The organism is Methylobacterium oryzae, assembly GCF_021398735.1.
In the GTDB taxonomy this organism is placed as follows: Bacteria; Pseudomonadota; Alphaproteobacteria; order Rhizobiales; family Beijerinckiaceae; genus Methylobacterium.
Map to the genome: position 1 here is coordinate 4194593 of NZ_CP090349.1, position 221400 is coordinate 4415992.

General features: G+C 71.6%; 223 protein-coding genes, 2 tRNA genes and 1 riboswitch (2 of these 226 only partly in view). Of the genes, 122 read left to right on the forward strand and 103 right to left on the reverse strand.

Annotated elements, in window-relative coordinates:
• On the forward strand, window positions 1-1002 hold the 3' portion of the coding sequence (locus tag LXM90_RS19995) for an ATP-binding protein (protein ID WP_234081018.1). 2475 nt of this gene lie to the left of the window's left edge; the window shows 1002 of its 3477 coding nt (coding positions 2476-3477); its start codon lies beyond the left edge, outside the window; its stop codon occupies window positions 1000-1002.
• A 47-nt stretch (window positions 1003-1049) separates the two neighbouring features.
• Here the strand turns inward: LXM90_RS19995 and LXM90_RS20000 are convergent, their stop codons facing one another.
• From LXM90_RS20000 to LXM90_RS20020, 5 genes are all read right to left on the reverse strand, one after another.
• Complete coding sequence (locus LXM90_RS20000) at window positions 1050-2549, reverse strand: carboxypeptidase M32 (protein WP_020093384.1); 1500 nt, start codon at window positions 2547-2549, stop codon at window positions 1050-1052.
• Window positions 2550-2593: 44 nt separating this feature from the next.
• Window positions 2594-4396: an ATP-binding cassette domain-containing protein gene (locus LXM90_RS20005; RefSeq protein WP_234081019.1), complete on the reverse strand. Its 1803-nt coding sequence runs from the start codon at window positions 4394-4396 to the stop codon at window positions 2594-2596.
• 66 nt (window positions 4397-4462) lie between these two features.
• Window positions 4463-4705, reverse strand: coding sequence for a hypothetical protein (locus LXM90_RS20010; RefSeq protein WP_020093386.1), 243 nt, complete (start codon window positions 4703-4705; stop codon window positions 4463-4465).
• 74 nt (window positions 4706-4779) lie between these two features.
• Entirely contained in the window at window positions 4780-5094 is a 315-nt protein-coding gene (locus LXM90_RS20015) for a polyhydroxyalkanoic acid system family protein (RefSeq protein WP_020093387.1), read from the reverse strand.
• A gap of 124 nt (window positions 5095-5218) precedes the next feature.
• On the reverse strand, window positions 5219-5569 hold the full coding sequence (locus LXM90_RS20020) for a septal ring lytic transglycosylase RlpA family protein (protein ID WP_020093388.1): 351 nt from the start codon (window positions 5567-5569) through the stop codon (window positions 5219-5221).
• 586 nt (window positions 5570-6155) lie between these two features.
• Between LXM90_RS20020 and LXM90_RS20025 the strand changes: the two genes are divergently transcribed.
• Window positions 6156-7346 carry a site-specific DNA-methyltransferase gene (locus LXM90_RS20025; RefSeq protein WP_026604966.1) on the forward strand — a complete coding sequence of 397 codons (1191 nt, stop codon included), beginning with the start codon at window positions 6156-6158 and terminating at the stop codon, window positions 7344-7346.
• Between the two features lie 105 nt (window positions 7347-7451).
• Here the strand turns inward: LXM90_RS20025 and mutY are convergent, their stop codons facing one another.
• Window positions 7452-8795 carry an A/G-specific adenine glycosylase gene (gene mutY, locus LXM90_RS20030; protein ID WP_043712675.1) on the reverse strand — a complete coding sequence of 448 codons (1344 nt, stop codon included), beginning with the start codon at window positions 8793-8795 and terminating at the stop codon, window positions 7452-7454.
• A 133-nt stretch (window positions 8796-8928) separates the two neighbouring features.
• On the opposite strand from mutY, the gene LXM90_RS20035 reads away from it, so the two are divergent.
• The 8 genes from LXM90_RS20035 to LXM90_RS20070 all read left to right on the forward strand — a co-directional run bounded on the left by LXM90_RS20035 (window position 8929) and on the right by LXM90_RS20070 (window position 14554).
• Window positions 8929-9411 carry a DUF721 domain-containing protein gene (locus tag LXM90_RS20035; RefSeq protein WP_020093391.1) on the forward strand — a complete coding sequence of 161 codons (483 nt, stop codon included), beginning with the start codon at window positions 8929-8931 and terminating at the stop codon, window positions 9409-9411.
• Between the two features lie 89 nt (window positions 9412-9500).
• Window positions 9501-10145, forward strand: coding sequence for a DsbA family protein (locus LXM90_RS20040; protein ID WP_020093392.1), 645 nt, complete (start codon window positions 9501-9503; stop codon window positions 10143-10145).
• A 191-nt stretch (window positions 10146-10336) separates the two neighbouring features.
• Entirely contained in the window at window positions 10337-10711 is a 375-nt protein-coding gene (locus LXM90_RS20045; protein ID WP_026604967.1) for an AtpZ/AtpI family protein, read from the forward strand.
• 74 nt (window positions 10712-10785) lie between these two features.
• Window positions 10786-11541, forward strand: coding sequence for a F0F1 ATP synthase subunit A (locus LXM90_RS20050; protein WP_020093394.1), 756 nt, complete (start codon window positions 10786-10788; stop codon window positions 11539-11541).
• A 66-nt stretch (window positions 11542-11607) separates the two neighbouring features.
• On the forward strand, window positions 11608-11835 hold the full coding sequence (locus LXM90_RS20055; protein WP_007566773.1) for a F0F1 ATP synthase subunit C: 228 nt from the start codon (window positions 11608-11610) through the stop codon (window positions 11833-11835).
• Between the two features lie 144 nt (window positions 11836-11979).
• Window positions 11980-12558 carry an ATP synthase subunit b 2 gene (locus tag LXM90_RS20060; protein WP_020093395.1) on the forward strand — a complete coding sequence of 193 codons (579 nt, stop codon included), beginning with the start codon at window positions 11980-11982 and terminating at the stop codon, window positions 12556-12558.
• 15 nt (window positions 12559-12573) lie between these two features.
• A complete protein-coding gene (locus tag LXM90_RS20065; RefSeq protein WP_170855147.1) occupies window positions 12574-13059 on the forward strand; it encodes an ATP F0F1 synthase subunit B in 486 nt (161 codons plus the stop codon).
• 214 nt (window positions 13060-13273) lie between these two features.
• On the forward strand, window positions 13274-14554 hold the full coding sequence (locus tag LXM90_RS20070) for an NAD(P)/FAD-dependent oxidoreductase (RefSeq protein WP_234081020.1): 1281 nt from the start codon (window positions 13274-13276) through the stop codon (window positions 14552-14554).
• Window positions 14555-14633: 79 nt separating this feature from the next.
• Here the strand turns inward: LXM90_RS20070 and LXM90_RS20075 are convergent, their stop codons facing one another.
• Window positions 14634-15503 carry a formate/nitrite transporter family protein gene (locus LXM90_RS20075; RefSeq protein ID WP_020093398.1) on the reverse strand — a complete coding sequence of 290 codons (870 nt, stop codon included), beginning with the start codon at window positions 15501-15503 and terminating at the stop codon, window positions 14634-14636.
• A 43-nt stretch (window positions 15504-15546) separates the two neighbouring features.
• Complete coding sequence (locus tag LXM90_RS20080) at window positions 15547-16287, reverse strand: competence/damage-inducible protein A (RefSeq protein WP_020093399.1); 741 nt, start codon at window positions 16285-16287, stop codon at window positions 15547-15549.
• A gap of 77 nt (window positions 16288-16364) precedes the next feature.
• Here LXM90_RS20080 and sfsA point away from each other — a divergent pair, with 77 nt between their 5' ends.
• Window positions 16365-17078: a DNA/RNA nuclease SfsA gene (gene sfsA / locus LXM90_RS20085; protein WP_020093400.1), complete on the forward strand. Its 714-nt coding sequence runs from the start codon at window positions 16365-16367 to the stop codon at window positions 17076-17078.
• Here sfsA and LXM90_RS20090 read toward each other — a convergent pair.
• Window positions 17065-17907, reverse strand: a complete 843-nt coding sequence (locus LXM90_RS20090) for an FkbM family methyltransferase (protein WP_020093401.1) — start codon at window positions 17905-17907, stop codon at window positions 17065-17067. The two genes, sfsA and LXM90_RS20090, sit on opposite strands and share 14 nt — an antisense overlap.
• 116 nt (window positions 17908-18023) lie before the next feature.
• On the opposite strand from LXM90_RS20090, the gene LXM90_RS20095 reads away from it, so the two are divergent.
• The gene (locus LXM90_RS20095) at window positions 18024-18788 is read left to right on the forward strand and encodes an alpha/beta fold hydrolase (RefSeq protein ID WP_020093402.1); all 765 of its coding nucleotides are present in this window, start codon (window positions 18024-18026) and stop codon (window positions 18786-18788) included.
• 4 nt (window positions 18789-18792) lie between these two features.
• On the opposite strand, the gene LXM90_RS20100 is transcribed toward LXM90_RS20095, so the two are convergent.
• From LXM90_RS20100 to LXM90_RS20155, 12 genes are all read right to left on the reverse strand, one after another.
• The gene (locus LXM90_RS20100) at window positions 18793-19554 is read right to left on the reverse strand and encodes an ABC transporter permease (RefSeq protein ID WP_042673785.1); all 762 of its coding nucleotides are present in this window, start codon (window positions 19552-19554) and stop codon (window positions 18793-18795) included.
• A gap of 14 nt (window positions 19555-19568) precedes the next feature.
• The gene (locus tag LXM90_RS20105) at window positions 19569-20504 is read right to left on the reverse strand and encodes an ABC transporter ATP-binding protein (RefSeq protein ID WP_026604968.1); all 936 of its coding nucleotides are present in this window, start codon (window positions 20502-20504) and stop codon (window positions 19569-19571) included.
• A 171-nt stretch (window positions 20505-20675) separates the two neighbouring features.
• Entirely contained in the window at window positions 20676-20927 is a 252-nt protein-coding gene (locus tag LXM90_RS20110; protein WP_020093405.1) for a hypothetical protein, read from the reverse strand.
• Window positions 20928-21200: 273 nt separating this feature from the next.
• Window positions 21201-21527 carry a hypothetical protein gene (locus LXM90_RS20115; protein ID WP_042673770.1) on the reverse strand — a complete coding sequence of 109 codons (327 nt, stop codon included), beginning with the start codon at window positions 21525-21527 and terminating at the stop codon, window positions 21201-21203.
• Window positions 21528-21827: 300 nt separating this feature from the next.
• Entirely contained in the window at window positions 21828-22145 is a 318-nt protein-coding gene (locus LXM90_RS20120) for a hypothetical protein (protein WP_234081021.1), read from the reverse strand.
• A gap of 261 nt (window positions 22146-22406) precedes the next feature.
• On the reverse strand, window positions 22407-22790 hold the full coding sequence (locus LXM90_RS20125) for an SUF system Fe-S cluster assembly protein (RefSeq protein ID WP_020093409.1): 384 nt from the start codon (window positions 22788-22790) through the stop codon (window positions 22407-22409).
• Between the two features lie 50 nt (window positions 22791-22840).
• Complete coding sequence (locus tag LXM90_RS20130) at window positions 22841-24085, reverse strand: cysteine desulfurase (protein ID WP_020093410.1); 1245 nt, start codon at window positions 24083-24085, stop codon at window positions 22841-22843.
• A gap of 203 nt (window positions 24086-24288) precedes the next feature.
• Window positions 24289-25611, reverse strand: coding sequence for a SufB/SufD family protein (locus LXM90_RS20135; protein WP_020093411.1), 1323 nt, complete (start codon window positions 25609-25611; stop codon window positions 24289-24291).
• A gap of 3 nt (window positions 25612-25614) precedes the next feature.
• Window positions 25615-26367: a Fe-S cluster assembly ATPase SufC gene (gene sufC / locus LXM90_RS20140; protein WP_020093412.1), complete on the reverse strand. Its 753-nt coding sequence runs from the start codon at window positions 26365-26367 to the stop codon at window positions 25615-25617.
• 15 nt (window positions 26368-26382) lie between these two features.
• On the reverse strand, window positions 26383-26622 hold the full coding sequence (locus LXM90_RS20145) for a hypothetical protein (RefSeq protein ID WP_020093413.1): 240 nt from the start codon (window positions 26620-26622) through the stop codon (window positions 26383-26385).
• Between the two features lie 25 nt (window positions 26623-26647).
• Window positions 26648-28117, reverse strand: a complete 1470-nt coding sequence (sufB, locus tag LXM90_RS20150) for a Fe-S cluster assembly protein SufB (protein ID WP_026604969.1) — start codon at window positions 28115-28117, stop codon at window positions 26648-26650.
• A gap of 68 nt (window positions 28118-28185) precedes the next feature.
• Window positions 28186-29355 (reverse strand): cysteine desulfurase family protein, encoded by a 1170-nt coding sequence (locus tag LXM90_RS20155; RefSeq protein WP_020093415.1) that lies wholly within the window; start codon window positions 29353-29355, stop codon window positions 28186-28188.
• A gap of 273 nt (window positions 29356-29628) precedes the next feature.
• Here LXM90_RS20155 and LXM90_RS20160 point away from each other — a divergent pair, with 273 nt between their 5' ends.
• From LXM90_RS20160 to LXM90_RS20170, 3 genes are all read left to right on the forward strand, one after another.
• Window positions 29629-30285: an alpha/beta hydrolase gene (locus LXM90_RS20160; protein ID WP_010686946.1), complete on the forward strand. Its 657-nt coding sequence runs from the start codon at window positions 29629-29631 to the stop codon at window positions 30283-30285.
• A gap of 85 nt (window positions 30286-30370) precedes the next feature.
• Window positions 30371-30757 carry a response regulator gene (locus LXM90_RS20165; RefSeq protein WP_026604970.1) on the forward strand — a complete coding sequence of 129 codons (387 nt, stop codon included), beginning with the start codon at window positions 30371-30373 and terminating at the stop codon, window positions 30755-30757.
• A gap of 58 nt (window positions 30758-30815) precedes the next feature.
• The gene (locus tag LXM90_RS20170) at window positions 30816-32105 is read left to right on the forward strand and encodes an O-acetylhomoserine aminocarboxypropyltransferase/cysteine synthase family protein (protein WP_020093417.1); all 1290 of its coding nucleotides are present in this window, start codon (window positions 30816-30818) and stop codon (window positions 32103-32105) included.
• A 129-nt stretch (window positions 32106-32234) separates the two neighbouring features.
• On the opposite strand, the gene LXM90_RS20175 is transcribed toward LXM90_RS20170, so the two are convergent.
• Window positions 32235-33404 carry an acetyl-CoA acetyltransferase gene (locus LXM90_RS20175; protein WP_020093418.1) on the reverse strand — a complete coding sequence of 390 codons (1170 nt, stop codon included), beginning with the start codon at window positions 33402-33404 and terminating at the stop codon, window positions 32235-32237.
• A gap of 198 nt (window positions 33405-33602) precedes the next feature.
• Window positions 33603-34172 (reverse strand): NUDIX domain-containing protein, encoded by a 570-nt coding sequence (locus LXM90_RS20180; RefSeq protein WP_020093419.1) that lies wholly within the window; start codon window positions 34170-34172, stop codon window positions 33603-33605.
• Window positions 34173-34301: 129 nt separating this feature from the next.
• Between LXM90_RS20180 and LXM90_RS20185 the strand changes: the two genes are divergently transcribed.
• The 7 genes from LXM90_RS20185 to LXM90_RS20215 are packed head-to-tail and all read left to right on the forward strand — an operon-like array spanning window position 34302 to window position 38522.
• On the forward strand, window positions 34302-34805 hold the full coding sequence (locus tag LXM90_RS20185; RefSeq protein WP_020093420.1) for a hypothetical protein: 504 nt from the start codon (window positions 34302-34304) through the stop codon (window positions 34803-34805).
• Entirely contained in the window at window positions 34802-35053 is a 252-nt protein-coding gene (locus tag LXM90_RS20190) for a monovalent cation/H+ antiporter complex subunit F (RefSeq protein WP_020093421.1), read from the forward strand. The genes LXM90_RS20185 and LXM90_RS20190 overlap by 4 nt, the downstream gene beginning before the upstream one ends.
• Window positions 35050-35334 carry a monovalent cation/H(+) antiporter subunit G gene (locus LXM90_RS20195; protein WP_020093422.1) on the forward strand — a complete coding sequence of 95 codons (285 nt, stop codon included), beginning with the start codon at window positions 35050-35052 and terminating at the stop codon, window positions 35332-35334. The genes LXM90_RS20190 and LXM90_RS20195 overlap by 4 nt, the downstream gene beginning before the upstream one ends.
• Entirely contained in the window at window positions 35331-35582 is a 252-nt protein-coding gene (locus LXM90_RS20200) for a Na(+)/H(+) antiporter subunit B (RefSeq protein WP_020093423.1), read from the forward strand. The genes LXM90_RS20195 and LXM90_RS20200 overlap by 4 nt, the downstream gene beginning before the upstream one ends.
• Window positions 35579-36355: an MnhB domain-containing protein gene (locus tag LXM90_RS20205; protein WP_234081022.1), complete on the forward strand. Its 777-nt coding sequence runs from the start codon at window positions 35579-35581 to the stop codon at window positions 36353-36355. The genes LXM90_RS20200 and LXM90_RS20205 overlap by 4 nt, the downstream gene beginning before the upstream one ends.
• Window positions 36352-36756, forward strand: coding sequence for a sodium:proton antiporter (locus LXM90_RS20210; RefSeq protein WP_234081023.1), 405 nt, complete (start codon window positions 36352-36354; stop codon window positions 36754-36756). Before LXM90_RS20205 ends, LXM90_RS20210 begins: the two co-directional genes overlap by 4 nt.
• 11 nt (window positions 36757-36767) lie before the next feature.
• Window positions 36768-38522, forward strand: coding sequence for a complex I subunit 5 family protein (locus LXM90_RS20215; RefSeq protein ID WP_234081024.1), 1755 nt, complete (start codon window positions 36768-36770; stop codon window positions 38520-38522).
• Between the two features lie 111 nt (window positions 38523-38633).
• Here LXM90_RS20215 and LXM90_RS20220 read toward each other — a convergent pair.
• From LXM90_RS20220 to LXM90_RS20230, 3 genes are all read right to left on the reverse strand, one after another.
• A tRNA-Thr gene (locus LXM90_RS20220) sits at window positions 38634-38709 on the reverse strand.
• 109 nt (window positions 38710-38818) lie between these two features.
• Window positions 38819-39958 carry a 3-dehydroquinate synthase gene (gene aroB, locus LXM90_RS20225; RefSeq protein WP_020093427.1) on the reverse strand — a complete coding sequence of 380 codons (1140 nt, stop codon included), beginning with the start codon at window positions 39956-39958 and terminating at the stop codon, window positions 38819-38821.
• A gap of 19 nt (window positions 39959-39977) precedes the next feature.
• A complete protein-coding gene (locus LXM90_RS20230; RefSeq protein WP_020093428.1) occupies window positions 39978-40601 on the reverse strand; it encodes a shikimate kinase in 624 nt (207 codons plus the stop codon).
• 244 nt (window positions 40602-40845) lie between these two features.
• Between LXM90_RS20230 and LXM90_RS20235 the strand changes: the two genes are divergently transcribed.
• From LXM90_RS20235 to LXM90_RS20245, 3 genes are all read left to right on the forward strand, one after another.
• Window positions 40846-40998, forward strand: coding sequence for a hypothetical protein (locus tag LXM90_RS20235; RefSeq protein ID WP_012317685.1), 153 nt, complete (start codon window positions 40846-40848; stop codon window positions 40996-40998).
• The gene (locus tag LXM90_RS20240; RefSeq protein ID WP_020093429.1) at window positions 40995-41939 is read left to right on the forward strand and encodes a site-specific tyrosine recombinase XerD; all 945 of its coding nucleotides are present in this window, start codon (window positions 40995-40997) and stop codon (window positions 41937-41939) included. The genes LXM90_RS20235 and LXM90_RS20240 overlap by 4 nt, the downstream gene beginning before the upstream one ends.
• Window positions 41940-42068: 129 nt before the next feature.
• Window positions 42069-42587, forward strand: a complete 519-nt coding sequence (locus tag LXM90_RS20245) for a MarR family winged helix-turn-helix transcriptional regulator (RefSeq protein ID WP_020093430.1) — start codon at window positions 42069-42071, stop codon at window positions 42585-42587.
• Window positions 42588-42650: 63 nt separating this feature from the next.
• Here the strand turns inward: LXM90_RS20245 and LXM90_RS20250 are convergent, their stop codons facing one another.
• Together LXM90_RS20250 and LXM90_RS20255 are read right to left on the reverse strand one after the other, a co-directional pair.
• On the reverse strand, window positions 42651-43016 hold the full coding sequence (locus LXM90_RS20250; protein ID WP_020093431.1) for a c-type cytochrome: 366 nt from the start codon (window positions 43014-43016) through the stop codon (window positions 42651-42653).
• 210 nt (window positions 43017-43226) lie between these two features.
• Window positions 43227-44243 (reverse strand): NAD-dependent epimerase, encoded by a 1017-nt coding sequence (locus LXM90_RS20255; protein WP_026604971.1) that lies wholly within the window; start codon window positions 44241-44243, stop codon window positions 43227-43229.
• Window positions 44244-44418: 175 nt separating this feature from the next.
• On the opposite strand from LXM90_RS20255, the gene LXM90_RS20260 reads away from it, so the two are divergent.
• The 7 genes from LXM90_RS20260 (at window position 44419) to xseA (ending at window position 50478) form a co-directional block, all read left to right on the forward strand.
• On the forward strand, window positions 44419-44649 hold the full coding sequence (locus LXM90_RS20260) for a hypothetical protein (RefSeq protein WP_020093433.1): 231 nt from the start codon (window positions 44419-44421) through the stop codon (window positions 44647-44649).
• A 148-nt stretch (window positions 44650-44797) separates the two neighbouring features.
• Window positions 44798-45061 (forward strand): hypothetical protein, encoded by a 264-nt coding sequence (locus LXM90_RS20265; RefSeq protein ID WP_020093434.1) that lies wholly within the window; start codon window positions 44798-44800, stop codon window positions 45059-45061.
• 104 nt (window positions 45062-45165) lie between these two features.
• On the forward strand, window positions 45166-45423 hold the full coding sequence (locus LXM90_RS20270; protein WP_020093435.1) for a DUF6894 family protein: 258 nt from the start codon (window positions 45166-45168) through the stop codon (window positions 45421-45423).
• Between the two features lie 67 nt (window positions 45424-45490).
• Entirely contained in the window at window positions 45491-45697 is a 207-nt protein-coding gene (locus LXM90_RS20275; RefSeq protein ID WP_020093436.1) for a ribosome modulation factor, read from the forward strand.
• Entirely contained in the window at window positions 45697-47013 is a 1317-nt protein-coding gene (locus LXM90_RS20280; RefSeq protein ID WP_020093437.1) for an MFS transporter, read from the forward strand. The genes LXM90_RS20275 and LXM90_RS20280 overlap by 1 nt, the downstream gene beginning before the upstream one ends.
• Before the next feature lie 182 nt (window positions 47014-47195).
• Entirely contained in the window at window positions 47196-48668 is a 1473-nt protein-coding gene (locus LXM90_RS20285) for an MDR family MFS transporter (RefSeq protein ID WP_020093438.1), read from the forward strand.
• Between the two features lie 109 nt (window positions 48669-48777).
• Entirely contained in the window at window positions 48778-50478 is a 1701-nt protein-coding gene (gene xseA / locus LXM90_RS20290) for an exodeoxyribonuclease VII large subunit (protein ID WP_020093439.1), read from the forward strand.
• Window positions 50479-50527: 49 nt separating this feature from the next.
• Here xseA and LXM90_RS20295 read toward each other — a convergent pair whose 3' ends face one another.
• Window positions 50528-51280, reverse strand: a complete 753-nt coding sequence (locus LXM90_RS20295; RefSeq protein WP_020093440.1) for a GNAT family N-acetyltransferase — start codon at window positions 51278-51280, stop codon at window positions 50528-50530.
• Between the two features lie 125 nt (window positions 51281-51405).
• Between LXM90_RS20295 and LXM90_RS20300 the strand changes: the two genes are divergently transcribed.
• Both LXM90_RS20300 and LXM90_RS20305 read left to right on the forward strand, forming a co-directional pair.
• On the forward strand, window positions 51406-52833 hold the full coding sequence (locus tag LXM90_RS20300; RefSeq protein ID WP_026604972.1) for an alpha/beta hydrolase: 1428 nt from the start codon (window positions 51406-51408) through the stop codon (window positions 52831-52833).
• Window positions 52830-54377, forward strand: coding sequence for a GMC family oxidoreductase (locus LXM90_RS20305; RefSeq protein WP_042670578.1), 1548 nt, complete (start codon window positions 52830-52832; stop codon window positions 54375-54377). Before LXM90_RS20300 ends, LXM90_RS20305 begins: the two co-directional genes overlap by 4 nt.
• Before the next feature lie 6 nt (window positions 54378-54383).
• Here the strand turns inward: LXM90_RS20305 and LXM90_RS20310 are convergent, their stop codons facing one another.
• Together LXM90_RS20310 and LXM90_RS20315 are read right to left on the reverse strand one after the other, a co-directional pair.
• The gene (locus tag LXM90_RS20310) at window positions 54384-55100 is read right to left on the reverse strand and encodes a GNAT family N-acetyltransferase (protein ID WP_234081025.1); all 717 of its coding nucleotides are present in this window, start codon (window positions 55098-55100) and stop codon (window positions 54384-54386) included.
• Window positions 55097-55723 (reverse strand): FMN-binding negative transcriptional regulator, encoded by a 627-nt coding sequence (locus LXM90_RS20315; protein ID WP_020093444.1) that lies wholly within the window; start codon window positions 55721-55723, stop codon window positions 55097-55099. The genes LXM90_RS20310 and LXM90_RS20315 overlap by 4 nt, the downstream gene beginning before the upstream one ends.
• Window positions 55724-55821: 98 nt before the next feature.
• Between LXM90_RS20315 and LXM90_RS20320 the strand changes: the two genes are divergently transcribed.
• Window positions 55822-57327, forward strand: coding sequence for a PLP-dependent aminotransferase family protein (locus LXM90_RS20320; RefSeq protein WP_020093445.1), 1506 nt, complete (start codon window positions 55822-55824; stop codon window positions 57325-57327).
• Here the strand turns inward: LXM90_RS20320 and LXM90_RS20325 are convergent.
• The 9 genes from LXM90_RS20325 to LXM90_RS20365 form a co-directional block, all read right to left on the reverse strand.
• A complete protein-coding gene (locus LXM90_RS20325) occupies window positions 57299-58558 on the reverse strand; it encodes a hypothetical protein (RefSeq protein ID WP_234081026.1) in 1260 nt (419 codons plus the stop codon). The genes LXM90_RS20320 and LXM90_RS20325 overlap by 29 nt on opposite strands.
• An 88-nt stretch (window positions 58559-58646) precedes the next feature.
• Window positions 58647-59672 (reverse strand): ABC transporter ATP-binding protein, encoded by a 1026-nt coding sequence (locus LXM90_RS20330; protein ID WP_020093447.1) that lies wholly within the window; start codon window positions 59670-59672, stop codon window positions 58647-58649.
• Window positions 59673-59680: 8 nt separating this feature from the next.
• The gene (locus tag LXM90_RS20335) at window positions 59681-60736 is read right to left on the reverse strand and encodes an ABC transporter ATP-binding protein (protein WP_020093448.1); all 1056 of its coding nucleotides are present in this window, start codon (window positions 60734-60736) and stop codon (window positions 59681-59683) included.
• Window positions 60733-61668: an ABC transporter permease gene (locus tag LXM90_RS20340; RefSeq protein WP_020093449.1), complete on the reverse strand. Its 936-nt coding sequence runs from the start codon at window positions 61666-61668 to the stop codon at window positions 60733-60735. The genes LXM90_RS20335 and LXM90_RS20340 overlap by 4 nt, the downstream gene beginning before the upstream one ends.
• Before the next feature lie 14 nt (window positions 61669-61682).
• Complete coding sequence (locus LXM90_RS20345) at window positions 61683-62636, reverse strand: ABC transporter permease (protein ID WP_020093450.1); 954 nt, start codon at window positions 62634-62636, stop codon at window positions 61683-61685.
• 160 nt (window positions 62637-62796) lie between these two features.
• Window positions 62797-64419, reverse strand: coding sequence for an ABC transporter substrate-binding protein (locus LXM90_RS20350; RefSeq protein ID WP_020093451.1), 1623 nt, complete (start codon window positions 64417-64419; stop codon window positions 62797-62799).
• Window positions 64420-64526: 107 nt separating this feature from the next.
• Window positions 64527-64910, reverse strand: a complete 384-nt coding sequence (hpxZ, locus tag LXM90_RS20355) for an oxalurate catabolism protein HpxZ (protein WP_020093452.1) — start codon at window positions 64908-64910, stop codon at window positions 64527-64529.
• Complete coding sequence (locus LXM90_RS20360) at window positions 64907-66307, reverse strand: AtzE family amidohydrolase (protein ID WP_020093453.1); 1401 nt, start codon at window positions 66305-66307, stop codon at window positions 64907-64909. Before LXM90_RS20360 ends, hpxZ begins: the two co-directional genes overlap by 4 nt.
• Window positions 66304-66498: a DUF4089 domain-containing protein gene (locus LXM90_RS20365; RefSeq protein ID WP_020093454.1), complete on the reverse strand. Its 195-nt coding sequence runs from the start codon at window positions 66496-66498 to the stop codon at window positions 66304-66306. The genes LXM90_RS20360 and LXM90_RS20365 overlap by 4 nt, the downstream gene beginning before the upstream one ends.
• A gap of 767 nt (window positions 66499-67265) precedes the next feature.
• Between LXM90_RS20365 and LXM90_RS20370 the strand changes: the two genes are divergently transcribed.
• From LXM90_RS20370 to LXM90_RS20380, 3 genes are all read left to right on the forward strand, one after another.
• On the forward strand, window positions 67266-67646 hold the full coding sequence (locus LXM90_RS20370) for a DUF6481 family protein (RefSeq protein ID WP_020093455.1): 381 nt from the start codon (window positions 67266-67268) through the stop codon (window positions 67644-67646).
• A gap of 171 nt (window positions 67647-67817) precedes the next feature.
• Window positions 67818-68123 (forward strand): hypothetical protein, encoded by a 306-nt coding sequence (locus tag LXM90_RS20375; RefSeq protein ID WP_020093456.1) that lies wholly within the window; start codon window positions 67818-67820, stop codon window positions 68121-68123.
• Window positions 68124-68263: 140 nt separating this feature from the next.
• Window positions 68264-68515 (forward strand): hypothetical protein, encoded by a 252-nt coding sequence (locus LXM90_RS20380; RefSeq protein ID WP_376738925.1) that lies wholly within the window; start codon window positions 68264-68266, stop codon window positions 68513-68515.
• 14 nt (window positions 68516-68529) lie between these two features.
• On the opposite strand, the gene LXM90_RS20385 is transcribed toward LXM90_RS20380, so the two are convergent.
• From LXM90_RS20385 to LXM90_RS20400, 4 genes are all read right to left on the reverse strand, one after another.
• On the reverse strand, window positions 68530-68736 hold the full coding sequence (locus LXM90_RS20385) for a hypothetical protein (RefSeq protein WP_020093458.1): 207 nt from the start codon (window positions 68734-68736) through the stop codon (window positions 68530-68532).
• Window positions 68737-68925: 189 nt separating this feature from the next.
• Window positions 68926-69591, reverse strand: a complete 666-nt coding sequence (locus tag LXM90_RS20390) for an HAD family hydrolase (protein WP_020093459.1) — start codon at window positions 69589-69591, stop codon at window positions 68926-68928.
• 154 nt (window positions 69592-69745) lie between these two features.
• On the reverse strand, window positions 69746-70168 hold the full coding sequence (locus LXM90_RS20395) for a DUF2934 domain-containing protein (RefSeq protein WP_020093460.1): 423 nt from the start codon (window positions 70166-70168) through the stop codon (window positions 69746-69748).
• Window positions 70169-70277: 109 nt separating this feature from the next.
• On the reverse strand, window positions 70278-70745 hold the full coding sequence (locus LXM90_RS20400; protein WP_042675064.1) for a hypothetical protein: 468 nt from the start codon (window positions 70743-70745) through the stop codon (window positions 70278-70280).
• A 190-nt stretch (window positions 70746-70935) separates the two neighbouring features.
• Here LXM90_RS20400 and LXM90_RS20405 point away from each other — a divergent pair, with 190 nt between their 5' ends.
• The 11 genes from LXM90_RS20405 to LXM90_RS20455 all read left to right on the forward strand — a co-directional run bounded on the left by LXM90_RS20405 (window position 70936) and on the right by LXM90_RS20455 (window position 83178).
• Entirely contained in the window at window positions 70936-71502 is a 567-nt protein-coding gene (locus LXM90_RS20405; RefSeq protein ID WP_020093462.1) for a NifU family protein, read from the forward strand.
• A 288-nt stretch (window positions 71503-71790) separates the two neighbouring features.
• The gene (gene tsaB / locus LXM90_RS20410) at window positions 71791-72465 is read left to right on the forward strand and encodes a tRNA (adenosine(37)-N6)-threonylcarbamoyltransferase complex dimerization subunit type 1 TsaB (protein WP_026604975.1); all 675 of its coding nucleotides are present in this window, start codon (window positions 71791-71793) and stop codon (window positions 72463-72465) included.
• The gene (locus LXM90_RS20415; RefSeq protein WP_012317649.1) at window positions 72462-72977 is read left to right on the forward strand and encodes a GNAT family N-acetyltransferase; all 516 of its coding nucleotides are present in this window, start codon (window positions 72462-72464) and stop codon (window positions 72975-72977) included. The genes tsaB and LXM90_RS20415 overlap by 4 nt, the downstream gene beginning before the upstream one ends.
• Window positions 72978-72981: 4 nt before the next feature.
• Window positions 72982-73848, forward strand: coding sequence for a lysophospholipid acyltransferase family protein (locus tag LXM90_RS20420; RefSeq protein ID WP_020093464.1), 867 nt, complete (start codon window positions 72982-72984; stop codon window positions 73846-73848).
• 343 nt (window positions 73849-74191) lie between these two features.
• Window positions 74192-75928 (forward strand): L-lactate permease, encoded by a 1737-nt coding sequence (locus LXM90_RS20425; RefSeq protein ID WP_026604976.1) that lies wholly within the window; start codon window positions 74192-74194, stop codon window positions 75926-75928.
• 155 nt (window positions 75929-76083) lie between these two features.
• Window positions 76084-77421: a tRNA (N6-isopentenyl adenosine(37)-C2)-methylthiotransferase MiaB gene (gene miaB, locus LXM90_RS20430; protein WP_020093466.1), complete on the forward strand. Its 1338-nt coding sequence runs from the start codon at window positions 76084-76086 to the stop codon at window positions 77419-77421.
• A 37-nt stretch (window positions 77422-77458) separates the two neighbouring features.
• Complete coding sequence (locus tag LXM90_RS20435) at window positions 77459-78565, forward strand: PhoH family protein (RefSeq protein WP_419149837.1); 1107 nt, start codon at window positions 77459-77461, stop codon at window positions 78563-78565.
• 2 nt (window positions 78566-78567) lie between these two features.
• Window positions 78568-79047: an rRNA maturation RNase YbeY gene (gene ybeY / locus LXM90_RS20440; RefSeq protein WP_026604977.1), complete on the forward strand. Its 480-nt coding sequence runs from the start codon at window positions 78568-78570 to the stop codon at window positions 79045-79047.
• Between the two features lie 36 nt (window positions 79048-79083).
• Window positions 79084-80217, forward strand: a complete 1134-nt coding sequence (locus LXM90_RS20445; RefSeq protein WP_020093469.1) for a hemolysin family protein — start codon at window positions 79084-79086, stop codon at window positions 80215-80217.
• Window positions 80218-80305: 88 nt separating this feature from the next.
• Window positions 80306-81937, forward strand: a complete 1632-nt coding sequence (gene lnt / locus LXM90_RS20450) for an apolipoprotein N-acyltransferase (protein ID WP_106735920.1) — start codon at window positions 80306-80308, stop codon at window positions 81935-81937.
• A complete protein-coding gene (locus LXM90_RS20455) occupies window positions 81934-83178 on the forward strand; it encodes an MFS transporter (protein WP_020093471.1) in 1245 nt (414 codons plus the stop codon). The genes lnt and LXM90_RS20455 overlap by 4 nt, the downstream gene beginning before the upstream one ends.
• On the opposite strand, the gene LXM90_RS20460 is transcribed toward LXM90_RS20455, so the two are convergent.
• Together LXM90_RS20460 and LXM90_RS20465 are read right to left on the reverse strand one after the other, a co-directional pair.
• Window positions 83130-83606 (reverse strand): cupin domain-containing protein, encoded by a 477-nt coding sequence (locus LXM90_RS20460; protein ID WP_020093472.1) that lies wholly within the window; start codon window positions 83604-83606, stop codon window positions 83130-83132. The two genes, LXM90_RS20455 and LXM90_RS20460, sit on opposite strands and share 49 nt — an antisense overlap.
• A gap of 85 nt (window positions 83607-83691) precedes the next feature.
• Window positions 83692-85281: a catalase gene (locus LXM90_RS20465; protein ID WP_020093473.1), complete on the reverse strand. Its 1590-nt coding sequence runs from the start codon at window positions 85279-85281 to the stop codon at window positions 83692-83694.
• A gap of 136 nt (window positions 85282-85417) precedes the next feature.
• Between LXM90_RS20465 and LXM90_RS20470 the strand changes: the two genes are divergently transcribed.
• The 5 genes from LXM90_RS20470 (at window position 85418) to ilvA (ending at window position 91065) form a co-directional block, all read left to right on the forward strand.
• A complete protein-coding gene (locus LXM90_RS20470) occupies window positions 85418-86353 on the forward strand; it encodes a LysR substrate-binding domain-containing protein (RefSeq protein ID WP_020093474.1) in 936 nt (311 codons plus the stop codon).
• Between the two features lie 90 nt (window positions 86354-86443).
• Window positions 86444-87934, forward strand: coding sequence for an argininosuccinate lyase (locus tag LXM90_RS20475; protein ID WP_020093475.1), 1491 nt, complete (start codon window positions 86444-86446; stop codon window positions 87932-87934).
• Between the two features lie 110 nt (window positions 87935-88044).
• On the forward strand, window positions 88045-89103 hold the full coding sequence (locus LXM90_RS20480) for an AbrB family transcriptional regulator (protein WP_020093476.1): 1059 nt from the start codon (window positions 88045-88047) through the stop codon (window positions 89101-89103).
• Complete coding sequence (locus tag LXM90_RS20485; RefSeq protein WP_020093477.1) at window positions 89100-89447, forward strand: diacylglycerol kinase; 348 nt, start codon at window positions 89100-89102, stop codon at window positions 89445-89447. The genes LXM90_RS20480 and LXM90_RS20485 overlap by 4 nt, the downstream gene beginning before the upstream one ends.
• A gap of 1 nt (window position 89448) precedes the next feature.
• On the forward strand, window positions 89449-91065 hold the full coding sequence (gene ilvA, locus LXM90_RS20490) for a threonine ammonia-lyase, biosynthetic (RefSeq protein ID WP_348649333.1): 1617 nt from the start codon (window positions 89449-89451) through the stop codon (window positions 91063-91065).
• Window positions 91066-91100: 35 nt separating this feature from the next.
• Here the strand turns inward: ilvA and LXM90_RS20495 are convergent, their stop codons facing one another.
• From LXM90_RS20495 to LXM90_RS20505, 3 genes are all read right to left on the reverse strand, one after another.
• Entirely contained in the window at window positions 91101-91760 is a 660-nt protein-coding gene (locus tag LXM90_RS20495; protein WP_020093479.1) for an MgtC/SapB family protein, read from the reverse strand.
• Window positions 91761-91842: 82 nt separating this feature from the next.
• On the reverse strand, window positions 91843-92781 hold the full coding sequence (locus LXM90_RS20500; protein WP_020093480.1) for an EcsC family protein: 939 nt from the start codon (window positions 92779-92781) through the stop codon (window positions 91843-91845).
• A 25-nt stretch (window positions 92782-92806) separates the two neighbouring features.
• Entirely contained in the window at window positions 92807-94192 is a 1386-nt protein-coding gene (locus LXM90_RS20505) for an AmpG family muropeptide MFS transporter (RefSeq protein WP_020093481.1), read from the reverse strand.
• A gap of 203 nt (window positions 94193-94395) precedes the next feature.
• Between LXM90_RS20505 and LXM90_RS20510 the strand changes: the two genes are divergently transcribed.
• Complete coding sequence (locus LXM90_RS20510) at window positions 94396-95472, forward strand: histidine kinase dimerization/phosphoacceptor domain -containing protein (protein ID WP_020093482.1); 1077 nt, start codon at window positions 94396-94398, stop codon at window positions 95470-95472.
• A 57-nt stretch (window positions 95473-95529) separates the two neighbouring features.
• Window positions 95530-95967 (forward strand): response regulator, encoded by a 438-nt coding sequence (locus LXM90_RS20515; RefSeq protein WP_020093483.1) that lies wholly within the window; start codon window positions 95530-95532, stop codon window positions 95965-95967.
• Between the two features lie 40 nt (window positions 95968-96007).
• Here the strand turns inward: LXM90_RS20515 and mutS are convergent, their stop codons facing one another.
• The 5 genes from mutS to LXM90_RS20540 form a co-directional block, all read right to left on the reverse strand.
• Window positions 96008-98725 carry a DNA mismatch repair protein MutS gene (gene mutS, locus LXM90_RS20520; RefSeq protein WP_020093484.1) on the reverse strand — a complete coding sequence of 906 codons (2718 nt, stop codon included), beginning with the start codon at window positions 98723-98725 and terminating at the stop codon, window positions 96008-96010.
• 142 nt (window positions 98726-98867) lie between these two features.
• The gene (locus LXM90_RS20525) at window positions 98868-99176 is read right to left on the reverse strand and encodes a hypothetical protein (protein WP_026604979.1); all 309 of its coding nucleotides are present in this window, start codon (window positions 99174-99176) and stop codon (window positions 98868-98870) included.
• 237 nt (window positions 99177-99413) lie between these two features.
• Window positions 99414-100271 (reverse strand): alpha/beta fold hydrolase, encoded by an 858-nt coding sequence (locus LXM90_RS20530; RefSeq protein WP_020093486.1) that lies wholly within the window; start codon window positions 100269-100271, stop codon window positions 99414-99416.
• Between the two features lie 70 nt (window positions 100272-100341).
• The gene (locus LXM90_RS20535) at window positions 100342-100545 is read right to left on the reverse strand and encodes a hypothetical protein (protein WP_020093487.1); all 204 of its coding nucleotides are present in this window, start codon (window positions 100543-100545) and stop codon (window positions 100342-100344) included.
• A gap of 114 nt (window positions 100546-100659) precedes the next feature.
• The gene (locus LXM90_RS20540) at window positions 100660-102393 is read right to left on the reverse strand and encodes a patatin-like phospholipase family protein (RefSeq protein ID WP_234081027.1); all 1734 of its coding nucleotides are present in this window, start codon (window positions 102391-102393) and stop codon (window positions 100660-100662) included.
• Window positions 102394-102602: 209 nt separating this feature from the next.
• Between LXM90_RS20540 and LXM90_RS20545 the strand changes: the two genes are divergently transcribed.
• The 4 genes from LXM90_RS20545 to mmsB all read left to right on the forward strand — a co-directional run bounded on the left by LXM90_RS20545 (window position 102603) and on the right by mmsB (window position 107832).
• Entirely contained in the window at window positions 102603-103352 is a 750-nt protein-coding gene (locus LXM90_RS20545; protein ID WP_020093489.1) for an SDR family oxidoreductase, read from the forward strand.
• Between the two features lie 548 nt (window positions 103353-103900).
• Complete coding sequence (gene chvE, locus LXM90_RS20550; protein WP_020093490.1) at window positions 103901-104974, forward strand: multiple monosaccharide ABC transporter substrate-binding protein; 1074 nt, start codon at window positions 103901-103903, stop codon at window positions 104972-104974.
• Between the two features lie 99 nt (window positions 104975-105073).
• Window positions 105074-106609: a multiple monosaccharide ABC transporter ATP-binding protein gene (gene mmsA / locus LXM90_RS20555; RefSeq protein ID WP_234081028.1), complete on the forward strand. Its 1536-nt coding sequence runs from the start codon at window positions 105074-105076 to the stop codon at window positions 106607-106609.
• A 95-nt stretch (window positions 106610-106704) separates the two neighbouring features.
• Complete coding sequence (mmsB, locus tag LXM90_RS20560; protein ID WP_042669552.1) at window positions 106705-107832, forward strand: multiple monosaccharide ABC transporter permease; 1128 nt, start codon at window positions 106705-106707, stop codon at window positions 107830-107832.
• A 211-nt stretch (window positions 107833-108043) separates the two neighbouring features.
• Here mmsB and LXM90_RS20565 read toward each other — a convergent pair whose 3' ends face one another.
• Window positions 108044-109015 carry a polyprenyl synthetase family protein gene (locus LXM90_RS20565; RefSeq protein WP_026604982.1) on the reverse strand — a complete coding sequence of 324 codons (972 nt, stop codon included), beginning with the start codon at window positions 109013-109015 and terminating at the stop codon, window positions 108044-108046.
• Between the two features lie 34 nt (window positions 109016-109049).
• Here LXM90_RS20565 and mtgA point away from each other — a divergent pair, with 34 nt between their 5' ends.
• Window positions 109050-109820: a monofunctional biosynthetic peptidoglycan transglycosylase gene (gene mtgA, locus LXM90_RS20570; protein WP_376738861.1), complete on the forward strand. Its 771-nt coding sequence runs from the start codon at window positions 109050-109052 to the stop codon at window positions 109818-109820.
• Window positions 109821-109882: 62 nt separating this feature from the next.
• Window positions 109883-110527 (forward strand): hypothetical protein, encoded by a 645-nt coding sequence (locus tag LXM90_RS20575; RefSeq protein WP_020093495.1) that lies wholly within the window; start codon window positions 109883-109885, stop codon window positions 110525-110527.
• Between the two features lie 49 nt (window positions 110528-110576).
• Here the strand turns inward: LXM90_RS20575 and LXM90_RS20580 are convergent, their stop codons facing one another.
• The gene (locus LXM90_RS20580) at window positions 110577-111815 is read right to left on the reverse strand and encodes an argininosuccinate synthase (protein WP_020093496.1); all 1239 of its coding nucleotides are present in this window, start codon (window positions 111813-111815) and stop codon (window positions 110577-110579) included.
• 212 nt (window positions 111816-112027) lie between these two features.
• Between LXM90_RS20580 and LXM90_RS20585 the strand changes: the two genes are divergently transcribed.
• From LXM90_RS20585 to LXM90_RS20615, 7 genes are all read left to right on the forward strand, one after another.
• Window positions 112028-112654 (forward strand): 2-hydroxychromene-2-carboxylate isomerase, encoded by a 627-nt coding sequence (locus tag LXM90_RS20585; RefSeq protein WP_020093497.1) that lies wholly within the window; start codon window positions 112028-112030, stop codon window positions 112652-112654.
• Between the two features lie 129 nt (window positions 112655-112783).
• Window positions 112784-113482, forward strand: coding sequence for a DsbA family protein (locus tag LXM90_RS20590; protein WP_020093498.1), 699 nt, complete (start codon window positions 112784-112786; stop codon window positions 113480-113482).
• Between the two features lie 216 nt (window positions 113483-113698).
• Window positions 113699-114271, forward strand: a complete 573-nt coding sequence (locus LXM90_RS20595) for a F0F1 ATP synthase subunit delta (RefSeq protein ID WP_020093499.1) — start codon at window positions 113699-113701, stop codon at window positions 114269-114271.
• Between the two features lie 54 nt (window positions 114272-114325).
• Entirely contained in the window at window positions 114326-115858 is a 1533-nt protein-coding gene (gene atpA / locus LXM90_RS20600) for a F0F1 ATP synthase subunit alpha (RefSeq protein WP_020093500.1), read from the forward strand.
• 134 nt (window positions 115859-115992) lie between these two features.
• Window positions 115993-116883 carry a F0F1 ATP synthase subunit gamma gene (locus tag LXM90_RS20605; RefSeq protein WP_020093501.1) on the forward strand — a complete coding sequence of 297 codons (891 nt, stop codon included), beginning with the start codon at window positions 115993-115995 and terminating at the stop codon, window positions 116881-116883.
• Between the two features lie 42 nt (window positions 116884-116925).
• Window positions 116926-118380 carry a F0F1 ATP synthase subunit beta gene (gene atpD / locus LXM90_RS20610; RefSeq protein WP_020093502.1) on the forward strand — a complete coding sequence of 485 codons (1455 nt, stop codon included), beginning with the start codon at window positions 116926-116928 and terminating at the stop codon, window positions 118378-118380.
• 140 nt (window positions 118381-118520) lie between these two features.
• Entirely contained in the window at window positions 118521-118922 is a 402-nt protein-coding gene (locus LXM90_RS20615) for a F0F1 ATP synthase subunit epsilon (protein ID WP_020093503.1), read from the forward strand.
• 7 nt (window positions 118923-118929) lie between these two features.
• Here the strand turns inward: LXM90_RS20615 and LXM90_RS20620 are convergent, their stop codons facing one another.
• From LXM90_RS20620 to hrpB, 7 genes are all read right to left on the reverse strand, one after another.
• Window positions 118930-120168 (reverse strand): CCA tRNA nucleotidyltransferase, encoded by a 1239-nt coding sequence (locus LXM90_RS20620; protein WP_234081029.1) that lies wholly within the window; start codon window positions 120166-120168, stop codon window positions 118930-118932.
• Window positions 120165-120422, reverse strand: a complete 258-nt coding sequence (locus LXM90_RS20625) for a DUF6111 family protein (RefSeq protein ID WP_020093505.1) — start codon at window positions 120420-120422, stop codon at window positions 120165-120167. Before LXM90_RS20625 ends, LXM90_RS20620 begins: the two co-directional genes overlap by 4 nt.
• A gap of 9 nt (window positions 120423-120431) precedes the next feature.
• On the reverse strand, window positions 120432-121103 hold the full coding sequence (locus LXM90_RS20630) for a CoA pyrophosphatase (RefSeq protein WP_026604983.1): 672 nt from the start codon (window positions 121101-121103) through the stop codon (window positions 120432-120434).
• Entirely contained in the window at window positions 121100-121684 is a 585-nt protein-coding gene (locus tag LXM90_RS20635; RefSeq protein ID WP_020093507.1) for a DUF1285 domain-containing protein, read from the reverse strand. Before LXM90_RS20635 ends, LXM90_RS20630 begins: the two co-directional genes overlap by 4 nt.
• Before the next feature lie 90 nt (window positions 121685-121774).
• Window positions 121775-122998: an SMP-30/gluconolactonase/LRE family protein gene (locus tag LXM90_RS20640; RefSeq protein WP_020093508.1), complete on the reverse strand. Its 1224-nt coding sequence runs from the start codon at window positions 122996-122998 to the stop codon at window positions 121775-121777.
• Window positions 122999-123072: 74 nt separating this feature from the next.
• Window positions 123073-123513, reverse strand: coding sequence for a PaaI family thioesterase (locus LXM90_RS20645; protein ID WP_020093509.1), 441 nt, complete (start codon window positions 123511-123513; stop codon window positions 123073-123075).
• Between the two features lie 41 nt (window positions 123514-123554).
• Window positions 123555-126020 carry an ATP-dependent helicase HrpB gene (gene hrpB / locus LXM90_RS20650; protein WP_026604985.1) on the reverse strand — a complete coding sequence of 822 codons (2466 nt, stop codon included), beginning with the start codon at window positions 126018-126020 and terminating at the stop codon, window positions 123555-123557.
• Window positions 126021-126205: 185 nt separating this feature from the next.
• Here hrpB and LXM90_RS20655 point away from each other — a divergent pair, with 185 nt between their 5' ends.
• From LXM90_RS20655 to LXM90_RS20670, 4 genes are all read left to right on the forward strand, one after another.
• Complete coding sequence (locus tag LXM90_RS20655) at window positions 126206-126853, forward strand: carboxymuconolactone decarboxylase family protein (protein WP_234081030.1); 648 nt, start codon at window positions 126206-126208, stop codon at window positions 126851-126853.
• A 150-nt stretch (window positions 126854-127003) separates the two neighbouring features.
• On the forward strand, window positions 127004-127237 hold the full coding sequence (locus LXM90_RS20660; protein ID WP_020093512.1) for a hypothetical protein: 234 nt from the start codon (window positions 127004-127006) through the stop codon (window positions 127235-127237).
• 107 nt (window positions 127238-127344) lie between these two features.
• Window positions 127345-127716, forward strand: a complete 372-nt coding sequence (locus LXM90_RS20665; protein WP_020093513.1) for a hypothetical protein — start codon at window positions 127345-127347, stop codon at window positions 127714-127716.
• A gap of 113 nt (window positions 127717-127829) precedes the next feature.
• A complete protein-coding gene (locus LXM90_RS20670) occupies window positions 127830-128528 on the forward strand; it encodes a YoaK family protein (RefSeq protein WP_020093514.1) in 699 nt (232 codons plus the stop codon).
• Here the strand turns inward: LXM90_RS20670 and LXM90_RS20675 are convergent.
• From LXM90_RS20675 to LXM90_RS20695, 5 genes are all read right to left on the reverse strand, one after another.
• A complete protein-coding gene (locus LXM90_RS20675) occupies window positions 128518-128766 on the reverse strand; it encodes a hypothetical protein (protein ID WP_020093515.1) in 249 nt (82 codons plus the stop codon). The two genes, LXM90_RS20670 and LXM90_RS20675, sit on opposite strands and share 11 nt — an antisense overlap.
• Window positions 128767-128868: 102 nt before the next feature.
• On the reverse strand, window positions 128869-129051 hold the full coding sequence (locus tag LXM90_RS20680; RefSeq protein WP_020093516.1) for a hypothetical protein: 183 nt from the start codon (window positions 129049-129051) through the stop codon (window positions 128869-128871).
• A 25-nt stretch (window positions 129052-129076) separates the two neighbouring features.
• Window positions 129077-129163, reverse strand: a tRNA-Leu gene (locus tag LXM90_RS20685).
• Window positions 129164-129196: 33 nt separating this feature from the next.
• On the reverse strand, window positions 129197-130390 hold the full coding sequence (locus LXM90_RS20690; protein ID WP_042674994.1) for an FAD-dependent monooxygenase: 1194 nt from the start codon (window positions 130388-130390) through the stop codon (window positions 129197-129199).
• Between the two features lie 12 nt (window positions 130391-130402).
• A complete protein-coding gene (locus tag LXM90_RS20695) occupies window positions 130403-130660 on the reverse strand; it encodes a zinc-finger domain-containing protein (RefSeq protein ID WP_020093518.1) in 258 nt (85 codons plus the stop codon).
• 200 nt (window positions 130661-130860) lie between these two features.
• Between LXM90_RS20695 and map the strand changes: the two genes are divergently transcribed.
• The 6 genes from map (at window position 130861) to LXM90_RS20725 (ending at window position 136630) form a co-directional block, all read left to right on the forward strand.
• Window positions 130861-131688: a type I methionyl aminopeptidase gene (gene map, locus LXM90_RS20700; protein WP_012317593.1), complete on the forward strand. Its 828-nt coding sequence runs from the start codon at window positions 130861-130863 to the stop codon at window positions 131686-131688.
• A 6-nt stretch (window positions 131689-131694) separates the two neighbouring features.
• On the forward strand, window positions 131695-132441 hold the full coding sequence (gene radC, locus LXM90_RS20705; protein WP_020093519.1) for a RadC family protein: 747 nt from the start codon (window positions 131695-131697) through the stop codon (window positions 132439-132441).
• 96 nt (window positions 132442-132537) lie between these two features.
• The gene (locus LXM90_RS20710) at window positions 132538-133971 is read left to right on the forward strand and encodes a circularly permuted type 2 ATP-grasp protein (RefSeq protein ID WP_020093520.1); all 1434 of its coding nucleotides are present in this window, start codon (window positions 132538-132540) and stop codon (window positions 133969-133971) included.
• Between the two features lie 65 nt (window positions 133972-134036).
• Window positions 134037-134984, forward strand: coding sequence for an alpha-E domain-containing protein (locus LXM90_RS20715; protein ID WP_020093521.1), 948 nt, complete (start codon window positions 134037-134039; stop codon window positions 134982-134984).
• Between the two features lie 21 nt (window positions 134985-135005).
• Window positions 135006-135833 carry a transglutaminase family protein gene (locus LXM90_RS20720; protein ID WP_020093522.1) on the forward strand — a complete coding sequence of 276 codons (828 nt, stop codon included), beginning with the start codon at window positions 135006-135008 and terminating at the stop codon, window positions 135831-135833.
• 44 nt (window positions 135834-135877) lie between these two features.
• Complete coding sequence (locus tag LXM90_RS20725; protein ID WP_020093523.1) at window positions 135878-136630, forward strand: peptidase; 753 nt, start codon at window positions 135878-135880, stop codon at window positions 136628-136630.
• Window positions 136631-136688: 58 nt separating this feature from the next.
• On the opposite strand, the gene LXM90_RS20730 is transcribed toward LXM90_RS20725, so the two are convergent.
• Genes LXM90_RS20730 through thiO form a run of 4 tightly spaced genes read right to left on the reverse strand, consistent with a single transcriptional unit; the run spans window position 136689 to window position 139580 of the window.
• Complete coding sequence (locus tag LXM90_RS20730; protein WP_026604987.1) at window positions 136689-137345, reverse strand: thiamine phosphate synthase; 657 nt, start codon at window positions 137343-137345, stop codon at window positions 136689-136691.
• A complete protein-coding gene (locus tag LXM90_RS20735; RefSeq protein ID WP_020093525.1) occupies window positions 137342-138145 on the reverse strand; it encodes a thiazole synthase in 804 nt (267 codons plus the stop codon). Before LXM90_RS20735 ends, LXM90_RS20730 begins: the two co-directional genes overlap by 4 nt.
• A 2-nt stretch (window positions 138146-138147) precedes the next feature.
• Window positions 138148-138360, reverse strand: coding sequence for a sulfur carrier protein ThiS (gene thiS / locus LXM90_RS20740; RefSeq protein ID WP_020093526.1), 213 nt, complete (start codon window positions 138358-138360; stop codon window positions 138148-138150).
• Window positions 138357-139580 carry a glycine oxidase ThiO gene (thiO, locus tag LXM90_RS20745; protein ID WP_020093527.1) on the reverse strand — a complete coding sequence of 408 codons (1224 nt, stop codon included), beginning with the start codon at window positions 139578-139580 and terminating at the stop codon, window positions 138357-138359. Before thiO ends, thiS begins: the two co-directional genes overlap by 4 nt.
• A gap of 64 nt (window positions 139581-139644) precedes the next feature.
• A riboswitch (TPP riboswitch) is annotated at window positions 139645-139773 on the reverse strand.
• A 233-nt stretch (window positions 139774-140006) separates the two neighbouring features.
• On the opposite strand from thiO, the gene LXM90_RS20750 reads away from it, so the two are divergent.
• Both LXM90_RS20750 and LXM90_RS20755 read left to right on the forward strand, forming a co-directional pair.
• Window positions 140007-140510: a retropepsin-like aspartic protease family protein gene (locus LXM90_RS20750; protein WP_234081031.1), complete on the forward strand. Its 504-nt coding sequence runs from the start codon at window positions 140007-140009 to the stop codon at window positions 140508-140510.
• A 397-nt stretch (window positions 140511-140907) separates the two neighbouring features.
• Complete coding sequence (locus LXM90_RS20755; RefSeq protein WP_020093529.1) at window positions 140908-142029, forward strand: glycosyltransferase; 1122 nt, start codon at window positions 140908-140910, stop codon at window positions 142027-142029.
• Between the two features lie 89 nt (window positions 142030-142118).
• Here LXM90_RS20755 and LXM90_RS20760 read toward each other — a convergent pair whose 3' ends face one another.
• From LXM90_RS20760 to LXM90_RS20775, 4 genes are all read right to left on the reverse strand, one after another.
• Window positions 142119-143378: an adenylate/guanylate cyclase domain-containing protein gene (locus LXM90_RS20760; RefSeq protein WP_020093530.1), complete on the reverse strand. Its 1260-nt coding sequence runs from the start codon at window positions 143376-143378 to the stop codon at window positions 142119-142121.
• Window positions 143379-143454: 76 nt separating this feature from the next.
• Window positions 143455-145437 carry an RNA polymerase sigma factor RpoD gene (gene rpoD, locus LXM90_RS20765; RefSeq protein ID WP_020093531.1) on the reverse strand — a complete coding sequence of 661 codons (1983 nt, stop codon included), beginning with the start codon at window positions 145435-145437 and terminating at the stop codon, window positions 143455-143457.
• 198 nt (window positions 145438-145635) lie between these two features.
• A complete protein-coding gene (gene dnaG / locus LXM90_RS20770; protein ID WP_020093532.1) occupies window positions 145636-147525 on the reverse strand; it encodes a DNA primase in 1890 nt (629 codons plus the stop codon).
• Between the two features lie 100 nt (window positions 147526-147625).
• Complete coding sequence (locus LXM90_RS20775; RefSeq protein ID WP_020093533.1) at window positions 147626-148087, reverse strand: GatB/YqeY domain-containing protein; 462 nt, start codon at window positions 148085-148087, stop codon at window positions 147626-147628.
• Between the two features lie 192 nt (window positions 148088-148279).
• On the opposite strand from LXM90_RS20775, the gene carA reads away from it, so the two are divergent.
• Entirely contained in the window at window positions 148280-149503 is a 1224-nt protein-coding gene (gene carA, locus LXM90_RS20780; protein WP_020093534.1) for a glutamine-hydrolyzing carbamoyl-phosphate synthase small subunit, read from the forward strand.
• A gap of 185 nt (window positions 149504-149688) precedes the next feature.
• Window positions 149689-150066: a hypothetical protein gene (locus tag LXM90_RS20785; protein ID WP_020093535.1), complete on the forward strand. Its 378-nt coding sequence runs from the start codon at window positions 149689-149691 to the stop codon at window positions 150064-150066.
• A gap of 33 nt (window positions 150067-150099) precedes the next feature.
• On the opposite strand, the gene LXM90_RS20790 is transcribed toward LXM90_RS20785, so the two are convergent.
• The gene (locus LXM90_RS20790) at window positions 150100-150489 is read right to left on the reverse strand and encodes a pseudoazurin (RefSeq protein ID WP_020093536.1); all 390 of its coding nucleotides are present in this window, start codon (window positions 150487-150489) and stop codon (window positions 150100-150102) included.
• 353 nt (window positions 150490-150842) lie between these two features.
• On the opposite strand from LXM90_RS20790, the gene carB reads away from it, so the two are divergent.
• The 7 genes from carB to LXM90_RS20825 all read left to right on the forward strand — a co-directional run bounded on the left by carB (window position 150843) and on the right by LXM90_RS20825 (window position 158946).
• A complete protein-coding gene (gene carB, locus LXM90_RS20795) occupies window positions 150843-154316 on the forward strand; it encodes a carbamoyl-phosphate synthase large subunit (RefSeq protein ID WP_020093537.1) in 3474 nt (1157 codons plus the stop codon).
• A 90-nt stretch (window positions 154317-154406) separates the two neighbouring features.
• The gene (greA, locus tag LXM90_RS20800) at window positions 154407-154883 is read left to right on the forward strand and encodes a transcription elongation factor GreA (RefSeq protein WP_170855149.1); all 477 of its coding nucleotides are present in this window, start codon (window positions 154407-154409) and stop codon (window positions 154881-154883) included.
• Window positions 154884-154887: 4 nt separating this feature from the next.
• On the forward strand, window positions 154888-155388 hold the full coding sequence (locus LXM90_RS20805) for a hypothetical protein (RefSeq protein WP_020093539.1): 501 nt from the start codon (window positions 154888-154890) through the stop codon (window positions 155386-155388).
• Window positions 155389-155439: 51 nt separating this feature from the next.
• A complete protein-coding gene (locus LXM90_RS20810; RefSeq protein ID WP_020093540.1) occupies window positions 155440-156489 on the forward strand; it encodes a mitochondrial fission ELM1 family protein in 1050 nt (349 codons plus the stop codon).
• 14 nt (window positions 156490-156503) lie between these two features.
• Window positions 156504-157484 (forward strand): thioredoxin-disulfide reductase, encoded by a 981-nt coding sequence (gene trxB / locus LXM90_RS20815; RefSeq protein ID WP_234081032.1) that lies wholly within the window; start codon window positions 156504-156506, stop codon window positions 157482-157484.
• A 269-nt stretch (window positions 157485-157753) separates the two neighbouring features.
• On the forward strand, window positions 157754-158644 hold the full coding sequence (locus tag LXM90_RS20820) for a LysR family transcriptional regulator (RefSeq protein ID WP_012317569.1): 891 nt from the start codon (window positions 157754-157756) through the stop codon (window positions 158642-158644).
• A 41-nt stretch (window positions 158645-158685) separates the two neighbouring features.
• The gene (locus tag LXM90_RS20825) at window positions 158686-158946 is read left to right on the forward strand and encodes a YARHG domain-containing protein (RefSeq protein WP_020093542.1); all 261 of its coding nucleotides are present in this window, start codon (window positions 158686-158688) and stop codon (window positions 158944-158946) included.
• A 96-nt stretch (window positions 158947-159042) separates the two neighbouring features.
• Here the strand turns inward: LXM90_RS20825 and msrP are convergent, their stop codons facing one another.
• From msrP to LXM90_RS20845, 4 genes are all read right to left on the reverse strand, one after another.
• Window positions 159043-159996, reverse strand: coding sequence for a protein-methionine-sulfoxide reductase catalytic subunit MsrP (gene msrP / locus LXM90_RS20830; RefSeq protein WP_020093543.1), 954 nt, complete (start codon window positions 159994-159996; stop codon window positions 159043-159045).
• A 158-nt stretch (window positions 159997-160154) separates the two neighbouring features.
• Entirely contained in the window at window positions 160155-161900 is a 1746-nt protein-coding gene (locus LXM90_RS20835) for an AMP-binding protein (protein WP_020093544.1), read from the reverse strand.
• Between the two features lie 99 nt (window positions 161901-161999).
• Window positions 162000-162734, reverse strand: coding sequence for a hypothetical protein (locus LXM90_RS20840; RefSeq protein ID WP_020093545.1), 735 nt, complete (start codon window positions 162732-162734; stop codon window positions 162000-162002).
• Between the two features lie 49 nt (window positions 162735-162783).
• Entirely contained in the window at window positions 162784-164295 is a 1512-nt protein-coding gene (locus LXM90_RS20845; protein ID WP_020093546.1) for a leucyl aminopeptidase, read from the reverse strand.
• Window positions 164296-164479: 184 nt separating this feature from the next.
• On the opposite strand from LXM90_RS20845, the gene lptF reads away from it, so the two are divergent.
• The 5 genes from lptF (at window position 164480) to rsmA (ending at window position 171509) form a co-directional block, all read left to right on the forward strand.
• A complete protein-coding gene (gene lptF / locus LXM90_RS20850) occupies window positions 164480-165640 on the forward strand; it encodes an LPS export ABC transporter permease LptF (RefSeq protein ID WP_020093547.1) in 1161 nt (386 codons plus the stop codon).
• Window positions 165641-165648: 8 nt separating this feature from the next.
• Window positions 165649-166737, forward strand: coding sequence for an LPS export ABC transporter permease LptG (gene lptG, locus LXM90_RS20855; protein ID WP_026604992.1), 1089 nt, complete (start codon window positions 165649-165651; stop codon window positions 166735-166737).
• A gap of 77 nt (window positions 166738-166814) precedes the next feature.
• On the forward strand, window positions 166815-169394 hold the full coding sequence (locus LXM90_RS20860) for an LPS-assembly protein LptD (RefSeq protein WP_020093549.1): 2580 nt from the start codon (window positions 166815-166817) through the stop codon (window positions 169392-169394).
• A gap of 110 nt (window positions 169395-169504) precedes the next feature.
• A complete protein-coding gene (gene pdxA, locus LXM90_RS20865) occupies window positions 169505-170620 on the forward strand; it encodes a 4-hydroxythreonine-4-phosphate dehydrogenase PdxA (RefSeq protein WP_020093550.1) in 1116 nt (371 codons plus the stop codon).
• A gap of 10 nt (window positions 170621-170630) precedes the next feature.
• Window positions 170631-171509: a 16S rRNA (adenine(1518)-N(6)/adenine(1519)-N(6))-dimethyltransferase RsmA gene (rsmA, locus tag LXM90_RS20870; RefSeq protein ID WP_020093551.1), complete on the forward strand. Its 879-nt coding sequence runs from the start codon at window positions 170631-170633 to the stop codon at window positions 171507-171509.
• 43 nt (window positions 171510-171552) lie between these two features.
• Here rsmA and LXM90_RS20875 read toward each other — a convergent pair whose 3' ends face one another.
• The 3 genes from LXM90_RS20875 to LXM90_RS20885 all read right to left on the reverse strand — a co-directional run bounded on the left by LXM90_RS20875 (window position 171553) and on the right by LXM90_RS20885 (window position 174574).
• Entirely contained in the window at window positions 171553-172539 is a 987-nt protein-coding gene (locus LXM90_RS20875) for a TIM44-like domain-containing protein (protein ID WP_026604993.1), read from the reverse strand.
• 172 nt (window positions 172540-172711) lie between these two features.
• On the reverse strand, window positions 172712-173809 hold the full coding sequence (locus LXM90_RS20880; RefSeq protein ID WP_020093553.1) for a two-component system sensor histidine kinase NtrB: 1098 nt from the start codon (window positions 173807-173809) through the stop codon (window positions 172712-172714).
• Window positions 173810-173941: 132 nt separating this feature from the next.
• Window positions 173942-174574 carry a S24 family peptidase gene (locus LXM90_RS20885; RefSeq protein WP_012317556.1) on the reverse strand — a complete coding sequence of 211 codons (633 nt, stop codon included), beginning with the start codon at window positions 174572-174574 and terminating at the stop codon, window positions 173942-173944.
• Window positions 174575-174890: 316 nt separating this feature from the next.
• On the opposite strand from LXM90_RS20885, the gene LXM90_RS20890 reads away from it, so the two are divergent.
• The 4 genes from LXM90_RS20890 to LXM90_RS20905 all read left to right on the forward strand — a co-directional run bounded on the left by LXM90_RS20890 (window position 174891) and on the right by LXM90_RS20905 (window position 179104).
• Window positions 174891-175241, forward strand: coding sequence for a DUF952 domain-containing protein (locus tag LXM90_RS20890; RefSeq protein WP_020093554.1), 351 nt, complete (start codon window positions 174891-174893; stop codon window positions 175239-175241).
• Complete coding sequence (locus tag LXM90_RS20895; RefSeq protein WP_020093555.1) at window positions 175238-176314, forward strand: quinone-dependent dihydroorotate dehydrogenase; 1077 nt, start codon at window positions 175238-175240, stop codon at window positions 176312-176314. Before LXM90_RS20890 ends, LXM90_RS20895 begins: the two co-directional genes overlap by 4 nt.
• Window positions 176315-176513: 199 nt before the next feature.
• Window positions 176514-178811 (forward strand): FdhF/YdeP family oxidoreductase, encoded by a 2298-nt coding sequence (locus LXM90_RS20900; protein ID WP_042673294.1) that lies wholly within the window; start codon window positions 176514-176516, stop codon window positions 178809-178811.
• Window positions 178808-179104 carry a hypothetical protein gene (locus tag LXM90_RS20905; RefSeq protein WP_020093557.1) on the forward strand — a complete coding sequence of 99 codons (297 nt, stop codon included), beginning with the start codon at window positions 178808-178810 and terminating at the stop codon, window positions 179102-179104. Before LXM90_RS20900 ends, LXM90_RS20905 begins: the two co-directional genes overlap by 4 nt.
• Before the next feature lie 78 nt (window positions 179105-179182).
• On the opposite strand, the gene LXM90_RS20910 is transcribed toward LXM90_RS20905, so the two are convergent.
• On the reverse strand, window positions 179183-180076 hold the full coding sequence (locus LXM90_RS20910) for an HpcH/HpaI aldolase/citrate lyase family protein (RefSeq protein ID WP_020093558.1): 894 nt from the start codon (window positions 180074-180076) through the stop codon (window positions 179183-179185).
• A 215-nt stretch (window positions 180077-180291) separates the two neighbouring features.
• Here LXM90_RS20910 and LXM90_RS20915 point away from each other — a divergent pair, with 215 nt between their 5' ends.
• Window positions 180292-180633, forward strand: coding sequence for a YMGG-like glycine zipper-containing protein (locus tag LXM90_RS20915; RefSeq protein WP_026604994.1), 342 nt, complete (start codon window positions 180292-180294; stop codon window positions 180631-180633).
• 29 nt (window positions 180634-180662) lie between these two features.
• On the opposite strand, the gene LXM90_RS20920 is transcribed toward LXM90_RS20915, so the two are convergent.
• Window positions 180663-182027: an MATE family efflux transporter gene (locus LXM90_RS20920; RefSeq protein WP_020093560.1), complete on the reverse strand. Its 1365-nt coding sequence runs from the start codon at window positions 182025-182027 to the stop codon at window positions 180663-180665.
• Window positions 182028-182169: 142 nt separating this feature from the next.
• Window positions 182170-182523 (reverse strand): DUF6460 domain-containing protein, encoded by a 354-nt coding sequence (locus tag LXM90_RS20925; RefSeq protein WP_020093561.1) that lies wholly within the window; start codon window positions 182521-182523, stop codon window positions 182170-182172.
• Window positions 182524-182799: 276 nt separating this feature from the next.
• On the opposite strand from LXM90_RS20925, the gene LXM90_RS20930 reads away from it, so the two are divergent.
• From LXM90_RS20930 to pdeM, 3 genes are read left to right on the forward strand one after another with little or no spacing between them, the layout of a single operon-like run.
• Entirely contained in the window at window positions 182800-183756 is a 957-nt protein-coding gene (locus LXM90_RS20930; protein WP_020093562.1) for an alpha/beta hydrolase, read from the forward strand.
• Complete coding sequence (locus LXM90_RS20935) at window positions 183753-186350, forward strand: ligase-associated DNA damage response DEXH box helicase (RefSeq protein WP_234083039.1); 2598 nt, start codon at window positions 183753-183755, stop codon at window positions 186348-186350. The genes LXM90_RS20930 and LXM90_RS20935 overlap by 4 nt, the downstream gene beginning before the upstream one ends.
• A gap of 41 nt (window positions 186351-186391) precedes the next feature.
• Window positions 186392-187105 (forward strand): ligase-associated DNA damage response endonuclease PdeM, encoded by a 714-nt coding sequence (pdeM, locus tag LXM90_RS20940; RefSeq protein WP_234081033.1) that lies wholly within the window; start codon window positions 186392-186394, stop codon window positions 187103-187105.
• Window positions 187106-187114: 9 nt separating this feature from the next.
• Here pdeM and LXM90_RS20945 read toward each other — a convergent pair whose 3' ends face one another.
• Entirely contained in the window at window positions 187115-188575 is a 1461-nt protein-coding gene (locus LXM90_RS20945) for a methyl-accepting chemotaxis protein (RefSeq protein ID WP_020093565.1), read from the reverse strand.
• Window positions 188576-188783: 208 nt separating this feature from the next.
• On the reverse strand, window positions 188784-189770 hold the full coding sequence (locus LXM90_RS20950) for a CorA family divalent cation transporter (protein ID WP_020093566.1): 987 nt from the start codon (window positions 189768-189770) through the stop codon (window positions 188784-188786).
• Between the two features lie 211 nt (window positions 189771-189981).
• On the opposite strand from LXM90_RS20950, the gene groES reads away from it, so the two are divergent.
• Entirely contained in the window at window positions 189982-190272 is a 291-nt protein-coding gene (gene groES, locus LXM90_RS20955; protein WP_020093567.1) for a co-chaperone GroES, read from the forward strand.
• Window positions 190273-190343: 71 nt separating this feature from the next.
• The gene (gene groL / locus LXM90_RS20960) at window positions 190344-191984 is read left to right on the forward strand and encodes a chaperonin GroEL (protein ID WP_205833381.1); all 1641 of its coding nucleotides are present in this window, start codon (window positions 190344-190346) and stop codon (window positions 191982-191984) included.
• 100 nt (window positions 191985-192084) lie between these two features.
• Here the strand turns inward: groL and LXM90_RS20965 are convergent, their stop codons facing one another.
• From LXM90_RS20965 to LXM90_RS21000, 8 genes are all read right to left on the reverse strand, one after another.
• Window positions 192085-192375 (reverse strand): hypothetical protein, encoded by a 291-nt coding sequence (locus LXM90_RS20965; RefSeq protein WP_081636449.1) that lies wholly within the window; start codon window positions 192373-192375, stop codon window positions 192085-192087.
• A gap of 295 nt (window positions 192376-192670) precedes the next feature.
• Window positions 192671-193183, reverse strand: a complete 513-nt coding sequence (fae, locus tag LXM90_RS20970) for a 5,6,7,8-tetrahydromethanopterin hydro-lyase (protein ID WP_012317540.1) — start codon at window positions 193181-193183, stop codon at window positions 192671-192673.
• 238 nt (window positions 193184-193421) lie between these two features.
• Complete coding sequence (locus LXM90_RS20975) at window positions 193422-194261, reverse strand: triphosphoribosyl-dephospho-CoA synthase (RefSeq protein ID WP_020091843.1); 840 nt, start codon at window positions 194259-194261, stop codon at window positions 193422-193424.
• Window positions 194258-195166 carry an ATP-grasp domain-containing protein gene (locus LXM90_RS20980; protein WP_020091842.1) on the reverse strand — a complete coding sequence of 303 codons (909 nt, stop codon included), beginning with the start codon at window positions 195164-195166 and terminating at the stop codon, window positions 194258-194260. The genes LXM90_RS20975 and LXM90_RS20980 overlap by 4 nt, the downstream gene beginning before the upstream one ends.
• A gap of 121 nt (window positions 195167-195287) precedes the next feature.
• Window positions 195288-196262, reverse strand: a complete 975-nt coding sequence (mch, locus tag LXM90_RS20985) for a methenyltetrahydromethanopterin cyclohydrolase (protein ID WP_020091841.1) — start codon at window positions 196260-196262, stop codon at window positions 195288-195290.
• Window positions 196259-197410: an ATP-grasp domain-containing protein gene (locus tag LXM90_RS20990; protein WP_020091840.1), complete on the reverse strand. Its 1152-nt coding sequence runs from the start codon at window positions 197408-197410 to the stop codon at window positions 196259-196261. The genes mch and LXM90_RS20990 overlap by 4 nt, the downstream gene beginning before the upstream one ends.
• 22 nt (window positions 197411-197432) lie before the next feature.
• Window positions 197433-198326 (reverse strand): NAD(P)-dependent methylenetetrahydromethanopterin dehydrogenase, encoded by an 894-nt coding sequence (locus LXM90_RS20995; protein WP_020091839.1) that lies wholly within the window; start codon window positions 198324-198326, stop codon window positions 197433-197435.
• Between the two features lie 86 nt (window positions 198327-198412).
• Window positions 198413-199390 (reverse strand): beta-ribofuranosylaminobenzene 5'-phosphate synthase family protein, encoded by a 978-nt coding sequence (locus LXM90_RS21000; RefSeq protein ID WP_020091838.1) that lies wholly within the window; start codon window positions 199388-199390, stop codon window positions 198413-198415.
• Between the two features lie 398 nt (window positions 199391-199788).
• On the opposite strand from LXM90_RS21000, the gene LXM90_RS21005 reads away from it, so the two are divergent.
• The 16 genes from LXM90_RS21005 to folK all read left to right on the forward strand — a co-directional run bounded on the left by LXM90_RS21005 (window position 199789) and on the right by folK (window position 213508).
• The gene (locus tag LXM90_RS21005; RefSeq protein ID WP_020091837.1) at window positions 199789-200859 is read left to right on the forward strand and encodes a tungsten-containing formylmethanofuran dehydrogenase subunit B; all 1071 of its coding nucleotides are present in this window, start codon (window positions 199789-199791) and stop codon (window positions 200857-200859) included.
• Window positions 200853-202499 (forward strand): formylmethanofuran dehydrogenase subunit A, encoded by a 1647-nt coding sequence (locus LXM90_RS21010; RefSeq protein ID WP_234081034.1) that lies wholly within the window; start codon window positions 200853-200855, stop codon window positions 202497-202499. The genes LXM90_RS21005 and LXM90_RS21010 overlap by 7 nt, the downstream gene beginning before the upstream one ends.
• A 27-nt stretch (window positions 202500-202526) precedes the next feature.
• Complete coding sequence (gene fhcD / locus LXM90_RS21015; RefSeq protein ID WP_020091835.1) at window positions 202527-203474, forward strand: formylmethanofuran--tetrahydromethanopterin N-formyltransferase; 948 nt, start codon at window positions 202527-202529, stop codon at window positions 203472-203474.
• A gap of 3 nt (window positions 203475-203477) precedes the next feature.
• Entirely contained in the window at window positions 203478-204272 is a 795-nt protein-coding gene (locus LXM90_RS21020) for a formylmethanofuran dehydrogenase subunit C (protein WP_020091834.1), read from the forward strand.
• A gap of 84 nt (window positions 204273-204356) precedes the next feature.
• Window positions 204357-204563, forward strand: a complete 207-nt coding sequence (locus LXM90_RS21025) for a hypothetical protein (protein WP_020091833.1) — start codon at window positions 204357-204359, stop codon at window positions 204561-204563.
• Between the two features lie 78 nt (window positions 204564-204641).
• Entirely contained in the window at window positions 204642-206300 is a 1659-nt protein-coding gene (locus LXM90_RS21030) for a sensor histidine kinase (protein WP_020091832.1), read from the forward strand.
• Window positions 206297-207001, forward strand: coding sequence for a response regulator transcription factor (locus LXM90_RS21035; RefSeq protein WP_020091831.1), 705 nt, complete (start codon window positions 206297-206299; stop codon window positions 206999-207001). Before LXM90_RS21030 ends, LXM90_RS21035 begins: the two co-directional genes overlap by 4 nt.
• A gap of 224 nt (window positions 207002-207225) precedes the next feature.
• Window positions 207226-207315, forward strand: a complete 90-nt coding sequence (pqqA, locus tag LXM90_RS21040; RefSeq protein WP_012317526.1) for a pyrroloquinoline quinone precursor peptide PqqA — start codon at window positions 207226-207228, stop codon at window positions 207313-207315.
• Window positions 207316-207348: 33 nt separating this feature from the next.
• On the forward strand, window positions 207349-208248 hold the full coding sequence (gene pqqB, locus LXM90_RS21045; RefSeq protein WP_020091830.1) for a pyrroloquinoline quinone biosynthesis protein PqqB: 900 nt from the start codon (window positions 207349-207351) through the stop codon (window positions 208246-208248).
• Between the two features lie 186 nt (window positions 208249-208434).
• The gene (gene pqqC, locus LXM90_RS21050) at window positions 208435-209520 is read left to right on the forward strand and encodes a pyrroloquinoline-quinone synthase PqqC (protein ID WP_020091829.1); all 1086 of its coding nucleotides are present in this window, start codon (window positions 208435-208437) and stop codon (window positions 209518-209520) included.
• Complete coding sequence (gene pqqE / locus LXM90_RS21055; RefSeq protein ID WP_020091828.1) at window positions 209517-210662, forward strand: pyrroloquinoline quinone biosynthesis protein PqqE; 1146 nt, start codon at window positions 209517-209519, stop codon at window positions 210660-210662. Before pqqC ends, pqqE begins: the two co-directional genes overlap by 4 nt.
• Window positions 210659-211384: a hypothetical protein gene (locus tag LXM90_RS21060; protein ID WP_026604741.1), complete on the forward strand. Its 726-nt coding sequence runs from the start codon at window positions 210659-210661 to the stop codon at window positions 211382-211384. The genes pqqE and LXM90_RS21060 overlap by 4 nt, the downstream gene beginning before the upstream one ends.
• Window positions 211365-211727: a hypothetical protein gene (locus LXM90_RS21065; protein WP_020091826.1), complete on the forward strand. Its 363-nt coding sequence runs from the start codon at window positions 211365-211367 to the stop codon at window positions 211725-211727. Before LXM90_RS21060 ends, LXM90_RS21065 begins: the two co-directional genes overlap by 20 nt.
• 97 nt (window positions 211728-211824) lie before the next feature.
• Window positions 211825-212661, forward strand: a complete 837-nt coding sequence (gene folP, locus LXM90_RS21070) for a dihydropteroate synthase (protein WP_020091825.1) — start codon at window positions 211825-211827, stop codon at window positions 212659-212661.
• Between the two features lie 2 nt (window positions 212662-212663).
• Window positions 212664-213041 carry a dihydroneopterin aldolase gene (gene folB / locus LXM90_RS21075; RefSeq protein ID WP_020091824.1) on the forward strand — a complete coding sequence of 126 codons (378 nt, stop codon included), beginning with the start codon at window positions 212664-212666 and terminating at the stop codon, window positions 213039-213041.
• Entirely contained in the window at window positions 213038-213508 is a 471-nt protein-coding gene (gene folK / locus LXM90_RS21080; RefSeq protein ID WP_020091823.1) for a 2-amino-4-hydroxy-6-hydroxymethyldihydropteridine diphosphokinase, read from the forward strand. Before folB ends, folK begins: the two co-directional genes overlap by 4 nt.
• Window positions 213509-213535: 27 nt before the next feature.
• On the opposite strand, the gene xoxJ is transcribed toward folK, so the two are convergent.
• From xoxJ to LXM90_RS21110, 6 genes are all read right to left on the reverse strand, one after another.
• A complete protein-coding gene (gene xoxJ / locus LXM90_RS21085) occupies window positions 213536-214381 on the reverse strand; it encodes a rare earth element methanol dehydrogenase accessory protein XoxJ (RefSeq protein ID WP_244526844.1) in 846 nt (281 codons plus the stop codon).
• A complete protein-coding gene (locus LXM90_RS21090) occupies window positions 214381-214992 on the reverse strand; it encodes a c-type cytochrome, methanol metabolism-related (protein ID WP_020091821.1) in 612 nt (203 codons plus the stop codon). The genes xoxJ and LXM90_RS21090 overlap by 1 nt, the downstream gene beginning before the upstream one ends.
• A gap of 133 nt (window positions 214993-215125) precedes the next feature.
• A complete protein-coding gene (xoxF1, locus tag LXM90_RS21095; protein ID WP_026604740.1) occupies window positions 215126-216931 on the reverse strand; it encodes a lanthanide-dependent methanol dehydrogenase XoxF1 in 1806 nt (601 codons plus the stop codon).
• A 703-nt stretch (window positions 216932-217634) separates the two neighbouring features.
• Window positions 217635-217922 (reverse strand): hypothetical protein, encoded by a 288-nt coding sequence (locus tag LXM90_RS21100; protein WP_020091819.1) that lies wholly within the window; start codon window positions 217920-217922, stop codon window positions 217635-217637.
• 110 nt (window positions 217923-218032) lie between these two features.
• Window positions 218033-219220 carry a ribonuclease D gene (gene rnd, locus LXM90_RS21105; RefSeq protein WP_020091818.1) on the reverse strand — a complete coding sequence of 396 codons (1188 nt, stop codon included), beginning with the start codon at window positions 219218-219220 and terminating at the stop codon, window positions 218033-218035.
• A 93-nt stretch (window positions 219221-219313) separates the two neighbouring features.
• Window positions 219314-219712 carry a hypothetical protein gene (locus LXM90_RS21110; RefSeq protein ID WP_020091817.1) on the reverse strand — a complete coding sequence of 133 codons (399 nt, stop codon included), beginning with the start codon at window positions 219710-219712 and terminating at the stop codon, window positions 219314-219316.
• A gap of 144 nt (window positions 219713-219856) precedes the next feature.
• Between LXM90_RS21110 and aspS the strand changes: the two genes are divergently transcribed.
• On the forward strand, window positions 219857-221400 hold the 5' portion of the coding sequence (gene aspS, locus LXM90_RS21115) for an aspartate--tRNA ligase (RefSeq protein ID WP_026604739.1). Its footprint extends 301 nt past the window's final position; only the first 1544 of its 1845 coding nucleotides appear in the window; its start codon is at window positions 219857-219859; the stop codon falls past the right edge of the window.

Genomic DNA, 221400 nt, shown 5'->3' on the forward strand with positions numbered 1-221400 from the left:
GGCGCGGTCCGATCGCTCCACGGCCGCCTCGTCGCCGCGCAGGCCCGCGAGGCGCGCCGCGCCGAGCTCGACCGCCGCCGCGACGAGGCCGAGGCCGCCCATCGCGGCGCCTGCGACTCGCGCGACGCGGCGCGGGCGACGCTCGCCCGGCAGGTGGCCGAGGTGATGCCGGACCTCGCTGCGGCACCGACGCCGGAGATCGACCGGCTGTTCGGCCGCCTCAGCGCGCGGGAGGCGCTGCGCGCCGAGCGCCTGCGGCTCCGCGTCACGCTCGCGGGCGCGGCCGACGGGCTTCCGGAGGCCGAGCTGCGCGCCGGCCTGGAGACCGTGTCGCCGGAGGCGATCGAGGCGGAGCTGGCGCGGCTGTCGCTCGAGGCCGACGAGCAGGCCGAGCGCGGGCAGGTCATCTTCGCGGACCGCGACCGGGCGGAGCGGCGGCGGGCGGAGCTCGAGGGCGGCACCGGCGCCGAGCTGGCCCTCGCGGAGCGCAAGGCCGCTGAGGCGGATCTCCAGGCGGCTTCCCGCTCCTGGGCCGTCTTGCGGCTCGCCGGGCTGATGCTCGGGCAGGCGGTCGCCCGCCACCGCGCGGGGCAGCAGGACCCGCTCGTCACCCGGGCGGGCGCGCTGTTCCAGGCTCTCACCGGCGGCGCGTTCTCCGGTCTGGCGCAGATCTACGACGAGGCCGACACGCCGAAGCTCGCCGGGCAGCGCGCCGGCGGCGGCACGGTCGCCATCGAGGGCATGAGCGAGGGCACCCGCGACCAGCTCTATCTCGCCCTGCGGCTGGCCTATCTGGAGGATTACGCCGGCCGCGCCGAGCCGGCCCCGTTCATCGGCGACGACCTGTTCTCGACCTTCGACGAGACCCGGACCGGCTACGGCCTCGATGCGCTGGCGGCGATCGGCGCCCGGGTCCAGCCGATCCTGTTCACGCACCACCGCCACGTCGCGGACATCGCTCGCGACCGGCTCGGCGACGCCGTCGACGTGGTGACGCTCTAGGCGTCGCCGGCGGAGGGGTCGTTCGTCCCCTCCCCGGCCACCGCGTCTCAGCCGCCCGCGCCCCCGAGGTAGCGCGCCTCCAGATGGGCCCGGAACGCCGCCGTGCCCAGCCTCGTCCCGGTGGCGCGGGTGAGGAGGTCGTCGGTGTCGAGCAGGCTCCCCACCGCGTGGACATGCGTGCGGAGCCAGTCCCGCAGGGGCCCGAAATCGCCCTGCGCGAGGCAGCCCGGCAGCGCCGGCTCGGCCGCGCGGGCCGCCCGGAACAGCTGCGCGGCCGCCAGGGCGCCGAGCGTGTAGGTCGGGAAATACCCGAAGGCCCCGCTCGGCCAGTGGATGTCCTGGAGGCAGCCGACCCGGTCGTCGGGCACCGTGAGCCCGAGGAGATCGCGCAGGCCGTCGTTGAATGCCCCCGGCAGGTCGCGCACCGCGAGGTCGCCCGCGATCATCGCGGTCTCCAGCCGGTAGCGCAGGAGGATGTGGGCCGGATAGGTCGCCTCGTCGGCATCCACGCGGATGAAGCCCGGCGCGACCCGGGTGTTGAGCGCGTGCAGGTTCTCCGGCGACCATTCCGGCCCGGACCGCCCGAACGCCGCCTGCAGGAGCGGCGCCAGGAAGCTGAAGAACTCCCGGCTCCGGCAGGCCTGCATCTCCACGATGAGCGACTGGCTCTCGTGCAGGCTCATCCCCCGCGCCGCGCCGACCGGCTGGTTGCGCCACGCCGCCGGCCGGCCCTGCTCGTAGAGGGCGTGCCCGGTCTCGTGGAGAACGCCCATCAGCGCCCGGCCGAAATCGGCCGCGTCGTAGCGCGTCGTGATCCGCACGTCGTCGGTGGCGCCGCCGCAGAACGGGTGCAGGCTGATGTCGAGCCGGCCGCGGGTGAAGTCGAAGCCGACCGCCTCCATCAGCTTCAGGCCGAGGTCCCGCTGCACCGCCACGTCGAACGGGCCGGCGAGCGGGAGCGGCGCCGGCCGGGACGCCTGGATCTCCCGGGCACGGGCGATCAGGGCCGGCAGCCAGCCGGTCAGGTCCGCGAAGAGCGGGTCGATCGTCGCCCGGCGCATGCCGGGATCGTAGCTGTCGAGGAGCGCGTCGTAGGGATCGAGGCCGAGGGCCGCGCCCTTCGCCTGGCCGATCTCCCGCTGGAGCCGCAGCACCTCGGCGAGGTGGGGTTCGAGGCGGGCGAAATCGGCGTCGCGCCGCGCCTCGCGCCAGACCATCTCCGAGCGGGACACGGCGCGGGAGCTGGCCTCGACGAGGTCGCGGGGGACCGCCGTGGCGTGGGCCTGTGCGCGGCGCATCTCCCGCAGGTTGGCGGCGGGCCAGGGCTCGAGGCCCCCGCCCTGCTCGGCCGCCGCGAGCTCCTCGGCGGCCTCGGGGGCGGTGAGCATCCCGTGGGCGAGCCCGCGCAGGATCGCGAGCTGGTCCCCGCGGGCCTCGGCGGCGCCGTCCGGCATCAGGGTCTGCGCGTCCCATCCGAGGATCCCGGCCGCGCCCTCCAGGGCGGCGAGCCGGGCGAAGCGCTGTTCGAGGGTCTGATAGGCGGTCATGCGGTCTCCGGTCGGGTACGTCTCGCGGCGCGATGCGGCGGGTCTCATCCCGCCTGAAGCATCTCCAGTTCCAGCCAGCGGTCCTCCGCCTGCGACAGCTCGGTCTCGGCCTGGGCCAGCATGGTCGAGGCCTTGTCGAACCGGGCCGGGTCGCGGGCGTAGAGCTCGGGGTCGGCGAGGATCGTGCGGAGCTGGGCGATCGCCGTCTCCAGCTTCTCGATGCGGGCCGGCAGGGTCTTCAATTCGTGCTGGTCCTTGAAGCCGAGCTTGGGCTTGCCCGACGGCTGGGCGGCCGGCGCGGCGGCGCGCTCGCGCGACTCCTTCGCCTTCGGCGCGACGGTCCGCGCCTCGACGCCCTGGCCGCGCTGGACCAGCATGTCGCTGTAGCCGCCGGCATACTCGACCCAGCGGCCGGCGCCCTCCGAGACCAGCACGCTGCCGGCCACGCGGTCGAGGAAGTCGCGGTCGTGGCTCACCAGGATCAGCGTGCCCTGGTAGTCGCCCAGCATCTCCTGGAGCAGGTCGAGGGTCTCGAGGTCGAGGTCGTTGGTGGGCTCGTCGAGGACGAGGAGGTTGGCCGGCTGGGCCAGGGCGCGGGCGATCAGCAGCCGGTTGCGCTCGCCGCCGGAGAGAACCGAGACCGGCGTGCGCGCCTGCTCGGGCGTGAACAGGAAGTCCTTGAGGTAGCCGATCACGTGGCGGCTCTGGCCGTTCACCGTGACGCTGTCGCCGCGGCCGCCGGTCAGCACGTCGGGGACGGTCATCCCGGGCTCCAGCACGGCGCGGGCCTGATCGAGCACCACCGGCAGCAGGTTGGTGCCGAGCACCACCTGCCCGGCATCCGGCGCGAGCCGGCCCATCAGCAGGTTGATCAGGGTACTCTTGCCCGCGCCGTTCGCCCCGACGATGCCGAGCCGGTCGCCCCGCATCACCCGCAGGGACAGCCCGTCGACGATCCTGCGCTCGCCGTAGCTCTTCGCGATGTCGCGGGCCTCGACGACGAGGCTCCCCGAAGATTCCGCGTCTGAGGCCTGCATGCTGACGCTGCCCACCGGGCGACGCACCTCGCGGCGGTTCTGCCGGAGTTCGTGCAGGTTGCCGAGGCGGCGGACGTTGCGCTTGCGCCGCGCGGTGACGCCGTAGCGCAGCCAGTGCTCCTCGGCGGCGATCTTGCGGTCGAGCTTGTGCTGGTCCCGCTCCTCTTCCTCGAAGAAGGCGTCGCGCCACGCCTCGAAGCTGGAGAAGCCCTGGTCGATCCGGCGGGTCTCGCCGCGGTCGAGCCAGATCGTGGCCCGCGACAGGGCCGAGAGGAAGCGCCGATCGTGGCTGATCAGCACGAGGGCCGCGCGGGTGCCCTTCAACTCCGTCTCGAGCCACTCGATCGCAGGCAGGTCGAGATGGTTGGTGGGCTCGTCGAGGAGCAGCACGTCGGGCTCGGGGGCGAGCGCCTGCGCCAGCGCGGTGCGGCGCCCCTCGCCGCCGGAGAGCTTGCTCGGATCCTCCGCGCCGGTCAGGCCGAGGCTCTCCAGCAGGTAGCGGGCGCGGTGGGTCGATTCGCCCGGCGGCAGGCCGGCCTCGACGAAATCCAGGGTGGTGGCGAAGCCCGTGAAATCCGGCTCCTGTGCGAGGTAGCGGATCGTCGTGCCGGGCTGGACGAAGCGCCGGCCCCGGTCGGGCTCCGTGAGGCCCGCGGCGATCTTCATGAGCGTCGACTTCCCCGACCCGTTCCGGCCGACGAGGCAGGTGCGCTCGCCCGGCGCGATGGCGAGGCTCGCGCCCGTGATCAGCGGCGTGCCGCCGAAGGTGAGCGCGACGTCCTGGAGGGTGAGGAGCGGGGGAGCGGCCATGGGCCGGCTTATGGCAGCGCGGGGCGGCCTGTTCAAACAGAGCCGCCCCCGTCGGTCGGCGCCCGGTCAGGCGATCGGGTTGGCCGGTCCCGTCGGCGGGCTGATCTCGGGCACGCCCGGATCGTTGACGGGGATCTCGGGCGGCTGGATGCCCGGCGCCTCCGCCGGGGTGTTCCCGGGGATCTCCGGCCCGGGCGGCTGGGTCGGCGCCTGCGGCGGATCGTAGGGGCGGTCCGGCACCGGCGTCGGCTGCGGCGGCACCTCGGGGACCTGCCCCGGGTCGGCGAGCGTGAAATCGGGCACCGTCATCCTCCGCGAGACCGGTGGTGCACAGCGGCACCGGTCCCGCGGAAACAGAGTGCGGCGGATCCGGTTCCGGAGGGCTACTTCTTCGTCAGCAGGAGGTTGCCCTCCTTGCTCGCCACCTTCTGGATCTTCTCGGCGAACAGGGCGAGGAGGAACGGCAGCTTCACCTCGAGGCGCACGCTCTCCGCGCCCACGTCGATCGTGCCGGCGATCTTCTGCGCCACCGCGGACACGCCGAAATCGAGCCGGTCGCCCGTCCAGGCGAGCTGGTCCACCGTGATTCCGCTCTTGGCCAGGAGGGCCCGCGCCTGATCCGTGCCGTGCTCCAGGCGCCGCTTGGCCTCGTCGCGGCCGAGGTCGTGCGGGATGTCGACGATGAGGGGCTTGGGCATGGGCGGGTGATCCGAGCTGAACCCGGCAGCAGATGGTGCGTCCGGGTCCGACAGACAACGCCCCGGAGGCCGCCCCGCCCGCGCGGGGCGGAGGCGCGCCGGGGCGCTCGATGCCCGTGAAGGGTCAGTGCACGACCTGCAGCGACACGTAGCTGACGCCGCCCATGCCGAGGGCGCGGGCGGAGCCGCGCGACAGGTCGATGATGCGGCCGCGCACGAACGGACCGCGGTCGTTGATGCGCACGACGATCGAGCGGCCGGTCCGCTTGTTCTCGACGCGGACCCGGGTGCCGAACGGCAGGCTGCGATGGGCGGCGGTCAGTCCGTTGGGGTTGAAACGCTCACCGTTGGCGGTGCGATGGCCGCTCCCGTACCAGGAGGCCGCTCCGCTCTGGGCGGCGGCCGGGAGGCTGGTTCCGACGACGGTGGACAGCATTCCAAGCGAGACAACGAGCTTACCGAAACCGAACGACATTCTCGACGCATTCCCATTGTTTTTGTCGGGGCGGCGCCAGTCGTGCCCGAAACGGGCCGGAATATGGCAGGCTTTTTCGGGCTGTCGGGATCACATTTTGGCCGATTTCGCGCTGGTCATCTCCATTACATGGCGGCTTATTTCGGTTTATTTCCGCTCTTGTTGCGGGTGATGCATTGGCGTGTGGTTCTGCGTATTCAGCAAGAACTGCTCGCTTCCGTCGGGGAGGGTGCAAAATAGGACATCATTCTTAAGCCTTGCGCGGAGCGTGACCCTGCGTCCCGCTGAGGTGGAAGCGCGACCCGCCCGGCGCCCCTGGCACCACGATGATTGTCGTGCGCGGCTGTTTCCCAAGCACAGGCTGCCGCGGCCGCGCGCGACCCGCAGGGATAGAGTGTTGTCGCCCGATCCCGGCGGCGCGGCGCGGCCGGGTAACGGTTGCTTAATCTGTCGGAGGATTGTCCGGGCGCCCGGTCGGCAAAATCTGCAGCCCCAGAACGGGACGCGCCGGACGCGAAATCGACAACGTGACCTTTACCGTACCCGGCGCATGGTCTGCCGGTCAGTCGCGTAACCGGTGTTTGCCATGGCTTCCCCGCGTACCGTGGCTGCCGACGCCGTCGCCCGGAAACAGGTCTCGCGTGCCGGGCGGCCCGCGTCGGCGCCACGGATGGGTCTCGTACCCGCCCAGCGTTCTCTGCCCCTCGACCAGGTACTCGTCGGGGACTGCATCGCGGCCATGAACGCCTTGCCGGCGTCGAGCGTCGACTGCGTGTTCGCCGATCCGCCCTACAACCTTCAGCTCGGTGACGCCGGCCTCCTGCGCCCGGACCAGAGCCGCGTCGACGCGGTCGACGACGACTGGGACAAGTTCGCGACCTTCGAGGCCTACGACACCTTCACCCGGGACTGGCTCGCCGCCTGCCGCCGCGTGATGAAGCCGAACGCGACCCTCTGGGTGATCGGGTCGTACCACAACATCTTCCGGGTCGGGAGCGCGTTGCAGGATCTCGGTTACTGGATCCTCAACGACATCGTCTGGCGCAAGGCCAACCCGATGCCGAACTTCCGCGGCAAGCGCTTCACCAACGCCCACGAGACCCTGATCTGGGCCTCGCGCTCGGCCGACTCGAAGGGCTACACCTTCCATTACGAGGCGCTGAAAGGGGGCAACGAGGACCTCCAGATGCGCTCGGACTGGTTCATCCCCCTCTGCACCGGCGAGGAGCGGCTGAAGGATGCGGAGGGCCGCAAGGTCCACCCGACCCAGAAGCCCGAGGCTCTGCTCGCCCGGACGCTGCTCGCGGCGACCAATCCCGGCGACGTGGTGCTCGACCCGTTCTTCGGCACCGGCACGACCGGCGCCGTCGCCAAGCGCCTCGGCCGCCGCTTCATCGGCATCGAGCGCGAGGCGATCTACGCCGAGGCGGCCCGGGAGCGGATCGCCGCCGTGGAGACCCTGTCGAGGGCCGCCCTCATGGTGGCGCCGACCAAGCGCGCCGAGCCGCGGGTCCCGTTCCTGTCGGTGATCGAGGCGGGCCATATCCGGCCGGGCGAGACCGTGACCGACGAGCGCCGCCGGTTCCGCGCCACGGTGCGCCCGGACGGCCAGCTCGACAACGGCCTCGTCATCGGCTCGATCCACAAGATCGGCGCGCTCGTGCAGGGCCTGCCGGCCTGCAACGGCTGGACCTTCTGGCACGTGGAGCGCGGCGGCAAGCCGGTGGTGATCGACAGCTACCGGGCCGGGCTCCGGCAGGCGATGGCCAACGGCTGAGCCAGCACACCGTCTCTGCGAGCGGAGCGAAGCAGACCAGCAGCGGCACGCAGACAGATGTCGCGCTGCCCTGGGTCGCTTCGCTGCGCTCGCGATGACGGTCGGCTACCGCTTCCGGGCCGGCCCCGGCCGCCGCGGCGATGACCGGGCCCGCGCCGGTGCGGGCGATGGCTCGACCTCGCCTTCGAACAGTTCGTCCGTCTCCTGCGGCGGCACCGGCGCCGGCTTCGGCTGGGGCTTCGGGACGGCCCGCACGCGCGGTCGGGGCTCGGGATCCGGCATCGAGACCGGTGGCTCCATCGCCGCCAGCAGCGGCATCGGCGGCGGCTCCTTCCGCGGGCGCCCGCGCGGCTTCTTCTCGGGTTCCGGCTTCGGGTCGAAGGCGTGCGTCAGGACCTTGCGCATGAGGCCGGGCAGCGGTTCGTCCGCGAGGGCGCCGCGCGGCGTGAAGCGCATGCCGGCCGGAGCCGGCGTCGCCAGCGCGACGCGGGCCACGAACACCGTCAGCTCCAGGGGAAAATGCGTGAAGCCGTGGCGGACGAGGCCCGGGAGCCGCTTCCACCGCGCGTCGAGGGGCGCGTCCAGCAGGGCGGCGGCCACGTCGTAATCCGGCTCCCAGGCGCTCCCCGGCGGCTCGGCCATGTTGCCGAGCAGCCCCTCGGGGGCGCGGGTCCGCAGCAGCACCGCCTCGTCGCCGCTGCGGATCGCCACGAAGGCGGCGCCGCGGCGGAGCGCCCCCTTGGCGACCCTGATCTTGCGCGGGAAGGTCTCCTGCGTGCCGAGCGACCGCGCCCGGCAGGGCCGCATCCACGGGCAGAGCGCGCAGGCGGGGCGCTTGGGCGTGCAGATCGTCGCGCCGAGATCCATGAGCGCCTGGGCGAAGTCGCCCGGCCGCTCCTGCGGGACGAGCGCCTGCGTCAGGCGGCGGATCTCCGGCCGGCTGCCCGGGAGCGGCGCCTCCACCGCGTAGGCCCGGCTCAGGACCCGCTCGACATTGCCGTCGACGGCGGCCTCCGGCCGGTCGAACGCGATCGCGGCGATCGCGCCGGCCGTGTAGGCGCCGATTCCCGGGAGCTTGCGCAGGCCCTCGGCGGTGTCGGGGAAGCGGCCGCCGGCCGCCGCGACCGCCTTCGCGCAGGCGTGCAGATTGCGCGCGCGGGAGTAGTAGCCGAGGCCGGCCCAGGCCGACATCACCGCCTCCTCGGGGGCCTCGGCCAGGGCGAAGATGTCGGGGAAGCGCGTCAGGAAGCGCTCGAAATACGGCCGCACCGCCGCGATGGTGGTCTGCTGCAGCATCACCTCGGACAGCCAGACCCGGTAGGGATCGGGGACCGCGCCGGCAAGCGCCCGCCAGGGCAGCACCCGCCGATGCCGGTCGTACCAGGCGAGCAGGTCGTCGGCGCGCGGTCCGGGACCGGCTTCAGGATCCGTGGCTGTGCGAGGCGGCATGGGCGGGTCGACAGGGGTCGCGCTGCATAGCCGGAGCGCCGCGGCGATCATAGGGCGGCGAAAGCGCCGGCGCGTGCTCCCTTCGTCAACCATCCTGCGCTAACCTTCGCGGATCCACGGGGCCGGAACCACCATGGCGCGCGTCAAACCGCTGGCCGAACTGATCGAGAGTTGCATCGGGCCGGCCTTCGCGGCGCAGGGTTTCGCCTCGACCGACATCCTGGCCGCGTGGCCGGAGATCGTCGGCGAGCGGCTGGCCCGCTACTGCCGCCCGTCCAAGCTGGAATGGCCGAAGCGCCGCCGGAGCGAGTCCGCCGCGCCCGAATCCGGCACGCTGGTCGTGCGCGTCGAGGGCGTCTTCGCGCTCGAGTTGCAGCATCTCGCGCCGGTGGTGATCCAGCGGATCAACGCCCATTACGGCTGGGCCTGCGTCTCCCGGATCGTGCTGCAGCAGGACCGGGTCGGGCGCGCCGGCCGGGCGCCCGCCCGGGCGCGGGTCGATCCGGCCGCCGCCGTCGAGGTCCAGCGCGCCGTGGCGGGAATCGCCGATGACGGCCTGCGCGCGGCCCTCGACCGCCTCGGCACCGCCGCCGTGGCGACGCGCCCGGAGCGGTGAACGGTCGATTCGGTCACCTTGCCAGGACGGTCGCGCCCGAGTACCGGCATCCGGACGCCACGACTGATCAATCCGGCGGAGCCTGCCCGATGACGACGCGACGCGACGCTCTCAAATTCTCCGGCCTCGCCCTCGGCGCCGGCCTCGCCCTGCCGTATCTCGGACGTCCCGCCCGGGCGCAGAATTCCGAGATGGCGGCCCTGCTGCAGCCGGGACCCCTCGGCGATGTCTGGCTCGGCCCGGCGGACGCCAAGTGCACGATCATCGAGTACGCCTCGATGACCTGCTCACACTGCGCGGCCTTCCACCGGACCACGTGGCCGACCCTGAAGGAGCGCTACATCGACACCGGCAAGGTGCGGTTCACGCTGCGCGAATTCCCCCTCGACCCGCTGGCCACCGCGGCCTTCATGCTGGCGCGCTGCCAGGGCGATGCCAAGTACTACCCGATCACCGACCTGCTGTTCGATCAGCAGGCGGCCTGGGCCTTCACGCCGAAGCCCGTGGACGCGCTGGAGCAGATGCTCCGACAGGCGGGCTACAACAAGCAGACCTTCGAGGCCTGCCTGAAGGACCAGAAGATCTACAGCGCGGTCAACGCCGTGAAGCAGCGCGGCCTCGACGTCTTCAAGGTGGATTCGACCCCGACCTTCTTCATCAACGGCGAGCGCTACACCGGCGAGATGACCGTCGAGGGTATGGAGAAGGTGATCAAGCCGATCATCGGCGCCTGATCGACCCGCCGGGGCCTCGCGCGCGGCGCGGCTCCGGCGCATCGCACAAAGTTGGAATACCAAACTAAAATCAATTACTTACGGTGTATGGGGTTCGCCTTGACACTCAAGATAGGCGAAACTATGGTGCGCCCCGCTTGCTGGGGGTGTCCAGCCGGTTCCACAGCCTCCCGCCCGACGAGTTTTGAGCCGTGAACGGCGACGATCCGAGGGACGGGAGAGGGACCGAGCAGACGCCGACGGACAGCGAACTCTCCGCGAGGCTCAGACGTCTCGAGACGCAGATCGAACGGAAGCGGCCGCAGGCTGCTCCCGGTCATTCCACGCGCCCTCGGAACGGCGGGCCATCCTCGCTGGGCCAGGCCATGACGCTCTCCACGGAGTTCGTCGCGGGCGTGATCGCGGGGGGCATACTCGGCTGGATCGTCGATCATGTCTTCGGGACGAAGCCCTGGGGCCTGATCGTCCTCCTGATGCTGGGGTTCGTCGCGGGGGTCTACAACGTGATGCGGGCGTCGGGTTTCGCCGGCGCGCGTCCGGGACGGCGCGATCGGCAGGAGCCATAAGGCGCGCCGGTCAGTGGGGAATGTGGGGCGGCCGACACCCGTCGGCGCGCCGGACAAGAAGGGCGGAAGCGGGAATGGCGGTCACGATCGACCCGATCCATCAGTTCGAGCTGAAGCCGCTCGTGTCGCTGGGCCATATCGGCCACCAGCAGCTCGCGTTCACGCAGTCGGCCCTCTACATGTTCGCCGCCGTCGGCGTGATCGCGCTCATCACCATCGTGGCGACCGCGTCCCGCTCGGTCGTTCCGGGCCGCATGCAGTCGCTGGCCGAGATCTTCTACGAATTCATCGCCGACACAGTGCACCAGGCGACGGGCGACGGCGGCAAGCGGTTCATGCCGCTCGTGTTCTCGCTGTTCATGTTCGTGCTCGTCCTGAACCTGTTCGGGATGATCCCCTACGCTTTCGCGGTGACCAGCCACCTGATCATCACCTTCGGCCTCGCCGCGCTGGTGATCTCCACCGTGGTGATCTTCGGCGTGATGAAGCACGGCACCCACTTCTTCGGCCTGTTCGTGCCGTCGGGCGTGCCGAAGCCGCTCCTCGCGATCCTGGTCCCGATCGAGGTGATCTCGTTCATCTCGCGCCCGATCAGCCTGTCGGTCCGTCTGTTCGCCAACATGCTGGCCGGCCACATCGCGATGAAGATCTTCGCGTTCTTCGTGGTCCAGCTCCTTCTCGCGGGCGCCTGGAGCGTGCTATCGCCGCTCCCGCTGTTCCTGACGATCGCGCTGACCGCTCTCGAGTTCCTCGTTGCGGCGCTTCAGGCCTACGTCTTCGCGACGCTGACGGCGATCTACCTCAACGACGCCCTTCACCCCGGCCACTGATCGGCCGGCTCCACCCGCCGCAAACGTCACCGCACGTTTCGATCTGAAGAGACCTCAGGAGTTACCATGGATCCCGTCGCTGCGAAGTACATCGGCGCCGGCCTCGCCTGCCTCGGCATGGCGGGTGCGGGCATCGGCCTCGGCAACCTGTTCGGTCAGTTCCTCGCCGGCGCCCTTCGCAACCCGTCCGCGGCCGACGGCCAGCGCGCCACCCTGCTCCTGGGCTTCGCCCTCACCGAGGCGCTCGGCATCTTCTCGCTGCTGATCGCGCTGCTGCTGCTCTTCGCCGTCTGATCGGCGCCGGAGACCGCGGTCCCCGCGGTCTCCTCACGGGCCCCGGCCCGATGAACGGGTGGACGCTCCCGCGACGGGGCGTCCGCCTTCGTCCGTCACCGCGCCGGCGGTGGCCTCAGCGAACGGTGTCAGTGTAGCGGTCTCATGGCGCAGCCCAATCCCCTCACCACGCCGCCCCCGGGCGCCGACACGCAGGTCGTGCCGGGCCATGTCGAGCATACGGAAGCGCATTCCGGCGCCTTCCCGCCCTTCGAGACCTCGGGCTTCCTGGCGCAGCTGATCTGGCTCGCCCTGGCCTTCGGCCTCCTCTACTACCTGATGGACAAGATCGCGCTGCCGCGGATCCAGTCGATCCTGCACGCCCGCGCCGAGCGCCTGCGTGCCGACCTGGACCAGGCGCAGGCGATGAAGGCCGAGGCGGATGCCGCCGGCGTGGCCTTCGAGACCGCCCTCCGGGACGCCCAGGGCAAGGCGCGCGACATCGCGCAGACCACCCGGAACGAACTGGCCGCGGAAGCCGAGACCAAGCGCAAGGCGCTGGAGGACGAGCTGAACGCCAAGCTCTCTGCCTCCGAGGCGACGATCCGCACGCGGACCGAGGCCGCCATGGGCAACGTCCGCTCGATCGCGGGTGAGGCCGCGTCGGCCATCGTCGAGCGTCTGACCGGGCAGGCCCCGGACCGGACGAGCCTCGACCGCGCCCTCGACGCCACCGCACACTGACGGGATCCCACGATGCTGCTCGAAGCCGAATTCTGGGTCGCCGTCGCGTTCGTCATCTTCATGGGCATCGCCTGGAAGGCCGGCGCCTTCTCGACGATGCTCAAGGGCCTGGACGGGCGCGCCAACCGCGTCCGCCACGAGCTCGACGAGGCCAAGCGCCTGCGCGAGGAGGCCGCCGCCGTGCTGGCCGACTACAAGCGCCGCCGCGCCGAGGCCGAGAAGGAGGCCGAGTCGATCGTCGCCGGTGCCCGCGAGGAGGCCCAGCGCGCCGCCGAGGAAGGCCACCGCAAGCTGGACGATTTCCTGGCCCGCCGCACCAAGGCCGCCGAGACGAAGATCGCCCAGGCGGAAGCCCAGGCCGAGGCTCAGGTCCGCGCCGCCGCCGCGGAGGCCGCCGTGAAGGTCTCGGAGACGATCCTGCGCGAGCGGATGCAGGGCGACGCCGCCCAGAACCTGATCCGCGCGAGCCTCGGCGAGGTGCGGACCCGCATGCGTTCCTGATCCGGACGCAGCAGCGCGACGTTCACGAAAGCCGCCTCCGGGCGGCTTTTTTCATGGTCGACGGCCCCCGTCGGCCGACGCGATCCCGCCCGGCGCGGGATCGGGGGACGGGCCGCGCAGGACGCGCTTCCGACGCCGGGCGGAATCGGCGCGCGCCGCGGCGAACATCGAGGCCGTGACCGGCGTTCCCGACCCGTGAGGATGCGGAGACGTCATGGCGGAGAGACCACGGATCGTGATCGTCGGCGGCGGCGTCGCCGGGATCGAGGTGGCGACCAGCCTCGGACGCGGCGGCCGGGCCGACGTCACCCTCGCCGATCGCAGCCTCTCGCACGTCTGGAAGCCGATGCTGCACACCTTCGCGGCGGGTACGGCCCGGGCCGACCGGCAGAAGGTGGATCTCTTCGCCCAGGCGCGCCGCAACGGCTTCCGGTTCCAGCCCGGCGCCCTCGTGGGCATCGACCGGGCGGCCAGGCGCGTCCGGCTCGCGGTCGAGGCCGCGGAGGGGGTTCCGGAAGTGGAGCGCGCCTACGACCTGCTGGTGCTCGCCATCGGCAGCCGCGCCAACGATTTCGGCACGCCGGGCGTGGCCGAGCATTGCCTGACCATCGACGACCTGACCGAGGCCGAGCACTTCCACGAACAGCTGCGGTGCCATCTCCTGGCCCGGCTCGACGGCGGCGGCCTGCTGGAGATCGCCATCGTGGGCGGCGGTGCGACCGGCGTCGAGCTGGCCGCCGAGCTCAAGCACGCCATCAACCTCTTCGCGGCCTACGGCTCGCCCGACCTGCCGGGGCGCCTGCGCCTGACGCTGATCGAGAGCGGGCCGCGCCTGTTGCCGGCCTTCCCCGAGAAGGTGTCGCGCGCCGCCGCCCGCACCCTGTCGGATCTCGACGTCGAGGTCCGGACCGGCGCGACGGTGACGGCCGCGGACGCGGACGGGTTCATCCTGAAGGACGGCCGCCGCATCCCGGCCGGGCTGAAGGTTTGGGCCGCCGGCGTCAAGGCGCCGGACGTGCTCGCCGGCCTCGACGGCCTGGAGCGCGCGCGGGCCGGGCAACTCGTCGTCTGCCCGGACCTGCGCACGACCCGGGATCCGGCCATCATCGCCCTCGGCGACTGCGCCAGCCTCACCGACTGCCGGACCGGCCACCCCGTTCCGGCAACCGCGCAGGCCGCACGCCAGCAGGCGCAGCATCTCGCGCGCCATCTCGGCCGCGCGCTGGCCCGCGGGGATTCGCCCGACGCGGACCTGCCTCCGTTCCACTATGCCGAGAAGGGCGCGATCGTCTCGCTCGCGGATTTCAACGGCTGGGGCACGCTCGGCCGCTACACGTTCGGCGGCGGGCGCCTGAACGGGCTCTCGGCGCGGCTGACGCACGACCTCCTCTACCGGCAGCACCAGATCGGGCTCTACGGGCCGCTGCGCGGGACGATGACCTGGGTCCTCGACGATCTCGACCACCTGATCAGCCCGCCGGTGCGGCTCGACTGAGGCGGTCGGCGCGGATCCGTCGTCGCGGGCGACGCGCGGTGCCGCCCGGCTGCCCGGTCCTCGGCCCAAGTTCTCGGTCTCAGTCCGGACGTTCGCCCTCGACCGCCTTGGTCTCCTCGACCTCGGGGGCGACCTGCCCGTAGTTCAGCACCGCCACCAGCGCCACGCCGCCGAACGTGTTGCCGAGCAGCGTCGGAAGGAAGAACTTCACCGCGTAATCGTGCAGCGAGGCGGCGCCCGTGACCACGAGGTAGAAGGCCTCGACGGAGCCGGCCACGATGTGGGCGAGGCTGCAGAGCGCCACCAGCCACGTCATCAGGAGGATCACGAACGGCGCCGCGCTGGCGGTGGCCGGCAGGAACCAGACCATCAGGGCGATCATCCATCCGGCGAAGACGGCCTTGATGAAGGTCGCCCAGAAGCCGTGCGCGATGGCGTCGTGGCTGATCTCCGCGAAGGCCCGGAGGACCGGAGGCTCGAAGGCGCCGGAATAGGCCAGCAGCGTCGCGATCGCGAGCGTTCCCAGGATGTTGCCCGACAGCACGATCATCCAGAGCCTGACGACGCGGAGCGCCGTCTTCACGGAGCGGTCGTGCAGGAGCGGCAGGATCGGCGTGATGGTGTTCTCGGTGAAGAGCTGCTGGCGCCCGAGGACGACGACCAGGAACCCGACCGCGTAGCCCATCGAGCTGACGATCTTGGCCCAGTCGGTCTCCGGGAGATGGCTTCGCAGCACGCCCGGCACGATCAGCGACAGGGCGATGCTGAGCCCGGCCGCGAAGGCGGAGAGGAACAGCGCGAGGCCGTGGCGGCGCAGCTCCTCGTCGCCCTCGAGCCGGATGACCTCGTGCAGGACGTAGGCGTCGGGCCGGCCGATCTCGGAGACTTCCTTCAGCAGTTCGTCCCGGCGCGTCTCGGGGTCGGCCCGCTTGTCCTTGTCCCGCACCATCCGACAGCTCCGCTACGCAACACGATCGATCGGACGGGACAGGTCAGGCCGAGAGCCGCGCCAGCAGGGCCTCGACGGCGCCGCGCGCCTCGGCGAGGGCCTCCGGGTCCCGGCTGCGCACGACGATCCGGTTGCGGAAGCCCTCCGGCGTGATCGCCGGGTACGAGCCGATGGAGACGGCTTGCCGCGCCCTCGCGATCTCGCCGAGGCCGCCCGCGTAGCTGCCCTCCGGGAGGCCGGCCGCCTCGATCGTCTCGGACAGCATCGCGGCGCCGCCCGTCAGCGTCGGGGCGATCGAGTCCAGCATGGCCTGCATGATGCTGGGCACGCCGGCCATCACGTGGACGTTGCCGATGCGGAAGCCCGGCGCCTTCGAGACGGGATTGGCGATCAGGTCGGCCCCGAACGGGATCCGCGCCATGCGCAGGCGGGCCTCGTTGAGATCCTCGGGTTTGTGCCGCTCCAGCAGCATCGCCCGGGCGCGCTCGTCGACGTCGATGCCGACCCCGAAGGCCTCGGCCACGCAGTCGGCGGTGATGTCGTCGTGGGTCGGGCCGATCCCGCCGGTGGTGAACAGGTAGGTGTAGCGGGCGCGCAGGGCGTTGACCGCCTCGACGATCATGGCCGCCTCGTCGGGCACGATCCGCACCTCGCGCAGGTCGATCCCGGCGGCGGTGAGGAAGTCGGCGATGGTGCCGATATTCTTGTCCTTGGTGCGACCCGAGAGGATCTCGTCGCCGATGACGAGGATCGCGGCGGTGACGGATTCGGAAGGCTGGCTCATGGAACTCTGGCGTCGGGCGGGTCCTGCAGGCAGATAGCGCGACCGCGGCCCGCGACTACGTGAACCCCGGAGACCCCATGCAGTTCGCCGCGCCGCTGGTGCCGGGACGGCTCGTGCAGCGCTACAAGCGCTTCCTCGCCGATATCGACACCGATGACGGCCGCGTCACCGTTCACTGCCCCAATCCCGGAGCCATGCTCGGGCTCAACACGCCGGGTGCGCGCGTGCTGCTGTCGCGCTCGAGCAACCCCGCGCGCAAGCTGCCGCTCACCTGGGAGCTGGTGGAGGCCGACCTCCCCGGCGGGGCGCAGTGGGTCGGCATCAACACGATGCGGCCGAACGCGCTCGTGGCCGAGGCCTTCCGGGCCGGCGCGATCGCGGCGCTCGACGGCCACAACGCGCTGAGGCCCGAGGTGCGCTACGCGGCGGCCAGCCGGGTCGACTTCCTCGCGAGCGGCGCGGCTACGGGGCCATGCCACGTCGAGGTCAAGAACTGCCACCTGATGCGGCGGGCGGGCCTGGCCGAGTTCCCGGACTGCAAGGCGGCCCGCAGCGCCCGGCACATGCGCGACCTGGCGCAGGTCGTGGCCGAGGGCGGTCGCGCGCTGGTGGTCATCGTCGTGCAGATGCGGGCCGAGGCCTTCGACGTCGCCCGGGACATCGATCCCGCCTTCGACCGGGCGTTCCGCGAGGCGCGCGCGGCGGGCGTGGCGGTCCGCGCCTATCGCTGCGCCGTCGCGCCGGAGGGCGTCGCCATCGCCGAGGAGATCCCGGTGATCACGCCGGCCTGACGGCGCCGCGCTCGAACATCAGGTTGAGACGCGAGCGCGCGATCTCGCGGTAGCCGTAGCGCCCCAGATGCCGCAGCAGGTCGAGCTGCCACTGGCCGGTGCCGTTCTCGACCAGCAGGATCCGCGGCAGGAGCGCGTCCGGCGCCTCGCGGAGGAACGGCTCGAGGATCAGGTCCTCGGCGCCCTCGACGTCGAGCTTGATGGCGTCGACGCGGTCGAGGCCCTCGCTGCGCAGCAGGTCGAGGAGCGTCACCGCCGGCACGGTGATCCGCGCGCCCTCGTTGGTGCCGACGATGCGCAGGCTCGACTCGCCGCGGTTGCGCGGATCGATGAACAGGGTCAGCTCGCCGGCCTTGTCGGCCACCGCGCAGGCGACCGCCTTGACGGTGTGGAACGGGTTCTGGGCGATGTTGTAGGTCAGGCGGTCGAACACGTCCGGCTGCGGCTCGACGGCGACGATCCGCGCCCCCGGCCCCGAGAACGCGGCCACGCAGAGGGCGTAGGCGCCGACATTGGCGCCGATGTCGAGGAACACGCAGTCCCGCGGCAGGCGCTCCTGCAGCAGCGCCCGCTCCTCCGGGTCGAAGAACTGCGGGGTGAAGAGCACCTTCTTCTCGCAGTTGTTGTTGTACGGGTGCAGCCGCATCCGCGCGCCGTAGCGGGTCACGTCGAGGGGCTTGCCCCCGAGGCGCGCGATCGCGATCCGGCGCAGGAACAGCGCGAGGCGCCGCCCGTACCAGGACTCGGCCGGGATCCGGTTCGTGCGGCGGGTGATCGCCGCCACGAGGCCGGACGGTTCGTAGGTGCCGTAGGGCTGCGTGTCCGTCATGACCGGGGCGGTTTGCCAGCCGGCGCTCCGACCCGCAAGCGGATCGATCCGCGTTGCTCCCGCGCGTCCGGGTGGTCTAAGCCGTGGCCGAGCTTGATGAACACAGGTTGCGTGGCATGGAGACCTTCAATTCCGACGGCGTGCGGATCGCCTATATCGACGTCCCGCCGGCGGACGGTCCGGGCAAGCCGATCCTGCTGATCCACGGATTCGCGTCGAACCACGCGGTCAACTGGGTCAACACCCAGTGGGTGAAGGCCCTGACCCAGGCCGGCTACCGCGCGATCGCGCTGGACAACCGCGGCCACGGCGAGAGCGAGAAGCTCTACGACCCGGCCGCCTACAGCTCCGAGGCGATGGCCGGCGACGCGATCCGGCTCCTCGACCATCTCGGCATCGCGCGCGCCCATGTCATGGGCTACTCGATGGGCGGCCGGATCACCGCGCATCTCGCGCTCGACCACGCGGACCGGGTGCGCTCGGCCCTGATCGGCGGCCTCGGGATGCACCTGATCGAGGGCAAGGGCCTGCCCTCCGGCATCGCCGAGGCCCTGGAGGCGCCCGCCGGGACGCCCGCGCCCAACCCCACGGCGGCGGCCTTCCGGATGTTCGCCGAGCAGACCCGGAGCGACCTGCGGGCGCTCGCCGCCTGCATGCGCGGCTCGCGCCAGACGCTCAGCCGGGGCGAGCTCGCGCAGATCGAGGTGCCGGTCCTGGTCTCGGTCGGGACCCTCGACACGGTCGCGGGCTCGGGGCCGGCCCTCGCCGCCCTGATCCCGGACGCCCGGGCCCTCGAGATCGAGGGCAAGGACCACTCCACGGCGGTCGGCGCCAAGCCGCACCGGGACGGGGTGCTGGCCTTCCTGGCCGCGCAGCCCTGAGGCCTCAGCTCTTCAGCCGGTAGCCCGTGCGGAAGATGTAGGTCACGAGGCCGAGGCAGATCACCAGGAACAGCGCGGTCATGCCGAGGCTGACCGCGATGTTCACGTCCGCCTTGCCGAAGAACGCCCAGCGGAACCCGCTGATCAGGTACACGACCGGGTTCAGCAGGCTCACCGCGTGCCAGAACGGCGGCAGCATGCTGATCGCGTAGAAGCTGCCGCCCAGGAAGGTGAGCGGGGTCACGACGAGGAGCGGGACCAGCTGCAGCTTCTCGAACCCGTCCGCCCACAGGCCGATGACGAAGCCGAACAGGCTGAACGTCACCGCGGTGAGCAGCAGGAAGCCGATCATCCAGAGCGGGTGGTCGATCCGCAGCGGCACGAACAGGGCCGAGGTCGCCAGGATGATCAGCCCGATCAGGATCGACTTCGAGGCCGCGGCGCCGACGAAGCCCAGCACCACCTCCAGCGGCGAGATCGGCGCCGACAGGATCTCGTAGATCGTGCCGGCGAAGCGCGGGAAGTAGATGCCGAACGAGGCGTTGGAGATGCTCTGCGTCAGCAGCGAGAGCATGATCAGGCCGGGCACGATGAACAGCCCGTAGGGCACGTCGTCGACCGCCGAGACCCGGGAGCCGATCGCCGCGCCGAACACCACGAAGTACAGGGTCGTCGAGATGACCGGGGCCAGGATGCTCTGCCCGGCGGTGCGCCAGAAGCGTCCCATCTCGAACAGGTAGATGGCCCGGATCGCCGGCCAGTTCATGCTGAACGCCGCGCTCATGCCTGTGCCCTCTCCTCGCGCACGAGGCCGACGAAGATGTCCTCCAGCGAGCTCTGCTCGGTGTGGAGGTCGTTGAAGCGGATGCCCGCCGCCGCGAGGCCGGTCAGGAGCCCGGTGATGCCGGTGCGCTCGGCGCGGGTGTCGTAGGTGTAGACCAGCTCGGTCCCCTCCCCGCCGAGCGCCAGGCCGTAATCGGCGAGTTCCGGCGGTACGGCGGCGATCGGCTGCTGGAGGTGGAGCGTCAGCTGCTTGCGCCCGAGCTTGCGCATCAGCGCGGCCTTCTCCTCCACGAGGATGATCTCGCCCCGGCGGATCACGCCGATGCGGTCGGCCATCTCCTCGGCCTCCTCGATATAGTGGGTGGTGAGGATGACGGTGACACCCTGCTGGCGCAGGTCGCGCACGAGGCGCCACATGTCCTGGCGCAGCTCCACGTCGACGCCCGCCGTGGGCTCGTCGAGGAACAGCACCCGGGGCTCGTGCGACAGCGCCTTGGCGATAAGCACCCGCCGCTTCATGCCGCCCGACAGGGTCATCAGCCGGCTGTCGCGCTTGTCCCAGAGGGACAGCGCCCGGAGGATCCGCTCGATATGCCCGGGATCCGGCCGCAGCCCGAACAGGCCGCGGGAGAAGCTCACGGTGTTCAGCACCGTCTCGAAGGCGTCGGTGGTGAGTTCCTGCGGGACGAGCCCGATGGCCCGGCGCGCGGCGCGGTAATCCGCCGCGATATCGTGGCCGTCGACCAGGACGGTCCCCGCACTCGCGGTGACGATCCCGCAGACGATGTTGATGAGCGTGGATTTGCCCGCTCCGTTCGGACCGAGCAGCGCGAAGATCTCACCGCGCTCGATGGCGAGGTCGATGTCACGCAGGGCTGTGAAGCCGGACGTGTAGGTCTTCGACAGCTTCGAGATGGAGATAATCGGCATCAGAGCCTGGTGCGAGCGGGAGCGTGCACGGGTCCGGCAGCCATGCTCAGGCACCGGACACGCGAGGGGCCGGCCGAGCGGGACGCCTCCGGCGGCGGGCGCCCCTATAGCATGGTGAATGACCGGCGCTGACCGAGCCCGTGTGCGCCACCGCACCGCGAGGGCGCCCGCGGCTCACCGGCGGCCGAGGCGCTCCGCCAGCGCGAGGCACTCCTTGCGGAGATCCGGATCCTCGATGCGCGAGAACGCGGTCAGCAGGGCGGCGCATTCCGCGGCGCTCGGGCCGCCGGCTGCCGGGGACCCCGGCGGCCCGCGGAAGATCGAGACCGGGACGTTCAGCGCGTGGGCGATCTGGCGAAGCAGCACTTCCCGCTCGTGAGCGGAGTTCGCCGTGCCGTCGAGATCGAATCCGCCCGCGTCCGTCATGATCTCTTCGAAACCAGTCCTTCGGCCGAGCTCGGATGCACGGGATGCCCACAGACGCTGCTCACGCGGCGCGCGGCACGACCATCCACACTTTCTCGGCGGGTGCAACCTACCGTTATGGTATCAGCTTGGCAGGGCCGCACTGTCCAGAACGCGCGGACAGCCACCCCGGACCGAGATCTTGTGCCGCTCATCTGTAATCGGCGAAGTCGGTTCAGCCTCCGTTCCGAATCAACATCCAGAAATACAATTGCCGGTAGCATGGTTCCGGCATTAGGCCGCTCGCCGAAGCGTGATCAGCGCGGCCAGGCCGATCAGGGTCGCTGCACCGAGGATCCGGCGCCAGGGATTCACGCCGCGCAGGAGCTCGTCGATCGCCCACCATGTCAGCGCGATATCGGCCCCGAAGGACAGAGAGGAGGCCGGCAGCCAGGGGGCCAGCTCTCCCCTGTCCCGGGCCAGCCAAGCCGCGAGGCTCAGGCCCGCGAAGAGCCAGAGCGGCAGGTTCGGCCACTGCGCCACGGTGATCGCGCCGGTGGTCCTGTCGCGAAACATCCAGTCGACGGCCCGCCCGAAGGTTGTGCGCGGACGTGGAGACATGGCTCGAACCTTCGTGAGTTCCGGCCGGCGCAGATCGTGCCGCCCCGCCGGACCAGAATGAGCCGACGGCTCCGGAAGAGGCGTTAACACATCGGTAACGTTAGCGAACGGAAACCGTCGGTAAATCCCTAACGGATCCTGAAAGGACTCGCGAAAAATTCGTTAATCTGGTGATCATCGGTCATCGGAACGGCGGCCAACCAGCCGAACATCGAGAATCGATCATGAGCGCCCGTCTCGAAGACCTGAAGTTCATGCTGACGCTCAGCGCCGTGGTCCTGCTCGGCAGCGGCCTCGACGTCATCCTGCGCTGATTGCGCCGGTCAACCCGGCGCGCGGCACCGCGCCCCCGGACGTGAAGGCGCGTCCGAGCGCCGCGCGGGCGGCCGACGGCCGAGCCTCCGGAGCACCGCCCCGGCCGGTCGTGTACGGGACGGCGATCAGCCGCGCGGCAGCGTCCGCGGGACGGCGCATTCCCCCGGTCTCGACAATCGGGATCTGTCCGGAGCGAAGGAAGCTCCGCAAGTCCGCGGCCCGCGCCCGCCGCTCCGTCCGCATCTTGAGCACGGCGATCACGAGGCCGGCCAGCCCGGCCGCCTCCAAGAACGCCGCGACCACGTAGCCCGCAGCCATCCGCTTCCACCAACTGTATCGAGGAGAGGCCGCCCTCGCGGCGGTCGCCACCGATCTGCGGGGTCATGGTTAGCGGGGCCTTAACGGCTGCGTAGAAGTCCGCAGATCGCGCCGGCGTCGACACTCGCCGCCCGCGACCGGGGCGCGGTGCGAGCCTTTCCCGTGCCACGACGATCGGGCGCCGCGCAGGGTCCGCGCGTCGCGCCCGGGAGTCCCTTCGGGAAGCCGTGACGCTCCGCGGGGGCGCTACCACATGTCGAGGGCGACGCGGGCCTCGTCGGACATGCGGCTCTGGTCCCACGGCGGGTCGAAGACCATGGTCACCGCGCAGGACTGGACCCCCGGCACGGCGGACACCGCGTTCTCAACCCAGCCGGGCATCTCGCCCGCGACCGGGCAGCCGGGCGCCGTGAGGGTCATGTCGATCGCGACGACGCGATCGTCGCCGATATCGACCTTGTAGATCAGCCCGAGCTCGTAGATGTCGGCCGGGATCTCGGGATCGTAGACCGTCTTCAGCGCCGCGACGATGTCGTCGGTCAGGCGGTCCAGTTCCGCCTGCGGGATCGTCGAGTCGCCGGCGACGTCGGGGGCGTTCTTGCCGCCCGTGATGGTGGCGTCGGTGCTCATCGCTTCACTCTCCCCGGGCCCGCGCGGGCGGGACCAGCCTCATCCCAGTATCAGGTGAACAGCATTTCTGCTCTGCCGAGCGCCTCGGCAAGGGCATCGATCTCGGCGGTCGTGTTGTAAAGCCCGAACGAGGCGCGGCAGGTCGAGGTGACGCCGAAGCGGTTGAGCAGCGGCATCGCGCAGTGGGTCCCGGCCCGCACCGCCACGCCCTGCCGGTCGATCACCGTGGCGATGTCGTGGGCGTGCGCACCCTTCATCTCGAAGGCGATCACGCCGCCCTTGCCCGGTGCGGTGCCGATGAGGCGCAGGGAATTCATCGCGCCGAGGCGCTCCTGCGCGTAGGCCGTGAGCTTCGCCTCGTGGGCGGCGATCGCGTCGCGCCCGAGATTCATCATGTACTCGAGCGCGGCGCCGAGACCGACCGCCTCGATGATTGCCGGGGTGCCGGCCTCGAACCGGTGGGGCGGATCGTTGTAGGTGATCGCGTCCTCGCTGACCGTCCGGATCATCTCGCCGCCGCCCTGGTAGGGCGGCAGGCGCTCCAGCCATTCCTTCTTGCCGTAGAGCACGCCGATTCCGGTCGGGCCGTAGACCTTGTGGCCGGTGAAGACGAAGAAGTCGCAATCGACCGCCCGCACGTCGACCGGCTGGTGCACCGCGCTCTGGGCCCCGTCGAGCAGGACCGGCACGCCGTGGGCGTGGGCGATGCGCACGATCTCGGCGGCCGGCGTCACCGTGCCGAGCACGTTCGACATGTGGGTGATCGCCACCATCTTGGTGCGCGGCGAGAACAGCTTCTCGTACTCCTCGATAAGGAAATTGCCCTGGTCGTCGACCGGGGCCCACTTGATCACGGCGCCCCGGCGCTCGCGCAGGAAGTGCCAGGGCACGATGTTGGAGTGGTGCTCCATGATCGAGAGGATGATCTCGTCCCCCTCCCCGATCAGGCCGGCCCAGCCCATCGACGAGGCCACGAGGTTGTAGGCCTCGGTGGCGTTGCGGGTGAAGATGATCTCGTCCGTCGAGGCGGCGTTGAGGAACTGGCGCGTGGTCTCGCGCGCGCCCTCGAAGCCCTCGGTGGCGGCGTTCGCCATGTAGTGCAGGCCGCGATGGACGTTGGCGTAGCCGGTCTCCATGCAGGAGACCATCGCGTCGATCACCTGCCGGGGCTTCTGCGCCGAGGCGGCGTTGTCGAGGTAGACGAGCGGCTTGCCGTAGACCTGCTGCGACAGGATCGGGAAATCCTTCCGGATCGCCTCGACGTCGTAGGCGGGGGTGAGGACGGGTGCGTTCATGGTCGCGACCTTCCGAAGACTTCGCCGATCCCGGGAACAGCCCTCATCCTGAGGTGCCGGAGCGAAGCGGAGGCCTCGAAGGAGGCCTCCAGCTAGCGTTGCGATCCCCGGATCCCGCCTGTAGGGCCCGCTGCCGCGGTGACCTCAGGACGGGATCAGGTCTCGAGAAGGGCCGGTCCGCGGAGCGGAACCGGCCGGGACGATCAGCCGCGCGCCTTCAGCCAGGCCTCGATCTCGCCGATCAGCGCCGTGCGGGCGCCCTCGTGCGTGACCGCCTCCACGGCCTCGCCCACGAAGGCCTGCACGAGCAGGCTCTCGGCGGTCGCGCGCGGAAGGCCGCGGGCCATCAGGTAGAACAGCAGATCCTCGTCCGGGGCGCCGCAGGTGGCCCCGTGGCCGCAGGCCACGTCGTCGGCGAAGATCTCCAGCTCCGGCTTGTTCATCATCTGCCCCTCGTCGGTGAGGAGGAGGCAGTCGGACTTCATCTTGCCGTCGGTCTGCTGGGCGGCCTGACGGACGATGATCTTGCCCTGGAACACGCCGGTGGCGTCGCCGTCGATGATCCACTTGAACTGCTCGCGGCCGACGCCGCCGACCGCGGCATGGTCGGCGAGCAGCGTCGAGTCGGCGAGCTGGCCCTTGCGCAGCATGGCGGCGCCGTTGACCACGACGTTGGTGTCGTCGCCCGCGACGTGGACGAAGATCTGGTGGCGCGACAGGACCGCTCCGGTCACGAGGTTCACGGTCTCGACCTGACCCTCGGCCTCGACCTTGAGCGACAGGGTCGAGAGCGCGATGGCGGCGTCGCCCTGCTTGTTCAGGCGGGTGTGCCGGAAGGCGGCCTTGGGGCCGACCACCACGTCGAGGGCGTCGTTCGGCTGGCAGGTGAGCCCGTCCGGGCCCTCGTGGCTCTCCAGGAGACCGAACTCCGCGCCCTCGCCGATCTGGACGAGCACGCGGGTCGCCGTCGAGAACGGCGTGTTCCCGGCGCCCACGAAGCGCAGGTGCAGCGGCCGCGCCGGCTTCGCCCCGGGCGAGACCTTGATCAGCGCGCCGTCCGCCAGGAAGGCGGTGTTGAGCTGGTAGACCGGGTTCTCCCGGGCCTGCGCCACCGGGGCGAGCTGCTTCAGGTCGACATGCGCCTCGGTCAGCGCCTCGGACATCGGGACGACCGTGACCCCCTCGGGGATCCGGTCGAGATCCGACAGCTCGCGGACGAGATGGCCGTTCACGAAGGTCAGGCGCGCGGCCTCGATGCCGGCGAAGCCCTTCGCCCCGGCGACGGCCGCCTGGGCGACGTCGAGGCTCGGCGCCTCGGCCGGGGGCGCGGCCTCCGTGATGGCGGCGCGCAGGTCCGTGTACTTGAAGGCCTCGACCCGCCGGCTCGGCAGGCCGGTCGCCTCGAAGAAGCGGAACGCCTCCTCGCGGGCGATCGCCTTCTCGCTGGCGAAGCTCTGGCGGGCCGACTCGAACAGCTTCGACAGGCCGGCCTCGGCGGGGGAGCGGAGGTTCGTGACGTCGGCCATGGCTCAGGCCGCCTCCCCGGTGCGGTACTCGGCGTAGCCGGAGGCCTCGAGCTCGAGGGCGAGCTCCTTGCCGCCGGTCTTCACGATCTGACCCTTCGACATGACGTGCACGGTGTCGGGCACGATGTGGTTGAGCAGGCGCTGGTAGTGGGTGATCACCAGGAACGAGCGGCCCTGGTCGCGGAGCGCGTTCACGCCCTCGGAGACGATCCGCAGGGCGTCGATGTCGAGGCCGGAATCGGTCTCATCGAGCACGCAGAACTTCGGCTGCAGCAGCGCCATCTGGAGGATCTCCATGCGCTTCTTCTCGCCGCCGGAGAAGCCGACGTTGAGGGCGCGCTTGAGCATCTCCTTGTTGATCTCGAGCTTGTCGGCCGCGCCGTTCACCGCCCGGATGAAGTCGGGGGTCGACAGCTCGGCCTCGCCGCGCGCCTTGCGCTGCGCGTTCAGGCAGGCCTTGAGGAAGGTCATGGTGCCGACGCCGGGGATCTCCAGCGGGTACTGGAAGGCCAGGAAGATGCCGGCCGCGGCGCGCTCGTCGGCGGCCATCTCCAGAACGTTCTGCCCGTCGAGCAGGATCTCGCCGTCGAGAACCTCGTAATCCTCCTTGCCGGCGATGACGTAGGAGAGGGTCGACTTGCCCGAGCCGTTCGGGCCCATGATCGCCGCGACCTCGCCGTCGTTCACGGTCAGGTTGAGGCCGTTCAGGATGCGGTTGTCCTCGATCTGCACGACGAGGTTCTTGATTTCCAGCATGTCAGTCCAAGTCCTTCAAAACCATTCGTCCCGCATCGCCCGCAGGAACGCGGCGCTCCCGGCCGGGTAGCCGGAGAGGTCGCCGATCACCGCGTCGATGCCGCACCGGGGACAGAGGGCGGTGCCCTCATCGGCGATCCAGCCCGCGATCTCGTCCGGCGCGAAAACCTCGAGGCAGAAGAAGCATCCGCACAGGACGCTGCTCCTGACCTCGTCGGCGTGCCGCGCGCTGTGCCGATGGGCCGCGCGCAGCACGTCGTCGTCGTATCCGCCCAGGCGGTCAGCCCACCGAGCCTTCCAGGCTGATCGAGATCAGCTTTTGGGCCTCGACGGCGAACTCCATCGGCAGCTGCTGCAGCACGTCCCGCACGAAGCCGTTGACGATGAGCGCGGTCGCCTCCTCCTCGGAGAGGCCGCGCTGCTGGCAGTAGAACTTCTGCTCCTCGGAGATCTTCGAGGTCGTCGCCTCGTGCTCGAAGACGGCCGAGGCGTTCTTCGACTCGATGTAGGGCACGGTGTGCGCGCCGCACTGATCGCCGATCAGCAGGGAGTCGCAGTTCGTGAAGTTGCGCGCGCCCTTGGCCTTCCGGTGCGCCGAGACGAGGCCCCGGTAGGTGTTCTGCGACCGGCCGGCCGAGATGCCCTTCGAGATGATCCGGCTCGTCGTGTTCTTGCCGAGATGGATCATCTTGGTGCCGGAATCGACCTGCTGCATGCCGTTCGACACCGCGATCGAGTAGAACTCGCCGCGGGAATCGTCGCCGCGCAGGATGCAGGACGGGTACTTCCAGGTGATCGCCGAGCCGGTCTCGACCTGGGTCCACGAGATCTTCGAGCGGGCGCCGCGGCAGTCGCCGCGCTTCGTCACGAAGTTGTAGATGCCGCCCTTGCCCTCGTTGTCGCCCGGGTACCAGTTCTGAACGGTCGAGTACTTGATCTCGGCATCATCCAGGGCGACGAGCTCGACCACCGCGGCGTGGAGCTGGTTGTCGTCGCGCTTCGGGGCGGTGCAGCCCTCGAGATACGAGACGTAGGAGCCCTTGTCGGCGATGATCAGCGTGCGCTCGAACTGGCCGGTGTCGCGCTCGTTGATGCGGAAGTAGGTCGACAGCTCCATCGGGCAGCGCACGCCCGGCGGGATGTAGACGAACGACCCGTCGGAGAAGACGGCCGAGTTCAGCGTCGCGAAGAAGTTGTCGGTCACCGGCACGACCGAGCCGAGGTACTTCTGCACGAGCTCGGGATGCTCGCGCACCGCCTCGGAGATCGGCATGAAGATCACGCCGGCCTTCTCCAGCTCCTTCTTGAAGGTGGTGGCGACCGAGACCGAGTCGAACACGGCGTCGACCGCGACGCGGCGCTCCGGCGCGATGCCTTCCAGCACCTCGACCTCGCGCAGCGGGATGCCGAGCTTCTCGTAGGTCTTCAGGATCTCGGGATCGATCTCATCGAGCGATTCCGGGCCCTGCCGCTTCGGGGCGGCGTAGTAGTAGATGTCGTTATAGTCGACCTTGTCGTAGGAGACGCGGGCCCACTCCGGCTCCTTCATGGTCAGCCAGCGCCGGTAGGCGTCGAGGCGCCACTCCAGCAGCCACGCGGGCTCGTTCTTCTTGGCCGAGATGAAGCGGACGACGTCCTCGGAGATGCCCTTCTCGGACTTCTCCATCTCGATCGTGGTCTCGAACCCGTACTTGTACTGGTCGAGGTCGATCGAGCGGACCCGATCAATGGTTTCCTGCACAGCAGGCATCAGCGTCTCCTAGGCATCTCCGGCGTCAAGGACCGGGAAGCGTCTGTCGGAAAGCGGGGGGGCGGCGCTCAGGCCGCCTGGCCTCGCCGTCTATATAGGGTCTCCAAGACCCGTTCGAAGGCGTCGAGGAAGCATGCCACCTCCTCGTCCACCGTGTTCCAGCCGAGGCTGACGCGCAGCGCCCCCCCGGCGAGGTCGGAACCGACGCCCATCGCGGCGAGCGTCGCCGAGCGCGCGACCTTGCCCGACGAGCAGGCCGAGCCCGACGACACCGCCACGCCGGCGAGGTCGAGGGCGATCAGGGCCGAGGGCGCGTCGAGCCCCGGGACCGAGAAACTCAGGGTGTTGGGCAGGCGCGGCGCCCCGGCGGCGAACACCACCGCGTCCGGCGCCATGGTGCGCACGCCGGCCTCGACCCGGTCCCGGAGCGCGGAGAGGCGCGCGGCCTCCGCGTCGAGCGCCGCGCGGGCGATCCGGGCAGCCTCACCCATGCCGACGATGGCCGGCAGGCACTCGGTGCCGCAGCGCAGCCGCCGCTCCTGGCCGCCCCCGCGCAGGAAGGCGCTCTCCAGGCTGACGCCCTCGGCCAGGACCAGCGCGCCGACCCCCTTGGGCGCCGCGAACTTGTGGCCCGAGAGGGTCAGCGCGTCGAGGCCGAGCGCCGCCATGTCGAGGGGGATCTTGCCGACGGCCTGCACGGCGTCGCTGTGAACCAGGGTCCGGCCGTGCGCCCGCGCCAGGCCGACGATCTCGGCCAGCGGCTGCACCGCGCCGGTCTCGTTGTTGGCGGCGTGGACCGAGAGGAGCAGGGTCTCGTCGGCGAGAGCACCCAGGCGCGCCTCCAGGGCGGCGAGATCGACCACGCCCTCGGCGGTGACCGGGACTTCCTCGACGGCCGCGTCCGGGAACCGGTGACCGGCCGCGACGCAGGGATGCTCCGTGGCGGAGTGGAGCAGCCGCCTCGGGGCCGCCGCGCCGCCGCGACGGAGGGCGCCCGACAGGACCGCGTTTGCCGCCTCGGTTCCGCCGCTGGTGAAGACGACCTGCTCGGGCTGGGCGTTCACGAGCGCCGCCACCTGGGTGCGGGCCGCTTCGAGGGCGGCCCGGGCCGCCCGCCCCTCCGCGTGGATCGAGGACGGGTTCCCGGGGAGCGTGAGCGCGCGCGCGACCGCCTCCGCGACGTCCGGGCGGACCGGCGCGGTGGCGTTGTAGTCGAGATAGGCGCGTGCCCGGCTCATCCGCGTTCCGTTAAGCCCTCTGCTGCGGCGCGTCACAATTCCTTGCCCGCGCGCCGGCTCGCCGTGCTAAGGCGCGCCGAGACAATGAGATCCCGCCGACCCGGCACGGTCGGCGTGGCAGCCAACGCGGTGCTTCGGACGGGTTGTTTAGAACAGTTCTAATCGCCTAGAACTGTTCTAAGACTGCTTTTATGGTGCGCGCGCGACGAGTCAAGGCTGCTGCGCCGCCGGGCTGATAGCCCGGCGGGCGATCTCCGGAGCGAGAGACGAGCGATGCCCGAAGTGATCTTCACCGGCCCGGCCGGCCGCCTGGAAGGCCGTTACCAAGCCCCCAAGAAGCGCGGCGCGCCGATCGCCATCATCCTGCACCCGCACCCCCAGTTCGGGGGCACGATGAACAATCAGATCGTGTACAACCTGTTTTACACGTTCGCCAATCGCGGTTTCGCGGCCCTGCGCTTCAATTTCCGCGGAGTCGGGCGCAGCCAGGGCTCGTTCGACCACGGCTCGGGCGAGCTGTCGGACGCCGCGGCCGCCCTCGACTGGGTGCAGTCGGTCAACCCGGAGGCGAAGTCCTGCTGGATCGCGGGCGTGTCCTTCGGCTCGTGGATCGGGATGCAGCTCCTGATGCGCCGCCCCGAGATCGAAGGCTTCATCTCCATCGCCGCCATGGCGAACCGCTACGACTTCACCTTCCTGGCCCCCTGCCCCTCCTCCGGCCTGTTCGTGCACGGCTCCGAGGATCGCGTGGCGCCCGCCCGCGAGGTCATGCCGGTGATCGAGAAGGTGAAGACCCAGAAGGGCGTCATCATCGAGCACCAGATGGTCGAGGGGGCCAACCATTTCTTCGACGGCAAGGTCGAGGAACTGACCCAGACGGTCGACACCTACCTCGACAAGCGCCTCGGCAAGCGCGAGGAGGCGGCCTGACGGATCCGGCCCCGCGCCTTGACGGGGGGAGCCCCGGAGGAATAGGGCGCGGGTTTCGAAATTGAGACGCACCTTCGCAGGTCTGATGTCAGATAGCCCGTCCGACCACCCCGTCGTTCTCCTCGTGGAAGATGACGGCCTCCTTCTGATGGAGGCCTCGGACACCCTCGCGGATGCGGGCTTCACCGTCGTCGAGGCGACGCATGCCGACAAGGCGCTGAAGGTTCTGGAGAACCGCGACGACGTCGGGGTCCTGATGACCGACGTCGACATGCCGCAGGGGTCGATGGACGGCTTCGCCCTGGCGCGCCTCGTCGCGCATCGCTGGCCGTCGATTCCCGTGCTGGTGGTGTCGGGCATGGGCACGCCCGGTCCCAACGACATGCCGGAGGGCGCGCGGTTCATCCCGAAGCCCTACGAGCCGACCACCCTGGTCCGGACCCTGCAGGCCTTCATCCGCCGCGCGGCTTGACGCACGGATCCGCTCGGGCTGACACCCGGTCCGGGCCCTGAACACCCGACCGAGAGCCATGACGGACCAGAACCGACCGCACCGCTTCGCGACCCGGGCCATCCACGCCGGCGCGGCGCCCGATCCCGCAACGGGCGCCCGGGTCCAGCCGATCTACTTCACCAACGGCTTCGTCTTCGACTCGACTGAGCAGGCCGCCGACATCTTCGCGGGCCGCCGGACCGGCTTCTCCTACTCGCGCGGATCCAATCCGACCGTCGCCGCGCTGGAGCGCCGGATCGCCGACCTCGAGGGCGCGAAGGCGGGCGTGGCGGTGTCCTCCGGACAGTCGGCCATGCAGTTGATTCTCATGACGCTGCTGAAGAGCGGCGACGCCTACGTCGCGTCCCCGCGCCTGTTCGGCGGGTCGCTGGGCCTGATGCGCCGGCTCGACGGGCGCTACGACCTGAAGCCGCGCTTCGCGCGCGGTATGGCCCCGGAGGATTTCGAGGCCGCGATCACCCCGGACTGCCGGGCCATCTTCTGCGAATCGATCGTGAACCCCTGCGCTTCGGTGGTAGACCTCGACGGCATCGCCGCGGTGGCCCGCCGCCACAACCTGCCGCTCGTCGTCGACAACACCCTCGCCTCGCCGGCCCTGATCCGGCCGATCGAGCACGGCGCCGACATCGTCTGGCACTCCACCTCGAAGTTCCTGAGCGGCTCCGGCCAGACCATCGGCGGCGTGATCTGCGACGCCGGCCGCTTCGACTGGGCGAAGGCCGGCGGCTACAACCTGATCACCGAGCCCTGGCCGGACTATGACGGGCTGGTGCTCACCGAGGCCTTCCCGGCGACCCCCTTCGCGGCGGCGTGCCGGTTCTTCGGCCTGCGGGACCTCGGGCCCGGCCTGTCGCCGATGAACGCGTTCCTGACGCTCATGGGGATCGAGACCCTGCCGCTGCGTATGGAGCGGCATTGCGCCAACGCGCGGGCGGTGGCGGCCTTCCTGAAGGATCACCCGGCCGTGGCCTGGGTGAGCTACCCGATGTTGCCGGGCCAGACCGGCGAGGACCTCGCCTGCCGCTACACCCCGGACGGGCCGGGCTCGATCTTCACTTTCGCGCTGAAGGGCGGCGAGCCGGCGGCGCTGCGGTTCATCGCCGGCCTGGAGCTGATCTCCCACTTGGTGAACATCGGCGAGATCAAGTCGCTGGCGATCCACCCGTCCTCGACCACGCACCGGCAGCTGCCGGAGCACGAGAAGGCCGCCGCGCAGGTCGGGCCCGAGACCGTGCGGTTGTCGATCGGGCTGGAGAACGAGGCCGACCTGATCGCCGATCTCCAGCAGGCGCTGGATCGCCTCTAGTCGTCATCGCGAGCACGGCGAAGCGACCCAGAGCCGCGCGATCTCGACGATCCTGACACCGCTGGATTGCGTCGCGCCGCCCGCGAGGACGGCCACGGCGGGCAGGGATTGGCCGCAACCGGGATGGCCTCAGCGCCGCCGCTCCAGGATCGACACGTAGTTGGCCACCGCCGCGCCGCCCATGTTGAAGATCCCGGCGAGCTCCGCCCCGGGCACCTGCATCTCCCCGGCCTCGCCCATGAGCTGGAGGCACGCCATGACGTGCATCGACACGCCGGTCGCCCCCACGGGGTGACCCTTGGCCTTCAACCCGCCGGACGGGTTGATCGGCAGCCGGCCCCCCTTCTCGGCGAGCCCCTCGCGCACCACGCGGTAGCCCTCGCCCGGCGCGGCGAGGCCCATCGCCTCGTACTCGATCAGCTCGGCGATCGTGAAGCAGTCGTGGGTCTCCACGAAGGAGAGGTCCTCGTTGGCGATCCCGGCCTGGGCCCGCGCCCTCTCCCAGGCCATTCGCGCGCCCTTGAACTCCACCGGGTCGCGGCGGGACAGGGGCAGGATGTCATTGACGTGCGCCCGGGCGCGGAAGCCGATCGCCCGCTCCAGGCCCTCGACGGTCTCGGCATCGGCCACCACAAGCGCCGCCGCCCCGTCCGAGATCAGCGAGCAGTCCGTGCGCCGCAGGGGGGCGGCCACGTAGGGGTTCTTCTCCGAGACCCGGTTGCAGAAGTCGAAGCCGAGGTCCTTGCGCAACTGCGCGTAGGGGTTGCCGACGCCGTTGCTGTGGTTCTTGGCGGCGATGCGGGCCAGCTCCTCGCTGCGGTCGCCGTAGCGCTGGAAGTAGCCCGCCGCGATCCGCCCGAACACGCCCGCGAAGCCGCCCTCGATGTCGGCCTCCTCCTTACGGTAGGAGGCGCCCAGCAGGATGTCGCCGGTCTCAGCGACGGTCTTGGCGGTCATCTTCTCGGCGCCGATCACCAGGGCCACGCGGCCGCGGCCGCTGTCGACGAAGTCGAGGGCCGCGTAGAGCGCCGCCGACCCGGTGGCGCAGGCGTTCTCCAGGTGGGTCGCCGGCGCGTGGGCGAGGCCCGGCCGGTTCACCGCCACCAGCGAGCCCTCGAAGCCCTGCTTCGAGAAGCCGGTGTTCATCGAGCCCACGTAGATGCCGTCGACCTGCGACTCCTCGACGCCGGCATGGGCCAGCGCCTCGCCCGAGACCCGGGCGATCAGCCCCTCGACATCGGGCTCCTCGAGCTTGCCGAAGGGGGTGTGGGCCCAGCCCACGATGCAGGCGCGCGTCATCCGGTGACCTCCCGTGTGTGGACAGGACGATGGGCCCGCCGCGGCCGGCGATCAAGACAGGGCGCGGGTTCTTCGACGCGCCGGACCCGTCCGGAGGAGGGCCGCTCGGGCCCGCTCAGCGCAGGTGGAAGGCGACCCACGCGACGCCGACCAGCACCAGCGCGGTCAGCAGCGCGCGGCCGAGCGCGCGGCGGCCTCTCACGGGGCGAACACCTCGGGATGGCGTGCGCGGAGCGCCAGGATCAGGGCCAGCGTCTTCAGGTCGGTGATCGCGGCGCGGTCGGCGCGTGCGGCGAGCTCGGCCAGCGGCATCTCGACCACCCGGATGTTCTCGTGCTCGCCCTCGGCTCCGCCACCCGCCTCCGCGCGATCCGCCCGGCCGTAGGGCGCGAGGTAGAGATGGATCTTCTCGGTGGTCAGGCTGGCGCAGGAATAGGTGGCGCCGACGAACTCGAGCGCCCGCAGGCGAAGGCCCACCTCCTCCAGCGCCTCCCGGCGGGCGTTCTCCTCCGGGCTGCCGCCGTCGATCAGGCCCGCCGGTGCCTCCAGCTGGACCTGCTCGCCGGCCGCGAAAAGCGGCGGCACCCGCAGCTCGCGCACGAGCGTCGCGACCTTCCGCTCCGGGTCGTAGGGCAGGATCCCGACCGAGTCGCCGTGGTCCTCGATCTCGCGCTCGACGACGGCCCCATCGGCGAGGCGCACCCGCGCGATCCCGAAGCGGCTCCAGCCCTCGTGGACGAAGCGGATAGTGAGGATCTCGGCTTTCATGTGCACGCCCACTCCTCATCGCCCTACACGGAACCGTGTCCCCGGGTTCCGGGAACGCCGACGACCGCGGCCACGTTTGGTCGGACACGCACATGGTCACGCTTCCGCGGGGCGCGCCGGTCAGGATCGATGCGGGCAGGATCGACGCAGGCAGGACCGATCGGCGGGATCCGGAAGCGTTCGCGGCGCGACGGCGCAGCGATCTGGGTCGTCCTCGCCCTCACCTACATGGTCTTCGCCGGCTCGGTGAGCCTGAACGAGGGGATGGCCGCCGTCGGATGCGCCAGTCTCGGCACGCTCTGGTGGTGGGGCGTCGGACGGCGCGGCGGGCTGCGCTTCCGCTTCGACCGGGCGTCGCTCCACCCGCTCGGCCCGGCCGTCCGCGACATGCCGCGCCAGACCGCCCGCGTCGGGCTGCACCTCCTGCGCGCGATCCTCGGTCGCGCCGGCGGCGGCGCGACCCGCGAGCGGAGCGCCGCCGAGATCGCCTGGGCCACGCCGGAGGGCGACGCGGCGCCGGCCGCTCGGGCGGTCGGGCTTCTGGCCGCGTCGCTCGCCCCCGACAGCTACGTGCTCACCCTCGACCGCGCGCACGGAACCGTGGTGACGCACGGCCTGGAGGAGGCGCGATGAGCGTCTGGACGGTCGCCATCCTGGCGCTGCTGCCGCCGCTCGCGGTGGCCGCGGTGCTCGCGTGGCGGGGCAGACCCGGTCAGCGTTTCGCCGCCTACCAGCTCGCCGGCAGCGTCACGGTCCTGATCCTGACGCTCATGGCTTTCGCCACCGATCAGGCGTCGATCACCGATCTCGCCCTCACCCTGGTCCTGCTCAACCTGCCCGGCACGATGCTGCTCGCGGTCTTCCTGGAGCGCTGGATATGAGCGTCGCGATCGGCTCGGTCCTGGCTCTCGCCGTGGCGTCCGCGTGGCTCGCGGCCCTCGCCCTCTGGCGCCTGCCCCGGGCGCTCGACCGGATTCACGCCCTCGCGTTCCTGAACGTGGCGGCCTCGATCCTCGTGACGGTGGCGGCCTTCCTCGCGGACGGCGTCTCCGGGCGCTCGCTCAAGATCCTGGTGATGATGGTGGTGTTCCTCGCCTGGGCGGCGGTCCTGTCGCACGTCTCGGGCCGGGCCGTGCTGATGCGCGAGGGCCGCTCGGCATGACGGTCATCCTGCCGCTGCTCTTCCTGCTCACCGCGGTCTCCGGCACCGCCGTGGTCCTCGTGCGCGACCCCGCGCGGCAGGTCTTCGCCATCGCGGTCAACGGGCTCGTCCTGGCGATCCTGTTCGACGCCCTCCAGGCCCCCGACGTCGCGCTCTCGGAGCTGGCGGTCGGTTCGGCGGCGGTGCCGCTCCTCTTCCTCGTGGCCCTGATGGCCGTGCGGACGCAGCCGCCCGAGGAGGAATCGTGAGCCCGCGCGCCCGCGTCGCGCTCCTGGCCGTCGCGGGCCTCGTCCTCCTCCCGGGCGCGGCCGCGGTGATCGCCGGCCTGCCGCCCTTCGGATCGACGATCGCCCAGTACGGCGCGCGCATCAACGCGATTGTCCCGGAGGCCCGGCACGTCGCCAACATGGTGAGTGCCATCAACTTCGACCTGCGCGGCCTCGACACCCTCGGCGAGGAATTCATGCTGCTCGCCGCCATCACCGGGACGGTGGTGCTGCTGCGCGGGCGGCGCGGCGAAGGCAGCTCCGAGCGCGCCATGCGCCGGCCCGGCCGGGCCGTGATCCCGCGCTCCGAGGCGGTGGTGCTGGCGTGCCGCGTCGCCGGCCCGCTCACCGCGCTGTTCGGCCTCTACGTCGTGCTGCACGCGACCGTCACGCCCGGCGGCGGCTTCCAGGGCGGCGTCATCCTCGCCTCCGGAACCCTGCTGATCTACCTCGGCGAGGGCTATGCCGGCTGGCGCGACGCCATCCGCAGCCACTGGCTCGACGCGCTGGAGGGGGGCGGCGCGCTGCTCTTCGCGCTGTGCGGGCTGGTGCCGATGCTCACCGGCGCCGCCTTCATGCAGAACATCCTGCCGCTCGGCACCTTCCGCGACCTGTTCTCGGGCGGCCTGATGCTGGTCGAGAATCTCGGCGTCGCCCTCGCGGTGATGGGCGGCTTCACGCAGCTCTTCCTGGAATTCATGGAGGAGACCCGCGCGGCCGACGCGCCCGAGGAGCCGGGGGAGGAATCCGCGTGAGTGCGGTCACCAGTGTCCTGCCCTACGGTGTCGCCGCGTGGCTGTTCGGGATCGGCCTCTACGGCATCGCCACGAGCCGCAACTTCATCCACCTCGTGGGCTGCCTCGGCGTGTGCCAATCGGCGACCTACGTGCTGCTGCTCGGCCTCGGCTATCGCTGGGGCAGCATCGCGCCGATCTTCTACGACCATCCGCCGGGGACGCCCGCCGTGGACCCGGTGATGCAGGCGCTGGTGCTCACCGACATCGTGGTCGGCGCGACGCTCACCGCCCTCCTCCTCGTCCTGACCATCCAGGCCTACAAGCGCGGCGGCAGCCTGGACCCGGAGAAGCTCCGGCCGATGCGCGCGGGCGGCAAGTCCGGGCGCGATGCGGGATCCGGCCGCGTGCGCGACGCGTAGCGGAACGCCCCGTGACCGCCTTCCCGGCCGCCCTCCTGCCCCTGCCCGTCGCCGTCCCGCTCGTGGTCTGCGCCGCGATGCTGGCGACCGCGCACGTCCTGCCCGGCCGCCTGCCCGACATCCTGGCGACGCTGGCGGCGCTCACCGTCGCGGTGCTCTGCGGCGTCATCGCCACACACGCCGCCGACGGGCCGCTGGTCTACTGGTTCGGCGGCTGGGAGCCGCGCGACGGCGTCCATCTCGGGATCGGCTTCTCGGTGGACGAGGCCAGCGGCTGGGTCGCGGCCTTCATCGGGCTGCTCTACGCGCTGACCTTCGTGTTCGCCTGGGGCTTCTTCGACCGCACCCACGGCCACTTCCACATCCTGATGCTGCTGTTCCTGGCCGCCATGGTCGGGTTCTGCTTCACCCGCGACATGTTCAACCTGTTCGTGTGGTTCGAGGTGATGAGCGTCGCGGCCTTCGCGCTCACGGCCTACCACCTGGCGGAGTCGTCGCTGGCGGGCGCCATCAACTTCACGGTGGTGAACAGCCTCGCGGGCTTCCTGATGCTCGGCGGCATCGGGCTGATCTACGCCCAGACCGGCACGCTCGACTTCGAGGGCATCGCGGCGGCGGTGGCGCGGGGCGGCCGGGATCCGGTGGTGGCCGGGGCGTTCTGCCTCGTCGCGGCCGCCCTGATGATCAAAGGCGCGATCGTGCCGTTCCAGTTCTGGCTCGCCGACGCGCACGCGGTCGCGCCGAGCCCGGTCTCGGTGATCTTCTCCGGATCGATGGTCTCGCTCGGCCTGTTCGGCCTCGCGAAGGTGAGCGCCGTCGCGTTCGGCGGCTCCGATCAGGTCCAGCACGCCCTGCCGGGGCTCCTCATCGGCCTGGGCAGCTTCACCGCCCTCCTGGGCGGCTGGATGGCGCTGCTGCAGCGGCACCTCAAGCGGCTGCTCGCCTTCTCGACCATCTCGCATGCCGGCATCATGCTCACCGGCCTCGGCGCCCTCTCGGTCGACGGGACCGGCGGGATGCTCGTCTATGTGGTCGGGCACGGGCTGGTGAAGGGCGCCCTGTTCATGATCGCCGGCATCCTGCTCGCCACCCAGGCCAGCATCGACGAGATCGCCCTGCGCGGCCTCGGACGGGGGATCTGGCCCGCCGGCATCGCCATGGCCCTGGCCGGGCTGCTGCTCTGCGGCCTGCCCCTCGGCGTGCTCGACCAGGGCACGCGCCTCGTCCAGGGCGCGCTCTGGCAGCAGGGGTACGGGGTGGCGCTGGCGGCCGGTGCCATCGGCGCGGCGCTGACCGGGGCCGCGGTGCTGCGGGCCGCGGGCCGGATCTTCCTCGGGCTCGGGTCCGATCCCGGCGACGAAGCCGGCGCCCCGAGCGCGGACGAGCGCGAGAAGGCCAACCGGCCGCTCTGGCTGATGCTGGCGCCGTGCTGCCTTCTCCTCGCGCTCGATATCGGTCTGCCGGCGGCTCTCATCGAGCACGCCCTCCCGCGGGCGGCGTCGGCCTTCATGCACCGGCCGACCGTGCACGCGCTGGCGGAGGGGCCCGGCTGGCTCCCCTGGGCCTCGGTCGCCGCCGCCCTGGCCGGCGCGGGCTTCGGGCTGTTCCGCAGACACCTGCCTGCGTTCGTGGTCCGGCCGGTCAGCGCGACGCAATCGGCGCCGACCCGCGTGCTGGAAATGCTCCATAGCGGCTTGATCGGCGATTACGCCGCCTGGCTCGCCGTGGGCGTGGCGGCGATCGCGGCCGTGCTGGCCATAGCCTGAGCGCGCCGGTCGCCGCGCGCCTCAGCCGAGGGGCTCACGCGGGCTCGAGCCGGCACAGGCCATCGGCCAGCGGCTCGCTCGAGTATGCTTTCGGGAAACGCCTGGGGGAAATGGTGCCGCAAGAGGGATTCGAACCCCCGACCCCCTCATTACGAATGAGGTGCTCTACCAGCTGAGCTATTGCGGCCCTGGCCCCGACGGGACCGTCGGCGGCGCGCGGTGACCGGCGCCGGACGTGGCAGGCTCATAGCGGCCCGGCCTGCGTTAGGCAAGGCCACAGCCGGCGCTCGCGGGCGTCAGGCGGCTTGGTCCGACGCCAATTCATCCTGCAGGAACGCCGCCACCTCCGCCCGGTCCACGCCGGGGGCGATGAAGCTCTGGCCGATCCCCCGAGCGAGGATGAAGGTCAGCGCGCCGTCGCGGACCTTCTTGTCCTGGGTCATCGCGTCGAGGAGCGCCTCGGCGTCGCCGCACCCGCCTGGAACGGCCTGCAGACGGGTCGGCAGGCCGGCGAGCGCGAGATGGTTGGCGACCCGGCCCGCATCCTGTCCCGCGCAGAGCCCGAGGCGTGCCGAGAAGCGGAAGGCGAGCGCCATCCCGATCGCGACGCCCTCGCCATGGACCAGGCGGGCGGAATCGTAGCCGGTCAGGCGCTCCAGGGCGTGGCCGAAGGTGTGACCGAGATTGAGCAGCGCACGCTCGCCGTCCTCCCGCTCGTCGCGGGTGACCACCGCGGCCTTGGCCCGGCAGCAGGCGGCGACCGCCTGCTCGCGCTCCGGGCCGCCGGCGAAGATCCCGCGCCAGTTCGCCTCGCACCAGTCGAAGAAGCCCGGATCGGCGATCAGCCCGTACTTGGCGACCTCGGCGTAGCCGGCGCGCATCTCGCGCTCGGACAGGGTGTCGAGGGCGGCCGTGTCGGCCAGGACGAGGCGCGGCTGGTGGAAGGCGCCGATCAGGTTCTTGCCCAGCGGCGCGTTGATGCCGGTCTTGCCGCCGACCGAGGAATCGACCTGCGCGAGCAGGCTCGTCGGCACCTGCACGAAGCGCACGCCGCGCCGCAGGGTGGCAGCCGCGAAGCCCGCGAGGTCGCCGACCACGCCGCCGCCCAGCGCCACGACGAGGTCGCCGCGCTCGACCTTGAGGGCGAGCAGACCGTCGCAGACCTCCGCGTAGCCCGCGTAGGATTTGGAGGCCTCGCCCGGCGCCACCGTCACCACGCCCGCCTGGAGGCCGGCGCGCTCCAGGCTGGTCCGCAGCCGCGCGGCGTAGAGCGCGCCGACCGTCGCGTCCGTCACGATCGCCGCCCGGCGGGCCCCGAGCGCGGCGACCGCGGTGCCGGCGGTGTCGATCAGCCCGCGCCCGATCTGGATGTCGTAGGCGCGGCCGGCGTCGAGGGGCACGTGGACGGTCAGGAGGTCCGGACGGGGCTCGGTCATGGATCGGTTCGCTCGGGTCTCACTGGGCGGCCACGGGGATGGATCCTTCGCCGCTGAGATGGGCATCCAGCGCCTCCAGCACGTCCTGGACGACCCGGTCGTGCGAGACCTCCCGCGAGATGACCATCACGTCGGCGGCGGCGTAGACCGGGTGGCGCACGGCCATCAGGTCGCGCATCGTCGCCTCGGGATCCTCGGTCTGCAGCAGCGGGCGGTTGCCGCGCTTGCGGACCCGCCGCATCAGCACGTCCAGATCGGCCTTCAGCCAGACGGAGACCGCCGATTCAGCGATGCGCGCGCGGGTCGCCTCGCGCAGGTAGGCGCCGCCGCCCGTCGCCAGGACCAGCGGGCCGGCCCGCAGCAGGCGCGAGATCACCCGCTCCTCGCCGTCGCGGAAGCTCGGCTCGCCGTAGATCGCGAAGATGTCGGGGATCGTCAGGCCGGCCGCGGCCTCGATCTCGATGTCGGCATCCTTGAAGATCAGCCCGAGGCGGCTCGCCAGACGTCGGCCGACGGTGCTCTTGCCCGCTCCCATGAGGCCCACGAGCACGATCGAGCGCAGGCCGAGCGCGCGGCGCAGACGCGCCTCGATCGGTTCCCCCGCCTCCTCCCCGCTCATGGCCTCCTGCATCGACTCCTGCATCGCATCCGTGCGGCGTCCCCGCCTCTCCACCGGCCCCCGCGCGCCTGTCGCCCGGGCAGCCTCACATCCTGCGGCAGGCTCTTAGCGCGATTCAAGCGGCCTGCGAAACGCATCCCTGTGTCGTCGTGGGCCTTGTCAGCGCCTCGTTCACGTGGTCGAACCCGGGCATCGGCGGCGGCTCGGAGAAGGCCTTCGCCCGCCCCCTCCCCGCCGCCAGCGCCCGTCTGCCCGAGGTTCGACCGACGTGCCGACCCTGTTCCGTTTCTTTGCCACCCTCGCGATCCTGGCGGGTCTGGTCTACGCGGCCATGTTCGCGCTCGCGCATTTCGTCCAGCCGACGCCGCGGGAGATGAGCGTGACCATCCCCGCCTCGAAGCTGCAGCCGGGCAACCGTTGAGCGGGCCGGAGGGCAGCGGCGACGCCGCCCGGGCGCCCCGCCCCGAGGTCGCCGAGTACCTCGACATGCTGGCCGCCGAGCGCGGTGCCGGGCTGAACACCCTGAGCGCCTACCGCCGGGACCTGGACGATTACCTCGACTATCTCGCGCGCTCGGGCACGGCGCTCGGCGACGTGGAGGCCGGCACGCTGCGGGCCTTCCTGATCGACCTCGAGACCCGGGGCCTGAAGGCGTCCTCGGCGGCGCGGCGCCTGTCCTGCGTGCGCGGTTTCCACAAGTTCCTCTACGCCGAAGGCGGCGCCGAGAGCGATCCGAGCGTCGCGGTGTCCGGTCCGCGCCGCGGGCGCGCGCTCCCCAAGGTCCTGTCCATCGCGGAGGTCGACCGGCTGCTCGCCACGGCGCAGGCGGCCGCCAGCGCCGATCAGGCCCCCGGCCCAGCCCGGCGGGCACGCCGGATGGCGTGCCTGCTCGAGCTGCTCTACGCCACGGGCCTGCGCGTCTCGGAACTGGTCGCCCTGCCCCGCGCGGCGGGCGCGACGCGCGAGCGCTACCTCATCGTCAAGGGCAAGGGCGGCCGCGAGCGCCTCGTGCCCCTGACCGATGCGGCCCGCACCGCGATGGCGGCGCATCTTCCGGCCGTGCCGGAGGACAACCCGTGGCTGTTTCCCGCCGACAGCGACAGCGGCTATCTCACCCGTCAGGCCTTCGCCCGCGATCTCAAGGTGCTGGCCCCGGCGGCGGGGCTCCACCCGGATCGGGTGAGCCCCCACGTGCTCCGCCACGCCTTCGCGAGTCACCTCCTGCAGAACGGCGCCGACCTGCGCATCGTCCAGGAGCTGCTCGGCCACGCCGACATCTCGACGACGCAGATCTACACGCACGTCCTCGACGAGCGCCTGAAGGCGATGGTCCGCGATCTGCATCCGCTGATGGATGGCTGAGCGCTGCCGGGCGGATGGTGTGGCAACTCTCGGTCGGTCGCCCCAATTGTATACGTTTAGCGAACTGCCTAGAAGTAGCCCCTCGCCATACCGGTACGCGAGCCAGCCTTTACCAGAGAGAGTTTTCCTATGTCAGGCCCCACGGCCTCGCAGATCGGCATCGAGCCGGATCGAGCGGGGCACACGCGTGCCGACCAGCTTTCGCAGCGGGAGCGGCAGCGCCTCGACAACCAGCTGTGCTTCGCGGTCTACGCCGCCGCGCACGCCTTCGGCCGCGCCTACCGCAACCTCCTGGGTCGCCACGAACTGACCTATCCGCAATACCTCGTCCTGCTGGTCTTGTGGGAGCAGGACGGATTGTCGGTCAAGGAGATCGGGAACCGCCTGTTCCTGGATTCGGGTACGCTGACGCCGCTCCTGAAGCGCCTGGAAGCCTCCGGGCGCGTGCGCCGCGCCCGCGACCGGGTCGACGAGCGTCAGGTCAGCATCTTCCTCACCGCCGCCGGCGAGGCCCTGCGCGAGGAACTCGCCTGCCTGCCCGACGAGGCGGGGGGCATGACCGGTCTCGATATCCAGGGCCGCAAGGACCTGCTTCAGGATCTCGTCACGCTCAGGCTGAGCCTGCAGGCCGGCCTCACGCCCGACTAGGACGCGGCCGGAGCCCCGGGAGCGGCCGGGCGGCCGCTCCCGGTTCGTGCCGATCTTCGCCTCTCAGGACTGCGTCTTGAGGTAGGCGATGACGTCGTTGATCTTCTTGTCGTCGGGGTAGCCCTGGAAGATCATCTTGGTGCCGGGCACCTTCGCCTTCGGGTTCTTCAGCCACTCGTGCAGGTTGGCCTCGTCCCAGGTGATGCCGGAGTTCTTCAGGGCGGCGGAGTAGTTGTAGCCCTCGTAGGTGCCCGCCTTGCGGCCGACGACGCCCTTCAGGTCGGGACCCACGCCGTTCTTCTGGAAGTTGTGGCACGCCTTGCAGGGGGCGAACGCCTTCTCGCCGGCCGCGGCGTCGCCGGCGTCCTGGGCCTGCGCGGCGAGAGGCATCACGACGGCAAGGACGGCGCCGAAAACGAGTGAACGCATGGATTTCCTCCTGTTGGCCGCCGCTTGGGCAGCGATGCGGGCAGAGCTTGCCTGCCTGGAACAGCTCTAAATGAATGTGCCCGGCGCGCGCAACGGCCCAGTCTGGGATAGCCGTCATCCGGGGCCGGTTGGCGGCTGCTGCGGGCCGCCGCCCCACTCAACACCGCGTGAACGGATTGGCTCCGTGCGACGGCGCGCGGCGCCGTTCCCTCAGATCCCGTGATAGGTCCGATACCAGTCGACGAAGCGCCCGATCCCGGTCTTCAGGGGCGTGGCGGGCCGGAAGCCGGCGTCCCGCACGAGGTCGTCGATGTCGGCGTAGGTCGCCGGGACGTCCCCGGGCTGCATCGGCAGGAGGATCTTCTCCGCCTTGCGGCCCAGGGCGTCCTCGAGGAGCGCGATCATATCCAGGAGCGCCACCGGCTCGTTGTTGCCGATGTTGTAGATCCTGTAGGGGGCGGAGCTGGTCCCGGGATCCGGCGCCGCGCCGCTCCACGCGGGGTCGGGCGCGGCCGGCCGGTCGGCCAGGGCCCGGATCCCCGCGACGATGTCGTCGATGTAGGTGAAGTCCCGGAGCATCCGCCCTTCGTTGAACACGCGGATCGGTTCGCCCGCCAGGATCGCGCGGGTGAACAGGTACAGCGCCATGTCGGGCCGGCCCCAGGGGCCGTAGACGGTGAAGAAGCGCAGGCCCGTCGTCGGCAGGCCGTAGAGATGGCTGTAGCTGTGCGCCATCAGCTCGTTCGCCTTCTTGGTCGCGGCGTAGAGGCTGAGCGGATGGTCGACGTTCTGGTGCACCGAGAACGGCATCGCGGTGACGCCGCCGTAGACGGAGCTGGAGGACGCGTAGAGGAGGTGTCCCACGCCGCCGTGGCGGCAGGCCTCGAGGATGTTCAGGAAGCCGACGAGGTTGCTCGCCGCGTAGGCGTGCGGATCGGTGAGCGAGTAGCGCACGCCGGCCTGGGCCGCGAGGTGGATCACCGTGCGGAACGCGTGGCGGCGGAACAGCGCGTCGAGGCCGTCGCGGTCGGCGAGGTCGAGGCGCGCGAAGCTGTAGCCCGGGAAATCCGCGAGGCGTTGCAGCCGGGCTTCCTTGAGGCGCACGTCGTAATAGGCGTTGACGCTGTCCAGCCCGACGACCTGCCGGCCGTCCTCGAGGAGGCGCAGGGCGAGCTGGTTCCCGATGAAGCCGGCCACGCCGGTGATCAGAACAGGTGGCAGGGACATGCGCGCGGACCGACGGGCTGACTGGCCGCCCGGGGGGCGAGCTGTAGCATGGGGTATGGGCGCGACAAATCGGTGCCCGACATGAGCCTGCCGACATGAGCCTGCCGACATGAGCCTGCCGACGCTCCGAGCGGCCTGTCGTGCGGGCGCGTGACGCGCTAGGCTCGCGGCTGCCGTGCAGCCCGATCCGAGACCGCTCCCCGACAGCCTGACCCGCCTGCTCACCGTGCCGGAGCAGCGCCCGGTCCGGGCGCGTCCCGAGCCTTCGCGGAGGGAGCGGGCTTCGGAGCCGCGCTCCGCACACGCGGCGCTGGAAGCGGCGATCCTCCGCGGCTTCGTGTTCGGTCTCTCGGGGCTCGTCTGGCTCGTCGTGCTGGCGCTGTCGGTCCGGCATATCGCGCACTGACCGTGCCCCGAGTCCCCCGCAGTCCCGGCGTGACGCTGTGGATATCGGTGGTGCGCCTGTTCGCCCGCGTCCTCAATCAGTACGCGAACAGCCAAGTTCGCTATTGAGGCGGCCAGACCGGGGGCGGCTCGACGGCGAGGATGGGACGATGTCTCTGACAGGGCGTTTCTGGTTCCGGAAGACCTGGACAGGGCGGCTGGTGCTCCTGGTCGAGGAGGAGCGCCCCCGCTGGTTCGGCCGCGGCTCCGGCAAGCCGCGCTGGCGCAACGCCAAGCTCCTCGATTTCGCCGAGCCCGAGCTGCGGCCGCTCATGGCGATGGAGAAGCAGCACCGCGCGGGCGGTTCCACCGGCCAGGTGCGGGCGCTGCGCCCGGTCCCGACCGCGCCGGCCGCGCGCGCCGCGCACGGCTGAGGGCCGAGGCAGGGGGGCGCGCCGCATCTGGTCCGACGCGCGGCCATCACCACCTGTCGTGGGTCGCTCCGCCCGGGGCGGCACCCCTGCAATCGGTGAAGACCATGCCGCGCTACTTCTTCCACACGCAGATCGGCGAGGACGTCATCTCCGACCCGACCGGGATCGAGCTTCGGGATCCGGACGCGGCCTGGGAGGCGGCGCGGGAGACGATCCGCGCCGCCCTGCGCCAGCCGCAGGATCAGGCCCGGCTGATGACGGCGTGCCTCGTGGTCACGGACGACGACGGCGAGGTCGTGCTGGAATTCCCGTTCAGCGAGGCCGTGGCGCTGCCCGCCGACGCGGACCCGACGCGTCACTGAGATCGGCGACGCGCGCGCTCCGCGCCCTACATCGCGCCGCAGCCCACCGGAACGGAGCTGCGCCCGTATGGATACGCCACCGAACGACCTCGATGCCCGCGCCCTCGGCCGGGCCGCGCCCGCCAAAGGGCTCGCCCGGGAAGCCTGCCCCTACGCGGAGGGGACGGAGGCGCGCGCGCTCTGGCTGGCCGGTTACGACGCGGCCCTGGCGGAGGGCGAGACGCCCGTGACCGGCGGTCTCGCCAAGCACCCGGTCGACGGGTCGGCCCGCTGATGGACGCCCGGACCGCACCGCATCCCGGCGCGCATCATTCGACTCTCGACCGCAAGTCGGTCGGGGCCGTCGTCCTGGGCAACGCCCTCGAATTCTACGACTTCACCGTCTACGCCTTCTTCGCCAAGCCGATCGGCGAGGCCTTCTTCCCGGCGAACGACCCGACCCACAGCCTGCTGGCATCGCTCGCCCTGTTCGGCATCGGCTACGTCATGCGGCCCATCGGCGGTGTGCTGATCGGCGCCTTCGCGGACCGGGCCGGCCGCAAGCCCGCGATGCTGATCACCATCGCGCTGATGGCCGTCGGCATGCTCATGCTGGCCGCCTGCCCCTCCTACGCGACGATCGGCGGCTGGGCGCAGGTCATCGTCATCGCCGGACGCCTCGTGCAGGGCCTCGCCCTCGGCGGCGAGGTCGGTCCCTCGACCGCCTTCCTGCTGGAGGCCGCGCCCCCGGACCGGCGCGGCTTCGTGACGAGCTGGCAGATCGCCAGCCAGGGCTGCGCCGCCCTGTTCGCCGGGATCATCGCGACCGCCCTGGCGCTCGCGGTCGGCGACCAAGCGATGGCGCAGTGGGGCTGGCGGCTGATGTTCGCCCTCGGCCTGTGCGTCGTACCGGTCGGCCTCATCATCCGCAGCCACCTGCCCGAGACCGCCGGCGCCGAGGAGGATCCGCACGCGGCGGCCTCGACGATGGCGGTGGTCGGCCGGCTCCTGCGCGAGCACGGCCGCCTGCTGGGCCTGACCTTCCTGGTCATCGCGGCCTCGACCGTGTCGAACGCGGTCGGCACCAACATGCCGGTCTTCGCAGGCGCGACCCTCGGCCTGAGCGAGACCGCCGCCACGGCGGTGCCGATCGCCCTCGGGCTCGCCTCGGTGATCTTCCCGCTGCTCGGCGGCTGGCTGGCCGACCGGTACGGGCGGCGACCGGTGATGATCTGGCCGCGGGCGCTGATCCTGATCCTGGCGGTCCCGGCCTTCGCCTGGGTGGTGCGGGCGCCGAGCGCTGCCAGCGTCTACGCGGTCACCTTCCTGCTCTCGGCGCTGTCGTCCATCAACGCGGCGGCCGTGATCGTCGGCATTCCCGAGGCCCTGCCGCGGGCGGTGCGCAGCGCCGGGTTGTCGATCGTCTACGCGGTCTCCGTCTCGGTGTTCGGCGGCAGCACGAACTACGTGGTGAACTGGCTGATCGCCGCGACCGGCGACCGGCTCGCGCCGGCCTACTACCTCGCCGCGTTCAGCCTCGTCGGGACGATCGCCGCGTTCCTGCTGCCCGAGACCCGCGGAAGGGACCTCGACGCCGACGCGGAGGCCTGAGTCGGTCGCGCCGGGGCGTTCCGCATTATGTATGCACGTGCTGCATCAGGGCGGGTCATCCATGCGCCCATCGCGGGGCCGACACCGAGCGGATGTGCGCCCGCGCACGGATCTCGCCGCGGAGAGGCCGGTTGCCCGAGCCAACGCTAGGTGTGCAGGCGCGGCGGGCCTAGATCGGCCCGATGCCCAAGTCCCTCGAGACGCGCCGCCCGCTGGTCCTCGCCGCGGTGATGGCGTCGATGTTCATGATCGCCATCGAGGCGACGATCGTCTCGACGGCGATGCCGCAGATCGCCGGTCATCTCGGCGACCTTCACCTCTACGCCTGGGTGTTCGCGTCCTTCCTGCTGACGCAGACGGCCACCACGGTGGTGTTCGGCAAGCTCTCGGACCTCTACGGACGCCGGCCAGTCCTGCTGTTCGGCATCGCGGTGTTCCTGGCGGGCTCCCTCCTGTGCGGGCTCGCGTGGTCGATGCCCTCGCTGATCCTGTTCCGCCTCATCCAGGGCGTCGGCGCCGGGGCGATCCAGCCGGTGAGCCTGACCGTCATCGGCGACCTTTACGCGGTGCGGGAACGCGGCAAGGTCCAGGGCTACCTCGCGAGTGTCTGGGGGATCTCGTCGGTGGCCGGCCCGCTGGTCGGCGGCCTGATCATCGGCCACCTGAGCTGGCCCTGGATCTTCTGGATCAACCTGCCGATCGGCGTGATCGCGGCCGGCCTGTTCCTGTGCTTCCTCCACGAGGGCGTCGAGCGCCGCCCGCGCCAGATCGACGCGATCGGTGCGGCCCTGTTCACCGCCGCCATCGCGGCGCTGATGATCGCGCTGACCGAGGCGGGCGAGTCGGCCGAAGCCGCCCTGTGGCCGGCGGTGGCCTTCGTGGTGGCCGCGACTCTGTTCGTCGTCCAGGAGCGGCGCGCGCCGGACCCGATGCTCGACATCCGCCTGTGGTTGCAGCGCCCCATCGCGACCGCCAACACCGCGACGCTGCTCTCCGGCATGACGGTGATCGGGCTCACGGCGTTCCTGCCGATGTACGTGCAGGGCGTCATGCGGCAGTCGCCCCTGATCGCCGGACTGACCCTGACCCTGATGGTGCTCGGCTGGCCGATCGGCGCCACGACGGCGGCGCGCAGCTTCGTGCGGTTCGGCCTGCGCCCGATCCTGCTGGTCGGCGCGACGCTCCTGCCCCTCGGCGCGGTCGCCTTCGTGGCTCTCGGGCCCGATACCTCCCCGGCGGTGGCGGCCTGCGGCTCGGTCGTGATGGGGCTCGGCATGGGCTTCCTGTCCACGGCCGCCATCGTGATCATCCAGGACAGCGTCGCCTGGGCGCAGCGCGGGGCGGCGACGGCCTCCAACATCTTCTCGCGCAACCTCGGCTCGACCCTCGGCGCGACCGTCCTCGGGGCGGTGCTGAATTACCGGCTCGCGAACCCGTCGAGCGGCCCGGCGGTGAACTCCGATCAGCTGCGGCGCCTGCTCGACGATCCGGCAAGTCTCGGGGCCGGCGGCGAGGCGATCCGGGCCGGCTTGGAGCACGCCCTGCACGGCACGTTCTGGACGGTGTTCGCCGTGGCGGGGCTGACCCTGCTCCTGTCGCTGCTGGTCCCGCCGGTGGCGATCTCCGACCGGCCGCGCGAGCTCGCCGTCGAGTAGGGGGCGGCATTCGCCGAGGGAGAGGCGCCGCAGGCGCGGCGCCGGCCGAGCGATCCCGTCTCCACAGCGGGCCTTTGACTGTCCCGCCGGAGGCCCCTAGCGTCGGCTCATGCCCCTCGTGCCGCCCCCGCGCCCCGCAGCCCAGCAAGCGGCGGACATCCCGCCGACCAGCGTGCTCAACGCCAACCAGCCGGAATGGTCGGTCGGCGAGCTCGCGGGCGCCCTGAAGCGCACCCTCGAGGACGCCTTCGGGCACGTCCGGCTGCGCGGGGAGATCTCGGGGTATCGCGGCCAGCACGGCTCGGGCCACGCCTATTTCTCCCTGAAGGACGGGCAGGCGCGGATCGACGCGGTGGTCTGGAAGGGCGTGTTCGGACGCCTGCGCCAGCGGCCGCAGGAGGGGTTGGAAGTCGTCGCCACCGGCCGCATCACGACCTTCGCGGGCAAGTCCTCGTACCAGATCGTCATCGAGAGCCTGGAGCCCGCGGGGCTCGGCGCCTGGATGGCGCTCCTGGAGGAGCGCAAGAAGCAGCTCGCGGCCGAGGGCCTCTTCGCGCCGGACCACAAGCGGCCGATCCCCTACCTGCCGCGGGTCGTCGGCGTCGTCACCTCGCCGACCGGCGCGGTGATCCGCGACATCCTCCACCGGCTGGAGGACCGCTTTCCCCGTCCGGTCCTCGTCTGGCCGGTGCGGGTCCAGGGCGACGGCGCGGCCGAGGAGGTCGCGGCCGCGATCCGCGGCTTCAACGCCCTCCCGGCCGGGGGGCCGATCCCGCGCCCGGACGTGCTCATCGTGGCCCGCGGCGGCGGCTCGATCGAGGATCTCTGGGCCTTCAACGAGGAATGCGTCGTCCGCGCCGCCTTCGCGAGCGCGATCCCGCTGATCTCGGCGGTGGGGCACGAGACCGACACCACGCTGATCGACTACGTCTCGGACCGCCGCGCGCCGACCCCGACGGGCGCCGCCGAGATGGCGGTGCCGGTCCGCGCCGACCTGATCGCCACGGTGGCGGACCTGTCGGCCCGCGGCCGGGGGGCGGTCGGGCGCCGGATCGACCGCGACCGGTCGGACCTGCGCGCCCTCGGACGCGCCCTTCCGAGCGCCGACGCCCTGCTGGCGGCCAAGCGCCAGCGGCTCGACCTCGCCGAGGCGCGCCTCGCCCCGGCGCTGGCGGCGGGCGCGAGCCGCCACCGCGCGCGGCTCCAGCTGCTCCTCGACCGGATGGCCCGCCGCTCGCCCGACGTGGCCCTCGCCAACGCCCGCGCCCGGCTGGCGCGGATCGACCACCGGCCGCTCCACGCCCTGCGCAACGACGTCCAGCGCAAGGGCGAGGCCCTGGTCCAGCTCGGGCGCCGCCTCGTCGTCGCACGCGAGGCCAGCCTGGAACGGGCCCGGGCGCTGCAGGCGCGCCGCACCGACCGGCTCCTCGCCTTGTCGGAGCGCCTCGCCCAGGCGGGCGCGCGCGGGATCGAGCGTCGTCGCGACCGGCTCGACGGTCTGGCGGGCCTGCTCGGCTCACTCAGCTACCGCGCGGTGCTCGACCGGGGCTACGTGCTGGTACGCGACGCCGCGGGGCTGCCCGTCCGCCGCGCCGCGGAGGCGGCGGCCGCCCAGCGCCTCAGCCTGCAATTCGCCGACGGGACCGTGACGGCCGTGCCCGATGGGACTGCCGATCCGTCCCTGTCGGCCGCTCCATCCCCGTCCGCGAAGCCCGCCCGGCGCGGCGGCGCGGCCGCGCCGGCGACGGCCGGCAAACGGACCGGCGCGAGCCCCGCCCCGACGCGGCAGGGCTCGCTGTTCGACGCCTGAAACGGTCGCCGCGGCCGGATGTAAGGGCCGGCCCGCGACCCCCCGCGTCTCAGCCGGGCTCCGGTCCGACCCGGTAGTGATAGCGGTACAGTTCGCGCTCGAATCCGAGTGCTCTGTAGAGCGCCCGCGCCGGCGTGTTCGCGGCCACGACCTGCAGGCAGGCGGCCCGGGCGCCCTCCCCGCGGCCCCAACGCAGCAGCGCGCCGACCGCGCGCCGGGCATGGCCGCGGCCGCGCAGGGGTTCGGGCGTCGCCACCGCCTCGATGACCATCAGCTCCCGGTCGAGCACCCCGAAGGCGATGGCGCCGATGCCCCCCGCGGCCGCTGCCGCCGCGAAGGCCCGCGGCAGGGCCAGGGCGGCGACGGTGTCGCGGAACACCCGCGCGGCCGCTTCATCCGCGCGGTTCACCGCGTCGCGCAGGGCCAGCCAGTCCGGCCCGGGCGCCGCGGCGACCGCCACGGCCGGATCGGGCGCAATCGGCAGGTCGTCGAGACTGCGGATCAGCGTGCAGGTCTCGTCGACCACATCGTAATCGCCGCCGGCGAGGAGCGGCTCCATCTGCGGGGCGATGGCCGGCACGCGGAAGATCGGGCGCTGCCCCAGGCGGCCGTAGATCGCGCGCGCCGCCGCGATGGCCGGTCCGGGCGCGCCGCTCCCGCGCATGGGGTTCACGGAATTCTGCCGCTTCGAGCGGCCGCCGGCGGCGCGCAGCAGGTAGCCGTGGACCAGGAGCTCGCGCGGGCTCGGCCAGGCGTTGAGGCAGGCCTCCTCCACGCGCCAGGCCTGTTCGAGATCCGCCATCGCCGCCTCCTCCGATGCTCCTGATCGCACGCGGCCACGACTCGGCCAATGAGTCCGAGACAAGACTTCGGCCATGCGGCGTCGCGTACGCTTGAAGCATTCCGGCGCCGCGCGATGTCTCGCCGATGTCCGAGCCCGAAGTCCTGTTCTGCCTGCACTTTCTGGGCGGAAGTGCCCGAAGCTGGGAGCGTCTCGCGCGCGCCCTCGACGGGACGCCGTTGACTTGCGTGCCCGTAGACTTGCCGGGCTTCGGCGATGCCGCCGGCACGCCGGGCTACTCCGTCGCCGCCATGGCCGATCACGTGGCCGAGGCCATCCGCGCGCGGGCTCCGGCGCGCTACGCGATTGCCGGCCACAGCATGGGGGCCAAGGTTGCGCTGGCGCTCGCGCGCCGGGCCGAGGATGGCGAGGCGGGGCTGGCGGGGCTCACCGACCTCGTCCTGGTCTCCGGTTCGCCGCCGAGCCCGGAGCCGATCCCGGAGGACCGGCGCGCCGACATGCTCGCTTGGATCGACGCGGATCCCGAGACCCGGCGCCGCGAGGCCGAGGCCTTCGTGCGCGCCAACGTGGGCGACGGCCTGGATCCCGAGAGCGAGGCGCGGGCGGTGGCCGATGTCCTGCGGGCCGAGCCGGCCGCCTGGAAAGCCTGGCTCGAGGAGGGCGCCAACGAGGATTGGTGCCGCCGGGTCGGCGTCCTGCGCACCCCGGCGCTGGTCCTCGCGGGGTCCGAGGATGCCGACCTCGGGCCTGACGCGCAGCGGGCCCTCACGGCGCCCCACCTCGCGCACCATCGTCTCGTCACCGTGGACGGCGTCGGCCACCTCCTGCCGCTGGAGCGGCCCGCGGCCCTGGCCGACCACCTGCGCGCCCATCTCGGTGACCGGCCCCGGCCGCCCGTCGAGGCCGGCCCGGCGGTGCCGCCGGACTACGCGGCGCTGATCGCCTCCGAGCGCGTGAACAGCCGCCTCCGTGAGGCGCTCGCGGAACGCGCCGCGCCGGGCGATCCCGCCTATCGGCCGGCGGCCCTCGACCCGGTGGAACTCGCGATCCTGCGGGCCGCCCTCGCCCGCGTCGTGCCGGTGCCGCACCTCGATCTGGCCGGCCGCCTCGACCGGCGGCTTTCCTCCGGCGACGGGGACGGCTGGCGCTTCTCGGCCCTGCCGCCGGACGCGGAGGCCTACCGCGCCGCCCTTCGGACGCTCGACGCCGCCGCCCGCATCGCCCGCAACCGCCCGTTCGTGACCCTCGACGCGGCCGAGCAGGACGGGCTGCTCACCCTGTGCGCGCGCGCCGCGCTGCAGGTTCCGGAGAGCCTCGGCGGCCGCCTCGACGCCGACCGGATGCGGTTCTGGTTCGAGGATCTCCGCGCCGACGCGGTCCGCCTCTGGCTCGGCCATCCGGCGGCCCTGGCGCGGATCGGCTTCTCGGGAATCGGTGCCGGCGGCGACCGGCCGGGCGAGATCGCGGACGGCCTGCCGGGCTTCCACGCCGTCGGACTCGACGCGCCGGAACCCTGGGAGCCGCGGGCGCTGCGGACGGAGGCGGGACGATGAACCTCGCGGGGATGCGGACCTACCGCGCGGACGAGGCCGTCGACGCGGTCGTGGTGGGGACGGGCGCCGGCGGCGCGCCGCTCATCGCGCGCCTCGCCGCGGCGGGGCTGAAGGTCGTGGCCTTGGAGGCCGGACCGAACTTCACCCCGGAGCGCTTCGCCTTCGACGAGACGCTGGCCGACGAGATCTACTGGACCGAGGAGCGGCTGAGCGGCGGCTCGACCCCGGAGGCCTTCGGGGCGAACAACAGCGGGACCGGCGTCGGCGGCTCGACGCTGCACTGGGGCGCCTTCGTGCCCCGGGCCGACGCCCGCGACCTCCGATTACACACGGAGAGCGGCGAAGGGGTCGACTGGCCACTGTCCTACGAGGACCTGCTCCCGTTCTACGAGCGGGTCGAGCGCTTCCTCGGCGTCTCCGGCGCGCAGAGTTATCCGTGGGATGCCGGCCGCCGTTATCCCCTGCCCCCCGTCCCGCGGAACGGGCCGGCGCAGATCATGGCGCGGGCCTGCGAGGCCCGCGGCATCCGGTGGGCGGACGCGCCCGCCGCCGTGGTCTCGCGGGACTTCCAGTCCGAGGACGGGCCCCGCCGCAACGCCTGCATCAATTGCGGCTTCTGCCACCAGGGCTGCCGCACGGGCGCCAAGGCCAGCATGGACGTGACCTACCTACCCTACGCGGTCGCCCGCGGCGCCGAGATCCGGGCCGAGGCCTTCGTCCACGGCCTGGAGCGGGGCGCCGACGGCCGGATCACCGGCGTGGTCTACCGGCAGGACGGCGCGGAGCGGCGGCAGCGCTGCGGCGCCGTCTTCCTCTGCGCCGGAGCGGTCGAGACGCCGCGCCTGCTGCTCCATCTCGGCCTGGCCAATTCCAGCGGCCAGATCGGGCGCAACTACATGGGGCACGTGGCGACCCAGGTCTGGGGCACCTTCGACCACGAGGTGCGCATGAACCGGGGCTATCCGTCCTCGCTGATCACCGAGGACTTCATCCGCGCCGGCGCCGACTTCGCCGGCGGCTACCTGATCCAGAGCCTCGGCGTGGTGCCGTTGACCTTCGGCAACTCGGCGGCGCGGGGGCGCGGCCTGTGGGGGCAGCCGCTGCTCGACTACCTCGACCGCTACAACCACTTCGCCGGCATCGGCATCAACGGCGAGACGCTGCCCTGCGACGCAAACGTGCTGACCCTCGCCGACGAGACCGACGCGCACGGGATGCGCAAGGCCCATATCAGCTTCGGCTACAGCACCAACGAGAACCGCCTCAACGCGCACGCCACCAAGGTCATGCGCGATCTCTGGGAGGAGGCGGGGGCCGACGACGTCTGGGTGCTGGAGCGCGTCGCCCACACGCTCGGGACCTGCCGGATGGGCCGCGACGGGACGAGCGCCGTCGTCGACCCGCACGGCCGCAGCTTCGACATCGACAACCTGTGGATTTGCGACGGCTCGACCTTCCCGAGCTCGCTCGCGGCGAACCCGGCCCTGACCATCATGGCGCTCAGCCTGCGCAGCGCGGAGGCGTTCCTGGCCGGCGGCCCCTGAGCCGGCTCAGCCCGCGGCGGCGCGCAGGTCCGCGAGCCCGCGCCGCTGCCGGCCCGCCCCGTCGAAGTTCGACGGGTCCAGCCACGCCGCGAAGCCGGCGCGCGCCCGCGGCCACTCGGTATCGGTGATGGAGAACCATGCCGTGTCGCGGGAGCGGCCCTTCACCACCACGGCGTTGCGGAAGATGCCCTCGAAGGTGAAGCCGAGCCGCAGCGCCGCCGCCCGGGACGGGGCATTGAGGCTGTCGCATTTCCACTCGTAGCGCCGGTAGCCGAGCTCGTCGAAGGCCCGGGCCATCATCAGCGCCATGGCCTCCGTGGCGGCGGGCGCCCGCTGCAGCCGGGGGCCGAAGTGGAGGTGGCCGATCTCGATCACGCCGTTGGCGGGATCGATCCGGAGATACGAGGCGATCCCGAGGGCGTCGCCGCTCGCGTGATCCAGGATCGCGTGGAACAGCGGGTCCTCGCTCGTCTGCTGCCGCGCGAGGCGCGCCAGGTAGGCCTCCGCGCTCTCCGGCATTTCGTCGCCGAGATAGGTCCAACCGCGCGTGTCGGGGGCGGCCCTGTAGGTGGCGTAGAGTGCGTCCGCGTGCGCCGCGGCGTCGAGCGGCACGAGCCGGCAGAAGCGGCCCTCCAGGGGCGTGCGCGGCGGCCGCGGGCGCGGGCTCCAGTCCGGCAGCGCCGGGCCGACGGGCTGGCCGAAGCCGTTGAGGCGCGCGCTCACAGCCCGCTCCGCTCGGCGACCAGCCCGGCGAGACCCGCCTCGCCCTCGGCGCGCAGCCCCGCGATGACCCCGTGCCGGTCGGCCTCGGGCCTGTTCTGGCTCATCTTCCACTTCCCCTCGACCCGCGTGATCGGAATCTCGATGCCGATGATGCCCCGAACCTGCGCGGCGACGAACGGCGCCGGCGCGTCCGCGACCGCCCACGGCTCGGCCCGGGACGCCTCGCGCAGGGCGGTGAGGTCGGCGATCTGGCGCCCGAGCCAGTCGGCATCCTCGATCATCCGCGGCCGGCCCCAGGCATGGACGGTGGCGTAGTTCCACGTCGGGACCACCCGGCCGTGCTCGCGCTTGCTCGCGTACCAGCTCGGCGTGACGTAGCCCTGCGGCCCCTGGAACACGATCAGGCACTCCTCCGCCGCGGCGAGATCCTGACCCTGCGGGTTGGCGCGGGCGAGATGCGCCCGCAGCACCCCGTGGGGACCGTCGTCGTCCAAGAGGAACGGGATCGGGTTGGCGGTCAGGCCACCCGCGCCGGCGGTCACCAGCAGGCCGAGGGGGTTGGCGCGGATCAGCGCGTGCTGCGCGGCGCGTGAATCGTCCCGGAAATGGGGCGGCTGGTACATGGGCCTGTCCTGCGGCGATGTTGCGGATCCGGGCTTGACCGTTCGGCGGTCCAGGCGAAAGGTCCAATTCTCGCGCTGTGACTGGACCAGTTTTCCGCATGGCCCGGGCTCCCCTGCCCCTGACGCTCACCCTCGACACCGCGGCCGCGGCGCCGCTGCACGCGCAGCTCCGAGAGGGCCTGCGCGCCGCGATCCTCGAGCGCCGGCTGCCGCGCGGGGCCCGGCTCCCGGCCTCGCGGGTCCTGGCCGCCGACCTCGGCTGCGCGCGCGGGACCGTCGTCCTGGCGCTGGAGCAGCTGACCGCGGAGGGCTACCTGACGGCGCGGCCGGGCTCCGCGACGCGCGTCGCCGCGACCCTGCCGGACGACGCGCTGCCCGCGCCCGGCCTGCTCCGACGCCCGGGGGACGAGCCGGCCCCGACCCTGTCCCGTCGGGGCACCCGCCTCGTGTCCGCGCCGCCGCGGCGCTACATGGCGGGTGCGGGCGTGCCCGACGCCTTCGCGCTGGGCCGGCCGGCGCAGGACGCTTTCCCCTTCGAGGTCTGGGGTCGCCTGCTCCAGGCCGAGTGGCGCCACGGCCCGACCGAGCGGCCGGACCCGCGCGGCTCGCCGGCCCTGCGCGCCGCCATCGCCGCCTACCTGGCCCAGGCGCGCGGCGTCGCCTGCGAGGCCGACGACGTCATCGTCACCGCGGGTATCCGACAGAGCCTGCGCCTGCTCGCCGAACTGCTCCTCGATCCCGGCGAGACCGCCCTGGTCGAGGAGCCCGGCTTCCCGGGCATCGCGCAGGCCCTCGCCGGCGCCGGCCTGAACCCGATTCCCGTCCCGGTCGGTCCCGGGGGCCTGTCGGTGGCCCTGGCCGCCGCGGGGGCGCCCGGCGCGCGGCTCGCGGTGGTGACGCCGGCCCACCATTACCCCCTCGGGCACGCCATGAGCCTGGAGAACCGCCTGGACCTCCTGGCCTGGGCCGAGGCGGGCTCGGGCTGGATAGTGGAGGACGATTACGACGGTGCCTACCGCTATGCCGGGCGCCCGCTCGCGCCGCTGCGCGCCCTCGATCGCGGCGGCCGGGTGATCTACGTCGGCAGCTTCTCGAAGCTGCTGCTGCCCGCCCTCGGCCTGAGCTACCTTGTGCTGCCCCGCGGCCTCGTCGCGCCGGTCAATCAGGCGCTGGCCGAGACCGGTCCCGCCCCGCCCGGGATCGGCCAGTGGGCGCTGGCGCGCTTCATCGAGGACGGCCACCTCGCCGGCCATCTGCGCCGGACGCGCCGCCTCTACGCCCTGCGCCAGGAGGCGCTGATCGAGGCCGCGCGCCGCCACGCCGGGGACGTCGCGGCGATCGCCGCCATGGAGGGCGGGATGCACGTCATCGCCCGGCCGGGGCCGGCCTGGGGCCCGGCCCTCACCGACGTGGCCGCCGCGGCGGCGCTCGGCCGCGCGGGGATCTCGGCGGTCGCGCTCTCGGCCTACCACGCCGGACCGGCGGAGCCGGGCCTGCTCCTCGGCTACGCCGCCGTGCCCGAGCGGGCGATCGAGCCGGCGGTGCGGCGCATGGCGGAGGTCCTGCGGGCGGCGGTCAGTGGAGGATCGCGCCCGTCTCCATGAACCGGTTCAGCCGCTCGATCAGCGGCGCGACCATCACCCGCTCGTACTGCGGCAGCAATCCGCGCCGCGCGTGGGCCACGTTGGCCTCGGCCTGCTCGCGGGCGAGGCGGTGCCAGCGCGCCCGGTCGTCCCGGCACGCGGCCCAGGCGCGCTCGATCGACCGGAACACGAGCGGCAGCCGCTCGGCCGGGTCGGACACGAGGTCGTAGTGGTGGTCGATCAGGCCGCCGAAGGTCTCGAAGCCCAGCTCGGACAGCCGCGCGACGGCGCGCGGCGCGCCCACCGTCACGAAGGGCAGGCCCGTCGCCGCCGCCTTGATCGACTTCTCGGTGATCCGCTCGACGCCCGGCTCGAAGAAGTCGGTCTCCGAGATGACGGTCAGGTCGCACGCCGCGTAGGCCTGCGTGTCGAGGGTCATGACCATGTCGGTGCCCTGATCGGCATCGATCCGCCGCGCCCGGCGCGGGATCCAGCTGCCGACATCGGCGAGCAGCGGCCCGAAGGCCGCCTCGATCTCCGGCGGGGCGTGGAAGACGTCGATGCCGCCCGCCTTCGGGTTGTCCTCGCCGATGCCGTGGAAGGAGATCAGCCCGTCGCGGTCCAGCCCGCTGAGCTGGAACCAGCGGTAGAGCAGCACCCGGTGCCAGCGCAGGGCCGCGTTCTGGCAGAGGAACCGGGCCGGGCCGGCGGCGCGGGCGAAGGGCGCGTAGCCGGTGCGGTCGAGGGGGTGCTGTGGGAAGAGCCGCGGACCCTCGGCGTCGTCCAGCCAGAGGGCGACCTGGAGCGGGAAGAACTCGAAGGTCCAGAACCGCAGGCCCTCGCCGTAGAGCCGCTCGTAGTCGAGCCGCAGCAGCCGGTTCTGCGTGACCAGGATCACCCGCTCGCGCGGGATCCCGCGTTCTTCGAGGTTCCGGTGCAGCGCTTCGAAGGTCGGCGCGTGCAGGCCCGGCCCCTCGTTCGAGAGGTCGAGGAGCAGCGCGGCGCGCCCGGCGCGGAGGTTCTCGGCGTCCCCCGGTTCGAGGAGGTCGAGGCGCCCGTTCGCCTCCGGGAAGCCCAGACGCACGAAATCGAGGACCGGCAGGCAGAGGACGTGGTTCGCCGGGCCGGGTTGGGCGGTCACGGTGACCCGCTTGCCCAGCCAGCCGAGGGCCGCCGGCAGGAAGTGCCCGGCCTCGCCCCGGGGCACGAGCAGGATCTCGGACGGGACTGGCCCGGATAGGACTTGGCTCATCGTGACGCCCGCGCGGCCGGTTCGGACGCGGTCCGCCGCCGCGGGACCGCGCCGAGCCGGATAAAGCCTCGGCGCGGGGGCGTCGAGGTCAGGCCGGGACCGGCTCGGCGGCGCGCACCGGGGTCGGGCCGGCCCGGTAGGCCGCCGAGGCCTCCTCGGTCCGCCAGCAGGCGACGCGGTGGCCGGGGACGATCTCGGCGACCGGCGGCATCTCCCGGCGGCAGCTTTCCTCGGCCAGGAAGCAGCGCGGCGCGAACGGGCAGCCCGGCGGGCGGTTGGCGAGGTCGGGCGGGCTGCCGGGGATGGTCTGGAGCCGGGAGCCCTTGGCGAGCGCCCCCTCGGCCCGGCTGCGCAGCAGGCCGATCGTGTAGGGGTGGTGCGGGTTCAGCACCACCTGATGCGCCGTGCCGGTCTCGACGATCTTGCCCGCGTACATCACGGCGATCCGGTCGGCGACCTCGACCGCCGCGCCGAGATCGTGGGTGACGATCACGATCGACAGGCCGAGGTCGCGCTGCAGCTCGCGGAGCAGCAGCAGGACCTGGATCTGCACCGTGGCGTCGAGCGCCGTGGTCGGCTCGTCGGCGAGCAGGACCTGCGGCCGGCAGGCCAGCGCCAGCGCGATCATGGCGCGCTGGCGCATGCCGCCCGACATCTCGTGCGGGTAGTTGTCGAGCCGCCGCTCCGGGCTCGGGATCCGCACCCGCTCGAACAGGGCGAGCGCCCGCTTCCGCGCCGCGTCCTTGGAGATCGTCTCGTGGCGCAGAATCGCCTCGGTGATCTGCCGGCCGACCGTGTAGACCGGGTCGAAGGCGAGCAGCGGCTCCTGGAAGATCATCGAGACGTCGCCGCCGCGGAAATCGGCGAGCTGGCGCCGGGTCAGCGCCTGCACGTCCTTGCCGGCGGCCCGGATGCCGCCCTCGATCCGGCTGCGCCCCTCCGGGAACAGCCGCAGGATCGCCCGCAGGGTCACGCTCTTGCCGGAGCCGGATTCGCCGATGAGCGCCAGCGCCTGACCGCGCTCCAGGCTCAGGTCGACGCCGTCGACGACCTGCACCTTGCCGAAGGCGACGCGCAGGTTCTCGAGGGCGACCGCGGGTTCTGAACCGGACATCGGGGTGCTCATGCTGCCAGCGCGCCCGCGGGCGCCGCGGAATGGCCGGAACCCGGCTGGCGGGCGAGGCAGGCGACGCGGTGCAGCGGCCGGATCGTGTCGAGGGGCGGCTTCGTCCGGCCGCAGACGTCCTCCGCCAGGGCGCAGCGCGGGTGGAAGCGGCAGCCCGGGGGCGGGTCGATCGGGTTCGGCGGGTCGCCCGCGAGTAGCGCCGCCTGGGTGCGGTTGTCGGGATCGAGCGACGGCATCGAGGCGAGCAGCGCCTCGGTGTAGGGGTGCGCCGGCGCGTCGAGCACCGTGTCGGACGGGCCGATCTCGGAGACCCGGCCGAGATACATCACCATCACCCGGTCGGAGATGAAGCGCACGACGTTCAGGTCGTGGCTGATGAAGATGTAGGTCAGGCCGAACTCGGCCTTGAGGTCGAGGAGAAGGTTCAGGACCTGCGCCTCGACCGACTTGTCGAGCGCCGAGACCGCCTCGTCGAGGAGCACCAGCCGCGGCTCCAGGGCGAGCGAGCGGGCGATGTTCACCCGCTGGCGCTGGCCGCCGGAGATCTCGTGCGGGTAGCGGCCGGCGAAGCGCTTCGGCTCCAGCCCGACCCGGGCGAGCAGCCCGCGGGCGCGCTCCACCGCCTCGCGGGCGGGCACGCCGTTGACCTTCGGGCCGAAGGCGATCGACTGCTCGACGGTCATGCGCGGGTTGAGGGACGCGTAGCTGTCCTGGAACACCATCTGGGCCTGGCGGCGGTAGGACCGCCAGGGCATGGCGCGCTCGCCGACCGGCTGGCCGTCGTACAGCATCGTGCCGGAATCGCGCTCGATCAGGCCCATGAGCAGCTTGGCGGTCGTCGACTTCCCGCAGCCGGATTCGCCGACGATGCCGAGCGTCTCGCCCTTCAGGACATCGAAGTCGACGCCGTCGACCGCGCGGACGACCTGCTTCTTGCCCCCGGCCTTGCGGACCGGGAAGTGCTTGACGAGGCCCGAGACCGACAGGAGCGGCTGAGCGGGTCCGCCGCGGTCGCGGGCGAACGGGTCGGGGGCGTCCGGGATGACGCTCACTGGCGAATCTCCATGGCGGACCGGAGCCCGTCCGAGAACAGGTTGAAGGCGATCGAGACGATGAAGATGCAGACGCCCGGGAGGGCGGCCACGACCGGATTGACGTAGATCGCGGTGCGCAGGGTGTTGAGCATCAGGCCCCATTCGGGCTCGGGCGGGCGCACGCCGAGGCCGAGGAACGAGAGGCCGGAGGCCAGGATCATCGAGACCGAGATCAGGCTGGTCGCGTAGACGAAGATCGGCCCGACGACGTTGCCGAGCACCTGCACGCGCATGATCGTCAGGGCCGAGGCGCCCGACAGCTTGGCGGCGTCGATGTAGTCGCGCTTGCGGATGCCCGTGGTGACGCTCTCGGCGACGCGCGCGATCTGGGGCACGAACACGCAGGTCAGCGACACGATCGAGTTGAAGATGCCGGCGCCGAGCGCCCCGGACAGCGCGATCGCCAGCAGCACCGACGGGAAGGCGAAGAACACGTCGATGGTGCGCATCAGGATCGTGTTGGTCCAGCCGCCGACGTAGCCGGCGAGGATCCCGATCGCGGAGCCGATCACGAAGGCGATCAGCACCGGCGTGACGCCGATGAACAGCGACAGCCGCGAGCCCAGCATCAGCCGGCTGATCATGTCGCGGCCGAGCTCGTCGGATCCGAGCCAGTAGGTGGCGTCGCCGACGTGCCTGAGGCGGCGCAGCATGGAGCCCTTGTAGGGGTCCATCGGGGTGATCCAGGGCGAGAGGATCGCGATCAGCACGACGATCAGGATCACGGCGCCCGCGCCCATGGCGACGGGGTCGCGCACGAGCCGGTGGCCGACATGGCCCCAGAAGCCCCGCGACGGGGCGAAGGCGGCCTCGGGCCCGTGGGTCACGTCCTCGGCGGCGAGGACGCCGCCGTCGAGGGCCACGGAGGCCGCGGTGACGGGAACGGTCATCGTCGGGCTCCGGCTCAAGCGCGCTCGATGCGCGGGTCGAGGGCGGTCTGCATCACGTCCACCAGCAGGTTGAGGAGCACGAAGAACATCGCCAGCACGAGGATCGAGCCCTGGAGCAGGGGCAGGTCGCGCTGGAAGATCGCGGCGTTGAGAAGGAAGCCGGTGCCCGGCCACGCGAACACGGTCTCGACCAGGATCGAGCCGCCGAGCAGGTAGCCGAGCTGCAGGCCCATGATGGCGAGCGCGGTCGGGGCGGCGTTGCGCACGACGTGGCGGAACACGCCGCGCTCGTCCATGCCCTTGGCGCGCAGGGCCTCGACGAAGTCCTGGGACAGGATGTCGGCCACCAGCGCCCGGACCGTGCGGGCGATGATGCCCATCGGGATCACCGACATCGTGATCGCCGGCAGGATCAGGTAGCGCAGGTGCTCGAAGTCGGGCCGCCAGTTTCCGGAGCCGTCGGGCCCGGCCCCGGTGGGCGGCAGCCAGCCGAGATTGGCCGAGAACACGATCACCAGGACCATGCCGAGCCAGTAGTGCGGCACGCTCACGCCGAAGACCGACACGGCCGAGGCGGCCCGGTCGGCCAGCGAGTTGCGGTGATAGCCCGCCACGAAGCCGAACAGGGTGCCGAAGGTGAAGCCGATCACGGTCGCCACCGAGGCGAGGATCAGGGAGTTCACCACGGCGCGGCTGACCTCGCCGAGCACCGGGCGGCCGGTGGCGATGGAGGTGCCGAGATCGCCGTGCAGCACGTGCCAGAGCCAGATCAGGTACTGGACCGGCAGCGGCTTATCGAAGCCGTAGGCCGACCGCATCTCGTCGATGGTGGCCTGGGTGGCGTCGGCGGGCAGGACCGCGCTCAGGGGATCGCCCGGCGCGAGGTGGACGAGGAGGAAGCAGACGACGCTGACCCCGAACGCCACGGGCGTCACGTAGACCAGTCGTTTGAGGATGTAGAGCAGCATTCAAGGGCCTGTTGTCTACTCAGCCGAGACTATTCCCCTCCCCCTTGTGGGGAGGGGTCAGGGGTGGGGGTGGTTCAGGAGGCACCGCAACGCCCTATCCTGCACCACCCCCACCTCCGGCTCCTCCCCACGAGGGGGAGGAGAGAGGCGCCCCGTTACGCTACCGCCCCGCGGTCGCCATCGTAATCTTCGAGAAGTCCTGGAACCAGTTCTGCGCCTGGACGAAGCCCTTCACCTTGGGGCTCATCGCGCGCGGATTGACGTCGTGCGTGATCATGATGAACAGCGCGTCGTCGACGTACTTCTCGTGGACCTTCTCCAGGACCTTCGTCTGCTCGGCCTTGTCGAAGGTGTTGCGGACCTGATCGAACAGCTTGTCCATCGCCGGATCGCAGTAATAGCCCCAGTTCGTGCCGTTCGGCGGGGCGAAGTTGCACTGCAGGTGGCGGATGAAGCCGGTGAAGGGGTCCTGGATGAAGTACGAGTAGTTGATCGCCGAGACGCCGCGGGAGATGTCGGCCTTGGCCCCGGCCCGCCAGATGTTGATCAGCGTGTTCCACTCCACGACCTCGTAATCGACCTGGATGCCCACGTCGGCGAGGTTCTGCTGGACGAACTCGTTCATCGGCAGCGGCTGCATCTGGCCTGAGCCCGAGGCCGAGATCGCGACCTTGAGCTTCAGTGGCTTGGCCGCGCTGTAACCCGCCTCGGCCAGCAGCTTCTTGGCGGCCTCCGGGTCGTACTTGATGTCGAAGGTCGGGTGGCCGAACCACTGGTGACCGGGCGGCATGAAGCCCTTGGCGGGGATCGCGAGGCCGCCGAGCAGCTCCTTCAGACCCTCGCGGTCGATGGCGAGGTTCGCGGCCTTGCGCACGCGGATGTCGTTCCAGGGCGAGCCCTCGACCCGCGACAGGTGCCACGTCCAGTTATGCGGGTAGGCGTTGGTGACGATGGTGAAGCCGGCGCTCTTCAGCGAGGCCACGGAATCCGGCGCGGGCGCCTCGATCCAGTCGACCTGTCCGGAGCGGAGGGCGGCGGTCCGGGCGTTGGCCTCCGGCAGCGGGATCAGCACGAGCTTGTCGAGCTTCGGCACGCGGTCCTTGTCCCAGTACTCCTTGAACGGGACCATCTCGGCGCGCTCGCGCGGGGCGAACAGGGTCAGCTTCCACGGGCCGGTGCCCGAGGGCTGCTTGGCGAAGGCGTCCCAGGACTTGCCGAGCTTCTCCCACTGGGCCGGCGACGACATCATGATCCAGGCGATCTGGTAGGGCAGCGTCGCGTCGGGGGCCTTGGTGGTGATCTCGACGGTCAGCGGGTCGACCGCCCGGTAGCTCGCGACCGCCGGGATGCGGGTCTTGCCCTGCGCGGACTGGCGCGGGTCGTATTGCGGCGCGTCGGCCTTCAGGAGCTTGTCGAGGTTCCAGACTACCGCGTCGGCGGTGAAGTCCGAGCCGTCGTGGAATTTCACGCCCGGCCGGAGCTTGAAGGTCCACTTGGTCTTGTCGGTGGCGTCGACGCCCCAGCTGGTCGCGAGTCCCGGCACGAGGTCGGAGGCCAGCTCGGCGCTCGACAGGTCCCAGTTGATGAGGCCGTCATAGACCGTGTAGCCCATGAACCGCATGCCCTCGCCGCCGTTGTCGGTCTGGCCGGTGGTCAGCGGGATGTCGGAGGCGGTCATGCCGATCCGCAGCGTCCCCTGCGCGAGGGCAGCGGTGCTCGCGGAGAGCGCCAGGGCACCGGCCAGCGCGCCACGGGCGCCGAGTTTTCTCAGACGGGACAGCATCTTGGGTCGGGTACTCGCGTTGGTCCGCGCCAGACGGCGCGGAATACGCTCGACCGTATGCAAGCCCGCGGCCACACGCCCCCGCCGGGGCGCGGGCCGCTCCGCGGCTAGTCCGCGTCGATCAGGCTCACGTGGGCTGCGACCACCCGCCAGCCCTCCGGGAAGCGCGCCCAGGTCTGGCTCTGGCGACCGATCTTCCCCGGTGCGCTGGCGCGGGTGAACAGCGTCATCGCGGTGGCGAAGTCGCGCCCGTAGGTGGTGATCTGCGTCCGCGCCAGGGTCCGCTCCAGGCCCACCGGGGAGCGGGCCCGGCGGAAGGCGCGGATCGCGTCCATGCCGTAGAGGTTCTCGCCGATCCCGTAGCGGATGGTCAGCGGATCGTCCCGGAACAGCGCCTCCAGGGTCGGGACGTCGTTGGTGGTGAGCGCCGTCTCGTAGGCCCGGAACGCGGCCGCGACCTCGGCCTTCACGGCGGGATCGTCGATGATCATCGGGCAAGCTCCGCGATGGGCGCCGTGCTGACGCCGGTCCGTTCGAGATAGCGCGCCGCGCGCAGGACGAGATCCTCGCGCCAGGGTGCGGCGATGATCTGGACGCCGAGCGGCAGACCGGCGTCGAGCCGGACCGGCGCCGCCACGACCGGGAGGCCGATGAAGCTGACCGGCTGCGTGAACACGCCGATATTGGCGCGCACCGGCAGCGTCACGCCGTCGAGGACGAAGTGGGTCTGGCCGCCCCTCGGCGCGCGGCAGGGCGTGGCCGGGGCCAGGATCACGTCGACGGTCTCGAACAGCTTCAGCACCCGCGCCCGGTACCAGCGGCGGAACCGCTGCGCCCGCTCCACGTGGGGCGCCGGGATCATTGCCCCGGCGATCAGCCGGTCGCGCACCGCCGGGTCGAAATCCTGCGGCCGGGTGCGGAGACGGTCGAGGTGGAGCGTGGCGCCCTCCGCGGCGGTGATCAGGTAGGCGGCCGCGCGGGCGCGGTGCGCCTCCGGCAGCTCGACGGTGCGCCGCGCGCCGAGCGCCTCGGCGGCGCGCGCCACCGCCGCGAAGGCTTCCGGATCGCCGTTGCGGGCGAAATGGCCGCCGGCCACCGCGACGCGCAGGCCGTCGATCCCCGCCTCGAGCCGCGGCAGGACCGGCTCCGCCGGGCGGAGCGTCGCCACCGGATCGTCCGGATCGGGGCCCTGCATGGCGTCGTAGGCGAGCGCGAGATCGGTCACGCTCCGGGCCATCGGGCCGAGATGGTCGAGGCTGCCCACGAAGGGGAAGCTCCCCGCGCGGGTCAGCCGGCCGTAGGTCGGCTTGAGACCGTAGCAGCCGCAGAACGCGGCGGGGACGCGGATCGAGCCGTTCGTGTCCGAGCCCAGCGTGAGCGGCACCATCCCGGCGGCGATGGCCGCGCCCGAGCCGCCCGACGAGCCGCCGGTCATGTGATCCAGGGCGTGCGGGTTGTGGGCGTCGCCGTCGTGGATGTTCTCGCCGGTGAAGTCGTAGGCGTACTCACCCATGTTGAGGGCGCCGACGAGGATCGCCCCCGCGGCCTCCAGGCGCCGGACCAGGGCGCCGTCCCGCTCGGCCGGCGGCCGCTCCCGGTTGATCTTCGATCCGGCGCGGGTCGGCAGGCCGTCGATGTCGATCAGGTTCTTCACCGCGAACGGCACGCCGGCCAGCGGGCCCGGCAACGCCCCCTCGCGGCGCGCCGCGTCCTGCGCGTCGGCCCGGGCCAGGGCGCGGGCGGACAGCACGTCGGTGAAGGCGCCGACCCGGTCGTCGAGGCGCCCGATCCGGTCGAGCGCCGCCGTGACGGCCTGCCGCGCGGTGGTCCGGCCATCGGCGATCGCTGCGGCGATCGCCGTTGCCGTCGAGGGATCGCTCGCGCTCACGCTTCGAACCTCGGGGCCGCGTCGATCTCGTCGGCGAGCGGGAAAGCCTCCACCAGCTCGGCCGCCGCGGCCAGGACGCGCAGATTCGCGGTCACCGGGGCGATCCACGCGGGGTCGAGGGTGAGGCCGAGCAGGGCCGCCGCGGCCGCGGCGTAGCTCTCGGGATCGTACGGGGGGCGGGTCTCGGACATGGAACTCCTCAGGCCGATCGCGCGGGACGCGATCGATCGCGGCAAGCAGGCCCTGTGCCGCGAGCCCGCGCGCAGTGCCGCGAACCGGCGCGCCTGCGTGCCTAGATCATAGGCAGACAGGGACGTGCTGGCGATGGATTCGATGCGCTCCGATCCGCGTGCACAAGAATTAGGCGGCGGCGGGAGGACCTTTTCTGGGCACGCCCGTGCGCCGGAGCGGAATCGCGACCCCTCGCGGGATCGAAGGTCCGGCAACGGATACGCTGTCGATTTTGCAGGTCTGCCTTGTGATGGAAGTATAGGTCCGTCCAGCGGACAGCTGCGCGACGGGCGCCGGGCGAACACGAATCTTGTCTTCGCCCGGCGCGCGACCCATCTAGGGCTGGCAGGCAAGTCCAGGGGATGGATGCGCGCCCACCTGTCGAGCACCGAAGCCTCTGCCGGCCGCCGGCCTGAGGTATTTCCGCACCGCGGGTCGAAACTCTTACAGAGTGGGCCGGGATTGTCGCCGGACCGGCCGCCTGCGCAGGTCTCGCCGATTGCATCTCGTGTGAAGCTCTGTTTAAGGGCTCTGCGATCTTCGAACAATGGTCCGACCCGAGCGTTCAGACGCAGGCCGAACGCTCGGGTCGGACCATCGGTACAGCCGGTGGATCGGTGCGGTTCCGGGGCGCGGGGATGGCGTCGGAACCTGCAGACTCCGTACGTGCCCGGCCCCGCCGGATGTCCCCGCGACACGCGAGACGTACCCAACTGAGAAAGGTCAGATGAGCGCATTCGACTACAGGAATTTCGACGACCGTCGCCAGAACTCGCAGAACGCCAAGGCCGCCCTGCTGGCCAAGTTCAAGGCGCGCCCCCCGTCCGACGACCCCGAGGTGATCGCCAAGGCGAAGGCCCGCGCCGAGGTCGCCAAGGCCCGCGAGGAGCGCTCCCGCGAGCGCGAGGCCGCCCGGATCGCCGCCGAGCGGAAGGCCGCCGAGGAGAAGCGTCAGCGGGAGGAGGCGGAACTCGCCGCCCAGATCGCCCGCGAGGCCGCCGAGCTGGCCGCCGCGCAGGAGCGCAAGTCGGCCGACCTGGCCGCCAAGAAGGCCCAGCGCGACGCGCGCTACGCGGCCCGCAAGGCGAAGGTCAAGACCAAGCGCTGAGCGCAGGCCGTCGGCTCACCCGAGCTTCGGACGCCCAAGACGCCCGCCCGCAAGGCGGGCGTCGTCGCGTTCGGGGGGGCGTGTCCGCACCCGGCAACCAACGCGCGCGGCAACGCGTTGAGGGCGGCCGAACCGCGACGCGCCCGTCCGGCGCGGGCAGCCGAGGCCGCGATGCTTTCCCGATCCCGACTGGTTCTCCCCGCGGTCCTCGTCCTCGCCGCGCTGCCCTTCGCCGTCGCGCCCCGGACGGCCCGCGCGCAGGGGGCGGACTCGGTGATGGCCTGCGAGACGCTGATCGCCGCCCGGCGGATCGACGCGGCCTCGGGCAGCGGTGGCCCTGCCCCCACGGAGGCCGGCTGTCGGCGGATCCCGCGCAGCGCCATCGGCACCGTGGAGCAGCGGGCCCTGATCGGCGGGGCGCCCTACGAGTGCCTGACCGTCGCCGGCGGGGGGCCGTGCCGCTGGATCGTGCCCTGACGCGAAGGCTGTCGATTATTGCCGGAGCCCGCACTCTGACCAAGCTTCACGGGTGATCGAGACGCTCTATCTGTGTCTCGAGCGAGTGAGGTCCGAACGTCAGTATGCCGAGTACCCTGGCAAGCACGCGCGTATCGATCGTGGCAGCGACTTGGATCGTCTCGGCCCTGGCCGGCGGGGCCGCCCGCGCGGAGCCGCCGATCCGGAGCCCGGAGGACGCGGCCTGCCGCAACGAGGCCCGCGCGAAGGTGTTCTCGGCGCCCAACCCGCAGGGTCTCGAACTTGAGGAGATCGGGCGCCGGATCTACTTCGCCTGCATGGACCGCGTCGCGAAGGCGGCCGCACCGGCGGCGAAGCGGGGTGGCCGGCGCCATCGGCACCGGCGGCATTGACCCGCGACGCGGGGTCAGGCGTCGAGCGGCGCGCCGATCCGGGCGCGGAGCCGCAGCCGCAGGGCCTCGTTACCGCCTTCGGCGTCGAGGGCGGCCATCAGGCGGAGCAGCTGGCTGAGCGGGGTCGACCGGCTCTCGACCGCGTCGGCGATCTGCTCCGGCAGCGACTTGGCGACCGGTACGAAGCGCGGTGCCGGGCTGGCCTGGTGAGTCTGGGGCATGCGAGGCGCTCGTCCTTCGAAGGAGTCCAGATTGGCGGGCGGGTCGCTACGCCTTTCGATCGACGGGCACCAGTCCTTTTCGCGTGAATACGTAGCCGGCATCGCTCCGCGTCACCGCGCTGCAACAGCGCGGCGGGAATGTGTGGATGATGCCGGACCCGCCGCGGAATCCGCTTGCCGGGCCGGCGCTCAGCCGCCCGTCAGCGGCGACTCCGCGAATCGGTCGAGCAGATCCTCGGGGTCCCGGTAGATCGCCGCGCAGCCGGCCGCCCTCAGGTCCGCCTCCGGAAAGCCGCCGCAGAGGAGGCCGACGGTGCGCAGGCCCGCCTTCGCGGCGGCCTCGGCGTCGTAGGGGGTGTCGCCGACGACGATGATCGCGTCGGGCGGGACGCCGTCGAGCTTCGCCAGGGCGGCCTCGAAGATGTCGGGGTGCGGCTTGGACCGGTCCGCGTCGTCCGAGCTCGTGGCGACGTCGACGAGGTCGCCGATCTCCAGGATCTCGGTGTAGTGCTCGACCTCGGAGCGCTTGCCCGACGAGGCGAGCGCGATCTTCAGCCCGGCGGAGCGGATGTGCTCGAACAGCGGCCGGACACCCGGGAACGGCCGGACCTCGGACAGGTAGCGCCGTTTGAACAGGTCGGAGCGGTAGGCCTCGATGGTCTCGCCCTCCCGCGCGATCCGCTCCTCCGACAGGAAGACCGGCATCAGCTCGTCGCCGCCCTTGCCGATCTGCCGGCGGACTTCGGCGAAGCCGGTTTCCACGCCGAAATGCGCGAAGGCCTCCACCCAGGCGCGGGCATGCAGGTCGACGCTGTCGAGCAGCGTCCCGTCGATGTCGAAGATCACCGCGCGCATCGCAGCCCCGTCGCGGAGCCCTGCGCCCGCATCAGGCCGGACAACCTACCGGCGCCCGGCCTGTTCCGCGCCGGGCCCACGAACGACGGAAGCCCGCCCCTGCGCGAGGGGCGGGCTCCGGGAGAGGCCGTGGTGGCGCCGCGGCGCCGACCCTTCAGTGCATCGAGGCCGGGGTCCGGGCGGGCTTCGCCTTGGCGGCGAGGCCGGCGGTCACCGCGGCCTTGGAGGCGCGGGCGGGCTTCGGGGCCGCCGGCTTCGCGGCGGCCTTCACGGCCGCGGGCTTGGCAGCGGCGGTCTTCGACGCGGCGGTCTTGGCGGCGGGCTTGGCAGCGGCGGTCTTGGTGGCAGCGGTCTTGGCGACCGGCTTGGCGGCGGTCTTCACCGGCGCGGCCTTCGCGGAGGCCTCGACGGGCTTGGCGGCCTCGACCGTCTCGGACGCGGCGGCGGCGAGCATTGCGTTCGCGCGCAGCTCGGACTCGGCGCGGATCCAGTGGGCCGCAGCGTGCCCGTGAATCCGGCCCTCGTTCTCCCAGATGTAGTAGGCGCACTCGCGCACGTGGTGCTCGCTGATCAGCATGCGGTCGATCTCCTGTCCGTCCCGGGGACGACGATGGGAGAGCCGGGTTAAGCGTCGGTTAACCCTGCCGCCGGCGACCGGTCGCGGTGCGCGCGCGCTTCGGGCCGCCCTACTGGGCGATCCCCAGCACCCGCCGCGCCTCGGTCAGCAGCACGGCGTGCCGGGCCGCGCCCGGACCCTGATCCGGCGCCTCGCGGCCGGCCCGGGCGATCAGGTCCTGGAAGCGCCGCCGGTCGAGGGCCCGGTGCCCGATGCTGGCGAGGACCGCGCCCAGGACGATCCGGACCGCCTCGGTGCGCTCGTCGGCCATCGCAGCGGCTTCGGACGCGGCCGCGTTCGCCTGCGCGTCCACCTGCGTCTCGGCCCGCGCGGTCGCGGCCGCCTCCGCGCGGGTCTGCGCCTCCGCGAGCGCCGCGGCGAAGCGCTGCCCCTCCTGCCAGGCCTGGTCGTGCTGATGCGTGCGCAGCGCGAGCAGCACCTTGAGCGAGGCCGCTTCCGCGCGCGCCGCGTCCAGCTTGGCTTGGGCCTCGCGCAGATCCTTCAGCAAGTCCTGCGCGAGGGTCTGGTCCGCGGTCATGTCCACTGCCGGCTCCTCTGGCGTTCGACGGCGTTCGTCCTGTCGCGCCGTCGGCCGAATGTCCACTCTCGCGCGCCGGCGGGACCGGACGACAGGTTGAGAAAATCCGATCGCCGGTCCACATGGGAGGCGGCGCCTCGCGGCGCCAGTCCCGGCCGGCCTTGAACCGGCGCAGCGGAGTATCGCCACCATGTTCATCCAGACCGAAGCCACGCCGAACCCGGCCACCCTGAAGTTCCTGCCCGGCCGCGTCGTGCTGGCGGAATCGACCTTCGAGGCGCGGGACGCCGAGGCCGCCGCCCGCTCGCCCCTGGCCGCGGCGCTGTTCACCGTCCCGGGCGTGGCGGGCGTCTATTTCGGCCACGATTTCATCTCGGTGACCAAGGCCGAGGACGGCTCGGACTGGGCGCAGGTCAAGCCGGCGGTGCTCGGCGCGATCATGGAGCACTTCCAGTCCGGCGCGCCCGTGATGGCCGAGGGCGGCCACGGCGAGATCGAGCCGGGCGACGAGTTCTACGACGAGGCGGACCACGACACCGTCGTGACCATCAAGGACCTGCTCGAGACCCGGGTGCGCCCGGCGGTGGCGGGCGATGGCGGCGACATCACCTTCCGCGGCTACAAGGAGGGCGTGGTCTATCTGGAGATGAAGGGGGCCTGCTCGGGCTGCCCGTCCTCCACGGCGACCCTGCGGCATGGCGTACAGAACCTGTTCCGGCACTTCCTGCCGGAGATCCGCGAGGTCCAGGCGATCTGAGGATTTGCGCCCGCGCCGCGGTGCGGGCGGCACGCCGGAGGGCCGGAACGGCACTCGGCTGCCCCCCGGCTCCCGCCTTCGCGGCGGAGCCGGGGGCCGGTGCGCCGGACCCGTCCGAGGCCGCGGACGCGCACCGGCGCAAGCCGGCAACACTCCACCGGTGATCCGCCCGGTGCGGGCGCCCCGCCGCTGACGAGGCGGCGGTTTTGCTCTAACGCTGGAGGCTCTTCGCGCCCGTCGCGGCGCAGGGAGGCAACCGTCGGCGCGGACCGGCCTGTGGGAGTGAGCGTGCGTATCCTGGCCATCGACACAGCGCTGGACACCTGCGCCGCCTGCGTCATGGCGGAGGAGTCCGAGGCGCCCCTCGCCGCCGAGTCGCTGCCCATGGCGCGCGGCCACGCGGAATCCCTGCTGCCGCTGATCGAGCGGGTGATCGCCCGGGTCGAGGGCGGATTTGAGGCGATCGACCGGGTCGCCGTGACGGTCGGACCCGGCAGCTACACCGGGCTGCGGGTCGGCCTGTCGGCGGCCCGCGCCATCGGCCTCTCGACCGGCAAGCCCGTCGTCGGCGTCGGCACCCTCTCAGCGCTCCTCGCGCCGCTCCTGGCCGACACCGTCGCGGGCACGATCGCCGCGGTGATCGACGCCCGCCACGGCGCCGTCTACGTGCAGGCCCTCGGGCCGGGCGATGGCCTCGCGCCCGCGCATCTCGCCGTCGAGGCGGCGGCCGAGCAGCTGGGCGACGGCCCGGTGGTGCTGACCGGCTCCGGCGCGCCGATGCTGGCCGCCGCGCTCGCCGCACGCGGCGTCGCGGCGCGCGTCGCCCATGTCGGCGGTCCCGATATCGCGGCGGTGGCCTCCCTCGGCCTCGTCGCCGACCCGGCGCAGGCCCTGGCGCGGCCCCTCTACCTGCGGGGGCCGGATGCCCGGCCGCAGGACCACGCGCGGATCGCACGGCGATGACGCGCCCGCTGCCCTTCTGGCCCTTCGACTGGTGGTTCGCGTGGTGGGACGCGCTGACCCCGGAGCCCTACGTCGCGCCGCTCCGCGACGCCGCGCAGGCCCCTGCCCTCGCCCGCCTCCACGCGACCGCCTTCGCGCGGCCCTGGGACGCGCACGAGTTCGAGCGGATGCTCTGCGAGCGCTCGACCCACGCGCACGCCCTCTGGCGCGCGGGCGTCCTCCAGGGCTTCGTGCTCTCGCGCCGGGCCGCCGACGAGGCCGAGATCCTGACGGTCGTGCTGTCCCCGGCTCTGCGCGGCGGCGGCCACAGCCGCAAGCTGCTCCGCGAGCACCTGGCGAGCCTCGCCCTCGACGGCGTCGCCCGGGTGCATCTGGAGGTCGACGAGGGCAACGCTCCCGCGCTGCGGCTCTACGCCCGGCACGGCTTCCGGCAGGTCGGTTCGCGCACCGGCTACTATCTCAAGGCCGACGGCAGCCGGGCGACCGCGCTGACGATGAGCGCCGACCTGTGACGCCGTGAGCCGCCTCGGCATCGCCTGGCGCGTCGCGGCCCTCGCCCTCGCCTTCGCTGTGCTGGGACCGCCCCACTGGATCGCCCTGCGCCTCCTCGGCCGCCGCGCGACCCTGGCGCCGATCCTGTTCCACCGCGTCTTCCTGTGGCTGTTCGGGGTGCGGGTCACGCAGAGCGGGACGCCCCCGGCCCCCGGCGAGGCGGCTCTGGTGCTCGCCAACCACGTCTCGTGGCTCGACATCATCGCGGTGGGCTCGCTGCGGCCGCTCTCCTTCGTGGCGAAGTCCGAGATCGCCGGCTGGCCGCTGATCGGCGTCCTCGCGGGGCTCCAGCGGACGATCTACATCGACCGGCAGCGCCGCGGCGCGACCGCGAGCGTCAGCACCGCCATGGGCCACCGCCTGGCCGAGGGGGAGCTGGTCGTCCTGTTCGCGGAGGGGACCACCGGCGACGGGACCCGGCTCCTGCCGTTCCGCTCCTCCCTCGTCGGCGCCGCCCGCGCGGCGCTGCAGGCCGAGGCCGGGCGCGGACGGGTGCGCCTCCAGCCGCTCGCCATCGCCTATCCACGGCGCAACGGCCTGCCGGTCACGCGCGCCGAGCGCGCGGAGATCGCGTGGTACGGCGACATGGAGCTGGTGCCGCACCTCGCGACCTTCGTGCAGGGCGGCCCCATCGACGTGCACGTGGTCTGGGGCGCGCCGATCCCCTTCGAGGCGACCACCGACCGGAAGGTCGCCACCGCGGCCGCCGAAGCCGAGGTGCGCGCGGCCCTGCGGGGCGCCGGCACGGGCGCCGGCACCGCCCCGGCACCCGACACGCGGCCGGCCGCCCCGGGGATCGGTCTCCAGGGGCCGGAGATCGCGCCGGTCTGAACCCTCGGCGCTGCGCCGGACGCTGCTCCCGCGTCGGGATCCGGAGCCGGCGCGCCCGCGACCCCGGCACCGTGGGAGGCGCGCGCGGCCTGCTTTTCCACGCCTAAGCTCCTGGACGCGAACGGAATCCTGTCTCAGATCCAGATTTTACGCCTGGTCCGGACGGGTCTGATCCTTTCGAGACCAGCTCGTCGCTGTTCGACCGGGCGGATCCGCCGATCCGCGCGAGAGTAAGCCGGTGGAATCACCGTCAGAATACATGATTCAACGCATTGAGCGGCCGGAACACGTCTGCTAGCTAGGCCGCAATCCGGAACAGACGGAAATTATTGGAGGACGCCCGGTGCAAACCTGGAACCAGGTTTACGACCCGTTCGGGAGCCCGTGGCTCTCGACGCTCGCCGCTTCAGTGCCGGTCATCGCACTGCTCGCCATGATCGCCAGCGGGCGCGTGAAGGCCCATATCGCGGCGGTCATCGCCCTCGGCCTCGCCATGCTGGTGGCCATCGTCGGCTTCGGCATGCCGACCGATCTCGCCACCCGCGCCGCCATCCTCGGGATGGTCACGGGCTTCTTCCCGATCGGCTGGATCATCCTCAACGTCATCTTCCTCTACCGGCTCACGGTGGAGAAGGGCTGGTTCGCGATCCTGCAACAGTCGGTGGCGGGCATCACCGCGGACCGACGCCTCCAGCTGCTCCTGGTGGCCTTCGCGTTCGGCGCCTTCTTCGAGGGCGCGGGCGGCTTCGGCACGCCGGTCGCCGTCACGGGCGCGATCCTGATCGGCCTCGGCTTCTCGCCGCTCGCCGCGTCCGGCCTGTCGCTGATCGCCAACACCGCGCCGGTGGCCTTCGGGGCGCTCGGCGCGCCGATCCAGGGCCTCGCCTCGGTCACCGGCTACCCGCCCGAGATCCTCGGCGCGATGATCGGCCGGCAGCTGCCGCTGTTCTCGCTGATCGTGCCGTTCTGGCTGATCTGGGTGTTCGCGGGCTTCCGCGGCATGATCCGGGTGTGGCCGCCGATCCTGGTCTGCGGCGCCTCCTTCGCGGTCGCGCAGTTCCTGATCTCGAACTACGTCAACCCGTGGATCGTCGATATCGGCGCCTCGCTCGCCTCGATGCTCGCGCTGGTGCTGTTCCTGAAGGTCTGGCAGCCCAAGGAGATCTGGTCGTCGCCGGCCCTGCGCGGCCACGATCCGTCGCTCGCCGTCGCCGGTCCGCGGCCCGTGGCGCTCGGCGCCGGCGTGCCCGGCACGCCCCCGGTCCATACCGGCGCCCGCACCGCCTCGCAGGGCGAGATCCTGATGGCCTGGGTGCCGTGGATCATCCTGTCGATCGTCGTGGCCGTCTGGGGGACCGGCTGGTTCAAGGGCATCGTCAACCCGCTCTTCACCTGGAAATACGAGGTGCCGGGCCTGCACAACGTGATCATGAAGGTGCCGCCGGTGGTGGCCAAGCCGGTGCCGGAGGGCGCGGTCTTCCTGTTCACCTACATGTCGTACACCGGCACCGGCGTGCTGATCGCGGCGATCATCTCCGGCCTGATCATGCGGTTCTCGCCGCTGCGCCTCGTCACCGCCTACTTCGAGACCATCTGGGCCCTGCGCTACTCGCTCATCACCATCGCGGCGATGCTCGCGCTCGGCGTCCTCACCCGCTACGCGGGCGTCGACGCCACGCTCGGGCTGGCCTTCGCGGGCACCGGCATCCTGTACCCGTTCTTCGGGACGCTGCTCGGCTGGCTCGGCGTGGCGCTCACAGGTTCCGACACGGCCTCGAACGTCCTGTTCGGCGGCCTGCAGCGGATCACCTCCGAGCAGCTCGGCCTCTCGGGCGTGCTGATGGCGGCGGCGAACTCGTCGGGCGGCGTGATGGGCAAGATGGTCGACGCCCAGTCGATCGTCGTCGCCTCCACGGCCACCGGCTATTTCGGCCAGGAAGGCAAGATCCTGCGCTTCGTGTTCTGGCACTCGATCGCGCTGGCCTGCCTCGTCGGGCTGTTCGTGATGCTGCAGGCCTACGTGCCGTTCTTCCAGCAGATGGTCATCGACCTGCCCGCGGCGGCGCCGGCCGCCCACTGAGGCCGGTTCGACCGCGACAGCCTCTGACCGGCCGCCCTCGGGCGGCCGGTCGCGTTTCGGGCGCCGCGACGGCCCCCGCGATCCGTGCTACAGGCCGCGTGCCGGGCCCCGCGGGGCGGGTGCAAGGATCATCGGACGGTTCGGGACGGCGCGCGTTGAAGAAGGCTTTCGTCAAATCCTACGGTTGCCAGATGAACGCCTACGACGCGGCCCGCATGGCCGACGTCCTCGGCGCCGAGGGCTACACGGCGACCGACACGGTCGAGGACGCGGACGTCGTCGTCCTCAACACCTGCCACATCCGCGAGAAGGCCGCCGAGAAGGTCTATTCCGAACTCGGCCGCCTGCGCGTGCTCAAGGGTGAGCGGAAGGCGCAGGGCCTCGACACGCGCATCGTGGTCGCGGGCTGCGTCGCCCAGGCCGAGGGCGCCGAGATCCAGGCGCGCCAGCCCGCCGTCGACGTGGTCGTCGGCCCGCAGAGCTATCACCGGCTGCCGGACCTGCTGGCGCGCTCCCGCGAGCGCCGCGTCGTCGACACCGAGTTCCCGGTCGAGGACAAGTTCGACCACCTGCCCCGCCGGCGGACGCTGGGTTCGTCGGCCTTCCTCACCGTTCAGGAGGGCTGCGACAAGTTCTGCGCCTTCTGCGTGGTGCCCTACACGCGGGGCGCGGAGGTCTCGCGCTCCGTGGCGGCGGTGCTCGCCGAGGCCGAGAAGCTCGCCGACGGGGGCGTCCGCGAGATCACGCTGATCGGCCAGAACGTCAACGCCTATCACGGCGACGGCCCCGACGGCGCGCCCGCGGGCCTCGCCGACCTGGTGCGCGCGGTGGCGAAGATCCCCGGCATCGCGCGGATCCGCTACACGACGAGCCACCCGAACGACTTCGACGACGCCCTGATCCGGGCGCACGCCGAGGTGCCGGCCCTGATGCCCTACCTGCACCTCCCGGTGCAGTCGGGCTCCGACCGGATCCTCGCCGCGATGAACCGCAAGCACACCGGCGACCAGTACCGCCGGCTGATGGACCGGATCCGCGCGGCGCGGCCCGACATCGCCCTGTCCTCCGACTTCATCGTCGGCTTCCCCGGCGAGACCGACGCGGACTTCGCCGAGACCCTGCGGCTCGTGCGCGACGTCGGCTTCGAGAGCGCCTTCTCGTTCAAGTACAGCCCGCGCCCCGGCACGCCGGCCGCCGACCGCACCGATCAGGTGCCGGAGGCCGTGATGGCGGCCCGGCTCGCCGAGCTGCAGGCGCTCCTCGACGGCCAGCGCCACGCCTATCAGCGGGCGGCCGTCGGCCGGGTCTTCGACGTTCTGGTCGAGAAGCCCGGGCGGCACCCCGGTCAGGTCGCGGGCAAGACGCCGCACCTGCTGGCCGTCCAGTTCGACGCCGCGCCTCACCATATCGGACAGGTCGTGCCCGTGCGGATCACCGAGGCAGGGTCCAACAGCTTGTTCGGGGAACTCGTCTCCGCGGCTGCGGCGGCGTGAGGAGCGGAGCGGTCGGGATGATGGCGAGGATGGCGGCTTGAGCGCGTCGGACGGTGCGGGCGCGCGCGGCGCGCTCAAGGGGCGCGGCCCGGCGGCGCGGCCGGCCGGATCGGACGAGGTGGTCGAGGTGCCGCTGACCTTCGACGACAACCGCCTCGCGAGCCTCGTCTTCGGCCAGTACGACCAGAACGTCGCCCATATCGAGCGCCGGCTGGAGGTCACCGCCACCGCGCTCGGCAACCACCTCGTCATCAAGGGACCGGCCGACGCCGCCGAGACGGCGCGGCGGGTGTTCCAGAAGCTCTACGCCCGGGTGCGGACCGGCGGCAGCACGCTGACCCTCGGCGACGTGGACGGCGCCATCCGCGAGGCCACCGCGCAGGCGACCCTGTTCCCGGCCGAGGTCATCGCGGCCGAGGCCGACAGGCCGCATTTCGAGCAGATCGCCACCCGCAAGCGCGGGGCCGTGCGGGCGCGCAACCCGGCGCAGGACGCCTACATCAAGCTCCTGCGCACCAACGAGCTGGTCTTCGCCGAGGGCCCGGCCGGGACCGGCAAGACCTGGCTCGCCGTCGGCCACGCCGTGTCGCTCCTGGAGCAGGGCCATGCCGAGCGGCTGATCCTGTCCAGGCCCGCGGTCGAGGCCGGCGAGCGCCTGGGCTTCCTGCCGGGCGACATGCGCGAGAAGGTCGATCCCTACCTCCGCCCGATCTACGACGCCCTGTACGACTTCATGGAGGCCCGCCACGTCGATCGCGGCCTCCAGACCGGCCAGATCGAGATCGCGCCGCTCGCCTTCATGCGCGGCCGAACCCTCACCAACGCGGTGGTGCTGCTCGACGAGGCGCAGAACACCACCTCCATGCAGATGAAGATGTTCCTCACCCGCCTGGGCGAGGGCTCGCGCATGATCATCACCGGCGATCCGAGCCAGATCGACCTGCCGCCGGGCCAGAAATCCGGCCTCGTGGAAGCGGTCAGCGTGCTGGAGGACGTCGAGGGGATCGGGCACGTGCGGTTCAAGGACGTCGACGTGGTCCGCCACGACCTCGTCCGCCGGATCGTGACCGCCTACGAGCGCGCCGCCCACGGCAGCGCGGAGGCCGACCGCAACCCGAATCCCCGCCGCCGGCCCCTGGCGTGACCATGCCCCACGAGATCGACCTCGCCGTCGAGGACGCGCGCTGGGAGACGGCGGTTCCGGACCTCGAGGCCCTCGTCACCCGCGCCGTCGAGGCCGGGCTCGCCGTCGCCCCCGAGAGGCCGGACGGTCCCGTCGAGGTCAGCGTCCTGCTGACCGACGACGCCGCCGTCCGGGAACTCAACAGGACCTGGCGCGGCAAGGACAAGCCCACCAACGTCCTGTCCTTCCCGGCCGCCCCGCAGCCGCGGCATGCCGGGACCGCCGCGCCCCTCGGCGACGTGGTCCTTGCGTACGAGACCCTGGTGCGCGAGAGTGCGGAGCAGTCGAAGCCGCTCCAGAATCACCTCGCCCACCTCCTCGTCCATGGCACCCTGCATTGTCTCGGTCAGGACCACGAGATCGGCGAGGCCGAGGCCGATGCCATGGAAGCCCTCGAGGTCGCGGCACTCGCGACCCTCGGCATCCCGGATCCCTATGCCTGAGCGCGCGACGTCCGAGCGACCCCAGACCCGAGAGACATGAGCAACGATCGAAGTCGCGGCGCGGCCCTGGCCGCGCCCAGTTCCACCGAGGGCGAGTCCCAGCACCGGGAGCCCTGGTACGACCGCCTGCTCCAGGCGCTCCATCTCAAGCCGCGCGATTCGCTGCGCGAGGGTCTTGAGGAGGCGCTGGCGGAGCCGGACGCCGGCGAGAGCGGCCTCACCCCACTCGAGCGCGTCATGCTCAAGAACGTCCTCGGCCTGCACAAGGTGCGCGTCGACGACGTGATGGTCCCCCGGGCCGACATCGTCGCCGTCTCGAACGACACGAGCCTCGGCGAGTTGCTCAAGCTGTTCCGCACGGCCGGCCATTCCCGGCTGCCGGTCTACGGCGAGACCCTCGACGATCCCCGCGGCATGGTCCACATCCGCGACCTCGTCGACCACATCGCCGCCAAGGCCGAGCCGGCCCGCCGCAGCGCGCCCGCCGTCTCGAAGCCCGCCGAGGTCGCGGCCGACGGCGCGGCGGACGCGCCGGCCGCGCCGCGCCCGCGCCGGCCGGCGTCGCGCCTGCCGCGCGGCCTGGACCTCGGCAAAGTCGACCTGACGACCACGCTGGCGGCGGCGCGCATCCAGCGGCCGGTCCTGTTCGTGCCGCCCTCCATGCCGGCGATCGACCTGCTGGTGCGGATGCAGGCGACCCGCACCCACATGGCGCTGGTCATCGACGAGTACGGCGGCACCGACGGGCTGATCTCCATCGAGGATCTGATCGAGGTCGTGGTCGGCGACATCGAGGACGAGCACGACGTTGCCGAGGACAAGTACGTCCAGCGCGTCGAGGGCGAGGGCGAGGTCTTCGTGGCCGACGCGCGCACGCCGCTGGCCGAGGTCTCCGAAGTGACGGGCGTCGACCTCGTCGCGGCCGTCGGCGAGATGGCCGAGGAGATCGACACGCTGGGCGGCATGATCGTGACGCTGGCGGGCCGCGTCCCGTCGCGCGGCGAGCTGATCGCCGGCCCCGGGGACCTCGAGTTCGAGGTGCTCGACGCCGATCCGCGCCGCCTGAAGCGGCTCCGGTTCCACAAGGGCGCGGCGCGCATCGGCAACGTCGTGCCGCTCGCCCTGCCGCCGCCCGCGAACGCCCCGGTCGCCGAGACGCCGCACCCGTGACGGTCGCGGCGTGACGGGTCTGGTGGACGGTTTCGCCCGGTCGCCCGCGGCGGCCGGCGCACCGATGCGCGGGCCGATCCCGGGTCCCATGTCCGATCCGGAGCGGGCGCGCGTCCCCGGCGCGGTGCTGGCGATCGCGCGCCTGACCGGCTGGCGCCGGCTCGGGTTGGCGTGGCTCGCCGGCGCCCTGGGCGCGCTGGCCATGCCGCCCTACGGGCTCCTGCCGGCGCTCGCGGTCTCCCTGACGGTCGCGGTCTGGCTGCAGGACGGGGCTGCGGCCGGTCGGACGACGGTCCGGAGATTCGCGCCCTGCTTCCTCATCGGCTGGGCCTGGGGCTTCGGCTACCTCACCGCCGGTCTCTGGTGGCTGGGCCAGGCCTTCCTGGTCGAGGCCGACGAGTTCCTCTGGGCCCTGCCGCTGGGCGTGATCGGCCTGCCCTTCGTCCTCGGCCTGTTCTACGGCGCCGGTTTCGGCGCCGCGGGCCTGCTCTGGGGGCGGGGCGCGGCGCGGATCGCCGCCCTGGCCTTCGGGCTCGGCGCGGCCGACTGGCTGCGCGGCCACCTGTTCACGGGATTCCCCTGGAACACCCTCGGGATGGCGCTGGCCCAGAACCTCTGGCTGATGCAGGGGGCGGCGGCGATCGGGCTCTACGGCCTGGGCATCCTGGCCGCGCTGGTCTGCGCGGCGCCCGCGACGCTCGCCAGCGGCGCGAATCCGCGCGCCCGGTTCGGGCCGAGCGTCGCCGCCGCGATCGTGCTCGCCGGCCTGGCGCTCTACGGGGCCGAGCGGCTCGGTCCGCCCGACCCGGTGGTCGCGGGTGTCCGGCTGCGGCTCGTCCAGCCCAACCTGCCCCAGGACGCCAAGTTCAGGCCCGAGAACCGGGCCGACATCGTCGACCGCTACATCGAGCTGAGCCAGCGCCCGACGGAGGCCGGTGCGCCGGAACCGACCCACATCGTCTGGCCGGAATCGGCCTTCCCGTTCCTGATCCAGCGCGACCCCGACGCCCTGGCCAAGGTGGCGGCCGGCCTCAAGCCCGGGCAGCACCTGATCACCGGGGCGGCGCGCGCCGAGGAGCCGCTGCCGGGCGAGCGCCTGCGCTTCTACAACGCCGTCCTGGTGATCGGCCCGGACGGCCGGATCTCCGACAGCTACGATAAGGTCCACCTCGTCCCGTTCGGGGAGTACCTCCCCGCGCCCCTCGACGCCGCCCTGCGGACCGTGGGGCTGCGCCAGTTCGTGGCGATCCCCGGCGGGTTCTCGGCCGGGACGCTCGCCGGGCAGCGGATCCTGACGGTGCCGGGCCTGCCGCCGGTCGCGGCGACCATCTGCTACGAGGCGATCTTCCCGGGCGCGATCCTGCCCGCCGGGCACGCCGCGCCGTCCCCGCAGCCGCCGGGGCTGATCCTGAACGTCACCAACGACGCGTGGTTCGGCGACACGCCGGGGCCGCGCCAGCACCTCGCCCAGGCGCGCCTGCGCGCCGTCGAGGAGGGTCTGCCGCTCGTGCGCGACGCCAATACCGGGATCTCCGCGGTGATCGACCCGCACGGCCGCGTCGTCGCCCGCACCGCGCTCGACACCGAGACCTGGCTCGACGCCGACCTGCCCGCCCGCATCGTCGGCGGCACGCTCTACGGTCAGTTCGGCGACGCCGCCTTCGCGCTGATGCTGGCCGCCTGCCTGGGCGGGGCCGTGATCGCGCGGCGGCGGCCGTGAGCGCGGACCGGGCGACCGCCAACCGGTTCCTGCTCGGCCTCGCGCTGATGCTGGTCGCGTTCAACCTGCGCCCGGCGCTGAGCACGGTCGGCCCCCTCCTGGCGACGATCCGGGACGGCACGGGGCTCGGCGCCGGCGGCGCCGCCATCCTCACGACGCTGCCGGTCCTGTGCCTCGGCATCGCCTGCGCGCTGGCCGCGCCGCTGATCCGCCGGATCGGGCCCGACCTCGCCGTGCTCGCCGGCTCGACCATCCTCGTCGCCGGCCTGACGCTCCGCGGTCTCGGCGGCCTCGTGCCGCTCTTCGCCGGCACGGCGCTCGCGGCCATCGGGATCGGGCTCGACAACGTCCTGCTGCCGGCGCTGGTGAAGCGCGATTTCGCCGGCAACGGCGGCCTGATGACGGGCCTCTACACGATGACCCTGTGCCTCGGCGCGGCCGCGGGCGCCGGGGCCTCGGTGCCGGTGGAGCACGCCCTCGGGGGCGGCTGGCCCTCCGCCCTGGCGATCTGGTCGCTGCCCGCGCTGGTGGCGGCCTTCGTGTGGATCCCGTTCGCCCGCCGGACCGCCTCGACCGCCGCGCCCTCGGCCGGGCGGCTGCTCCGCAACCCGCTCGCGTGGTGGGTGACGGGCTTCATGGGCCTGCAATCCTCGCTCGCCTACATCCTGTTCGGCTGGCTGCCGCTGCTGCTGCAGGGCCGCGGGCTGACGCCGCTGAATGCCGGGCTCTACGCCTCGCTGGCGACGCTGGTGCAGGCGCCGGGCGCCCTGCTCGTTGCCATGCTGGCGGCCCGCGCCCGCGACCAGCGCGCCTGGATCGTCGTGATACCCGGCCTGACGGCCGCCGCCTTCGTGGTCCTCGCCTTCGGGGCGGAGTCCCTGCGGATCCCCGCCGCCTGCGCGCTGGGCTTCGGAATCGGCGGCTGCTTCGGGCTGGGCCTGACCCTGATCGTGCTGCGCGCCGCGGACGCGGCGAGCGCCGCCGGCCTCTCGGCCATGGCGCAGGGCATCGGCTACACCTGCGCCGCGCTGGGGCCGCTGGTCTTCGGTCTCGCCCACGAGGCGACCGGCGGCTGGGCCGTGCCGGGCGCCCTGTTCGTCGGCATCACCGTCGCGGCGATCCTGATCGGGCTCGCCGCCGGACGCGACCGGAAGGTCAGCGCGGCCGAACCCGAGCCGCGGGATCCGGACGCTCAGCCGCTGACCGAACTCCAGCCGGCGAACCCGGCCAGCGGTTCCTGATCGTAGCGGGCCATCAGGTCGGTCATCGCGGCGTCGTCGTCGAGCCGTCCCTCCGCGGCGAGGCGGGCCAGACCCTCGAAGAAGCCTTCGCGGCCGAGCGCCGGCGCGAAGCTCAGCGTGAAGCGCACCGGGCGGTCGCCGCGATTGGCGAAGGCGTGCGCGACGCCGGGCGGGATCAGCGCGAAGTCGCCGGGTCCGAGGTCGTGGTCGGCACCGTCGACGTGGAGCGCGAGCCGGCCCGCCTCGATCGAGAAGGTCTCGGTCAGTCGGGCGTGGCGATGCAGTCCCGCGCCCGGCGTCCGGGGATCCATCGCGACGCGGTAGATGCCGAGGCCGTCGGCCGTCTCGTCGCTGCGCGCGAGATAGGAGACCCGCATGCCGCCGATGACGGCGTTCGGGCCGGGCCCGCGGTGCACGACACTCGCCATCTTCGCCCCCGTCCGTTCCGCAAACGAGAACCCCGCGCGGCCGGGTGACCGCGCGGGGCTGTGTCGATGAGCGCGCGCGCGAGGCTTACTCGGCGGCGACCCGGTGCGCCTGCGAGCCGTCGGTCAGGGTCTCGGACTGCAGGCGCTTGCCCGGCGCGGCGCGGCCCGGCAGCGGCGGCAGGGCCTTGGCCTTCTCCAGATCGATCCCGGCGCCCTCGGCGACGCGGCGGCCGTAATCCTCGTCGGCATGCCAGAAGTGCCAGACCATCCGCAGCTGGATCGGCTCGGGGCACTGCTTCATGTCGGCCACGAGGTTGGCGATCAGGTCGTCGCGCTCCCAATCCTGGAACGAGCGGTACCGGACGCCGGCCTGGGTGTAGTCGTCCTCGGTCCGCGAGGTCTGGTAGCGGCCGAGGCGGCCCTCCACCGGCTGGTGGTAGTCCTTGGCGGGCTTCGGCGCCTCGCGCAGGCCCTCGGCCAGCGTCGACGGCTCGTAGTTGATGTGCTTGTTCGGGCCGGTGCCGTCGACCGTGTAGGCCATCTGACCGTCGCGCTGGTTCGAGTAGACCTTCACGCCGGGCTGCGGCGCGTTGATTGGCAGCTGGAGGTAGTTGGCGCCGACGCGGTAGCGCTGCGTGTCCGAGTAGGACAGCGTCCGCCCCTGCAGCATCTTGTCGTCCGAGAAGTCGATGCCGTCGACCAGCACGCCGGTGCCGAAGGCGGACTGCTCGACCTCGGCGAAGAAGTTGTCCGGCACGCGATCGAGCACCATGCGGCCCACCGGCAGCAGCGGGAACTGGTCGACCGGCCACAGCTTCGTGTCGTCCAGCGGGTCGAACGACAGGTGGTCGTTCGGGCCGTCCGGCATGATCTGGACGCAGAATTCCCACTCGGGGAAATTCCCGGCCTTGATGTTGTCGTACAGGTCACGGGTCGCGTGGCCGACATCCTTGGCCTGGATCTCGGAGGCCTGCTGCGAGGTCAGGTTGCGCACGCCCTGCTTCGGCTCCCAGTGGAACTTGCAGAGCACCGCCTCACCCTGGTCGTTGACCAGCTTGTAGGTGTTGACGCCCGAGCCTTCCATCTCGCGGTAATTGGCCGGGATGCCCCAGGGCGACTTCAGGTGCGTCACCATGTGGATCGACTCGGGGTGCTGGGCCACGAAGTCGAAGAAGCGCCACGCCTCCTGCCGGTTCGTCACCGGGTCCGGCTTGAACGCGTGGATCATGTCGGGGAACTTGATCGCGTCGCGGATGAAGAAGACCTTGAGGTTGTTGCCCACGAGGTCCCAATTGCCGTCGACGGTCTTGAACTTGACCGCGAACCCGCGCGGGTCGCGCTCGGTCTCCGGGCTCTCCTTGGCGCCGGCGACCGTCGAGAAGCGCACGAACATCGGCGTCTTCACGCCGGTCTCGTTCAGCACGCGGGCGCGGGTGTACTTGGAGGCCGGCTCATCGCCGATCTTGCCGTAGGCCTCGAACCAGCCGTGGGCGCCGGCGCCGCGGGCGTGGACGACGCGCTCCGGGATCCGCTCGCGGTCGAAGTGGGTGATCTTCTCGATGAACTGGTAGTTCTCGAGCGTGGCCGGGCCCCGCTCACCGACCGTGCGGGTGCTCTGGTTGTCGCGGACCGGATGGCCCTGGCGGGTGGTCAGGATCGGGCGTTGATCGCTCATGCGTACCGTCTCTCCGTACTGCGAAGGCTCTCGGTGGACAGCGGAGTCAGCCTGGAACCGTTCTGGTGAAGGGTTATGACCGGGGCGTGACCCCGAGGCAAATGCATCGTCACAAAGGTTCTGATAGACGCAGCCTATGAATCTGGCCGGCCTCTCGCTCCGCGATCTCGAATACGTCGTCGCCGTCGCCGACGAGGGGCATTTCGGCCGGGCTGCCGAGCGCTGCAACGTCAGCCAGCCGACGCTGAGCGTGCAGGTCCGTAAGCTGGAAACCGCGCTCGGCCTGACTTTCTTCGAGCGCTCGAACCGGCGGATCCTGCTCACCGAGGCGGGCCAGGCCATCGTCCGGCAGGCGCGGGTCGTCCTGGCGGAGGCGCAGCGGCTCCTGGCGCTGGCCAGCGAGGGGCGCGGCTCGCCGCTCACCGGGCGTCTCGTGCTGGCGGCGATCCAGACGCTCGGCCCCTACTTCTTCCCGCTGGTGCTGCGGCCCCTGCGCGAGCAGTACCCGCTGCTGATGCTCTCGCTGTCCGAATCGCGCACGGCCGACATCGTCGAGGGTCTGCGCGACGGCCGCATCGACGCGGCCCTGGTCTCGCTGCCGCTGCCGTCGCACGGGCTCGCGGTCTCGCCGCTGTTCGTCGAGCCGTTCTGGCTCGCCTGCCCGGCCGAGCACACCCTCGCCCGGGGCGGCGCGCTCTCCGCCAACGAGATCGCGGGGCCGGACCTGCTGCTCCTCGACGAGGGCAACTGCCTGCGCGACCAGACGATCGCGGCCTGCGGCGCCGGCTCCTCGGTCGGCCGCCACGCGACCAGCCTGGAGACGCTCCGCTCGATGGTGGCGGCGGGCGCCGGATACACGCTGCTCCCGGCCCTGGCGGTGCCGGCGAGCCCCGATCCTAGCGGCCTGACGGTCACCCGCGCCTTCGACGTCGACGGGCCCGGGCGGACCATCGCGCTGGTTTGGCGCGCGAGCGATCCGCGGGCCGCCGGCCTCGCGAGCCTGGCCGCCTTCTTCCGGGCGCACGCGCCAGCGGGCACGGCCGCCTGCCGCGACGGCGAGGCCGTCGCCTGAGCCGCCGCGGACGCCCACCTTGAGCGGTTGTGAATAGGAAGAGGAGCCGCAACCGGTCTATCAGGACGGGTGACGACAGGGAGCGGCTCGATGCGGCGCACGATGGTCTGGGCCGTACTGGCGCTGCTGATCCCCGCGGGCGCGCGCGCCGAGCCGAAGGACAGCTTCGCCCGGATCGACCAGATCAACCGCGCCTCCCTGGTGATGACGGTGGAGACCGGCATCGTGCCGCGGGCGCTGGGCGCGACCGTCGCCCGCGCCCTCGACCAGGTCGCCGCCGACGCCGCCAAGCCGGGCGCCGAGCGGCCGGACGATTACCTGCGGATCGAGCCGCTGATCACCGCCATCGCGGGGGCCGACGCCACGCGGATGCATTCCGGGCGCAGCCGCCAGGACATCATCCCGACGGTGCTGAAGCTCGAGCAGCGCGACCGTCTCCTGAACCTGGCCAAGGCGCTCGACGAGACCCGGGCGGCCCTGCTGGCAGTGGCCGAGCGCGAGGCCGACACGATCGTCCCGGCCTACACCAACGGGGTGCAGGCCCAGCCGACGACGCTCGGCCACGTCTACCTGGGCTACGCATCCGTCCTCGCCCGCGACGCGGACCGCCTCCGGGAGAGCTGGGCGCGGCTGAACCTGTCGCCCCTGGGCGCGGCCGCCCTCGGCACGTCGAGCTTCCCGGTGGATCGCGAGAGGCTGGCGGCGCTGCTCGGCTTCGACGCGCCGGTGGAGAACAGCTACGATTCCGGCCAACTCGCGCCCATGGACATGGGGCTCGAGCTGACCGGGCTCGCGGCGAACCTCGCCACCACGGCCGGCAGCTTCGCGCAGGATCTCTACGCGCAGTACCAACAGACCCGGCCCTGGATCCTGCTGCGGGAGGGCGCGCTCACCGGGCCGAGCAGCATCATGCCGCAGAAGCGCAACCCCGTCGCGCTCTACAGCCTGCGCATGAAGGCCAGCGACGTCGTGGGGGCCGCCCAGGCCTTCGTCATCATGGCGCACAACGTCGATTCCGGCATGCCGGACTACAAGCGCAACCAAGCCGAGCCGCCGGGGCGGACCCTGGCCGAGGCCGCCGAGATGTGCCGGCGCTGGACGCGCGTCCTCGACGGGCTGGTCGTGGACCGGGCGCGCGCCGCCGACGAGGTCGCGGCGGACTACTCCACCACCACCGAGCTCGCCGACACGCTCCAGCGCGAGGCCGACGTGCCGTTCCGGCTCGGCCACCACTTCGCGTCCGAGCTCGTGAGCTACGGCCGCAGCCACGACCTGCGCCCGGCCGACCTGCCATTCCCGGAGGTGCGGCGCATCTACGCCGAGGCCGCGGCGGGGTCGGGGCTGAAGCCGGACCTGCCCCTCGACGAGGCCCGCTTCCGGGCGGCGCTGTCGGCCCGCGGCATGATCGACGCCGCGAAGGGGCTCGGCGGCCCGCAGCCCGCGGAGGTCCGGCGGATGCTGGGCGCCGCGCAGACGCGGCTGCGGACCGACCGCGACTGGCTCGACGCCCGCCGCAAGGGCCTGGCCGACGCCCGGGCGCGCCTCGACGCCGCCTTCGCGGCCCTCACGCGCGAGCCCTGAGTTCCGCGCGGGGGCGCCGTGCCGAAACTCTGCCGTGACAGGGCCAATATTGCGGTATAGCGCGCGCCTGACGCCTGCCGGCTGAAGCGGGCCTCTCCCGATCGGTCGCCTTGCCCCCTCTCCGCACCCTCGGCCTCTGGGCCGCCCTCGCCGCCGCGTCGGCGGCCGTGTCATACGGCCTGATGCAGGCGCAGTTCCCGGCCGCGCTGCTGCTCGGGCCGATGATCGCGGCCATCGCCTTCGGCGTCGGCGGCTCGCGCCTGCGCGTCCCGCGGCCCGCGTTCCAGGCCTCCCAGGCGGCGATCGGCTGCCTCGTCGCGCACGCCGTCACCGGGCAGATCGCCCAGACCCTGATGGAGGACGGGCCGCTCATCGTCGCGGTCGTGCTGGTCACCGTCGCGGTCAGCGGCCTCGTCGGCTGGATCCTGACCCGCCTGCGCGTGCTCCCCGGGACCACCGCGGCCTGGGGCTCGTCCCCCGGCGGCGCCTCCGCCATGGTGGCGATGGCCGAGGATTTCGGCGCCGATCCGCGCCTCGTCGCCTTCATGCAGTACGTGCGCGTCGCCGCCGTGGTGTTCTCGGCCTCGCTGGCCGCCCGCTTCCTGATGGAGGCCCCGGTCCCGGGGGCGTCGGCCGGCGCCGGCGAGGTCACCGGTCCGCTCTCGCTGCTGGCGACGCTGGCGGTCGCCGTCGTCGGCGCGGGCGCGGCGCTCGCCCTGCGGGTTCCGGCCGGCGCGCAGATCGGGCCGATGGTGCTGGGCAGCCTGCTCCACGCCACCGGGCTCGTCCGGATGGCGCTGCCGGTGCCGCTCCTCGAACTCGCCTACGCCTGCATCGGCATCTACGTGGGCCTGCGCTTCACCCGCGAGACGCTGCGCCTGACCGTCACCGCCCTGCCGGGCATCCTGGCGGCGACCTTCTCGGTCATCGCCCTCTGCGCGGCGTGGGGCTGGGGGCTGACCCTCCTGCTGCCCATCGACCTGCTGACCGCCATCCTCGCCACGAGCCCCGGCGGCCTCGACTCGGTGGCGATCATCGCGGTCGGCTCGAAGGCGGACGTCTCCTTCGTGCTGGCCGTCCAGACCCTGCGCCTGTTCGTGGTGCTGCTCACCGGCCCGCTGCTCGCCAAGTGGATCAGCCGGTCCGTGCCGGAGGCCGCCATCCGATGAACGCCTTGGTCCTCGCCTTCCTCAATTCCTGGCGCGGCCTGCGCCACGGCGCGCGCACCGAGCGGGCCGTGCGCCAGGAACTCGTGCTCCTGGCGCTCGGGATCCCGGTCGCGCTGTTCCTCGGCGCGACGCTCTGGGTGCGCGTCGCCCTGATGGTCAGCCTGCTGCTGATGCTGGCCGCGGAGTTCCTGAACACCGCCGTCGAGAAGCTCTGCGACCACGTCCATCCGGGCCATCACCCGATGATCGGGACCGTGAAGGACCTCGCCTCCGCCGGCACCTTCATGGCGCAGATGGCGGCGCTGCTCGTCTGGGTGGCGGCGCTGGTGGACCGTCTCGGCTGACCTGCCGCGCGCGGGGCGCGCTCGCATCCGCGGGCCGGAGGGTCTATCTGGCCGGCATCGCCCCGCGCATCGGCCGAGACTGCACACCGTGACGGACTACATCCGCAAGATCCTCACCGCCCGCGTCTACGACGTCGCGATCGAGAGCCCCCTCGATCCGATGCCGCGCCTGACGCAGCGGCTCGGCCGGGCGGTTCTGCTCAAGCGCGAGGATCTCCAGCCGGTCTTCTCGTTCAAGCTGCGCGGCGCCTACAACAAGATGTCGGGCCTGCACCCCGACCAGATCGCCCGCGGCGTCGTCTGCGCCTCGGCGGGCAACCACGCCCAGGGCGTCGCCCTCGCCGCCGCCAAGCTCGGCGCGCGGGCCGTGATCGTGATGCCGCGCACCACCCCCTCGATCAAGGTCGATGCCTGCCGGGCGCGCGGGGCCGAGGTCGTGCTGCACGGCGACGCCTTCGACGAGGCCCTGGCGCAGGCCAAGATCCTCGAGGACGAGCAGGGCCTGACCTTCCTGCACCCCTTCGACGATCCGGACGTGATCGCCGGCCAGGGCACCATCGGCAAGGAGATCCTGGAGCAGCATACCGGCCCGATCGAGGCGATCTTCGTGCCGGTGGGCGGCGGCGGGCTGGCCGCCGGGATCGCCACCTTCGTGAAGTACCTGAGGCCCGGCACCAAGGTGATCGGCGTCGAGCCCGAGGACGCCGCCTGCATGGCCGCCGCGCTCGCGGCCGACACCCGGGTCAGCCTGCCGAGCGTCGGCCTGTTCGCCGACGGTGTCGCCGTGCGGCAGGCCGGCGAGGAGACCTTCCGGCTCTGCCGCGAGCATCTCGACGAGGTCATCACCGTGGACACCGACGCTATGTGCGCCGCGGTCAAAGACATCTTCGACGACACCCGCGCGGTGTCCGAGCCCTCCGGGGCGCTGAGCCTCGCCGGCGCCAAGATGTACGCCGAGCGCGAGGGCGGCGACGGCACGCTGATCGCCATCTCGTCGGGGGCGAACCTGAACTTCGACCGCCTGCGCCACATCGCCGAGCGCGCCGAGATCGGCGAGCAGCGCGAGGTCCTGATCGGCGTGACCATCCCGGAACGTCCGGGCGCCTATCGCGCCTTCATCCAGGCCCTCGGCCCGCGCGCCGTCACCGAGTTCAACTACCGCCACGCCCCGGGCTCCGAGGCGCAGATCTTCGTGGGCATCAACGTCGGCGGCGGCAAGCGCGAGAAGCAGGCGCTGATCGGCTCCCTGCGCGACGCCGGCTACCGCGTCCTCGACATGAGCGACAACGAGATGGCCAAGGTCCATGTCCGCTACATGGTCGGCGGCCGGGCCGTGGGGGTGGCGCACGAGCGCCTGTTCCGCTTCCAGTTCCCGGAGCGGCCGGGCGCGCTGATGAAGTTCCTCGAAGCGCTGGGCCCGGACTTCGACATCACGCTGTTCCACTACCGCAACCACGGGGCCGATTACGGCCGGGTGCTCGCCGGGATCGCGGTGCCGCCGGCCGAGCGCGCCCGCTTCGACGCCGTCATCGAGGCGCTCGGCTACCCGGCCACCGACGAGACCGAGAACCCGGCCTACCGCCTGTTCCTCGACGGCGAGGGCGCCGGGACGCTCTGAGCCCCGGCGGCGGCACGCCCCCGCGTCACCCGCCGTCAGCTCTCCGCCACGTCGACGGAGGTGACGTCCGGCATCGCCCGCAGCTTCGCCGCGATGGTCTCGAAGCTCGTGCGCGACAGGCGCACGAAGGTGACGGTGACCTCGTCGAGGTCCGGGTCGGGCCCCGGATGGACCGTGAAGGTCCGGACGCGCGAGGCACGCTCGCCGGTCGCCGCCTGGAGGGTGTCGATCGACATGGTGCCGCGCTTGGCGGTCAGCCGCAGCGTCTGGGCGCGCATCCGGTCGCGCCAGCGCTCCTCGAAGGGCTTCACGCCGGCCAGGATGCCGACGATCAGTGCCGTCGCGGCGAGCGCCGGCACGTAGAGGCCGCTGCCGATCGCCAGCCCGATCGCCGCCACGCCCCAGAGGCTCGCGGCCGTGGTGAGGCCCTTCACCACCTCGCCGCGCAGCAGGATCGTCCCCGCGCCGAGGAAGCCGATGCCGGAGACGACCTGCGCGGCGATACGGGACGGGTCGAGGACGACGTGCTCGGCGCCCAGCACGTCGGCGAAGCCGAAGGCCGAGACCAGCATGATCAGGCAGGAGCCGACGCAGACCAGCATGTGGGTCCGCAGGCCGGCCGCCCAGAGCAGGCGCTCGCGCTCCAGGCCTACCACGCTGCCGAACAGGGCCGCCAGTGCCAGCCGGGCCACCATCTCGCCGTTGCCGATCAGAGCCGCCTCCGTGCCTCCGCCCCGCGCGGATCGCGCGGATCCTTGCGGCTTTAGCGTGGGCGGATCAAGCGATCCCGAGGGCCGCCTTCTCGACCTCGTAGGCGGCCCGCACGGCGGCGGCCCCGTAGGCGCGCTCCAGGCGGCGCACGGTGAAATGCGCCCGCGCGGTCGACTGGAAGTGGTTCATGAAGGCGGTGTTGACCGCCGCCCCGCCGAAGGCGCCGAGGATCGGCACCGCCTGGGCGGCGACCTTCTGGGAGGCCACGAGGCCGAAGCGCGCGGCGATCTGCGCGGTGAAGCGGATCAGCGCCGGCGCCGACTGGTCGAGGAGCGTCTTGCTCCCGGCGTAGCGCGCCGCCTCCGACAGGGTCTTGGCCAGCGCGGCGCGGACCGCGAAGTAGCCGCTCTCGGTGAGCGCCGAGCCCGCCTCGGTCTCCGCCATGGCCCGGCCGCCGAGGGCGAAGACCTGCACGCAGGCGAGCGCGCCCTCGGGGGTCTCGAGATCCTCCCCCTCCTCCCGGGCGATCTCGGCGATCGAGCGCAGCATCAGCGTGGTCGAGACCGGCAGCTCGACCGCCAGCGTCGCGAGGCCGAACGCGCCGCCGACCGCGCCCGAGAGCGCCGCCATCGCCTTGTGCTTGGCGTCGCCCGAGCCGAGCAGCCGCGTGAGACGGCTCTCGGCCTTCGCGGCCACGCCGCCGAGACCCTCGCCCTCGGCGGGGACGAGTTCCTTGCGCGGCAGCGTCGCCAGCGCGACGCGCAGCGCGCCCCGCATGGCCACCTCGGTGCTGCGGCTGACGGCCTCGGTGACCGGGGTCGGCAGCGATCTGCCGATGATGTCGAGGGGCGCGCCGGCCGCCGCGGAGAGCCGCGCCGCGAGGCTCGGACGCTCCAGCACCTGCACGGCGCGGCGCAGGGCGGCGAGATCCGCGTCGCTCAGCGCTATCTCTGGCGTCTCGGCCGGCAGCGTCTCGCCGGCGCGGGTGAGGTCGCTCGTGCTCATCCGTCGATCCCTGGATCTGTCCCGCTCACGCGGCCCCGGGGGCGCGCGCCGTGGTAGGAAGCTCGGGCCCCGGGATGCGGTTCCCCGGCTCCTGGGCGTCCCGCGCCGGGGCCGCGGCCTCCACCCGACCGCTCCGGCGCCCGACCGCGAGGCAGAGCACGAGGACGGGGATTCCCACGAGGGAGGTCATGACGAAGAAGGCCGGGTAGCCGATCGCCGCGACCACGAAGCCCGACGAGCCCGCGATCAGCTTGCCCGGCAGCGCGTAGAGCGAGGAGAACAGCGCGTACTGCGTCGCCGCGTAGGCCGGGCTGGTGAGGCTCGACATGTAGGCGATCAGCACGATCCCCGCGAAGGAGCCGCAGAAGTTCTCGATCGAGATGGCCACGGTCAGGCGCCAGATCTCGGGCGCGCCGGCCGCCAGCCACGCGAAGGCGAGGTGGGAGGCGGCGGCCAGGAAGGCGCCCAGCAGCAGCGTCGGGAACAGGCCGAACCGGGCCAGCGCCCAGCCGCCCGCGAAGCCGCCCGCGATGCCGACCCAGATGCCGTAGAGCTTGGTGACGGTGGCGATCTCCTTCAGGTCGAAGCCCAGCGTCCGGTAGAGCGGGCTCGCCATGACGCCGGACAGGAAGTCGGGCAGCCGGAACAGGGCCACGAGCAGGAGGATGCCCCAGAGCGCGCCGCCGAACCGGCCGTGCAGCTCGGTCAGCGGCTCCAGGATGGCGCGGCGCATCGACCAGAACCGGGACCGGCCTAGCGTCTCGGCGGGGGCCGCGCGCGGTCTGTCGAAGGCCGGGGCCAGCAGGGCGGCGATCATCCCGACCAGCATGAGGGCGGCCATGATCAGGTAGGCCAGCGTCCAGCCCCCCGCGGAGGCGATGAACAGCGCGCCGGCGCCGGCGCTGATCAGGCCGAGGCGGTAGCCGAGGTTCGAGGTCGCCGCCAGGATGCCCTGGAAGTCGCTGCCGGCGGCGTCGATGCGCCAACCGTCGATCACGACGTCCTGGCTGGCCGCGCAGAACGCCACCAGGAAGGCCCCGAGCCCGAGGAGCGCGAGGTTGGTCTTCGGGTCCGAGAAGGCCATCAGGATCAGGCACAGGGCGACCGCGGCCTGCGTCGTCACCATCCAGGCGCGGCGGCGCCCGAGCCGGGCGCTCAGCACCGGCACGTTCAGGCGGTCGATCGCGGGCGCCCAGAGAAACTTCAGCGAGTAGGGCAGCGCCACGTAGCTGAACAGGCCGATCGCCCGGACGTCGATGTCCGAGAAGGCGAGGCGGAGCGTGAACGTCCCCAGCACCAGGAGCAGCGGCAGTCCGGACGAGAATCCGAGTGCCAGCATGAGCGCGATCCGCCGATCCTCGACGATGTCGCGGAGCCGGAAGCGACGCGTCGCCTGTGGCTGGTTCGCCATGGCATGGAACTCCTGAGCGTTCGTGGCCTTGATCCCGCGAAATCGTGGCAGCCTTACGCCGCACCTGTCTCCGCTGGATCCTGCTGTCTTGCGCCCCAATCTTGGTAGAAGCTTGCTTAACGCGGTGTCCACGTCCCGCGGTCGGAGCGCGATGGTGGCGCCGCCGGACGAACGGGGGCACCGCCTGACTGTGGAATGACGCGTTGAGTGCCCGATCCGAGACCGGTCCGCCCCTCGCGACGCTCGTCGACGCGTTCGCGTCGAGTCCGTCGCCGATGGTCATCACCGATGCCCGCGCGCCCGACAACCCGATCGCCTGGGCGAACGACGCCTTCCTGAGCGCCACCGGCTACGCCGCCGACGAGATCGTCGGGCGCAACTGCCGCATGCTGCAGGGGCCGGCCACGGACCGGTCGACGATCCAGCGGATCCGCGCGGCCGTCGAGTCCGCCGAGGCGATCTCGGTGGAGCTGCTCAACTATCGCAAGGACGGGACGTCGTTCTGGAACGCGATGACCATCACGCCGGTGCGCGACGCCGAGGGGCTCGCCTACTTCTACGCCGCCCAGGCGGACATGACCCATGTCCACCAGATGGAAGTGTCGATGCGCGGCACCAACGACGAACTGGAGCGCCTCGTCGCGGCGCGGACCCAGGACCTGACATCGGCGCTGGAGCAGAAGACCGCCCTCCTCCACGAGGTCGATCACCGGGTGAAGAACAATCTCCAGGTGATCTCGTCGCTGATGCTGCTGAAGGCCCGGCGCACGCCCGAGGGCGAGGCGCGCGACGCGCTCCAGGGCATGGCCGAGCGGATCGGCGCCCTCTCGACGGCGCACCGGATGCTCTACTCCGAGGGCGACTGCACGCACTTCAACCTCGGCGACTTCGCGGCCGAGTTCCTGGCCGACATGAATGCCGGCCTGGACCCGGAGCGGCGCCGGGTGGAGGCCGACGTCGAGCCGATCGCGGTGGCCGCCGCGATGGCGGCGCCTCTCGCGCTGATGATCCACGAACTGACGGCCAACGCCCTGCGCCACGCCTTTCCGGGCGAGCGCGAGGGGCGCGTGTCGATCGTCGCCCGCCGCACCGATGGCGGGATGCACATGACGATCCGCGACGACGGCGTCGGCGTCGCCGCGGCGGCCCCGAACCCGGCGGGGTTCGGGCGCAATCTCGTGGAGATGGTGGTCCGGCAGATGCGCGGGACCATCGCCTGGGCGGATGCCGGCCCGGGCACGACCGTCGAGATCGACATCCCGCTCCTGCAGCCGGCTTGAGAAATCGACGTGGAGGCATCAAGCTCGTCGGCCGCGGGGCCGGAGGACGAAGAGCGCATGGGGACCGGGAACGCCGCCGCGGACGCCGCGCTCCGCATCCTCGTGGTGGAGGACGAGGCCCTGATCGCCCTCGAGCTGGAATGCCTGCTGGACGATCTCGGGCACGTCACCGTCGGCGTCGCCGGCAACGCGACGGAGGCCATCGCGATGGGCCGGTCCACGGCGCCCGACGTCGCCCTCGTCGACATCCACCTCGTCGACGGCCCGACCGGCATCGACGTGGCCCGGGCGCTCTCGGCCGACCGGCGCACCACCGTGGTGTTCATGACCGCGAACGCCAAGCGCATCCCGGCCGATTTCGCCGGCGCGATCGGGGTGATCGCCAAGCCCTATTCCGAGCGCGTCGTCGCCAGCACCCTGGACTACGTGGCCGATCGCCGGGCCGGCCGCGACGGGCCGGCCTGCCCGGACGGGTTCTCGCCCGCGCCCGTCTGAGGTTCTTCGGGTCAGGCCCCCGGCGCGCGGCCCACGGGTCTCAGCCCCGCGCCGCGCGCTCGCGCTTCAGCCGGTAGAGCGCGTCCAGCGCCTCGCGCGGGGTCAGCGCGTCCGGGTCGATCCCGTCGAGCAGCGCGCCCAGCGGATCCTCCGGCGGCGGTTCCGGCGGCGGGGGCGGCGCGAGGGCCGCGAAGAGCGGCAGGTCGTCGATCCGGGCGCGGGCCGGGCGGCCGCGCTCGGCCTTCTCCAGGCTCTTGAGGATCGCGCCGGCCCGGGTCACGACGCTGCCCGGGAGGCCGGCGAGCCGTGCCACCTGCAGCCCGTAGCTGCGCTCGGCGACGCCCGGCACGACCTCGTGCAGGAACACGACGCCGTCCCGGTGCTCGGCCACCTTCAGGGTGGCGTTCTCCAGCCGCGCCAGCCGGTCGCCCAGCGCCGTCAGCTCGTGGAAATGCGTGGCGAACAGCGCCCGGCAGGCATTCACCTCGTGGAGGTGCTCCAGGCAGGCCCAGGCGATCGACAGGCCGTCGAAGGTCGCGGTGCCGCGGCCGATCTCGTCCAGGATCACCAGGGAGCGCCGGGTTGCCTGGTTGAGGATCGCCGCGGTCTCGACCATCTCGACCATGAAGGTCGATTGCCCCCGGGCGAGATCGTCGGCGGCGCCGACGCGGGAGAACAGCCGGTCGACCCGGCCGATCCGCGCCTCTGCGGCCGGCACGAAGGCGCCGATCTGGGCGAGCACCGCGATCAGCGCGTTCTGGCGCAGGAAGGTCGACTTGCCGCCCATGTTCGGGCCGGTGATCAGGCGGATCCGGCCGCGCGTGTCGCCGGACAGGTCGCAGTCGTTGGCGATGAACGGCTCGCCGGCCCGGTGCAGGGCCGCCTCGACCACCGGGTGGCGGCCGCCGACCACGACGAAGCTGAGCGAGTCGTCGACCACGGGACGCCGCCAGTCGAGCTCGACGGCGAGTTCCGCGTGGCTCGCCGCCACGTCGAGCCCGGCCAGCGCCTCGGCCACCTCGGCGACGGGCTCGGCCTGGGCCAGCACGCGGGCCGCGAGGTCGTCGAAGACGGCGGCCTCCAGGGCCAGGGCCCGGTCGGAGGCGCCCGAGATCTTCGATTCGAGCTCGCCCAGCTCGACGCTGGTGAAGCGCATCGCGTCCACCATGGTCTGGCGATGGACGAACTCGCTCTGCAGGCCCTTCAGGCAGGCCTCGCCGACGGATTGCGGGACCTCGATGAAGTAGCCCAGCAGATTGTTGTGCTTGATCCGCAGGGTCCGGCAGCCGGTCTGCTCGGCGTAGCGCGCCTGAAGGGCCGCGATCACCTTGCGGGAATCCTGTCCGAGGGTCCGCGCCTCGTCGATCTCCGGGTGGTAGCCCGTGCGGACGAATCCGCCGTCGCGCCGGCTCAGGGGCAGCTCGTCGGCGAGCGCCGCCGCCAGAGTCGCGATGAGCGCCCGGTCGGCCTCGGCCAGATGCTCGGCCAGCCGGGCGAGTTCCGCCGGGAGGCCGTGCATGGCGGCGAGGCGCGCGCCGAGATCCGCCGCGACCGCGAGGCCGTCGCGGATCGCCGCGAGGTCCCGAGGACCCGCGCGACCGAGCCCGGTCCGCGAGAGGGCCCGGGCGAGGTCGGGCGCGCGGGCCAGGGCGTCGCGCAGGAAGCCGCGCAGGCGCGCGTCGTCCACCAGGTACGCCACCGCGGCGTGCCGCCGGGCGATGGCGTCGAGATGGGTGAGCGGGCCCGCGAGGTGCTCAGCGAGCAGCCGCGCCCCGTTCGCCGTCACGGTCCGGTCGATCGTGGCGAGGAGGCTCCCGGCGCGCTCGCCCGACAGGGTGCGGGTGAGTTCGAGATTGGCCCGCGTCGCCGCGTCGATCGCCAGGGTGGCGCCGCCATCCTCGCGGGTCGGGACCGCCAGGGGCGGACGGGCCGCGAGCTGCGTCCGGGCGATGTAGAGCAGCGCCGCCCCGGCGGCCGCGATCTCGGCCCGGGTGAACTGGCCGAACCCCTCCAGGGTCGAGACCCCAAACTGCTCGCGCAGGCGCCGCTCGGCGGCCGCGGGCTCGAGCTCGGCCTGCGCGAGGGGCACGACGGCGGCGCGGCTCTCCTGCCACAGGCGCGCGAGGGCCGGATCGGCGTGGATCGCCTCCGACAGGACGATCTCCCGCGGGTCGTGCCGCGCGATGGCGCCGGACAAGTCGCCGCCCGCGACCTCGCTGAGGGAGAAGCGGCCCGTGGAGATGTCCACCGCGGCGAGGCCGTAGGCGACCGCCCCCTCCCCCGTCTTCCGGCGGCCGATGGCCAGGAGGAGGTTGGCGCGGGCCGGGTCGAGGAGCCGGTCCTCGGTGATCGTGCCGGGGGTGACGAGCCGCACGACCTCGCGGCGGACCACGGATTTCGGCCCGCGCTTCTTGGCCTCGGCCGGATCCTCTGTCTGCTCGCACACCGCCACGCGGTGGCCGAGGGCGATGAGGCGGTTGAGATAGTCGTCGGACCGGTCGACCGGCACGCCGCACATCGGGATCTCGCCGCCCGCGTGCTTGCCGCGCTTCGTCAGGACGATGCCGAGGGCCCGGGACGCGATCTCGGCGTCCTCGAAGAACAGCTCGTAGAAGTCGCCCATCCGGTAGAACAGCAGGCAGTCCGGATTGGCGGCCTTGATCTCGATGTACTGCGCCATCATCGGCGTCGCGCCGGCCGGGTCCAGGCCGGGCGTGGGCGTCGTGTCGGCGGCGGGGCGGACGGCGGTTCTGGCCATGCCGCCTCTTAGCAGAGCGACGCCGGCGAATCAGGCCGGGCGAACCGATGCGACTGGGGAGAAGGCGCCCGGACTCCGCATCGCCGGTGGATGGCGCCCGGATCCGCCACAGCCTGCGCGGAATCCGGGCGCGGTCGCGATGTCAGTAGCGCGGGCCGCCCGTGGTGTTGCCGAGCTGCTGCTGGTAGCCCGGGCGCGACGGGTTGCGGGCGTTCGGGTTGCCGTGGCGCATCGTGTTCATGCGCCGCATCCGGCGCTCGTGCCGGGTCGAGTGATGGCGGTGCATCCGGTGATGATGCATGCGGTGATGGCGATGCATCGCCACGGTCTCGACCATGTCGGATCCGGCGAAGCCGGGCTGCGCGATCGCGGGCGCGGCCTGCGACGCGACGGTTCCGGCCAGGAGGCCGCCGAAGACCACACCCGCGGTCAGGAAAGAACGAAAAGACATCGTGGAGTAGCTCCGATCAGCCCTCATGGGCCACCACCAAGTGACAAGTGCTCGTCATGTTCCGGAGCGGCGAGCGAAAAATAGTACGTGGCTTCCGAGAAGCGAACGGATTACCGCACCGCCCGACGCGCGTCCGCACTCGCCGGCGCGGAGACTTGCGAGATCCGGCCGTGCATTGAATATCGCTCTACAACTTGCCCGCGTGGACCGGCCCGCTTTCACGCGGGTGCAAGGCGGCTAGCGGAGGAACGCGCCGAGGTCGGCGTTGACCGCCTCGGGCTCCTCGTGGGCGAGCCAGTGGCTGGCCCGCTCGTACCAGCGGAGCCGGCCGGCGTCGCAGAACGCGAGGCTCGCCTCCGCCAAGCCGGGCTGCAGCGCCGTATCCCGTCGCCCCCAGAGGATGAGCACCGGCACGCGCACCCGCGGCGGCCGCGCCCGGGGCAGCTGCACCAGGGCCCGGTACCAGTTCAGCATGCCGGTCATCGCGCCGGGCCGGAGCCACCCCGCGACGTAATGGTCGAGATCGGCCTGCGCGAAGGTGCCGGGCCGGCTGGAGGTCGTCAGCGCGCGCCGCAGGGCCCGGCCGCGATCCGCCGTGAGCAGCCGCTCGGGGAGGCGCGGGAGCTGGAAGAGGCCCACATAGGTGCTGCGCAGCCACTGACCGGGATGGCGGCGCATGTAGGTGCCGACGATCGCGGGATGCGGCGCGTTGAGGATCGCCAGCCGGTCGATCCGCTCGGGGTGGCGGCTCGCCACCCACCACGCGACGAGGCCCCCCCAGTCGTGGCCGACGAGCCGCACCGTGGGCGCGCCGTAGGCGTCGGCCAGGGCCAGGACGTCGCCGGCCAGCCGGTCCAGGTGGTAGGCGGCGATCCCCGCCGGCTTGTCGCTGAGGCCGTAGCCGCGCTGATCCGGCGCGATGATCCGCAGCCCCGCCTCGGCGAGCGGCCCGATCTGGTGGCGCCAGCCGTACCAGGATTCCGGGAAGCCGTGCAGCAGGATGGTCGGCGGCCCCGTCTCGGGGCCCGCCTCGGCCACGTGCAGGCCGATCTCCGGCAGGGCGATCCGGCGAAACCTCACTCCCGCGACGGTCATTCTCGCGCGCGCTCCGTCATGTCCGGCTCCCCCGCGGCGGAGAACGCGCGCGTCCTCCGGTCCGATCCGCTCAGAAGCCGAGCGCGGCGCCGTCGCCGGCGTCCGGGGAGAGCTGGTCGCGCAGACGCTCCGGCGCGGTCCGCGTCCAGAGGCACAGCAGCACGAAGGCGGCGCCGTGCAGGAGGGCGTGCGGCCCGGAATGGTCGGCCGCGGCGCGCCGGTCCGGCGCGGAACCGGGCACGGCGCCGGTCGGGGTCTTGGCAGGATGGGTCATGGTTCCGGTCTCCCGATGACGTGTTGCACCGGAGATCGTCGGCGGATGGTCCGGGTTACAGGGCCGCGGGCGCCGCGCGTGCGCCGCCGCACGCGGACATCTCGGCGCACCGGGTCAGCGCATCGGCTCGAGCCAGCGCGCGAGGGTCCCGGTCGCGATGCCCGCGCGGGTCTCCCGGTAGCCGAGTTCCGCCGATTCCCGGAAGCGCGACCACGCCCGCAGGTCGATGCCGGAGAGCTGCGGCTTCAGCACGGCGGTCGCGTGGGCCGCCGCCATCAGGCTCTGCGCGTCGCTCGACACGGTGGCGGCGCGCAGGAGCAGCGGGGCCAGGCCCGGCATCGCCAGCGGTGAGCCGATCAGCTTGCGCATGAGCCGGCCGCTCCACCCGCGCCGCGGCATATCCTGGAACGCCCGGTCGGTCCCGACATCGACGGCCAGGACCGGGCCGCGCTCCAGCCCGGCGGCGACGTCGGCCGGCAGGTTGTTCATCATGCCGCCGTCGACCAGGACGCCCTCGTCGCACAGCACGGGCGGCAGGAGGCCGGGGATCGCGATGCTGGCGCGCAGGGCCTTCGGCAGGTCGCCCGAGCGGTGCACCATGGTGTTGCCGGTCGTCAGGTTCGACGAGACGCAGAAGAACGGCAGCCAGAGGTCCTCGATGCGCACGCCGCCGTAGCGCGCCGCGAGGCCGGCATCGACCTTTGCGCCGCGGGTCAGCGCGTGCAGCGGCAGCGTGTAGTCGTTGATCGGGTTGCTGGTGGCGAAGAACGCCTCGATCTGGGCCTGGATCTCCGCGACGCTCCAGCCCATGGCGAGGCTCGCCGCGATGATCGCGCCCATGCTGGTCCCGCCCACGAAGTCGGGCGCGCAGGACACCTCGTCGAGGGCCTTGAGCACTCCTAGATGGGCGAGCCCCCGGGCCCCGCCGCCGCCGAGGACGAGGCCGCGCGCCGACCCGCTGGCGAGCCGCGCGAGGCGATGCAGATCCCCCCGGTCGCCGTCCCGGACCTGGATGCGCATCGCCGCGGGCAGCGCGGCGACCTCCGGATGCAGGGCCTTCGGGCGCCGGGCCGCGGGGTCCTGGCGCACGACGAGGTCCATGCGGATCCAGTCGGAGCGCACCCGGTCGAGATAGGCCGCCGCGCCCGGCCGCGGCGGCGCGCCGGGCTCGGCGAGGAGCAGGACATGGTCGCCCCGCCGCTGGCTCTGGCGGCACCAGGGGCAGTCGATGTCGTGCGCCGCGAAGATCGTGCGCGCGTGGGCGCCCTCGAAGGCCTGGAACCACGCCTCGTCGGCGCCCTCCGGCCAGTCGGTGAGGCAGCCGGTCTTCCCGGGCAGCAGGGCGTCGAAGGCGGCGGCGAGCTGCCGCGCCACCCGCGCCGGATCGGGCCCCTCGGTCACGGCCAGGATCGTGAAGATCCGCGGTGCGTGGTGGACCGAGTGGCCGTCGTAGATCGCCCGCAGGCGGTCGGCGAGCATCCGGGCGAAGTAGAGGAGTGTGTGCGGGTGCTCGGCGATCACCGCCTCGAAGGCCCCGCGGGTGAGTTGCAGGAGGTGCGAATCGCGCAGCGCCATAACGGTCGCCGCCCGCGGGGCGTCCGACAGCAGGGCCATCTCGCCGAAGGTCTCGGGCGGCCGCAGGCGCGCGATCCGGGTCGGCCGCCCGGCATGGTCGCGGGCCGAGACGCCGACCGCGCCGGAGACCAGCGTGTACAGGGCGTCCCCGGTCTCGCCCTGCTCGAACAGGGTCCGGCCGCCCGGCACCGCCACCGGCACCATCCGGGCCCGCACGGCCGCGATTGCCGGCGCGTCGAGGCCGGCGAGGAACGGGATCTCGGGTGCGCTCACGCCGGGACCGCCGCGTCGCTCGTCCCGCGCAGGCCTGCCGACGAACCCTGCCCCATCGTTCCGTTCCCGTCCCCGTGTCTTTCGACCACCATAGCGCATGGCGGCCGCCGGTACGCCCCGTGACCGTGGCCCGCATGTGAAACGCCGAGCCTTCGCGCGGCGGCGGCCATCCGCTACAGGCGGTGAAACACCGGAGCCGGGAGGAACGCATGTCGGGGCTTGAGCGGATCGCGATCGTGACCGGGGCCGGGACGGGTGTCGGCAAGGCCGCCGCCCTGGCGCTCGCCGACGCCGGATGGCGCGTCGTCCTCTCGGGGCGGCGTCAGGCTCCCCTCGAGGAGGTCGCCGCGCGGATCGGACACGGAGCCCTGGCGGTCCCGACCGACGTGACCGATCCCGACTCGATCGCCGCCCTGTTCGCGCGCACCAAGGCGGAGTTCGGCCGGCTCGACCTGCTGTTCAACAATGCCGGGATCGGCGCTCCGGCGGTCCCGCTGGAGGATCTGCCCCTCGAGACCTGGCGGCAGGTGGTCGACACCAACCTCACGGCGCTGTTCCTGTGCACGCAGCACGCCTTCCGGATCATGCGCGACCAGGATCCCCGGGGCGGCCGGATCATCAACAACGGCTCGATCTCGGCCCACGCGCCCCGACCGAACTCCATCGCCTACACGGCGACCAAGCACGCCGTGACCGGGCTGACCAAGGCGACCTCCCTCGACGGCCGGGCCTACGACATCGCCTGCGGCCAGATCGATATCGGCAACGCCGACACGCCCATGGGCGGCAAGATGAAGGCCGGCGTCCCGCAGGCGGACGGCTCCCTGCGGGCCGAGGCGGTGATGGATCCGGACCATGTCGGTCAGGCCGTGCTGTCCATGGCGAGCCTGCCGCTGGAGGCCAACGTGCAGTTCATGACCATCATGGCCACCAAGATGCCGTTCGTCGGCCGCGGCTGAACCAACGCGGTTTCCGGGCCCGCGCGGCGACGCCGCGCTGAACTGCTTGGCGGTGCGGACACGCGATCCGCCCTCCCCTGATCCGATCGAGCGGACCGGTCATCGCCGCCGTGCCGATCGGCCGGCCGCGCCCCGTGGCCCGCGCGACCCCATCGCGCCGACCGGCGATCGAACTCGGACCTGAACCCGCGGCGCGCTCCACACACACACCTGAGACCGCGCCGCGAGACGGGGCGCCGCGCGTGCCGATTGACGGCCCCATCTATAACTCATACAAATCGAATGCTCGAGCTTCTCAAGTTGCGGGCTTGGCCCTCGAAGAGGCTGCCGGCGGCGCCCGGATTGCGCTTCTGCCTGCCAACCCGGCCAAGTTTGCCGGATCGGCTCCCGCAGGGATATTCGGTCGGGCAGTGGATGGGTGTCGGCCATAGACTAGATAAGTAAAACATCGAGTTTTAATTATAGAAAATAATCGACCGACAATAACAGAAGCACGGACTCGCTTCGATTGAAGTCGAAGTCCGGCTGCGCAGCGATAGGGGGGGATTGTGATCGCCAGGCATACGGTTCTCAAATACATCCTGGGCCTGTCGCTCATCGGCGCGTGCGCCACGGCATCGGCGCAGGCGGCCGGCGGGGATTCGATCGGGGTCGCCATGCCGACCAAGTCGTCGCAGCGCTGGATCGACGACGGCAACAACATCGTCAGGCTTCTGAAGGCCAAGGGCTACAATCCGGATCTGCAATACGCGGACGACGACATCCCGACCCAGCTCGCCCAGATCGAGAACATGCTCACCACCGGCGTGAAGATCCTGGTGATCGCTTCCATCGACGGCACGACCCTCAGCGATGTGCTGTCGAAAGCGAGCGAGCGCGGCGTCAGGGTCATCGCCTACGACCGGCTCATCCGGGGGACGCCGAACGTCGATTACTACGCCACCTTCGACAACTACAAGGTTGGCGTTCAGCAGGCGACATCCATCGTCGACGCCCTCGGCTTGAAGGACGGGAAGGGGCCCTTCAACATCGAGCTGTTCGGCGGTTCGCCCGACGACAATAACGCATACTTTTTCTACGACGGCGCCCTGTCGGTGCTGAAGCCCTACATCGACGCGAAGAGGCTCGTTGTGCGCTCGGGCCAGTTCGGCATGGACAAGGTGTCCACCCTGCGCTGGGACGCCGCGACCGCCCAGGCGCGGATGGATAACCTGCTCTCGGCCTATTACGGCAACGCCCATCTGGATGCCGTGCTCTCGCCCTACGACGGCATCTCCACGGCGATCCTCTCGTCGGTGAAGAGCGTGGGCTACGGGTCGGGCGGCGTGAAGCTGCCGGTGATCAGCGGCCAGGACGCCGAGCTGCAATCGGTCAAGTCGATCATCGCCGGTGAGCAGACGGCGACGATCTTCAAGGACACCCGGGACTTGGCCAAGGTGACGGTGGCGATGATCGACGCCATCGAGGCGGGCCGACAGCCCGAGGTCAACGACGTGAAGACCTACGACAACGGCAAGAAGATCGTCCCGTCCTACCTGCTCACGCCGGTGATCGTCACCCGGGCCAACTGGAAGCCGGCCCTGATCGACACGGGCTACTACACGCTCGACCAGCTCAAGTGACCGATGCCGGGGCGGAGCCCGGTCGCTCCGCCCGATCCGATCCCCGCCGCGACGACTGTCGCGCGGGCCGAACGTGCAGTCCGAGCTGGTAGGCGCCGCATGCAGCCCGTTCTCGAAATGCGGGGAATCACCAAGACCTTCCCCGGCGTGAAGGCCCTCTCCGACGTCAACCTGACCGTCGAGCCCGCCGAGATCCTCGCCCTGGTCGGCGAGAACGGCGCGGGGAAGTCGACGCTGATGAAGGTGCTGAGCGGCGTGTATCCCAACGGGTCGTACACGGGTGACATCACCTACGAGGGGCGGCCGGGCCGCTTCCGCGACATCACGGACAGCGAGCGCCTCGGCATCGTGATCATCCACCAGGAACTCGCCCTGGTGCCGTACCTGTCGATCGCCGAGAACATCTTCCTCGGCAACGAGCCGGCCCGGTTCGGGGTCATCGACCGGGATCGTGTCCAGGCCCGCGCCCGCGCGCTGATGGCGATGGTGGGGCTCGACGAGAGCCCCGACACCCTCGTCACCCATCTCGGGGTCGGCAAGCAGCAGCTCGTGGAGATCGCCAAGGCGCTCTCCAAGGAGGTGAAGCTCCTGATCCTCGACGAACCGACCGCGTCGTTGAGCGAGACCGACAGTGAGGCCTTGCTGCAGCTCCTGCTGCGCTTCAAGGCGCAGGGCATCGCCTCGATCCTGATCTCCCACAAGCTGAACGAGATCGCCCAGGTGGCCGACCGGATCACGGTCCTGCGCGACGGCAGCACCGTCGAGACCCTCGACTGCCGCGGCGGCGCGATCGACGAGGGCCGCATCATCCGGGCGATGGTCGGCCGCACGCTGGAGAGCCGCTACCCGGTCCGCACGCCGCGGATCGGCGCGGTGCTGATGGAGGTGCGCGACTGGACGGTCCACCACCCCGTCCACGCCGGCCGGGCGGTGGTGCGCGACGTCGACCTGAGCCTGCGCCGGGGCGAGATCGTCGGGATCGCGGGCCTGATGGGCTCGGGCCGGACCGAGCTCGCCATGAGCCTCTTCGGCCGGTCCTACGGCCGGGACATCCGGGGCACGGTCCGGATCGGGGGTGTCGAGGTCGACGTCTCGACGATCGACCGGGCGATCGCGGCCGGCCTCGCCTACGTCACCGAGGATCGCAAGCAACTCGGGCTCGTGCTGGGCGAGGACATCGCCCGGAACACCACCCTGGCGAACCTGCCCGGGATCTCCACCGCCGCGGTGATCGACGAGGCGGCCGAGCACCGGGTCGCGACCGGCTACCGCACCAAGATGCGCATCCGCTCCGTCGGGGTGACGCAGCAGACCGTGAATTTGTCGGGCGGCAACCAGCAGAAGGTCGTGCTGAGCAAGTGGCTGTTCACCCGGCCCAAGGTGCTGATCCTCGACGAGCCGACCCGCGGCATCGATGTCGGCGCGAAGTACGAGATCTACAGCATCATCAACGAGCTGGCGGAGGACGGCCGCGGCGTCCTCCTGATCTCCTCGGAGATGCCGGAACTGCTCGGCCTCTGCGACCGCATCTACGTGATGAACGAGGGGCGCTTCGTGGGCGAATTCGACCGCGCCGAGGCCAGCCAGGAAGCGATCATGCGCGCCATCATGCGCTCCAGGGGGCTGAACGGATGACCGACATCACAGTGAGCAAGTCCGTGAGCCCCGGCAGGGACCTCATCCCGGCCGCCGCCGCGGGCGAAGTCCGGGCCGGGCGCGGCCGCCTGCCGATGGCGCAGCTGCGCGCCTACGGTCTCGTCGTCGCGCTGGCGGTGATCACGCTGTTCTTCGAGGTCGCGACGGGCGGCGTCCTGTTCCAGCCGCTGAACCTGACCAACCTGATCCTCCAGAACAGCTACGTCGTCGTGATGGCGCTCGGGATGCTGCTGGTCATCGTGGCCGGGCATATCGACCTGTCGGTCGGCTCGGTGGTCGGTTTCGTGGGGGCGCTCGCCGCCCTGCTGATGGTCCGCTTCCACGTCGACCCGTTCTCTGCGGCCGTCCTGTGCCTCGCGGTGGGCGCGGTCATCGGCGGTCTGCAGGGCTACTTCGTGGCCTACCTCGCCATCCCGAGCTTCATCGTCACCCTGGCCGGCATGATGGTGTTCCGCGGCCTGACGCAGGTGCTGCTGCAGGGGGCCTCCATCGGACCGTTCCCGGAGGTGTTCCAGCTCCTCGCCAAGGGCTTCCTCGTCAACGGCGCCGGACCCTGGACCGCCGTCCTGATCGCCGCCGCGCTGGTCGCGACGCTGACCGGGCTGAACTGGCGACGGCGGCAGGCTCGGCTGCGGAACGCGAGCCCGGCCGAGTCCCCGGCGGCGTTCATCGGCCGCAACGGCGTGACCGCCATCCTGATCCTGGCCTTCGCCTGGCAGATGAGCGCGTACCGGGGCCTGCCCAACGTGCTCCTCGTGCTGCTGGCGCTGGTGACGCTCTACGGGTTCGTGACGACGCGGACGACGATCGGGCGCCGGATCTACGCGCTGGGCGGGAACATCAAGGCCGCGCGCCTCTCGGGGATCAAGACCGAGCGGCTGACCTTCCTGACCTTCGCCAACATGGGCGCGCTGGCGGGCCTCGCCGGCATGATCTTCGTCGCCCGGCTCAACACCGCGAACTCGAAGGCCGGCGTCGGGATGGAGCTCGACGTGATCGCGGCCTGCTTCATCGGTGGCGCCTCGGCGGCGGGCGGCATCGGCAAGGTCTCGGGTGTCGTGATCGGCGCCTTCATCATCGGCATCATGAACAACGGCATGTCGATCCTGGGGATCGGCGTCGACTGGCAGCAGGTGATCAAGGGCGTCGTCCTGCTCGCCGCCGTGTGCCTCGACGTCCACAACAAGACCAACCGGCTCTGACCGGCGCCCCGCGCTCCGCGGTCCCGCCTCCGGTTCGGATGGCCCCGATCGGGACGGCGCGGGTCCGCGTCGCGGAGGGTGTCGATCCGGCGGAGCCGCGATCGCTTGTGGCGTGCCCCGCGTGGTCGTGGCGCAGTGTTCGCGGAGGTCGGGCTGCCGGGCCCGGCCCGGCCGCCCGAGGCGGCGGCCGGGTTTCCGCCGCCCGGCGCGATCAGGTCTTGCGGGCGACCGTGAAGCGGGCGGCGTCGCGCAGGACGCGGGCGCCCTCCCCCCAGGACGACACCGCGTCCTCGCAGACGCCGACGAGGCGGTCGCACTCGGCGCGGGCCCCGTCGATGCCGAGACGGTCGACGAGCGTCGCCTTGCCGGCATCCTTGTCCTTGCCGGTGGCCTTGCCCATGGCCTCGGGCGAGGCCTCCCGGTCGAGGATGTCGTCGGCGATCTGGAAGGCCTGCCCCAGGGCGAGGCCGTAGCGCAGGAGTGCGGCCTGCTGGTCCTTGTCGGCACCGCCGACGATCGCGCCGGCCTCCACCGAGAAGGCCAGGATCGCGCCGGTCTTCATCGCCTGCATCCGCAGGGTGTCGTCCACGTCCATGTTGGCCGCGCCGAACCGGCCCTCGGCGGTGAGGTCGAGGAGCTGGCCGCCGACCATGCCGCCGAGGCCCGAGGCCCGAGCGAGGCCGAGCACGAGGTCGGCGCGGATGCGCGCATCCGGCTGCCAGGTCGGGTCGGCCACGATCTCGAAGGCCAGCGTCTGCAGGGCGTCGCCGACGAGGATGGCGGTGGCCTCGTCGTAGGCCTTGTGGACCGTGGGCTTGCCGCGGCGCATGTCGTCGTCGTCCATCGCCGGCAGGTCGTCGTGGACGAGGCTGTAGCAGTGGACCAGCTCGACGCCGGCGCCGGCCGCCAGCGCGGCGGCCTCGGAGCCGCCGAGCATCCGGGCGGTCTCGATGGCCAGGAACGGCCGGAGACGCTTGCCGCCGCCGAGCACGGCGTGCCGCATGGCCTCCATCAGGCGGGGCGGCCGGGCGATCTCGCCGGCGCCGACCGCGGGGCCGAGCCGCTCGACCAGGAAGGTCTCGACCGTGCCGGCGACCTCCGTCAACCTGTGGGTAAAATCGGCGGCCGGCGTGACTGCCTTGACCGAACCGGTCGGTGCCTGCGTTGAGGGGGTCGGGGTCATCGGGCTTACGTCCGGTCCTGGCCTTGCGAAACCAATCGGGTGTCAGTTGGGCGGGGACGGACTCACGGTGGACGGGGCTCGACGCAGGCGGGAGACGGCAGGTCGCGACCTCCCGCTCGCGCGCCCGCGCCGTTCCCGTCGCGTCCGACAGCTTGTGGGAGCGCTGCTGCTGCTCCCCGCCGTCGGGTTCGTCCTCGCGCTGACGTTGGCGCTCGTCTATAGCGCGGTGATGCCGCCGTCGACCCTGATGCTGGGACGGTGGTTGACGCTTCAGCCGGTGAGTCGGGATCCGGTCCCGCTCTCCGCCATCGCGCCGGTCCTGCCGCAGGCGGTGATCGCCTCGGAGGATCAGCGCTTCTGCCTGGATCACGGGGTCGATTTCGGCGCGATCCGCGACGTGGTCGAGGACGAGGATTCCCCGAGCCGCGGCGCCTCCACGATCGCCATGCAGACGGTGAAGAACGTCTTCCTGTGGCCCGGCCGCTCCTACATCCGGAAGGCCATCGAGATCCCGCTGGCGCTGGCGCTCGACACGCTCTGGGGCAAGCGCCGGATGATGGAGATCTACCTCAACGTCGCCGAGTGGGGCGACGGGATCTACGGCGCGCAGGCCGCGAGCCGGCACTGGTTCGGCAAGGACGCGAGCCGGCTGACCCGCAACGAGGCCGCCCTGCTCGCCGCCGTGCTGCCGAACCCGATCACCCGCAGCGCCGGCCGGCCCTCTCCCGGGGTGCGCCGCCGGGCCGCGCGGATCCAGGCGATGATGGGACAGATCGACGGCCTCACGGGCTGCGTGCGGCGGTAGCAGGGGGCGACTCGCCTCTGTAAGACGGGCCTTCCAAGCGTGAGAGCCGGGACCGATACACGATGAGCGATGCCGCCTACGACCTGAGCCTGGAGCGCATCGCCCTGATCCGCCGGATGGTCGTCGCCTGGGACGGCGCCGAGCCGGGGGCGCCGACCATCCACCCGGCCGCCCCCTATGGCAGCCTCGACCGCGACGGCGACATCGCCAACGTCACCGGCGACGACGAGGGCGCCGAGGAGGAGCACCGGTCCCTCGAGGACGGCCTCGCCGTCTTCGTCCAGAACGGGCAGCTGAAGCCGGGCCGGTACCAGTACCACAACGGTCTGGCCAAGCTCGATCCGGGCGCCGTGGGCGACGTCTTCCGGGACGCGGCCACCGGCGAGACCCCGGACCTGATCACCTTCGCGGTGACGCCCGAGCACCTCGCGCTGATCCCGCAGCTGAACATCGGGTGGAACGCCGAGCAGGGGGTGCCGCGCGTCGACCCGGAGCGGCCCTACGGCGCGGACGGTGCCTACACCGCGGCCATGAAGCGCCTTCTCGCCGCCGTGCCGGGCGCGGCCGCGAACGACGACGAGGACGCGGAGACGCGGCTCGTGCGCCTCCATCGCGAATTGCAGCCGGCCCTGCAGATCTTCCTGCGCTACGCCGATCTCGGGCCCGGCGACTTCCGTCGGGCCGCCGAGCGCTGGCTCCCCGCCTGACGGCTACCTCCGGTCGCGGCCGCCCGCGCGGCGGCGACCGGCACCGGGCTCAGCCCTCGCGCTTCTTGCGCTGGGCCAGGGTGCGCAGGCGCAGGGCGTTGAGCTTGATGAAACCCGCCGCGTCGCGGTGATCGTAGGCGACGGCGCCCTCCTCGAAGGTCACGAGGTCCTGGTCGTAGAGCGAGTGCGGGCTCTCGCGGCCGATCACGTGGACGCCGCCCTTGTAGAGCTTCAGCCGCACCGTGCCGGTGACCTTCTCCTGGCTCTTGTCGATCAGGGCCTGGATCATCTCGCGCTCCGGCGAGAACCAGAAGCCGTTGTAGATGAGCTCGGCGTATTGCGGCATGAGCTGGTCCTTGAGGTGCGCGGCCCCCCGGTCCAGCGTGATCGACTCGATGGCGCGGTGCGCCGGCAGCAGGATCGTGCCGCCCGGCGTCTCGTACATGCCGCGGCTCTTCATGCCGACGAAGCGGTTCTCCACCAGGTCGAGCCGGCCGATGCCGTTGGCGCGGCCGAGCTCGTTGAGCTTGGTCAGAAGGCTCGCGGGCGACAGAGCCTCGCCGTCGATCGAGACGGCGTCGCCGCGCTCGAACCCGATCGTGATGACCGTCGGCTGGTCGGGCGCCTCCTCGGGGGAGAGGGTGCGCGAGTAGACGTAGTCCGGCACCTCGACGGCCGGATCCTCCAGCACCTTGCCCTCCGAGGAGGCGTGCAGGAGGTTGGCGTCCACCGAGAACGGGCTCTCGCCGCGCTTGTCCTTGGCGATCGGGATCTGGTGCTGCTCGGCGAAGGCGATGAGCTGCTCGCGCGAGCGCAGGTCCCACTCGCGCCAGGGCGCGATTACCGTGACGTCGGGCTTCAGCGCGTAGTAGCCAAGCTCGAACCGGACCTGATCGTTCCCCTTGCCGGTGGCGCCGTGGCAGACCGCGTCGGCGCCGACGCGCTCGGCGATCTCGATCTGCTTCTTGGCGATCAGCGGCCGGGCGATCGAGGTGCCGAGCAGGTAGACGCCCTCGTAGACGGCGTTCGCCCGGAACATCGGGAAGACGTAGTCGCGGACGAATTCCTCGCGCAGGTCCTCGATGTAGATATTCTCGGGCTTGATGCCGAGGAGCTCCGCCTTGCGGCGCGCGGGCTCCAGCTCCTCGCCCTGGCCGAGATCGGCCGTGAAGGTGACGACCTCGCAGCCGTAGGTGGTCTGCAGCCACTTCAGGATGATCGATGTGTCGAGGCCGCCGGAATAGGCCAGCACGACCTTCTTCACGGGGCTCTTCGCGGGGACGGACATGGGACTTCCGGAACTGGGCGAGGGATCTGGCTCGGCGTCTGCGGCTTATCGCGGGTGTCACCGGCCTGCAACCGGCGCGCCGCCTCGCGCGTAGCCGAGATGCCGGAGGATCGGCCGCGTTTCGCCTCACGACGGCCTTGCGGTTGTGTCAGAAACGGCGCGGGCGTTGCAGGTCGTCATCGCCGCGAGAGTGCATCGGAGAAGCGAAGTCTATGGCGCGCCAGCCAATTCTGGAGTTCTGGTACGAATTCGCCTCCACCTACTCCTACCTCGCGGCCATGCGCGTCGAGGCCGCCGCCGCCGAGGCGGACGTGGCGATCCGGTGGCGCCCCTTCCTGGTCGGGCCGCTCTTCGCCGCGCAGGGCTGGACCACCTCGCCGTTCAATCTCTACGCGGCCAAGGGCAAGAACATGTGGCGCGACGTCGAGCGCGAGGCCGCCCGCCTCGGCCTGCCGCCGGTGACGCGCCCCGCCCAGTTTCCGCAGAACAGCCTCAGCGCGGTGCGGGTCGCGATCCTCGGCCAGGACCAGCCGTGGCTGGTCCCGTTCTCGAAGGCGGTCTTCACCGCGAGCTTCGCCGAGGGCCGCTCGATCGCGGAGCCGGCGGCCGTCGCGGAGATCCTCGATTCGCTCGGGCTCGACGGCACGCAGACCGTGCGGGCCGCCGCCGCCGAGGCCAACAAGACGAAGCTGCGGGTCAGCGTCGAGGAGGCGCGCTCCCGCGGGATCTACGGGGCGCCGACGTTCCTGGCCGATGACGGCGAGCTGTTCTGGGGCAACGACCGGCTCGAGCAGGCCCTGGCCTGGGCGACCGGCGACCGGCCGAAGGGGCTGCGCTAGGCCGCGCCCGCCGCGCGGTAGCGCGACGTTCACGGCCGCTCGGCCATGAAACCGACTCGACCCCCTGGTTCTGGTCCGGCTCCGCTTCGGCGCGGCCGGAGCGGGACAGCGATGCCCCGGACGAGTCCCATGCCTGTTTCGAAGCCTGTCTCGCGACGCCTCCTGCTCGCCGCAGCCGCCACCTTCGGTGCCGGCCTGACCAGCGCCTCCGCGCAATCCTACGGCCAGCGGGTCGCGGTGACGGGCGACGACGGGCGCGCGGTGGCGAACTCGATCCTGCCGGGCGAGATCACCGGGCAGATCCCGGCCCTGCGCGGCGTGACCTATGTCGGGCCGCGGGATGCCGGCACCACGCTCTACGAGTTCTTCGACTTCAACTGCCCGTACTGCCGGAAGGCGGCCGCCGACGTGGTTGCCCTGCACGACAGCGATCCGGAGCTGCGGATCGGGCTTGTCCACAACCCGATCCTGTCGCCGCAATCCGCCCAGGCCGCCAAGGTGATGCTCGCGGTGCAGCGCAAGCTCGGCTCCGAGGCGGCGTGGCGCTTCTACCAGACGCTGCTGGGCAAGCCCGGCCGCATCGACGGGCCCGGCGCGCTCGCCGTCGCCGCCACGATGGGGATCCCGCAGGCGGAGGTCGAGGAGATCGCCGACAGCGAGGAGGTGCGCGCGGCGCTGAAGAGCCAGATGCGGATGGCCGCGGATCTCGGCCTATACGCGACGCCGTCCTACGTGATCGGCAACAGCGGGATCCTCGGGCATCCCGGCGCCGGCGCCATGGCCAAGATGATCGCGAGCGTGCGGCGCTGCGACCGGCTCGCCTGCTGAGGCGGGACCCGCGTCACACTTCCGCCGTCCTGACGCGCAGCGACGCGCGCCTGCCGTGTTGCGCGCGGCCATGCTGGCATGCTAGGCGGTCGCCGCGCCGCGAGGACAGTTCTCGACCTGTCCGTTGCCGGCGCGATCCCACGTCCCGAACGGTCTCGCACCGCGCTCCAGCCGGAGCGCGCGGAGCGGACGGGCAACCAGAGAAGAGAGCGACGGGTGGCGCAGAACGGTTCCGAGGCTGGTCCCCTGGTCGCAGGCGTGGCGGGCCGGTACGCTTCCGCCCTGTTCGAGCTCGCGCGCGACGAGCGCCAGGTCGACGCGGTCGCCGAGTCTCTCGATCAATTCGACACGCTGCTGAAGGAGAGCGCGGATCTCCGCCGCCTCGTCCGCAGCCCGGTCTTCAGCGCCGAGGAGCAGGCGGCCGCCATCGGCGCCGTGCTCGACAAGGCGGGCATCGGCGGCCTCGCCGGCAATTTCATCCGCCTCGCGGCCTCGAACCGCCGGCTCTTCGCCCTGCCCGACATGATCGACGCGTTCCGGACCCTGGTCCAGGACTCGAAGGGCATCGTGCGCGCCCAGGTCCGGGTGGCCGAGAAGCCCTCCGACGCGGTGATCGAGGAGATCAAGGCGTCGCTGCGCGACATCGCCAAGGCCGATGTCGCCGTCGACCTCGTGGTCGATCCCAGCCTGATCGGCGGCCTCGTCGTGAAGATGGGCTCGCGCATGGTCGACGCCTCCCTCAAGACCAAGCTCAACGGTATCCGCCTCGCGATGCGGGCCGCGCGGTAAGCGCCCCCATCCGACCCGAACACGCATAGACGCATCAGCGACAGAGGCCCGAGTATGGACATCCGCGCCGCCGAGATCTCCGCGATCCTGAAAGAGCAGATCAAGAACTTCGGCGAGGAGGCCGAGGTCTCCGAGGTCGGGCAGGTCCTGTCCGTCGGCGACGGCATCGCCCGCGCCTACGGCCTCGACAACGTCCAGGCCGGCGAGATGGTCGAGTTCGAGTCGGGCGTGCGCGGCATGGCCCTGAACCTCGAGCAGGACAACGTCGGCATCGTGATCTTCGGCTCCGACCGCGAGATCAAGGAAGGCCAGACCGTCAAGCGGACCGGCGCCATCGTGGACGTGCCGGTCGGCAAGGGCCTGCTCGGCCGCGTCGTCGACGCCCTCGGCAACCCGATCGACGGCAAGGGCCCGATCCAGTCGACCGAGCGTCGCCGCGTCGACGTCAAGGCTCCGGGCATCATCCCGCGCAAGTCTGTGCACGAGCCGATGGCCACGGGCCTGAAGGCGATCGACGCCCTGATCCCGGTCGGCCGCGGCCAGCGCGAGCTGATCATCGGCGATCGCCAGACCGGCAAGACCGCCATCGCCCTCGACACGATCCTGAACCAGAAGCCGGGCCACACCGCCGGCAGTGACGAGAAGGCCAAGCTCTACTGCATCTACGTCGCTATCGGCCAGAAGCGCTCGACGGTGGCCCAGTTCGTGAAGGTCCTGGAGGACCAGGGCGCGCTGGAGTACTCCATCGTCATCGCCGCCACGGCGTCCGACGCGGCCCCGATGCAGTTCATCGCGCCGTTCGCCGGCTGCGCCATGGGCGAGTACTTCCGCGACAACGGCATGCACGCCGTGATCGTGTACGACGATCTGTCCAAGCAGGCCGTGGCCTACCGCCAGATGTCGCTGCTGCTGCGCCGCCCGCCGGGCCGCGAGGCGTATCCGGGCGACGTGTTCTACCTCCACAGCCGCCTGCTCGAGCGCGCCGCCAAGATGGGCGACGCCGCCGGCAACGGCTCGCTGACCGCGCTGCCGGTCATCGAGACCCAGGCCAACGACGTCTCGGCCTACATCCCGACCAACGTGATCTCGATCACCGACGGCCAGATCTTCCTCGAGACCGACCTGTTCTACCAGGGCATCCGCCCGGCGGTGAACGTCGGCCTCTCGGTGTCGCGGGTGGGCTCCTCGGCGCAGACCAAGGCGATGAAGAAGGTCGCCGGCAAGATCAAGGGCGAGCTCGCGCAGTACCGCGAGATGGCCGCCTTCGCGCAGTTCGGCTCGGATCTCGACGCCTCCACCCAGGCGCTCCTGAACCGCGGCTCGCGGCTCACCGAGCTCCTGAAGCAGCCGCAGTTCTCGCCACTGAAGATGGAAGAGCAGGTCGCGGTGATCTACGCCGGCGTGAACGGCTACCTCGACAAGATGCCGGTGACCAAGGTCCGTCCCTTCGAGGACGCGCTGCTCTCGACCCTGCGCTCCAAGCACAAGGACCTGCTCGACTCGATCGCCGCCTCCAAGGACCTGTCGGACGAGAACGCCGGCAAGCTGAAGAGCGTCGTCGAGAGCGTCGCCAAGTCGATCGGCTGATGTGAGGCCCCTCCCCTCGGGGAGGGATCTTGGGTGGTGCGGGGGGATCCCGGTCCCCGCCGCACCGCCCGAACTTCCGGCTCCTTCCCGCCGAGGGAAGGAGAGGCCCATAGAACGGACCTGGACCTCACCCGATGGCGAGTTTGAAGGACCTGCGCAACCGCATCACCTCGGTGAAGGCGACGCAGAAGATCACCAAGGCCATGCAGATGGTCGCCGCCGCCAAGCTGCGCCGGGCGCAGATGGCCGCCGAGGCGGGCCGTCCCTACGCCGAGAAGATGTCGGCGGTGCTCGGCAACCTCGCGGGCAACCTCGTCGGCGGCGTCGGCGCCCCGCGGCTCCTGTCCGGGACCGGCTCCGAGCAGACGCACCTGCTCGTGGTGTGCACGGGCGACCGCGGCCTCGCCGGCGCGTTCAACTCGTCGATCGTCCGCCTCGCGGTGCGCGAGTACGCCCAGAGGCTCGCCGCCGAGGGCAAGACGGTCAAGATCATGACGGTCGGCAAGAAGGGCCTCGACGCGCTGCGCCGGCAGTACCGCGACCAGATCGTCGAGAGCATGGACATCCGCGGCAACCGCCCGGTGGATTACGAGTTCGCCGCCTCGATCGCCGACAAGATCCTGACCCGCTTCGAGAACGGCGAGTTCGACGTCGCGACCCTGTTCTACTCCGAGTTCCGCTCGGTCATCTCGCAGATCCCGACCGCGCAGCGCCTGATCCCCGCGGAGCTGCCGGCGGTCGACACGACCGCGAAGGCGGCCGCCGGCAACGCCGCCCTGGAATTCGAGCCGTCCGAGGAGGCGATCCTCGAGACGCTGCTGCCGAAGAACCTGACGGTGCAGATCTACCGGGCGCTCCTGGAGAACGCCGCCTCCGAGCAGGGCGCGCGCATGAGCGCCATGGACTCGGCGACCCGCAACGCGGGCGAGATGATCAAGAAGCAGACGCTGATCTACAACCGGACGCGTCAGGCCATGATCACCAAGGAACTCATCGAGATCATCTCGGGCGCGGAAGCCCTCTGAGGCACCGCGACCCGACCGCACAGCTTGAAGGGTAGGTTAACGATGGCGAACACCGCACTCCCCGGCACCGGCTCCAACAAGGTCGGCAAGATCACCCAGGTCATCGGCCCCGTGGTCGACGTGCAGTTCGAGGGCCACCTGCCCGAGATCCTGAACGCGCTGGAGACCAAGAACAACGGCGCCCGCCTCGTCCTCGAGGTGGCCCAGCAGCTCGGCGAGAACACCGTCCGCTGCATCGCCATGGACACGTCCGAGGGCCTGACCCGCGGCCAGGAGTGCACCGACACCGGCGAGCCGATCAAGGTTCCGGTCGGCATGAACACGCTCGGCCGCATCATGAACGTCATCGGCGAGCCGATCGACGAGGCTGGCCCAGTCCAGGCCGACACGTTCCGCGCCATCCACCAGCCGGCCCCCTCCTACGCCGAGCAGTCGACCGAGGCCCAGATCCTCGTGACCGGCATCAAGGTGGTGGACCTGCTCGCCCCCTACGCGAAGGGCGGCAAGATCGGCCTGTTCGGCGGCGCCGGCGTCGGCAAGACCGTGCTGATCATGGAGCTGATCAACAACATCGCCAAGGTGCACTCGGGCTACTCGGTGTTCGCCGGCGTGGGTGAGCGCACCCGCGAGGGCAACGATCTCTACCACGAGATGATCGAGTCCAAGGTGAACGTCGACCCGAAGGAGCACGGCTCCGCCGAGGGTTCGAAGTGCGCCCTGGTCTACGGCCAGATGAACGAGTCGCCGGGCGCCCGCTCGCGCGTCGCCCTGACCGGCCTCACGATCGCCGAGCAGTTCCGCGACGACGGCCAGGACGTGCTGTTCTTCGTCGACAACATCTTCCGCTTCACGCAGGCGGGCTCCGAGGTGTCGGCGCTCCTCGGCCGCATCCCGTCGGCGGTGGGCTACCAGCCGACGCTCGCCACCGACATGGGCGCCCTCCAGGAGCGCATCACCACCACGACCAAGGGCTCGATCACCTCGGTGCAGGCGATCTACGTGCCGGCCGACGACCTGACCGACCCGGCGCCCGCCGCCTCGTTCGCCCACCTCGACGCCACGACCGTGCTGTCGCGCTCGATCGCCGAGAAGGGCATCTACCCGGCGGTGGACCCGCTGGACTCGACCTCGCGCATGCTGTCGCCGGCGATCCTCGGCGAGGAGCACTACGATGTCGCCCGCCGCGTCCAGCAGACCCTGCAGCGCTACAAGGCTCTCCAGGATATCATCGCGATCCTGGGCATGGACGAGCTGTCCGAGGAGGACAAGCTGACCGTGGCCCGCGCCCGCAAGATCGAGCGCTTCTTCTCGCAGCCCTTCTCGGTGGCCGAGGTGTTCACTGGCTCGCCGGGCAAGCAGGTCGCCCTCGAGGACACCATCAAGGGCTTCAAGGGCCTGGTGAACGGCGACTACGACGACCTCCCGGAGGCCGCCTTCTACATGGTCGGCACCATCGAGGAGGCCCAGGAGAAGGCCAAGAAGCTCAAGGCCGCGTAAGACGACACCCCCTTCCCCGCGCGGGAAGGGGACAGAGGCCGCGCGGGCGACCCTGACCGGTGCCGTCCGCGCAGCCTTTTTCCGAGACGCTCCGCCCGCTTGGCGGGGCGCGCGCCGCCGATCCGGGAACACGTCAGGCCATGGCCACCTTCCACTTCGATTTCGTCGGCCCCGAGCGGACGCTGTATTCCGGCGAGGTGACCGCCGTTCAGCTGCCCGGCACCGAGGGCGAGATGACCGTGATGCCGGGCCACGCGCCCGTGCTGACCTCCCTTCGGGTCGGCGTCATCGTGATCACCGAGAGCCAGGGCAGCGGCAAGCGGATCTACGTCCGCGGCGGCTTCGCCGATATCGGCCCGACGGCCGTGACCGTGCTGGCCGAGCGCGCCGCCCCGATCGAGGAGCTGACGCACGAATCCCTCGACCGCGACATCGAGGCGATCGAGATGCAGCGCGACGCCACCGAGGACCTGCAGAAGCGCGAGGAGCTGAACGGCCAGATCGTCCAGCTCCAGGAGACCAAGGCGCTCCTGAAGCTCTGAGCCTCGTTCAGCGGGCGCTCTCCAGCGCCCGCGCCAGCAGGTCGGCCCGCGCTGCCGCGTCCGTCGGGCAGCCCCGCTCCAGCCAGATCCTCCGCGCCGCGGCCAACCCGCGCCCGATCCCGGGCCCCGGCGCCACCCCGGCCGCGACGAGATCCGCCCCCGCCAGGGGAAAGGCCGGCGACTCCCCTTCCCCCTCCAGGGCCCGCAGGGCCGCCCGCGCCGCCTCCGTCACGGCGGGCCGCGGCTCTCCGGCCAGGATCGCCAGCGCGTCGGCCAGGCACGACAGGCCGTGCTCCGCCGCCAGGGCCCGCGCCGCGACCGCGTCCAGCACCGCGCATCCGTGGAGATTGGCCAGCGCCGCGGCGTAGCCGAGCAGCTGCCCGTGCTCGTTCTTCGACAGGCGTAGCCGGTCGCGCAGCCGGTCGGCGTCGTGCCGAGCGCCGACGGCGAGGGCCGCGAGGCGCGTCACCGGAGGCAGGCCCGCGGCTGCGGCCCGTTCCAGCCGCCCGAGCTCCCCGACGCCGCCGGTGATCCGCGGCAGCAGCCCGGTCGTGCTCAGCGTCGTCACCATGGCCGCGCCGCCGGGGGCCGCGAGCAACTTCAGGAATTCCGCGCGCACGCGCTCGCGAGAGAGCCGGTCCAGGCTGTCCCGCGCGGCCACGCAGGCCGCCAGGGCCGCGGCGTCTGGCGCGCCGGCTCCGAACCGCGCATGGAAGCGGAAGAAGCGCAGGATCCGCAGCGCGTCCTCGCGGATCCGGGTCGCCGGGTCGCCGATGAAGCGCACCCGCCCGGCCGTCAGGTCGGGCCGGCCGCCCACCGGGTCGTGCAGGGTTCCGTCGGCGCCGAGGGAGAGCGTGTTGACGGTGAAGTCGCGGCGCTCGGCGTCGCGGAGGAAGTCGCTGCCGAAGCGGACGACGGCGTGACGCCCGTCGGTCTCGACGTCCTCGCGCAGGGTCGTGACCTCGATCGGCCCGTCCTCGGTCACCAGCGTGATGGTGCCGTGCTCGATGCCGGTCGGCACCGCCTTGAGGCCGGGCGCCCGCTGCGCCGCCCGCATCACCGCCTCGGGCCGGTGCGTCGTCGCCATGTCGATGTCGGCGGTCGGCGCGCCGAGGAGCGCGTCGCGGACGCAGCCGCCGATCAGGCGGGTCTCCGCGCCCGGCGCGTCCAGGGCCGCGAGGACGCGGCGGACGCCCGGGCGTTCGAGCAGGGCCGCCAGCCCCGCCGGATCGAGGGCGCGGCTCACCGGAAGCCACCGGGTACGAGGCGGCCGTTCTCCATGTGGGTCGGCACGTAGCCCCCGGGACGGCGCTCCGAGAACAGGCCCTCGTAGACGAGGGTGCCGATCACCACCGCCAGCCCGGCCAGGACCAAGCGGAACAGGTGCGCGTCCCAGTGTACCCGGCGCAGGGGATTGCGGCCGGACAGCAGCAGGTAGACGAGGAACAGCGCGAAGGGGATGAGGAAGAGGCCGAACTCTTCGAGGATGCGGCGGAGCATGCGGTCAGCCTAACGCGCCGCGCGGTCGGCGTCGCCCGGCTCCGCCTCCGGGTAGAGCCGTTCCCGCAGATTGTTCAGGATCCCGGCGGTGACGCCCCAGATCAGCCGCTCGCCGAAGGTCAAGGCGTAGAACCAGCGCTCGCGGCCCTGCCACGCGCGGGAGCGCAGGCGGTAGCGCTCCGGGTCCATGAGGAACGGGAGCGGTACCTCGAAGACGTCGGCCACCTCGTCCGGGTTCGGCGTCAGGACCGCGCCGGGATCGACCAGGCCGATGACCGGCGTCACGAGGAAGCCGGTGCCCGAGAGGTATGGGTCGAGATAGCCGAGGAACCGCACCGCCTCGGGCGGCAGCCCGATCTCCTCGTAGGCCTCCCGCAGGGCCGCGTCCGCAGGCCCGGGATCGGAGGGATCGATCTTGCCCCCCGGCAGCGCCACCTGCCCGGAATGGTCGCGCAGGTTGGCGGCCCGCATCGTCAGGATCAGGGTCGGACCGTCCGCGCGCGGCACGACCGCCACGAGGACGGCGGCCCGGCGGTGCGGCGGCGGCGGGATCACGGCCGTCCCGTCCGGATCGAGGCTGTGGTCGCCCCGGGGATTGGAGGTCGGATCGTCCGGTCCGGGCGGGTCCGGCGACAGGCCGGCGGCGGCGCGGGCGAGGAAGTCGGCGAGCGGGTCGCTCACGCGGCGGCGACCGGCGCGATCGAGTGGAAGGCGCCGCCGGCCCACAGGCCGAGCCAGGGCTTCCCGTCGACCAGACGCTCCTCGGCGAGGTCCACGAGGTCGTAGGTGAGCGCCCGGGTCACGAGCGCCCACAGCCCGCGGCGGACATGGAGGTAGGGCTTCAGCGCCCCGTCCGGCGCCTCCTCGAAGCGGAGGGTGTGGTCGGCGTCGACGCTCACTAGGTCGTCGACGTTGGTCCGGAACGAGACCCGCCGGTCCGCCCCGCTCCCGTCCACCGCCATCTCGACGGCCACGAAGGCCGCGTCGTCCACGGTGATGCCCACGCTCTCCACCGGCGTGACCAGGACGGTCCGGCCGTCCGGCTCGCGCCGCAGGATGGTGGCGAAGAGCTTGACCAGCTTGTCCCGTCGGATCGGCGAGCCGTTGTGGAACCACGTCCCGTCCGCGGCGATGCGGATGTCGATGGCGCCGCAATAGGGTGGGTCCCACCGCTCCACCGGCGGCAGCCCGCGCTTCGGCAGATCCCCGAGGGCCGCGCTGAGGCGGCTCAAGGTCGGGTCGGGGGCGGGATCCTCGCTCATGCCCGTGACAGATAGCGTCGCGATGCCCGGTCAGCCATGGCCGAGAGGAGGATCGGCGCCGGTTCCGTCCCGGATCGCAGATTCGCGATCCTAGGCCGGCCCGGCGCCCTGGGTATTCACCGTCAGGGCGTAGAGCGACTGGCTCGCCGCCATGAACAGGCGGTTGCGCTTGGGGCCGCCGAAGGTCAGATTCCCGCACACTTCCGGCAGGCGGATCCGACCGATGAGCTTGCCCTGGGGCGTCCAGACGGTGACGCCGTTGTAGCCCACGGCCCGGCCGGCATTGCTCGACACCCAGAGATTGCCGTCGACGTCGGTCCGCAGGCCGTCGGGCCCGCATTTCACCCCGTCGACGACGCAGTCCGAGAAGAGGCGCTTGTTCGAGAGCGCCGCCCCGGCCCCGACGTCGAAGGCATAGATCTCGCCCTTGCCGCCGGGTCCGGTATCCCCGGGACCCTTGCCGGTGGAGCAGACGTAGAGCGTCCGGTGATCGGGCGAGAAGCACAGGCCGTTGGGGTCGGGCACCTCGTCGTCGGTCAGAACCCGGTCGACCCGGCCGGACGGGTCGATGCGGTAGACCGCGTTCGGGAGCTCGCGTCGCCGCGGGACGGTCCCGGCGGGCTGGCCGAGCCGCGGATCGAGATGGCCCTGCCGGTTGCTCGGGCCGCCGGCGACGTCGGGCAGGCCCTCGTAGAGAAGCGCCCCGTAGGGCGGATCGGAGAACCAGTAGGCGCCGTCCGGGTGCTGGATGACGTCGTTGGGCGAGTTGAGCGGCTTGCCCTCGAACGAATCGGCCAGGACCGTCGCCGAGCCGTCGAGCTCGTAGCGGACGACCCGCCCGGTGGCGTGCTCGCAGGTAAGCTGTCGCCCCTGGCGATCGAAGCTGTTGCCGTTGGAGTTGTTGCTCGGCATCCGGAAGGTGGAGACGTGCCCGTCCTCCTCCAGCCAGCGCATCTGCCGGTTGTTCGGGATGTCGCTCCAGACGAGGTAACGGCCGACCGAGTTCCAGGCCGGTCCCTCCGCCCAGAGGGCGCCGGTCCAGAGCCGGCGGATGGCGCTGTTGGGCACGATGTAGGGCTCGAACGCCGGGTCGACCGTGACGATGTCCGGATCGGTGAAGTAGGTGGTCGGGGCGGCGCCAGGCCGGAAGTCGCGCGGCGGGCTCGTCACCGTGCTGGGCGGTTCCGGTCGGGCCGCCGCGTCGCCGGCAGTGACGGCCAGGGCCCCCAGGCCCGCGAGGATCGTGCGCCGGGATCGCGGAATCGACTCGCGTTCACCCGCGATCCCGGATGCGTCGGTCCGCGACGGTCGCATGTGATCCTCCCCCGCACATCGGGCCTCTGCGCCGCGATGCGCCCGGGCAGGTTAGGACCGTCGTCCTGCGCGGGTCAATCGGGACGGCGCCTCAGGATCTTCCAGACGCCGTCCGCCGAGGCGAGGAGACGTGTGCCGTCGCGGACGTCGCCGCGCATGAACACCAGGGAGCCCGTGCGCTTGACGACCTGCGGCCGGATCTCGATCCAGTCGCCGAGTCGGCCGACATCGATGAACTTCATCTCCAGCTGGATGGTCACGCAGTTGGCGCCCCCGGCGGCGCGCATCGCGGTCTCGCCGAGGGCGCGGTCGGCGAAGCTCATCAGCATGCCGCCGTGGACCACGCCGATCAGGTTGGCGTGCTTCTGATCGGCCCGGAAGGCGTAGGCGCCGTCCGCGCCGCGGACGTGCAGCGGCCCGACATGGGCGATGAAGCCCTTGTCCTCCACCGGCGTCCAGCCTTCGGCGGAGGGGTCGTGGGCGGCGGGGTCGTGGGCATCCGTGTCGTTCGTCATCGCGTCGGGCTCGTTCGTGTCGGGGTCTCGGAGGGCGGCTGTCAGGTTTCCCGGGGCTTGGCCCGGCGGGTCGGGGCCTCGCTGAGCGGGTCCTCCGGCCAGGGATGGCGCGGGTAGCGCCCGCGCATCTCGGACCGCACCGCCGCCCAGGAACCGCGCCAGAAGCCCGGCAGGTCCCGCGTGATCTGGATCGGCCGCTGGGCCGGCGACAGCAGGTGCAGGACCAGCGGCCGGCCGCCGGCCCTGGGATGCCGGTCGAGGCCGAACAGCTCCTGGACTCGGACCGCCAGCGCCGGTTCCTCGGCCGTGTAATCCACCGGGATGCGGGAGCCGGTCGGCACCTCGACATGGGTCGGCGCCTCCGCGTCGAGCCGCGCGCGCAGGTCCCAGGGCAGCAGGGCCTGGAGGGCGTCCGCGAGGTCGCTCGCCGTGACCGACGCCAGGGCGGCGCGCCCCACTAGGGCAGGCGCCAGCCACGTCTCCGCGGTGCGAGCCAGGGCGTCGTCCGACAGGTCGGGCCAAGCCACGCCGTCGGCGGCGTGCAAGAAGGTCACCCGGGCCCGCCACTGCGCCAGGGCCTGCGTCCACGGCAGGCGGTCGATCCCGAGATCGGCGATGCCGCGCGCCAGGATCGCGGCGCTGTCCGTATCGGGCGGCACCGGCAGCGGCCGTGACCCGAGACTGACCGCGCCGAGCCGCCGGACCGCCCGCGCCCGCAGGGCGGCCGCCTGCGGATCGAAGGCGATCTCGGTGCGCGACTCGATCCGGTCGGCGAAGAGGCGCTCGATCGCCTCAGTGCCGATCGCCGCCGCGGCCAGGATCCGGGCGTTCCCGGCCGATCCGGCGAGGTCGGCGACCACCAGATGGGTCTCGCGGGCGAGCGGGCTCGCCGGGTCGAGGCGCCCGGCCCGACCGCTCGCCATCACGAACTCGCCCTCGCGGCCGCGCGCCCGGGCGACCCGGTCGGGATAGGCGAGTGCCAGGAGCGGCCCGGCGGCGGCCGGACCGGCATCCGGGCTCGCGGGGCCGGTGGCCCCGGCGTTCCGGGCCCAGTTCTCGGCGAGCCGGCGCATGTCGGCGGCGCGCCCGCCCCGGTCGCGGAGGAAGCGCTCGACCCGGTCGTCGAGGTCGACCCCGTCGCCCCCAAGGCCCCGCTCCACCAGCACGGCGGCGAGGTCGGCCGCGGCCCGCGCCTGGCCGGTACCGGCCGCGACCGTCACCATCCGGGCGAGCCGCGGCGGCAGCGGCAGCGCCCGCAGGCGCGCGCCGACCGGCGTCAGGCGGCCGTCGGCGTCGAGGGCGCCCAGCTCACTCAGCAGGGCGCGGGCCTCCGCCAGGGCCGGCGCCGGCGGCGGGTCGAGGAAGGCGAGCGCGCCCGGGTCGGTCACGCCCCAGGCGGCGCAGTCGAGGAGCAGCCCGGCGAGGTCGGACGACAGGATCTCGGGCCGCGTGAACGGCTCCAGGGCGTTGGTGCCGGCCTCGGACCAGAGCCGCCAGCACAGGCCGGGCTCGGTGCGGCCGGCGCGGCCCCGGCGCTGGTCCACCGAGGCGCGGGAGGCGCGGGCCGTGACCAGCCGGGTCAGGCCGAGGCCCGGCTCGTAGACCGGGACCCGCGCCAACCCCGAATCGACCACGATCCGGACGCCCTCGATGGTCAGGGAGGTCTCGGCGATGCTGGTCGCGAGGACGACCTTCCGGGTGCCGGCGGAGGCCGGCGCGACGGCGCGGTCCTGCTCGGCGGGCGTCAGCGCGCCGTAGAGCGGCGCGAGCTGCACGTCGGGTCCGACCTTCTCGGCCAGCAGGTCGGCGGTCCGGCGGATCTCGGCCTGCCCGGGCAGGAACACCAGGATCGAGCCCGGATCCGCCCGCAGGGCGCGCAAAGTGACCTCGGCGACCGAGTCCTCGATCCGCCGGTTCGGATCGCGCTCCGCGTAGCGGGTCTCCACCGGGAAGGCGCGCCCCTCGGAGGCCACGACCGGGGCGTCGCCCATCAGCCGCGCGACCCGGGCGCCGTCGAGGGTCGCCGACATGACGAGGATCCGCAGGTCTTCCCGCAGGCCGCCCTGCGCGTCGAGCGCCAGCGCGAGGCCGAGATCGGCGTCGAGGGAGCGCTCGTGGAACTCGTCGAACAGGACGGCTCCGACCCCGGACAGTTCCGGATCGTCCAGGATCATCCGGGTGAAGACACCCTCGGTGACGACCTCGATCCGCGTGCGGCCCGAGATCTTCGAGCCGAGGCGGACCCGCAGGCCGACCGTGCCGCCGACCGGTTCGCCCAAAGTCTGGGCCATCCGCGCGGCGGCGGCCCGGGCCGCGAGGCGGCGCGGCTCCAGCAGGACGATCTTGCGCCCGTCAAGCCAGGGCACCGCGAGCAGGTCGAGGGGCACGCGCGTCGTCTTGCCGGCGCCGGGGGGCGCCACCAGGACGGCGGCGTTCCGCGCGGCGAGCGCGCGGCGCAGATCGGGGAGCGCCGCCTCGATCGGCAGCACGGGTGCGGGACCGGCCATCGCGGCCGCTGATGGCGCGGTGCGGCGCCGAGCGCAACCGGGCCGGGCCCGGGACCGCGACGCGTCCGGCATTCCCGTGACGCCGCGCGCGATTCGACACGGGCTTGCCGCCCCGGGCCCTGGTGGCCGCGCGGCGCCGCCGCGATCGTGCGGCGCGACTGCACAGATCCAACGGGAGCGAAACGATGACCCTCCGCCGCCGCGCGCTGACTCTGGCCGCCCTCGCCCTGGCCCTGCCGCTGGCGACCCCGCTGGCGACCGTGGCGGCGCGGGCGCAGGACCGGCTGCCGACCATCCCGCCCCAGGACTACACGCCCGAGCAGAAGCAGGCGGCCGAGGCCTTCGCGCAGGCGCGCGGCAAGCCGCCCTTCGGGCCGTTCGAGCCGCTCATGTACTCGCCGGAGGTGATGATGCTCGCCCGGTCGATGGGCGACTACCTCCGCTTCAAGCCGAAGATCGGCACCACGCTCTCGGAGCTGGTGATCCTGATGACCGCCCGCCGCTGGACGCAGGACTACGAGTGGTACGTCCACGCGCCGATCGCCGAGAAGGCCGGCATCTCCGCCGACATCATCGCGGCGATCCGCGACGGCCGCCGGCCGGCGAAGATGAGCGACGACGAGACCCTCGTGTACGATTTCACCGCCGAGCTCCAGGACACGAAGCGCGTCTCCGACGCGACCTTCGCCCGCGCCGAGGCCCGGTTCGGCAAGCCCGGCGTCGTCGATCTGGCGGCGATCTCCGGCTACTACACGTTCCTGGCGATGGAGCTGAACGCGGCCCGCTACCCGATTCCCGCCGACGGCAAGCCGCTGCCGCGCATGCCCGAGTGAGCCGGCTTATCCACAGTCGTCCGGCAGCGGAAACTGCGTTGTCCACAGGGTTTGGCCGGTCACGCGCGGCCGGCCCGGCCTCCGTTGACGGAACGTTAACCCTTATGGCCTGTTCTCTTTTCGTTCCCGGACGCGACGAAGGAGAACCCGATGCTGACCCAGGTCCTGGCCCAGCGCGACGATCACGTATGCCCCGTCGAGGCGATCAGCACCGCGTATCTCGGCTTCGCGGGCGGCGATGCCGGGATCGCCCTGCGCTGCGCGATCGCCGACGCCCTGTCCGACCTGATGGAGGCCGAGCGGCGCACGCGCGAGCGCAGTCGCCTGATCTCCCGAGGCTACATCCGCACCGCCCCCGACACGGAGGCCGGACCGGCAAGCTGAACCGTGGCTGCAGGCCGGCTTCAGCATCGGTGCAGCGCGGGCGCGGCATTGTCCCTCGTGTGATCCGGGGCGCCGCAGGCGCTCCCCGCACCCACCGGAGACAGGTCATGACACGCATCGCTCTGCTCTCGGCCGCCGCGCTGATCGGCGCGGGCACCCTGGCCTCCACCGCCGCCGAGGCCCGCGGCGGCGGCGCCATCGCGGCCGGCATCATCGGCGGCCTCGCGGCCGGCGCCCTGATCGGCGCCGCGACCCAGGCCCACGCGGCGCCCGGCTACGGCTACGGATACGCGGATTACGGCTACGCCCCGGCTCCCGTGGTCGTGCGGCGGCCCCCGGTCTACCGCGTCTACGAGGAGGACGCGCCGGTCTACGCCACCCGCCGGACCGTGACCTACGAGCGGGTCCCGGTCGGCTACGGCCCCGCCCGCCACTGGGGCGGGGATTACGAGGGCGGCTACGGCTATCGCGGCTGGTGAGCCGGGGGTTGCGCCCGGGCGCCGTGACGGCGCCCGGGCGCGTGGCTTAAGACGGTGGCGGCGCCGACCGAATCGGGTTTCCGGCACCCCACCGACGGGTCATCGACGGGTCCATGCTGGTCCACGAAGGCGAGACGCGTACCCCCGAGGCCGACAGGGCGCTCGCCCTCTCCCTCGCCGGGGTGGCCGGCGCGCTGAACACCGCCGGCTTCTACGCGGTGGGCCTCTACGCCTCGAACATGACCGGGAACGTCTCGGCCATCTCGGACAGGACCGGCACGGGCGACCTGCTCCTCGCCCTGCAAGCCGGTCTGCTCGTCGTCCTGTTCGTGCTCGGCGCCGCCACCGCGACGCTGCTCATCCGTCGCCGCCGTCGCGGGCACCGACCGGGCGCCTACGCCTACGGGGTCTGCGCGGAGGCGATCCTCCTCGTCGCCGTCGGCCTGGTCGTGCTGCCGCTCCACGAGCCGGCGCGGAGCCACGCCCTGGTACTCGGCCTGAGCTTCGTCCTGGGCCTTCAGAACGCGGCCGTGACCAAGATCTCCGAATCGCGGGTGCGGACCACGCACGTGACCGGCATGATCACCGACATCGGCATCGAACTCGCGCGCTGGCTGGACCGCGGCCCATCCGGCGCGGATCCACTCAAGCCCCACGATCCGGAGCGGCTGCGGCTGTACCTGCTGACCGTCGGCGCCTTCCTGGCGGGCGGTGTGGTGGGGGTCGTGGCCTACCGCCTCGTCGGCGTGGCCCTGCTCTTCGCGGCGGCCGCGATCCTGGCCGGCCTCGCCCTCCCGGCGCTCAGGCGGTGACGTCGAGGAGCTGACCCATCATGCGGTCGGCGGAGCGCGCCACCGCGGCGTTCAGCGCGAAGGCCGACCGCGACCCGATCAGGTCCAGCGCGGCGCCCGACAGGTCCACCTGCGCGGCCGGCGGCAGTGTCGCGTCGCCGGTGGGCGCGCCGCTCGCCGCGATGGTCTCGGCCGCTCTCCCGAGCCGGTCGGTGGCCCGGGTCATGCCGGTGGCGGCGGTCTGAAGGGCGTCGATCATACCGGAATCTCCCCGCCGCCACTCTGGCAGGGACACGACAAGGGCCGGTTTCGGCGATCGCTCAAATGCAATCCATCCGGCGCGACGGCCGCCGCGTCCGCCTCACCCCTTCGGCGCGCACACGGTCACCGGAGAGGCGCCGCCGTAGGGCCGCTCCGCCTCGGCGATCTGCTTCGCGGCGGCCTCGCAGGCCTGCTTCGTGTTGAACTCGACCGATCCGATCGCGGAGCCCGAGCCGGCGAGCATGATGATGAGCACGTAGACCACGCCATTCCCCTCCGGCATCCCGGTCCGGCGTCGCGCTGCGTGCTGGTGCGGACGGCGGGACTCGAACCCGCACGGCCTCGCGGCCGCAAGATTTTAAGTCTCGTGCGTCTACCGGTTCCGCCACGTCCGCATGCACCCTCGGTAGCGGGGGCGGCGGGTCCGATCAAGCGGGGGGCGTCCAACCGTACAGCCAGGCGTAGCGGTCGCGCATGCCGTCCGGGCCGAGACGGGCCATCACGGCGTTGCGCAGGAACGCCACCACGCCGCCGGCGTGGTAGGTCCGGCCGTTGCTCCGCGCCGCTTTCTGAACCCGTCGCACCCGTGCGGTCCGCGCGCCCGAATACGCCGCGAGCGCGGCCGGAACGTCGGCGTTGTCTGCGAGGGCGCGCGTGAGGATCGCGGCGTCCTCGATCGCCAGGGCGGCCCCCTGCGCGAGATAGGGCAGCACCGGGTGGCCGGCATCGCCGATCAGCGCGAGCCGGTCGCGGGCGAGCGGGCGCGCCACGGCCCGGTCGGCGAGCGACCAGACCAGCCAGGAATCCGGCAGGCTCAGGAGATCGCGCAGCGGCGCGGCGCTGCCGCGCAGGTGCCCGCGCAGCACGGCCGGCTCCCCGAGCCGGCCCCAGCCCTCGTCGCCCACCGCCTCGGGCACCACCGCCACCACGTTGAGGAACTGGCCGTCCCGCACCGGGTAGTGCACCACGTGCCGGCCGCGGCCGAGCCACAGGCCGGTGGCGCCGCCGCGCAGGTCCTGCGGGACCGCCTCCATCGGGATGAGCGCGCGCCACGCCGCGGCCTGACCCGGGCGGAGCGGCGCCGAATCGAGATGCGCGCGCAGCCGGGACCTCAGCCCGTCCGCGCCGATCGCGAGGTCGAAGGCGACCGGTTGGGCCCCGCTCGCGCCCTCGACGGTGAGGACGGCCTCGGACGTCGTCTGGGACACGGCCGTGACGGTGCGCCCCATCATCAGGCGGATGGTCGAGCGGCTCCGGAGCGCGTCGAGCAGCAGCGTCTGCAGGTCGGCGCGGTGGATCACGTAGTAGGGCGCGCCGAAGCGGCTCTGCGCCTGCGCGCCGAGCGCCACGCCGCCGATGCGGCGGCCGCTGTCAAGGGCCCGCACCTCGACCGCCGGCGGCTCGCTCGCCGCCCGGCGCAGGGCCGCCGAGAGCCCGAGGCCTGCCAGAACCCGGCTCGCGTTGGGCGAGATCTGGATCCCGGCCCCGACCTCGCTGAAGCCGGTCCGGCGCTCGATCACCGTGACGGCGTGGCCGGCATCCGACAGCGCCAGCGCCGCCGTCAGGCCGCCGATCCCGGCCCCGACGATCCCGATCCGCAGAGATGGACTGCCAGAAGGCACGGTGGGCGGCGCCTACTCCGCCGCGACCTTGGCGTCGTCCCGCCACACGCAGGCCTGCGGCTCCGCCTCGTCGGCCTTCAGGCCGGCCCGGTAGCGGTAGAGCGTCGAGCAGTACTGGCAGATGATTTCGCTGTCGGCGCCCATGTCGAGGAACACGTGCGGGTGGTCGAACGGCGGCAGCGCGCCGATGCACATGAACTCCTTCACGCCCACGGTGATCACCGGCACGCCCGGCTCGTTGTGGAAGTGCGGTACCGCCTTGCCTGCCATCCGGCCCTCGCCTGCCCCGCGACTGACCGCGCGGCGAATCTGCCAGCGCGCTCCCGGGCGTCTCGCGGCCGCTTATGCCGCCAGCCCCGCGACCGGCGCAAGCCTCGCCCGACCTACGACCGATGCGGCTTGGACTCCCGGGCCCCGCGCCGTACATAGGGCGAAGCCCGATTGACGCCGCCGCGAAAAAAGTCCCGATCATGCAGCAGGAACAGGCCAGTGCGCAGGGTGCGCGCCGCGCCCCGGAACCGCCGATCCACGGTCCCGAGGGTTTCGAGGGCATGCGCCGGGCGGGTCGGCTCACCGCCGAGGCCCTCGACCTGCTGATGGAGGCGACGCAGCCCGGCGTCACCACCGAGGAACTCGACAAGCTCGCCTACACCTTCGCCATGGACCACGGCGCCTATCCGGCCTCGCTGCTCTACCGCGGCTATCCGAAGTCGATCTGCACCTCGATCAACCACGTGGTCTGCCACGGCATCCCCAACGACAAGCCGCTGCGCGAGGGCGACATCGTCAACCTCGACATCTGCCTGATCCTCGACGGCTGGCACGGTGATTCGAGCCGGATGGCCTATGTCGGCGAGGTGCCGCGCAAGGCCCAGCGCCTGTGCGAGATCACCTACGAGGCGCTGATGCGGGGCGTCGCCGCCGTGAAGCCCGGCGGATCGACCAACGACATCGGCCGGGCGATCCAGTCCTACGCCGAGGGCGAGCGCTGCTCGGTGGTGCGCGATTTCTGCGGCCACGGCCTCGGGCGCACCTACCACGACGCGCCCACGATCCTGCACTACGTCGAGGCCAGCTACGACGTGCCGTTCAAACCCGGCCAGTTCTTCACGATCGAGCCGATGATCAATCTGGGCCGGCCCGCCGTGAAGGTCCTGGGCGACGGCTGGACCGCCGTGACCCGCGACCGCTCGCTCTCCGCCCAGTTCGAGCACACGGTCGGTGTCACCGAGACCGGCGTCGAGATCTTCACGATCTCGCCGAAGGGGCTGCACCAGCCCGTCAACCCGGCCGCCTGACCGGCCGTGCCCGAGCGGCAGGACGACGGTGAGGCGGGGCTGTTCGCCGACAGCGCCGCCCCGTCGCCGGTCGAGAAGGAGACGCCGCACTACCACGGCCACCGCGACCGCCTGCGGGAGAAGTTCTCCGCCGCGGGGCCCGACGCGCTGCCCGATTACGAGCTGCTGGAGCTCGTCCTGTTCCGGGCGATTCCCCGGCGCGACGTGAAGCCCCTCGCCAAGGCGCTGGTCGCCCGGTTCGGCAGCTTCGCCGAGGTGGTCAGCGCCGAGCCGGCGCGGCTCATGGAAGTGGAGGGCGTGAGCGCCGGGGTCGCGTCCGACCTCAAGGTGATCGAGGCCGCGGCGCGGCGGCTGGCCCGGGGCGCGATCCGCGAGCGCGCGCTCCTGGGCTCGTGGAGCGCCCTGCACGAGTACCTGCGCGCCACCATGGCGTTCGCCCCGCGCGAGGAGTTCCGCGTCCTCTTTCTCGACAAGCGCAACCACCTCATCGCCGACGAGGTGCAAGGGCGCGGCACCGTCGACCACACGCCGGTCTACCCGCGCGAGGTCGCCCGCCGGGCGCTCGAACTGTCGGCGACGGCCATCATCCTGGCCCACAACCACCCGTCCGGCGACCCGGCCCCGTCGGCGGCCGACGTGGCGATGACCCGCGAGATCGTGGCCGTCCTGGCGCCGCTCAAGATCGTGGTCCACGACCACGTGATCCTCGGCCGAAACGGTCACGCCAGCCTGAAAGGCCTGAAGTTGATCTGATCCTCCGGCCTCCTTGAGCGTTATCGCCCGCGGATATAGCCATGATCGGGTGGCGCGCCTCTTGCCTCAAGAGCGGGAGCGTACGGGAGGAGCGAGATGGCGGTGACGGCCTTCGACGAGATGAACGGGATCGGCGCGGCCGATCCGGCGGCCGTCCGCGACGCCTACGGCCAGCTCAAGGCCTGGCTCGACTCCACGCCGCCCGAGCATTTCAACACCCGCCGCAGCCAGGCCGAGCTGCTGTTCCGCCGGATCGGCATCACCTTCGCGGTCTACGGCGACAACGAGTCGACCGAGCGGCTGATCCCGTTCGACATCATCCCCCGGGTGATCACCAAGCCGGAATGGGCCTTCCTGGAGCGCGGGCTGACGCAGCGGGTCACCGCCATCAACCTGTTCCTCAAGGACATCTACGGCGCCCAGGAATGCATCAAGGCCGGCATCATCCCGGCCGACCTCGTCTACCGCAACGCCCATTACCGCATGGAGATGCGGTCCTTCCGCGTGCCGCACGACCTCTACGTGCACATCGCCGGCATCGACATCGTCCGGACCGGCGAGAACGACTTCTTCGTGCTGGAGGACAACGCCCGCATCCCGTCGGGCGTCTCCTACATGCTGGAGAACCGGGAGGTCATGCTGCGCCTGTTTCCGGACCTGTTCTCGAAGCACCGGGTCGCGCCGGTGGAGAACTACCCGGACGCCCTGCTCGCCACCCTGCGCAGCCTCGCGCCGGGCTCGGCGACCCGGGACCCGACCGTCGTGCTGCTGACCCCCGGACGCTACAATTCCGCGTTCTACGAGCACTCGTTCCTGGCCGACAAGCTCGGCGTCGAACTGGTGGAGGCGTCCGACCTCTTCACCAAGGACGACGTCGTCTACATGCGCACCACCGAGGGGCCGCGGAAGGTCGACGTCATCTACCGCCGCCTCGACGACGACTTCCTCGACCCGCTGGTCTTCCGCCCGGACTCGGTGCTCGGCGTGCCCGGCCTGATGAACGCCTACGAGCGCGGCTCGGTCACCCTCGCCAACGCGGTCGGGACCGGCATCTCGGACGACAAGGCGGTCTACAGCTACATGCCGGAGATCGTGAAGTTCTTCACCGGCGAGGAGCCGATCCTGCACAACGTGCCGACCTATCGGTGCCGCGAGAAGGACGCGTTCGCGTACGTGATGGACAACCTGTCCGACCTGGTGGTGAAGGAGGTCAACGGCTCGGGCGGCTACGGGATGCTGGTCGGGCCGCATGCCAGCAAGCGCGAGCTCGACGACTTCGCCAAGAAGCTCAAGCACGCCCCGGACGGGTTCATCGCCCAGCCGACCCTGTCGCTCTCCACCTGCCCGACCTTCGTGGCCTCGGGCGTCGCGCCCCGCCACGTCGACCTGCGGCCCTTCGTGCTGTGCGGGGCCGACAAGATCCGCATCGTTCCGGGCGGCCTGACCCGGGTGGCGCTGAAGGAAGGCTCCCTGGTGGTCAATTCCAGCCAGGGCGGTGGCACCAAGGATACCTGGGTGCTCGACGCCTGAGCTCCGCGATATCCGGACGTTCCGAGGCGCGGACACCGTGGTCCGCACGACTTGGCTGAAGACCGATGCTCTCCAGGACTGCCGACAACCTCTTCTGGCTCTCCCGCTACGTCGAGCGCGCCGACTTCGTCGCCCGCATCCTCGACGCGGCGCACCGATTCGCGTCGCTGCCGACGAGCTACGGCGGCGGCGGGAGCAACGAGTGGGAATCGGCCCTCGCCTCCGCCGGCGACCCCGACGCGTTCAAGACCCATTACAGCGCGATCAACGCCGACACGGTCTGCGACTTCCTGGCCTTCAGCCCGCACAACCCCTCCTCGATCCGTTCCTGCATCGAGGCGGCCCGCGAGAATGCCCGCTCGGTCCGCACGGCGCTCACCACCGAGATGTGGGACGCGATCAACGGCGCGTGGCTGGAGCTGCGCAACTACGCCGGCAAGGACCTGAACCGCGACGAGTTCGGCCGCTTCCTCGACTGGGTGAAGACCGTCTCGCTGACCTTCGACGGCTCGGCGTTCCGGACGATGCTGCGCAACGACGCCTTCTGGTTCACCCGGCTCGGCACGGCGATCGAGCGGGCGGACAACACCGCCCGCATCCTCGACGTGAAGTACCAGATCCTGCTGCCGCACGACGAGACGGTGGGCGGCAGCCTCGACTACTTCCAGTGGACCACGATCCTGCGCGAAGTGTCGGCGTTCAACGCCTACCACTGGGTCTACCGGGAGAGCATCAAGCCGCTGCTGGTGGCCGACCTCCTGATGCTCAACAAGCAGATGCCGCGCTCCTTCGCGAACTGCTACGGCGTGATCGTCGAGTATCTCGACCTGATCGCCGACGCCTACGGCCGCCGGGGCCCGAGCCAGCGCCTCGCCGGAAACATGTTGGCGAAGCTGGAGGGCGAGGATATCGACCGGGTCTTCGCCACCGGGCTGCACGAGTTCGTCGAGGCGTTCATCGCCGAGAACAACAAGGTGGGCGAGGCGATCGCGAAGCAGTATCTGGTCGGCTGAACAGGACGGACAGGACGGCGCATGCGCATCCGCGTGGTTCACGAGACCATCTACACGTACGAGCAGCCCGCCCGCGGGCTCGTGCAGGTCCTGCGGCTGACGCCGCGCGACCATGATGGGCAGTACGTCCGCGGGTGGCGGATCGACACCACCGTCGACGGGCGGCTGACCGCCCGCGAGGACGGGTTCGGCAACGTCGTCCACTGGTTCACCCCGGACGAGCCGGCCGACGCCCTGACCATCCGGGTCACCGGCGAGGTCGACACCGACGACACACACGGCGTCGTGCGCGGCACGGTGGAGCGCCTGCCGGACGAGTTCTACCTGCGCGACACGGACCTGTGCGCCGCGAGCCCGGAGCTGCACGCTTTCGCGGAGCGCGTCGCCGCCGAGGACGACGGTGCGACCTTGGCCCGACTCCACCGGCTGATGGGGGCGGTCCACGGTGCTGTGGCCCACGAGCCCGGTCCCGCGAGCGGCGCGGTGCCGGCCGGCAAGGCGTTCGCGGCGGGCCGCGGGATCTGCCAGGATCTCGCCCACGTGCTCATCGCCGCCGCCCGCCACATCGGCATCCCGGCGCGCTACGTCGCCGGCTACCGGGCCCGGGAGGACGGGCAGGCGGATGTCGAGGCGCCCCACGGCTGGGTCGAGGCCCTGGTGCCGGATCTCGGCTGGGTGGCGTTCGACCCGTGCTACGATGTCAGCCCGACGGACAACTACATCCGCGTCGCCACCGGCCTGGACTATCTCGGGGCGGCGCCGATCCGCGGCAGCCGGACCGGCGGTGGCACCGAGACACTGGACGTGAAGCTCCGGGTCGAGCAAGGCAGGGCCGCCGCTCAATCCTGACCGTCCCGACCCCGGTCCGCCGACCGCACGAGAGCCCGAAAACGATGACCTACTGCGTCGGTGTCCTGGTGGAGGAAGGGCTGGTCATGGTCGCCGATACCCGCACCAATGCGGGGCTCGACGACATCTCGACCTACCGCAAGCTCCACCATTTCAACGTGCCGGGCGAGCGGGTGATGATGCTCGCCTCCGCGGGCAACCTCTCGATCACCCAGTCGGTGCTCAGCCTGCTCCAGGAGGGCGTGCCCGGCGAGGAGGAGGGTGAGCCGCCGCAGAAGCTCGTCGAGGCGCCGACGATGTTCCAGGCGGCGCAGCTGATCGGCCGGGCCATCCGGCGGGTGCGCGCCATCGAGAAGGACGGGTTCGAGGCGGCCAATATCCGGTTCTCGATCTCGCTGCTGTTCGGCGGCCAGATCGGCACCGGCGAGATGCGGCTGTACCTGATCTACTCCGCCGGCAATTTCATCGAGTGCAGCACCGACGCGCCGTTCCTCCAGATCGGTGAGCACAAGTACGGCAAGCCGATCCTCGACCGCGCCGTGAAGTACACGACCGACCTCTACGACGCCCTCAAGGTGAGCCTGGTCTCGATGGATTCGACCATGCGCTCCAATCTGGGCGTCGGCCTGCCGATCGACATCGCGGTCGCTCGCCGGAACGCGCTGACGCTCGAGGTGAACCACCGGATCGAGGCCGGCGAGGGCTACTTCCACGATCTGCGCGAGCGCTGGTCGGCTGCGCTGCGCGCGGCGCACCGGGCGATCCCGCGCCCGCCCTACGGACCGTCCAACGCCTAGGGCAACTACAGCATCGGCCGTCTTGCTCCGCTGCGCTCGCCGGGACGGGGGCAGATTTCTACGTGGCTGTCCGAGCCGCTGAAGACTCCGCTGCGCCCCAGGCCTTCAGGAGCGCCCGGGTCGCGTCGGCCGGATTCAGGGCGCGCATCGGGCCACCCATGACGGCGAAGCCCGCAGCCCCCGCCGCGCGACAGGCCCCGATCATCTCGGGCCCGACACCGCCCAGGGCCACGATCGGCAGGCCCGCCGCCCGCGCGGCGGCGATCCCCTCGGACCCGAGCGCCGGCCCGTAGCCGGGCTTGCTCGCGGTCGTGTAGATCGGGCTGAGGGTCACGTAATCGGCGCCGGCCTGCGCGGCAGCCGCAGCCTCGCGCGGCGCGTGGGCCGAGACGCCGATCAGCGCGAGCGGACCGAGTGCCGCCCGCGCCGCCGCGATCGCCTCCGGTCCCGAGCCGCCGCCGAGATGCACGCCGTCGGCACCGAGGGCGCGCGCGAGCGCGACATCGCCTCCGACCGTCAGGACGCCGTTCGCGGCCCGCACGCGCTCGGCCACGCGCGCACCGAGGCGCAGGCGGGCATCCGCCTCTAGGTCCCGGTCGCGGAACCAGATCCAGCGCCCGCCGCCGTCGAGGACCGCCTGCACGGTCTCGGCGAGGGGCCGCGGATGCCCGTGCCGGTCCGTCACCGCGAGCAGCGGCGACGGCAACGCCCTCACGAGCCGACGAGGCCGAGCTGCGGGCTCGACGGCTCGGCCCGGCCGCGGCGGGGGATCCGCCCGGCGCGGTGGGCGTCGCGCCCGGCCTCCACGGCCCGGCCCATGGCGCGAGCCATCCGCACCGGATCGTCGGCCTTGGCCACGGCGGTGTTGATCAGGCAGGCGGAGGCGCCGAGCTCCATGGCGATCACCGCGTCCGATGCGGTGCCGATGCCGGCATCGACCACCACCGGCACTGTCGCCCGGCGGCAGATCAGCTCCAGGTTGGCCGGATTGGCGACACCCATCCCGGAGCCGATCAGCGAGCCCATGGGCATCACCGCGGCGCAGCCGAGATCCTCCAGGCGCTGGCACACGATCGGGTCGTCGTTGCAGTAGGGCAGCACGACGAAGCCGTCGTCCACGAGATGGCGGCAGGCCTCGATCAGCTCCATCACGTCCGGGTAGAGCGTCTCGCGGTCGCCGATCACCTCGACCTTGATCCAGTTGGTGTCGAGCGCCTCGCGGGCGAGCTCGGCGGTCATGATCGCGTCCCGGGCCGTCTCGCAGCCGGCGGTGTTCGGCAGGAAGCGCTTGCCCTTCAGGATCTTGACCGTGTCCGAGCCGTGGCCCTGCAGCGAGACCCGGCGGATCGAGGCGGTGACCACGTCGGCGCCGCTCGCCGCGACGGCGTCGCGCATGATCGCCTGCGTCGGGTAGCCGGCGGTGCCGATGAACAGCCGGGACGACAGCCTCACCCCGGCGATGGTCAGGCTGTCATCCCCGCCCTCGGGGCGCGGCGGCAAGTGACTCTGGTCCATGCTCAACCTCCCTGCATGGCGCGGACGATCTCGACCCGGTCGCCCTCCGCGACCGGTGTCTCGCCCCAGTCCCGGCGGCGCAGAACGCGGCCGTTCAGCGCGATGGCGACACCCTGCGGACTCTCGATGCCGCTCTCCTCCGCCTCCAGGCGGAACAGGGCGTCCACCGTCTCGACCGCGCACTCGCGCGGCTCACCGTTGACGAGGAGTTTCATGCCGAGGCCCTCAGCGCTTCCGGCTGGCCGAAGCGCGCGCGGGTGAAGGGACGCGCCACCTCCGGCAGCGCGCCGCGCAGCACCAGCGCGGCGATCGCGTCGGCGGTCACCGGGGCGAGCAGGTAGCCGTTGCGGTGATGCCCGGTGGCGGCGACGAGGCCCGGCGCGATCGCGTCGAGGATCGGTGCGTCGTCGTCCGAGGTCGGGCGGTACCCGCTCCAGACCGCCTCCACCTCCATCTCCTCGATGCCGGGCAGCACCCGGCGGGCACCCTCCAGCAGGGCGTAGAGTCCGCCCGCGGTGACGCCGGGCCGGAAGCCGCAATCCTCGACGGTCGCGCCGACGATGAGCTGGCCGTCGCTCTTCGGCGCCATGTGGACCTGCTCGGTCCAGACCATCCGCGCCAGGGTACCGGTCCGGGCGGTGGTGCGCAGGGCCAGGGACTGGCCCTTCAGCGGGCGGACCGGCAGGGCGAGCGCGTCGGGCAGCAGACCGCCCTCCCCGCTCCAGGCGCCGGAGGCGAGGATGACGGTCTCCGCCGGGACGACGCGGTCGCCGGCGCGGATCCCGGTCACGCGGCCACCCGACCAGTCCAGGGCGGTGACGGGATTCCGCTCCGCCAGAATTACGCCGGCGCGGCGGCAGGCCTCGGTGAGGGCGTCCATGACCAGACGGGGGTCGACCTGATGGTCGAGCGGGCAGTGGATCCCGGCGGTGACGGAGGGGCGCAGGCCCGGCTCCAGGCGCCGCACCTCGCTGCCCGGCAGCCACGTGGCCTCGAGCCCCGAGCGGCGCTGAAGGTCGAAGCGGAAGCGCAGGCGCTCGACCTCGTCGCGGCCGACCGCCAGCACCAGGGTGCCGTCGGCGCGGTAGTCGATCGCCCGGCCGGACTCGGCCTCCAGGGCGTCGCGGAACGCGGGCCAGAGCCGCAGCGAGTCCAGGGCGAGCGGCAGCAGCGGATCGGAGCCCGGCTCGTGCTCGGCGGCGGGGGCCAGCATGCCGGTGGCCGCGAGGCTCGCGCCCGCCCCGATCGTGTCCCGCTCCAGCACCGTCACGGCGCGGCCGGCCCGGGCGAGGCGCCACGCGATCGACAGCCCGATCAGCCCGCCGCCGACCACGGCGACGTCCGTCCGCGCCGGAAGGGTCGCCGGCGCGACGTTGCCGTCCGGGTTGCGGCGGCGGCCGATCGGTGAGGCGGGTCGGTCGAGGGGCACAATCATCTCCGCGGATTGCCGTCGCGGAGATCGGGCCGTGCGCTTCGGTGAGAAGCTGTGGCCTGCCTTTCAGGCGGCCGCGGTCCAATCCCTACGCCGGTATGAGCCGGATCAGGTTCGAAGGATTTCCGCGCCGCAGGTCCTGACGGACGTGCCAGCGGTTTCTCAGCCCCTTGCCGGGGATCTCCCTGGAACAGACGCAGATGTGGCTCCCCGGCCCCTGCCGGTCAACCCCGCGCCGCGAGCATCCAGTCGTTCCCGCGACAATCCGCGGATCCCGGTGACGATCTGGACACCAAGCGGAGCGGAATCGGCGCGCGCGCCGCGGCGGCGACCGCGATCGCGCACCATCCCTTCACTGGTCTGGCATCTCATCACCGGGATTCCGGAACGTCTCCGGTCGCCGGCACTCCACGTCACGGGCGGACTCGCGTGCGCGCAATCCTATTGATCTGCCTGCTCGGCTTCCTCGGTGTCACGGCCGCCTTGAAGCTGCGCGACGGCATGAGGCCGGCGCCGGTGGCCCTCGCCGTCACGCCGCCGGAGCCCGTTCCCGCAGTCGACGCCGCCGGCGTGGCCCTCCAGGCCGGGCGCAACGGCCACTTCTTCGTCAATGCGCTGTTGGACGGCCGCTCGCTGCCGATGATGGTCGATACGGGAGCGAGCGCCTGCGCGTTCTCCGAGGAGGATGCCGCGCGGATCGGGATCCGGGTCACTCCGGCCGATTTCACCCGCGTCTGGAACACCGCGAACGGCACGGTCCGCGTGGCGCCGATCCGGATCGCCATCGTGCAGATCGGATCGATCACGGTCCGGGACGTCGATGCGGTCGTGATCCCGCGCGGGCTCCTGTCGACGAGCCTGCTGGGCATGTCGTTCCTCAGGCGTCTGCGCGATTTCGGCATCTCCGGCAGCACGATGACGCTCAGGGGCTGAGGCGGCCGGAGATCGACGCTGATCTGTCTGGCCGAGGCGCGCCTGTGGGGATCCCCCGGGCCTGCACCACGGGATCGGCTGCGGGCCCAACGCCCGCGCCGATGACCTACGGCGTTCGGGCCTCGTGCCAGCCCGATGGCGGGTGTCTCCTGATCCGCTCGATCAGTCTATCGGTCGCGGGTATTTGCAGTCATAAGACCGTGAGCCGGAGAATTTATATATAACTGGCTTATTATATGTAGTTTCAGATATTTAATCCAAATTTTTCCGAAGGATATGTTTGTTTGTCAGCGCATTCCGGCAATGCTAGGAGCGTTCATGACTGCGCATCCGACACGTGAGCGCGCGATGGGACGGCTTCGGTATGAAGAATCGCGGATCGACGATCTGTTTGTCCATGATCGTGAAGGACGAGGCCCACGTTATCCGGCGTTGCCTCGATTCTGTTCGTCCGATCATCGATCATTGGATCGTCGTCGATACCGGCTCGACGGATGGAACCCAGGATGTCGTCCGTGCCGCGCTCGCGGACATACCGGGTGCTCTGGTCGAGCGCCCCTGGGTCGATTTCGCCTTCAACCGGAACGAGGCCTTGAAACTCGCGCGGCGTCACGCGCAGTACGCATTGATCATCGACGCCGACGATGAGCTGATCGTCCCGGCGGAATTCACGATGCCGAAGCTGCGTGCGCCCGGCTATCGGTTCGAGATCATCGACGCGCACACGCGGTACTGGCGCAACCAGCTGGTCAGCACCCGGGAGAACTGGCGTTACCGGGGCGTGCTGCACGAATTCCTCAGCTGCCCCGGCGTGACAGAGACACCGATCCTCCCCCTCGCGATGCGTCGGGGCGACGACGGTGCCCGCCACCGCGACGCGACGGCGGACGCGCGGGATATCGCCGTCCTCGAGAAGGCACTGGCGGTCGAGACGGACCCCTTCATGATCGCCCGGTACACGATGTACCTCGGCACCACCTACGACGCCGCCGGCGAGTACCGGAAAGCGTTCGCCTGTTTCCTGAAGCGGGCCGATCTCGGCGGATGGGACGAGGAGGTCTATTTCAACCTGCTGATGGCCGCGGTGAACGCGGAGCGCCTCGACGAGCCGGAGGACAGGGTGCTGCAGCTCTACGAGCGCGCCACCGCAATCCGTCCGGGGCGGGCGGAGGCGCGCCACGGGGCCAGCCGATTCTGCAGGCTGAGGAAGCGGTTCGCGGAAGGCTATCGTTACGCCGAGGCGGGCTTGGCTCTCGAGCTTCCGAGCGAGGGCATCTCCCTGAACCCGTGGGTCTACGAGTACGGCTTGCTCGACGAGTTCGCCCTCAACGCGTACCACAGCGGCCAGTTCAGCGCCTGCGGACATGCCTGCCTGAAGATCCTCGAGCGGGCGCATGTCCCGCGGGAGGTCGCCATACGCGCCGGCGCCCTGGCCCGGGACGTGATGGCGCAGATGATCGATCCGGTCTGGGGTTGCCGGCACACACCCTACGCTCTGCCGTTCGTGCCGACGTGGTGACACGCACCGCGCGCGGATCGCCCGCGAGCCTCAGATCGCGGCGGATCTCCGCGAGCGCCGCGTGACGTCGGGTCCGATCGGAGGGCCGCTCAGCTGGACTTGCGCGGCCGCAGGAATTTCGGCCGGAACACCGCCATGGGCTCGTCGAAGCCGTTGAGCCGGTGCTCTCCCATTGGGATCGGGTCTCCCCAGAGGAAGTCCACGAAGGGCTTCGACATCAGCAGCGGCTCGCCGAGGGCGCGGTTCAGCTGCGCGATGCGGCTCGCGAGGTTCACGTCGCGGCCGATCACCGTGAAGTCGAGGCGTGAGCCGGATCCGACATTGCCGTAGGCGGCCTCGCCGTGGTGGAGCGCGATGCCGGCGGCCACCGGCACCGGGAACTGGTGCAGGGCGTTCGCCTCGTCGAGGGCCGCCAGGGCGTGCTGGGCCGCCGTGAGCGCGCCCTTGGCCGCGCCGCCCAGATCGTCGCCGGTTTCCCGGAAGATCGCCAGCAGGCCGTCGCCGAGATACTTCAGGACCTCGCCGCCCTCACGCTCGATCGGCGGCACGAGGCAGTCGAAGAACACGTTGAGCAGGCCCACCGCCTCCTCCGGCGTCATGTCGGCGGTGGTGCGGGTGTAGTCGCGCATGTCGGCGAACAGGATCGCCGAGCGGATCCGGGTCACCTGCCCGCGGCGGATGTCGCCGGCCAGGATCGCCCGGTGCGGCTCGTCGCCGACATAGAGCCGGAGCACGTGGTCGAGCTGCTTGTTGAGGACGCGCATCTCCATCACGGCCGCCAGCGCCGGCATGACGAAGCGGAGGATCGCGATGTCGTCGTCCCGGAACCCCTCGGGGGCCCGCGTGGCGAAGGTGATGCCGTTCTGCGTGCCGTTCGTGAAGAACAGGGGCGCCACGACGTAGTGGGTGTAGCCGCCAGCCTTCAGGTCGGGAACGATCGCGTAGGCGTCGTCCGGAGTCTTCGACAGGTCGAGGATGAGCCACTCCCCGGTCTCGTGGACCGTGTGGAACGGGCTGTTGAGGTACGCGTCCGTCGAGCGGGCCCCGTGGGGGAACAGCCGCACGGTGGTGCCGCCGTCCCGCGTCCAGATTCGGCCGACGCCGGCATACTCCGAGTGCAGGGTGTCGATCGCCGTGGAGGCCCGGTCCACCGGCACGCCGATCGCGATCAGGCGCTCGGCGAGCCCGGCCAGCATCTCCTCGGCGTTGGGCATCCGCGCGCCCTCGCCGAGAAGCCAGTCGCGGATGCCCACGGAGGGCTGGAGCGCGCCGAAGGGCACGTCGTCGGCCTCCGAGCCGTCCGCGAAGGCCGTCGGGGATCCGGGCGTTGGCGGGCGGCGTTCGAGCATGGCGCCAGACTGGATGCCGCGCGGCACCGTGGCAACGCGGGCGACGGGGAAGCGCCGCGCGGTTCGCGGCGCGGGCTCAGTTGTCCAGGAAGCTCCTGAGCTTCCGGCTGCGCGAGGGATGCTTCAGCTTCCGCAGCGCCTTCGCCTCGATCTGGCGGATGCGCTCGCGGGTCACCGAGAACTGCTGGCCGACTTCCTCCAGGGTGTGGTCGGTGTTCATGCCGATGCCGAAGCGCATGCGCAGCACGCGCTCCTCGCGGGGCGTGAGCGAGGCGAGCACGCGCGTCGTGGTCTCGCGCAGGTTCGACTGGATCGCCGCGTCGATCGGCAGGACGACGTTCTTGTCCTCGATGAAGTCGCCGAGGTGGCTGTCCTCCTCGTCGCCGATAGGCGTCTCGAGGGAGATCGGCTCCTTGGCGATCTTCAGGACCTTGCGGACCTTCTCCAGCGGCATGGCCAGCTTCTCGGCCAACTCCTCCGGGGTCGGCTCGCGGCCGATCTCGTGCAGCATCTGGCGCGACGTGCGGACGATCTTGTTGATCGTCTCGATCATGTGCACCGGGATGCGGATGGTCCGGGCCTGGTCGGCGATCGAGCGGGTGATCGCCTGACGGATCCACCACGTCGCGTAGGTCGAGAACTTGTAGCCGCGGCGGTACTCGAACTTGTCGACCGCCTTCATCAGGCCGATGTTGCCCTCCTGGATCAGATCCAGGAACTGCAGGCCGCGGTTCGTGTACTTCTTGGCGATCGAGATCACGAGGCGCAGGTTCGCCTCGATCATCTCCTTCTTGGCCTGCCGGGCCTCGCGCTCGCCCTTCTGGACCATGTTGACGATGCGGCGGTACTCGCCGATCTCCAGGCCCGTCTCCGAGGCGAGGTCGAGGATCTGCGCGCGCAGCTCCGCCACCTGCCTCGAGCCGCGCTCGACCAGGTTCTTCCAGCCCTTGCCGCCGAGCGTACCGACGCGCTCCATCCAGTTCGGATCGAGCTCGTAGCCCTGGTAGTGGCGCAGGAACTCGTCGCGGGCCACGCCGTGGCTCTCGGCGAAGCGCATCAGCCGGCCCTCGTGGCCGATCAGCTGCTTGTTGATCGAGTAGAGCTGGCCGACCAGCGCCTCGATGCGGTTGTTGTTCAGAGACAGGGACTTCACGTCGGCGACGACGATGTCCTTCAGCTCGATCTGCTTCTGGTTCTGGGCCGGGGTGTTCTGCTCGCCGGCGGCCTTGCGCTCGGTGCCCTCGATCTGGAACTTGCGCAGCTTGCGGTAGTTCGCGGCGATCGCGTCGAAGGTCTCGAGGACCCGCGGCTTGATCTCCGCCTCCATAGCGGCGAGCGAGACGTTGTTCTCGAGGTCGTCCTCGTCGTCGCCACCCTCCGGCGGCGCGGGCGGCTCCGCGTCGTCCCCGCCGTCCTCGCCCTCGGCGATCTGCGGCGCGTTCTTGCCGTCCGGGCCCGCGTAGGTCGCCTCGAGGTCGATGATGTCGCGCAGGAGGACCTTGCCCTCCACGAGCTCGTCCCGCCAGATGATGATCGCCTGGAAGGTCAGCGGGCTCTCGCAGAGGCCCGCGATCATCGCCTCGCGGCCGGCCTCGATGCGCTTGGCGATGGCGATCTCGCCCTCGCGGGACAGGAGCTCCACCGAGCCCATCTCGCGCAGGTACATGCGCACCGGATCGTCGGTGCGGTCGGTCGGCTCCTTGGTGGTCGTGGCGACCGCGACGGCGCGCGCCGGCGCGACCTCGGCGACCTCGCCGCCCTCGGCCTCCTCCTCCTCGCCGTCCGCGGCCTTCTCGCCCGCGGCCTCGTCGGTCTCCTCGGCCTCGACGACGTTGATGCCCATCTCGGAGAGCTGCGAGAGCACGTCCTCGAGCTGGTCCGGATCGGACTGCCCCTCGGGCAGGACCTCGTTGACCTCTTCGTAGGTCACGTAGCCGCGCTTCTTGGCGAGCTTGACCATCCGCTTGACCGAAGCATCCGTCAGGTCGAGGAGCGGCCCGTCGGTCTGCTGCTCGGGGGCAGCGTCCGTCTCGTCCCGTTCCGTTGCCTTCGTCGCCATGATCAGCCTATTGTTTCGCACGCGGCGCGTAGCGGAGGCCCCGATGAGGCCGGTCCACGCCGTCGGCGCCGCTGTATGAGATCGGCGCCGGATCGCTCCGGTCGCCGTGAGTCGTCGGTTTCCGTATGCAAGCCCGAGGCTTGACCGATTGTTAACTATGGCGGGACACGTCACCCCGCCACCGCCATGACACAGGCATCACACGGCCGTCGAGTCGCTCGACACCGGTGCATCGGCCTCCGCCTCGGCGGCGATGACGGTTTCCAGCCTCGCCTTCACTTCGCAGAGCCATGCCCACCCGGCATCGGTCGGATCGTCCTCAAACGCCTGCCGTGCTTCGCGAAGTTCGCTATGTAGCGCTCCTGCCTGCCGGTGCAAGATCATCGCCTGTCGGAGCGCGTCTGCGCGGTGGGCAGGATCGGCGTGCGGGGCCAGGGTCGTGCGGTCCCGCGAGCGGGCCAGGGCGAGGATTCGGTCGGCCGCCCCTGTGAGTCCGGCGCGATTGATGCGGTTCTGCAACACCTCGGGCGCCGTGTCCTCGTCCTCGGCCGCGCAGGCCAGCAGGACCGACAGCAGCGCCCGGGCGTCGGGATCGGCGAAGTCGAGCTCGGCCGCCTCCTCGCCGAACTCCGCCATCATCTCGGGATGGGCCAGCAGGGTGCCGACGATCACCGCCTCGCGCACCGGGGCGGCGCCCGTGAAGCCCGCCGAGGCCGTCACCGAGGGACTCGGGCTCCCGGTGATGCGCGGCGAGACGGGCTCGCCGGGCCGGGCGAAGCGCTGGCGTCCGCGCGGGGCCGCGCCGGTGGCGCGGTTGGCGCGGGGCGACAGGCCGCGCAGGCGCTCCTCGACATCGTCGCGATAGTAGCGCCGCACGGTCTCGTCGCGGATCGTCGCGACGGTGGTGCGCAGGGTCTGGGTCAGGCCGGCGCGGCGCTCCGGCGTGTCGACCGGTCCCGCCTCGAGGGCGCGCCGCCACAGCAGCTCCGAGAGGGGAAGCGCGGCCGCGAGCACCTGGTCGATGGCCGTCGGGCCGCCCGAGCGCAGCAGGTCGTCCGGATCCTGGCCGCCCGGCAGCAGCGCGATCCGCAGCGAGCGGCCGGGCTCGAGGAGCGGCAGCGCGATGTCGAGGGCCCGGAAGGCCGCCCGCTGGCCGGCCTTGTCACCGTCGAAGCACAGGATCGGCTCGTCGGCGTGGCGCCAGAGCAGCCCGAGCTGGTCCTCGGTGAGAGCGGTGCCCAGCGGCGCCACCGTCTCGGGATGGCCCGCGAGCGTCATGGCGATGACGTCGACGTAGCCCTCCACCGCGATGATCGAGCCGCGATCATGCGCGGCCTTGCGGGCGCCGTGCAGGTTGTAGAGCGTCCGGCCCTTGTGGAAGAGCGGCGTCTCCGGCGAGTTGAGGTACTTGGCGCGCACCTCCTTGGCGAGCGCCCGGCCGCCGAAGGCCACGACCCGGCCGCGGGTGTCGGTGATCGGGAACATCACCCGGTCGCGGAAATAGTCGTAGGGGACGGAGACCCCCTCCCCCGCCGCGAGCAGGCCGAGTTCGACCATCAGCGCCTTCTCGACCCCCTGCCCGGCGAGGTGGTCGCGCAGGGCGTAGCGCTCGCCCGGCGCGTAGCCGAGGCGGAAGGCCCGCTGCGTCTCGTCCCGCAACCCGCGCCGCTCGAGATAGGCGCGGGCCTCGCTGCCCTGGCCCGACCGCAGGCGCTCCTCGAACCAGCGCGCGGCCATCTCCATGACCTCGATCGCCCCGGCCCGCTTCTGCTCGCTGGCCCGGTTGTCCTCGGTGGGCGCCGGCAGGCTGACGCCGGCCTCGCCCGCCAGCCGCTCGACCGCCTCGGGGAAGCTGAGGCCCTCCGTCTCCATCAGGAAGGTGAAGATGTCGCCGTGCTTGGAGGACGAGAAGCAGTGGTAGAACTGCTTCTGGTCGTTCACGTAGAAGGACGGCGTCTTCTCGGCGTTGAACGGCGACAGGCCGCGCCACTCGCGTCCGGCCTTCTTCAACTGCACGCGGCGGCCGACCACCGACGAGGCCGGCAGCCGGGAACGGATTTCTTCCAGGATGTGGGGCGGATAGCGCACGGGGCCTGGGACGGGTTGCGTGAACCCGCTCCTATAGCGCGAGAGGCGTGACCGAGTCCCTCACACGCCCGGAATCCGGTGGAGGATTGCGGGGAGAGGTTCAGCCCTTCGCCGCCAGCGCGGCCTTCACCAGGCCGCTCGCCTTGCCGAAATCCATGCGGCCCGCGAAGGTGCCCTTCAGGGCGGCGATCACCTTGCCCATGTCCTTCGGGCCGGCCGCGCCGGTCTCGAGGATCGCCGCCTCGACCGCGGCCTTCGTCTCGGTCTCGTCCATCTGCTTCGGCAGGAACGTCTCGACGATGGCGATCTCGGCGCGCTCGTTGGCGGCGAGTTCCGGCCGGCCGCCCTGCTCGTAGACCGCGGCCGATTCGGTGCGCTGTTTGATCATCTTCTGGAGCAGCGACAGGATCTCCTCGTCGGAGATCGGCTCCTTGCCGTTGCCGCGGGCCTCGATGTCCCGGTCTTTCAGGGCGGCCTGAATCATCCGGACGGTCGCCAGCCGCTCTTTGTCGCCGGCCTTCATGGCCTCCTTCATCTCGGTGGTGAAGCGCGCGCGCAGCATCTCGATGAACCTTCCAACGGTCGAAGCGGGGGGCTGGCCTGCGATTTGCGGGAGTTGAGCCCTGCCGGCAGCGGAGCCACATTGACCCCATCGCGGGCCGCTCGCTAAGAGCGCCGCACACGATCATGCCGCAAGCCGAGAGCGCCGCAACCCGGCGCCCGCCTTCGGCCGGACATAAGCGAGACTCAGCCCATGCTGCAAGACGCCGCCGCGCATGCCCCCGAGCCTCAGGCTCCCGAGCCCTGGGCCGAGCCCGTCGCGACGGCTCTGCTGGTGCTGGCCGACGGCACCATCCTGGAGGGATTCGGCATCGGCCAGACCGGCGTGGCCGACGGCGAGGTCTGCTTCAACACCGCGATGACCGGCTACCAGGAGATCCTGACGGACCCGTCCTATGCCGGCCAGATCGTCACCTTCACCTTCCCGCATATCGGCAATGTCGGTACTAACGACGAGGATCTGGAGAGCCTGGAGGCGGCACCGGCCTCGGGCGTCCGCGGCACCGTCATCGCTTCGGCGGTGACGAACCCGTCGAACTGGCGGTCCTCGTCGCATCTCGACGGGTGGCTCAAGGCGCGCGGCATCGTCGGCATCACGGGCGTCGACACCCGGGCGCTCACGGCCCGCATCCGCGACCAGGGCATGCCCAACGCCGTGATCGCCAACGATCCCCAGGGCAATTTCGACCGCGAGGCCCTCAAGGCCCGCGCGGCGGCCCTCGCGCCGATGGAGGGGCTGGACCTCGTTCCGCCGGTGACGAGCCGCGCGCCGTCGGAATGGTCCGAGACCGTCTGGGCGCTGGGCAACGGCTACGGCACGCGCGCACCCGGCGAGGGCCTCAGGGTCGTGGCCATCGATTACGGCGTGAAGCGCAACATCCTGCGCCTCCTCGCCCAGGCCGGCTGCGACGTCACCGTCGTGCCGGCCACCACGACGGCCGAGGAGATCCTGGCGCTGAAGCCGGACGGCGTGTTCCTGTCGAACGGCCCCGGCGACCCGGCCGCCACCGGCGCCTACGCGGTCCCGGTGATTCGCAAGCTCCTGGACGAGAAGGTGCCGACCTTCGGCATCTGCCTCGGCCACCAATTGATGGGTCTCGCCCTCGGCGGCCGGACCGTGAAGATGGGCCAGGGCCACCACGGCGCGAACCACCCGGTGAAGGATAAGACCACCGGCAAGGTCGAGATCGTGTCGATGAACCACGGCTTCGCGGTGGACCCGGACAGCCTGCCGGAGACGGCCGTGGAGACCCACGTGTCGCTGTTCGACGGCTCGAATTGCGGCCTGACCCTCACCGACCGCCCGGCCTTCTCGGTGCAGCACCACCCGGAGGCCTCCCCCGGCCCGCGCGACAGCCACTACCTCTTCGAGCGCTTCGTGACGCTGATGCGCTCGGGCGAACCCGAGCGCGCCTGACGCGTCGTCCTCGCGAGCGCCGCGGAGCCGCGGCGCGGCCTTTCAGTCCTGCGTCCCGACCCCAATCGGGCCGCGGCGGGGCCATAAAATCCGCCAGATCGGACGGCTTAAGGGAGCCCACGACGGCCCCTGAACGGCGGCGCATCCGCGCCCGGCGACGGCGGTCCGTCGCAGGGGATTGCCGGATGACCATCGACGAGGCGCGCGACGATTTCTCCCGCCTGCACCGCAGCTTCACCTTCCATCTCGGCGTCGCCGCGGGCCTGTCCTGGCTGACCGCCCTCTACGCCGCCGTCTACGCCCCCTGGGTGCGCAACATCCGGGCGCTGATCGATCCGACCGGCGGATTCGACCGCGTCGAGAGCACGGTGTCCTACCTCTTCGCCATGCCGGCGGTCCTCGCCCTCGCCTGGGTCTCGGTCTATTTCGGCCGCGAGGCCCTGCGCCGCGCGCAGACGCTCTCGAACGTCGCCGTGGAGTTCGCGGCCGCCGCATTGGTGGCCTTCGGGGTGTTCTACCTCTCGATCGACCGGGCGGTCGCCGCGCTCCACGCCGGCTTCTGAGACGGATCGGGGCGGCCAGCGCCGCCCCGGCGCCTACTGAACTTTCTCGAACAGCGGCTCGAACCGCTTGGCGGCCAGCTTGTTCTGCGGCACCGCCCGGGCCGCCTCCAGGTTCTCGGGCCTGTCGCCGACCTGGACGAGGCCGACCATCCCCATGATGTAGTGCGGCGAGCACTTGATGCCGTAGAGGCCGGGCTTGTCGAAGGTCACGGCCTCCTCCTTGCCGACCACCGTCTTGAACGGCGCCGCGCCCTCGGGCGCCATCCCCTTGATCAGCTCGGCATTGTGACCCTTGTCGGCCGGCACGAACCGCACCGTGTCGCCGGGCTGGATTTTCACGAAGGCCGGGTCGAAGACCATCATCCCGCCCGGACCGCTGTTCAAAGTCTTGATGGCGACCTCCGAAGCGTTCGCGCCCGTCATCGAGCCGATCAGAAGTATCGCGAAGAGTGTCGCTAGCCTGAGCATTTTCGGTCTCGAACGATGATGATGTCGATCGGCGCGCTGGCCGATCCATCGGAGCTTAAGGTCCGGCGTCAATCTCCTGCAAGAAATCGATGAATTCTTTTGAGAATTTATAAATCCTCCAAATCGAAGGATCGATGCCGCATCCATGCGCCGGGCGCGCGGCCAGACTGCGCGGTTGTCCCGGCCTTCCAATGCGCCCGTCGCCCGTGTAAACGCGGGGCTCAACGACATTCCCGCCACGCGCGTCCGGGAGCAGGGCTCACTCGAGCCGTGCCCGATCGGGCGCGCTTGGCCTGAGAAGGCCCACGATGCCCAAACGCACCGACATCTCCTCGATCCTGATCATCGGTGCGGGTCCGATCATCATCGGACAGGCCTGCGAGTTCGATTATTCCGGCACCCAGGCCTGCAAGGCGCTCCGCGAGGAGGGCTACCGCATCGTCCTGGTGAACTCGAACCCCGCGACCATCATGACCGACCCGGACATGGCGGACGCGACCTACGTCGAGCCGATCACCCCGGAGATCGTCGCCAAGATCATCGAGAAGGAGCGCCCCGACGCGATCCTGCCCACGATGGGCGGCCAGACGGCGCTCAACTGCGCCCTGTCGCTGCAGAAGATGGGCGTGCTCGCGAAGTACGGCGTGCAGATGATCGGCGCCACCGCCGAGGCCATCGACAAGGCCGAGGACCGGAGCCTGTTCCGCGACGCCATGACCAAGATCGGGCTCGACACCCCGAAATCGGCGCTCGCCAACGCGTCCGCCGCCAAGAAGGCGGACCGTCAGGCCTACCTGGCCGAGATCGCCAGGATCGAGGCGGCGAACAGCGATCCGGCGGCGCGCCAGACCGCGCTGGCGGCCTACGAGAAGAGCTGGGCCGCGGGTGAGACCGAGCGGCGCAAGCGCTACGGTGAGCACGCGATCGGGCAGGCGCTGATCGCGCTGGCCGAGGTCGGCCTGCCGGCGATCATCCGGCCGTCCTTCACCATGGGCGGCACCGGCGGCGGCATCGCGTACAACCGCGAGGAGTTCCTCGACATCGTCGAGCGCGGCATCGACGCGTCGCCGACCAACGAGGTGCTCATCGAGGAGAGCGTGCTCGGCTGGAAAGAGTACGAGATGGAGGTCGTCCGGGACCGGAACGACAACTGCATCATCGTCTGCTCCATCGAGAACATCGACCCGATGGGGGTCCACACGGGCGATTCGATCACCGTCGCGCCGGCGCTGACGCTCACCGACAAGGAATACCAGGTGATGCGCGACGCATCGCTGGCGGTGCTCCGCGAGATCGGCGTCGAGACCGGCGGCTCGAACGTGCAGTTCGCGATCAACCCCGAGAACGGGCGCATGATCGTGATCGAGATGAACCCGCGCGTCTCGCGCTCCTCGGCCCTCGCCTCCAAGGCCACCGGCTTCCCGATCGCCAAGGTCGCGGCCAAGCTCGCGGTCGGCTACACGCTCGACGAGATCGCCAACGACATCACCGGCGGCGCGACCCCGGCCTCGTTCGAGCCGACGATCGACTACGTCGTCACCAAGATCCCGCGCTTCGCCTTCGAGAAGTTCCCGGGCGCCGAGCCGACGCTCACCACCGCCATGAAGTCGGTGGGCGAGGCCATGGCGATCGGCCGCTGCTTCGCCGAGTCGCTGCAGAAGGCCCTGCGCTCGCTCGAGACCGGCCTGACCGGCCTCGACGACATCGAGATCGAGGGGCTCGGCAAGGGCGACGACCACAACGCCATCAAGGCGGCGATCGGCACTCCGACCCCGGACCGGCTGCTCAAGGTCGCGCAGGCCCTGCGGCTCGGCGTCAGCCACGAGCAGGTCTACGCCTCCTGCAAGATCGACCCGTGGTTCCTCGAGCAGCTCCAGGCGATCATCGACCTCGAGAACCGCGTGAAGGCCCACGGCCTGCCGAAGACGGCCGGCGCCTTCCGCCAGCTCAAGGCCGCCGGCTTCTCGGATGCCCGCCTCGCGGTGCTGGCCAAAACCGACGAGGCCGCCGTCAGCGCGGCCCGGCGCGCCCTGGCGGTGCGGCCGGTCTACAAGCGGATCGACACCTGCGCGGCCGAGTTCAAGTCGCCCACCGCCTACATGTACTCGACCTACGTGGCGCCGTTCGCGGGCGCGGTCGTGGACGAGGCGGAGCCCTCGGATCGCAAGAAGGTCGTGATCCTCGGCGGCGGCCCGAACCGGATCGGCCAGGGCATCGAGTTCGATTATTGCTGCTGCCACGCCTGCTTCGCGCTGTCGGACGCCGGCTACGAGACCATCATGGTCAACTGCAACCCGGAGACGGTCTCGACCGACTACGACACCTCGGACCGGCTCTACTTCGAGCCGCTGACCGCCGAGGACGTGCTGGAGATCATCGAGACCGAGCGGCAGGCCGGCACCCTGCACGGCGTGATCGTGCAGTTCGGCGGCCAGACCCCGCTGAAGCTCGCCCGCGCCCTCGAGGCCGCCGGCGTGCCGATCCTCGGCACCTCGCCCGACGCGATCGACCTCGCCGAGGACCGGGACCAGTTCAAGCGGCTCCTCGACAAGCTCGCGATGAAGCAGCCGAAGAACGGCATCGCCTACTCGGTCGAGCAGAGCCGGCTGGTGGCCGAGACGCTCGGCCTGCCCTTCGTGGTCCGCCCGAGCTACGTGCTCGGCGGCCGCGCCATGGCGATCATCCGCGACGAGACGCAGTTCGCCGACTACCTGCTCGACACGCTGCCGAGCCTGATCCCCTCCGAGGTGAAGGCCCGCTACCCGAACGACAAGACCGGCCAGATCAACACGGTGCTGGGCAAGAACCCGCTCCTGTTCGACCGCTACCTGTCGGACGCGGTCGAGGTCGATGTCGACGCGGTCTGCGACGGCAAGGACGTGTTCATCGCCGGCATCATGGAGCACATCGAGGAGGCCGGCATCCATTCCGGCGATTCGGCCTGCTCCCTGCCGCCGCGCTCGCTCTCGGCCGAGATCGTGGACGAGCTGGAGCGGCAGACCAAGGCCATGGCGCTGGCGCTCAACGTCGTCGGCCTGATGAACGTGCAGTACGCCATCAAGGACGGCACGATCTACGTGCTGGAGGTGAACCCCCGCGCCTCGCGCACGGTGCCGTTCGTCGCCAAGGTCATCGGCGAGCCGATCGCCAAGATCGCGGCCCGGATCATGGCGGGCGAGCCGCTCGCGACCTTCGGCCTGAAGCCCAAGACCCTGCCGCACATCGCCGTGAAGGAAGCGGTCTTCCCCTTCGCCCGCTTCCCCGGCGTCGACGTGCTGCTCGGACCGGAGATGCGCTCCACCGGCGAGGTGATCGGGCTCGACGCCAGCTTCGGCGTGGCCTTCGCCAAGAGCCAGCTCGGCTCGGGCACCCAGGTACCGAAGGCGGGGGCCGTCTTCGTCTCGGTGCGGGATGCCGACAAGGCCCGCATCCTGCCGACCATGAAGCTCCTGTCCGATCTCGGCTTCACCATCCTGGCGACCGGCGGCACGCAGCGCTACCTCGCGGAGAACGGCGTTCCGGCAGAGCGGATCAACAAGGTTCTGGAGGGCCGGCCGCACGTGGTCGACGCGATCAAGAACGGCGGGATCCACCTCGTCCTGAACACCACCGAGGGGGCCGGCGCCCTGTCGGACTCGCGCTCGCTCCGGCGCGCGGCCCTCTTGCATAAGGTGCCGTATTACACCACTCTAGCCGGCGCGATGGCCGCGGCCGAGGGGATCAAGGCCTATCTAGAAGGCGATCTCAAGGTCCGCGCGTTGCAGGAATACTTCGCGGCCTGAACCTCAGGGTTCCGCTGACTTCATTTCATGGCCCGGGGAGAGTGCTGCACTCTCGGCCGGGCCTCTTCATTGTGGCGCGAGACGATGGCGATAGACAAGGTTCCGATCACGGTGCGCGGGCTGGCAGCCCTCGAAGAGGAGCTGAAGCACCGCCAGCAGGTGGAGCGCCAGCGCATCATCCAGGCGATCGCGGAGGCCCGCGCGCTCGGCGACCTGTCGGAGAACGCCGAGTACCACGCCGCCAAGGAGGCGCAGTCCCACAACGAGGGCCGCGTCCTCGAACTGGAGAGCATGATCGCGCGGGCCGAAGTGATCGACGTCACGAAGCTCTCGGGTGACAGGATCAAGTTCGGCGCCACCGTGAAGCTCGTCGACGAGGACACGGAGGAGGAGAAGACCTACCAGATCGTGGGAGAGCCGGAGGCCGACGTGCGCTCGGGCCGGGTCTCGATCACCTCGCCGATCGCCCGCGCGCTGATCGGCAAGGGCGTCGGCGACACGGTCGAGGTCACCACGCCCGGGGGCGGCAAGTCCTACGAGGTCGTCGCCGTCCAGTACGGCGGCTGAGCCGATGCGCCCGCGTACGTGGGGCCGGCTCGCCGGCCTGCTCCTCGGTGCCGTCGCGGGGTCCGCGGCGGCGAGCGACTTTCCGCCGACTCCGGTCTTCTCCGACGTCAGGGTCGACGTGCGGCCGCTCCTGAACAAGGGCGCGGGGCTGCAGGCCGAGGCGCTGGCCGGCGACCTGACCGACGCCCTGCGGAAGAACTTCGCCGGTCGGATCGGCGGCCGCGGGCCGCGCCTCGTCGTGGTCGTGACGAGCCTGTCGCTCCGGCCCTATGTCGGCAGCGGCTCCCTGCGCGGCCTGGGCGGCAACTTCGAGACCGACTACATGGAGGGCGAGGCGCTGCTCGTCGGGCCCAAGGGGCAGGTGCTCGGGCGCTACCCGCAGATGACCGCGACGCCGTCGAGCTACGGCGGCGCGTGGTACGATCCGCAATTCGAGCAGCGCCGGCTCGCCGCCATCGCCGACATCTACGCCCAGTGGCTCGCCCGCGACCTGCCGCGGGATTAGAAGGCGGCCGCCGGCCCCGGTCGGCAGCGTGGGGCGTATCCGGTGAGGAGCATGGCAAGCATCGACGTGTCGGAGGCGCAGAGCGCGCCGGTCAGCAATTCGGACCCGCGGCGCGAGCGCCTGCCCGAGCTCGCCCGCGCCCGCGCCTGGATCGTCACGGACGGCAAGGCCGGCGACGAGAACCAGTGCGTCGGCATCGCCGAGACCCTGGGTCTCGACTTCGAGATCCGGAAGGTGCCGGCCTCAGGACCATTCGGCTGGATGGCGCCCTGGGGGCCGATCGACCCGCGCGAGGGCCCGCGCCGCCGGGCCGGCGCCCTGTCGGGCCCCTACCCCGACATCCTGATCGCCTCCGGCCGCCGGTCGGTCCCGTACCTGCGGACCGTGCGGCGCGCGACCGGCGGCCGGACCTTCACGGCCTTCCTGAAGGATCCGCGGACCGGCGCCGACAGCGCCGACTTCATCTGGGTGCCGGATTACGACGATCTGCGCGGTCCCAACGTCTTCACCACGCTCACGGCGCCGCACCTCGTCACCGCGGCGCGCCTGGCCGCGGCCCGGGCCCGGCCGGATCCGCGGCTCGCGCGCCTCGACGGCCCGCGGGTGGCGGTGCTGGTCGGCGGCGACAGCCGTCACCTGAGCTACCGCAAGACCGACATGAACCGCCTCGTGGAGGATCTGCGCGGGCTGGCCGCGCAGGGCTGCCGGCTGATGGTGACGATCTCCCGCCGGACGCCGAACCCGCTCCGCGACGCCGTGAAGGTGCTCGCCGCCGAGACTGGTGGGTTCCTCTGGGACGGGAGCGGCGACAACCCCTACGTGGCCATGCTGGCGCTCGCCGAGGCGATCGTCGTGACCTCCGACTCGGCCAACATGGTGAGCGAGGCGGTGTCCACCGGCGCGCCGGTCCTGCTGTTCGACCTGCCGCGTACCTATATCCGGCATCGGCGCATGTTCGCCGGGCTGGCGATCGCCGGGGCGCTGCGACCGTTCACCGGTCAGTTGGCAGATCTGACGTACAAGCCGATCGATGCGACTCCGGTGATCGCCCGGGCGCTCGCCGACGCCTATGCCGCGCGCCGCGCGGCCGGACCGGCCTGAGGAGACCGAGACAGATGGCCCACACCCACGCCAAGCTCGTCATCATCGGCTCGGGACCCGCCGGCTACACGGCGGCGATCTACGCCGCCCGCGCCATGGTCGAGCCGCTGCTGATCTCCGGCTTCCAGCCGGGCGGCCAGCTCATGATCACCACCGATGTCGAGAACTACCCGGGCTTCGCCGAGGCCATCCAGGGCCCCTGGCTGATGGAGCAGATGCGCCTCCAGGCCGAGCACGTCGGTACCCGGATCGTCTCGGAATACATCACGAAGGTCGATCTCAAGCAGCGGCCGTTCCGCCTCGAGGCCGATTCCGGCGAGACCTACTCGTGCGACGCCCTGGTCATCGCCACCGGGGCGCAGGCCAAGTGGCTCGGCATCCCGTCCGAGGCGGCGTTCCAGGGCGGCGGCGTCTCGGCCTGCGCGACCTGCGACGGTTTCTTCTTCCGCGGCAAGGACGTCGTGGTGGTCGGCGGCGGCAACACCGCGGTCGAGGAGGCCCTGTACCTCGCCAACATCGCCAGCAAGGTGACGGTGGTCCACCGCCGCGACAGCTTTCGCGCCGAGCGGATCCTTCAGGAGCGCCTGTTCAAGCACCCGAACGTCGAGGTGCTGTGGCACCGCGAGATCGCCGAGATCTGCGGCGTGCAGAAGCCGGCACCGAACGTGACGCACGTCCGTCTCAAGGATCCGCGCTCGGGCGAGATCAGCGAGGTGAAGGCCGACGGCGTGTTCGTGGCGATCGGCCATCAGCCGGCGACCGCCATCTTCGAGGGGCAGCTGCCCATGCGCCACGGCGGCTATCTCACCGTGAAGCCCGGCACGACCGAGACCGAGATCCCGGGCGTGTTCGCCGCCGGCGACGTCACTGACGACGTCTACCGCCAGGCGATCACCGCCGCCGGCATGGGCTGCATGGCGGCGCTGGAGGCGGAGAAGTTCCTGGCCAATCTCGAGATCGGTAAGAGCCCGGTCCAGGCCGCCGCGGCGGAATGACGGCCGGACGGGCCTCCGCACCTCCCGCGCGAAGCCGTCAGGCCCCGCATTTCAACAAGTTCGCGCTGCTTATGCTTGCGCAGGACCATGCGCCGTGTGCATAGGAGTGCTGACTGCGCCGGGATGCACCGATTGCATGCCCGCGCGGTGTCGGGAGCGGCCATCCGCACGCGGCACCGCGCAGTTCGCCCGGTGATCTGCCCGCCGCTTCGCGCCCCTTCTCCACCCCGGGCGCGACCCGCGGGCGCGCGCTGGTAGGGGTTCTCGCCTTGGACTGGGACAAGATCCGGATCTTCCTCAACGTCGCGGAGGCGGGGAGCTTCACCAAGGCGGGTGACGATATCGGGCTCAGCCAATCGGCGGTCAGCCGCCAGATCAGCGCCCTGGAGCGCGAGCTCAAGGCGCCGCTCTTCCATCGCCACGCCCGCGGCCTCCTGCTCACCGAGCAGGGCGACCTGCTGTTCCGCGCCGCGCGGGACATGAAGCTGCGCCTGGAGAATACCCGGGCGCGCCTCGTCGAGACCTCCGAGCGGCCGACCGGCGACCTCAAGGTCACCACCACGGTCGGCCTCGGCACGTCCTGGCTGTCGCAGCGGGTCGGCGAGTTTCTCGACCTCTACCCGGACGTGCGCATCGAGCTGATCCTCACCAACGAGGAGCTCGATCTGGCCATGCGCGAGGCCGACGTGGCGATCCGCATGCGCCGCCCGGCGCAGCCGGACCTGATCCAGCGGCGGCTGTTCACCGTGCACTACCACGCCTTCGCCAGTCCGGATTACGTGAAGCGGTTCGGCGAGCCCAAGACCATCGAGGAGCTCGACGACCACCGCCTTGTCTCCTTCGGCGGCAACGAGCCATCGTACCTGCTGGCCGCCCACTGGCTCGCCGATGCGGGCCGCGAGGGCCGCGAGCGTCGCCAGGTCCACCTGACGGTGAACAATATCGGCGCCCTGCAGCGCGCCATGGAGGCCGGCGCCGGCATCGGCATCTTGCCCGATTACGCGGTGGATGGCGGCCAGCAGCTCGTGCAGGTGCTGCGCGAGACCGAGATGCCGAGCCTGGAGAGCTACCTCGTCTACGCCGAGGAGATGCGCTCGGTCGCCCGGGTGCAGGCGTTCCGCGACTTCCTCGTCTCGAAGGCGCAGCGCTGGACCTACTGAGCATCCGATGGTTGGATCCGGCTCCTCACGGAGACGATTCGATGCGCGCTGCTCTCTACGCTCTGATCCTCGTCGCGGGCTCCACCGGCGCGATGGCGGATGACTGCGCGGAAGCTTGGTACCAACGCAACCTGATCTACAAGCAGGCCGGCTACTGCTTCACCACGCCGCGCGCGGTCCGGACCTTCGGCAACGCCGATTGCCGGTTCGACGCCATGGATCGCGTGCCGCTCTCGCGCCAGGAGCAGGCGACGGTGGCGGATCTGCAGGCCTTCGAGCGGGCCCATGCCTGCCCGCGCTAGGCCGCGGATTGTCGACCTCGTCGGCCGGGCAGCGTAGGAGCCGCGTCGTCGCTGCGGAAGCCGCGCCAGATCAGCGCGGCTCCGGCAGGCCCGTGCTCACACGAACAGGCGCTCGCCTTCGAGGCCCTTGTAGAGGCCGGCGACCTGCTCGCTGTAGCCGTTGTAGATCAACGTCGGTACGCGCTGATCGGTGCCGAGGACGCGCTCGGTCGCCTGGCTCCAGCGCGGGTGCGGCACGGCCGGGTTCACGTTGGCCCAGAAGCCGTACTCCGAGGCCTGCAGGCCCTCCCAGAAGGTCTTCGGCCGGTCGGCCGTGAACGAGATCTTCACCAGCGACTTGGCCGACTTGAACCCGTACTTCCACGGCACCGCGACGCGGATCGGCGCCCCGAACTGGTTGGGCAGCGGCTTGCCGTAGATCCCCGTGACCATGAAGGCGAGGTCGTTCCCGGCCTCAGCCAGGGTCAGGCCCTCCGTGTAGGGCCAGGGATAGAAGAACGCCCGCTGGCCGGGCGCCATCGCCTTGTCCATGAAAGTCTCGAAGCGGATGTACTTCGCGCCGGAGGCGGGCTTGGCCAGCGCCACGAGCTTCGCCAGCGGGAATCCGGTCCAGGGCACCGCCATCGACCACGCCTCGACGCAGCGGTGACGGTAGAGACGCTCCTCCAGGCCGACCTTCCGGATCAGGTCGTCGATGCCGATCTCGAACGGCTTCTCGACGAGCCCGTCGATCTTCAGGGTCCAGGGCTGCGTCTTGAGGGCGTTGGCCGCCGGCAGCACCGTCTTCGACGTGCCGAACTCGTAGAAATTGTTGTAGTCGGCGCTGAAGCGCTCCGGGGTCAGGGGGCGGTCGAGCGTGTAGGCGGGGTTCTGCGGCGCCGGGTAGAGCGGCTGGTCGCCCGCCGCCGCGAGGGCCGCGCGCCCACCCAGGAGCGAGCCGGCCGCGAGCCCGGCCGCGCCGCCGATCAGGGCCCGCCGATTGAGGAACACGGCTTCCGGCGTCGCCAGATGCTCCGGAATCTCCCAGCCGCGCCTGCGCTTGATCAACATGGCCGTCTCCTCGGATCTCCTGCCTGCACAACCCACAGATCGGCCGCGGCCGACAGGGGCGCAAGCGCCGCAGCCTCACCTTTCGGCGAACGGCGCGCAGGAGTTACGCCGCCCGTGAGCGGCACCGGGACGCAGGCCGTCCGCCGCGCGGACGACGCTCAGGCCGGCGGCGTCTCGTCGCGCAGCATCCGCCGCAGCACCTTGCCGACATTGGTCTTCGGCAGGGTCTCGTGGAGCACCACGCGGCGGGGAACCTTGTAGCCGGTGAGCTGGGTGCGGGCATGCGCCCGCAGGATATCGGTGGAGACCGACGGGTCCTTCAGGACCACGTGGGCCACCACCATCTCGCCCGTCTCCTCGCTCGGCGCGCCGACCACCGCGCATTCGAGCACGGCCGGGTGGGCCGCCAGCACGTCCTCGACCTCGTTCGGATAGACGTTGAAGCCGGAGACGAGGATCATGTCCTTCATCCGGTCGACGATCCGGACCTGGCCGTCCGCCTGCAGGATCGCGACGTCGCCCGTCCGGAAGAACCCGTCCGCGGTCATCGCCCGCGCGGTCTCCTCCGGCCGATTCCAGTAGCCGCGCATCACCTGCGGGCCGCGCACGCAGATCTCGCCCGGCTGCCCGGCCGGGAGGGGTTCGCCGGAGACGGCGCGGATCGAGACCTCCGTGGAGGGCAGCGGGTAGCCGATCGTGCCGGAGAAGTCGCGCATGCCCCGCGGGTTGACGCACACGACCGGCGAGGTCTCCGACAGGCCGTAGCCCTCGATGATCGTGTTGCCGGTCAGGGCCTTCCAGCGCTCGGCCACCGCCCGCTGGACGGCCGTGCCGCCGCCGACCACGAAGTCGAGGTGGGCGAAATCCACCGTGCCGATCTTCGGATGGTTGATCAGGACGTTGAACAGCGTGTTCACGCCCATCAGGTGGGTGAAGCGCGTGCGGCTCAGGGTCTTGACCATGCCGTCGCAGTCGCGCGGATTGGGGATCAGCAGGCAGGAGCCGCCGCTGCGCATGAACTGGAAGAAGCACGCGGTGAGCGCGAAGATGTGGTAGAGCGGCAGCGCCGTGACCACGCAGCGCGCGACGCTCGGATCCTTCGAGTTGAACCAGAGCTGCGACTGCTCGACGTTCGCCATGATGTTGCGGTGGCTCAGCATCGCCGCCTTGGCTATGCCGGTGGTGCCCCCGGTGTATTGCAGGAAGGCGAGGTCCTCCGGGTCGACCGCGGCGGACGCGCGCGGCATCGTCCGGCCCTGGCGGAGCACGGTGGCGAACGGGATCGCCAGCCCTTCCGGCAGGCGGAACGGCGGCACCGCCTTGCGGACGTGCCGGCTCGCGAGGTTGATCACCCGCCCCTTCAGCCCCAGCCCGTCGCCCGGACCCACGAGGACGACCCGCTCCAGGGCCACGTCCGGCAGCGCCGCCGCGATGGTGGCGCCGAAATTCTCCAGGACGATCAGGATCCGCGCGCCGGAATCGTTGATCTGCTGCACGCATTCCCGGGGCGTGTAGAGCGGGTTGGTGTTGACCACCGTTCCCCCCGCCAGGAGGACGCCGAAGATCGCCACGGCGTAGGCTGGGACGTTCGGCAGCATGATCGCCACGCGGTCGCCCTTCGCCAGACCCTGTCCGCGCAGCCAGGCCGCGAGGTCGCGCGCCTGCTGGCCGAGGGTCGCGTAGGTCATGGTCGAGCCGAAGCACAGCATCGCTGGCCGGCTTGCGAAGGCGGTCACGCTGGTCTCGAACAGGTCGACCAAGGTCCCGAGGCCCGCGACGTCGATCTCCGCCGGCACGCCGGGCGGATAGAAGGGCAGCCAGGGCCGGTCGGAGGCCCCGTGGCCCGGCATCGCTCCGGCCGTGGCGGCTCGAGCGCCGTGCTCCATCACGTTCGCCTCATGCATCGCGATGCCTCCCGCGGGCCCGACTCTCGGGGGCCGAGTCCCGCAACGCCTGTCGCGCGGACTCTGCGGGAACGGAGGCCGGCCCGCAAGGCAGGGGGGTCAGAGGGCTGGACGATGCCGGCGCAATGTCGCCAGCACGGTGTGGGGCAGGGCCGCCGCGATCAGCAGGCCGGCGGCGAGCGCGGCCTCCTCCGGCCGCATGGCCCGCCGGGGCCAGGGGCCGACGCCCAGGTCGCCGGCGAGGCCGATCAGGATCGCGCCGAGCCACAGGGTCAGGAAGGCGAGCGCGCCGTAGCCGACCCGGCGCAGCCGCGGCCGCAGGGGCCGGTTGGCCGCGACCGCGAACAGGCCGAGGACGCCGCCGAACGTCAGCGCGCCCACGGCGGCGCCGAGCCCGTAGGCCAACCACAGGGGCTGGTGGGTGAGGAAGGCCATGCCCCCAGTGGCGAAGGCGCCGCGCAGGACGAGGCCGCCGAAGGTCGGGTAGAGCCCGGCGGCGAGGAGCGCGGCCGCGCCCGCCAGTCCGAACACGATCCGGCGCGGCGCGGAGCCCGGGCCCGGGCCCGTCGCCACCCGCGCGAGGTGGCCGAGCCCGTAGACCAGCGCGAAGGCGAAGAGCGGGTAGCGGGCGATGAAGTAGCCGAAGATCCAGGGCTCGAGGGCCTCCGGCACGGCGTCGCGCTGGCTCAGGCCGGTCGCCGCGACGAGAGCCAGGGCGGCCAGCATGGCGAGGATCGGCCCCGCCGCCGTCAGGACGCCGCTCGTGCGGCCTCCGGACGTCCCGGCGCACGGGGGGCCGACCCGGTCGAGCGCGGCGTTGGCGTGTGCGGCCATGTTGGGATCACCCGGAGAGGCGCGCGGGGTCGGGACCGCCGCGGCAGCCTCAGCGGGCCTCGTAATGGTCGCGGATCAGCCGGTCGAGGAGGCGCACACCCCAGCCTGCGCCCCAGCTGCGGTTGATCTCGCTGGCGTTCGACGACATCGCGACGCCGGCGATGTCGAGATGCGCCCACGGAACGTCCTCGACGTAGCGCTTGATGAACGACGCCGCGGTGGCGGCGCCGCCGTGGCGGCCGCCGGTGTTCTTCATGTCGGCGAACTTGGAATCGATCGCCTTGTCGTAGGCGGGGATCAGCGGCATCCGCCACACCTTCTCGCCGGTCGCCTCGCCGGCGGCGTGGATGTTGCCCGCCAGCGTGTCGTCGTTCGAGAACATGCCGGCGATGTCCTGGCCCAGCGCCACGATGATCGCGCCGGTCAGCGTCGCGAGGTCGACGATCGCCTTGGGCTTGGTGCTGCGGATGACGTGGGTGATCACGTCGGCCAGCACCAGCCGGCCCTCGGCGTCGGTGTTGATCACCTCGATGGTCTGGCCCGACATGGAGGTCAGGATGTCGGACGGGCGGTACGAGCCGCCGTCCGGCATGTTCTCCACGATGCCGATGGCGCCGACCACGTTGCAGCGCGCCTTGCGGGCGGCGAGCGCGTGGAGCGCGCCGACGACGGCGGCGGCGCCGCCCATGTCGCCCTTCATGTCCTCCATGCCGCCGCCCGGCTTGATCGAGACGCCGCCGGAATCGAACACGACGCCCTTGCCGATGAGGGCGACGGGCGCCTCGGCCGCGGGGCCGCCGTTCCAGCGCATGATCACGATCCGCGGCTCGCGGGCCGAGCCCTGCGCCACCGCGAGCAGCGCGCCCATGCCGAGTTCCCGCATCCGGGCCGGCTCCAGCACCTCGATCTCGACTCCGAGCTTGGCGAGTTCCGAGGCGCGGCGGGCGAACTCAGCCGGGAAGAGCACGTTCGGCGGCTCGTTCACGAGGTCGCGGGCCAGGACCACGCCGTCGGACAGGCTCTTGGCGCCCTCGCCCTCGCGGGCGGCCGCGCCGTGATCGGCGAGCAGCAGGGTCAGCGCGGTGACGGTCTTGTCGTCGGCATCGGGCTTCTTTTTGGTCTTGTAGCGGTCGAACGCGTAGGTCCGCAGGCGCGCGCCGAGAGCGAACTCGCCGGCCTGCGCCGCCGTGACCGTCGCGCCCGGCCAGTCGAGCACGACCCGGGCGGTCCGTCCCGCCACCTTGCCGGCTGTGAAGCCGCCGAGCGCCGGCCAGTCGGTCTTGGCCCGGTCCTTCTCCGAGCCCAGGCCCACGACCACGAGGCGGTCGGCACCGACGCCCGCCGGGGCCGGCAGGGACAGGGCGCTGAGCGAGCGGCCCTTGAACTTCTCGGAGGCCGCGGCGCGGGCCACGAGATCCGTCCCGGAGGCGCCGAGTGCCTCGCGGGCAGCCGACCCGAGCGACAGGTCGTCGCCGACGAAGACCACGAGATCGCCGGATCCGCCGGGGCCCTGGCCGCTCTGCTCCAGGGGACCGAAACCGATCTCGATACCGTCCGCCATACCCGTCGCCCTGCCCGTTATTCCGGAGCCGTACTACGCACCCGCGCGCCGAGGCGCGGGCGATCCGCCCTGTGTAGCCGCTGAGACGGAGAACGCAACGCGGCGTGACAGCCCTGGAATCGCCCCTTTTGTCGGGTCCCTGCCGCCTCGAGGGCGCGAGAGGACGAGCGGGACTGCCGGGCCGATGAGGCAGATCGAGCGCTACATCTTTCGGATCGCCCTGGGCGCCACCCTCGCCTGCCTGATCGGGCTGACGGGCACCATCTGGCTGACCCAGGCCCTGCGCGAGCTCGATCTCGTGACCGCCAAGGGCCAGACGCTGCTGGTCTTCCTCTTCGTCACCGGCCTGTCGCTGCCGACCCTCGTCGTCGTCATCGCCCCCGTGGCGCTGTTCATCGGCACGATCTACGCGCTCAACAAGCTGAACGGCGATTCCGAGCTGATCGTCATGTCGGCGGCCGGGATGCCGCCGCGCTCGCTGCTGCGGCCCTTCCTCACCCTGGCGCTGTTCGTCAGCTTCCTGGTGGGATTCCTGGTCGTGGTGGTCATGCCCGCGAGCTTCCAGGAGCTGCGCGACGTGATCACCCGGGTGCGCGGCGACTTCATCGCGAACGTCGTCAAGGAAGGGCAGTTCACCCAGCTCGACAACGGCATCACCTTCCACTTCCGCGAGCGCGGGCCGGGCGGCACCCTCAAGGGGCTGTTCATCCAGGACCGGCGCGAGGCCGGGAAGACCAAGGTCTACCTCGCCGAGCGCGGCAACGCGGTCGACGTCGACGGCCAGAGCTACCTGATCCTGGAGAACGGCAGCGTCCACCAGCAGCAGAAGGACTCGCGCGATTCCTCGATCCTGACCTTCGAGCGCTACACGATCGACCTCGCGGCCTTCGCGCCCCCGGATTCCGACACGATCTACAAGCCGCGCGAGCGCTCGACGGCGCAGCTCCTGTTCCCCGACACGACGGAGGGTTACTACAAGCTGCAGAAGGGCCGGTTCCGCGCCGAGCTGCACGACCGACTCTCCGCCTGCCTCTACCCGCTGGCGCTGGTCTTCATCGCCTTCGCGGCTCTGGGCGATCCCCGCACGACCCGGCAGGGGCGCGGCGTCGCGATCGCCGGCGCGATCGTCGCCGTCGTGGCGCTGCGCATCGGTGGCTTCGCGGCGGTCAGCGCCGCCGCGCGCAGCCCCGCGGCGGTCCTGGCGGTCTACGGCGTGCCGCTGCTCGCGATCCTCCTGTCGAGCCTCCTCATCTTCTACGGGCCTCGGGTGCGCGCCTTCAACGCCGCCCTGGCCCGCGCCGTCCGCGGCCGGTTCCGCGGCCCGCGCCTCGCGCCGGCGGCCTGAACCCGATGATGCTGATCGGTCCCACTCTCGGGCGGTACTTCGCCGCCCGGTTCCTCCGCACGGTGCTCGGTGTCTTCATCACCGTGTTCGCGCTGGTCTACACGCTCGACTTCGTCGAGCTGCTCCGCCGCGCCGGCGAGGCCCAGGGCGCGTCCGCCGGCCTGATGGCGCAGCTCTCGCTCTACCGCACCCCCGCGGTGGCGGAGGGCGTCCTGCCCTTCGCGGTCCTGTTCGGCTCCATGGCGGCCCTGCTCCAGCTCTCGCGCAAGCTGGAACTGGTGGTCGCCCGCGCGGCCGGGATCTCGGCCTGGCAGTTCCTGCAGCCCGGCTTCTTCGTGGCCCTCGCCCTCGGCGCGCTGGCGGTCGGCGTCTACAACCCGGTCTCCGCGATGCTGAAGCAGCGCTCCACCGAGATCGAGGCGAAGATCTTCGCCAAATCCACCAAGGCGAGTTCGGGCAAGGACCTCTGGATCCGCCAGAAGGGCCTCGACGGCGAGGCGATCCTGCGCGCCGAGACCGCCATCGAGGGCACGACCACCCTGGCGGGCGTGTCGGTCTTCACCTTCGACGACGCCGGCAAGTTCGCCGAGCAGCTCGTCGCGGCCCGCGCGACGCTCCACGACGGCTACTGGGAGCTCTCCGATGTGCGCGTTCTCACACAGGGCACACCGCCTGAGTCGTTCGACACCTACCTGATCGCCTCGAACCTCGACCCCGGACAGGTGCGTCAGGGGTTCACCCCCCCGGAATCTGTGCCTTTCTGGCAACTTCCCACAACCATCGCGCGGACCGAGCGGGCCGGTTTGGACGCCACCCGCTACCGTCTCCAGTACGATGTCCTGTGGGCGCGGCCGGTGCTGTTCGTGGCCATGGTCATCGTCGCCGCAACCGTTTCCTTACGGTTCTTCCGCTTTGGTGGTGTCGGTAAACTCGTCCTCGGTGGCGTCGCGGCCGGCTTCGCCCTCTACGTGGTCCGACAGGTCATGGAGGGGCTCGGAGCGTCCGGACTCGTCGCCGCACCGGTGGCGGCCTGGTTCCCGGCCGTGGTAGGCAGTCTTCTCGGTACGCTCACGCTTCTGTACCAGGAAGACGGCTGACTTCCGCGATCCTTCGCGGGACGGGAGACGGGTGTTGAGGTTGGTGGCGGCAGACGTCACAGGGGTTGGGACGCGCGTTGCGTAAGGTCGCCGACATCCTGCGGAAGGCTGGTTTCCGGGCCGCGCTGGCGTTCGCCGCGCCGCTGGCCGGGGGCCTGTCCGCCCATGCCCAGGGCCTGCCCGCCGTCGCGGCCGGGAAGCCCGGCGACAAGCTGCTCGTCGAGGCCGACGAGCTGATCTACGACAACGACCGCGGCACCGTGACGGCCCGGGGCAACGCCGAGCTGCATTACGGCCCTCGGACCCTGCAGGCCGACCGCGTGCGCTACGACCGGAATTCCGGCCGGGTCTTCGCCGAGGGCAATGTCCGCCTCACCGAGGCCGACGGCGGCGTCGTGACCGGCGCGCGCATGGAGCTCACCGACGACTTCAAGACCGGCTTCGTCGACGCCTTCCGCGGGCAGCAGACCGTGCAGCGGAAGTTCGAGACGGTGCGCACCCGCTTCTCCGCGCCGCGGGCCGAGCGCCTGAACGGCGAGCAGACGAGCTTCGAGTCCGGCAGCTACACGGCCTGCGAGCCGTGCAAGGACAACCCTGAGACGCCGCCGCTGTGGCAGATCAAGGCGAAGAAGATCATCCACGACAACGAGACCCACACGGTCTACTTCGACGACTCGACGCTCGAGATCGCCGGCATCCCGGTGGCCTACCTGCCGTATTTCGAGGCGCCGGACCCGACGGTGAAGCGCAAGACCGGCTTCCTGACGCCGCGCTTCGTCACGACGACCGCGCTCGGCAACGGCGTGTCGCTCCCGTACTTCATCAACCTCGCGCCGAATTACGACCTGACGCTGACGCCGACCCTGCTCAGCCGCCAGGGCCTGCTCGCGCAGGGCGAGTTCCGCCAGCGGATCGACAACGGCTTCTACAACATCCGCCTGTCGGGCATCTCGCAGACGACGCCCTCGGCGTTCCTGCCGAGCCCCCTCGGCGCCGGCGAGCGCGACTTCCGCGGCTCCGTCGAATCGCAGGGCCGGTTCTACATCAACCCGCGCTGGCGCACGGGCTGGGACCTCGTCGGCGTGACCGACAAGTGGTTCCTCGACAATTACCGGATCCGCAACCAGAACATCACCACGGACTATTTCCGTGAGGCCACCTCGACGGCCTTCCTGATCGGCCAGGGCGACCGCTCGTGGTTCGAGGCGCGGGGCTACTACTTCAAGGGTCTGTCGAGCTTCGACTGGCAGAAGCAGCAGCCGATCGTGGCGCCGGTGATCGACTACGACAAGCGGATCAACGGCCCATCGGAGATCGGCGGCGAGGTGCGCTTCCAGGCGAACATCACCAGCCTGACCCGCGAGACCACGCAGTACCAGGGCCTGCCGCGGACCTCGAGCTACCTGTTCTCGCCGAGCGTCAACGGCGTCAGCTTCCCGCTGTACCAGACCTGCACGGTCTTCCAGCGCGGCCTGTGCGCCATCGACGGGCTCGCCGGCACGAACACCCGCGCCTCCGCGGAGCTGTCCTGGCGCCGCAGCTTCATCGACGATCTGGGCCAGAAATTCACGCCCTTCGCGTACCTGCGCACGGACGCGTTCTTCAACAGCACGAGCTTCTCGGGCTACCAGAATGACCTCGTCCCGCAGGTCGCGCACGTCGATCAGGGCTTTGCCGGGCGGGTCATGCCGGCGATCGGCCTCGACTACCGCTACCCGTTCGTCGCCAATTTCGGCGCCCTCGGCGTCCACACCCTGGAGCCGATCGGCCAGATCATCGCGCGCCCGTCGGAGACCCGGATCGGCCGCCTGCCGAACGAGGACGCGCAGAGCCTCGTCTTCGACGACACCTCGCTGTTCGAGTGGGACAAATTCTCGGGCTACGACCGGGTCGAGGGCGGCGTGCGCACCAATCTCGGCGGCCAGTACTCGGTCGTGACCCCGTCCGGCTGGTACGCGAACGTCCTGTTCGGCGAGTCCATCCAGCTCGCGGGCGTCAACTCGTTCCGCCGCGGCGACATCGCCAACACCGGCCTCGATTCGGGGCTCGAGACGCAGCGCTCGGACTTCGTCGGGCGTTTCCAGGTCTCGCCGAACCAGAACATCACGTTCATCAGCCGGGCCCGGTTCAACCAGTCCGACTTCCACGTGGCGCGGTTCGAGACCGGCGCGACGGCGCGGTTCGCGCCGTTCCTGCCGCTCACCGTCTCGGCCTTCTACTCGTACTACGAGGCGCAGCCTCTGCTGGGCTACAGCCACTACCGCGAGGGCATCACCGCCACCGCGACCTACAACATCACGCCGAACTGGTTTGTGTCGGGCTCGCTGCTCGTCGACCTGACCCACTACCTCGACGTGCGCAACACCTACACGGACGCGCTGAGCTCGTACCTGGCGAACCCGATCGGGACGGTGCCGATCTACCAGAATCCGGGCCGCTTCTACCTGTCGGGCGCGAGCTTCGGCGGCGGCTACCAGGACGAGTGCACCACCGTCTCGCTGAACTACATCAACTCGCCGATCGCGACCGCGACGGGCGTCCGCGAGCGCAACCAGACGGTGCTGCTTCGGGTCGAGCTGAAGACCCTGGGCGAGGCCGACCTGCGCCAGAACGTCGGGACCGCCACCACCGCCGACGGCATCGCCTCGATCCGCTGAGGAACCGGGACCGGCGGCGCGCCGATCCGGCGCGTCGCCCGCCGCGATCCCGCCGCTCGGTCTGAGCCGCCGAGGATGCGCCCGCGCCGCGCGGGCGCTATAGAGCGCCCATGCCGCCCCTCGCCCTCACCCTCGGAGATCCCGCCGGCATCGGACCGGAGCTGGCGCTCAGCGCGTGGCTCGGGCGCGGCGGGGCGGATCCGCTGCCGCCGTTCTTCTTGGTGGCCGATCCCGACTTCGTCGAGCGCCTCGCCCACCGCCTCGACCGCCCCGTCCCGGTGGCGGAGGTCGATCCCGAGACGGCCGCCGAGGTATTTCCGCGCGCGCTCCCCGTGGTGCCCTTGCCGAGCGGCGCCCGCGTCGCGGCCGATCCCGGCGTCCCCGATTCCGGCAACGCCGGCGCGACCATCGAGTCGATCACCGCGGCGGTGGAGTTCGTGAAGGCCGGGCGTGCGAGCGCGGTGGTGACCAACCCGATCGCCAAGTTCGTGCTGACCCGAACGGGCTTCGCCCATCCCGGGCACACCGAGTTCCTGGCCGCCCTCGCGGTGCCGCCCGGCGTGACGCCGCCCCGGCCGGTGATGATGATCTGGAGCGCCGGCCTCTCGGTCGTGCCGGTGACGATCCACGTGCCGCTGAGGGACGTGCCGGACCTGCTCACCCAGGAACTCGTCGAGGAGACCGCCGCGATCGTCGCTCGGGACCTGCGGGAGCGGTTCGGCCTGCCCGAGCCGCGCCTCGTCCTCGCCGGCCTGAACCCGCACGCGGGCGAGGCCGGAACGATCGGCCGCGAGGACCGCGACGTCCTCGCCCCCGCGGTGGCGCGTCTGCGGTCGCGGGGCATCGACATCCGCGGGCCGCTCCCCGCCGACACCCTGTTCCACGCCCGCGCCCGCGAGACCTACGACGTCGCCCTCGCGCCCACGCACGATCAGGCCCTGATCCCGATCAAGACGATCGCGTTCGACGACGGCGTGAACGTCACCCTCGGCCTGCCCTTCGTGCGCACCTCGCCGGACCACGGGACGGCCTTCGACATCGCCGGCCAGGGCGTCGCCCGGCCGGACAGCCTCGTGGCGGCCCTGCGCCTCGCCGACCGGCTGGCCGCCAACGCGGCGGCGCGGAGCGAGGCCCCCGCCGGGGCCGAGATCATCCCGTTCAGCGTCTATGCCGGCCGTCCCCGGCCCGTCGGCGCCTGCCACTTCGATCCCGAGGACGAGCTGTGAGGCAGCCAGCATGAGCGCCGGGGACGGTCTTCCCCCGCTGCGCGAGGTCGTCGCCCGCCACGGCCTGGAGCCGAAGAAGGCGCTCGGCCAGAACTTCCTCTACGACCTCAACCTGACCGGCCGGATCGCCCGGGCGGCCGGTCCGCTCGCGGGGGTGACCGTGGTGGAGGTCGGGCCGGGCCCGGGGGGCTTGACCCGCGCGCTCCTCGCCGAGGGCGCCGCCCGCGTCGTGGCGATCGAGCGCGACCCGCGCGCCCTGCCGGCCCTCGCCGAGATCGCCGCCCACTATCCCGGCCGGCTCGAGGTGGTCGACGCCGACGCCCTCGCCTTCGACCCGCGGCCGCTGGTGGGCGAGGCGCCGGCGCGGATCGTCGCCAACCTGCCCTACAATGTCGGGACCGCCCTGCTCACCGGCTGGCTCGACGGCGAGGTCTGGCCGCCCTGGTGGGACCTCGCCGTGCTGATGTTCCAGCGGGAGGTCGCCGAGCGGATCGTCGCCGGCCCGGAGGAGCGGGCCGATTACGGCCGGCTCGGCGTCCTCTGCGGCTGGCGCACGGAGGCCGAGATCCTGTTCGACGTCAGCCCCTCGGCCTTCGTGCCGCCACCCAAGGTGACCTCGAGCGTGGTCCGGCTGGTGCCGCGCGCCCAGCCCCTGCCCTGCCGCGCCGGCGCGCTCGAAGCCGTCACCCGGGCGGCCTTCGGCCAGCGGCGGAAGATGTTGCGCCAGAGCCTCAAGGCCTTGACGCCCGAGGCCGGCGCCCTGCTGGCCGCCGCCGGCCTGTCCGAGACCGCGCGCGCCGAGGAGATCCCGGTGTCCGGGTTCGTCGATCTCGCCAATCGGTGGGACGCGCACAGAAAGGCCGGCGCCCCGGTGAGGACGCCGGCCTGACGGAGAGCCGTGGCTCCGGCCCGGAGGCCGGAGCGCTGCCGGGTCAGCGGGTCTGCTGGATCGCCGAGAGCACCCAGCCGCGGCCGGGCTGGCGCAGGAACGTCCAGAGCTCCGTCGCCTCGGACGAGTCCGTGGAGACGACGCGGCCGCTCGACCGCTCGATCATCACGTCCTTGAGGGCGTAGCGCATGGCCACGGTCGCGTAGTCGGTGCGGTCCTCGCCCCAGGCCTCCGCGAGGTCGCCCTGCAGCAGCTTCACGTCCGAGATCTTGTTCACCACGCCGCGGGAGGCGTTGCCGCGCAGCTCCTCGTCGAAGTAGCTGACCATCTCGGGCGTCGACAGGTTGCCCAGGGTCACCCGATCCTCGCGCGAGTAGGCGTCCTGGATGTCGCCGAGCAGGCGCTCGAAGGCCTGGTAATCGGCCGGGCCGATCTGCACCGGGCGCGTCTGCGGCGGGCGCTGCCCACCGCCGAACATGCCGCCGGGAGCCGGGCCGCCCGGAGCGCCGCCCGAAGCGCCACCCATCGGGCCGCGGGCGCCCGGCTGATCGTCGAGCGACGAGCGGACGTAGGGCGCGCCGGCGCCGGCCGGCTCGTTCCGGCGGCGGAAGAACCGCAGGGCCAGCATCACCACGAGCACGACGAGACCGACCTGGAACAGCAGGCCGATCATCGAGGCGAGGCCGCCGAGGCCGCCGAAGAAGCCGCCGCCGAGCAGCGCGCCGATCAGGCCGGCGCCGAGCAGGCCCGCGAAGAAGCCGCCGCCGAAGCGGCGACCGGGCGCGGCCGGGGCCTGCATGCCGGGGCTGCCCATGCCGGGCGAAGGCGCGGTCTGCGAGCGCTGCATCGTCGTGCCGCCGCCGGGGGCGGTCGGCGTGGCGGAGGGCGCCGTGTAGGTGCGCGAGCCGCGGGACCCGACGGACCCGCCGCCGCCCGGACGGGCTTCCACGACGGGTGCCGCGACGGTCAGCGCAGCGGCCAGCGCCAGGAGGGCGGCCACACGCCGGCGGCGCGAAATCTCAGTAAACATGTACACGCCTCAGAGGACGAGAACCGGGTGGCGCGGAGCGCCAGTGACGATATGGGAACGGTCGGGCAGCGGTTTTAGTCCTGGCCGCCGTCGCCCGGGCGACGTTTTCCACCGGATCGGTGCTGCGCATTCCGAGCCCGCCCGTCGCGCCCATCGCGTGAATGGCACGGCTCTAGTGGAGCGTGCGCTCCGGGGCGGCCGGGAAGGAGAGGCGCACCTGCGTCCCCTCCCCGCTGCGGCTGTCGAGGGTGATGGTCCCGTTCTGCCGCTTCATGAGGCCGTGGACGATCGCGAGGCCCGCGCCGCGCCCGGCCTCGTGGCTGGTCTGGAACGGGGCCAGGGCCCGGGCGAGCATCTCGGGCGACATGCCCTGCCCGGTGTCGCCGACCGCGATCCCGACGCTCCCCTGGCCCGGCTGCTGCAGGGAGCGGTCGCCGGGATCCACCCGGAAGGTCGACAGGGTCAGCGTCCCGCCCGACGGCATCGCCTCGCAGGCATTGGCGACGAGATGCCGCAGGGCGAACTCGATCTGCGTGGGATTGCTGATCGCCCGCGGCAGGCCCGGCGTCGCCGCCACGGTGAGGCGGATCCCGGGCGGCAGGTCGGGCTCGAGGCGGGCGGCGAGGTCGGCCACGATGGCGTCGAGGTCGACCGACCGGACGTCCGGCGCGATGCGGCGTGAGTAGGCGAGCAGGTGCCGGGTCAGGATCGCCGCGCGCTCGGTGGCGTCGGCCGAGCGGGCGATCGCCCGCTGGACGAACGGCTCCTGCCGGTCCCCGAGCCGCCGCTTGAGGCCGTCGATGTAGCCGATCAGGATCTGCAGGAAGTTGTTGAACTCGTGGGCGACGCTGTTGGTCAGGAGTCCCAGCGCCTCGCGCTGGCGGGAGAGCGCGAGCGCGCCCTCGGCCTCGCGCCGGGCCGTCTCGTCGCGGATCTGGCCGATGCGGAACGGGGTTCCGGGCAGGGCCGCCGTCTCCAGGCGGGCCCAGAAGCTCGTCCCGTCCGCGCGGCTGGCCAGGAATTCCTGAGGCTCGGTGCCGGCGGGGTCGAGGGGCGCCGTGCGCTGCGCCAGGATCAGGTCGAGTCCCTGCGCGACGAGCCGCTCCGCCGGGTAGCCGGCGATCCGCTCCAGGGCGGGATTGGCGTGGCGGACACGGCCCTGCGGATCGAGCACCAGGCTGGGCGTCGGCAGCGCGTCGAGGAGCGCGCGGGCCTCGTCCGCCAGCGACCCGCCTTCGGCCGCGCTGTGATCCGTCCCGGGCTGCGCCATGCTGCGTTCGCGCTCAGCGGATGCGGAAGGTCCGCGACGGGCCAGCGATAGCGATGAACGGCCTCACGGCCAAGCGTGGATCCGCGGGTGGATCCGCGCGTCGATCGGCGTGCCGACCCGTCCGGGCACCGCCTACTGGCGCACCCACATCACCCGGGCCATCCAGGCCACCTCGCCGAGATTGAGGACCCGGTCCTCGTGCTCGGGGTTCAGGGAGGCCAGTTCCACGGTCCGGGCGGTACGCCGCCGCAGCTCCTTGGCCAGGACCTCGCCGCCGTGCAGGCGGACCACGACGCGGTCGCCCTTGCGCACGCTGGCCGTCGGCGACACGATCAGGACGTCGCCGTCCCGGAACAGCGGCAGCATGGAATCGCCCTGGATCTCCAGCGCAAAGGCCCGCTCCTCGCCGAGATCCGGAAACTCGATCTCCTCCCAGCCGGCGCCCCCGGTGGGCATGCCCTCGTCGGTGAACAGGCGGCCGGCCCCGGCCTGGGTCAGGCCGATCAGCGGCACCATCGTGCGGGCGGGGATCTCGCGGGCCTCGATGAGCCGCAGGAACTCGTCGAGGCTCGAGCCTGTGGCGGCCAGGACCTTCGACACGGATTCGGTGGACGGCCAGCGCTTGCGGCCGTCGGCGCCCACGCGCTTCGACCGGTTGAAGCTGGTCGCGTCGAGGCCGGCGCGGCGGGCGAGGCCCGAGGCCGAGTAGCCGTGGCGCTCTGCGAGCCGGTCGATGGCGTTCCAGATCTGCTCGTGCGACAGCATAGCGGGCTCGGAAGCTCAGCCTGAGCGGGCCGGCACCCCCGTCTCACCAGCCGGGATCCGGCTGCCTCGGAGGCACGGAGACGGTTCGCCCGCCGGGTCCGTTCGACACCCGCCGGGTACGCGCGGAGATACTTGACAATCTGCTTTCCGGATCCGCTCTGCCGGTCCGGACGGGACTGTGTGACGTCCAGCCTAGTCGTAGGAAAGTAGAACTACGGGCGGCAGATTGCAATCGCTCCTCGAATCGGGCGGGGCGCGGCGCGGTTGCCGCCGCGGCCCCGCGCCTCTATCGCAGCGTCGTCTCCGGGGAGCTTCGATGCCGCTCATCTACAAGATCTGTCCGCGCCCTCTGTGGCGCGAGGCTGAGGCCGCGGGCCGGTTCACGGGCGCCCCGATCGATCATCAGGACGGCTTCATCCATTTCTCGACGGCCGCCCAGGTCGCCGAGACGGCGGCCCGGCACTTCGCCGGGCAGGACGACCTGCTCCTCGTCGCGGTCGAGGCCGACGCCCTCGGCGACGGCCTGCGCTACGAGCCCTCTCGCGGCGGCGACCTGTTCCCGCACCTCTACGGCCCGCTGCCGCTGTCCGCCGTGGTCGCGGTGGACGATATGCCGCTGGGCGCCGACGGCCGGCACGCCTTCCCGGCCGGGATCCTGCCGGCATGATCGCGGCCGCCTTCCCCCTCGTCAGACCGCTGCTGCACCGCCTCGACGCGGAGCGCGCGCACGACCTGACCCTCGCCGCCCTGGCGCTCCTGCCTGCGGGGCCGCGGCCGGCGGACGACCCGCGCCTCGCCGTCGACCTGCTCGGCCGCCGCTTCCCCAACCCGGTCGGCCTCGCGGCCGGCTTCGACAAGGGCGCGCGCGTTCCCGACGCGCTGCTGGGCCTCGGCTTCGGCTTCGTCGAGGTCGGCGGGGTCGTGCCGCGGCCCCAGCCCGGCAACCCGCGGCCGCGGGTCTTCCGCCTCCCCGACGACCGCGCCGTGATCAACCGCTTCGGCCTCAACAGCGAGGGGCTGGAGGTGGTGGCCGACCGTCTGCGCGCCCGGAGGGGGCGGCCCGGCATCGTCGGCGTCAACATCGGCGCGAACAAGGAATCCGCCGACCGCCTCGCCGACTACGCCGCCTGCACCGCAGCCCTCGCGCCGCTCGTCGACTTCGTCACGGTCAACGTTTCCTCCCCCAACACGCCGGGCCTGCGCGACCTCCAGGGTGAGGCCTTCCTCGACGAGCTGCTCGCCCGCACGGTCGAGGCCCGGGACGCGGCAGGCGCCGGTGCGGCGATCCTCCTCAAGATCGCCCCCGACATGGCGCTGGACGCCCTCGACGCGGTCTGCGCGACGGCGCAGCGGCGCGGGGTCCAGGCCCTCGTGGTGTCCAACACCACGGTGGCCCGCCCGGCGAGCCTGCGCGAGCAGGGTCTCGCGCGGGAGACGGGCGGCCTCTCGGGGCGGCCGCTCTTCGGCCCGGCGACGCGGATGCTCGCCCAGACGCGCCTGCGCGTCGGGGACGCGCTGCCGCTCATCGGGGTCGGCGGCGTGGATTCGGCCGAGGCGGCCTGGACCAAGATCCGGGCCGGGGCGAGCCTCGTGCAGCTCTACTCGGCGCTGGTCTACGAGGGGCCGGGCCTCGTCGGGCGCATCAAGGACGGGCTCCTGCGGCGCATGAGCGAGGCCGGCATCGCCTCGCTCCGGCAGGTCGTCGGGCGCGACGCCGCCGACCTCGCCCGCGGGGTCTGAGCCGGCGCGGGCGAGCCCGTCGCGGCGCCGCGCCAGACAATTTTTTTCGGGTCGCAGTTTAGAAAGGCTTTGCACAGCGGGAGCTTAGCCTGTGCCCCATGCATGAGGGGCCTGCGCCGGCACGCCATTGTGAGGGGGTCGGAGAGGCGCTTATCTCGCGGTTGCGAGACACATCGCGTCAGCCAATCCAGGACGGTTCATGGCCCAGTCTGAAGGGTCCACCAAGCGCTCCTCCGCCGCCGGCGGCTGGGGTGCTCTGAAGAGCTGCGGCAAGCACCTGCTCGGCAGCCGCGCACCCCTCACCGGCGCCCGCGCGCTGCTGAAGGCGAACCAGCCCGACGGGTTCGACTGCCCCGGCTGCGCCTGGGGCGACCCGGAGCACGGCTCGTCCTTCGAGTTCTGCGAGAACGGCGTGAAGGCGGTCTCCTGGGAGGCGACCGACAAGCGCACGAAGCCGTCCTTCTTCGCCAAGCACACCCTGACCGAGCTGCGCACCTGGAGCGACTACGCCCTGGAGGGCCAGGGCCGCCTGACGCACCCGATGCGCTACGACGCTGCGAGCGACCGCTACCTGCCGGTGAGCTGGGACGAGGCCTTCGCGGAGATCGGCGCGACCCTGCGCGGGCTCGACCATCCGGACCAGGCCGAATTCTACACCTCGGGCCGCGCCTCCAACGAGGCGGCGTACCTGTACCAGCTCTTCGCCCGCGCCTACGGAACCAACAACTTCCCCGACTGCTCGAACATGTGCCACGAGGCGAGCGGCGTCGCCCTGATCGACGCGATCGGCATCGGCAAGGGCACGGTCCTGCTGGAGGATTTCGAGAAGGCGGACGCGATCTTCTGCGTCGGCCAGAATCCCGGCACCAACCACCCGCGGATGCTCGGCGACCTGCGCCGGGCCGCCGAGCGCGGCGCCAAGGTCGTGGTTCTGAACCCGGTCCGGGAGCGCGGCTTGGAGCGCTTCGCCGACCCCCAGAACACCGTCGAGATGCTGCGCGGCGCCAGCCGCCCCATCGCCAGCCACTACCTGCAGCCGCGCTCGGGCGGCGACATGGCGGCCTTCCGGGGCATCGCCAAGGTCGTGTTCGCCCGCGACGCCGAGGCGCTGGCGGCCGGCCGGCCCTCGCTCCTCGACCGCGCCTTCCTCGAGCACCACACCGCCGGGCTGGAGGCCTACCGCGCCGCCGTCGAGGCGACGTCCTGGGACGCGATCCTCGACCAGTCGGGCCTGACCATGGACGAGATCGCCGCGATGGCGGACGTCTACCTCGGCGCCCAGCGGGTCATCGCGACCTGGGCCATGGGCGTGACCCAGCACCGCCACTCGGTGGCGACGATCCGGGAGATCGCCAACCTGCTGTTCCTGCGCGGCCATATCGGCCGGGCCGGCGCGGGCCTCTGCCCGGTACGCGGCCATTCCAACGTGCAGGGCGACCGCACGGTCGGCATCAACGAGCGCCCGTCCGCAGCCTTCCTGGACTCCCTGGAGCAGCATTTCGGCCTCGCCATGCCGCGCCGGCACGGCCACAACGTCCTGGCGGCGATCCGGGCCATGCGTGACGGCACCGCGAAGGCCTTCATCGGGCTCGGCGGCAACTTCCTGCGGGCGACGCCCGATACGCCGGTCGTGGCGCAGGCGCTGGCCTCGTGCCGGCTCACCGTGCACATCGCCACCAAGCTCAACCACGCCCACCTCGTGCCGGGCGCGGTCGGCTACCTGCTGCCCTGCCTGGGCCGAACCGAGATCGACCGGGGCGCCGAGGGCAAGATCCAGATCGTGACCGTCGAGGATTCGATGAGCATGGTCCACGGGTCGGGCGGCATCAACAAGCCGGCCTCCAAGGAGCTGCGCTCCGAGATCGCCATCATCGCCGGCATGGCGCAGGCGACCGTCGGCTCCGCCGCCATCGACTGGGCCGGGTTCGCCGCCGATTACGACCGGATCCGCGAGGCGATCGCCGCCACGATCCCGGGCTTCACCGGCTACAACACCCGGGTGCGCAAGCCGCGCGGCTTCATGCTGCGCAACCTCGCCGCCGAGCGGGTGTTCGAGACCGCCACCGGCCGGGCCACCTTCTCGGCCGACGCCCTGCCGGCCGAGACCGAGCACCAGGCCGCGCGAAAGACCCGCGACACGTTCGTGCTGCAGACCTTCCGCAGCCACGACCAGTACAACACGACGATCTACGGCCTGGATGACCGCTACCGCGGCGTCTACGGCGAGCGCCGCGTGATCTTCGCCCACCCGGACGACCTCGCGGAGATCCGCGACCGGCTCGGCGACCGGGTCGACGTCGTCGGCACGCACGACGACGGCATCACCCGCCGGGCGGAGGATTTCCGCCTCGTGCCCTTCGACATGCCGCGGGGCGCGCTGGCCGGCTACTATCCGGAGCTGAACGTGCTCGTGCCGCTCTCGACCTACGGCGAGAAGAGCGACACGCCGACCTCCAAGTCGGTGCTGGTCACCCTGCAGGCGCGCGCGGCCGCGTGAGCGCGGAGCCCGACGAGGCGGCGTTCGTCGCCGCCCTCGACCAGGTTTCGGCCGCCCGCCCGGATCTCGACCCGCTGGCGGCGGGCCTCCTGGCGGCGCTCGACCTCGGCCTGCCGGGCGACAGCCGCGCCTTCGCCCGCACCTTCGGGGTGGAGCACGCCCTGGTGCTGCGCGCCCTCTCGGGCCTGGACGAGGCGGGCCTCGTCGCCGTCACGGCCCGCGACGGGCGCACCCAGCGGACGCGCTACACCACCGCCGATTCAGGGCCGTCGGTGCCGTCATCACGCGCGTAGCGAAGTAACCCAGGGACCGCGACAGACTCGGGCGTGGCGCTGCCCTGGATCGCTTCGCTCCGGCGGGGACGGACGCGCTCAGAACCCCTTCGCCTTGATCGCCTCGGCCCAGGTGACCGCCCGCCGGTTCACGCCGAGATGCTGCCGCTCGTAGAGCCGGCCCTCCAGCTTGATCGCGCCGCGCTTGGCGTATTCCGGGCGCTCGAACGCCTCGATCACCAGCTTGGCCCGGCGCACCTCCTCCTCTGTCGGAGCGAAGGACGTGTTGGCCGGCTCCAGCTGCGTCGGGTGGATCAGGGTCTTGCCGTCGAAGCCCAGGTCCCGGGCCTGCCGGCACTCGTCGCGGCAGCCCTCTGTGTCGGCGATGTCGTTGTAGACGCCGTCGAGGATCGCGAGCCCCTCCGCCCGCGCGGCGGCCAGCGCCATCATCATCCAGGGCAGCATCGGCACGCGGCCGGGGACGATCTTGGCCCAGGTGTCCTTGGCGAGGTCGTTGGTGCCGAGCACGAGGCAGGTCAGCCGGTTGCGCGGGTCGCGCTTCGCCCGGGCGATCTCCTGGATATTGAGGATCGAGGCCGGAGTCTCGATCATCGCCCAGATCGCGATGCCGTCCGGCGCGTCGAGGGATTCGAGCCGGTCGGCGATGCTCTCCAGCACGGCGGGGGACGAGACCTTCGGCATCAGAATCGCGTCGGGCTCGGCCTCGATGGCGGCGTGGAGATCCGCCTCGCCCCACGGGGTCTGCGGGGCGTTGACCCGGATGACCAGCTCGCGGCTGCCGTAGGCGCCGCTCTTCACCGCGGCGCAGACCTGATCGCGGGCGAGCTCCTTCTCCTCCGGGCCGACGGCGTCCTCGAGGTCGAGGATGATGCTGTCCACCGGCAGGGACTTGGCCTTGTCGAGCGCCCGCTGGTTCGAGCCGGGCATGTAGAGCACGCTGCGGCGCAGGCGCAGATCGGTGGTCGTGGCCATCGGCTTCTCCCTCCTGGGCCGTCGCGCGGCCTCCCGTCGTTGCGCTGCACCCTAAAGCACGAACCCGGCCGCGCCACACCCTAAAGGTCGGGGCGGGTGAGTCCCCGCGCGGTTTGATACCGCGCCGTCTCTCCGCAGATCGAAGCCGCGGTTTGGTCATGTTCCGCCGCTTAAAGGCCGGACGAAACCAATTCTCGAAGTCCGGGATCTCTACGATGCGCAAAGTCTTGGTCACCCTCGCCTTGCTCGGAACATTGGCGGCACCTGAGGCGGCCCGGGCCCAGAGCCGGACCACCCTCGGCGTCGGCTCCGGCGCGGTCGCGGGGGCGCTGGTCGGCGGCCCGATCGGCGCCGTCGCGGGGGCCGTGGTCGGCGGCTTCGTGGGGAACTCGTCGGAGCGCGGGCGCCGGCACGTCCGCCGGGGACGCCGCTACGGCTACGCGGCCCCGCGCCGGTCGTACCCGCGGCGGGCGGAGGCCGCCGTACCGCGGACCACCGGCTCCGTGGCCCGCGCCGCGCCGCCGGCCCAGCCCACCACCTGGAAGGATCCGCGCTAGCACGCCTCGAGGTCGCGCGCGGCTGCCGCCTAGGCCGCCGGTTCGAGGGCGGCCGCGGCCGGCGTCCGGAACGTGTCCCGGGCGAGGCGCGGGAACGCGATCGCCTGTCCGAGGCCCCGGGCGCCCAGGAAGCTCACGAAGGCCAGCCACAGCCCGGTATTGCCGAAGCCCAGGCTCTCGACGAGCGCGAGGATCGCGCAGTAGGCGGCGAGCGCGCACACCATCAGGTTGCGCATCGCCCGCGTCCAGGTCGCGCCGATATAGATCCCGTCATACGCGAAGGGCGCCGCGGCGGCGAGCGGCGCCAGGGCGGCGAGGACGAGGTAGGACCGGGCCGCCTCGCGGACCGGACCGTTCGTGGTCACGGCATCGATGAAGGCCGGGCCGCCCGCCAGAGACACCAGGCTGACCGCGAGGCCGAAGCCGAGGCACCAGCGCAGGCTCAGTGTGGCGGCCGCGTCGAACGCCTCCCGGTCCCGGGCGCCGACGGCCTGGCCGCACAGGGTCTCGGCCGCCGTGGCGAAGCCGTCGAGGAAGAAACCGCCGATCAGGAACAGATTCCACAGGACCGAGTTCGCGGCCAGGACCACGTCGCCCTGCCGGGCGCCGAGCGCCGAGAACAGCACGATGCCGGTGATCAGCGCGAGCGTCCGCAGGATGACGTCGCCGTTGACGCTGAGCGTCCGGCGGAGCGCCGCGGCGTCGCGGAGGTCGCGCAGCGGCACCCGGAAGGGCCGGGAGCCGAGCCGCGCCAGGAGTATCAGCCCGAGCCCGAGCCCGAGCGCCTCGGCGCCGAGGGTTGCCAGCGCCGCGCCGGCGAGGCCCAGGCCGAAGCCCAGGACCAGAATGAGCGTCAGCGCGACGTTGGTCAGGTTGATGGCGATCTGCAGCAGCAAGCCGAGATCGGTGCGCCCGCGGCCCAGGACCGAGCCGAGCACGCCGTAGCTCGCCAGCACGAAGGGCGCGGACAGGATGCGGATGTGGAAGTAGGTCGCGAGACCGGCGATGACCGCCGCGCTCGCCCCGCTGATCGCGAGGGCGAGCTGCGCGAGGGGCCCCTGCAGGGCTACCAGGACGAGCCCGATCAGGGCGCCCGCCGCCAGCGCCCGCGCCAGGATGCGTTCGACCTCAGCGTCGTCGCGCCCTCCGACCGCCTGCGCGGTCAGGCCGGCGGTCGCCATGCGGAGCGCCCCGAACGACCAGAAGATTGCGTCGAAGATCACCGCGCCGAGGGCGATGGCCCCGAGCAGCGCCGCGTCGCCAAGCCGCCCGATCACCGCCGCCCCGATGAAGCCGAGCATCGGTGTCGTGACGTTGGCGATCGTCATGGGCAGCGCCAGGGCCAGGACGCGGCGGTTCGTCGGGCGGGCCGGGCTGGCGACGGTGTGCATCATGCCGCACGCTACGGAGACGCGCCGCCCGCGAAAAGCGCTCCGATCGCATCGGCGGGTTGCGGTGGCGGGCGGCCGATCTGCCCGAACCCGCGGCGCGCTGGGACGTCGGGGCGCGACCGTGCCGGATCGGCCCCGGACCCCGTCAGCGGGAAACGGCGAAGAGGCGCGCGATCAGCCAGAGCGGCACGACGACGATCGCCCCGGCGACGATCCAGCCGCCGAAATCGTGGAGCGAGGCGAGCCCGACCTCCACCAGCGCCCGCGCCGAATCGTAGACGTGCCAGAACAGCCGCCCCGGCGTCAGGCCGAGCATCGACATGAAGGCGCCGACCAGCACCGACAGGAACAGGAGCCGCAGGAACACGCCGGCCGGCGAGCCGCCGAGGAACCGCCGCAGGGCGGAGGGGCGCGACCGGTAGCTGTCCGCGCCATAGGGGGCGTTTGGCGGGGCGCCCTGCTGATAGCCTTGCCGGCGCCGGTCGTGATCGACGAGCATTGCGTCCTCGTGAAGCCTCAGGGCCCTCGGATCGGCGACGAAGCGGGCGGAACCGTGACCGGCACACCACACCGCGTCGAAACTCGAGCGCGGATCAGGCGTTGGCGGGTTTCTCGCGCGCCGTGCAGATGGCAAGCGGCGTCGCGCGCGCCAAGATGCCGGACGGGGTGGACTACGCCGCGGGACTCTCGCGGCGCGGCCTCGGCCAAAGGGAGAACTCCCGGGAATCGGGAATTGGTGTGAGAGGCTCTGAGTGCCGACGGGACCATACGCACGATGATCGACCACGCCCTGTTCGACCCGGCGACGATCGATCCCGAGACGCTCCGGCTCAATGCCGAGATCGTCTCGGCGCACGCCGCGCTGCCCGATCCCTGGTCGCTGCCGATCGCCGAGGTGCGCGAGCGGCGCCGTCTGGGCACCAAGGCGGCGCCCGCCATGCCGCACAGCGCCCGGGCCGAGTGGCTGACGATCGACGGGCCCGGCGGCCCGCTCAAGCTCCGCGTCGTCCGGCCCAAGCCCGGCACGAAGCTGCGCGGCGCCTACCTGCACATCCACCGCGGCGGCTGGGTCTGGGGCTCCGCCGACGAGCAGGATCCCTGGCTGGAGCGCATCGCCGACACCTGCGGCTTCGTCGCCCTGTCGGTCGAGTACCGCCTCGCCCCCGAGCACCCGTATCCGGCGGCGCTGCTCGACTGCGAGGCGGCGGCCCTGTGGCTGGCCGGTCCGGGCAAGACCGAGTTCGGCATCCACGCGCTGACCATCGGCGGCGAGTCGGTGGGGGCGCACCTCGCCGTGATGGTGCTGCTGCGGCTGCGCGACAAGCACAACCTGCCGCGGGCCTTCCGGGGCGCCAACCTCAACGCCGGCTTCTTCGATCTCGGTCTCACTCCATCGGTGCGGAACTGGGGCGAGGAGCGGCTGGTCGTGAACACCCGCGACCTGACCAAGTTCGCCGACGGCTACGTCCGGGAGGGCATCGACCGGCGCCGGCCGGACGTGTCGCCGATCTACGCCGACCTGAAGGGTCTGCCGCCGGCCCTGTTCACCATCGGCACCGCCGACCCACTCCTCGACGACACGCTGTACATGTCGGCGCGCTGGGCGGCGGCGGGCAATGGCGGCCACACGGCGATCTATCCCGGCGGCTGCCACGTCTTCGCCCGCTACCCGAGCCCGATGAGCGAGCGGGCGCTCGAGCTGATCGACCGCTTCCTGATGGCGCTCGCCTGAGCGACCCGTCCGAGATCCTGCCGGAGCGGTTCCGCGCCTGGTTCGCCGGGCGCGGCTGGGCGCCCCGATCGCACCAGCTCGATCTCCTGCGGATCGCCGGCGCCGGCCGCTCTGCCCTGCTGGTGGCGCCGACCGGGGCCGGCAAGACGCTGGCCGGCTTCCTGCCGAGCCTCGTGGTCCTCGCCGAGCGTGGCCCCCAGCGGAAGGCGGCGGGCCTCCACACCCTCTACGTCTCGCCCCTGAAGGCGCTCGCGGTCGACATCGCCCGCAACCTGGACGCGCCGATCGCCGAGATGGCGCTGCCGGTGCGCGTCGAGACCCGCACCGGCGACACCCCGGCCCACAAGCGCACCCGCCAGATCAGCCGGCCGCCGGACATCCTGCTGACCACGCCCGAGCAGCTGGCGCTGCTGATCGCCCATCGCGAGGCGGCGGAATTCTTCTCCGGATTGCGCTGCGTGGTGCTCGACGAGCTGCACGCGCTGGTGACCTCGAAGCGCGGCGACCTGCTGTCCCTGGCGCTGGCGCGGTTGCACCGGCTGAGCCCCGGCCTCGCGGCGATCGGGCTGTCGGCCACGGTGCGGGAACCGGACGAGCTGCGGAAGTACCTGGTGCCGCAGGGGCCGCTTCCCCCTCCTCCCGCCGCGCGCGGGGACGGCGCGTCCAGTCCTGACGCATCTCCTCCCCCACCCCGACCCTCTCCCGGACGGGACGGGGAGCCCGTCGCGCCGCCCATGGCCGATCTCGTCACCGTCGCCGGCGGCGCGAAGGCGGACCTGCGCATGCTCGATCTCGGCCGGGCGCTGCCGATCTCCGGCCACACCGCGTGGCACTCGATGCCGGCGATCTACGACCTCATCCGGGAGCACCGGACCACGCTGGTCTTCGTGAACACCCGCCTCCAGGCCGAGTACACGTTCCAGGAGCTGTGGCGGCTTAACGACGACGCCCTGCCGATCGCGATCCACCACGGCTCGCTCGACGCCCAGCAGCGTCGCCGGGTCGAGGCCGCGATGGCGGCGGGCCAGCTCCGGGCGATCGTCTGCACCGCGACCCTCGACCTCGGCATCGACTGGGGCGACGTCGACCTCGTGGTCAATGTCGGCGCGCCGAAGGGCGCCAGCCGCATCATGCAGCGGATCGGCCGGGCCAACCACCGCATGGACGAGCCCTCGAAGGCCTACCTCGTTCCGGGCAACCGCTTCGAGATGCTGGAGTGCCAGGCGGCCCTCGACGCCGTGGAGGAGGCCGCCCAGGACACGCCGGACGCCCGCCAGGGCGCCCTCGACGTCCTCGCCCAGCACGTCCTCGGCATGGCCTGCGCCGACGCCTTCGATCCGCTCCACCTCTACGACGAGATCGTCTCGGCCGCGCCCTACGCCGGGCTGACCTGGGAATCGTTCGAGCAGGTGGTCGACTACGTCGCCACCGGCGGCTACGCGCTGCGCGCCTACGAGCGCTTCGCCAAGATCCTGCGCGGTGCGGACGGGCTCTGGCGCGTGCGCGACGCCCGCACCGCCCAGGCCTACCGGATGAATGTCGGCACGATCGTCGAGGCGGCCCGGGTGAGGGTCCGCCTCGGCCGGACCCTGCGCGGCAAGCCCGGCACGGTGCTGCCGAAGACCGGCCGCGTGCTCGGGGAGATCGAGGACGAGTTCGCCGAGACGTTGACGGTCGGCGACACGTTCCTGTTCGCCGGCGAGACCCTGCGCTTCGAGGGGCTCGCCGAGGACGAGTGCCTCGTCACCCGCGCGCCGGCCGGCACCGACCCGGCGATCCCGTCCTACGCGGGCGCGAAGTTCCCGCTCTCGACTTTCCTGGCCGCCCGCGTGCGCGCGCTGATCGCCGACCCGTTCGAATGGGACCGCCTGCCCGAGCAGATCGGCGCCTACCTGCTCCAGCAGCGCCGCCGCTCCGTCCTGCCGGGCGAGCGCGACCTGCTGGTGGAGACCTTCCCGCGGGGCAAGCGCTACTACCTGACGGCCTTCCCGTTCGAGGGCCGCCTCGCCCACCAGACCCTCGGCATGCTGCTGACCCGGCGCCTGGAGCGTTCCGGCCTGCGCCCGCTCGGCTTCGCGGCCAACGATTACGGCATCGCCATCTGGTCGACCCGCGACGTCTCGGAGCGCGCCGCGATCGATCCGGACTTCATCGGCGACCTCTTCGCCGTCGACATGCTGGGCGACGATCTGGAGGCGTGGCTCGACGAATCGGCCATGATGAAGCGCACCTTCCGGCAATGCGCGGTGATCGCCGGGCTGATCGAGCGCCATCACCCGGGCCAGAAGAAGTCCGGCCGGCAGGTCACGATCTCGACCGACCTGATCTACGACGTGCTGCGCAAGCACCAGCCCGACCACCTGCTGCTGCGGGCCGCGCGGCAGGATGCGGCAACCGGACTCCTCGACGTGAGGCGCCTCGGCATGATGCTAGAGCGCATCCAGGGGCGAATCATCCACAGGTCTCTCGACCGGGTCTCGCCGCTCTCCGTATCCGTGATGCTCGAGATCGGGCGCGAGCGGGTCTACGGCGAGGGCGCCGACGAGATCCTGGCCGAGGCCGAGGCGGAGCTTCTCCAAGAGGCTCTGTCCTGACCGCCGATCCGCCCTCCCCCGACGACACCGAGGATGCGATCTTGGCGGCCGGCCTGAGACTCGAGAAGACTCACAAGCACCCCAAACTGATGCTCGCGGGCGAGACCCTGGTGCTGGACCTCTGCGGCGGCCTCTGGCTGCCCGAGCACCGGACGCTGATCGTGTCCGACCTCCACCTGGAGAAGGGCTCGTCCTACGCGGCCCGCTCCGGCCAGTTCCTGCCGCCCTACGACACCCGCGAGACGCTCGCCTGCCTGCACGAGGCGGTGGTGCGGCACGATCCGGCCCGGGTGGTGGCGCTGGGCGATTCCTTCCACGACGCCCGCGGTCCCGAGCGCATGGAGCCGGGCGACCGCGCCCTGGTGGCGGCCCTGCAGGAGGGGCGGGACTGGGTCTGGATCGCCGGCAACCACGACGCGGCCGTGAACGAGGGCGTCGGCGGCCGCTACGCGGACGCGCTGACGCTCGGCGGCCTCGTCCTGCGCCACGAGCCGAGCCCGGAGCCCGTGCCCGGCGAGATCGCCGGCCATCTCCATCCCTGCGGGAAGGTGGCGATGCGCGGGCGGGCGGTGCGCCGCCGCTGCTTCGTCACGGACGGCACCCGCCTCGTCATGCCGGCCTTCGGCGCCTACGCCGGCGGCCTGAACGTCCGCGACCGGGCGATCGAGAGCCTGTTCCCCGACGGCTTCACCGCCCATCTCCTCGGGGACGGGCGGGTCTTCGCCATCGGCCGGGCGCAGCTCGCCCGGGACTGAGTCGCCCGGTCAGGCCGTCTTCATGAACCGGATCACGCTCTCCGACAGGCTCGTCGAGTGGCCGGCGAGGCTCTCGGCGATGCCCTGGACCGCCTGGGCGAGCTGACCGGTGGCGTTGGCGGCCTCGGAGACGCCGCCGATATTGCCCGCCATCTCGTGGGTCGAGACCGCCTGCTCCTCGACGGCGCTCGCCATCGCCAGGGTGAGCTTGGACAGTTCGTCCACCGCGGCCGTGATCATCTCGATGGCGCCGACCGCCTCGCCGGTCGCGCTCTGGATCGCCGAGACCTGCTGCGTGATCTCGCCGGTCGCCTTGGCGGTCTGCTCGGCGAGCGCCTTGACCTCGGAGGCCACCACGGCGAAGCCGCGCCCGGCGGCGCCCGCGCGGGCCGCCTCGATGGTGGCGTTCAGGGCGAGCAGGTTGGTCTGGTCGGCGATCGACTTGATCATGCCCACCACCGCGTCGACCTTGCGGGCGTTCTCGGCGAGCTGGCGCATGGTCGCGTCGGTGGTCCCCGCCTGGGCGGCGATCTGCTGCGCGCGCTCCGAGACCCGCCCGACCTGGCCGGAGATCTCCTGGATCGCGCCGTTCATCTGCTCGGAGTTCGACGCGACCGACGACGCCTTGTGGCGCGCGGATTCGGCCGACTGCATCAGGCCCACGGCCGAGCTCTGCATCTCCTGGATGGCGGAGCCGACGGCCTCGACGACCCGCTTGACGTCGGTCTCCATGTTCACCTGCGCGGTGACGACCGCCCAGGTCAGCATCGGGCCGAGGTACTGCCCCTTCTCGTCGTTCACGGCCGTGACCCGCAGGTTGAGGGTCTCGGGCCCGACCTTGATCTTGGTGCTGTGCGGCAGCCGGCTCGCGTCGGCCAGCATCGTGCGCTGGTGGCTGGGGTTCTTGTGGAAGATGTCGAACGAGCGGCCGAGCATGTCGTCGACCTTCACCGGCAGGTGCTGGTCGATCGTGCCGAGGGTCTTGCGCGACGTGGCGTTCATGTAGTCGATCTTGAAGTTGTCCTTCAGATTGGCCGTCATGACCGCCACCGGAACGTTGTCGATCATCGTCAGGAGCCGGTTGATCTCCTTCTTCTTCGCCGAGATGTCCGCGGCGAACTTGACGACCTTGATCGGCTTGCCGCGCGCGTCGAGGACAGGATTGTACGTCGCCTCGAGCCAGACCGAGTCGCCCTCCTTGTCGAGGCGCAGGAACTCGCCCGTGACGTACTGGCCGTCCTTCAGCTTGCTCCAGAACGCCGCGTAATCGGCGGACTCGGCGTAGCTCTTGTCCACGAAGATGCGGTGATGGCGGTTCCGGACGTCGCTGAGGCCGTATTTCATCAATCGCAGGAAGTTCTCGTTCGCGTGAAGGACCGTTCCGTCCATCGAGAACTCGATGATCGCCAGCGAGCGGTCGAGCGCGTCGATCTTGGCCTGGGCTTCATTGAAAACAGTGCGATTGAACATGGTACGGCTCGCGTTCCCCCGGCGTGGGGTGTAGCCTCACAGCGTTAATGAATCCCTTATTCTGGCATTCGTCCAGTTTAAGAGTTGCCTGACGGAAATCGAATGCTTGGAGCGCCGCGCCCTCTGTGCGTCCGTAACCGGACCGACGCCATCGTCGAGATTGCATTCAAATATAAACTCGGTCAGGGCCGAAGCATACTTACGAATATCAGAACCAGCCGCGCATGCGAAAGTATACGATCGGCGCGACCGCGCTGATGAGGATCAGGCCGAGCGCGTAGGGATATCCGAGCGCCCAATCCAGCTCGGGCATGTGCTTGAAATTCATGCCGTAGATCGACGCGATCAGCGTCGGCGGGACGCCGACCACCGAGACGACGGTGAGGACGCGGAAGACGTTGTTCTGCTCGATGGTGATCAGGCCGAGGGCCGCGTCGAGCAGGAACTGCACGTTCTCGGCGAGCCGCGTCTCGAACTCGTCGAGGGATTCGATGTCCCGCTTGATCGTCTCGAAGCGCGCATCCTCCGGCAGGCCGAGGCTGTCGCAGGCCGCGGCGACGAACGGGATGATCCGTTCGAGCCCGAGCAGGCTCGACCGGATCTTGCCCAGAACCTTCCCGCGGTTACTGATGCCGCGCAGGATCCGGCGCAGGGCGAGGTCGCGGCGCCGGGGCGGCGGGCTCTCCAGGCGCCGCCGCTCGGCACCGCGGACGTCGAAGTCGAAGATGCGGGTCGAGAGCGTGTCGAGCTCGGAGCCCATATCCTCGAGGGCGTCGGCGAGGCTGTCGACCAGTTCCTCCAGCACGACGAGAAAGATCTCACTCGGCGTCGTGCTGCCGTCGCCGTCGGCGATACGCTTCGCGGACGCCTCGATGGCGCGCAGGTCGTGGAAGCGGATCGTGACGAGGTGATCCTTGGTCAGCAGGAAGCCCAGCGGCTTCAGCTGCGACGCGCTCTGCTCGAACGTGATCATCGGGGTCGAGAGCGAGAGGCCGCCCTTGACCCGGCGCAGGCGGCTCGACGTCTCGACCTCCGAGAGCGCCGCCCGCGACGGCACCCGCAGGCCGGTCGCGGCCTCGACCGCCGCAGCCTCCTCCGGCGTGGGGTCGTTCAGGTCGAGCCACACGGTGTCGCGCGCGATCGGGCCGCCGGGTCGCAGCGCCACCGGGCCTTCGGGTCCGTGCAGGCTCAGCATGAGAGCGCGTTATCCATGAGGGGGAACGGGGCCGCCGGCGCGTCATCGCACCGTCGCGCGGGGGTGCGACAGCCTTGACTCGGAACCCGCCCGCGCCTATCTCGCGGCCGTCTTTGGCACTCGCCGAGACAGAGTGCTAACAGTCGAGTTTGCGAGCGGTCCCGCCGGCCGCATCAACGCCAACTCAAGACCTGAAGCAAGAGGGCAGCTCATGAAGTTCCGTCCGCTGCACGACCGCGTGGTCGTCCGTCGCATCGAAGGCGAAGAGAAGACCAAGGGCGGCATCATCATCCCGGACACCGCCAAGGAGAAGCCGCAGGAGGGTGAGGTCGTCGCCGTCGGTCCCGGCGCCCGCGACGAGGCCGGCCGCGTCAACGCGCTCGACGTGAAGGCTGGCGACCGCGTCCTGTTCGGCAAGTGGTCCGGCACCGAGGTCAAGATCGACGGTCAGGACCTCCTGATCATGAAGGAATCCGACATCATGGGCGTCGTCGCCGCCTGATCGGGTCACCCGCCATCGCCCTTTGAGGCCGTCCCGGCCTTGGGGTTCAACAACCAGCTAAGAGGCACACAATGGCAGCGAAAGACGTTCGTTTCTCCGCCGACGCCCGCGATAAGATGCTGCGCGGCGTCGACATCCTCGCCGACGCGGTGAAGGTGACGCTCGGCCCGAAGGGCCGCAACGTCGTGATCGAGAAGAGCTTCGGCGCCCCGCGCATCACCAAGGACGGTGTGACGGTCGCCAAGGAGATCGAGCTCGCCGACAAGTTCGAGAACATGGGCGCCCAGATGGTGCGCGAAGTGGCCTCGAAGACCAACGACATCGCGGGTGACGGCACCACCACCGCGACCGTGCTGGCCCAGGCCATCGTCCGCGAGGGCGCCAAGTACGTCGCCGCCGGCATCAACCCGATGGACCTGAAGCGCGGCATCGACCTCGCCACCCAGGCGGCCGTCAAGGACATCATCGCGCGCGCCAAGAAGGTCTCGACCTCCGACGAGGTCGCCCAGGTCGGCACGATCTCCGCCAACGGCGACAAGGAGATCGGCGAGATGATCGCCCACGCCATGCAGAAGGTGGGCAACGAGGGCGTGATCACGGTCGAGGAGGCCAAGACGGCCGAGACCGAGCTCGACGTCGTCGAGGGCATGCAGTTCGACCGCGGCTACCTCTCCCCGTACTTCATCACGAACGCGGAGAAGATGGTCGCCGAGCTCGAGGATCCCTACATCCTCATCCACGAGAAGAAGCTCTCGTCGCTCCAGGCCATGCTGCCGGTGCTCGAGGCCGTCGTTCAGACCGGCAAGCCGCTCCTGATCATCGCCGAGGACATCGAGGGCGAGGCTCTGGCCACCCTCGTCGTCAACAAGCTCCGCGGCGGCCTCAAGGTCGCGGCCGTCAAGGCGCCGGGCTTCGGTGACCGCCGCAAGGCGATGCTCGAGGACATCGCGATCCTGACCAAGGGCCAGATGATCGCCGAGGACCTCGGCATCAAGCTCGAGAACGTGACGCTCCCCATGCTCGGCCGCGCCAAGCGCGTGCGCATCGAGAAGGAGAACACCACGATCATCGACGGCGTCGGCGAGAAGTCCGACATCGAGGGCCGCATCTCGCAGATCAAGGCGCAGATCGAGGAGACCACCTCGGACTACGACCGCGAGAAGCTCCAGGAGCGCCTGGCCAAGCTCGCGGGCGGCGTCGCGGTGATCCGCGTCGGCGGCGCGACCGAGGTCGAGGTGAAGGAGAAGAAGGACCGCGTCGACGACGCCCTCAACGCCACCCGCGCGGCGGTCGAGGAAGGCATCGTCCCGGGCGGCGGCACCGCGCTGCTGCGCGCCAAGAAGGCGGTCTCCGAGCTGAAGTCCGAGATCCCGGACGTGCAGGCCGGTATCAAGATCGTCCTGAAGGCGCTCGAGGCCCCGCTCCGCCAGATCGCCCAGAACGCGGGCGTGGAAGGCTCGATCGTGGTCGGCAAGATCACCGACAACACCTCCTCGGAGACCTTCGGCTTCAACGCCCAGACCGAAGAGTACGTCGACATGATCCAGGCCGGCATCGTCGACCCGGCCAAGGTGGTGCGCACCGCCCTGCAGGACGCGGCCTCGGTCGCCGGCCTGCTGGTGACCACCGAGGCGATGGTCGCCGACGCGCCGAAGAAGGACAGCCCTGCTCCGGCCATGCCGGGCGGCGGCATGGGCGGCATGGACTTCTAAGTCCGAGCCATCCGCTGAGACGAAGGAAGGGGGTCGCCGCGAGGCGGCCCCTTTTCTCTTGGCGCCGGCCTGCCGCGGTGGCCCGCGGGGCGCAGGCCGGTCAGAGGCCGCGACGCGACGCTTCGGCCGCGAGACGCGCCCGCACGGTGGCGATCAAGGATTGCCGGACGTGCTCCGTCGCCTGGAACGGGATATCGAAGTTCAGGCTGTGGTAGATCAGGGATCGGATGCTGTCCTGATCGGGATCGTCCGCGCCTGTCTGCATGAAGTCGAGGATCCAGGCATGGATCGCCGCGTGGTCGGACGTGTCGGGATCCGCGGCGAGGACCAAGTGGCCGCCGTGAATCCAGTCATCGCGCAGGGTTGCGGACACTTCGTCCGATGCAGGCATGACCTCACCTCGCGGCTCTGCCCGGTGCGGCCGGGACGATAGAGTTTTCGCGCGCGCCGATCCCGTTCTCCACCAGCGACCGCGGAGCTTCGACGCCGCGTCACCTGTACGTCGGCGCCTCGCCCGGCCGCGATGTGGCGCGGCGGTCCGGGCGGTGGGCGATCAACAAAAAACGGGACGGCTCGCGCCGTCCCGTTCAGGGGCCTAATTATCGGCCAAGGAAGATCGAAGCCAGTCGCTGGAGCAGGCCCCGCGGTGCGGGCGGAGGCTCGCTCTGCCCAGGACCGTCCCCGATCTAAGCGTTGGCGGCGAAGGGGTGCTGCGCCGAGTTGCGCTGCTCGGTGACCGTCGAGGCCTTCGGCTCGCCGTTCACGGCGCGCTGGATCGACAGCTTGGTGGCCTCGTAGTTGTACTTCTGGATCTTGGCGTCGTCGGCCGCCTCCCAGTGGATGAACACGCCGACCAGGATGTACAGGTCGTCGGCCTCGTCCGCCGGGATGATGCCCTCGGCCACCGCGTCCTGCACGGCCTTGGCAACGCCGTGCTGGGCCGGGCCGAACATCTGGACGGCCTGACGGGCGTCGTTGATGGTGACCTTGTTAAACATCAGGGTGTTCGGCTTGCACGGCAGGTTCGGCGCGATGACCGCGAGCAGGCTGGTGAAGCCGTGCTTGTTGTTCACGAGGCCGTTGCAGAAAGCCGTCTCGGCCGGCGAACCGCGCGGTCCGATGATGAGGTCGATGTGGGCGACCTCGTTGCCGTCGCCGACGAGCGCTTCGCCGACCTGAACCTTGGTGATCTTCGCCATTCGGTGTCTCTCCCTGGATTCCGAAATAGAGCCGCGCGCCGGGCGGTGCCGCGGCCGGGAAGCCATCCTTGTTATCGGCGCCCGACCATGCCGGCCGAGCCGGTTGGGCCGAGCCGGTTGGGCCGGACAGCGCGGCGGACCCTACAGCGGGCCCCTGCGGCTCACAACCCGCGCAAGGCCCTGACACGAAGGAATTTCCATCCGCCCGGCGCTATGGACACCGGATCGTGCACGCGGCTCAGGCCAGCCGGGCGCCGGCGCCCGCGAGCGCGTCCCAGAACAGCGTCGCGACGGTGAAATCCGCGCTCGTGCCGGGATTGATCGACCGCGCCTTCAGCGACGCGTCGAGGGCCAGCAGCGCGTCGACCGGCCGCGCGGCGAGATCGATCCCGGCGAGTGCCGCCTCGACTTCCCGGCGGACGCCCTCGGCCGCGGCCGCGCCGTGCTTGCGCGCGACGTGGCTGTCCGGGACGGCGCGCAGGAAGGCGAGGTGGATCGCGGTCGTGCACCAGGTCGGGTCGAGCCCGGCGGCGCGGGCCTCGCGCAGGGCGGCGAGCCCGATCGCCGGCACGTCCGCGAACCCCGTGACGTAGGCGCGGGCGATCCGGTCCCGGTCCGCGGCCTCCGCCATGGCGTCGCGCAGGGCGCCGGGCGCCGCCTCGGCGACGTCGTGCCGGGCGGCCTCGCCGAGGCCGCCCGGATTCGCGCGGCGGATGCCCGCGAAGACGGCCTCCGAATCCGCGCCGTCCAGCGTGTCGAGCACCGCAGCGACGGTCCGATCCCCCTCGGCCGCGACCGCGAGCGGCGCGCAGAGCAGCAGGATGCCGAGATTGGTGTTCTGGCCCACCGCCGCCACCGTGGCGGCGACGCCGTCGCGGACCCGCGCTCCGACGCCCGCGCCCGGGCGGGCCAGGGGCGGGGCCGAGACGTCGGCGCTCGTGACGAAATCCGCCAGCACCATGCGGTGGCCGGGCGCGTAGGCGTGGACGTTGCCGGGCTTGAGGGCGTCGAGCTCCGCGAGGCAGGCCGCCCGGTAGAGCGTGCCGATCAGCGTCGCGTCGAGGCCGGTCCCGCTCATGCCACCACGAGCCGGGGGCGGCTGGCGCCGCGGGCCGCGGCGAGGAAGCCCCGCACCACCGCGGCCGCGATGTCGGCCTCGCAGACGGTCTGGAGCCCCGACCAGGCCGGCATGGAATTGACCTCGAGGACCGAGAACCCGCCCTCCCCGTCCTCGACGAGGTCGACGCCGGAATAGTCGACGCCGACCGCGGCGGCCGCCGCCTCGGCCAGCTCGGCGGCGGCGCGCGGCATCGCCCAGGGCAGCGGCCGGCCGCCCCTGTGGACGTTGGTGATCCAGCCGTCGCCCTCGCGGATCATGCCGGCGATCGCCCGTCCGTCGCAGACGAACACCCGGTAATCGCGCCACAGGCCGTCCCGGCGCGGCACGTAGCGCTGGAGGTAGTAGACCCGGGCCACCGCCTCCTCGTCGGGCAGGTCCTCCGGGCGCTCGATCAGGGCGAGCCCCTCCCCCTGCGAGCCGAACAGCGGCTTCAGGACCAGCGGCGCGCCCGGCCGCGCCTCGGCGGCGACCAGGGCCGCGGCCGCCTCGCGCTTCGAGAACACCCAGGTCGCCGGGGTCGGCAGGCCGGCCCGGTCGATCAGCAGCGAGGTCGCCGCCTTGTCGACCGAGCGCTCGATCGCGGTCGGCGCGTTCCAGACGGTGACCCCCGCGGCGACCAGGGCGTGCAGAACGCCGAGCCGCATCGTCGTCGCCTCGAAGGTGCCGCCCGCGATGGTCCGCATCAGCACGCCGTCCGGCAGGGCGTCGGCGAAGCCCGGCACGCGCAGCGGCTCGCCGCCGCCCGTGACCACAGCCACGTCGGCGAGGGAGAACAGCACCGGCTCGACGCCGCTCGCGCGCAGGGCCGCGAGCAGGCGGTTCTTGTGCCAGGTGCCGTTATCGGCCGCGAGCCCGATGCGCATGGTGGTCCTGATGGGGTCCTGATCGTCACGGGGCCGCCCGCCTCCGGGGCGGCCCGAGGTTCTGTCGCTCGGTGGATCGGACTGGGGGCCCCGCCGCGCGGGAGGGGCGCCCCGCGTGCCCTCAGGCGAAGGACGCGTCGACCAGCGTCGGCTCCAGGCGGCCGCCGCGGTAGGTCGCGCCGGAGCGCACCGACGTGACGATCGCCTCGGCCGGCGAGAACAGGGCGCCGTCGATCTTGTAGAAGTCGCCGTTCACCCGCGCGAAGATGTCGGCGAAGGGCGCGCCGTGGTCGCTCGAGGTCGTGGAGGGCAATTGCTCGGCGAGCTGCTTCGCGTCGGCATCGTCGGCGTCCACGAAGAGCTGGACCCGGCCGCCGTAGATGATCGCGTCGTTGGTCCGGCCCATGGCCTTGATGAAGTCCGGGTGCGGCGGCGACAGCGGCGCCGAGCCGATCCCGTCCACGATGGCGTGCAGGTCGAAGCCGACCGTGTGGGCCTTGTGGAGGGCGACCTCCAGGACGCGGGCCACGACCTGCGTGGAGCCGGCGAGGCTCTGGGTCGGCGCGAAGATGAAGGTCAGGTCCTCGGGCTTGAGGCCGGAGGCCTCCGCGACCTTGGCGACGACGCTCTCGGGCGGGCCGCCGGCCGCCTCCAGTACGAGGGCGGTCTTGGTGGCGGAATCGCGGAAGCCGAGTTCCTGGTACAGCTCCTCGACGGCCGCCACCGCGCGGCCCGGGCCCGAGCCGAGGGCGAAGAAGCCCGAATCCCCGGTCTCGTCGGCGAGGCTCCAGCCCGCGTACTGGCTGCCGAGGCAGGCGAGCACCGGGTCGGCGGAATGGACCGTCACCGAGTACGGCCAGGACGCGATCGGCCCGCTCGGCGCGATCGTGACGGTGCCGAGGCCGCCGAGGCAGATCTCGGCGATGCGCCGCCCGGCCTCGATCGAGCCCCGCGCCTGCGCGCCGGCATCGACCATGCGGGCGCCGCCGGCGGCCTGCGACACGGAGAGCCGCAGCGTCGCGGCGTCGGCCACGAGCCGCTCGACCAGGGGGCCTGAGAGCGCGTTGATGCTGGGATAGGACGGGCTGGCACTCATGACGGGGCTTCCTCGGGGTGTGTTTTCTTCGCCGCGCAGACGGCCCGCAGATGTGCCGTCCGCGTTTCCAACAGGGCGAGCACCTCCGCCCGGTCCGCGCCTTCGGCCAGCACCGTGCAGAGCGGCGCGTCGCGGCGGACCGCCGAGCCGGGGCACGGGCGGTCGCGCACGCAGTCCGGCCAATCGAGGTCCGGCACAGGCGCAAGCTCACGGTCCGCGTAACAGATCTGCGCGGCCGCCGCACCCGCCGGATGCGGGCCGGGCTCCGGCATCGTGCCGAGGCAGGCGGCGATGTGGGCCGCGAGCAGCGGCGTCCCGCGCCTGTCGAGGACGTCGAGGGTCGCGCCGGGCCTCGGGTTGATCTCCGTGAGCCACCACTCGGTCCCGTCGACCAGCAGGTCGGCGCTGGCGAGGCCGCGCAGGCCCGTCGCGGCGACGATCCGCTCGGTCCCGGCGGCGACGGCCTGCACGACGTGGGCGGGGAGCGCCGGGGATTCACCGGCGCCGCGGGCAAGCGCCCCGGCGTAACGGAACGGCCGGATCGGCGACGGCGCGCACCATTGCTCGGTGACCGCGAGGACGCGGATCGTTCGGCCGTCGGCGAGAAAGTTCAGGGCGTGCGGCCGCCCCGGAACGCGCGCCTGGAGATAGTGGTCCACCGGCGCGGGCGACCGGCCGGCCGGTCGGATGTGGCTGCCTCCGGAGCCCCCCGCCCGCTTGACCAGCCAGCCCGCGGGGTCCGCCGGCGGCGCGGCCGTCACGGCCGGATGCGGCACGCCGAGGCGCGCGCACAGGGCCGCGAAGGCCTCGGGATCCTTCAGGGCGGCGACGGTCCCGGCCGAGGCGCCGATGAGCCGGTGCCGCGCGGAGAGGCGCGCGATCAGGTCGGGGGCGTCCTCGAAGCCGCTGCCCAGGATCAGGCCGACCGGGTTCCCGGCCAGCGCCGCGAGGTCGTCGAGCGCCGCCAGGGTGGCGTCGGCGGCGGGGCCGGTGCCGAAGCGGCCCGGAAGTTGCCGGAAGGCCTCGGCCAGCGCACGGGTATCGGAATCGCCGAACAGGTCGGCGACGTAGGGCCGAAGCCCCGCGCGCCGCGCCGCCTCGGCCAGGGCGCGCCCGGCCTGCGCGGCGATCAGGACCGCGTCCGCCATCGGCATCCGGTCCGGGAGCGGCCTAGCCGGCGATCTCCACGGCGAGCTCGTAGGCGTCGCGGAAGTCGAGGCACAGCGGCGTGTCGGAGGCGAGCATCCGGTCGAACAGGCGCCGCTGCGTCTTGTACTTCACGTCGCCGACGGCCAGCGCGCCGATACCGACCCCCTTGCCCGTGGGCAGCGCGACGTCCACCGCGTTGACGTCGATCCCCGCGATGCCGGCGGGCGGCACGGCGTTGACGTCGGACGCCACGAGCAGCTTCGTCGCGGATTTCAGATCCTCCGCGGTGAGGATCGGGATGCCCGCCGGGCCGGCCGAGAGGATGACGTCGGCGTCGCGGATGGCCGCGCGGCGGTCGTCGGGCGTCGTGCCGTCGACGGCGCCGACCTCGATGCCGAAGCGCCACTTCATCGTGAAGGCGATCTTCGAGACGCGCTCCTCGCCGTCGTGGCCGACCAGGACGGTGGTCGCGCCCTGCAGGGCGCCGATCACCGCGGCCACGTAGGCGACGACGCCCGCGCCGCCGAAGATCACGATGCGCTTGCCCTTGAGGTCGGTGTTGAACTTCTGCCGCAGGGCGCGGGAGACCTGCGCCACCATGGCGGCGCCGGTGGTGAACGAGCCCGCCGGGTCGGCGAACACGTGGTTCACGAAGGGCGGCACGAAGGCCTTCTTGGCGCGGTCGACCATGTCGAGGGCGTCCTCGGCGTTCTTGCCGCCGATGAAGATGCCCGTCCGCGTCCCGTCGGCCGGCGACCGCGAGAAGATCGAATCCTGCGTCAGGGTGACGACGTCGGCGAGGCTGACCTCCGCGTAGGTCACCACCGTCTCGAAGCCGGCATCCACGGCCATGTTCACGTCGAACGGGCTCATGTGCCGGAGCGGCGTCAGCATGTGGAGGATCGAGCGGGCCATGGAATCCTCGTGCGGCGCGCGAGAGAGGCGCCTTCCCTCCGTCCAAACCCGGAGCGGCGCCCCGGGTCAAGCCCGGGGCGGCCAGCTCACGCCGGACCGGTTACCGAAGCGCCACCGTTGCGGCCCCGGGCGATGACGAACCGAAGGGGGCCGCCGCGATCGAGGCCGGCCACCAGGGCGCGGGCCTCCGCCTCGGACGGGACCAGCGCGAAGCCGGTCGGCCCCCAGGAGGACTGGCCGTAGCCCGCGACGCCCCGCGCGGCGACGCTGGCGAGCGCCTCCGCCACCGCGGCGCTGGCGTAGCGGCCGCCCTGATGGGGCGCGAAATGGTCGCCGATCAGCGTCTGGATCCGGGTGATGCCGGCGCCGAAGCCCTGCGGCTCCGCCAGGGCGACGGCGGGCAGCACCTGCATCAGCGCGATCCGGCAGATCTCGGCAGCCTGGGCCTCGGGGAAGCGCGGCAGGTCGCGGAAGGCCTCGACCTCGCGCGTCCCGTGCACGCCGGCCATGCTCGGATCGAGGATCAGGACGATCCGCCAGGCCTCGGGATAGGGCAGGCGCGCGATCACCGGCGGCGGCCCGCCATCCGCGCCGCGGCCGCCGTCGACGATCAGGCCGCCCTCGGTGAAGGCGCACAGGCCGACGCCGGACCGGTTGCCCCGGTCCAGGGTCGCCGCGAAGGCCTCCGCCGCGAAAGGCTCGCCGTTGAGGCGCGCCATCGCGGCCGCCACCGCGAGGGCGAGCTGCGTGCCGGAGCCGAACCCGGCATGGGCCGGGATCACCCGCTCGACCGCGACGGCGACGTCCCCGCTGCGCCCGAGATGGGCGGCGGCGGCCTCGACGTAGCCGCGCACCCGGTCCGCCTCGGGTCCCGTGACGTCGGGACGGACCGCCCGGCGGGCGGTCAGGACGAGGGACGGCGCGTCGATGGCCAGCCCGATGCTGCCGAAGCGGCGGCCGAGCCCGCCGTGCAGGTCCAGGAAGCCGAAATGCAGCCGCGCCGGCGCCTCGACCCGCACGGTACCGTCCGCCGTCGCCTCGTTCCGTTCGGGGACCTCGCCCAACGCTCTTCCCTCGAATCCCGTCTCGAATCCCGCAGGTCCCGCCCCTGCGCGGCGCGCTTGTCACACGCGGCCCGGAACCGGGCAACGTGGACGCGCGCGGATCGTGCCCGCCGACGGCGCAGGACTGATCGATCGCGGAGAGCGCGCGCGGCGGAGAACCGATACCCGCGATTCACTTCCCGACGCGCATCGCCGCCGGACCCCCTTGCCGCGGTGCGCGGATGAAGGCAAACCTAGGCCCGCGACGGCGCGCCGAGTTTGCCGCCTGCCCGGACATGCCGGGCGGATGAGCCATTCCGATTCGGTGGGGAACCCTCGGGCTCGAGGGGCACCCGCTTCGTCCGGTCTTACGGCCGTCGCCCGCTCCGAAACCAAGCAAGAACGTTGCGAGAGGGAGCATGGCAGCCTGGGTGAAGGGTGGCGCGACGGACGCGGGCACCGCCATCGAGGCGGCCGCATCCCTCCTCGCCAAAGCGCGCGCGCCGGTGATCGCCGGCCTCAGCGCCGACGTGGCCGCGATCCGCGCGGCCTACGATCTCGCGGGGCGCATCGGCGCCTCCGTCGACACCGCCGGCGCGGCCGGCACCTACGCGGACCTCGGGGCGCTGAGCCGGGTCGGGGCGCTGACCTCGACACCCGCCGAGGCCGTCGGGCGCGCCGACGTGGTGCTGGTGGTCGGCGCCGCCCCCTGGCAGGCGCCGCTCCTGAAGCGCCTCGTCGACGGCAAGCCCGGCCGCGGTCGCGCCGCCGGGTCGGACCGCACCCTGCTGGCCGTCGGTGCCAACGCCACCGCGTCCCTGTCCTGGCCGGCCGAGGGCGGGCTGACCGAGGCGGTCGGCGTGCTGCGCGCCCACGCCCGCGGCCACCTCGCCGGCGATGATCTCCCCGGCCAGATCGCCGCGCAGCTCGCCGCCGCGCAGTACGGAATCCTCCTCTACGACGCCGCCGAACTCGGCGAGGTCGGCATCGAGATGCTCCAGGGCCTCGCCATGGAGCTCAGCGAGACGACGCGCTGCTTCACCCTCGCGGTCGGCGGCACCGGCCAGGACCGGGCGGTGGTGCCGGTCTCGGCCTGGCTCACCGGGCAGGCGCCGCGCAGCGGATTCGGGCGCCGCGTGCCCGAGCACGATCCCTGGCGCTTCGACGCCACCCGGCAGGTCGCCGCCGGCGAGGTCGACGCCGTTCTCTGGCTCGGCGCCGTCCCGGTGTCGCGCCCGGACTGGCTGTCGAACGTCCCCTCCGTCGCGCTGGTCGCGGACGGTGAGGCCGGGGCCGCCGAGGTGGTGATCGCGGTCGGCCAGCCCGGCCGCGACCACGGCGGCGTGTTGTGGAACGAGCAGCGCGCCGCGCTGACCTTCTGGCCGGCCTCGGCGCCGTCGGATCTGCCGTCGGCCGCGTCGGTGCTGGGCGCCCTGAAGGAGCGCCTGGTCACGGGCCCGGCCGCGTCGAGGAGTGAACCCGCATGCTGAGCGTGATCCGGGGCGGGCGCGTCGTCGATCCGACCGCGTCCCGCGATTCCGTGGGCGACGTCTGGATCGAGGACGGCCGCGTGATCGATCCGCCGGGCCGCGAGCCCGACGCCGTGATCGACGCCGCGGGCTGCGTGGTGATGGCGGGCGGCGTCGAGGTGCACTCGCACATCGCCGGCGGCAACGTGATCACCTCGCGGCTGCTCCTGCCCGACCTCTACGTCAGCGAGGCGGCGCCTGACGGCCATCCCTTCGCCCACGCGGGCGGGGCGGCGGCCTGGATCGGCTCGACCTACGCGCGGATGGGCTACACCACGGCCGTCGAGCCGGCGATGCCGCCGACCCACGCGCTGGGCACGCAGCTCGAACTCGCCGACATCCCGCTGCTCGACCGCGGCGCCCTGACCGTGATGGGCAACGACGACCAGCTCCTGCAGCTCCTGCGCGAGGGCCAGGGCGGCAACGCCGTGCGCGACCTCGTCGCCCTGTCGGTCGCCCAGTCGCGCGGCCTCGGGGTCAAGTGCATCAACGCCGGCGGCGCCTCCGCCTTCAAGGACGGGGCCCTGCGCCTCTCCCTCGACGACGAGATCCCCTGCTACGGGCTCTCGACCCGGCAGATCATGGGCTCGCTCCTCGACGCGGTCGAGGAGATCGGCGTGCCGCACCCGCTGCACGTCCACTGCAACAACCTCGGCCTGCCCGGGGCCGACGACAGCTTCATGGCGACGCTGGACGCGGCGGAGGGACGGCGCATCCACTTCGCCCACGCGCAGTTCTACGCCTACGGCGCGGTCGACCCGGCCAATCCCGGAACCGGCGGCTTCCGCTCGGCCGCCGAGCGGATCGCGCAGGCGATCACCGACAACCCGAACGCCACTCTCGATATCGGGCAGGTCGTGTTCGGCCAGACCGTGACGGTGTCCCTCGACATCCTCCGCCAGTTCGCCGGCCGGAAGGGCGCCAAGCCGAAGAAGTGGGTCCTCAACGCGGGCGACGCCGAGGGCGGCGGGGTGGTGCCGTTCCTGTACCGGCCCCGGGGCCCGACCAGCTCGCTGCAATGGGCGATCGGCCTGGAGATCATGCTGCTCTCCACCGACCCGGAGCGGACGATCCTGACCACCGACCACCCGAACGGCGGCCCGTTCACCCAGTATCCCCGCATCATCCACCTGCTGATGGACAAGTCGGAGCGCGACCGCGAGATCGCGACGCTGCCGAGCGTGGTCGGCGAGCGGTCGAGCCTCCCCGGGCTGGAGCGCGAGTACACGCTCTCGGAGATCGCGCAGCTGACCCGGTCCGGACCGGCGAAGCTCCTCGGCCTCGCCGACCGGGGCCACCTGCGGGCCGACGCCCGGGCCGACATCGCGGTCTACCGCGACGACGCGAACCGCACCGCGATGTTCACCGCCGCCAAGCTCGTCCTCAAGGACGGCGTGCCGATCGTCGAGGACGGCGAGGTCGTGGAGTGGCGCGCCGGCCGCACGCTGTCGCTGACCGTCGAGTCCGACAAGGCCATGGCGAAGCGCGCCGACACCTACCTCACGGAGCGGTTCGGCGAGGGCCTCGACAGCTTCGCCGTGCCCGACGCGGCCTTCGGCGAGGGCCGGGAGAACTTCGAGGCGGTGCCATGCCGGGCGTGATCAGCGGGGCGAGCCGCGGGAAGTACGATGTCTGACCTCACCCTCAACGGCATCCCGGTCGTCGACACCTTCGCGGAGGCGTTCGACGTGGCCGGCACGGCCATCATCGTCACGAACGACACCGCCAAGTGGGCGATGATCGCCGCGACCACGATGACCGGCTTCGCCACCTCGGTGATCGGCTGCGGCGCCGAGGCCGGCATCGACGCCGAGCTGTCGCCCGAGGAGACCCCGGACGGTCGGCCGGGCGTGCGCATCCTGCTGTTCGGCTTCGAGCCGAACGGCCTCAAGGACCAGCTGATCAAGCGCGTCGGGCAGTGCATCCTCACCTGCCCGGGCACCGCCTGCTACGCGGGTGTCGACGGGCCGACCAAGATCAAGCTCGGCGGCGCGATCCGCTATTTCGGCGACGGGTTCGCGGTGGCCAAGCGCCTGCCCGACGCCACCGGCAAGGCCCGGCGCTACTGGCGCATCCCGGTGATGGACGGCGAGTTCCTCTGCGAGGATTCGGTCCGGGCCGTCGACGGCGCGGTCGGCGGCGGCAACCTGCTGTTCCTCGGGCGGAACCACGCCGAGACGCTCAAGGTCGCCGAGATCGCCGTCGAGGCCGCCAAGGCGGTCCCGGGCGCGATCCTGCCGTTCCCGGGCGGCATCGTCCGCTCCGGCTCCAAGGTCGGCGGCCGGACCAAGGGCATGATGGCCTCGACGAACGATGCCTACTGCCCGACCCTGAAGGGCCGCGCCGGCTCGGCGCTCCCGGCCGAGTGCGGCGTGGTGCTGGAGATCGTGATCGACGCCCTCACCTCGCAGGGCGTGTCCGACTCGATGCGCGCCGGCCTGCACGCCGCCACCGAGATCGGCGGCAAGCACGGCCTGATCGCCGTCACGGCCGGCAATTACGGCGGCAATCTCGGCCGCCACCACTACCACCTGCGCGACCTGATCGCGCGCGACAGCGCCAAGCCGGAGGGCTGAGCCGTGAGCACCCTCACCCTGCGCGCGGCCCCGCCCGAGCGCCTGGACCTCCTGAACGTCAACCCGCGGGCGCTCAGTCGCCTGTCCCAGGGCGAGGCCGAGCGCCTCGAGATCGGGACGACCCGGACCGGCGTGCGCCTCGGCGACTGCTTCGCGGTGGCGCTGGACGGCTCCGACACCCTGACCATCGAGGGCGGCCACGAGCGCCTCGACCGGGTCGGAGCGTCGCTGTCCGAAGGTACGATCCGGGTGACCGGCGATGTCGGCCAGCGCCTCGGCGCCGGCATGGCGGGCGGCAGCCTCACCGTCACCGGCCATGCCGGACCCTACGCGGCCTCCGGTGCCACCGGTGGCACGATCACCGTCGAGGGCGATGCCGGGGACTATGCCGGTGGCGCGGTCTACGCCGCGAAGGCCGGCCTCGACGGCGCGACGCTGATCATCCGCGGCAGCGCCGGCGCCCATCTCGGCGACCGGATGCGGCGCGGGACGATCGTGGCCGGGCGCGCGGGCGCCTTCGCGGGCTCGCGCATGATCGCCGGCACCCTGGCGGCGCTCGCGGTGGGCGATCATCCCGGCTTCGGCATGCGCCGCGGGACGCTCCTCGTCGGCAGCCACGGCCGGATGTCGCCGACCTTCGTGGAGACCGGGACGCACGACCTCGTGTTCCTGCGGCTGCTGGCCAAGGCCCTGCGCGGCCTGAGCGCCGAGCACGCCGACCTCCTCGGCAACCCGCTGCGCCGCTACTCCGGCGACCTCGCGACGATCGCCAAGGGCGAGATCTGGGTCGCGGCCTGACGCCGCCTGGGCAAGGGGCGTGGACGCGTCCTATGCTCCCCGCCAAGCCGGCCCGCACGAGGCCGGCAGCCCGGGGAGGCGCCCATGCTGCTGCTGCTGTCGATCTGTCTCGTCGCCCAGCCCTCGACCTGCCGCGAGGACCGGATCGAGATGTCCTTCGAGAGATCGAGCCCCTTCGTGTGCCTGCGCAACTCGCAGAGCGCGCTCGCGACGTGGCAGGCGGCGCATCCGGAATGGCACGTGGAGCGGTGGCGCTGCGCCGCGAAGGGCAGCCTGCCGAAGGACCTGTGACGGGACCTTGGTTCGGCGCTCCGGCGGTGCCATGCTCGGGCCCGCCTGCACGGCGGGATTGAGGTCGGGACGGGGACGATGCGCTCGCTGAAGGTCCGCTTCGCGCTGCTGCTCGGCGGCACCGCCATCGTGGTGATGCTGGCCGCCGCGGCCGCCTTGGCGGCCATCGGGGCGGCGGAGCGCACCGTCGACCGGACCCTCGAGGCCCAGCGGCGCCTGGAGCTGCTGGCCGAGCTGTCCGGCCGCCTCACGCAGTTCGGTCTCGCGGCGGTGGAGACCGTCGGCAATCCCGACGGCCAGCCCGAGGCGATGGCGATCGCCCGCGACAACGCCGACCGCGCCCTGGCCACCGTGGACGAGGCGCTCGCCAAGAGCTTCCCGCCGAGCGACGACCCGGCCGACCGGATGCAGTACGCCGCCCGCACCCGCCCCATGGCGCAGCTGCGCGCGGCGCGCGCCGTGTTGGACCGGCAGGTGTCGCTGATCAGCCGCCAGACCGAGCCGGAGCGGCGTCAGGACGCGATCAAGGGCGCGCTCAACGGTTTCGGTGCCATGACCGGCCAGCCGCTCTCCTTCCTGATCGAGGCCGAGCGGCGCAGCATGGCGCTCGGCTCCGAGGAGGCCCGGGCGCTCTCGGAGCGCCTGCGGGTGGCGGCCGCCGCCGCTGTGGCCGCGGCCCTCGTGCTGCTGGCGATCCTCTACCGCGGCGTCACCCGGCCGACCCTGGCCCGCATCGAGGAGGTCCGCCGCGCCGCGAGCGCCATCGGCCACGGCGCCCTGGATACGCGCCTCTCCGTCGCCACGCGGGACGAGCTCGGCCTGCTCATGACCAACGTCAACCGCATGGCCGCCCGCCTCGCTCGCCGGGAATCGCGGGTCGCGGCCGACCGGGCGGCGCTGGAGGACACCGTGGCGGCCCGCACCGCCGATCTGCGCGCCGCCAACGCCCGGCTCGAGGCCGTCGATCAGTCCCGCCGCCGCTTCTTCGCCGATGTCAGCCACGAACTGCGCACGCCCCTGACGGTGATCCTGGGCGAGTGCGACCTCGCCCTGCGCGGCGCGTCCCGGGGCACCGATCCGGGACCGGTCTTCGCGACGATCAAGAAGCGGGCGCAGCGCCTCAAGCTGCGCGTCGAGGACCTGCTGCGCGTCGCGCGCTCGGAATCCGGCGAGATCGCGTTCGACAAGCGCCGCCTGGGGCTCGCCCAGGTCCTGGCGGAGGCCGTGGACAACATGAGCTCCGAGGCGGCGCGGCGCCGGGTGGGCCTCACCCTCGATCCCGGCACCCGCGACGTCGAGAGCCTCGCCGACCGCGAGTGGATGCGCCAGACCGTCGAGAGCCTCGTCGACAACGCGCTCCGCCACGCCGCCGGCCTCACCCGGGTCGAGGTCGCCCTGGCGGCAGGGCCCGGACCGGTCGGACGGATCACCATCACGGATGACGGACCGGGCTTCGGCGCGCCGGAGGACGCGCTGTTCGAGCGCTTCAAGCGCGGCTCGGGCGCCGGACCGGACGAGACCGGGTTCGGCATCGGGCTCGCGCTGGCGCGGTGGATCGTGGAGCAGCACGGCGGCACGATCCGGCTCGGCCCCGGGCCGGACGGGCGCGGGGCCCGGGTCACCCTGGACATCCCGGCCTGCGATCCGGCATGGGAGACGGGCCCGGTCGACGGCGCTGCCGTTGGCGCCCAAGTGGGCGCCCAACTGGGCGCGCAGGTGAAGGAGTCGGCCGCATGACGCGGATCCTGATCGTCGAGGACGATATCGACATCCGCGGCCTCCTCGCCCGAGGGCTCGAGGCCGAGGGATTCGAGGTCGGGACGGCGGCCTGCGTCGACGAGGCCCTGAAGGCGGCCCACGACCCGGCCCCCGGCGCGGTGCTGCTCGACATCAACCTCCCGGACGGTTCGGGCCACGACGTCTGCCGGTCCCTGCGCGAGGGCGGCTTCCCGGGCGCGATCCTGTTCCTCTCGGCCCGCGACGAGATCCGCGACCGGGCCGAGGGCCTGGCGCTCGGCGCCGACGACTACATCATCAAGCCCTTCGAGTTCGACGAGCTGGTCGCGCGCCTGCGGACCCACCTGATGCGCCGCGAGCAGGCGGAGGCGCCGCGCTCGCGCATCACCGCCGGCAAGCTGATGCTCGACCTCGAGACCCGGCAGGCGAGCTGCGGCGAGGCGAGCGCCCGCCTCACGCCCCGCGAGGCCGACCTGCTGGCCATGCTGATGGAGAATATCGGCAAGCCGGTCTCGCGCGCCGACATCTTCGACCGGCTGTGGGCGAGCCAGGGCGGGCTCTCCCTCAACGTGGTCGACGTATATATCGGCTACCTGCGCTCCAAGATGGCCGATTTCGTGCGCTACGGCGGGCCCGGCCTCGTCACCGTGCGGGGTAAAGGATTCATGCTGGAACTGCGCGGTCCCGACTTCCGCCAGTAGGCCCCTGTACTTTAGTCGCAGGCCCGCCCATTTCGCGATGGTTTCCGGACGCTTAGGAAGTCTCTCACGAAAAATTTGGGAGGATCCGGCAACTTAGTGCTTGAAGCCCGCGCGTGAATCGTCGATACCTCTCCGGCGCCGGAAATGAGAGCGCCATCAGTGTCTTAGGGTCCTCTTAGGAACCGCGTGACACTCGGTGTAGATGTTGCCTGAGGAGAAACACCATGAAGTGGGCTGCCCCGATCGTGTCCGAGATCTGCGTCGGCATGGAAGTGACGAGCTACGAGTCGGCCGAGATCGACACCTTCAACTGAGTTTCACGGGCCGGGGATCTCGGGAGCCGCACCATGCGCGTCGTGATCCTCGGTTCCGCGGCCGGCGGCGGCCTTCCCCAGTGGAATTGCCGCTGCCCCATCTGCACGCTGGCGCGGTCCGAGTCGGACCGGGTGCGGCCCCGGACCCAGTCGAGCATCGCGGTCTCCGCGGACGGGTCGGACTGGCTGCTGATCAACGCCTCGCCGGACATCCGGCAACAGCTCTTCGACAATGCGCAGATGCATCCGCGCGAGGGTCTGCGCCACTCGCCGATCCGCGCCGTGCTCCTGACCAACGGCGACGTCGACCATGTCGCGGGTCTCCTGACCCTGCGCGAAGGTCAGCCCTACACGCTCTATGGCACGCGCGGGATCCTCGATTCGGTCAACGCCAACCGCGTCTTCGACGTGATGGCCGAGGGCGTGGTCGCCCGTCGGCCGATCGGCATGGACCAGCGCTTCGAGCCCCTCCCCGGCCTGTCGGTCACCCTCTTCCCGGTTCCCGGCAAGGTGCCGCTCTGGCTGGAGGACGAGACCATGCAGATCGGCGCCGAGACCGAGACCACGGTCGGCGCCCTGATCGAAGCCGGCGGCCGGCGCCTCGCCTACATTCCCGGATGTGCCCGGGTGACGGACGGTCTGCGCGCGCGCATCGCCGGCGTGGACGCGCTGCTCTTCGACGGAACCGTCCTGCACGACGACGACATGATCCGGGCCGGCGTCGGCACCAAGACCGGCTGGCGCATGGGTCACGTGCCGATGCGCGGCGAGAACGGCTCGATCGAGGCCCTGGCTTCGGTCGAGATCGGGCGCCGCGTCTTCGTGCACATCAACAACACGAACCCGGTCCTGGTCGAGGGCTCGCCGGAGCGGGCCGATGTCGAGGCGGCCGGCTGGACCGTGGCGCATGACGGGCTGGGTCTGACGCTCTAGGACGCCGCGCCGACGGCCTGCCGGATCCCCGCGCCGCGGCCTTATGCGCGACGGACGCTCGCCGGCGATGGTTGGGCGCCCGGGGGGACGGCACTATATCGTGGCTGAGCCCGGACAGTCGCCCCGCGCACGAGGGCGGGATCGGAACACAGGAAACGCGACCTGAGGACGGACGCCGGACACGCCATGAACGCCATTTTCCCGACCCCCGATGCCGCCGACAGCCAGCGTCTCCTGAGTCCCGAGGAACTGGAGGCGGCCCTGCGCGACATCGGCGCGCGCCGCTACCACAACCTGCACCCGTTCCACCGGCTGCTGCACGACGGCAAGCTGTCGAAGGACCAGGTCCGGGCCTGGGCGCTGAATCGCTACTACTACCAGGCGATGATTCCGGTGAAGGACGCCGCCGTGCTGGCGCGGATGACCGACGCGTCGCTGCGGCGGATCTGGCGCCAGCGGATCGTCGACCACGACGGCGACCACGAGGGTGACGGCGGCATCGAGCGCTGGCTCAAGCTGGCCGAGGGCGTCGGCTTCGACCGCGACTACGTGCTGTCGACCCGCGGCATCCTGTCGGCCACGAAGTTCTCGGTCGAGGCCTACGTCCACTTCGTCTCCGAGCGGACGCTCCTGGAGGCGATCGCCTCGTCGCTGACCGAGATGTTCTCGCCGACGATCATCTCCGAGCGCGTGGCCGGGATGCTGAAGAACTACGACTTCATCACCAAGGACACGCTGGCCTATTTCGACAAGCGCCTGACCCAGGCGCCGCGGGACGCGGACTTCGCCCTGGACTACGTCAAGCAGCACGCCACGACGCCGGAGCTGCAGCGGCAGGCGATGGCGGCGCTGACGTTCAAGTGCACCGTGCTGTGGACGCAGCTCGACGCCCTGTACTTCGCCTACGTGGCCCCCGGCATGGTCCCGCCGGACGCGTGGCAGCCCGGCGAGGGTCTGGTGGCCGAGGCGTCTCAGGCCAAGCCGGGAGCGGCCGGCGGGAAGATGGCGGCCGGCGACCGACCGCGGTTGCCGCGCGGCGTCCGGCTGCGCAACGACGAGACCCGCGGCAAGTGGGTCCTGCTCGCCCCCGAGCGCACCTTCGACCTCGACGACAACGCCGTGGCGGTCCTGAAGCTCGTGGACGGCGCGCGGAGCGTCGCCGACATCGCGGACGAGCTGGGCAAGACCTACGCGGCCGATCCCCGCGCCATCGAGGCCGACATCCTGGTGATGCTCGACGGCCTCGCGGAGAAACGGGTTCTCGAGCGATGAACGCGCTGACGCCGAACCGCCCCGACGCGCCGGCCCCGGTCGGTCTGCTCGCCGAGCTGACCCATCGCTGCCCGCTGCGCTGCCCGTACTGCTCGAACCCGCTGGAGCTCGACCGGCGGTCGGGCGAGCTCGACACGCAGACGTGGCAGCGCGTGCTCGGGGAGGCGGCGGCGCTCGGCGTCCTGCACGTGCACCTGTCCGGCGGCGAGCCGACGGCGCGCAACGACATCGTCGAGATCACCAAGACCTGCGCCGATCTGGGCCTGTACTCGAACCTGATCACGTCCGGCGTCGGCGGGGCGCTGGGCAAGCTGCAGGCACTCTACGACGTCGGCCTCGACCATGTGCAGCTGTCGGTGCAGGGCGTCGACGCGCAGAACGCCGAGAAGATCGGCGGCCTGAAGAACGCGCAGCCGCAGAAGTTCGAGTTCGCCGCCAAGGTGGTCGCGCTCGGCCTGCCCCTCACGCTGAATTCGGTGATCCACCGCGGCAACATCCACGAGGTGGCGGGCTTCATCGATCTCGCGGTGAAGATGGGCGCCAAGCGGCTCGAGGTGGCGCACACGCAGTATTACGGCTGGGCCTACGTCAACCGGGCGGCGCTGATGCCCGACAAGGCGCAGGTGGACGAGTCGATCCGGATCGTCGAGGCGGCCCGGGAGCGCCTGAAGGGCCAGCTCGTCATCGACCTCGTCGTGCCCGACTATTACGCGAAGTACCCGAAGGCCTGCGCGGGCGGCTGGGGCCGCAAGCTGATGAACGTCACGCCCCAGGGCAAGGTCCTGCCCTGCCACGCGGCCGAGACGATCCCGGGGCTGGAGTTCTGGAACGTCAACGACCGCTCGCTCGGCGAGATCTGGCGCGACTCGCCGGCCTTCACGGCCTATCGCGGCACCGACTGGATGAAGGAGCCCTGCCGCTCCTGCGACCGGCGCGAGAAGGACTGGGGCGGCTGCCGCTGCCAGGCGCTCGCGCTCGCCGGCGACGCGGCGGCCACGGACCCGGCCTGCTCGCTCTCGCCGCTCCACGCCAAGGTGCGGGCGCTCGCCACCGAGGAGGCGGCTGAGAACCCGCCCGACTACGTCTACCGGACGATCGGCAGCAACGTCCGGTCGCCGCTCAAGGAGGAAGTGAACTCGTGAGAAGTCTTGTCGTGAGGGGCCTCGCCGCGACGTCGGTCGCGCTGGCTCTGGCCGCGCTGCCGGCCCTCGCCGAGGACGCGCCGAAGCCCGCCACCGTCACCCCGGCGAACGCCGCTGCCCCGCCCTCCGCGGCGGATCTGCTGTTCGACCAGCCGCACATGAAGAACACGGCCGCGGGCTCGACGCTGACCTACGATTACCTGCGCCGCTCGGGGATCTCGAAGGGGCCGTTCGGGGCGCCGCTCGAGGACACGATCCAGCTGAAGGTGACGCCCGGGAAGACCACCGAGGGCCGCGACATCAGCGTCGTGATGTTCTCCGGGCTGAACCGGATGCCGGCCGGCCCGTTCGAGGACATGGCGGGCAACCCGGTCGTCTCGCTGTTCCTGGAGAACCATCTCCGGGCCGTCGCGAAGGTGCTGGAGGCGAACCCGCGCTACCTCAAGCTCGCGATCCGCAAGGGCCTGCGCGAGAAGGCGACGGTGACGCCGACCAAGGTGGATATCGGCGGCCGCGAGGTCGACGGCTGGCGCGTGGTCACCAAGCCGTTCGCGGGCGACGCGATGGCGCAGCGCATGCGCGGCATGGACGACATGACCTATACCTTCGTCACCGCGCCCTCGGTGCCGGGCGAGATCGTCTCGATCGAGGCGTCGTCGAAGAGCCCGGACGGCGGCGAGCTGCTTGAGGAGAAGCTGAGCTATGATCAGAAGGCTGGCTGAACGGAGCGCGCTGGCCGCCCTCGCCCTGACGCTGTCGGGCCTGGCCGGCTGGGCCGCCGAGGAGAACGATTATCCGACCGACGCGCGGGTCGACTACGTGTTCGGCTGCATGGCCGCCAACGGCCAGACCCGCGAGAGCCTGCAGAAATGCTCGTGCTCGCTGGACCAGCTCGCCGCGATCCTCCCCTACGACAAGTACGTTCAGGCGAGCACGGTGCTCTCGATGCGGCAGGGCATCGGCAACCGGGCGAACGAGTTCAAGTCGACCAAGATCTTCGACGACAAGGTCGCGGAGCTGCGCCGCGCCCAGGCCGAGGCCGAGATCCGCTGCTACCACGGCTGACGGGCAGGTCTGAGCCGCACGGCGAGGCCGGCGTTGCGCCGGCCTCCCGATTCGCGCACACCGGCTCCCGAACCGCGCTCGTGAACGGGACCCGCCTGTGACCCCCTCTTCCCGCCTGTCCGACCTGCTGCCGGCGCTCGGCGGCCGCACGCTGGTCATGGGCATCCTCAACGTCACGCCCGATTCCTTCTCCGACGGCGGGCTGTTCGCCGGGGAGGCCGAGGCCGTGGCCCAGGCCGAGCGGCTGGTCGCCGAAGGGGCGGCGATCCTCGACGTCGGCGGGGAATCGACGCGGCCCGGCCACGTTGCGGTCCCCGCCGAGGAGGAGCAGGCGCGCGTCGTGCCGGTCATCCGGGCCGTGGCGCCGCGGCTGCCGGTGCCGATCTCGATCGACACCTACAAGGCCTCGACGGCGCGCGCCGCGCTCGAGGCCGGCGCGCGGATCGTGAACGACGTCTGGGGCCTCCAGCGCGAGCCCGACATCGCCAACGTCGCGGCCGCCCACGGCGCGCCGGTCATCATCATGCACAACCGCGAGACGATCGAGCCGGAGCTCGACATCGTCGCCGACATGCTGGCCTTCTTCGAGCGGTCCCTCGCGATCGCCCACCGGGCGGGCCTCGCGGATTCCGAGATCGTGCTCGATCCGGGGGTCGGGTTCGGCAAGACCTGGAACCAGCATCTCGAGGCGCTGCGGCGGCTGCCCGAGATCCGCGCCCTCGGCTTTCCGGTCCTCGTCGGCGTCTCGCGCAAGTCGCTCCTCGGACGCCTGCACGACCGCGTGACCCGTCCGGCGGACCGCCTGCACGGGTCCCTCGCCGCCCACGCCGTCGCGGCGACCCTCGGGGCCGACATCGTGCGCGTGCACGACGTGGCCGCGCATATCGACGCGATGCGCGTCGTCGACGCCGTGATGCGGCCGGAGGCGCGCTGAGCATGGCGGGCGACCTGATCCGCGTCACCCGGATCGCCGTGTTCGGCCGGCACGGCGTGCTGGCCGAGGAGGCGGTGCTCGGTCAGCGCTTCTACATCTCCCTGGAAGCGGAACTCGATCTCGGCCCGGCGGGCCGCTCCGACGACGTGGCCGGCACGGTGAGCTACGCGGATCTCACGGCGGTGGCGGTCGCGATCGCCACCGAGCGCCGATTCAACCTGATCGAGGCCCTGGCCGAGACGGTCGCCGCGGAGATCCTCGCGCGCTTCGCGCAGGTCGACGCCATCACCGTTCAGGTCGACAAGCCGAGCGCGCCCGTCCCCGCCATCCTGGACAGCGTCGGCGTCGCGATCACGCGCCGCCGCGGAGCCGGTCGATGAGGGCGTATCTCGGCATCGGCAGCAATGTCGGCGACATGGCCGCGATGCTCGACCGCGCGGTCACCGGTCTCGCCGCGATCCCGGGCATCGACGTCGTGGCGCGCTCGGCCGACTACCGGACCCCGCCCTGGGGCAAGACCGATCAGCCGTGGTTCCTGAACGGGGCCGTGGCGGTCGAGACCGACCTCGATCCGCACGGGCTGCTCGACGCCTGCCTGCAGGTGGAGCACGACCTCGGCCGGATCCGCGAGGAGCGCTGGGGGCCCCGTGTGATCGACATCGACGTCCTGGCCTACGAGGGCGCCAGCATCGACGACGCGCGCCTCGTCCTGCCGCACCGCTACGTGCGCGAGCGGGCCTTCGTGCTCGTCCCGCTGGCGGAGATCGCGCCCGACCTCGTCATCGGCGGCGAGCGCGTGGTGGACGCCCTGGCGAAGCTCGACTCGACCGGTATCGCGCGCGCCTGATGGCGGCGCGCGCCGCGGCGCTGCGCGTCAGCGCTCGCCGGGGGCGACGAGCTTGTTCTCTTCCTCGTCGAGGAGCGGCACGTCGTAGTCGCGCAGGACCTTGTCGATGTCGGCCTTGCGCTTGCGCAGGATGGTGTTCAGCGAGCGCTTCCAGTCGTTCTCGCCGATCCGGACACCCATGGCGATCCGGTACGCCATCGGCGGACGCTCCGGCTCCTTCAGCAGTGGCACGACGCTCATGGGCGTGCCGGACTGCTTAGCGAGCCAGCCCGCCGCCGGGCCCCAGAGGACGGCCGCGTCGATCTCCTTCGCGGCCAGGGCCGCGACGATCTCAGCAGCGACCGTCTGGTGCTTGCGGGACGGGTCGAGCTGGTAGGGCGCGTAGGCCTTCATGGCCGAGACGAGGCCCAGTTCGCCCATCCGGTTGACCGGCGGCGTCCCGGCGATCACGCCGATGCTCTTGCCCTTCAGCCGCGGGTCGTCGAGGGCCGTCACACCGTCGAGTTCGCCCGCGCGGGTGACCAGCGTGTAGGCCGATCGATAATAGGGATTGGTGGTCTGGACCAGGTCGCTGCCGAAGGCCTGGCCCATGATGACGTCGCAGAGGCCGGTTCCGAGCGTGTTGCGCACGAAGCCCGGACCCTGCGTCAGCCAGTAGTAGCGGACCTTGATCTTCAGCTCGTCGGCGATGATCGCCGCGATCTTGTTCTCGAAGCCGTCCTCCTTGCGTTCGGAGAACGGCATGTTGCCCGGATCACCGCAGACGCGCAGCACGTCCGTGGTGACGGTATCCGGCAGATGCTGGGCGAGCGCGCCCTGCGCCCCGAAGACGGTCAGGGCGCAGAGAACGGCGATCCGGGCAGGAGACGACATCAGCCGCCCATGCATTCCTTCTCCGCCTTCTTGGCGGTCTCGGGCTTGCCCTCGTGCTCGGAGGGACGGATACGCCCGATCGCGCCGGAGGCGCGCGCCTTGAGGTAGACGTAGAGGTCGTCCGAGTAGCACATGACGTTCTTGTTGTCGCCGAAGGCCGGCATGACCTTCTGCTCGGCGGCGTTCACTTCCTGCTTGCCGCCCGCCAGGATGCCGATGAACTCCTCGTAGGAGAGGTGCTTCAGCGAGTCCTTGAGGGCCGGCGCGTAGGTCGACCCCATGCCGTCCGGGCCGTGGCAGACGTGGCACTCGGCGTGATAGCGGCGGTAGCCCGAGTAGGTGTACCAGTCGAGCATCTTGCCGTCCTGGGTCACATGGAACGTCGGGTGGCCCTCGGCGTCGAAGTACTTGCCGTCGTCGACCTTCACGGCCGCGTCCTTCTTCAGGAGCTTGTCATCCTGCTCGGCGGTCTTGTCGTTCGCGTTCAGCGAATTCGCCAGCTTGGGGTCGGCGGGCTTGGCATCCTCAGCATGTACGGCAACCGTCGAGACGGTCGCTAGGGCGAGGGCGGCGATAACCGGCCGCGTTACGATCTTGCTGAGGTTGAGCAACGCATGTGTCTCCCTTGATCGAGGCTCTTGGTCTCCCTCCGAGACGCAGCCTCTTGCGAGAAAGTCTAATCACAAGGATGCCGGCGCGGGAACCCGCGCCGGCACCATTTTTCACTTCAAACCCTGCGGCCGATTAGTTCGGCAGGGCGAAGACCGTCAGCTGACCGCCGAGGTTGGTGTACTGCGACAGAGCCGCGTAGCCACCCACCGCGCCGAGGCCGGCGTTCGGGTCGGTCAGGCCGGCCGCGAGGCCGATGCCGGCCCAGCCGCCGACGCCCGAGAGGACGCCCACGTACTGCTTGCCCTTGTGCTGGTAGGTCATCACGTTGCCGATGATGCCCGACGGGGTCTTGAACTTGAACAGCTCCTTGCCGGTCTTGTCGTCGACAGCCTTCAGGTAGCCCTCAAGCGTGCCGTAGAACACGACGTCGCCAGCGGTGGCCAGAGCACCGGACCACACCGAGAACTGCTCGGGGTTCGTCCACTTGATCTTGCCGTTGACGCCGTCCCACGCGATGAAGTTGCCCATGCCGCCGTGCGAGTTCGGGGCCGGGTACATCGAGAGGGTCGCACCGACGTAGGGCTGGCCCGGGGTGTAGGTCACCCGGAACGGCTCGTAGTCCATGCAGACGTGGTTGGTGGGCACGTAGAACAGGTTGGTCTTCGGCGAGAAGGCCGCAGGCTGCTGATCCTTGGTGCCCAGCGCCGCCGGGCAGATGCCCTTGGAGTTGGTGTCCTCACCGTTCTGCTCGGTCGAGTACTTCGACACGACCAGCGGCCGGCCGTAGTTCTTCGAGCCCTTGTCCATGTCGACCTTGGTCGCCCAGTTGACGGCCGGGTCGAACTTCTCGGCGACGAGCAGGGTGCCGTCCGCGCGGTTCAGCGTGTAGCCGAAGCCGTTACGGTCGAAGTGGGTCAGGAGCGGCTGCTCCTTGCCGTCGATCTTCTGATCCGTGAGGATCATCTCGTTGATGCCGTCGTAGTCCCACTCGTCGTGGGGGGTCATCTGGTAGACCCACTTGGCCATGCCGGTGTCCGGGTTACGCGCCCAGATGGTCATGGACCACTTGTTGTCGCCCGGACGCTGCTTGGGGTTCCAGGTCGAGGGGTTGCCCGAGCCGTAGTACATCAGGTCGAGCTTGGGGTCGTACGAGAACCAGCCCCAGGTGCAGCCGCCGCCGGTCTTCCACTGATCACCTTCCCAGGTCTTCAGCGAGGAATCCTTGCCGATCGGCTTGCCGAGCGAGGTGGTCTTCTCCGGGTCGACGATCAGCTGATCGTCCGGGCCCTCGGAGTAGCCGCGCCACACCTTCTTGCCGGTCTTCAGGTCGTAGGCGGTGACGTGGCACTGCACGCCGAACTCGCCGCCCGAGATGCCGACGATGACCTTGTCCTTGACCGGCAGAACCGTCGCGGTGTTGGTCTCGCCCTTCTTCGGGTCGCCGTTCACGACCGACCAGTTGACCTTGCCGGTCTTGGCGTCGAGCGACACGAGGGTGGTGTCGGCCTGGTGCAGGAGGATGGCGCCGTCGGCGTAGGCCAGACCACGGTTGACCGTGTCACAGCACATGACCGGGATCACGGACGGATCCTGCTTCGGCTCGTACTTCCAGACGATCTTCGCGTCGTGGTCGAGGTCGAGGGCGTACACGATGTTCGGGAACGGCGTGTGCACGTACATCATGTTGCCGACGACGAGCGGCGAGCCCTCGTGGCCGCGCAGCACGCCGGTCGAGAACGTCCAGGCGACCTGCAGGTCCTTGACGTTCTTGGCGTTGATCTGGTCGAGCTTCGAGTAGCGCGTATTCGCGTAGTCTACCGTTTGAAGAACCTGTTCCGCCGGGTTGGCGATGCCCTTCATGACGCTTTCATTGGCCAGCGCCGGCGCGGCGACGGCCGCGACACCTGCGCCGAGCGCAAGGAGATGTACCGCTCTCATGGGTTCCTCCGACAAGTCTTGAGAGTTCTCACGGCGCGCGAAGAGAGTGGCGTCGCTCGGACTCCGACCTGACTGTTTGCGACAGGGATGGACGCCTCGGTAGCGGGCATAGTGGACTTCGAGGAGATCTACTGATCCCCTAGCCAGGAGCCGCCATCCCTGAGGCGTCTCCCTCGAAACCGAGGCTTGCCCGGACCTTAAGAGATTTTTGAGCGCCGTCAACTCGCTGTTCGAGGCCTGTGGGCACACGGTGAAAGCTTCTTTTCGGGTGACACAGGCACGACGGATGTCATGCGTTTGCGAAAAGAAATGTTGCGACGCACAAGAGATGCTGCCTGCTCTGGCCTCGGTCTCACGGGGTTGTGTCCGTCTCCCATGCAGACCTTGCAAACAGGCGAGCTTTGCTGCGCTTAAGCATGCGTCCCCCGCGCGGTGTGCGGGATTCAGGCGCGCCCGGGCGCGCGGCCGTTGCGGGTCCGCGGACTGCACTGCAAGACGCTTCGGTGGCTATCGGTTGCCGAAATTTCCCGGGATCCGGCTGTGCGCCCAGTCGCCGCATCCCGTTTTTCCGCGGATCCCCGCGTGATCGGTGGGGTTCGCGCGCGACAAATTGCCGAATCATCCCGACTTCGGGAATCGGCATGGGTCGCGCACGCGGACCACGGGGTCGGTGGCGGAAGCTGCTGAACGGCTCTTGCCGGCGTCAGACCGCGCCGACCGGCCCGGTGCTCTCGAACTCCGCAGTGTCGCCGATCAGGTCGGTCACGGAGATATTGAGGCGACGGCCGTTGGACAGGCGGAGCTGGGCATCGGGCTCGAGCCAGACCGGTCGCAGGCCCGCGTAGCTGCCGTACAGATTGCCGTAAGCGACGACACCGCCTTCGCGCCTCTCGACCACGACCCGGTAGCGGACGCGGACGGCCTCACACCCTTCGGCCGACACGAGACCGCGTCCGGTCAGCGTCTTGAGGATCTCGTTCGGCTCGAACATACGCGGGACGCAGGGGCGGGATTAAGCGGCAACCGAATTGCCATTTAATCCCGGACCCGCGGCGAGTCACGCCCGCCAGTGCGGATTGTGCGGTCAGTGCCGCCGCGGCGTCATCGGTCCGGGTCGGCGCCGCTGCCGACAGGTTCGGCTTCCAGGGGACGGACCACGATGCGACCGGACTCGACCGAGAGGGCCAGCCGTCCCTGCTTCAGCGCCAGCGCCTTCTCGCCGAACAGCGTCCGGCGCCAGCCCTGCAGCGCCGGGACCTCGGCGTCGTCGTCGTCGGCGACCGCCTCCAGATCGTCGACCGTGGCGATGATCTTCGGCGCCACGCCCTCGGCCTCGCAGACCGCCTTCAGCAGGACCTTCAGGAGCTCGACGATCGCGCCGTTGCCGCCGCTCCGCCGCACGCGCTCGGGCATCCGGACGGCGCTCGTGTCGCGGGCGAGACCGCGCTCCACGGCGGCGACGATGTCGGCCCCCGTCCGGGAGCGCTCGAAGCCCGCCGGGATCGTCCGCAGCCGCCCGAGCGCCTCCGCGCTCCGCGGCGCCGCCGAGGCGATATCGATGACCGCCTCGTCCTTCAGGACGCGCCCGCGCGGCACGTTGCGCGTCTGCGCTTCGCTCTCGCGCCAGGCCGCGACCTCCATCAGCACGGCGATCTCCCGCGGCTTGCGCATGCGGCCGGAGAGGCGGCGCCACGCCTGCGCGGGATCGGCGCGGTAGGTCTCGGGAGACGTCAGCACCGCCATCTCCTCGTCGAGCCACGCGCCGCGGTCGGTCCGCAGCAGCTCGGCGACGAGGACTTCGTAGATCTTCACCAAGTGGGTGACGTCGGACAGCGCGTAGGTCAGCTGCGCCTCCGAGAGCGGGCGCCGCGACCAGTCGGTGAAGCGGGAGGACTTGTCGATCTTGGCCTTCGCGACGTCGTTGACGAGCTGCTCGTACGAGACGGAATCGCCGTAGCCGCAGACCATGGCGGCGACCTGCGTGTCGAAGAACGGGTGCGGCAGGATCCCGCCGATCAGCCAGATGATCTCTAGGTCCTGGCGGGCGGAGTGGAACACCTTGACGGTGCCCTCGTCGGCCATGAGGGCGATGAACGGCCCGAGGTCGATCCCCGGCGCCAGCGGATCCACCAGGACGCCGGTCCCGTCCGGTGCCGCCATCTGGATCAGGCACAGTTTCGGATAATACGTCGTCTCGCGCATGAACTCCGTGTCGACGGTCACGAAGGGCTGCTCGGCGAGACGTGTGCAGATCTGGCGCAGCGCGTCAGTGGTGGTGATCAGGTCCATGCACCGGCTATACGCAACCGCGGCGGACATGGGGAGACGCGGCTTCGCAGGTCCCCATCTTTCACGCGTTCACGCGCGGCCCGATGACCGCGATCACGCCACGGCCGCGACCGCCGCCTTCCGGCGCGCCCGCGCCTGCCGGCGGATCCGCAGCGCGTCGGCCCGACGCTGCGCCTCGGCGCGCGCGAGCAGGCGGTCGAGGATGCCGGTCTCGATCCGCTCGCCGGTGGCCCCGTCGACGAGGCGGCGGATCCGGTCGACCCGGAACCCGCGATAGCCGCCGCGCCGGGCATCGATGCCGCCGAGCAGCGTCCGCCCCGGCCCGAGCCTGAGCTCGCGGGCGTCGAGGGAGCGGTTGCTCCAGGCCCCGGCCGCGTCCTCGTAGACGAGGTCGAAACGGCCCTCGAGGGGCAGCGTCCGCCACCCGGCCGCGGCGCGTTCGGGCGCCGCCTTCGCGGGGCGCTCCAGATCGAAAAAGAGGTTGTCGTTCATGGAGATGATATGGGGATTCGGGGTCTTCTGCGGTAGGCCGGCAGGCGAGTCGCGCGCGGCTTTCGGCGCCGTTCTGCGCGCCCCGCGCTTGACTTGGGGGGCCTCGCGTGAATGGTGCCGGCCTTCCCACAGAAGAAGCCCGTCATGCACCGTTACCGTTCCCACACCTGCGGGGCGCTCCGCCCGTCCGATGTCGGGCAGAGTGTCCGCCTCTCCGGCTGGTGCCACCGCATCCGCGACCACGGGGGCGTGCTGTTCGTCGATCTGCGGGACCATTACGGCCTGACCCAGTGCGTGATCGATTCCGATTCCCCGGCCTTCAAGGCCGCCGAGGCCGTGCGCTCGGAATGGGTCGTGCGGATCGACGGGCGCGTGCGCACGCGCCCGGCCGGCACCGAGAATGCCGAGCTGCCGACCGGCGCGGTCGAGATCTACATCGACGACCTCGAGGTGCTGGGTCCGGCGGGCGAGCTGCCGCTGCCGGTCTTCGGCGACCTCGAGTATCCGGAGGAGACGCGGCTCCGGTACCGCTTCCTCGACCTGCGCCGGGAGAAGCTCCACGCCAACATCATGAAGCGCGGCGCGATCATCGACTCGCTCCGCCGCCGGATGCGGGACGGCGGCTTCTTCGAGTTCCAGACCCCGATCCTGACAGCCTCCTCGCCCGAGGGCGCCCGCGACTACCTCGTGCCGTCGCGCGTCCATCCCGGCAAGTTCTACGCGCTGCCGCAGGCGCCGCAGCAGTTCAAGCAGCTGACGATGATCGCGGGCTTCGACCGCTACTTCCAGATCGCCCCGTGCTTCCGCGACGAGGACGCCCGCGCCGACCGCTCGCCGGGCGAGTTCTACCAGCTCGACATCGAGATGAGCTTCGTCACCCAGGAGGACGTGTTCCAGGCGGTGGAGCCGGTGCTGCGCGGCGTGTTCGAGGAGTTCGCCGAGGGCAAGCGCGTCACCAAGGAATTCCCGCGGATCACCTACGCGGACTCGATGCTGAAGTACGGCGTCGACAAGCCGGACCTGCGCAACCCGCTCATCATCGCCGACGTCTCCGACCTGTTCGCCCGCGAGGACGTGGCGTTCAAGGCGTTCAAGGGCGTGGTCGCCTCGGGCGGCGTCGTCCGGGCGATCCCGGCGACCGGCGCGGCGAGCCAGCCGCGCTCGTTCTTCGACAAGCTCAACGACTGGGCCCGCTCCGAGGGCGCGCCCGGCCTCGGCTACGTCGTGTTCGAGGAGGAGAACGGCGCGCTCACCGGCAAGGGGCCGATCGCCAAGTTCATCCCGGCGGAGGTTCAGGCCCTGATCGCCGAGCGCTCCGGCGCGAAGGCGGGCGACGCCGTGTTCTTCTCCGCCGGTCCCGAATCGAAGGCGGCCGGGCTCGCCGGCAAGGCGCGTGTCCGGATCGGCGACGAGCTGGGCCTCTGCGACAAGGACCAGTACGCGTTCTGCTGGATCACCGACTTCCCGATGTACGAGTGGAGCGAGGAGGAGAAGCGGATCGACTTCTCCCACAACCCGTTCTCGATGCCGAACATCGACCGCGAGGAGTTCCTCGCGCTCGACCTCGACGCCCTCGCCGGCGAGGACGAGAACGGCGCGAACACCAAGCGGATCCTGGACATCAAGGCGTTCCAGTACGACATCGTCTGCAACGGCGTGGAGCTGTCCTCGGGCGCGATCCGCAACCA

Bases quoted from the DNA above. Each gene is read 5' to 3' on its own strand.
- LXM90_RS20255 (WP_026604971.1), bottom strand. From the start codon at position 44,243: ATGTCCCTGCCACCTGTTCTGATCACCGGCGTGGCCGGCTTCATCGGG.
- LXM90_RS20300 (WP_026604972.1), top strand. From the start codon at position 51,406: ATGTCCGAGCCCGAAGTCCTGTTCTGCCTGCACTTTCTGGGCGGAAGT.
- LXM90_RS20025 (WP_026604966.1), top strand. From the start codon at position 6,156: ATGGCTTCCCCGCGTACCGTGGCTGCCGACGCCGTCGCCCGGAAACAG.
- LXM90_RS20625 (WP_020093505.1), bottom strand. From the start codon at position 120,422: ATGCTCCGCCGCATCCTCGAAGAGTTCGGCCTCTTCCTCATCCCCTTC.
- LXM90_RS20345 (WP_020093450.1), bottom strand. From the start codon at position 62,636: ATGCTGCTCTACATCCTCAAACGACTGGTCTACGTGACGCCCGTGGCG.
- LXM90_RS20320 (WP_020093445.1), top strand. From the start codon at position 55,822: ATGGCCCGGGCTCCCCTGCCCCTGACGCTCACCCTCGACACCGCGGCC.
- LXM90_RS20090 (WP_020093401.1), bottom strand. From the start codon at position 17,907: ATGACGGACACGCAGCCCTACGGCACCTACGAACCGTCCGGCCTCGTG.
- pqqC (WP_020091829.1), top strand. From the start codon at position 208,435: ATGAACGCCATTTTCCCGACCCCCGATGCCGCCGACAGCCAGCGTCTC.
- xseA (WP_020093439.1), top strand. From the start codon at position 48,778: ATGCCCCTCGTGCCGCCCCCGCGCCCCGCAGCCCAGCAAGCGGCGGAC.
- LXM90_RS20390 (WP_020093459.1), bottom strand. From the start codon at position 69,591: ATGCGCGCGGTGATCTTCGACATCGACGGGACGCTGCTCGACAGCGTC.
- LXM90_RS20500 (WP_020093480.1), bottom strand. From the start codon at position 92,781: ATGAGCACGAGCGACCTCACCCGCGCCGGCGAGACGCTGCCGGCCGAG.
- LXM90_RS21035 (WP_020091831.1), top strand. From the start codon at position 206,297: ATGACGCGGATCCTGATCGTCGAGGACGATATCGACATCCGCGGCCTC.
- LXM90_RS20250 (WP_020093431.1), bottom strand. From the start codon at position 43,016: ATGCGTTCACTCGTTTTCGGCGCCGTCCTTGCCGTCGTGATGCCTCTC.
- LXM90_RS20305 (WP_042670578.1), top strand. From the start codon at position 52,830: ATGAACCTCGCGGGGATGCGGACCTACCGCGCGGACGAGGCCGTCGAC.
- LXM90_RS21005 (WP_020091837.1), top strand. From the start codon at position 199,789: ATGGCAGCCTGGGTGAAGGGTGGCGCGACGGACGCGGGCACCGCCATC.
- mutY (WP_043712675.1), bottom strand. From the start codon at position 8,795: ATGCCGCCTCGCACAGCCACGGATCCTGAAGCCGGTCCCGGACCGCGC.
- LXM90_RS20760 (WP_020093530.1), bottom strand. From the start codon at position 143,378: ATGCTCGAACGCCGCCCGCCAACGCCCGGATCCCCGACGGCCTTCGCG.
- LXM90_RS20895 (WP_020093555.1), top strand. From the start codon at position 175,238: ATGATCGCGGCCGCCTTCCCCCTCGTCAGACCGCTGCTGCACCGCCTC.
- LXM90_RS21025 (WP_020091833.1), top strand. From the start codon at position 204,357: ATGCTGCTGCTGCTGTCGATCTGTCTCGTCGCCCAGCCCTCGACCTGC.
- LXM90_RS20160 (WP_010686946.1), top strand. From the start codon at position 29,629: ATGCCCGAAGTGATCTTCACCGGCCCGGCCGGCCGCCTGGAAGGCCGT.
- LXM90_RS20445 (WP_020093469.1), top strand. From the start codon at position 79,084: ATGAGCAACGATCGAAGTCGCGGCGCGGCCCTGGCCGCGCCCAGTTCC.
- pqqB (WP_020091830.1), top strand. From the start codon at position 207,349: ATGCGCGTCGTGATCCTCGGTTCCGCGGCCGGCGGCGGCCTTCCCCAG.
- LXM90_RS20495 (WP_020093479.1), bottom strand. From the start codon at position 91,760: ATGGTGGCCCGGCTGGCACTGGCGGCCCTGTTCGGCAGCGTGGTAGGC.
- LXM90_RS20095 (WP_020093402.1), top strand. From the start codon at position 18,024: ATGGAGACCTTCAATTCCGACGGCGTGCGGATCGCCTATATCGACGTC.
- LXM90_RS20975 (WP_020091843.1), bottom strand. From the start codon at position 194,261: ATGAGCGGGACCGGCCTCGACGCGACGCTGATCGGCACGCTCTACCGG.
- LXM90_RS20665 (WP_020093513.1), top strand. From the start codon at position 127,345: ATGACACGCATCGCTCTGCTCTCGGCCGCCGCGCTGATCGGCGCGGGC.
- LXM90_RS20130 (WP_020093410.1), bottom strand. From the start codon at position 24,085: ATGAACGCACCCGTCCTCACCCCCGCCTACGACGTCGAGGCGATCCGG.
- LXM90_RS20585 (WP_020093497.1), top strand. From the start codon at position 112,028: ATGGCGCGCCAGCCAATTCTGGAGTTCTGGTACGAATTCGCCTCCACC.
- thiO (WP_020093527.1), bottom strand. From the start codon at position 139,580: ATGATTGTGCCCCTCGACCGACCCGCCTCACCGATCGGCCGCCGCCGC.
- LXM90_RS20565 (WP_026604982.1), bottom strand. From the start codon at position 109,015: ATGACCCCGACCCCCTCAACGCAGGCACCGACCGGTTCGGTCAAGGCA.
- LXM90_RS20910 (WP_020093558.1), bottom strand. From the start codon at position 180,076: ATGGCCACGACCACCGATCTGCGCCTGCGCCGCAGCGTGCTCTACATG.
- fae (WP_012317540.1), bottom strand. From the start codon at position 193,183: ATGGCGAAGATCACCAAGGTTCAGGTCGGCGAAGCGCTCGTCGGCGAC.
- LXM90_RS20655 (WP_234081030.1), top strand. From the start codon at position 126,206: ATGACCCTCCGCCGCCGCGCGCTGACTCTGGCCGCCCTCGCCCTGGCC.
- LXM90_RS20155 (WP_020093415.1), bottom strand. From the start codon at position 29,355: ATGAGCCGGGCACGCGCCTATCTCGACTACAACGCCACCGCGCCGGTC.
- LXM90_RS20680 (WP_020093516.1), bottom strand. From the start codon at position 129,051: ATGCCGGAGGGGAATGGCGTGGTCTACGTGCTCATCATCATGCTCGCC.
- carA (WP_020093534.1), top strand. From the start codon at position 148,280: ATGCTGCAAGACGCCGCCGCGCATGCCCCCGAGCCTCAGGCTCCCGAG.
- LXM90_RS21010 (WP_234081034.1), top strand. From the start codon at position 200,853: ATGCTGAGCGTGATCCGGGGCGGGCGCGTCGTCGATCCGACCGCGTCC.
- LXM90_RS20605 (WP_020093501.1), top strand. From the start codon at position 115,993: ATGGCGAGTTTGAAGGACCTGCGCAACCGCATCACCTCGGTGAAGGCG.
- LXM90_RS20875 (WP_026604993.1), bottom strand. From the start codon at position 172,539: ATGTTTACTGAGATTTCGCGCCGCCGGCGTGTGGCCGCCCTCCTGGCG.
- LXM90_RS20825 (WP_020093542.1), top strand. From the start codon at position 158,686: ATGCGCGCTGCTCTCTACGCTCTGATCCTCGTCGCGGGCTCCACCGGC.
- LXM90_RS20005 (WP_234081019.1), bottom strand. From the start codon at position 4,396: ATGGCCGCTCCCCCGCTCCTCACCCTCCAGGACGTCGCGCTCACCTTC.
- LXM90_RS20575 (WP_020093495.1), top strand. From the start codon at position 109,883: ATGAGCGATGCCGCCTACGACCTGAGCCTGGAGCGCATCGCCCTGATC.
- groL (WP_205833381.1), top strand. From the start codon at position 190,344: ATGGCAGCGAAAGACGTTCGTTTCTCCGCCGACGCCCGCGATAAGATG.
- LXM90_RS20715 (WP_020093521.1), top strand. From the start codon at position 134,037: ATGCTCTCCAGGACTGCCGACAACCTCTTCTGGCTCTCCCGCTACGTC.
- LXM90_RS20060 (WP_020093395.1), top strand. From the start codon at position 11,980: ATGGCGCAGCCCAATCCCCTCACCACGCCGCCCCCGGGCGCCGACACG.
- LXM90_RS20370 (WP_020093455.1), top strand. From the start codon at position 67,266: ATGAGCGCATTCGACTACAGGAATTTCGACGACCGTCGCCAGAACTCG.
- LXM90_RS20000 (WP_020093384.1), bottom strand. From the start codon at position 2,549: ATGACCGCCTATCAGACCCTCGAACAGCGCTTCGCCCGGCTCGCCGCC.
- LXM90_RS20270 (WP_020093435.1), top strand. From the start codon at position 45,166: ATGCCGCGCTACTTCTTCCACACGCAGATCGGCGAGGACGTCATCTCC.
- LXM90_RS20170 (WP_020093417.1), top strand. From the start codon at position 30,816: ATGACGGACCAGAACCGACCGCACCGCTTCGCGACCCGGGCCATCCAC.
- LXM90_RS20110 (WP_020093405.1), bottom strand. From the start codon at position 20,927: ATGACGGACGCGGGCGGATTCGATCTCGACGGCACGGCGAACTCCGCT.
- LXM90_RS20035 (WP_020093391.1), top strand. From the start codon at position 8,929: ATGGCGCGCGTCAAACCGCTGGCCGAACTGATCGAGAGTTGCATCGGG.
- LXM90_RS20465 (WP_020093473.1), bottom strand. From the start codon at position 85,281: ATGAGCGATCAACGCCCGATCCTGACCACCCGCCAGGGCCATCCGGTC.
- LXM90_RS20185 (WP_020093420.1), top strand. From the start codon at position 34,302: ATGCGGGCAGGATCGACGCAGGCAGGACCGATCGGCGGGATCCGGAAG.
- LXM90_RS20965 (WP_081636449.1), bottom strand. From the start codon at position 192,375: ATGCCTGCATCGGACGAAGTGTCCGCAACCCTGCGCGATGACTGGATT.
- LXM90_RS20590 (WP_020093498.1), top strand. From the start codon at position 112,784: ATGCCTGTTTCGAAGCCTGTCTCGCGACGCCTCCTGCTCGCCGCAGCC.
- LXM90_RS20055 (WP_007566773.1), top strand. From the start codon at position 11,608: ATGGATCCCGTCGCTGCGAAGTACATCGGCGCCGGCCTCGCCTGCCTC.
- trxB (WP_234081032.1), top strand. From the start codon at position 156,504: ATGGCCCACACCCACGCCAAGCTCGTCATCATCGGCTCGGGACCCGCC.
- LXM90_RS20265 (WP_020093434.1), top strand. From the start codon at position 44,798: ATGTCTCTGACAGGGCGTTTCTGGTTCCGGAAGACCTGGACAGGGCGG.
- rsmA (WP_020093551.1), top strand. From the start codon at position 170,631: ATGAGCGCCGGGGACGGTCTTCCCCCGCTGCGCGAGGTCGTCGCCCGC.
- pqqA (WP_012317526.1), top strand. From the start codon at position 207,226: ATGAAGTGGGCTGCCCCGATCGTGTCCGAGATCTGCGTCGGCATGGAA.
- LXM90_RS20925 (WP_020093561.1), bottom strand. From the start codon at position 182,523: ATGCTCGTCGATCACGACCGGCGCCGGCAAGGCTATCAGCAGGGCGCC.
- LXM90_RS20995 (WP_020091839.1), bottom strand. From the start codon at position 198,326: ATGGCCCGCTCGATCCTCCACATGCTGACGCCGCTCCGGCACATGAGC.
- aroB (WP_020093427.1), bottom strand. From the start codon at position 39,958: ATGACCGAGCCCCGTCCGGACCTCCTGACCGTCCACGTGCCCCTCGAC.
- LXM90_RS20365 (WP_020093454.1), bottom strand. From the start codon at position 66,498: ATGTCCGAGACCCGCCCCCCGTACGATCCCGAGAGCTACGCCGCGGCC.
- LXM90_RS20950 (WP_020093566.1), bottom strand. From the start codon at position 189,770: ATGCTGAGCCTGCACGGACCCGAAGGCCCGGTGGCGCTGCGACCCGGC.
- pqqE (WP_020091828.1), top strand. From the start codon at position 209,517: ATGAACGCGCTGACGCCGAACCGCCCCGACGCGCCGGCCCCGGTCGGT.
- LXM90_RS20190 (WP_020093421.1), top strand. From the start codon at position 34,802: ATGAGCGTCTGGACGGTCGCCATCCTGGCGCTGCTGCCGCCGCTCGCG.
- LXM90_RS20200 (WP_020093423.1), top strand. From the start codon at position 35,331: ATGACGGTCATCCTGCCGCTGCTCTTCCTGCTCACCGCGGTCTCCGGC.
- sufC (WP_020093412.1), bottom strand. From the start codon at position 26,367: ATGCTGGAAATCAAGAACCTCGTCGTGCAGATCGAGGACAACCGCATC.
- LXM90_RS20340 (WP_020093449.1), bottom strand. From the start codon at position 61,668: ATGACCGTTCCCGTCACCGCGGCCTCCGTGGCCCTCGACGGCGGCGTC.
- LXM90_RS20050 (WP_020093394.1), top strand. From the start codon at position 10,786: ATGGCGGTCACGATCGACCCGATCCATCAGTTCGAGCTGAAGCCGCTC.
- pdxA (WP_020093550.1), top strand. From the start codon at position 169,505: ATGCCGCCCCTCGCCCTCACCCTCGGAGATCCCGCCGGCATCGGACCG.
- LXM90_RS20230 (WP_020093428.1), bottom strand. From the start codon at position 40,601: ATGCAGGAGTCGATGCAGGAGGCCATGAGCGGGGAGGAGGCGGGGGAA.
- LXM90_RS20675 (WP_020093515.1), bottom strand. From the start codon at position 128,766: ATGATCGACGCCCTTCAGACCGCCGCCACCGGCATGACCCGGGCCACC.
- LXM90_RS20840 (WP_020093545.1), bottom strand. From the start codon at position 162,734: ATGGCCGCACACGCCAACGCCGCGCTCGACCGGGTCGGCCCCCCGTGC.
- LXM90_RS20375 (WP_020093456.1), top strand. From the start codon at position 67,818: ATGCTTTCCCGATCCCGACTGGTTCTCCCCGCGGTCCTCGTCCTCGCC.
- LXM90_RS20920 (WP_020093560.1), bottom strand. From the start codon at position 182,027: ATGATGCACACCGTCGCCAGCCCGGCCCGCCCGACGAACCGCCGCGTC.
- LXM90_RS20790 (WP_020093536.1), bottom strand. From the start codon at position 150,489: ATGACGGGCGCGAACGCTTCGGAGGTCGCCATCAAGACTTTGAACAGC.
- LXM90_RS20890 (WP_020093554.1), top strand. From the start codon at position 174,891: ATGCCGCTCATCTACAAGATCTGTCCGCGCCCTCTGTGGCGCGAGGCT.
- LXM90_RS20535 (WP_020093487.1), bottom strand. From the start codon at position 100,545: ATGACCCATCCTGCCAAGACCCCGACCGGCGCCGTGCCCGGTTCCGCG.
- LXM90_RS20810 (WP_020093540.1), top strand. From the start codon at position 155,440: ATGGCAAGCATCGACGTGTCGGAGGCGCAGAGCGCGCCGGTCAGCAAT.
- LXM90_RS20915 (WP_026604994.1), top strand. From the start codon at position 180,292: ATGCGCAAAGTCTTGGTCACCCTCGCCTTGCTCGGAACATTGGCGGCA.
- LXM90_RS20195 (WP_020093422.1), top strand. From the start codon at position 35,050: ATGAGCGTCGCGATCGGCTCGGTCCTGGCTCTCGCCGTGGCGTCCGCG.
- LXM90_RS20900 (WP_042673294.1), top strand. From the start codon at position 176,514: ATGGCCCAGTCTGAAGGGTCCACCAAGCGCTCCTCCGCCGCCGGCGGC.
- LXM90_RS20720 (WP_020093522.1), top strand. From the start codon at position 135,006: ATGCGCATCCGCGTGGTTCACGAGACCATCTACACGTACGAGCAGCCC.
- atpD (WP_020093502.1), top strand. From the start codon at position 116,926: ATGGCGAACACCGCACTCCCCGGCACCGGCTCCAACAAGGTCGGCAAG.
- LXM90_RS20010 (WP_020093386.1), bottom strand. From the start codon at position 4,705: ATGACGGTGCCCGATTTCACGCTCGCCGACCCGGGGCAGGTCCCCGAG.
- LXM90_RS20695 (WP_020093518.1), bottom strand. From the start codon at position 130,660: ATGGCAGGCAAGGCGGTACCGCACTTCCACAACGAGCCGGGCGTGCCG.
- LXM90_RS20115 (WP_042673770.1), bottom strand. From the start codon at position 21,527: ATGTCTCCACGTCCGCGCACAACCTTCGGGCGGGCCGTCGACTGGATG.
- LXM90_RS20100 (WP_042673785.1), bottom strand. From the start codon at position 19,554: ATGAACTGGCCGGCGATCCGGGCCATCTACCTGTTCGAGATGGGACGC.
- thiS (WP_020093526.1), bottom strand. From the start codon at position 138,360: ATGAAACTCCTCGTCAACGGTGAGCCGCGCGAGTGCGCGGTCGAGACG.
- LXM90_RS20125 (WP_020093409.1), bottom strand. From the start codon at position 22,790: ATGAGCACCGACGCCACCATCACGGGCGGCAAGAACGCCCCCGACGTC.
- LXM90_RS20755 (WP_020093529.1), top strand. From the start codon at position 140,908: ATGATCGTGAAGGACGAGGCCCACGTTATCCGGCGTTGCCTCGATTCT.
- mch (WP_020091841.1), bottom strand. From the start codon at position 196,262: ATGAGTGCCAGCCCGTCCTATCCCAGCATCAACGCGCTCTCAGGCCCC.
- hpxZ (WP_020093452.1), bottom strand. From the start codon at position 64,910: ATGATCATCGACGATCCCGCCGTGAAGGCCGAGGTCGCGGCCGCGTTC.
- LXM90_RS20515 (WP_020093483.1), top strand. From the start codon at position 95,530: ATGGGGACCGGGAACGCCGCCGCGGACGCCGCGCTCCGCATCCTCGTG.
- LXM90_RS20350 (WP_020093451.1), bottom strand. From the start codon at position 64,419: ATGCTGTCCCGTCTGAGAAAACTCGGCGCCCGTGGCGCGCTGGCCGGT.
- LXM90_RS20885 (WP_012317556.1), bottom strand. From the start codon at position 174,574: ATGCTGTCGCACGAGCAGATCTGGAACGCCATCGACCGGCTCGCAGAG.
- lnt (WP_106735920.1), top strand. From the start codon at position 80,306: ATGTCCGATCCGGAGCGGGCGCGCGTCCCCGGCGCGGTGCTGGCGATC.
- map (WP_012317593.1), top strand. From the start codon at position 130,861: ATGCAGCAGGAACAGGCCAGTGCGCAGGGTGCGCGCCGCGCCCCGGAA.
- sfsA (WP_020093400.1), top strand. From the start codon at position 16,365: ATGCAGTTCGCCGCGCCGCTGGTGCCGGGACGGCTCGTGCAGCGCTAC.
- LXM90_RS20725 (WP_020093523.1), top strand. From the start codon at position 135,878: ATGACCTACTGCGTCGGTGTCCTGGTGGAGGAAGGGCTGGTCATGGTC.
- folK (WP_020091823.1), top strand. From the start codon at position 213,038: ATGAGGGCGTATCTCGGCATCGGCAGCAATGTCGGCGACATGGCCGCG.
- LXM90_RS20645 (WP_020093509.1), bottom strand. From the start codon at position 123,513: ATGACGAACGACACGGATGCCCACGACCCCGCCGCCCACGACCCCTCC.
- fhcD (WP_020091835.1), top strand. From the start codon at position 202,527: ATGTCTGACCTCACCCTCAACGGCATCCCGGTCGTCGACACCTTCGCG.
- LXM90_RS20395 (WP_020093460.1), bottom strand. From the start codon at position 70,168: ATGCTGATCAGCGAGCACCACGTGCGCGAGTGCGCCTACTACATCTGG.
- LXM90_RS20545 (WP_020093489.1), top strand. From the start codon at position 102,603: ATGTCGGGGCTTGAGCGGATCGCGATCGTGACCGGGGCCGGGACGGGT.
- xoxF1 (WP_026604740.1), bottom strand. From the start codon at position 216,931: ATGAGAGCGGTACATCTCCTTGCGCTCGGCGCAGGTGTCGCGGCCGTC.
- LXM90_RS20400 (WP_042675064.1), bottom strand. From the start codon at position 70,745: ATGACCGCGGACCAGACCCTCGCGCAGGACTTGCTGAAGGATCTGCGC.
- mmsB (WP_042669552.1), top strand. From the start codon at position 106,705: ATGGCGCAGCTGCGCGCCTACGGTCTCGTCGTCGCGCTGGCGGTGATC.
- LXM90_RS20295 (WP_020093440.1), bottom strand. From the start codon at position 51,280: ATGGCGGATCTCGAACAGGCCTGGCGCGTGGAGGAGGCCTGCCTCAAC.
- LXM90_RS20945 (WP_020093565.1), bottom strand. From the start codon at position 188,575: ATGTTCAATCGCACTGTTTTCAATGAAGCCCAGGCCAAGATCGACGCG.
- ybeY (WP_026604977.1), top strand. From the start codon at position 78,568: ATGCCCCACGAGATCGACCTCGCCGTCGAGGACGCGCGCTGGGAGACG.
- LXM90_RS20640 (WP_020093508.1), bottom strand. From the start codon at position 122,998: ATGCGACCGTCGCGGACCGACGCATCCGGGATCGCGGGTGAACGCGAG.
- LXM90_RS20135 (WP_020093411.1), bottom strand. From the start codon at position 25,611: ATGGCCGACGTCACGAACCTCCGCTCCCCCGCCGAGGCCGGCCTGTCG.
- LXM90_RS20980 (WP_020091842.1), bottom strand. From the start codon at position 195,166: ATGCGCATCGGGCTCGCGGCCGATAACGGCACCTGGCACAAGAACCGC.
- LXM90_RS20415 (WP_012317649.1), top strand. From the start codon at position 72,462: ATGACGCGCCCGCTGCCCTTCTGGCCCTTCGACTGGTGGTTCGCGTGG.
- LXM90_RS20040 (WP_020093392.1), top strand. From the start codon at position 9,501: ATGACGACGCGACGCGACGCTCTCAAATTCTCCGGCCTCGCCCTCGGC.
- LXM90_RS21030 (WP_020091832.1), top strand. From the start codon at position 204,642: ATGCGCTCGCTGAAGGTCCGCTTCGCGCTGCTGCTCGGCGGCACCGCC.
- LXM90_RS20930 (WP_020093562.1), top strand. From the start codon at position 182,800: ATGATCGACCACGCCCTGTTCGACCCGGCGACGATCGATCCCGAGACG.
- lptF (WP_020093547.1), top strand. From the start codon at position 164,480: ATGAGGCAGATCGAGCGCTACATCTTTCGGATCGCCCTGGGCGCCACC.
- LXM90_RS20880 (WP_020093553.1), bottom strand. From the start codon at position 173,809: ATGGCGCAGCCCGGGACGGATCACAGCGCGGCCGAAGGCGGGTCGCTG.
- LXM90_RS20530 (WP_020093486.1), bottom strand. From the start codon at position 100,271: ATGACCGTCGCGGGAGTGAGGTTTCGCCGGATCGCCCTGCCGGAGATC.
- groES (WP_020093567.1), top strand. From the start codon at position 189,982: ATGAAGTTCCGTCCGCTGCACGACCGCGTGGTCGTCCGTCGCATCGAA.
- LXM90_RS20175 (WP_020093418.1), bottom strand. From the start codon at position 33,404: ATGACGCGCGCCTGCATCGTGGGCTGGGCCCACACCCCCTTCGGCAAG.
- LXM90_RS20385 (WP_020093458.1), bottom strand. From the start codon at position 68,736: ATGCCCCAGACTCACCAGGCCAGCCCGGCACCGCGCTTCGTACCGGTC.
- hrpB (WP_026604985.1), bottom strand. From the start codon at position 126,020: ATGGCCGGTCCCGCACCCGTGCTGCCGATCGAGGCGGCGCTCCCCGAT.
- LXM90_RS20805 (WP_020093539.1), top strand. From the start codon at position 154,888: ATGCGCCCGCGTACGTGGGGCCGGCTCGCCGGCCTGCTCCTCGGTGCC.
- atpA (WP_020093500.1), top strand. From the start codon at position 114,326: ATGGACATCCGCGCCGCCGAGATCTCCGCGATCCTGAAAGAGCAGATC.
- LXM90_RS20505 (WP_020093481.1), bottom strand. From the start codon at position 94,192: ATGGCGAACCAGCCACAGGCGACGCGTCGCTTCCGGCTCCGCGACATC.
- LXM90_RS20990 (WP_020091840.1), bottom strand. From the start codon at position 197,410: ATGGCGGACGCGGTCCTGATCGCCGCGCAGGCCGGGCGCGCCCTGGCC.
- LXM90_RS21100 (WP_020091819.1), bottom strand. From the start codon at position 217,922: ATGTTCGAGCCGAACGAGATCCTCAAGACGCTGACCGGACGCGGTCTC.
- LXM90_RS20015 (WP_020093387.1), bottom strand. From the start codon at position 5,094: ATGCCCAAGCCCCTCATCGTCGACATCCCGCACGACCTCGGCCGCGAC.
- LXM90_RS20075 (WP_020093398.1), bottom strand. From the start codon at position 15,503: ATGGTGCGGGACAAGGACAAGCGGGCCGACCCCGAGACGCGCCGGGAC.
- lptG (WP_026604992.1), top strand. From the start codon at position 165,649: ATGCTGATCGGTCCCACTCTCGGGCGGTACTTCGCCGCCCGGTTCCTC.
- sufB (WP_026604969.1), bottom strand. From the start codon at position 28,117: ATGCCTGCTGTGCAGGAAACCATTGATCGGGTCCGCTCGATCGACCTC.
- carB (WP_020093537.1), top strand. From the start codon at position 150,843: ATGCCCAAACGCACCGACATCTCCTCGATCCTGATCATCGGTGCGGGT.
- LXM90_RS21110 (WP_020091817.1), bottom strand. From the start codon at position 219,712: ATGAACGACAACCTCTTTTTCGATCTGGAGCGCCCCGCGAAGGCGGCG.
- LXM90_RS20580 (WP_020093496.1), bottom strand. From the start codon at position 111,815: ATGTCCGTCCCCGCGAAGAGCCCCGTGAAGAAGGTCGTGCTGGCCTAT.
- msrP (WP_020093543.1), bottom strand. From the start codon at position 159,996: ATGTTGATCAAGCGCAGGCGCGGCTGGGAGATTCCGGAGCATCTGGCG.
- LXM90_RS20460 (WP_020093472.1), bottom strand. From the start codon at position 83,606: ATGGCGAGTGTCGTGCACCGCGGGCCCGGCCCGAACGCCGTCATCGGC.
- LXM90_RS20845 (WP_020093546.1), bottom strand. From the start codon at position 164,295: ATGGCGGACGGTATCGAGATCGGTTTCGGTCCCCTGGAGCAGAGCGGC.
- LXM90_RS20020 (WP_020093388.1), bottom strand. From the start codon at position 5,569: ATGTCGTTCGGTTTCGGTAAGCTCGTTGTCTCGCTTGGAATGCTGTCC.
- mmsA (WP_234081028.1), top strand. From the start codon at position 105,074: ATGCAGCCCGTTCTCGAAATGCGGGGAATCACCAAGACCTTCCCCGGC.
- LXM90_RS20275 (WP_020093436.1), top strand. From the start codon at position 45,491: ATGGATACGCCACCGAACGACCTCGATGCCCGCGCCCTCGGCCGGGCC.
- LXM90_RS20525 (WP_026604979.1), bottom strand. From the start codon at position 99,176: ATGTCTTTTCGTTCTTTCCTGACCGCGGGTGTGGTCTTCGGCGGCCTC.
- LXM90_RS20325 (WP_234081026.1), bottom strand. From the start codon at position 58,558: ATGAGCCAAGTCCTATCCGGGCCAGTCCCGTCCGAGATCCTGCTCGTG.
- LXM90_RS20785 (WP_020093535.1), top strand. From the start codon at position 149,689: ATGACCATCGACGAGGCGCGCGACGATTTCTCCCGCCTGCACCGCAGC.
- LXM90_RS20735 (WP_020093525.1), bottom strand. From the start codon at position 138,145: ATGGACCAGAGTCACTTGCCGCCGCGCCCCGAGGGCGGGGATGACAGC.
- LXM90_RS20835 (WP_020093544.1), bottom strand. From the start codon at position 161,900: ATGCATGAGGCGAACGTGATGGAGCACGGCGCTCGAGCCGCCACGGCC.
- LXM90_RS20180 (WP_020093419.1), bottom strand. From the start codon at position 34,172: ATGAAAGCCGAGATCCTCACTATCCGCTTCGTCCACGAGGGCTGGAGC.
- LXM90_RS20660 (WP_020093512.1), top strand. From the start codon at position 127,004: ATGCTGACCCAGGTCCTGGCCCAGCGCGACGATCACGTATGCCCCGTC.
- LXM90_RS20280 (WP_020093437.1), top strand. From the start codon at position 45,697: ATGGACGCCCGGACCGCACCGCATCCCGGCGCGCATCATTCGACTCTC.
- LXM90_RS21065 (WP_020091826.1), top strand. From the start codon at position 211,365: ATGATCAGAAGGCTGGCTGAACGGAGCGCGCTGGCCGCCCTCGCCCTG.
- LXM90_RS20670 (WP_020093514.1), top strand. From the start codon at position 127,830: ATGCTGGTCCACGAAGGCGAGACGCGTACCCCCGAGGCCGACAGGGCG.
- xoxJ (WP_244526844.1), bottom strand. From the start codon at position 214,381: ATGTCGTCTCCTGCCCGGATCGCCGTTCTCTGCGCCCTGACCGTCTTC.
- LXM90_RS20245 (WP_020093430.1), top strand. From the start codon at position 42,069: ATGTCAGGCCCCACGGCCTCGCAGATCGGCATCGAGCCGGATCGAGCG.
- LXM90_RS20710 (WP_020093520.1), top strand. From the start codon at position 132,538: ATGGCGGTGACGGCCTTCGACGAGATGAACGGGATCGGCGCGGCCGAT.
- LXM90_RS20775 (WP_020093533.1), bottom strand. From the start codon at position 148,087: ATGCTGCGCGCGCGCTTCACCACCGAGATGAAGGAGGCCATGAAGGCC.
- LXM90_RS20405 (WP_020093462.1), top strand. From the start codon at position 70,936: ATGTTCATCCAGACCGAAGCCACGCCGAACCCGGCCACCCTGAAGTTC.
- LXM90_RS20315 (WP_020093444.1), bottom strand. From the start codon at position 55,723: ATGTACCAGCCGCCCCATTTCCGGGACGATTCACGCGCCGCGCAGCAC.
- LXM90_RS20635 (WP_020093507.1), bottom strand. From the start codon at position 121,684: ATGAGCGAGGATCCCGCCCCCGACCCGACCTTGAGCCGCCTCAGCGCG.
- mutS (WP_020093484.1), bottom strand. From the start codon at position 98,725: ATGGCCAGAACCGCCGTCCGCCCCGCCGCCGACACGACGCCCACGCCC.
- rpoD (WP_020093531.1), bottom strand. From the start codon at position 145,437: ATGGCGACGAAGGCAACGGAACGGGACGAGACGGACGCTGCCCCCGAG.
- LXM90_RS20615 (WP_020093503.1), top strand. From the start codon at position 118,521: ATGGCCACCTTCCACTTCGATTTCGTCGGCCCCGAGCGGACGCTGTAT.
- LXM90_RS20285 (WP_020093438.1), top strand. From the start codon at position 47,196: ATGCCCAAGTCCCTCGAGACGCGCCGCCCGCTGGTCCTCGCCGCGGTG.
- LXM90_RS20470 (WP_020093474.1), top strand. From the start codon at position 85,418: ATGAATCTGGCCGGCCTCTCGCTCCGCGATCTCGAATACGTCGTCGCC.
- rnd (WP_020091818.1), bottom strand. From the start codon at position 219,220: ATGGACCTGATCACCACCACTGACGCGCTGCGCCAGATCTGCACACGT.
- LXM90_RS20165 (WP_026604970.1), top strand. From the start codon at position 30,371: ATGTCAGATAGCCCGTCCGACCACCCCGTCGTTCTCCTCGTGGAAGAT.
- LXM90_RS20485 (WP_020093477.1), top strand. From the start codon at position 89,100: ATGAACGCCTTGGTCCTCGCCTTCCTCAATTCCTGGCGCGGCCTGCGC.
- LXM90_RS20070 (WP_234081020.1), top strand. From the start codon at position 13,274: ATGGCGGAGAGACCACGGATCGTGATCGTCGGCGGCGGCGTCGCCGGG.
- LXM90_RS20080 (WP_020093399.1), bottom strand. From the start codon at position 16,287: ATGAGCCAGCCTTCCGAATCCGTCACCGCCGCGATCCTCGTCATCGGC.
- LXM90_RS20330 (WP_020093447.1), bottom strand. From the start codon at position 59,672: ATGTCCGGTTCAGAACCCGCGGTCGCCCTCGAGAACCTGCGCGTCGCC.
- folB (WP_020091824.1), top strand. From the start codon at position 212,664: ATGGCGGGCGACCTGATCCGCGTCACCCGGATCGCCGTGTTCGGCCGG.
- LXM90_RS20475 (WP_020093475.1), top strand. From the start codon at position 86,444: ATGCGGCGCACGATGGTCTGGGCCGTACTGGCGCTGCTGATCCCCGCG.